General features: G+C 58.1%; 209 protein-coding genes and 1 pseudogene (2 of these 210 cut by a window edge). 103 read left to right on the plus strand and 107 right to left on the minus strand.

From position 1 onward, the window contains the following. A pseudogene (locus tag ACP15U_RS06460) lies at nucleotides 1-120 on the plus strand (NUDIX hydrolase); its annotated part reaches 219 nt to the left of the window's first position; the annotation flags it as partial. A 94-nt stretch (nucleotides 121-214) separates the two neighbouring features. Here ACP15U_RS06460 and ACP15U_RS06465 read toward each other — a convergent pair. Next, the gene (locus tag ACP15U_RS06465) at nucleotides 215-1,849 is read right to left on the minus strand and encodes a hypothetical protein (protein ID WP_425044329.1); all 1,635 of its coding nucleotides are present in this window, start codon (nucleotides 1,847-1,849) and stop codon (nucleotides 215-217) included. Nucleotides 1,850-2,236: 387 nt separating this feature from the next. Between ACP15U_RS06465 and ACP15U_RS06470 the strand changes: the two genes are divergently transcribed. The 6 genes from ACP15U_RS06470 (at nucleotide 2,237) to ACP15U_RS06495 (ending at nucleotide 6,939) form a co-directional block, all read left to right on the plus strand. Continuing rightward, entirely contained in the window at nucleotides 2,237-2,392 is a 156-nt protein-coding gene (locus tag ACP15U_RS06470; protein WP_425044330.1) for a hypothetical protein, read from the plus strand. Nucleotides 2,393-2,939: 547 nt separating this feature from the next. Beyond that, nucleotides 2,940-3,239 carry a response regulator transcription factor gene (locus tag ACP15U_RS06475; protein ID WP_425044331.1) on the plus strand — a complete coding sequence of 100 codons (300 nt, stop codon included), beginning with the start codon at nucleotides 2,940-2,942 and terminating at the stop codon, nucleotides 3,237-3,239. A 134-nt stretch (nucleotides 3,240-3,373) separates the two neighbouring features. Beyond that, nucleotides 3,374-3,793, plus strand: coding sequence for a response regulator (locus ACP15U_RS06480; RefSeq protein WP_425044332.1), 420 nt, complete (start codon nucleotides 3,374-3,376; stop codon nucleotides 3,791-3,793). Then, the gene (locus ACP15U_RS06485; RefSeq protein ID WP_425044333.1) at nucleotides 3,790-5,703 is read left to right on the plus strand and encodes a DUF3604 domain-containing protein; all 1,914 of its coding nucleotides are present in this window, start codon (nucleotides 3,790-3,792) and stop codon (nucleotides 5,701-5,703) included. The genes ACP15U_RS06480 and ACP15U_RS06485 overlap by 4 nt, the downstream gene beginning before the upstream one ends. 166 nt (nucleotides 5,704-5,869) lie before the next feature. Then, nucleotides 5,870-6,691: a hypothetical protein gene (locus ACP15U_RS06490; protein WP_425044314.1), complete on the plus strand. Its 822-nt coding sequence runs from the start codon at nucleotides 5,870-5,872 to the stop codon at nucleotides 6,689-6,691. Nucleotides 6,692-6,693: 2 nt separating this feature from the next. After that, nucleotides 6,694-6,939 carry a hypothetical protein gene (locus ACP15U_RS06495; RefSeq protein WP_425044334.1) on the plus strand — a complete coding sequence of 82 codons (246 nt, stop codon included), beginning with the start codon at nucleotides 6,694-6,696 and terminating at the stop codon, nucleotides 6,937-6,939. A gap of 743 nt (nucleotides 6,940-7,682) precedes the next feature. Here the strand turns inward: ACP15U_RS06495 and ACP15U_RS06500 are convergent. Next, nucleotides 7,683-8,440 (minus strand): IS5 family transposase gene (locus tag ACP15U_RS06500; RefSeq protein ID WP_425044335.1). Its coding sequence is split into 2 segments (ribosomal slippage): nucleotides 7,683-8,116 and nucleotides 8,116-8,440, totalling 759 coding nucleotides; the frame shifts between segments, so codons are not numbered across the junction. Nucleotides 8,441-8,859: 419 nt separating this feature from the next. Here ACP15U_RS06500 and ACP15U_RS06505 point away from each other — a divergent pair. Beyond that, the gene (locus ACP15U_RS06505; protein WP_425044336.1) at nucleotides 8,860-9,690 is read left to right on the plus strand and encodes a hypothetical protein; all 831 of its coding nucleotides are present in this window, start codon (nucleotides 8,860-8,862) and stop codon (nucleotides 9,688-9,690) included. A gap of 400 nt (nucleotides 9,691-10,090) precedes the next feature. Here ACP15U_RS06505 and ACP15U_RS06510 read toward each other — a convergent pair whose 3' ends face one another. The 4 genes from ACP15U_RS06510 to ACP15U_RS06525 all read right to left on the minus strand — a co-directional run bounded on the left by ACP15U_RS06510 (nucleotide 10,091) and on the right by ACP15U_RS06525 (nucleotide 15,262). Then, nucleotides 10,091-11,392, minus strand: coding sequence for an alpha/beta hydrolase (locus ACP15U_RS06510; protein WP_425044337.1), 1,302 nt, complete (start codon nucleotides 11,390-11,392; stop codon nucleotides 10,091-10,093). Nucleotides 11,393-11,412: 20 nt separating this feature from the next. Then, complete coding sequence (locus tag ACP15U_RS06515) at nucleotides 11,413-12,267, minus strand: efflux RND transporter periplasmic adaptor subunit (protein WP_425044338.1); 855 nt, start codon at nucleotides 12,265-12,267, stop codon at nucleotides 11,413-11,415. Nucleotides 12,268-12,326: 59 nt separating this feature from the next. Then, nucleotides 12,327-13,682 (minus strand): amidohydrolase family protein, encoded by a 1,356-nt coding sequence (locus tag ACP15U_RS06520; protein WP_425044339.1) that lies wholly within the window; start codon nucleotides 13,680-13,682, stop codon nucleotides 12,327-12,329. 68 nt (nucleotides 13,683-13,750) lie between these two features. After that, on the minus strand, nucleotides 13,751-15,262 hold the full coding sequence (locus tag ACP15U_RS06525; RefSeq protein ID WP_425044340.1) for an amidohydrolase family protein: 1,512 nt from the start codon (nucleotides 15,260-15,262) through the stop codon (nucleotides 13,751-13,753). 191 nt (nucleotides 15,263-15,453) lie between these two features. On the opposite strand from ACP15U_RS06525, the gene ACP15U_RS06530 reads away from it, so the two are divergent. Then, on the plus strand, nucleotides 15,454-16,485 hold the full coding sequence (locus ACP15U_RS06530; RefSeq protein ID WP_425044341.1) for a helix-turn-helix domain-containing protein: 1,032 nt from the start codon (nucleotides 15,454-15,456) through the stop codon (nucleotides 16,483-16,485). Next, nucleotides 16,482-16,850, plus strand: coding sequence for a DoxX family protein (locus tag ACP15U_RS06535; RefSeq protein ID WP_425044342.1), 369 nt, complete (start codon nucleotides 16,482-16,484; stop codon nucleotides 16,848-16,850). Before ACP15U_RS06530 ends, ACP15U_RS06535 begins: the two co-directional genes overlap by 4 nt. 361 nt (nucleotides 16,851-17,211) lie before the next feature. On the opposite strand, the gene gyrB is transcribed toward ACP15U_RS06535, so the two are convergent. The 8 genes from gyrB to mutM form a co-directional block, all read right to left on the minus strand. Further along, complete coding sequence (gene gyrB / locus ACP15U_RS06540) at nucleotides 17,212-19,629, minus strand: DNA topoisomerase (ATP-hydrolyzing) subunit B (protein ID WP_425044343.1); 2,418 nt, start codon at nucleotides 19,627-19,629, stop codon at nucleotides 17,212-17,214. A 144-nt stretch (nucleotides 19,630-19,773) separates the two neighbouring features. After that, complete coding sequence (locus ACP15U_RS06545; RefSeq protein ID WP_425044344.1) at nucleotides 19,774-20,394, minus strand: LysE family translocator; 621 nt, start codon at nucleotides 20,392-20,394, stop codon at nucleotides 19,774-19,776. Next, nucleotides 20,391-21,488 (minus strand): DNA replication/repair protein RecF, encoded by a 1,098-nt coding sequence (gene recF / locus ACP15U_RS06550; RefSeq protein ID WP_425044345.1) that lies wholly within the window; start codon nucleotides 21,486-21,488, stop codon nucleotides 20,391-20,393. Before recF ends, ACP15U_RS06545 begins: the two co-directional genes overlap by 4 nt. Nucleotides 21,489-21,549: 61 nt before the next feature. After that, nucleotides 21,550-22,668, minus strand: a complete 1,119-nt coding sequence (gene dnaN, locus ACP15U_RS06555) for a DNA polymerase III subunit beta (protein ID WP_425044346.1) — start codon at nucleotides 22,666-22,668, stop codon at nucleotides 21,550-21,552. 230 nt (nucleotides 22,669-22,898) lie between these two features. Then, nucleotides 22,899-24,296 carry a chromosomal replication initiator protein DnaA gene (gene dnaA / locus ACP15U_RS06560; RefSeq protein WP_425044347.1) on the minus strand — a complete coding sequence of 466 codons (1,398 nt, stop codon included), beginning with the start codon at nucleotides 24,294-24,296 and terminating at the stop codon, nucleotides 22,899-22,901. Nucleotides 24,297-24,852: 556 nt separating this feature from the next. Beyond that, a complete protein-coding gene (rpsT, locus tag ACP15U_RS06565; RefSeq protein ID WP_425044348.1) occupies nucleotides 24,853-25,116 on the minus strand; it encodes a 30S ribosomal protein S20 in 264 nt (87 codons plus the stop codon). A 217-nt stretch (nucleotides 25,117-25,333) separates the two neighbouring features. Further along, nucleotides 25,334-26,110, minus strand: coding sequence for an enoyl-CoA hydratase (locus ACP15U_RS06570; protein ID WP_425044349.1), 777 nt, complete (start codon nucleotides 26,108-26,110; stop codon nucleotides 25,334-25,336). A gap of 66 nt (nucleotides 26,111-26,176) precedes the next feature. Further along, nucleotides 26,177-27,028, minus strand: a complete 852-nt coding sequence (mutM, locus tag ACP15U_RS06575) for a bifunctional DNA-formamidopyrimidine glycosylase/DNA-(apurinic or apyrimidinic site) lyase (protein WP_425044350.1) — start codon at nucleotides 27,026-27,028, stop codon at nucleotides 26,177-26,179. Nucleotides 27,029-27,112: 84 nt separating this feature from the next. Here mutM and ubiE point away from each other — a divergent pair, with 84 nt between their 5' ends. Together ubiE and ubiB are read left to right on the plus strand one after the other, a co-directional pair. After that, the gene (gene ubiE / locus ACP15U_RS06580; RefSeq protein ID WP_425044351.1) at nucleotides 27,113-27,865 is read left to right on the plus strand and encodes a bifunctional demethylmenaquinone methyltransferase/2-methoxy-6-polyprenyl-1,4-benzoquinol methylase UbiE; all 753 of its coding nucleotides are present in this window, start codon (nucleotides 27,113-27,115) and stop codon (nucleotides 27,863-27,865) included. Then, nucleotides 27,866-29,395, plus strand: a complete 1,530-nt coding sequence (gene ubiB / locus ACP15U_RS06585; protein ID WP_425044352.1) for a 2-polyprenylphenol 6-hydroxylase — start codon at nucleotides 27,866-27,868, stop codon at nucleotides 29,393-29,395. A gap of 42 nt (nucleotides 29,396-29,437) precedes the next feature. Here ubiB and ACP15U_RS06590 read toward each other — a convergent pair whose 3' ends face one another. Further along, complete coding sequence (locus ACP15U_RS06590; RefSeq protein ID WP_425044353.1) at nucleotides 29,438-30,613, minus strand: acetyl-CoA C-acyltransferase family protein; 1,176 nt, start codon at nucleotides 30,611-30,613, stop codon at nucleotides 29,438-29,440. 132 nt (nucleotides 30,614-30,745) lie between these two features. Here ACP15U_RS06590 and ACP15U_RS06595 point away from each other — a divergent pair, with 132 nt between their 5' ends. From ACP15U_RS06595 to ACP15U_RS06610, 4 genes are all read left to right on the plus strand, one after another. Continuing rightward, nucleotides 30,746-31,315: a helix-turn-helix domain-containing protein gene (locus tag ACP15U_RS06595; RefSeq protein WP_425044354.1), complete on the plus strand. Its 570-nt coding sequence runs from the start codon at nucleotides 30,746-30,748 to the stop codon at nucleotides 31,313-31,315. A gap of 97 nt (nucleotides 31,316-31,412) precedes the next feature. Beyond that, a complete protein-coding gene (locus tag ACP15U_RS06600; RefSeq protein ID WP_425044355.1) occupies nucleotides 31,413-32,597 on the plus strand; it encodes a glycine C-acetyltransferase in 1,185 nt (394 codons plus the stop codon). Nucleotides 32,598-32,623: 26 nt separating this feature from the next. Further along, complete coding sequence (gene tdh / locus ACP15U_RS06605) at nucleotides 32,624-33,655, plus strand: L-threonine 3-dehydrogenase (RefSeq protein WP_425044664.1); 1,032 nt, start codon at nucleotides 32,624-32,626, stop codon at nucleotides 33,653-33,655. A gap of 69 nt (nucleotides 33,656-33,724) precedes the next feature. Beyond that, a complete protein-coding gene (locus ACP15U_RS06610) occupies nucleotides 33,725-34,681 on the plus strand; it encodes a PLP-dependent cysteine synthase family protein (protein WP_425044356.1) in 957 nt (318 codons plus the stop codon). Between the two features lie 4 nt (nucleotides 34,682-34,685). Here ACP15U_RS06610 and ACP15U_RS06615 read toward each other — a convergent pair whose 3' ends face one another. From ACP15U_RS06615 to ACP15U_RS06625, 3 genes are all read right to left on the minus strand, one after another. Then, nucleotides 34,686-35,420, minus strand: a complete 735-nt coding sequence (locus tag ACP15U_RS06615; RefSeq protein WP_425044357.1) for a metallophosphoesterase — start codon at nucleotides 35,418-35,420, stop codon at nucleotides 34,686-34,688. Nucleotides 35,421-35,576: 156 nt separating this feature from the next. Further along, a complete protein-coding gene (serA, locus tag ACP15U_RS06620; protein WP_425044358.1) occupies nucleotides 35,577-37,172 on the minus strand; it encodes a phosphoglycerate dehydrogenase in 1,596 nt (531 codons plus the stop codon). A gap of 133 nt (nucleotides 37,173-37,305) precedes the next feature. Beyond that, entirely contained in the window at nucleotides 37,306-38,460 is a 1,155-nt protein-coding gene (locus ACP15U_RS06625; protein ID WP_425044359.1) for a phosphoserine transaminase, read from the minus strand. Between the two features lie 371 nt (nucleotides 38,461-38,831). On the opposite strand from ACP15U_RS06625, the gene serB reads away from it, so the two are divergent. Genes serB through ACP15U_RS06645 form a run of 4 tightly spaced genes read left to right on the plus strand, consistent with a single transcriptional unit; the run spans nucleotide 38,832 to nucleotide 40,871 of the window. After that, nucleotides 38,832-39,707: a phosphoserine phosphatase SerB gene (gene serB, locus ACP15U_RS06630; protein WP_425044360.1), complete on the plus strand. Its 876-nt coding sequence runs from the start codon at nucleotides 38,832-38,834 to the stop codon at nucleotides 39,705-39,707. 54 nt (nucleotides 39,708-39,761) lie between these two features. Then, nucleotides 39,762-40,091, plus strand: a complete 330-nt coding sequence (locus tag ACP15U_RS06635; protein WP_425044361.1) for an ArsR/SmtB family transcription factor — start codon at nucleotides 39,762-39,764, stop codon at nucleotides 40,089-40,091. Then, entirely contained in the window at nucleotides 40,079-40,507 is a 429-nt protein-coding gene (locus ACP15U_RS06640; protein ID WP_425044362.1) for an SRPBCC family protein, read from the plus strand. The genes ACP15U_RS06635 and ACP15U_RS06640 overlap by 13 nt, the downstream gene beginning before the upstream one ends. 49 nt (nucleotides 40,508-40,556) lie before the next feature. Next, nucleotides 40,557-40,871, plus strand: coding sequence for a YciI family protein (locus ACP15U_RS06645; protein WP_425044363.1), 315 nt, complete (start codon nucleotides 40,557-40,559; stop codon nucleotides 40,869-40,871). Nucleotides 40,872-40,899: 28 nt separating this feature from the next. Here ACP15U_RS06645 and ACP15U_RS06650 read toward each other — a convergent pair whose 3' ends face one another. Next, nucleotides 40,900-41,907, minus strand: a complete 1,008-nt coding sequence (locus ACP15U_RS06650) for an asparaginase (protein WP_425044364.1) — start codon at nucleotides 41,905-41,907, stop codon at nucleotides 40,900-40,902. A 236-nt stretch (nucleotides 41,908-42,143) separates the two neighbouring features. On the opposite strand from ACP15U_RS06650, the gene ACP15U_RS06655 reads away from it, so the two are divergent. From ACP15U_RS06655 to ACP15U_RS06675, 5 genes are all read left to right on the plus strand, one after another. Beyond that, a complete protein-coding gene (locus ACP15U_RS06655) occupies nucleotides 42,144-42,689 on the plus strand; it encodes an invasion associated locus B family protein (RefSeq protein ID WP_425044365.1) in 546 nt (181 codons plus the stop codon). Between the two features lie 45 nt (nucleotides 42,690-42,734). Beyond that, complete coding sequence (locus tag ACP15U_RS06660) at nucleotides 42,735-43,136, plus strand: lysozyme inhibitor LprI family protein (RefSeq protein WP_425044366.1); 402 nt, start codon at nucleotides 42,735-42,737, stop codon at nucleotides 43,134-43,136. Between the two features lie 105 nt (nucleotides 43,137-43,241). Then, nucleotides 43,242-44,423, plus strand: a complete 1,182-nt coding sequence (gene rlmN / locus ACP15U_RS06665) for a 23S rRNA (adenine(2503)-C(2))-methyltransferase RlmN (protein ID WP_425044367.1) — start codon at nucleotides 43,242-43,244, stop codon at nucleotides 44,421-44,423. A 74-nt stretch (nucleotides 44,424-44,497) separates the two neighbouring features. Then, a complete protein-coding gene (locus ACP15U_RS06670; RefSeq protein ID WP_425044368.1) occupies nucleotides 44,498-44,881 on the plus strand; it encodes a hypothetical protein in 384 nt (127 codons plus the stop codon). 139 nt (nucleotides 44,882-45,020) lie between these two features. Further along, nucleotides 45,021-45,230 carry a hypothetical protein gene (locus ACP15U_RS06675; RefSeq protein WP_425044369.1) on the plus strand — a complete coding sequence of 70 codons (210 nt, stop codon included), beginning with the start codon at nucleotides 45,021-45,023 and terminating at the stop codon, nucleotides 45,228-45,230. Nucleotides 45,231-45,260: 30 nt separating this feature from the next. On the opposite strand, the gene ACP15U_RS06680 is transcribed toward ACP15U_RS06675, so the two are convergent. The 3 genes from ACP15U_RS06680 to ACP15U_RS06690 all read right to left on the minus strand — a co-directional run bounded on the left by ACP15U_RS06680 (nucleotide 45,261) and on the right by ACP15U_RS06690 (nucleotide 47,941). After that, nucleotides 45,261-46,874, minus strand: coding sequence for a DUF427 domain-containing protein (locus ACP15U_RS06680; protein WP_425044370.1), 1,614 nt, complete (start codon nucleotides 46,872-46,874; stop codon nucleotides 45,261-45,263). 103 nt (nucleotides 46,875-46,977) lie between these two features. After that, nucleotides 46,978-47,679, minus strand: a complete 702-nt coding sequence (locus ACP15U_RS06685) for a winged helix-turn-helix domain-containing protein (RefSeq protein ID WP_425044371.1) — start codon at nucleotides 47,677-47,679, stop codon at nucleotides 46,978-46,980. After that, a complete protein-coding gene (locus tag ACP15U_RS06690) occupies nucleotides 47,651-47,941 on the minus strand; it encodes a hypothetical protein (RefSeq protein ID WP_425044372.1) in 291 nt (96 codons plus the stop codon). The genes ACP15U_RS06685 and ACP15U_RS06690 overlap by 29 nt, the downstream gene beginning before the upstream one ends. A gap of 183 nt (nucleotides 47,942-48,124) precedes the next feature. Here ACP15U_RS06690 and ACP15U_RS06695 point away from each other — a divergent pair, with 183 nt between their 5' ends. The 4 genes from ACP15U_RS06695 to ACP15U_RS06710 all read left to right on the plus strand — a co-directional run bounded on the left by ACP15U_RS06695 (nucleotide 48,125) and on the right by ACP15U_RS06710 (nucleotide 52,094). Continuing rightward, nucleotides 48,125-48,598, plus strand: coding sequence for a hypothetical protein (locus tag ACP15U_RS06695; protein WP_425044373.1), 474 nt, complete (start codon nucleotides 48,125-48,127; stop codon nucleotides 48,596-48,598). Nucleotides 48,599-48,672: 74 nt separating this feature from the next. Next, the gene (locus tag ACP15U_RS06700) at nucleotides 48,673-49,290 is read left to right on the plus strand and encodes a ribonuclease HII (protein WP_425044665.1); all 618 of its coding nucleotides are present in this window, start codon (nucleotides 48,673-48,675) and stop codon (nucleotides 49,288-49,290) included. 106 nt (nucleotides 49,291-49,396) lie between these two features. Beyond that, the gene (locus tag ACP15U_RS06705) at nucleotides 49,397-50,500 is read left to right on the plus strand and encodes a site-specific DNA-methyltransferase (RefSeq protein ID WP_425044374.1); all 1,104 of its coding nucleotides are present in this window, start codon (nucleotides 49,397-49,399) and stop codon (nucleotides 50,498-50,500) included. A 205-nt stretch (nucleotides 50,501-50,705) separates the two neighbouring features. Continuing rightward, nucleotides 50,706-52,094: an adenylate/guanylate cyclase domain-containing protein gene (locus tag ACP15U_RS06710; RefSeq protein WP_425044375.1), complete on the plus strand. Its 1,389-nt coding sequence runs from the start codon at nucleotides 50,706-50,708 to the stop codon at nucleotides 52,092-52,094. 21 nt (nucleotides 52,095-52,115) lie between these two features. On the opposite strand, the gene ACP15U_RS06715 is transcribed toward ACP15U_RS06710, so the two are convergent. Then, nucleotides 52,116-53,279 (minus strand): alkane 1-monooxygenase, encoded by a 1,164-nt coding sequence (locus ACP15U_RS06715; protein WP_425044376.1) that lies wholly within the window; start codon nucleotides 53,277-53,279, stop codon nucleotides 52,116-52,118. Between the two features lie 63 nt (nucleotides 53,280-53,342). After that, nucleotides 53,343-54,398 (minus strand): A/G-specific adenine glycosylase, encoded by a 1,056-nt coding sequence (locus ACP15U_RS06720; protein WP_425044377.1) that lies wholly within the window; start codon nucleotides 54,396-54,398, stop codon nucleotides 53,343-53,345. A gap of 84 nt (nucleotides 54,399-54,482) precedes the next feature. On the opposite strand from ACP15U_RS06720, the gene ACP15U_RS06725 reads away from it, so the two are divergent. Next, a complete protein-coding gene (locus ACP15U_RS06725) occupies nucleotides 54,483-55,001 on the plus strand; it encodes a DUF721 domain-containing protein (RefSeq protein WP_425044378.1) in 519 nt (172 codons plus the stop codon). Between the two features lie 13 nt (nucleotides 55,002-55,014). Further along, nucleotides 55,015-55,668, plus strand: a complete 654-nt coding sequence (locus ACP15U_RS06730) for a DsbA family protein (RefSeq protein WP_425044379.1) — start codon at nucleotides 55,015-55,017, stop codon at nucleotides 55,666-55,668. Between the two features lie 102 nt (nucleotides 55,669-55,770). On the opposite strand, the gene lpxK is transcribed toward ACP15U_RS06730, so the two are convergent. The 6 genes from lpxK to ACP15U_RS06760 form a co-directional block, all read right to left on the minus strand. Continuing rightward, the gene (lpxK, locus tag ACP15U_RS06735; protein ID WP_425044380.1) at nucleotides 55,771-56,769 is read right to left on the minus strand and encodes a tetraacyldisaccharide 4'-kinase; all 999 of its coding nucleotides are present in this window, start codon (nucleotides 56,767-56,769) and stop codon (nucleotides 55,771-55,773) included. After that, nucleotides 56,756-57,964 (minus strand): 3-deoxy-D-manno-octulosonic acid transferase, encoded by a 1,209-nt coding sequence (locus ACP15U_RS06740; RefSeq protein ID WP_425044381.1) that lies wholly within the window; start codon nucleotides 57,962-57,964, stop codon nucleotides 56,756-56,758. Before ACP15U_RS06740 ends, lpxK begins: the two co-directional genes overlap by 14 nt. A 4-nt stretch (nucleotides 57,965-57,968) precedes the next feature. Then, nucleotides 57,969-58,211: a DUF4170 domain-containing protein gene (locus tag ACP15U_RS06745; RefSeq protein ID WP_425044382.1), complete on the minus strand. Its 243-nt coding sequence runs from the start codon at nucleotides 58,209-58,211 to the stop codon at nucleotides 57,969-57,971. Nucleotides 58,212-58,303: 92 nt separating this feature from the next. Continuing rightward, nucleotides 58,304-59,107 (minus strand): inositol monophosphatase family protein, encoded by an 804-nt coding sequence (locus tag ACP15U_RS06750; RefSeq protein WP_425044383.1) that lies wholly within the window; start codon nucleotides 59,105-59,107, stop codon nucleotides 58,304-58,306. Next, the gene (locus ACP15U_RS06755) at nucleotides 59,094-60,440 is read right to left on the minus strand and encodes a TldD/PmbA family protein (RefSeq protein WP_425044384.1); all 1,347 of its coding nucleotides are present in this window, start codon (nucleotides 60,438-60,440) and stop codon (nucleotides 59,094-59,096) included. The genes ACP15U_RS06750 and ACP15U_RS06755 overlap by 14 nt, the downstream gene beginning before the upstream one ends. A 118-nt stretch (nucleotides 60,441-60,558) precedes the next feature. Continuing rightward, nucleotides 60,559-62,085, minus strand: a complete 1,527-nt coding sequence (locus ACP15U_RS06760) for a DUF2125 domain-containing protein (RefSeq protein ID WP_425044385.1) — start codon at nucleotides 62,083-62,085, stop codon at nucleotides 60,559-60,561. A gap of 135 nt (nucleotides 62,086-62,220) precedes the next feature. On the opposite strand from ACP15U_RS06760, the gene ACP15U_RS06765 reads away from it, so the two are divergent. Continuing rightward, nucleotides 62,221-62,982 (plus strand): SDR family oxidoreductase, encoded by a 762-nt coding sequence (locus ACP15U_RS06765; protein WP_425044386.1) that lies wholly within the window; start codon nucleotides 62,221-62,223, stop codon nucleotides 62,980-62,982. Further along, entirely contained in the window at nucleotides 62,979-63,587 is a 609-nt protein-coding gene (locus tag ACP15U_RS06770) for an enoyl-CoA hydratase/isomerase family protein (RefSeq protein WP_425044387.1), read from the plus strand. The genes ACP15U_RS06765 and ACP15U_RS06770 overlap by 4 nt, the downstream gene beginning before the upstream one ends. 10 nt (nucleotides 63,588-63,597) lie before the next feature. On the opposite strand, the gene ACP15U_RS06775 is transcribed toward ACP15U_RS06770, so the two are convergent. Continuing rightward, entirely contained in the window at nucleotides 63,598-63,891 is a 294-nt protein-coding gene (locus ACP15U_RS06775; protein WP_425044388.1) for an HNH endonuclease, read from the minus strand. Between the two features lie 46 nt (nucleotides 63,892-63,937). On the opposite strand from ACP15U_RS06775, the gene ACP15U_RS06780 reads away from it, so the two are divergent. Further along, nucleotides 63,938-65,134 (plus strand): TIGR03862 family flavoprotein, encoded by a 1,197-nt coding sequence (locus tag ACP15U_RS06780; RefSeq protein WP_425044389.1) that lies wholly within the window; start codon nucleotides 63,938-63,940, stop codon nucleotides 65,132-65,134. A gap of 30 nt (nucleotides 65,135-65,164) precedes the next feature. Here the strand turns inward: ACP15U_RS06780 and ACP15U_RS06785 are convergent, their stop codons facing one another. The 5 genes from ACP15U_RS06785 to ACP15U_RS06805 all read right to left on the minus strand — a co-directional run bounded on the left by ACP15U_RS06785 (nucleotide 65,165) and on the right by ACP15U_RS06805 (nucleotide 70,489). After that, a complete protein-coding gene (locus ACP15U_RS06785) occupies nucleotides 65,165-65,761 on the minus strand; it encodes a glutathione S-transferase family protein (RefSeq protein WP_425044390.1) in 597 nt (198 codons plus the stop codon). 83 nt (nucleotides 65,762-65,844) lie between these two features. After that, the gene (gene holA / locus ACP15U_RS06790) at nucleotides 65,845-66,873 is read right to left on the minus strand and encodes a DNA polymerase III subunit delta (RefSeq protein WP_425044391.1); all 1,029 of its coding nucleotides are present in this window, start codon (nucleotides 66,871-66,873) and stop codon (nucleotides 65,845-65,847) included. Further along, a complete protein-coding gene (gene lptE, locus ACP15U_RS06795) occupies nucleotides 66,870-67,355 on the minus strand; it encodes an LPS assembly lipoprotein LptE (protein ID WP_425044392.1) in 486 nt (161 codons plus the stop codon). Before lptE ends, holA begins: the two co-directional genes overlap by 4 nt. Further along, nucleotides 67,342-69,906, minus strand: a complete 2,565-nt coding sequence (leuS, locus tag ACP15U_RS06800; RefSeq protein ID WP_425044393.1) for a leucine--tRNA ligase — start codon at nucleotides 69,904-69,906, stop codon at nucleotides 67,342-67,344. Before leuS ends, lptE begins: the two co-directional genes overlap by 14 nt. A gap of 88 nt (nucleotides 69,907-69,994) precedes the next feature. Next, entirely contained in the window at nucleotides 69,995-70,489 is a 495-nt protein-coding gene (locus tag ACP15U_RS06805; RefSeq protein ID WP_425044394.1) for a DUF3576 domain-containing protein, read from the minus strand. A gap of 333 nt (nucleotides 70,490-70,822) precedes the next feature. Between ACP15U_RS06805 and ACP15U_RS06810 the strand changes: the two genes are divergently transcribed. Continuing rightward, on the plus strand, nucleotides 70,823-71,881 hold the full coding sequence (locus ACP15U_RS06810; RefSeq protein ID WP_425044395.1) for a porin: 1,059 nt from the start codon (nucleotides 70,823-70,825) through the stop codon (nucleotides 71,879-71,881). 107 nt (nucleotides 71,882-71,988) lie between these two features. Beyond that, entirely contained in the window at nucleotides 71,989-72,648 is a 660-nt protein-coding gene (locus ACP15U_RS06815; RefSeq protein ID WP_425044396.1) for a YggS family pyridoxal phosphate-dependent enzyme, read from the plus strand. Here ACP15U_RS06815 and ACP15U_RS06820 read toward each other — a convergent pair. Both ACP15U_RS06820 and ribA read right to left on the minus strand, forming a co-directional pair. Then, a complete protein-coding gene (locus ACP15U_RS06820; protein WP_425044397.1) occupies nucleotides 72,632-73,132 on the minus strand; it encodes a L,D-transpeptidase family protein in 501 nt (166 codons plus the stop codon). The genes ACP15U_RS06815 and ACP15U_RS06820 overlap by 17 nt on opposite strands. Then, on the minus strand, nucleotides 73,129-74,220 hold the full coding sequence (ribA, locus tag ACP15U_RS06825; protein ID WP_425044398.1) for a GTP cyclohydrolase II: 1,092 nt from the start codon (nucleotides 74,218-74,220) through the stop codon (nucleotides 73,129-73,131). Before ribA ends, ACP15U_RS06820 begins: the two co-directional genes overlap by 4 nt. Nucleotides 74,221-74,381: 161 nt before the next feature. On the opposite strand from ribA, the gene ACP15U_RS06830 reads away from it, so the two are divergent. The 5 genes from ACP15U_RS06830 (at nucleotide 74,382) to ACP15U_RS06850 (ending at nucleotide 77,993) form a co-directional block, all read left to right on the plus strand. After that, nucleotides 74,382-75,068, plus strand: a complete 687-nt coding sequence (locus ACP15U_RS06830) for a response regulator transcription factor (RefSeq protein ID WP_425044399.1) — start codon at nucleotides 74,382-74,384, stop codon at nucleotides 75,066-75,068. Between the two features lie 246 nt (nucleotides 75,069-75,314). After that, nucleotides 75,315-76,103 carry an exodeoxyribonuclease III gene (locus ACP15U_RS06835; RefSeq protein ID WP_425044400.1) on the plus strand — a complete coding sequence of 263 codons (789 nt, stop codon included), beginning with the start codon at nucleotides 75,315-75,317 and terminating at the stop codon, nucleotides 76,101-76,103. Between the two features lie 118 nt (nucleotides 76,104-76,221). Beyond that, complete coding sequence (gene trxA, locus ACP15U_RS06840) at nucleotides 76,222-77,133, plus strand: thioredoxin (protein ID WP_425044401.1); 912 nt, start codon at nucleotides 76,222-76,224, stop codon at nucleotides 77,131-77,133. Nucleotides 77,134-77,160: 27 nt separating this feature from the next. Beyond that, nucleotides 77,161-77,802, plus strand: a complete 642-nt coding sequence (locus ACP15U_RS06845) for an LON peptidase substrate-binding domain-containing protein (RefSeq protein ID WP_425044402.1) — start codon at nucleotides 77,161-77,163, stop codon at nucleotides 77,800-77,802. Further along, nucleotides 77,799-77,993 carry a Trm112 family protein gene (locus ACP15U_RS06850; protein ID WP_425044403.1) on the plus strand — a complete coding sequence of 65 codons (195 nt, stop codon included), beginning with the start codon at nucleotides 77,799-77,801 and terminating at the stop codon, nucleotides 77,991-77,993. The genes ACP15U_RS06845 and ACP15U_RS06850 overlap by 4 nt, the downstream gene beginning before the upstream one ends. A gap of 21 nt (nucleotides 77,994-78,014) precedes the next feature. On the opposite strand, the gene ACP15U_RS06855 is transcribed toward ACP15U_RS06850, so the two are convergent. After that, the gene (locus ACP15U_RS06855) at nucleotides 78,015-79,277 is read right to left on the minus strand and encodes an FAD-dependent monooxygenase (RefSeq protein WP_425044404.1); all 1,263 of its coding nucleotides are present in this window, start codon (nucleotides 79,275-79,277) and stop codon (nucleotides 78,015-78,017) included. Nucleotides 79,278-79,330: 53 nt separating this feature from the next. Here ACP15U_RS06855 and ACP15U_RS06860 point away from each other — a divergent pair, with 53 nt between their 5' ends. The 4 genes from ACP15U_RS06860 to ACP15U_RS06875 all read left to right on the plus strand — a co-directional run bounded on the left by ACP15U_RS06860 (nucleotide 79,331) and on the right by ACP15U_RS06875 (nucleotide 85,625). Then, on the plus strand, nucleotides 79,331-80,659 hold the full coding sequence (locus ACP15U_RS06860; protein ID WP_425044405.1) for an amidase: 1,329 nt from the start codon (nucleotides 79,331-79,333) through the stop codon (nucleotides 80,657-80,659). 107 nt (nucleotides 80,660-80,766) lie between these two features. Then, nucleotides 80,767-81,948, plus strand: a complete 1,182-nt coding sequence (locus tag ACP15U_RS06865) for an aminotransferase class I/II-fold pyridoxal phosphate-dependent enzyme (protein WP_425044406.1) — start codon at nucleotides 80,767-80,769, stop codon at nucleotides 81,946-81,948. Nucleotides 81,949-81,961: 13 nt separating this feature from the next. Beyond that, the gene (locus tag ACP15U_RS06870) at nucleotides 81,962-84,946 is read left to right on the plus strand and encodes a DNA translocase FtsK 4TM domain-containing protein (protein ID WP_425044407.1); all 2,985 of its coding nucleotides are present in this window, start codon (nucleotides 81,962-81,964) and stop codon (nucleotides 84,944-84,946) included. A gap of 82 nt (nucleotides 84,947-85,028) precedes the next feature. After that, on the plus strand, nucleotides 85,029-85,625 hold the full coding sequence (locus ACP15U_RS06875; RefSeq protein WP_425044408.1) for a LolA family protein: 597 nt from the start codon (nucleotides 85,029-85,031) through the stop codon (nucleotides 85,623-85,625). A gap of 21 nt (nucleotides 85,626-85,646) precedes the next feature. On the opposite strand, the gene ACP15U_RS06880 is transcribed toward ACP15U_RS06875, so the two are convergent. Next, on the minus strand, nucleotides 85,647-86,234 hold the full coding sequence (locus ACP15U_RS06880) for a lytic transglycosylase (protein ID WP_425044409.1): 588 nt from the start codon (nucleotides 86,232-86,234) through the stop codon (nucleotides 85,647-85,649). 252 nt (nucleotides 86,235-86,486) lie between these two features. On the opposite strand from ACP15U_RS06880, the gene hspQ reads away from it, so the two are divergent. Continuing rightward, complete coding sequence (gene hspQ / locus ACP15U_RS06885; protein WP_425044410.1) at nucleotides 86,487-86,813, plus strand: heat shock protein HspQ; 327 nt, start codon at nucleotides 86,487-86,489, stop codon at nucleotides 86,811-86,813. A gap of 99 nt (nucleotides 86,814-86,912) precedes the next feature. Here the strand turns inward: hspQ and ACP15U_RS06890 are convergent, their stop codons facing one another. The 3 genes from ACP15U_RS06890 to ACP15U_RS06900 form a co-directional block, all read right to left on the minus strand. Beyond that, nucleotides 86,913-88,484, minus strand: coding sequence for a gamma-glutamyltransferase family protein (locus tag ACP15U_RS06890; RefSeq protein ID WP_425044411.1), 1,572 nt, complete (start codon nucleotides 88,482-88,484; stop codon nucleotides 86,913-86,915). Between the two features lie 337 nt (nucleotides 88,485-88,821). Next, nucleotides 88,822-89,271: an ATP-binding protein gene (locus ACP15U_RS06895; RefSeq protein ID WP_425044412.1), complete on the minus strand. Its 450-nt coding sequence runs from the start codon at nucleotides 89,269-89,271 to the stop codon at nucleotides 88,822-88,824. A 15-nt stretch (nucleotides 89,272-89,286) separates the two neighbouring features. Beyond that, nucleotides 89,287-89,625, minus strand: a complete 339-nt coding sequence (locus tag ACP15U_RS06900) for an STAS domain-containing protein (protein ID WP_425044413.1) — start codon at nucleotides 89,623-89,625, stop codon at nucleotides 89,287-89,289. A 95-nt stretch (nucleotides 89,626-89,720) separates the two neighbouring features. On the opposite strand from ACP15U_RS06900, the gene ACP15U_RS06905 reads away from it, so the two are divergent. Both ACP15U_RS06905 and ACP15U_RS06910 read left to right on the plus strand, forming a co-directional pair. After that, nucleotides 89,721-90,893, plus strand: a complete 1,173-nt coding sequence (locus tag ACP15U_RS06905) for a thiolase family protein (RefSeq protein ID WP_425044414.1) — start codon at nucleotides 89,721-89,723, stop codon at nucleotides 90,891-90,893. A gap of 98 nt (nucleotides 90,894-90,991) precedes the next feature. After that, nucleotides 90,992-91,441 carry a GAF domain-containing protein gene (locus ACP15U_RS06910; protein ID WP_425044415.1) on the plus strand — a complete coding sequence of 150 codons (450 nt, stop codon included), beginning with the start codon at nucleotides 90,992-90,994 and terminating at the stop codon, nucleotides 91,439-91,441. 66 nt (nucleotides 91,442-91,507) lie between these two features. Here the strand turns inward: ACP15U_RS06910 and ACP15U_RS06915 are convergent, their stop codons facing one another. Next, nucleotides 91,508-91,789 (minus strand): DUF1294 domain-containing protein, encoded by a 282-nt coding sequence (locus ACP15U_RS06915; RefSeq protein ID WP_425044416.1) that lies wholly within the window; start codon nucleotides 91,787-91,789, stop codon nucleotides 91,508-91,510. A gap of 82 nt (nucleotides 91,790-91,871) precedes the next feature. On the opposite strand from ACP15U_RS06915, the gene ACP15U_RS06920 reads away from it, so the two are divergent. The 8 genes from ACP15U_RS06920 to ACP15U_RS06955 all read left to right on the plus strand — a co-directional run bounded on the left by ACP15U_RS06920 (nucleotide 91,872) and on the right by ACP15U_RS06955 (nucleotide 102,345). Next, nucleotides 91,872-92,477, plus strand: a complete 606-nt coding sequence (locus tag ACP15U_RS06920) for a helix-turn-helix domain-containing protein (protein WP_425044417.1) — start codon at nucleotides 91,872-91,874, stop codon at nucleotides 92,475-92,477. A 178-nt stretch (nucleotides 92,478-92,655) separates the two neighbouring features. Next, nucleotides 92,656-93,036 (plus strand): GFA family protein, encoded by a 381-nt coding sequence (locus ACP15U_RS06925; RefSeq protein WP_425044418.1) that lies wholly within the window; start codon nucleotides 92,656-92,658, stop codon nucleotides 93,034-93,036. Between the two features lie 14 nt (nucleotides 93,037-93,050). Then, a complete protein-coding gene (locus ACP15U_RS06930; protein WP_425044419.1) occupies nucleotides 93,051-95,498 on the plus strand; it encodes a GcvT family protein in 2,448 nt (815 codons plus the stop codon). A gap of 5 nt (nucleotides 95,499-95,503) precedes the next feature. Then, a complete protein-coding gene (locus tag ACP15U_RS06935; protein ID WP_425044666.1) occupies nucleotides 95,504-96,577 on the plus strand; it encodes an alcohol dehydrogenase family protein in 1,074 nt (357 codons plus the stop codon). Beyond that, nucleotides 96,574-97,470 carry a homocysteine S-methyltransferase family protein gene (locus ACP15U_RS06940; protein ID WP_425044420.1) on the plus strand — a complete coding sequence of 299 codons (897 nt, stop codon included), beginning with the start codon at nucleotides 96,574-96,576 and terminating at the stop codon, nucleotides 97,468-97,470. Before ACP15U_RS06935 ends, ACP15U_RS06940 begins: the two co-directional genes overlap by 4 nt. Nucleotides 97,471-97,483: 13 nt before the next feature. Continuing rightward, a complete protein-coding gene (locus ACP15U_RS06945) occupies nucleotides 97,484-98,461 on the plus strand; it encodes a GlxA family transcriptional regulator (protein ID WP_425044421.1) in 978 nt (325 codons plus the stop codon). 96 nt (nucleotides 98,462-98,557) lie between these two features. Next, a complete protein-coding gene (locus ACP15U_RS06950) occupies nucleotides 98,558-101,008 on the plus strand; it encodes a GcvT family protein (RefSeq protein ID WP_425044422.1) in 2,451 nt (816 codons plus the stop codon). A 125-nt stretch (nucleotides 101,009-101,133) separates the two neighbouring features. Then, a complete protein-coding gene (locus ACP15U_RS06955) occupies nucleotides 101,134-102,345 on the plus strand; it encodes a hypothetical protein (protein ID WP_425044423.1) in 1,212 nt (403 codons plus the stop codon). 35 nt (nucleotides 102,346-102,380) lie between these two features. On the opposite strand, the gene ACP15U_RS06960 is transcribed toward ACP15U_RS06955, so the two are convergent. Then, the gene (locus ACP15U_RS06960; protein ID WP_425044424.1) at nucleotides 102,381-103,040 is read right to left on the minus strand and encodes an SGNH/GDSL hydrolase family protein; all 660 of its coding nucleotides are present in this window, start codon (nucleotides 103,038-103,040) and stop codon (nucleotides 102,381-102,383) included. 56 nt (nucleotides 103,041-103,096) lie between these two features. Beyond that, the gene (locus tag ACP15U_RS06965; RefSeq protein WP_425044425.1) at nucleotides 103,097-103,519 is read right to left on the minus strand and encodes a nuclear transport factor 2 family protein; all 423 of its coding nucleotides are present in this window, start codon (nucleotides 103,517-103,519) and stop codon (nucleotides 103,097-103,099) included. A 123-nt stretch (nucleotides 103,520-103,642) separates the two neighbouring features. On the opposite strand from ACP15U_RS06965, the gene ACP15U_RS06970 reads away from it, so the two are divergent. Then, complete coding sequence (locus ACP15U_RS06970; RefSeq protein WP_425044426.1) at nucleotides 103,643-104,293, plus strand: RluA family pseudouridine synthase; 651 nt, start codon at nucleotides 103,643-103,645, stop codon at nucleotides 104,291-104,293. A 20-nt stretch (nucleotides 104,294-104,313) separates the two neighbouring features. On the opposite strand, the gene ACP15U_RS06975 is transcribed toward ACP15U_RS06970, so the two are convergent. Continuing rightward, entirely contained in the window at nucleotides 104,314-105,159 is an 846-nt protein-coding gene (locus ACP15U_RS06975; protein ID WP_425044427.1) for an alpha-1,2-fucosyltransferase, read from the minus strand. Between the two features lie 252 nt (nucleotides 105,160-105,411). Between ACP15U_RS06975 and ACP15U_RS06980 the strand changes: the two genes are divergently transcribed. Next, nucleotides 105,412-105,855: a glyoxalase superfamily protein gene (locus tag ACP15U_RS06980; protein ID WP_425044428.1), complete on the plus strand. Its 444-nt coding sequence runs from the start codon at nucleotides 105,412-105,414 to the stop codon at nucleotides 105,853-105,855. A 101-nt stretch (nucleotides 105,856-105,956) separates the two neighbouring features. Here ACP15U_RS06980 and ACP15U_RS06985 read toward each other — a convergent pair whose 3' ends face one another. Beyond that, nucleotides 105,957-107,396: an aldehyde dehydrogenase family protein gene (locus ACP15U_RS06985; RefSeq protein WP_425044429.1), complete on the minus strand. Its 1,440-nt coding sequence runs from the start codon at nucleotides 107,394-107,396 to the stop codon at nucleotides 105,957-105,959. A gap of 264 nt (nucleotides 107,397-107,660) precedes the next feature. On the opposite strand from ACP15U_RS06985, the gene ACP15U_RS06990 reads away from it, so the two are divergent. After that, complete coding sequence (locus ACP15U_RS06990; protein ID WP_425044430.1) at nucleotides 107,661-108,314, plus strand: peroxiredoxin; 654 nt, start codon at nucleotides 107,661-107,663, stop codon at nucleotides 108,312-108,314. On the opposite strand, the gene ACP15U_RS06995 is transcribed toward ACP15U_RS06990, so the two are convergent. After that, entirely contained in the window at nucleotides 108,311-109,006 is a 696-nt protein-coding gene (locus tag ACP15U_RS06995; protein ID WP_425044431.1) for a glycosyltransferase family 25 protein, read from the minus strand. The genes ACP15U_RS06990 and ACP15U_RS06995 overlap by 4 nt on opposite strands. Nucleotides 109,007-109,124: 118 nt before the next feature. Beyond that, nucleotides 109,125-111,272, minus strand: a complete 2,148-nt coding sequence (gene pnp / locus ACP15U_RS07000; RefSeq protein WP_425044432.1) for a polyribonucleotide nucleotidyltransferase — start codon at nucleotides 111,270-111,272, stop codon at nucleotides 109,125-109,127. A 306-nt stretch (nucleotides 111,273-111,578) separates the two neighbouring features. Here pnp and ACP15U_RS07005 point away from each other — a divergent pair, with 306 nt between their 5' ends. After that, the gene (locus ACP15U_RS07005; protein WP_425044433.1) at nucleotides 111,579-112,169 is read left to right on the plus strand and encodes a hypothetical protein; all 591 of its coding nucleotides are present in this window, start codon (nucleotides 111,579-111,581) and stop codon (nucleotides 112,167-112,169) included. 33 nt (nucleotides 112,170-112,202) lie between these two features. On the opposite strand, the gene rpsO is transcribed toward ACP15U_RS07005, so the two are convergent. The 6 genes from rpsO to rbfA form a co-directional block, all read right to left on the minus strand. Further along, on the minus strand, nucleotides 112,203-112,472 hold the full coding sequence (gene rpsO, locus ACP15U_RS07010) for a 30S ribosomal protein S15 (RefSeq protein WP_425044434.1): 270 nt from the start codon (nucleotides 112,470-112,472) through the stop codon (nucleotides 112,203-112,205). 204 nt (nucleotides 112,473-112,676) lie between these two features. After that, nucleotides 112,677-113,747 (minus strand): calcium-binding protein, encoded by a 1,071-nt coding sequence (locus ACP15U_RS07015; RefSeq protein ID WP_425044435.1) that lies wholly within the window; start codon nucleotides 113,745-113,747, stop codon nucleotides 112,677-112,679. Between the two features lie 101 nt (nucleotides 113,748-113,848). Next, complete coding sequence (locus ACP15U_RS07020; protein ID WP_425044436.1) at nucleotides 113,849-114,352, minus strand: DUF1643 domain-containing protein; 504 nt, start codon at nucleotides 114,350-114,352, stop codon at nucleotides 113,849-113,851. Between the two features lie 38 nt (nucleotides 114,353-114,390). After that, a complete protein-coding gene (gene truB / locus ACP15U_RS07025; RefSeq protein ID WP_425044437.1) occupies nucleotides 114,391-115,302 on the minus strand; it encodes a tRNA pseudouridine(55) synthase TruB in 912 nt (303 codons plus the stop codon). A 103-nt stretch (nucleotides 115,303-115,405) separates the two neighbouring features. Next, on the minus strand, nucleotides 115,406-116,143 hold the full coding sequence (locus ACP15U_RS07030; RefSeq protein WP_425044438.1) for a phosphodiester glycosidase family protein: 738 nt from the start codon (nucleotides 116,141-116,143) through the stop codon (nucleotides 115,406-115,408). Then, nucleotides 116,140-116,535 carry a 30S ribosome-binding factor RbfA gene (gene rbfA / locus ACP15U_RS07035; protein ID WP_425044439.1) on the minus strand — a complete coding sequence of 132 codons (396 nt, stop codon included), beginning with the start codon at nucleotides 116,533-116,535 and terminating at the stop codon, nucleotides 116,140-116,142. The genes ACP15U_RS07030 and rbfA overlap by 4 nt, the downstream gene beginning before the upstream one ends. Before the next feature lie 90 nt (nucleotides 116,536-116,625). On the opposite strand from rbfA, the gene dapB reads away from it, so the two are divergent. Beyond that, nucleotides 116,626-117,435 (plus strand): 4-hydroxy-tetrahydrodipicolinate reductase, encoded by an 810-nt coding sequence (dapB, locus tag ACP15U_RS07040; RefSeq protein WP_425044440.1) that lies wholly within the window; start codon nucleotides 116,626-116,628, stop codon nucleotides 117,433-117,435. Nucleotides 117,436-117,469: 34 nt separating this feature from the next. Here dapB and tmpB read toward each other — a convergent pair whose 3' ends face one another. The 3 genes from tmpB to ACP15U_RS07055 all read right to left on the minus strand — a co-directional run bounded on the left by tmpB (nucleotide 117,470) and on the right by ACP15U_RS07055 (nucleotide 119,772). Beyond that, nucleotides 117,470-118,066 (minus strand): (R)-1-hydroxy-2-trimethylaminoethylphosphonate oxygenase, encoded by a 597-nt coding sequence (gene tmpB, locus ACP15U_RS07045; protein WP_425044441.1) that lies wholly within the window; start codon nucleotides 118,064-118,066, stop codon nucleotides 117,470-117,472. After that, a complete protein-coding gene (tmpA, locus tag ACP15U_RS07050; protein ID WP_425044442.1) occupies nucleotides 118,063-119,199 on the minus strand; it encodes a 2-trimethylaminoethylphosphonate dioxygenase in 1,137 nt (378 codons plus the stop codon). The genes tmpB and tmpA overlap by 4 nt, the downstream gene beginning before the upstream one ends. A gap of 336 nt (nucleotides 119,200-119,535) precedes the next feature. Continuing rightward, on the minus strand, nucleotides 119,536-119,772 hold the full coding sequence (locus tag ACP15U_RS07055) for a DUF1674 domain-containing protein (protein WP_425044443.1): 237 nt from the start codon (nucleotides 119,770-119,772) through the stop codon (nucleotides 119,536-119,538). A gap of 112 nt (nucleotides 119,773-119,884) precedes the next feature. Between ACP15U_RS07055 and ACP15U_RS07060 the strand changes: the two genes are divergently transcribed. The 7 genes from ACP15U_RS07060 to ACP15U_RS07090 all read left to right on the plus strand — a co-directional run bounded on the left by ACP15U_RS07060 (nucleotide 119,885) and on the right by ACP15U_RS07090 (nucleotide 128,478). Beyond that, nucleotides 119,885-121,168, plus strand: coding sequence for an RsmB/NOP family class I SAM-dependent RNA methyltransferase (locus ACP15U_RS07060; RefSeq protein WP_425044444.1), 1,284 nt, complete (start codon nucleotides 119,885-119,887; stop codon nucleotides 121,166-121,168). A gap of 82 nt (nucleotides 121,169-121,250) precedes the next feature. Further along, complete coding sequence (locus ACP15U_RS07065) at nucleotides 121,251-122,990, plus strand: heparinase II/III family protein (RefSeq protein ID WP_425044445.1); 1,740 nt, start codon at nucleotides 121,251-121,253, stop codon at nucleotides 122,988-122,990. Between the two features lie 21 nt (nucleotides 122,991-123,011). Continuing rightward, a complete protein-coding gene (gene purH / locus ACP15U_RS07070) occupies nucleotides 123,012-124,601 on the plus strand; it encodes a bifunctional phosphoribosylaminoimidazolecarboxamide formyltransferase/IMP cyclohydrolase (protein ID WP_425044446.1) in 1,590 nt (529 codons plus the stop codon). Continuing rightward, nucleotides 124,601-125,089, plus strand: a complete 489-nt coding sequence (gene lspA / locus ACP15U_RS07075; protein WP_425044447.1) for a signal peptidase II — start codon at nucleotides 124,601-124,603, stop codon at nucleotides 125,087-125,089. The genes purH and lspA overlap by 1 nt, the downstream gene beginning before the upstream one ends. 77 nt (nucleotides 125,090-125,166) lie before the next feature. Next, nucleotides 125,167-125,682 (plus strand): DUF3035 domain-containing protein, encoded by a 516-nt coding sequence (locus ACP15U_RS07080; RefSeq protein ID WP_425044448.1) that lies wholly within the window; start codon nucleotides 125,167-125,169, stop codon nucleotides 125,680-125,682. A gap of 133 nt (nucleotides 125,683-125,815) precedes the next feature. Next, complete coding sequence (locus tag ACP15U_RS07085; protein WP_425044449.1) at nucleotides 125,816-127,171, plus strand: M16 family metallopeptidase; 1,356 nt, start codon at nucleotides 125,816-125,818, stop codon at nucleotides 127,169-127,171. Continuing rightward, nucleotides 127,168-128,478 (plus strand): M16 family metallopeptidase, encoded by a 1,311-nt coding sequence (locus ACP15U_RS07090; protein WP_425044450.1) that lies wholly within the window; start codon nucleotides 127,168-127,170, stop codon nucleotides 128,476-128,478. Before ACP15U_RS07085 ends, ACP15U_RS07090 begins: the two co-directional genes overlap by 4 nt. A 108-nt stretch (nucleotides 128,479-128,586) precedes the next feature. Here ACP15U_RS07090 and ACP15U_RS07095 read toward each other — a convergent pair whose 3' ends face one another. The 4 genes from ACP15U_RS07095 to deoC are packed head-to-tail and all read right to left on the minus strand — an operon-like array spanning nucleotide 128,587 to nucleotide 133,013. Further along, the gene (locus ACP15U_RS07095; RefSeq protein WP_425044451.1) at nucleotides 128,587-129,402 is read right to left on the minus strand and encodes an SDR family oxidoreductase; all 816 of its coding nucleotides are present in this window, start codon (nucleotides 129,400-129,402) and stop codon (nucleotides 128,587-128,589) included. A gap of 29 nt (nucleotides 129,403-129,431) precedes the next feature. Beyond that, the gene (locus ACP15U_RS07100) at nucleotides 129,432-131,765 is read right to left on the minus strand and encodes an aldehyde dehydrogenase family protein (protein ID WP_425044452.1); all 2,334 of its coding nucleotides are present in this window, start codon (nucleotides 131,763-131,765) and stop codon (nucleotides 129,432-129,434) included. Further along, complete coding sequence (locus tag ACP15U_RS07105; RefSeq protein WP_425044453.1) at nucleotides 131,762-132,019, minus strand: DUF1272 domain-containing protein; 258 nt, start codon at nucleotides 132,017-132,019, stop codon at nucleotides 131,762-131,764. The genes ACP15U_RS07100 and ACP15U_RS07105 overlap by 4 nt, the downstream gene beginning before the upstream one ends. A 4-nt stretch (nucleotides 132,020-132,023) precedes the next feature. Continuing rightward, the gene (gene deoC / locus ACP15U_RS07110) at nucleotides 132,024-133,013 is read right to left on the minus strand and encodes a deoxyribose-phosphate aldolase (protein WP_425044454.1); all 990 of its coding nucleotides are present in this window, start codon (nucleotides 133,011-133,013) and stop codon (nucleotides 132,024-132,026) included. 196 nt (nucleotides 133,014-133,209) lie between these two features. On the opposite strand from deoC, the gene ACP15U_RS07115 reads away from it, so the two are divergent. From ACP15U_RS07115 to ACP15U_RS07145, 7 genes are all read left to right on the plus strand, one after another. Then, a complete protein-coding gene (locus ACP15U_RS07115; RefSeq protein ID WP_425044455.1) occupies nucleotides 133,210-134,175 on the plus strand; it encodes a metal ABC transporter solute-binding protein, Zn/Mn family in 966 nt (321 codons plus the stop codon). 3 nt (nucleotides 134,176-134,178) lie between these two features. Continuing rightward, the gene (locus ACP15U_RS07120) at nucleotides 134,179-134,982 is read left to right on the plus strand and encodes a metal ABC transporter ATP-binding protein (protein WP_425044456.1); all 804 of its coding nucleotides are present in this window, start codon (nucleotides 134,179-134,181) and stop codon (nucleotides 134,980-134,982) included. A 3-nt stretch (nucleotides 134,983-134,985) separates the two neighbouring features. Beyond that, the gene (locus tag ACP15U_RS07125; RefSeq protein ID WP_425044457.1) at nucleotides 134,986-136,191 is read left to right on the plus strand and encodes a metal ABC transporter permease; all 1,206 of its coding nucleotides are present in this window, start codon (nucleotides 134,986-134,988) and stop codon (nucleotides 136,189-136,191) included. Next, nucleotides 136,188-137,117: a metal ABC transporter permease gene (locus tag ACP15U_RS07130; protein ID WP_425044458.1), complete on the plus strand. Its 930-nt coding sequence runs from the start codon at nucleotides 136,188-136,190 to the stop codon at nucleotides 137,115-137,117. Before ACP15U_RS07125 ends, ACP15U_RS07130 begins: the two co-directional genes overlap by 4 nt. 77 nt (nucleotides 137,118-137,194) lie before the next feature. Beyond that, complete coding sequence (gene mutL, locus ACP15U_RS07135) at nucleotides 137,195-139,066, plus strand: DNA mismatch repair endonuclease MutL (protein ID WP_425044459.1); 1,872 nt, start codon at nucleotides 137,195-137,197, stop codon at nucleotides 139,064-139,066. Between the two features lie 57 nt (nucleotides 139,067-139,123). Then, nucleotides 139,124-140,362 (plus strand): DNA recombination protein RmuC, encoded by a 1,239-nt coding sequence (locus tag ACP15U_RS07140; RefSeq protein ID WP_425044460.1) that lies wholly within the window; start codon nucleotides 139,124-139,126, stop codon nucleotides 140,360-140,362. A gap of 145 nt (nucleotides 140,363-140,507) precedes the next feature. Beyond that, the gene (locus ACP15U_RS07145; protein WP_425044461.1) at nucleotides 140,508-140,825 is read left to right on the plus strand and encodes a DUF3775 domain-containing protein; all 318 of its coding nucleotides are present in this window, start codon (nucleotides 140,508-140,510) and stop codon (nucleotides 140,823-140,825) included. A gap of 109 nt (nucleotides 140,826-140,934) precedes the next feature. Here ACP15U_RS07145 and ACP15U_RS07150 read toward each other — a convergent pair whose 3' ends face one another. The 5 genes from ACP15U_RS07150 to ACP15U_RS07170 form a co-directional block, all read right to left on the minus strand. Next, complete coding sequence (locus tag ACP15U_RS07150; RefSeq protein WP_425044462.1) at nucleotides 140,935-142,077, minus strand: saccharopine dehydrogenase family protein; 1,143 nt, start codon at nucleotides 142,075-142,077, stop codon at nucleotides 140,935-140,937. A 3-nt stretch (nucleotides 142,078-142,080) separates the two neighbouring features. Further along, nucleotides 142,081-143,136, minus strand: a complete 1,056-nt coding sequence (locus tag ACP15U_RS07155; protein WP_425044463.1) for a saccharopine dehydrogenase — start codon at nucleotides 143,134-143,136, stop codon at nucleotides 142,081-142,083. Nucleotides 143,137-143,147: 11 nt separating this feature from the next. Next, nucleotides 143,148-143,765 carry a glutathione S-transferase family protein gene (locus ACP15U_RS07160; RefSeq protein WP_425044464.1) on the minus strand — a complete coding sequence of 206 codons (618 nt, stop codon included), beginning with the start codon at nucleotides 143,763-143,765 and terminating at the stop codon, nucleotides 143,148-143,150. A gap of 10 nt (nucleotides 143,766-143,775) precedes the next feature. After that, nucleotides 143,776-144,426, minus strand: a complete 651-nt coding sequence (locus ACP15U_RS07165; RefSeq protein ID WP_425044465.1) for a histidine phosphatase family protein — start codon at nucleotides 144,424-144,426, stop codon at nucleotides 143,776-143,778. A 103-nt stretch (nucleotides 144,427-144,529) separates the two neighbouring features. After that, nucleotides 144,530-145,432 carry a rhodanese-related sulfurtransferase gene (locus ACP15U_RS07170; RefSeq protein WP_425044466.1) on the minus strand — a complete coding sequence of 301 codons (903 nt, stop codon included), beginning with the start codon at nucleotides 145,430-145,432 and terminating at the stop codon, nucleotides 144,530-144,532. Between the two features lie 99 nt (nucleotides 145,433-145,531). Between ACP15U_RS07170 and pncA the strand changes: the two genes are divergently transcribed. The 3 genes from pncA to pncB all read left to right on the plus strand — a co-directional run bounded on the left by pncA (nucleotide 145,532) and on the right by pncB (nucleotide 149,807). Further along, nucleotides 145,532-146,131, plus strand: a complete 600-nt coding sequence (pncA, locus tag ACP15U_RS07175) for a bifunctional nicotinamidase/pyrazinamidase (RefSeq protein WP_425044467.1) — start codon at nucleotides 145,532-145,534, stop codon at nucleotides 146,129-146,131. A gap of 70 nt (nucleotides 146,132-146,201) precedes the next feature. Then, the gene (locus ACP15U_RS07180; RefSeq protein ID WP_425044468.1) at nucleotides 146,202-148,439 is read left to right on the plus strand and encodes an ATP-binding protein; all 2,238 of its coding nucleotides are present in this window, start codon (nucleotides 146,202-146,204) and stop codon (nucleotides 148,437-148,439) included. Between the two features lie 78 nt (nucleotides 148,440-148,517). Continuing rightward, nucleotides 148,518-149,807 carry a nicotinate phosphoribosyltransferase gene (pncB, locus tag ACP15U_RS07185; RefSeq protein ID WP_425044469.1) on the plus strand — a complete coding sequence of 430 codons (1,290 nt, stop codon included), beginning with the start codon at nucleotides 148,518-148,520 and terminating at the stop codon, nucleotides 149,805-149,807. A gap of 18 nt (nucleotides 149,808-149,825) precedes the next feature. Here the strand turns inward: pncB and ACP15U_RS07190 are convergent, their stop codons facing one another. The 6 genes from ACP15U_RS07190 to ACP15U_RS07215 form a co-directional block, all read right to left on the minus strand. Further along, complete coding sequence (locus ACP15U_RS07190; RefSeq protein ID WP_425044470.1) at nucleotides 149,826-151,277, minus strand: aldehyde dehydrogenase family protein; 1,452 nt, start codon at nucleotides 151,275-151,277, stop codon at nucleotides 149,826-149,828. Further along, the gene (locus tag ACP15U_RS07195; protein WP_425044471.1) at nucleotides 151,270-152,880 is read right to left on the minus strand and encodes an ABC transporter ATP-binding protein; all 1,611 of its coding nucleotides are present in this window, start codon (nucleotides 152,878-152,880) and stop codon (nucleotides 151,270-151,272) included. Before ACP15U_RS07195 ends, ACP15U_RS07190 begins: the two co-directional genes overlap by 8 nt. Then, nucleotides 152,877-153,692, minus strand: a complete 816-nt coding sequence (locus tag ACP15U_RS07200; protein ID WP_425044472.1) for an ABC transporter permease — start codon at nucleotides 153,690-153,692, stop codon at nucleotides 152,877-152,879. Before ACP15U_RS07200 ends, ACP15U_RS07195 begins: the two co-directional genes overlap by 4 nt. Beyond that, on the minus strand, nucleotides 153,689-154,636 hold the full coding sequence (locus ACP15U_RS07205) for an ABC transporter permease (protein WP_425044473.1): 948 nt from the start codon (nucleotides 154,634-154,636) through the stop codon (nucleotides 153,689-153,691). The genes ACP15U_RS07200 and ACP15U_RS07205 overlap by 4 nt, the downstream gene beginning before the upstream one ends. A 105-nt stretch (nucleotides 154,637-154,741) precedes the next feature. Beyond that, nucleotides 154,742-155,821 (minus strand): hypothetical protein, encoded by a 1,080-nt coding sequence (locus ACP15U_RS07210; protein WP_425044474.1) that lies wholly within the window; start codon nucleotides 155,819-155,821, stop codon nucleotides 154,742-154,744. Between the two features lie 66 nt (nucleotides 155,822-155,887). Beyond that, nucleotides 155,888-157,378, minus strand: coding sequence for an ABC transporter substrate-binding protein (locus ACP15U_RS07215; RefSeq protein ID WP_425044475.1), 1,491 nt, complete (start codon nucleotides 157,376-157,378; stop codon nucleotides 155,888-155,890). A 178-nt stretch (nucleotides 157,379-157,556) separates the two neighbouring features. Here ACP15U_RS07215 and panB point away from each other — a divergent pair, with 178 nt between their 5' ends. Both panB and panC read left to right on the plus strand, forming a co-directional pair. Continuing rightward, nucleotides 157,557-158,411 (plus strand): 3-methyl-2-oxobutanoate hydroxymethyltransferase, encoded by an 855-nt coding sequence (gene panB, locus ACP15U_RS07220; RefSeq protein ID WP_425044476.1) that lies wholly within the window; start codon nucleotides 157,557-157,559, stop codon nucleotides 158,409-158,411. Beyond that, nucleotides 158,408-159,259 carry a pantoate--beta-alanine ligase gene (gene panC, locus ACP15U_RS07225; RefSeq protein WP_425044477.1) on the plus strand — a complete coding sequence of 284 codons (852 nt, stop codon included), beginning with the start codon at nucleotides 158,408-158,410 and terminating at the stop codon, nucleotides 159,257-159,259. Before panB ends, panC begins: the two co-directional genes overlap by 4 nt. A gap of 40 nt (nucleotides 159,260-159,299) precedes the next feature. On the opposite strand, the gene ACP15U_RS07230 is transcribed toward panC, so the two are convergent. The 11 genes from ACP15U_RS07230 to ACP15U_RS07280 form a co-directional block, all read right to left on the minus strand. Further along, nucleotides 159,300-160,556: a flavin-dependent oxidoreductase gene (locus ACP15U_RS07230; protein ID WP_425044478.1), complete on the minus strand. Its 1,257-nt coding sequence runs from the start codon at nucleotides 160,554-160,556 to the stop codon at nucleotides 159,300-159,302. A 57-nt stretch (nucleotides 160,557-160,613) separates the two neighbouring features. Next, nucleotides 160,614-161,156, minus strand: coding sequence for an isopentenyl-diphosphate delta-isomerase (gene idi, locus ACP15U_RS07235; protein WP_425044479.1), 543 nt, complete (start codon nucleotides 161,154-161,156; stop codon nucleotides 160,614-160,616). Nucleotides 161,157-161,362: 206 nt separating this feature from the next. Beyond that, entirely contained in the window at nucleotides 161,363-161,776 is a 414-nt protein-coding gene (locus ACP15U_RS07240) for a c-type cytochrome (protein WP_425044480.1), read from the minus strand. A gap of 103 nt (nucleotides 161,777-161,879) precedes the next feature. Beyond that, nucleotides 161,880-162,911 (minus strand): P1 family peptidase, encoded by a 1,032-nt coding sequence (locus ACP15U_RS07245; protein ID WP_425044481.1) that lies wholly within the window; start codon nucleotides 162,909-162,911, stop codon nucleotides 161,880-161,882. 84 nt (nucleotides 162,912-162,995) lie between these two features. Then, a complete protein-coding gene (locus ACP15U_RS07250) occupies nucleotides 162,996-163,742 on the minus strand; it encodes an SDR family oxidoreductase (RefSeq protein ID WP_425044482.1) in 747 nt (248 codons plus the stop codon). 57 nt (nucleotides 163,743-163,799) lie between these two features. Continuing rightward, a complete protein-coding gene (gene arfB, locus ACP15U_RS07255) occupies nucleotides 163,800-164,219 on the minus strand; it encodes an alternative ribosome rescue aminoacyl-tRNA hydrolase ArfB (RefSeq protein WP_425044483.1) in 420 nt (139 codons plus the stop codon). A 78-nt stretch (nucleotides 164,220-164,297) separates the two neighbouring features. Then, complete coding sequence (locus ACP15U_RS07260) at nucleotides 164,298-164,927, minus strand: queuosine precursor transporter (protein WP_425044484.1); 630 nt, start codon at nucleotides 164,925-164,927, stop codon at nucleotides 164,298-164,300. Between the two features lie 119 nt (nucleotides 164,928-165,046). Then, the gene (locus ACP15U_RS07265) at nucleotides 165,047-165,934 is read right to left on the minus strand and encodes an esterase-like activity of phytase family protein (RefSeq protein WP_425044485.1); all 888 of its coding nucleotides are present in this window, start codon (nucleotides 165,932-165,934) and stop codon (nucleotides 165,047-165,049) included. Then, a complete protein-coding gene (gene mepA, locus ACP15U_RS07270; protein WP_425044667.1) occupies nucleotides 165,907-166,749 on the minus strand; it encodes a penicillin-insensitive murein endopeptidase in 843 nt (280 codons plus the stop codon). Before mepA ends, ACP15U_RS07265 begins: the two co-directional genes overlap by 28 nt. 35 nt (nucleotides 166,750-166,784) lie before the next feature. After that, a complete protein-coding gene (locus ACP15U_RS07275; RefSeq protein WP_425044486.1) occupies nucleotides 166,785-168,149 on the minus strand; it encodes an MFS transporter in 1,365 nt (454 codons plus the stop codon). 48 nt (nucleotides 168,150-168,197) lie between these two features. Further along, nucleotides 168,198-168,746, minus strand: coding sequence for an acyl-CoA thioesterase (locus tag ACP15U_RS07280; protein WP_425044487.1), 549 nt, complete (start codon nucleotides 168,744-168,746; stop codon nucleotides 168,198-168,200). A 128-nt stretch (nucleotides 168,747-168,874) separates the two neighbouring features. Here ACP15U_RS07280 and ACP15U_RS07285 point away from each other — a divergent pair, with 128 nt between their 5' ends. The 3 genes from ACP15U_RS07285 (at nucleotide 168,875) to yaaA (ending at nucleotide 172,118) form a co-directional block, all read left to right on the plus strand. After that, the gene (locus ACP15U_RS07285) at nucleotides 168,875-169,162 is read left to right on the plus strand and encodes a YggT family protein (protein ID WP_425044488.1); all 288 of its coding nucleotides are present in this window, start codon (nucleotides 168,875-168,877) and stop codon (nucleotides 169,160-169,162) included. Between the two features lie 116 nt (nucleotides 169,163-169,278). Further along, nucleotides 169,279-171,315, plus strand: a complete 2,037-nt coding sequence (gene recQ, locus ACP15U_RS07290; protein ID WP_425044489.1) for a DNA helicase RecQ — start codon at nucleotides 169,279-169,281, stop codon at nucleotides 171,313-171,315. 32 nt (nucleotides 171,316-171,347) lie between these two features. Next, complete coding sequence (gene yaaA, locus ACP15U_RS07295) at nucleotides 171,348-172,118, plus strand: peroxide stress protein YaaA (RefSeq protein ID WP_425044490.1); 771 nt, start codon at nucleotides 171,348-171,350, stop codon at nucleotides 172,116-172,118. 43 nt (nucleotides 172,119-172,161) lie between these two features. On the opposite strand, the gene ACP15U_RS07300 is transcribed toward yaaA, so the two are convergent. Beyond that, entirely contained in the window at nucleotides 172,162-174,411 is a 2,250-nt protein-coding gene (locus tag ACP15U_RS07300) for a response regulator (protein ID WP_425044491.1), read from the minus strand. A 137-nt stretch (nucleotides 174,412-174,548) separates the two neighbouring features. On the opposite strand from ACP15U_RS07300, the gene ACP15U_RS07305 reads away from it, so the two are divergent. Further along, nucleotides 174,549-179,972 (plus strand): alpha-2-macroglobulin family protein, encoded by a 5,424-nt coding sequence (locus ACP15U_RS07305; RefSeq protein WP_425044492.1) that lies wholly within the window; start codon nucleotides 174,549-174,551, stop codon nucleotides 179,970-179,972. Continuing rightward, nucleotides 179,969-182,002 (plus strand): penicillin-binding protein 1C, encoded by a 2,034-nt coding sequence (gene pbpC, locus ACP15U_RS07310; RefSeq protein ID WP_425044493.1) that lies wholly within the window; start codon nucleotides 179,969-179,971, stop codon nucleotides 182,000-182,002. Before ACP15U_RS07305 ends, pbpC begins: the two co-directional genes overlap by 4 nt. Nucleotides 182,003-182,045: 43 nt before the next feature. On the opposite strand, the gene ACP15U_RS07315 is transcribed toward pbpC, so the two are convergent. From ACP15U_RS07315 to ACP15U_RS07330, 4 genes are read right to left on the minus strand one after another with little or no spacing between them, the layout of a single operon-like run. Beyond that, nucleotides 182,046-184,088, minus strand: a complete 2,043-nt coding sequence (locus ACP15U_RS07315) for a hypothetical protein (RefSeq protein WP_425044494.1) — start codon at nucleotides 184,086-184,088, stop codon at nucleotides 182,046-182,048. After that, nucleotides 184,085-186,844 (minus strand): DUF4159 domain-containing protein, encoded by a 2,760-nt coding sequence (locus ACP15U_RS07320; protein ID WP_425044495.1) that lies wholly within the window; start codon nucleotides 186,842-186,844, stop codon nucleotides 184,085-184,087. Before ACP15U_RS07320 ends, ACP15U_RS07315 begins: the two co-directional genes overlap by 4 nt. After that, nucleotides 186,841-187,716, minus strand: a complete 876-nt coding sequence (locus ACP15U_RS07325; RefSeq protein WP_425044496.1) for a DUF58 domain-containing protein — start codon at nucleotides 187,714-187,716, stop codon at nucleotides 186,841-186,843. Before ACP15U_RS07325 ends, ACP15U_RS07320 begins: the two co-directional genes overlap by 4 nt. After that, nucleotides 187,713-188,720, minus strand: a complete 1,008-nt coding sequence (locus ACP15U_RS07330; RefSeq protein ID WP_425044497.1) for an AAA family ATPase — start codon at nucleotides 188,718-188,720, stop codon at nucleotides 187,713-187,715. The genes ACP15U_RS07325 and ACP15U_RS07330 overlap by 4 nt, the downstream gene beginning before the upstream one ends. 66 nt (nucleotides 188,721-188,786) lie before the next feature. Here ACP15U_RS07330 and ACP15U_RS07335 point away from each other — a divergent pair, with 66 nt between their 5' ends. The 3 genes from ACP15U_RS07335 to ACP15U_RS07345 all read left to right on the plus strand — a co-directional run bounded on the left by ACP15U_RS07335 (nucleotide 188,787) and on the right by ACP15U_RS07345 (nucleotide 190,532). Continuing rightward, the gene (locus ACP15U_RS07335; RefSeq protein WP_425044498.1) at nucleotides 188,787-189,371 is read left to right on the plus strand and encodes a DUF1285 domain-containing protein; all 585 of its coding nucleotides are present in this window, start codon (nucleotides 188,787-188,789) and stop codon (nucleotides 189,369-189,371) included. A gap of 119 nt (nucleotides 189,372-189,490) precedes the next feature. Then, nucleotides 189,491-190,228, plus strand: coding sequence for a hydroxypyruvate isomerase family protein (locus tag ACP15U_RS07340; protein WP_425044499.1), 738 nt, complete (start codon nucleotides 189,491-189,493; stop codon nucleotides 190,226-190,228). 73 nt (nucleotides 190,229-190,301) lie between these two features. Beyond that, nucleotides 190,302-190,532, plus strand: a complete 231-nt coding sequence (locus tag ACP15U_RS07345; protein ID WP_425044500.1) for a DUF2798 domain-containing protein — start codon at nucleotides 190,302-190,304, stop codon at nucleotides 190,530-190,532. Between the two features lie 47 nt (nucleotides 190,533-190,579). Here the strand turns inward: ACP15U_RS07345 and polA are convergent, their stop codons facing one another. After that, on the minus strand, nucleotides 190,580-193,381 hold the full coding sequence (gene polA, locus ACP15U_RS07350) for a DNA polymerase I (RefSeq protein WP_425044501.1): 2,802 nt from the start codon (nucleotides 193,379-193,381) through the stop codon (nucleotides 190,580-190,582). A 145-nt stretch (nucleotides 193,382-193,526) separates the two neighbouring features. After that, on the minus strand, nucleotides 193,527-193,700 hold the full coding sequence (locus ACP15U_RS07355) for a zinc-finger domain-containing protein (protein ID WP_425044502.1): 174 nt from the start codon (nucleotides 193,698-193,700) through the stop codon (nucleotides 193,527-193,529). A 156-nt stretch (nucleotides 193,701-193,856) separates the two neighbouring features. Here ACP15U_RS07355 and ACP15U_RS07360 point away from each other — a divergent pair, with 156 nt between their 5' ends. The 6 genes from ACP15U_RS07360 (at nucleotide 193,857) to ACP15U_RS07385 (ending at nucleotide 201,577) form a co-directional block, all read left to right on the plus strand. Next, complete coding sequence (locus ACP15U_RS07360; RefSeq protein ID WP_425044503.1) at nucleotides 193,857-196,760, plus strand: error-prone DNA polymerase; 2,904 nt, start codon at nucleotides 193,857-193,859, stop codon at nucleotides 196,758-196,760. A gap of 35 nt (nucleotides 196,761-196,795) precedes the next feature. After that, entirely contained in the window at nucleotides 196,796-197,044 is a 249-nt protein-coding gene (locus ACP15U_RS07365) for a hypothetical protein (RefSeq protein WP_425044504.1), read from the plus strand. Next, nucleotides 197,041-197,457, plus strand: coding sequence for a hypothetical protein (locus tag ACP15U_RS07370; protein ID WP_425044505.1), 417 nt, complete (start codon nucleotides 197,041-197,043; stop codon nucleotides 197,455-197,457). The genes ACP15U_RS07365 and ACP15U_RS07370 overlap by 4 nt, the downstream gene beginning before the upstream one ends. A 119-nt stretch (nucleotides 197,458-197,576) precedes the next feature. After that, nucleotides 197,577-199,094: a 2,3-bisphosphoglycerate-independent phosphoglycerate mutase gene (gpmI, locus tag ACP15U_RS07375; RefSeq protein WP_425044506.1), complete on the plus strand. Its 1,518-nt coding sequence runs from the start codon at nucleotides 197,577-197,579 to the stop codon at nucleotides 199,092-199,094. Next, nucleotides 199,091-200,236 (plus strand): murein hydrolase activator EnvC family protein, encoded by a 1,146-nt coding sequence (locus ACP15U_RS07380; RefSeq protein WP_425044507.1) that lies wholly within the window; start codon nucleotides 199,091-199,093, stop codon nucleotides 200,234-200,236. The genes gpmI and ACP15U_RS07380 overlap by 4 nt, the downstream gene beginning before the upstream one ends. A 6-nt stretch (nucleotides 200,237-200,242) precedes the next feature. Further along, nucleotides 200,243-201,577, plus strand: coding sequence for a S41 family peptidase (locus tag ACP15U_RS07385; RefSeq protein ID WP_425044508.1), 1,335 nt, complete (start codon nucleotides 200,243-200,245; stop codon nucleotides 201,575-201,577). An 89-nt stretch (nucleotides 201,578-201,666) separates the two neighbouring features. Here ACP15U_RS07385 and ACP15U_RS07390 read toward each other — a convergent pair whose 3' ends face one another. The 3 genes from ACP15U_RS07390 to ilvD form a co-directional block, all read right to left on the minus strand. Next, the gene (locus tag ACP15U_RS07390) at nucleotides 201,667-202,044 is read right to left on the minus strand and encodes a hypothetical protein (RefSeq protein ID WP_425044509.1); all 378 of its coding nucleotides are present in this window, start codon (nucleotides 202,042-202,044) and stop codon (nucleotides 201,667-201,669) included. Nucleotides 202,045-202,055: 11 nt separating this feature from the next. Further along, nucleotides 202,056-202,817, minus strand: a complete 762-nt coding sequence (locus ACP15U_RS07395; protein WP_425044510.1) for a DUF6478 family protein — start codon at nucleotides 202,815-202,817, stop codon at nucleotides 202,056-202,058. 182 nt (nucleotides 202,818-202,999) lie between these two features. After that, complete coding sequence (gene ilvD, locus ACP15U_RS07400; protein WP_425044511.1) at nucleotides 203,000-204,763, minus strand: dihydroxy-acid dehydratase; 1,764 nt, start codon at nucleotides 204,761-204,763, stop codon at nucleotides 203,000-203,002. A 178-nt stretch (nucleotides 204,764-204,941) separates the two neighbouring features. Here ilvD and ACP15U_RS07405 point away from each other — a divergent pair, with 178 nt between their 5' ends. Genes ACP15U_RS07405 through ACP15U_RS07420 form a run of 4 tightly spaced genes read left to right on the plus strand, consistent with a single transcriptional unit; the run spans nucleotide 204,942 to nucleotide 211,217 of the window. After that, nucleotides 204,942-208,073 carry an ABC transporter transmembrane domain-containing protein gene (locus ACP15U_RS07405; RefSeq protein ID WP_425044512.1) on the plus strand — a complete coding sequence of 1,044 codons (3,132 nt, stop codon included), beginning with the start codon at nucleotides 204,942-204,944 and terminating at the stop codon, nucleotides 208,071-208,073. After that, nucleotides 208,066-208,953 (plus strand): lysostaphin resistance A-like protein, encoded by an 888-nt coding sequence (locus tag ACP15U_RS07410; protein WP_425044513.1) that lies wholly within the window; start codon nucleotides 208,066-208,068, stop codon nucleotides 208,951-208,953. Before ACP15U_RS07405 ends, ACP15U_RS07410 begins: the two co-directional genes overlap by 8 nt. Before the next feature lie 60 nt (nucleotides 208,954-209,013). Next, nucleotides 209,014-209,946 carry an acetyl-CoA carboxylase, carboxyltransferase subunit beta gene (gene accD, locus ACP15U_RS07415; protein ID WP_425044514.1) on the plus strand — a complete coding sequence of 311 codons (933 nt, stop codon included), beginning with the start codon at nucleotides 209,014-209,016 and terminating at the stop codon, nucleotides 209,944-209,946. After that, nucleotides 209,943-211,217 (plus strand): bifunctional folylpolyglutamate synthase/dihydrofolate synthase, encoded by a 1,275-nt coding sequence (locus ACP15U_RS07420; RefSeq protein ID WP_425044515.1) that lies wholly within the window; start codon nucleotides 209,943-209,945, stop codon nucleotides 211,215-211,217. Before accD ends, ACP15U_RS07420 begins: the two co-directional genes overlap by 4 nt. A 79-nt stretch (nucleotides 211,218-211,296) precedes the next feature. Here ACP15U_RS07420 and zapE read toward each other — a convergent pair whose 3' ends face one another. Beyond that, nucleotides 211,297-212,355, minus strand: a complete 1,059-nt coding sequence (zapE, locus tag ACP15U_RS07425; RefSeq protein WP_425044516.1) for a cell division protein ZapE — start codon at nucleotides 212,353-212,355, stop codon at nucleotides 211,297-211,299. Nucleotides 212,356-212,487: 132 nt separating this feature from the next. On the opposite strand from zapE, the gene ACP15U_RS07430 reads away from it, so the two are divergent. Further along, complete coding sequence (locus ACP15U_RS07430; RefSeq protein WP_425044517.1) at nucleotides 212,488-213,738, plus strand: MFS transporter; 1,251 nt, start codon at nucleotides 212,488-212,490, stop codon at nucleotides 213,736-213,738. Here ACP15U_RS07430 and ACP15U_RS07435 read toward each other — a convergent pair whose 3' ends face one another. The 7 genes from ACP15U_RS07435 to mbfA all read right to left on the minus strand — a co-directional run bounded on the left by ACP15U_RS07435 (nucleotide 213,739) and on the right by mbfA (nucleotide 219,703). Then, nucleotides 213,739-214,668 (minus strand): alpha/beta fold hydrolase, encoded by a 930-nt coding sequence (locus ACP15U_RS07435; protein ID WP_425044518.1) that lies wholly within the window; start codon nucleotides 214,666-214,668, stop codon nucleotides 213,739-213,741. Further along, nucleotides 214,665-215,579: an ornithine cyclodeaminase family protein gene (locus tag ACP15U_RS07440; RefSeq protein ID WP_425044519.1), complete on the minus strand. Its 915-nt coding sequence runs from the start codon at nucleotides 215,577-215,579 to the stop codon at nucleotides 214,665-214,667. The genes ACP15U_RS07435 and ACP15U_RS07440 overlap by 4 nt, the downstream gene beginning before the upstream one ends. Then, on the minus strand, nucleotides 215,576-216,196 hold the full coding sequence (locus tag ACP15U_RS07445) for an HAD family hydrolase (RefSeq protein WP_425044520.1): 621 nt from the start codon (nucleotides 216,194-216,196) through the stop codon (nucleotides 215,576-215,578). The genes ACP15U_RS07440 and ACP15U_RS07445 overlap by 4 nt, the downstream gene beginning before the upstream one ends. A gap of 69 nt (nucleotides 216,197-216,265) precedes the next feature. Further along, nucleotides 216,266-216,721: a YaiI/YqxD family protein gene (locus ACP15U_RS07450; RefSeq protein WP_425044521.1), complete on the minus strand. Its 456-nt coding sequence runs from the start codon at nucleotides 216,719-216,721 to the stop codon at nucleotides 216,266-216,268. A 9-nt stretch (nucleotides 216,722-216,730) separates the two neighbouring features. After that, entirely contained in the window at nucleotides 216,731-217,561 is an 831-nt protein-coding gene (fghA, locus tag ACP15U_RS07455; RefSeq protein WP_425044522.1) for an S-formylglutathione hydrolase, read from the minus strand. 105 nt (nucleotides 217,562-217,666) lie between these two features. After that, nucleotides 217,667-218,596, minus strand: a complete 930-nt coding sequence (locus ACP15U_RS07460; RefSeq protein ID WP_425044668.1) for an AEC family transporter — start codon at nucleotides 218,594-218,596, stop codon at nucleotides 217,667-217,669. 132 nt (nucleotides 218,597-218,728) lie between these two features. Then, nucleotides 218,729-219,703, minus strand: coding sequence for an iron exporter MbfA (gene mbfA / locus ACP15U_RS07465; RefSeq protein WP_425044523.1), 975 nt, complete (start codon nucleotides 219,701-219,703; stop codon nucleotides 218,729-218,731). Nucleotides 219,704-219,844: 141 nt separating this feature from the next. Here mbfA and ACP15U_RS07470 point away from each other — a divergent pair, with 141 nt between their 5' ends. Continuing rightward, the gene (locus ACP15U_RS07470) at nucleotides 219,845-220,495 is read left to right on the plus strand and encodes a TetR/AcrR family transcriptional regulator (RefSeq protein WP_425044524.1); all 651 of its coding nucleotides are present in this window, start codon (nucleotides 219,845-219,847) and stop codon (nucleotides 220,493-220,495) included. Here ACP15U_RS07470 and ACP15U_RS07475 read toward each other — a convergent pair. Both ACP15U_RS07475 and ACP15U_RS07480 read right to left on the minus strand, forming a co-directional pair. Then, nucleotides 220,440-221,201 (minus strand): NYN domain-containing protein, encoded by a 762-nt coding sequence (locus ACP15U_RS07475; RefSeq protein ID WP_425044525.1) that lies wholly within the window; start codon nucleotides 221,199-221,201, stop codon nucleotides 220,440-220,442. The genes ACP15U_RS07470 and ACP15U_RS07475 overlap by 56 nt on opposite strands. Nucleotides 221,202-221,301: 100 nt before the next feature. Next, nucleotides 221,302-222,414, minus strand: coding sequence for an S-(hydroxymethyl)glutathione dehydrogenase/class III alcohol dehydrogenase (locus ACP15U_RS07480; protein WP_425044526.1), 1,113 nt, complete (start codon nucleotides 222,412-222,414; stop codon nucleotides 221,302-221,304). A gap of 126 nt (nucleotides 222,415-222,540) precedes the next feature. Here ACP15U_RS07480 and ACP15U_RS07485 point away from each other — a divergent pair, with 126 nt between their 5' ends. Then, a complete protein-coding gene (locus ACP15U_RS07485; RefSeq protein ID WP_425044527.1) occupies nucleotides 222,541-222,789 on the plus strand; it encodes an I78 family peptidase inhibitor in 249 nt (82 codons plus the stop codon). A gap of 5 nt (nucleotides 222,790-222,794) precedes the next feature. Here ACP15U_RS07485 and ACP15U_RS07490 read toward each other — a convergent pair whose 3' ends face one another. Further along, nucleotides 222,795-223,268, minus strand: a complete 474-nt coding sequence (locus ACP15U_RS07490; protein ID WP_425044528.1) for a cytochrome c — start codon at nucleotides 223,266-223,268, stop codon at nucleotides 222,795-222,797. A gap of 95 nt (nucleotides 223,269-223,363) precedes the next feature. On the opposite strand from ACP15U_RS07490, the gene ACP15U_RS07495 reads away from it, so the two are divergent. Together ACP15U_RS07495 and ACP15U_RS07500 are read left to right on the plus strand one after the other, a co-directional pair. Next, nucleotides 223,364-225,016 (plus strand): Y-family DNA polymerase, encoded by a 1,653-nt coding sequence (locus ACP15U_RS07495; protein WP_425044529.1) that lies wholly within the window; start codon nucleotides 223,364-223,366, stop codon nucleotides 225,014-225,016. A 61-nt stretch (nucleotides 225,017-225,077) separates the two neighbouring features. Further along, complete coding sequence (locus tag ACP15U_RS07500; RefSeq protein WP_425044530.1) at nucleotides 225,078-225,428, plus strand: DUF2794 domain-containing protein; 351 nt, start codon at nucleotides 225,078-225,080, stop codon at nucleotides 225,426-225,428. Here the strand turns inward: ACP15U_RS07500 and ACP15U_RS07505 are convergent. Further along, nucleotides 225,425-225,992 carry the 3' portion of a C40 family peptidase gene (locus ACP15U_RS07505; RefSeq protein WP_425044531.1) on the minus strand. It continues 269 nt past the right edge of the window, so the window shows 568 of its 837 coding nt (coding positions 270-837); the start codon falls outside the window, past its right edge; the stop codon is at nucleotides 225,425-225,427. The two genes, ACP15U_RS07500 and ACP15U_RS07505, sit on opposite strands and share 4 nt — an antisense overlap.

Below are 225,992 nucleotides of genomic sequence, written 5' to 3' on the forward strand. Positions count from 1 at the left end.
AAGCTCGACCAGTTTCCAACCAGATCCGGGTTCCGGATTTCACCTATTGTGGCGTGGACCTTCGGTGAAGTTGAATTGCGTCCTGATCCTTCAGAGGTTGCGCAGGTGTTCCATTTGCCTTTGCGCGAGCTCGCCAGCTCCAACATTCCCAGTCTTGAGGAAAGCTACAATAGCGATCATCCGGTTTTGTCTGCCTTCCTCCCGACTTTGAGTTTCAGGCGGCCGTCGACCGGCACAGGCAGCTGGCCTGGATCGGAATATCCGCACGCGCAACGGCCTGATCCAGCAGCAGCTTTACATGCGGCAGTTCCACAGCTTCATCCCGCCGCACAAGGCATTCGTGCAACCCGTGCAGCGCCCAGACGTTCCGGGGATGTTGGCTTGGCCTAGGCAGTTTCCCATCAAGCCCGAGATCGGCCCGGTAAACGGCCTCAGCCTCATCATATTCACCAGCCTCCATCAGCAGCGCCCCCAAGGCGTGACGCGTGGGTTGTGGCCAGGACCATGGTTCTTCATATTCCAGCCCGTCATCCAGCTCTACCGCTCGGCGCAGATGATCTAGGCCGACGTCGCGGTTACCAGACTTAAAGGCAATTTCGCCCTTCATCATCTCTTCAGCAACGGCCAGCACGTCGCGCGCCTTGTTGTTGAACAGCATTCTGCTGTCCGGAACTTCGGCGTAGGCTGCGATGAAGTCGCCCATAATCGCCTGGGCTTCTTCATGTCGGCCCAGATTGGCCAGTGCGACGGCCTTGGCATAGTAAATCAGGGCGTTGGTCGTGACATAAAGCTCCTTGTCCTCAGGTTGTGCCAAGTCAAGGATTTCTGTCCACATGCCAAACCGGATATAGACATGAGGGGCTGCGGCCACAAAGGTTTCAAAGATATCCGGATAAGACCGAACCACCTCGTCTGGGACCTCGTCGCGTAAGCGGACGACGGCGTCCACCGCCGCCGCCTTCTGCCCAAGGAACATCGCGCCGTAAAAGGCGAAGTGCAGGTTGTGGATGCGGTACAGGGCATAGAAATTCGCCGCCCCGGCATAGGCTTTGAACACGTCATCGACCTTGGCCGCCGCAAGATTGCGATAAAGCACATTCTGATACTCGCCGCACAGAACATCGATATGCGTGGCCATGTGAACAAGATGCCCTGCATCGGGGACCAGGTCCTTGAGCCGGTCGCCATGGCGCAGCGCCCGTTCGGGATGAGGAGACATTTCCATCAGGTGAATGTACATATGCAGCAGCCCCGGATGGTCCCAAGCGCCCGGAGTATGATCAAAGGCGTGCTCCAGAACCGCCATCGCCTCAACGGTCGAAGCCTCTGGGTTGGGCACACTGTTGTGAAAATCCCAGAGTTGCCAGGGCGTCCGGTTCATCATTGCCTCTGCATAAAAACAGGCGATATCCAGATCATCCCTATTCGCCTCATAAACCGGTTTCATCGCTTCGGCGAACCCATCGTTAAAGGGCTGATAATCCTCAATCTCTGGGTCGGTTGGGTAACGAGATGCCAGCGCCTCGATCAATGCACGTTCTGCGGGCTTGACGTTTTCCAGCGACAGTCCGGCTTTGAGTGCTGCATGGGCCTTGTCCAATGCAGGTGCCTTTTCCTCTGGCGTGAACACTTCCCATGGTTTGTTGTAATTTGGACCAATGGCGTATGCGATGCCCCAATGGGCCAGTGCGCATTCGGGATCGGCCTCAACCGCCTTTTCAAAGCAAACAATGGCTTCTTCATGGTTATAAGCAAATACCCAGACAAGGCCACGGTCAAACCAGGTTTGGGCGGCAGGCACAGCGCTAGCAAGGCGGCTGTAGCCACCCAGATCGAAATAGTCAGTCATAAAATGCACTCCCTTTTGAAGGGCGCACTTTATCACGATTCGACCACTGGCGCTTGAACCAACCTATTGTCGTGTCACACCGGTCAAAGGGAGAATTGTGAAAGCACCGTGGTTTGTCGTTGAAGCATGAAACTCAATACCGCTTGTCAGTTAGCTTCAGCCTGCGGCCGTTATGCCCGCTCAGGATGAGGCGACAAGGTATGAAACCGGTGAGCCGGTCTGCGTGAGCACGATTGGCATGGATGACAGCCAATGCTTTCTTTTGCGCCACCACCCTCTTCCATGTTGCCCGCAGCTATAGAGATCCTTCAGAGGTTGCGCAGGTGTTCTACTTGTCTTTGCGCAAACACGATAGCTCCGACATTCCCAGACTTGAGGAAAGCGACAATGTCTGAAGTTCTGTTGATTGTTCCACAGGGTTCTGGATATGAATTAAATCAACCAGCCAAGCTACGAGATGAGATCGGGTTAGATGGCCACCGCTTTGCAACGCTTCCAGAAACGGGTGCCCCGCGCTTTGAAGACCTAGTAATTCAAGAGTAACGAAGAACTCAATTTTCCCGAAGAGACACTCTCAATCCTTAGGCGATCTCAGTTTGCAGCCTGTGGCGACGGCGGGAATACACGAGAAAAGATCAATGTAGTGCCGAACCTTAGATATCGGGTTGACCGCACTCGGCCCTTACCGGACGTTGAACGTGTAAGTCGAATGCTGCATTCGCAGCTCGCATTGCTGCCGTTCGCTGCGATTGCACGGTCATGCCTAGTGTCGAACGACTGGACTGCGGACTTTGCTGCTGATGGAGACGATTGGATCAAGGGTGGCAAACGGCCCTTAGCAGCCCATAAGCCTTGCTTAAGATAACGGCAGCTCAGAGCCCACAGGCGAATTGGATCGCGGAAGCAGCTTTCATCAAAGAGGGCGGGAAGGCATTGGATTTCGGGAAGAAAGGCTCAAGACGCGCCTTCTGCGCATCCGCCAGCCGGAAAAGATCAGACAGGTTCACTGCTCGGTTTTCGAACCGTGATTCACGCCACTAGAGGAAATTAATGGGTCCTGATCTTAGAGATTCCGGCAACTGTTCGGGCCATGCAAAACGGTGCAGTAACCTTCCTTGAAAAACCGGTTGAGTATGCCGAGCTTGAACTGGCGATTGAAACCGCGCTGAAAAAAGGCGCCGATCTGCGCGCCAATCCAAGTGACCAGTCTGCTGCGGACGAATTGCTCGCCTCCCTCACCGAGAGGCAGAAGGATGTATTCCGAATTCTGGTGACGGGGGTCACGAATAAGGAGATCGCCCAAGAGCTCGGCATCGGCGAAAGAACGGTCAAAGCCCACCGGCACGCGATCATGGAACGTCTCGAAGCAGACAGCATCGCAGACATCTAACGGCTGGCGGCTAGGCTCGGGCTAAACTGATCCTCGGAAACAGACCGGCTTACAAAAAACGGACAAAGATTCCCTTTGGTACAATATCGGGCTGACCGAGACGCTGGCAGAATGGCCTTCAGGAGGACCAATCTGTGTCTCGGTTCCGTGGCCATGTATTTGTTGTGGATGACGATTCCAGCTTTTTGGCTGCCATTTGTCGTCTGATCCGTGTGTGTGGGTTCGAGGCAACCGGCGTGGTTCGGTTAAGCGACCTCTATGCCTACCTGCCCTTTCCGGAAGAGAGTTGTGTCCTGGCAGACATTATTCTCGACGGCGAGAGTGGGTTAGAGATTCCAGGTGTCCTTTGTGACCGGGGTGAACCCGCCCCAGTGATCTTCATGTCGGCTACTGACGACGTCGAGACACTGGTTGCTGCGGATCATGCCGGGTCTGCACGCTGCCTTCGAAAACCCTTCGAGGCTGACGAACTTTTCCACTCACTGACCGCAGTGTTGCCCGAACCGGGCCAAGCTGCTGATCCCAACGCATATGCCAACGAGGATTCACGATGAAAAAAGATCTTTTGCTCTCAACCAGATTACCAGCCGCCGCATTGGCCTCACTTGTGGTCAGCTCAGCCGCATTTGCACTGGAGGTCACACCCCAACAAGTGGGCGAGGTGCAGCCGGAATACTCGCCCCATGTGAACGAAAGCTTTCCTCAGCGGGTGTTCTGGGGGGACACGCACCTGCACACGACCTATTCCCCCGATGCAGGAATGCTAAAGAACTTCGACCTAGGCCCGGAAGAAGCCTATCGCATGGCTCGGGGCGAGCAGGTGACCGCCAACAACGGGATGCAGGCAAAGCTAGTTCGGCCTCTCGATTTCCTCGTCGTTTCCGATCACTCGGAATACATGGGCCTGATTCCCGAAATCCGCGGGGGTAACCCCGATCTGCTGAAAGACCCTATCGGCAAGCAATGGTATGACTGGTACAACGAAGGCGAGGACGGTCAGTACAAGGTCTTTCTTAATTTCGCGGAGGACCTGAGCAACAATACCGGCCGGATCGAGTTCAGCAAGATTGCCCGGTCGACCTGGGACTACATGACCGAGACAGCGGATCAGTACAACAATCCCGGGTCCTTTACGGCCTTTATCGGCTACGAATGGTCCTCTACGCCAAAAGGCGACAATCTGCACCGGGTCGTCATTTTCAAGGATGATGCGGACAAGGCCAGCCGGGTTGTTCCTTTTTCGTCCTTCGACAGTGCCGATCCGGAGGATCTCTGGAGATTCCTTGCTGATTATGAGGACAAGACTGGGGGGCGGGTCATGGCCATCCCGCATAATGGCAATGTCTCAAATGGCGCGATGTTCGATACTGAAACCCGAAGCGGTGAACCCATCAGTGCCGAGTACGCCAAAATGCGAATGCGCTTCGAGCGACTTCACGAGATGACCCAGATGAAAGGTGACAGCGAAACTCATCCTATGTTGTCTCCGGAAGATGAATTTGCGGACTATGGTACGTGGGACAAAGCCAACCTGACAGGGGTAGCTTCGCCAACTCCGGAAGATCTGCCGGGCAGCTACGCGCGGTCTGCGCTCAAGCGTGGAATGCAGATCGAAGCCGAAGTCGGAGCAAACCCCTACAAGCAGGGTTTCATTGGATCGACCGACAGCCACACCTCATTGGCGACAGCAGGCGAAATGAACTTCTTTGGCAAAGCGTCGATTGCCGAGCCCTATGCGGGTCGTTGGGATCATGTCCTGATTCAGAGCCAGACCGATGACAGCCTGACCACTTACAACTACGAAACATTGGCGGCAGGTCTGGCCGGCGTCTGGGCCGAAGAGAATACCCGGGAATCGCTGTTTGAGGCTATGGAACGCCGGGAAACCTATGCCACCACCGGCACACGCATGACCGTCCGCAATTTCTGCGGATTTGGCTTTGAGTCCGGCGACGTGCATCGTTCGGATTTCGCACGCCACGGATATGTCACCGGGGTGCCGATGGGTGGAGAGTTAAACGGTGCTGAGGAGGGCAAGGCACCGACCTGTGTCATCCGGGCCCTGCGCGATCCGGATGGGGCCAATCTCGACCGGTTGCAGATCGTCAAGGGCTGGCTCAACCCGGATGGGTCCACGGGGGAGCAGGTCTATAACGTCACTGTCTCCGACGGGCGAGAGATCAAACCGGACGGTTCAGTTGATCCTGTGGGAAATACGGTCGACCTGTCGATCCCCAGCTACACTAACACGATTGGCGATGCATTGATGTTTGGCGAATGGACTGACCCTGATTTCGATCCGGCCAAGCCTTCGTTCTATTACGTGCGGGTGCTGGAAATCCCGACCCCAACCTGGGCGGCAAAGGACTCCGTGTTCTTTGGTGTCGAGATGCCGGACGAGGTTCCCATGGTGCATCAGGAACGCGCGTACACCTCGCCCATCTGGTACACGCCCGAAAGTTGATGCCCCTTCCCTATTTTCGCTTCTATGGGCCGAAGCAGGGGTACTTTGACCAGAGTTGGAAACTACCGCAGATCGAAGAAGTCAACTTCGACGAATTACCAAAGTAAGCGATGGAGCCGCGCTTGAGTACAACTTCTTTTGCCTTATAACTCAAAGGACCTAAAAAATGATCCGCCTTTCAGCTGCCCTTCTTGCCCTGTGCTTTGGTTTGAGCAGCACAGCCTCGGCTGAATCCAATCTTGGAGCCGCCGTTCAAAACCCGATCAGTTCTCTGGTGAGTGTTCCCTTCAAGTTTACCTTCGACAATGGTGCTCCAAACGGAAAGGCCAATTCCATGGCCATCCAGCCGGTGATCCCTGTTACCGTCGGCAATTGGAACCTAGTCTCGCGATTCATCATTCCCCTTTACGATGCACCGGGCGGTATTGCCGGCCTGCCGGGCAATCCAGGCATCGGGAATCCATCTACACCGGGGCGGGTCACGGGTTTAGGCGATATCAACTACACGCTGTTCTTTAGCCCGGTGAAGCCAGTCAATGGTTGGATCTGGGGGATTGGACCGTCGATCACCGCCGACAGCGCAACCGATGATCGACTGGGTAGCGGAAAGTGGAGTGCAGGCGTATCAGCGGTTGCTCTGAACCAGCCCGGCTGGGGAACCTGGGGCGCGTTAGTCAGGCATCTTTGGTCCTTTGCAGGAGACAGTTCCCGAAAGGATGTGAACCAGACATTGTTCGAACCCTTCATCAACTACAATCTCGACAATGGCTGGTATCTAATTAGCGATATGGTCATCACCTACGACTGGAAAGCGTCCTCCGGGGACGGCTTGTTGCTGCCGGTCGGCGGTGGCGTCGGCAAGATCACAAGATGGGGAAACCAACCGGTAAACCTCCGAGCAGAGGCATATTACAACGTGGAACGCCCGGCCAGCGCACCGAAATGGCAGGTCGGCTTTACCGTGCAGTTGCTGTTTCCGAAAGGGTAAGCATGCTCAAGACAACGGTCATAGGCGGAATTCTGTTCCTTGTCCCGTTTGGAATTCTTCTGTTGGTATTGCACGAGGTTCTTCTGCTGGCGTTGCTGATTGTAGATCCAATTGCCTCCCTGTTTCCGAAAGATGACTACTGGGGGATTTCTCTCGCTGTCACTCTGGCCGTTCTGCTGATCCTTGTCGTGTGCTTTGTGGCGGGTTTGGCCGCCCGACACGCCGCGTTTTCAGGGGTTTCAGCTTGAGGGCGAGACAGCGCCTTTGTGATTTGAGTGCGAGGCGTCATCAGAACGTGGCCGGTCCAGTTAAAGACCTCTGCCGTCAGCATTCCATCCGGTTTACCATCGATAAAATAAAGCTGGAGTGATCGGCCAGTCATGCTCATGTTTGTGGAATCCTATGATGAAATTGTGTTGAATTGCGGGTCTTCGACTGTCGGGGCCTTCTTTAACTTAACCTTCACAACAATCTCCTGGTTCGTGTGTAAGGGTTCGGTGGTGTTTTCAAGCTGGAGGCTTTCCAAGCCCGCAAGTGTCTCGACCATCCAGCATACAACGCGATGGACGCCTTTGTTCAATTCTTCTCCGTCGAGGCCGCCACAGTCAGATAAAGGAACAGATACTTCGTTAAACAGCGCGTCATAACCCGTGGCAAGTATCACCCTGGCGATCTGAGTACACCAATCATCAAAACTGTCGAGCCACTTGTCCAGAAGGCGCATCAGCAGAGGGGAAGAAGCAGGATCTGCTTGATCAATCGGATAGTTTCATTCAGCCTTTCCAGAGTGTCCTGAAATCCAGCGGTTCGGATCGAAGTCCGGGTATTCGAGTGTAGAACCATTCTTGAAATAGCTCATTCGCTCGTGGTTTTCGAACCACCATGGTTCGGCTTGCTTCAACAATCGCCTTTCAAGGCCTGCTCCTGGTAGATTGTCGGGCAGATATGCAAAGCGGTCGTCGCGACCAGAGAAGATAGTTAGGGTCAGGATTCATAACCAATAGATGACGAGCGCAGCGAGTGCGATGGCCGAGATGAACACCTTGGGGCACCGGTCATAGCGGGTCGCGACGCGCCGCCAATCCTTGAGCCTGCCGAACATGATTTCGATGCGGTTGCGCCGCTTGTAACGGCGTTTGTCGTATTTGACGGGTATCTTGCGTTGCTTTCTACCGGGGATACAGGCGCGTATCCCCTTGTCTTGCAAGGCTTCTCTGAACCAGTCTGCGTCATAGCCGCGATCCCCGAGCAACCAGTCGACCCTTGGCAAGCCGCTGAGCAGCGCCCGTGCGCCGATATAGTCGCTGACCTGTCCAGCGGTGACGAACAGGTCAATCGGCCGTCCCTGGCTGTCGCAGATGGCATGCAACTTGGTGTTCATGCCGCCTTTGGTTCGGCCGATCAGACGGCCGCGCCCCCCTTTTTGGCGGCCATACTGGTCGCTGTTCGATGTGCCTTGAGGTATGTCGCGTCGATCATCACGGTCTTCTGTTCGCCGTGCTCAGCGGCCAGGCCCACCATCATCCGAGCGAAGATGCCTTTCTCGCTCCAGCGCTTCCACCGGCTGTAGAGCGTCTTATGTGGCCCGTAAGCTGCTGGAGCATCCCGCCATCGTAAGCCATTGCGATTGATGAAGATAATCCCGCTCAAAACACGTTGATCATCGACTCGAGGCTTGCCATGTGACTTCGGAAAGAATGGTTCCAGACGTGCCATCTGCGCGTCGGTCAGCCAGAAAAGGTCGCTCATGTCACCGCTCCATTTTCCGAGCCGTGAATCACGCTGCGCGACGAAAATCAATGCATCCTGACCCTAGGTCTGGCGTGTACCCTTTGGGACTGTACCGGCTATCCTTGTAGTGCTCCTTTAGAGCGGCTTGGCTAGCGAAAATTCTTCCCGTCTGTATGTCTATGGTGCAAGGTTGCGGGCGAAGACTGGTTACACGTGGATCAATCTGCATGCAGCGTATCAAGGCACCCTCCATTCGGCTTTCGACCTGAATGACACCGGGAAATTTGATACCAGAGATTTTGCCGACGCGCTTTTGCATGCCTCGTTTGTGGATACGACGCGCCGTTGGTTGAGCATTTGGATCTATCTTCATGGTGTGGCTATAGAACAATCCATTCGCAATGGCAATGGATGAATTGCGAATGGGTGCGTGATTGATGGAATTGAAGAAACATAAGTTCGAAGATCTGGCCAAGGCCGACAACTGGATCACGCTCGGCGGTTGGCTGAACATTCTTTCGCGTGAGTTTGAAACCTATGGATTTGCCTATGCACAGGATGCAATTCAGGCTGTCGCGGAAGTTAGAGGGACAAAAGCCGCAAGCTTGCGCAATCAAATGTCGGCCGCGGCTTGGCTCAAAAAAAATTATCCAAATGTTTACAAACGAAAACCGACATGGCTGGGGATGATGCAAGTCGTTTTGCTTTCCCGGCTCGAAGCAATCGACCCTGTGAGGGCCAAAGAAATTGCTCAAGGAGTGTTTCGAGGCGAAGTGTCTCAGGCTGAAATGAAGCGGATTTTGGATGACGCTCAGAACAAGCAGCCGCAAAGTCGTCAGTCCCAGAGTCGCATCAGGGGCGGTGCCCAGAGAAGAACGCACAAGTTTGAAAAAGTTGTCAAAGAGTTCTTGCAAGAGAACTCAAAGCAATTCTTTGGTCATGATGACATCGAAGTTGTTGACGGGCGATTGTTGGAACCTCTAGGCACCGATATTTTGGTGAAAGTTAACGCGGAACCCTATTGCGCTGTCGAGATCCGCGGCCCAAGAGCAAGAATAGATCCAAGCTATATTGTGGATCAACTGGCACGGGCTGCGCTCATATTAAGGTATGTCCCCCACCTCATTTACGCGGTGCCAGAAAGCTTGGGCCATATCATCCCTCAAATGATCGAGATGCGCGACAAGTTAGAGATAGGCGGAATATTTTTCGCAACGATCCCTGAAAAGGAAAAGCTCGAGTACGGAGATTTTACGGTGACCGACTAACACGTGATCTTTGGACATCCTATGGTAAGCCCTCCCTCAAATCGACAAACTTTGCCGTACCAAAAATACAATTTTTTATGATAACTGGCCTTAACTCCGATTGATCTGTCGCCTCGCGCTCAGCCTTTTGGAGCAATCGGCCCATTGTAGACATTCAGACAGTCCGCAGCTAACGACAGTTCAGAGTGCACTGTACGCATTCGTATTTTACGCAGCATCAGTCGCGAAGGGCAGACAACGGCCGTTCACGGCGCTCGGATCATCGGTCCGGAATGCGGAAAATCGTTTTGATCCGCTCAGAATTTGCAACACTAATTTCTAACGTTTTTCAACATGGGGCGAGCGACTTCAAAGCGTCTCTCCGAGCCACTCGCCTTCTCCTTTCAGCGATACATTTTTCTCATTCCGAACCAAGATGCTCTTCTAGGAACTCAGCGACGCGACGAACCGCTTCAGCTGACTCAGGTGTCTCCGAATGACCATGGAAACAGTGTTGCATGGCGTCGTGAACATCCAGAATCGCCTCGTGGCCCGCACTACGCAGGACTCCGTACATGCGTATGCCGTCGCTCATCTGAATTTCTTTCGAGCCAGTCTGGACCATCGTCGGAGGGAAATCTCGCCCCTCGAAATTGTCGTAGACAGTAGAGTAGCGCGGGTCTTGTGCTTTCTCTTCAGTAATTCCGAGCATCGGCCAGACCGAGTCGATCAAGTGATCTACGTTCGTGCGTGGATCGTCGTACCGCAGCGTCCATGTCGAATCGCTGTTGAACGAGAAATCAGTCTGCGGGCTTTGCATTACGGCCGCACCAGGCAGCGCTCCTCCGCGATGCGACATGGCATTTGTCGCCATCGCCACCAATCCGCCGCCTGCAGAACAACCATAAATTCCGACGTCCTCTGGTTTATAGCTACCGCCCTCTCCGGTCAGAGCATCAAAAACGGCGATCACCTGATCCCGCTGGTCCAGAATGTCCCAGTCGGGGGCGGGCATCAACTTGTAGTCGACGGAGGCAATGTCGATGCCCATATGATTGGCAAGTGGTGCTGTCCGGTCAAACGTTGTTTCCGGAGTGTTTCCGTAAAAGGCACCACCATGTGCATGAATGAGTATCTTTCCCGGATGGCGGTTTTCGCTCGGACTGATAATGACCGTTCTAACACCACCTATCTCACGTTCCTCGGTCGACAATTTGTAAGTCTTTAAAAGTTGTTTGCCGGCGGCCTCCATCGGATCGATCAATTCATCGTGCAACGACTGCCATGCTCCGTAGTCCGTTGGGTCTGGGTAGCCTTCCCAACTGCTGGTGAGCCAATTGGGTGTCCAGTTCACCATCACCTCACGCATCTCCGGGCTAACAAAATCGGGAATATGCGTTGGAAATGTCTTGTTTCGATTTGGATCATTGGGGTCAGCGTTGAAGGTCGCAATGGAAAGAAGACGCCGAACATCTTCGTGACATGGCGCGTTCTGACTTTTCACTTCCAATTTATCGCAAGCCTCTTTCAACGCGGACAATTCTTCGTTCAAGCGCTCAACAGCAGTGGTGCCTTCCTCAGAATTCAAAATGTCGCCAACGCGTGCGTAAGCATCAGACATCAAAGTCCAGTGCGACCCGTGGTCTGCTGTTTCAGAAGCGGCGACCGTAGCAAGTCCCGCCAATGCAGCCGAAGCCAGAAACGGAGATAACCAATTTTTCATTTTGTATCCCTTTCGTTGGATCAATTCGAGTTTTCAAAGGAGGTGATTTGAACCTTCATGCCCGGTCGTAACAGGAATTCAGGATTGGGGAATTCTGCGATGCTATAGCCAATCCCTGTCTCCGGATCGAATTCGAACGGCGTTGATATCAGGCGTCCGTGATGTGGGAATTCACTTCCTCCCGGCAGCTCCAGCACCAGTGTCAGGCTGCCCATTACACTGTCGTGAGTTTCGCCTTCGAGAATGCGTTGCTGATGCTTCTCATATGTCCCTTCCACGCGAATGTGGATTGGATCAAGTTGATACAAGGTTCCGATTTCTGGCGAGTCGGCTACGACATTTGCGTTGTCTCGGAAACGGGGCGCACTCATCTGGCCGTCGAAGGGCGCGTGGATGAGCTGGAGATCTGAGATTGCCTTGGCCTTTTCCGCATTGAGCCTCTTTGTCTCAACGGTCGCTTCGGCGATTTTGACGCGCGCTTCAGCTTGCGCAATCTCAACTTCAGAAACAGAATTGGTGCCCAACCGCTTCTTTCTAGACAGGTCAGCTTGGGCCAGCTCCAGTTCAGCCACAGCCTGCCGGTGAGCCAACTCACCGATTTTGGCATCCCATTGCTTGAAGACCTGGTCGAAAGTTACCAGCAGATCACCTTCTTTGACGAATTGACCTTCGATGAAATGGATGGTGTCGATCTGGTTTTCAGCCGCAGCAGAGACGTCCCAGCTTTTGGCGGCAACGACAAGGCCGATGCCAGTGGCACTTTCTGCGCCGAGTTCACGAGCGGCGTCATCGGCGATCAAAGGCAATGTGCTCGCCGCCAACAGAAACGCGCCCAGTACCACACTCTTGCCATGGATCGTGTTTGTTTCAGGCATTTTCCGGTCTCTTCCAATTAACAATGGAAGGCAGAGCCGAAGCCCCGCCTCCCGAGGGATTACTGAAGCGTGTTCTTGTAGATCACGCCGTCTTTCATGATGATTTTCAGATTTGTGTCCGGATCTTTCATGATCTCGATGTTTTCCAGAGGATTGCCATCGACCAGCAATAGGTCTGCATAGGCGCCTTCTTGAACAACACCCAACGGGCCTTCTGGGTATGGATTCATCTGGCCGGTCAGAGCATTCAATTCTCCGGCTGTCGAGGTAAACGCCTTTAGTGTCCGGAAGTTGCCAATAGCTTCTGAGAAAAACGCGAACTCATCCAGCGCGCGATCATCATATTCGCGACCAGTGTTCCACTGGGGAATATGATCTGATGCAAGAACCACTTTCAGGTCAGGGTTGTTTTTCATCACTTGCAGCAAGTTTGACGATGCGTCTCGAATAACGCTCCACTTTGCAAAGCTTGCTGGTGGATAAGCCTTTTCAGCTTGTTCCACCGAGATTGAAAACACTGGCGAAAACGCAGTGGACAGAAACATGCCGTTTTCAATCATCGTTTTGGCCTGCTCATCGGTCAGATAGGGTGCGTGCTCAATCGACATCACGCCATTGTCGATGGCCTGCTGAAGCGCAGCAGCGGTGTGTGCATGAGACGCGACATAGGTATCCCAGCGTTCCGCCACCTCAACGACGGCTTGGACCTCTTCATCAAGAGGGCCCGAATGCAGTGGGTCAAACAAGCTTGTTACACCGCCTCCGGTGAACAGTTTGAGCTGTACCGCTCCGCGACGGAATGCTTCACGCGCCGCGCGCAGGGTTTCCGCCCGCCCGTCAGCGATAATCGTAACATAATCTTCGTAGAAATGTTGCCGCCCGCCGGCGATATTCGGGTGGGAGTCATTCAATTCACGGAAATCGCCATGACCGGACGTTGTGGTGATCCAGTTTTCCGTGGGATAGATGCGAGGCCCCACCATGACGCCCTCGTCGATGATTAGACGCATGAAGTTTGACGGACCACCCAGATCCCGTACCGTGGTGAAACCGTTCATCAACATCCCTTCGGCACGATCTGCGGCCAACGCACCATGAGCGTAGGGATGCAGCCCGTCGCGCGATTGCGTTTGCACGGGCCCGAAGGTCGAGATGTGAACGTGCATATCCAACATACCTGGCATCAGTGTGCGCCCGCCGCCGTCAATGATCCGGGCATTCGCAGCAGCCAATGGTTCCGATGAGACCTCGGCAATCAGGTTGTCGACCACCAAGACGTTGGCGTTTTCGATCAACCCGTCCGTGACGCCGTCGAAGACGTTGACGTTCGTAAACAGGATTGGAAAGGGCGTATCCTGAGCAATCCCTGCAGTCGCTGAAAAAAACAGTCCGGCCGCAAATGCGATAGACTTCATGGTCCACTCCTTTTCCTCAAGGAGAGCGAATGGGCAGGATGGACGAGGTTTCCCATCCCGCCCACTGCTCAGTTCAGCGTGTTCTTATAGATCACGCCGTCTTTCATGATGAGGTTGATGGTTTCGATGCCCCGCTTGCGAGGCTCTGCGTTGAACCACTTCGAATTACCGCCAAGCACAGTGATGTCCTCAAGTGGGTTTCCATCGACGAGCAGAATGTCGGCGTAGGCGCCTTCCTCGATAACTCCAAGAGGTGCGGGGTAGGGATTGCTACCGCCAGTCAGGGCAGCAAGTTTACCGCCGGTGGATGTCATCGCTTTCAGAGTTTCGTAGTTTCCGAAAGTATCCGCGAAGATCCATTTTTCGTGATCCCGATGATGGCGTGCGGCCATTCCATTGGTACTTACAATGTCGATTGAGAACACAATGTTCGGCTTCACCTTTTTGATGACTTCCGCGAAATTTTTTGTTCCCTCTTTCATCATAAGTGTTCTGGCGTATTCAAATGTTGAAGGATTGCCATAGACCGGATGCGTCAGGATGTCTTCGCTCATGACGGCTGCAATGTAAGGGGAAATGAAGGCACCTTTTTCCTTCATCAACATGGCCGTGTCTTCCTGTAGGAACTGTCCATGTTCAATCGACATGACACCCAGATCGAGCGCACGGCGAATGGCTTCATCAAGATAAAGGTGCGCTGCAACATAGGTTCCACGTGTCGCCGCTTCTTCTACTGCGGCGATAATTTCAGCGTCGGTGTATTGAGAGGCCTCAAAGGGACCTTTATTGCTGGCAACACCACCAGCCATCATGATTTTCATATGGGTTGCGCCCGCATTAAAGTTCCTGCGAACGGCTGCTCGAACTTCATCAGGGCTGTTTGCAATGTGATATATGCCATTGCGCCAGGTGCTACTCTGCTGGGGACTTGTCTGGCTTTCAAACAAGAGATCACCGTGACCAGCGCTTTGGCTGATCATCCCGGCAGCGCTGTAGATGCGAGGTCCTTCCATTAGGCCATTGTCGATGACACGTCGCAATCCATCGGCCATGCCCCCCATGTCACGCACTGTCGTGAACCCATCGTAGAACCACTCCAATGCAGCAGACGAGGCATGTCCCGCCATATAGTCCCACCGGGCCATTTCCATGCCCGGACGCCCGCCGTCCATAGAAAGGTTAAAATGCGTATGGCTATCAATCATGCCCGGCATCAAGGTGCGTCCCCGGCCGTCGATGACATTGGGCGACACTTTGACGGTCTGCGTCCCTTCTTCGCCCTCGATGATGAAGTTGTAGCCACTGCTGCCACTATGAATTTCTGAATACAATGGCCCACTCGGACCAGCTTGCACTTCCCATGTACCGGTCTCTGGAATGTCTTCGGCGACCTTGTGGATCTTGTTTCCGACAACAAGAACATCCAGGTCCAGAAGACCATCGGTGTTCCCATCAAAAACCATGACGTTCTTGAACAAAGTGACGGAAGGTGGTTCCTGCTGCGCAAGAGCAGTCCCAGCTACCAGCACCATGGCTGAGAATGTGAATGTCGCTAAAGTACGCGTAAACTGCCTGATCATATCAACTCCATGAGCTCATGGTCGATCTTGAAACGACCCTTTCCGATCCAGACTATGGCAGCTTCTCGCGCGGCATGTCTGACCATGACCTTAGGTCGGGAATTTTCCAATTAGGAAATGGTCAGGTTTTCCGCATTTTTTCTAGAAAGCCAGATACAGAAGTGGCACGAGTCCGGGTAGAGGGAGCGAATATGTTCGGGAATCGCAAAACACCTAAAGACTCTGACCTACCATTGGTGCGGGCAACAGTGCTCGCACCGGTCGTCGCGGGTTTGCGCGCGCGGGGGCGGGATGCTGATGATGTCTTCGCACATCTGAGCTTTGACGCGGCAACAATGATCGCACCTGAGCAATTTTTGTCACATGAAACCGTATATGCAGCCTTCAATGCCGCATCTGAAGCCGAAGGAGCAGATTTTTGCACTCGGGTTGGCCAGTCTGTTGATCTCAAGCGCTTCCTTCCAAAAGGGCAGGAGCTTGCAAAGGCCTATACGCTGGGTGACTTGTTCACACGTTTCACCCAGATTGTTTCGAAGGAGTCAAATGCAGTCACTCAGTCCTTGGTCGTAGAAGACGAATATGCTTACTTTGCGGCCCGGCGGCATTTTCGGTCGTCCATCTCACCTGCACAAGCCGATGGATTCATGATCGGGATCTGGATTTCACTGCTGCACCGAGTGATCGATTTCCGTTGGGATCCGCGCGAGATCGTATTGCAACTGGCCGACCCTAACGTTTTGCCCAAACAGTTTTATGGGGTCACGGGCATTCCGTCCGGCGAACGAGGGTTTTCGATACGCTTCCCATCCATCTGGCTGAACCATCGCCTCTCAGAGGACATGTTGGAGAACAACCCCGAGTATCACCCATCAGTCATGGAACTTGCTGCCCCGCTCGATTTTTTGACCGGGTTCGAAGACATCGTCCGGTCCCGGTTGTCCGATCCGGCGTTCACAGCGGAAGAGGCCGCGCGCTCGGTTGGTTTGCATCCAAACACCCTGAATGCGCGTCTGTCAGAACGTGGTGAGACAACATCCAAGGTCATTGCACGTATGAAACGTGAGAAAGCGATTGAACTGTTGGGTGTGAAATCCTGCTCTGTCAGGGATGCCGCTCAGCAACTGGGGTTTTCCGACCCGACCGCATTCTCACGGGCTTTCCGGAGGTGGACTGGTCAGTCCCCACAGGCTTTCAAGCGCCCTTACAGGGAACCAGAACATTGACCTTAACGATAATCATTGCGCTCCTGTCGGCGTTCTTCCTCCTGGCGAGCTCAATCAAACTTGCGGGTTGGCAAAGGAAGATCTTCGAAGCACAGCTCGCGATGTTCGAAAGCTATGGCCTCAATCGGCAGGCCATGTTTTTGGTCGGTATCGTCGAATTGTTCGGGGCTGTCTCAATCTGGTTCCAGGGATCGGGGCTAGGTTCACTCGGGGCGGCTGCACTTTTGGCAACATCCGTGGGTGCCATCTTCTGTCACCTGATCTTTGACTCCTGGAAAGACGGTATCCCCGCAATGATAACAGCGGCTCTTTCTGCATTTGTGCTTTGGCACGGTTGGAGCAGCATTAAATCGGTCTTCACGTGAACCGCAGAGTCGATTTGGTTGTCCCAGGGAGGCTGTTCAGAAGGTTCTGAAGCAGGAAGCTGCCGTTCATGTATGTTCATCGAAATAGCAATTGAGCGCCGAAAGCGCCAGTTGACGCCAACGAGCCGGGCGGCCGGTTTGTCCGCATAGCTGACCCTTATGTCGAACGCAGCGAACGACCACTCTCCACCCTCTTTGCGCTGAGCTTACCCAATTCCGCTCCTTCTGCAAGGATTAGATATTCAAAGCTTTAGTAAGTCTGGACATCATTTCAGCTTGTAGGTGAAATTTATGCGACGTTATGGGCAAATTCTGCAAAATTATGGGCAAAATGCAGCGTTATGCGCACACCTACAAACCACTAGAAGTCTAGGTTCTCTACACTTAGTGCGTTCTTTTGGATGAACTCCCGGCGCGGTTCTACGACGTCGCCCATGAGTTTGGTGAAAAGATCGTCCGCCTCTACCATGTCATCAACGTGAACTTGCAACAGGGTACGTGCATCCGGATCCAATGTGGTTTCCCAGAGCTGATCGGGGTTCATTTCACCCAAGCCCTTGTAGCGCTGGAGGGAGAGACCTTTTTCACCTTCTTCAAGAATGGCTCGCAGTAGTGAAAGCGGCCCGTGAATCACCTGCATTCGGTCCTTGCGCACCAAGGTTGCCGGAGTGTTGTAGGTTTCCTGCAAGCTCTGGGTGAAGCTGCCTGTCTTTCTGGCTTCTCCAGACCGCAGCATCGGGCCATCAAGCGTCCGGACTTCTTCAACGCCGCGCAATATGCGAGCAAGGCGGATACCGTGATCTTGCGTGATCCGGCCTTGCCAGCCGCGCTCGTACTCCAGAGCAATCAGATCAAGTCTCGCTGCAACTTTGTCCGCAACCCCTTGCAGGTCGGCATCAACTGCGCCCGGCACGAAAGCTCCGGCCACGGCAGCCTGTTCAAGGATATGGCGCGGGTAGTGGGTCGGAAAGGCGTCGATTACGCGCTTGAGCTGGCGCGCTTCGTCGACGATGCGGGTCAGGTCGGCACCGATGATTTCTTCGCCTGACCCAAGCTTTAGCACCGCGCCTTCGACGCCTTGATTAATCAGATAGTCATCCATCGCCATCTGGTCTTTGAGATAGACCTCGGACTTGCCGCGGCTTACTTTGTAGAGCGGTGGCTGTGCAATGTAGAGATAACCGCCTTCGATCAGTTCTGGCATCTGTCGGTAAAAGAATGTCAGCAGCAGCGTGCGGATATGTGCGCCATCCACGTCGGCATCGGTCATAATGACGATCTTGTGGTAGCGCAGCTTTTCGATATTGAACTCGTCCCGGCCGATCCCGGTGCCGAGCGCCATCACCAGGTTTCCGATTTCCTGGCTCGACAGCATCCTGTCAAATCGTGCTCTTTCGACGTTCAGGATCTTACCCTTGAGCGGTAGGATCGCCTGGGTCATCCGGTCTCGCCCCGTCTGTGCGGAGCCACCGGCGGAATCTCCCTCGACAAGAAACAGTTCAGTTTTGGCCGGGTCTTTTTCCGAGCAATCCTTGAGCTTTCCGGCAAGATAGTTCACGTCCATTGCCGTTTTGCGCCGGGTCAGTTCCCGCGCCTTGCGGGCCGCTTCGCGGGCAAGCGCGGCTTCTATGATCTTGCCGACGATTTGTTTGGCTTCGTTCGGGTTTTCCTCGAACCATTCGCTCAGTTTTTCGTTCACAAGGCTCTCGACCACCGGACGCACCTCGGAAGACACTAACTTGTCTTTGGTCTGCGATGAGAACTTGGGATCCGGTACCTTGACCGACAGAACGCATGTCAGACCCTCGCGGGCATCGTCGCCGGTAAAGCTGACCTTTTCCTTCTTGGCGATGCCCGAACTTTGGGCATAGTTGTTGATCGTCCGTGTCAGCGCACCCCGGAAACCCGCAACATGTGTGCCGCCATCGCGCTGCGGGATGTTGTTGGTAAACGGCAGAACCGTCTCATGATAGCTGTCGTTCCACCACATGGCGATTTCGATCCCGATATCGTCCTTTTCGCCAGTGATGTAGATCGGGGAGTCCATGACCGGGGCTTTGTGTCGGTCCAGATACTTGACGAACTCCTTCACGCCACCTTCGTAGAACAGCTCGGTTTCCAGTCGCTCGGCTGGGCGCTCATCGATCAGAATGATTTTGACGCCTGAGTTCAAAAAGGCCAGTTCGCGCAGTCGCTTTTCCAACGTCTCGAACGAAAATTCGAGGTTGGAAAACGTGTCTGTCGAAGCAAGAAACCGCACCTCCGTGCCGGTCTGCTCGCCGCAATCGCCCACCACCGTCAGGTGCTCGGCGGTCTCGCCGCGTTCGAAACGGGCGACATGCTCCTTGCCATTGCGCCAGATCCGCAGTTCCAACCAGTCGCTGAGCGCGTTTACCACCGATACGCCCACGCCATGCAACCCGCCGGATACCTTGTAGGAGTTGCTGTCGAACTTACCGCCAGCATGCAGCTGGGTCATGATGACCTCGGCTGCCGAAACGCCTTCCTCGGGGTGGATATCGACGGGGATACCGCGCCCGTTGTCGCTGACTGACACACTGGAATCCGGGTGGATTTTCACGGTCACCGCGTCCGCGTGTCCTGCAAGCGCTTCGTCGATGCCGTTGTCCACGACCTCGTAAACCATGTGATGCAGGCCCGAGCCGTCATCGGTATCTCCGATGTACATACCGGGCCGTTTGCGGACTGCTTCCAACCCTTTGAGAACCTTGATGGAATCGGCGCCATATTCGGTCTGGGGCTGCTCGTTTTCGGACATTCGCGTGTTCCTTGGAATTTTTCCAATTTTATACGAAATTTGGTCAGGATTGTCACGCATTTGAACCTGAAAACCTGCATTCCCGCGGCCACTTTTTTTGGCCAATCGGTAGGTGCTGAAACTATTGTTGGAAAGCCGGACATTTTAGGTAAATGGGATGATCAAACCAACGCAAATCAGCAGTGATCCGGCCACCAGATTTGTGCGCCTTAGCGCTGATGGGGATGACAAGAAACCGCGCACCCGATCTATCATCGCGGCCAGTCCGAGATTGCCCAACAGGGGAACGATCTGGGACACAAAGACGATGGCGATGACATCGGGGATTGTCACTTGTGTCAGGTCGAAAAACCCCGGCAACAACCCCATATAAAACAAGATCGCTTTTGGATTCCCGAGGATCACAACTACCCCGGCCGCAAATCCCGCCCATCCGCCGCCTTTGGTCAATCTACTGTCTGCGGCTATTGACCGATCGGCTGTTTGGATCGTCCGGATACCCATCCAGACAAACATGATGACCGCCACCGCTTTGAGTCCAACAGAGATCTGCGCAGAAGCCGAGGTGAGCCATCCCACCCCTGCAATGGCCAGCACCGGCCAAAGCATGTCTCCCACGACCACGCCAAGCGCGAGCGGCCAGGCTGCCTGAAACCCGCCGGACAATGTGCGTGCGGTCAGCGCCATCCAAACCGGCCCCGGGGTCAGAAACAGCACAAAGACCGCGGCCGCATAAAGCAGCAGATCTGAAGCGGACAGGGTCATCCTGGTTTCATATGCGAGGTCCCGTCGCGCTCAGTCACTTCAAAACGCTGGGCACGGTCGCCCAGCTCTGCGAATAACTCGGGACCGGTGCCAGTCATCCAGGCCTGAGCCCCTAGTGCCGAAATCTCGTCATACAACGCCGCCCGGCGGCCCGCGTCCAGATGCGCGGCCACCTCATCAAGCAAGACGATTGGCGGCGCTCCGACTTGCTCAGAAAGGGCTCGTGCATTTGCAAGGATCAATGACACCAGCAGGGCCTTCTGTTCCCCAGTGGAACAGTCTCGTGCAGGCACATCCTTGGCCGCGTAAACCCCGATCAGATCTGATCGGTGTGGGCCAACAAGCGAACGGCCTGCCGCCATGTCGCGCGCCCGGCTCTCGGTCAGTGCATGGACAAGGTCCGTTTCGTTGGCTGGCATTTCTTCTTCCGACTGGTTCAGCTCCAGATCTGCGGTCGGGAAGCCTGTCTCGGCCCGGTCCTGCGCCGATTTCAGAAGGTTCAACGCAGAAATGCGGCCCTGATGGATGCGGTGACCCGATGTCGCCATTTGCGCTTCCAGAGCCACATACCAGTGCGCATCCCGGACCTGTTCCTTCAATAGTCGGTTTCTTTCCCGCATCGCTTTTTCATAGGTCAGGGACGCTTCGGCATGAGTGGGGTCGAAACTAAGGGCCATCCGATCGAGAAAACGCCGGCGGCCTTCAGCGCCTTCGATCCACAGCCGATCCATGGACGGAACCAGCCAAACAACCCGTGCAAGCTGTCCCAACGCCAGTTGGCTTGCGGGTTTTTCATCGATCCGAACCTGACGTGCGGCCCCGCTGTCCGATGCAATCTCGATTTCGAAGTTGCGTGCGCCGGATGCCAGGAGGCCGTTCAGCTTCCAGCCGAGCGCTTCCGGGCGTCGGGTCATCTCGGCCGCGCTTGCTCTTCGCATACCGCGACCGGGCGAGAAAAGCGAAACGGCCTCAAGCACATTCGTCTTTCCGGCGCCGTTCGGACCAAAAAGAGCCACTGGACGCCCGTCCAATGTGAGACGCGCCAATTTATGCGACCGGAAATGCGATATCGTGAGCGCGGTCAGTGCCAGCACGAACCCGCCCCTTTCACCTTGACAGAAACTCTCCCAAAGGAGGCATCACGCAGCCTTGCGATCACACGCGCATCGGCATGACCACGTAGACTGCACTTTGGTCGTTGCCCTCACGCATCAGGGTCGGGTCGCCTGACGAGTTGAACATGAACACCGCGTTTTCGCGATCAACCTGTGACGCGATTTCCAGCAGATATTTTGCGTTGAAACCGATCTCCAGCCGTTCATCACCGTATGCCACGACCAGCTCTTCTTCGGCCGCACCGCTGTCCGGTGCATTGACCGACAACACCAGGCGATCCTCTTCGAGCTGCAACTTTACAGCACGTGACCGTTCCGAGGACACGGTCGCAACACGATCCACCGCTTGCGCAAACTCCTGCGCATCCACTTCCATTCGACGCGTGTTGCCTTGCGGGATAACCCGCGTGTAGTCGGGGAAGGTGCCATCGATTACCTTCGATGTCAGAGTGATGTCCGGAGTCGCAAAGCGGACCTTGGTTTCGCTGACCGAAACCGCGATATCCATCTCATCATCATCGAGCAACTTGCGAAGCTCACCGACAGTCTTGCGTGGAACGATCACGCCAGGCAGGTCAGCGGCCCCATCCGGCAGATCAGCGTCGATCCGGGCGAGGCGGTGCCCATCAGTCGCTACACAGCGCAGAGCTTTGCCGCCCTCAGCTTCGGCAACATGCATGTAGACGCCGTTCAGATAATACCGGGTTTCTTCTGTCGATATCGCGAATTTCGACTTGTCGAACAGCCGCCGCAGCATGGCTGCCGGCGCCTTGAAGTTTGACTGGTACTCCGAGGATGCCATGACCGGGAAGTCCTCTTTCGGCAGTGTCGCCAGAGAGAAGTTCGAGCGTCCGGCCTCAACCGTCAGCCGGCCTGCAGCGCTGTCGGCGGTCAGGGTCACCAGTGCGCCGTCCGGAAGTTTGCGCACGATTTCATGCAATGTGGTCGCCGCAACTGTTGTTGCGCCAGCACGTTCCACCATTGCGGCAGTCTTGTCCACGACTTCGATATCCAGATCCGTGGCGCGAAACTGCACCGTATCGCCTTCGGCCTCGATCAACACATTGGCCAAGATCGGAATGGTGTTACGGCGTTCGACTACCGACTGGGCTTGAGACACGGCCTTGAGCAGAGCGCCGCGTTCGATGCTGATCTTCATATCCCTTTATCCTTCGACATGGCCGGGACAGGCACCGTAAAGGGTTCGCCCGTCGGCACAAGTTTTTTATGGATTTGTCTGTTGGAATTCCGCAAGCGTCAAGGGGCGCAGCCCCTTGACTTGCCCATTCGGCGTCTATCGTGTGCCGATACACACAATCGGCGACCTGCGGGAACGGAAAAGGCCCCGGATCTGAAATCCGGGGCCGCAAAATCGATCAGACTGCCAGTTCAGGCTTCCAGTGCGCGGCGCAGCATCTCGACGTCTTCGGCGATCTGCCCGTCCGTCACCTTGAGCTCTTCGATCCGTTTGACGCCATGCATTACGGTCGTGTGGTCGCGTCCGCCAAAGCGACGCCCGATTTCCGGCAGGGAGCGGCTGGTCAACTGCTTGCACAGATACATCGCAACCTGGCGCGGACGAGCGTAGGAGCGCAGCCGTTTCGGGCCGATAATGTCGCTGAGGCGGATGTTGTAATAGTCGCTGACCTTGCGCTGGATTTCCTCGACCGAGATCTTACGTTCCGAGGCGCGCAGTACATCCGCCAGACAATCCTGCGTCAATTCCATATCTATTTCGCGACCCACAAGCGACGCAAAGGCGAACAGGCGGGTCAGAGCGCCCTCAAGCACCCGCACATTGGTCGAAATCCGGTGTGCAAGGAATTCCAGAACACCTTCGGCAATCACCAGATCGGGATAGGTGCTGCGGTACTGCTGAACCTTGGTCTGCAGGATGCCAAGTCGCAGCTCGTAATCCGTTGGATGCAGATCGACGACCAGACCGCACTGTAGCCGCGACTTCACGCGATCTTCCAGATCCTTGATCTCGCCCGGAGCCCGGTCAGCCGAAATGATGATCTGCTTGTTCTGATCAACCAGCGCATTGAAGGTGTGAAAAAACTCTTCTTGCGTGGAGTCTTTCCCGGCAATGAACTGCACGTCATCCACCATGAGAACATCTACTGACCGGAAGAGGTGTTTGAAATCCATCATTCGGCGTTCGCGCAGTGCCTGCACAAATCGGTACATGAACTGTTCTGCAGAGAGATAGAGGACATTGAGTTCGGGTTTTTGACGGCGCAACTCCCAGGCGATGGCATGCATCAGGTGCGTCTTACCAAGGCCAACCCCGCCGTAGAGCACGAGCGGGTTGAAGGTCACAGGCCCGCCTTCGGATACGCGGCGCGCCGCAGCATGCGCAAGTTCGTTGGGCTTGCCCACCACAAAGGTTTCAAAAGTAAAGCGCGGATCAAGCGGAGCGGCCTGCAATGCCTCCAGCGAGTCGGAGCCGGCGCTCCGGGCGGGTGCGGAGGTCAGGGCCGTTTCGGACGCGTCGGTTTCAACGCCTTTGGGTGCTGTGTTCTGAACTGGCCGGGCCGTCGAATTGGCGGCCACATTGAAAGCAAGACGCTGCACTGATGCACCATACGTATTCAGTTCGTAGATGATAAGATCAGCGAAATTCTGGCTAACATAGTTCCCCATGAAATTGGTCGGAACCGTGAACACTGCAACCCCATCCTGCAGTTGTTCGAATTCCAAGGGTTCAATCCAGGTCTTATAGTTATTCTGCCCCACCGTCTTGAGTAGCCTCTGCCTAAGCTGTCCCCACTTCTCTTGAGTCATCTATCGCCTCACGTATCCCAAAGTTTTCGCCTTTCGGCGTTGCCCATCATTGACCGGTTGCCCGGTTGGATCCCCCAATGGGGTGACACACGTGACAGCACTGCGCCCCCTGCGACAGGCGCATCAGCTTTGTTTCAAGCCAAGCAACGGAAAACACAGAACAGAGCCATCAAGAAAGATGGAAACCGTCCAACGTCACCGTTACGCACACATGTATCGACAGGGCGTCGGATCCGAATGTATCGGAGCAGACGACAAAACAATGTAATCGGGCCCAACAGTTCCCGACACACTGACATTTGCCTAGGAGCCTAACTGATGCCCGTCAGTCCGGCCCGGTGGCAGCCTGTCCCCCCAAGCGAGTGAATCGCTGATCAAGTGGTAGCAATTTCTCCGGCAAGGCGGCAACGAAACTCTGGTGTTGACTCGGGGTTTCGTCGCAAAGAATCTCTCGCTCCTGCAGCAATGAGATTTTCTGGCAACAGCCGCAAAAAAATAGGCGCTGCTTGACGCAACGCCTTTGCCTAAACGGCCTGTTGGGGAATCGCGGTTACGATCAGCCCAGAGCTTTGACCCGCGTGGACAGGCGCGACATCTTACGAGCGGCGGTGTTCTTGTGGAACACGCCCTTGGTCACACCGCGCATCAGTTCGGGCTGAGCGGCACGCAGGGCTGCGGTTGCGGCTTCCTTGTCGCCAGATTCGATGGCTTCTTCAACTTTGCGAAGGAAGGTACGGATGCGTGAACGACGGGCTTTGTTGACGGCGAAACGCTTTTCGTTCTGACGGGCGCGCTTCTTTGCCTGGGGCGAATTTGCCATGGTTGGTCTGACCTCTACTAGGTTCGGTTGTGTCTCTATAGCGCATTGGCACACCTGACCCGGATCCTGACCACCGGTCTGATTCTAGCCTGAGCGGGCCGCACGCGCATGTATAGCGGCGCTCATTATTCCAAAACCGGGCCTTTGCCAAGTCGAAAATCAAAGCGGCCAAACCGGCCCCGGACGTGATCCGGGGTCCGGCAGATTCGTTTGTATGTCACTTGTCGCGGAATTGCGCCTGACGCTTTTCGAGGAAGGCGGCCATGCCCTCCTTCTGGTCCTCTGTCGCGAACATCGAGTGAAAAACCCGCCGTTCGAACAACATGCCTTCGCTTAGCGGCAACTCATAGCTGCGATTCACGGCTTCTTTGGCGGCCATAGACGTCAGCAAGGATTTCTCGGCGATCTTCTGGGCGGCGCCCATCGCCTCTTCCATCAGTTTCTTGGCAGGAACCACTCGACTGACTAGCCCGGATCGCTCGGCTTCTTCGGCGTCCATGAAACGTCCGGTCAGGTTCATGTCCATCGATTTGGACTTGCCGACAAAACGTGTAAGGCGCTGACTGCCTCCCATACCGGCAATCACGCCAAGGTTGATTTCGGGTTGTCCGAATTTCGCCGAGTCGGCGGCAATGATAAAGTCGCACATCATTGCCAGTTCGCAGCCACCACCCAAGGCGTATCCGGCAACGGCAGCAACGATTGGCTTGCGGATCGCGGTAATACGGTCGTTGGCGTCGGCAAACAGGTTTGTTGTGAAAACGTCGACATAGCTCATCGACGACATTTCCTTGATGTCCGCTCCGGCGGCAAAAGCCTTCTCCGACCCGGTCAGGACGATGCAACGCACCTTGTCATTGGAATCGGCCTCCTCGAGCGCCTGGCAGAGTTCACCCAGAAGTTGCGTGTTCAATGCGTTCATCGCACTGGGCCGGTTTAGCTTGATTAGGGCTACGTGGTCTTCCACATCGACGGTGATCGTCTCAAAGGCCATGAGGGACTTGCTTTCGGTTGTTCCGTTCAGGGACGATTCCTTACCATGCAGAAACAGCGTTTCAAGCTATCTTTGGCATTGCGGACAGTAGAAAGAGGATCGCCCCGACTGAACGATTCGGGTGACGGTCCCGTGGCAGTCTGGGTTCCGGCACGGGTCGCCCTCGCGGCCATAGACATCGAAGTTGTGTTGAAAATATCCAAGCTCTCCATCGGCTTGACGGAAATCTCGTAGCGACGAACCGCCAGCCTCGATGGCTTCGTTCAGGACCTGCCGGATAATTGGAACCAGGGCCGCGACCCGAACTGACGAGATTTTTCCGGATTTGCGACGTGGCGAAATTCCGGCGCGAAACAGAGTTTCACACACATAAATGTTTCCCAACCCGGCGACGATTCCCTGATCCAGCAGCGCCGCCTTGATCGGAGTGTTCCGGTTTTTGAGTGCAGCTGTGAGATGGGGTTCGTGAAAATCGTTCCCCAGTGGTTCCGGTCCCAGTACCGAAATCAACTTGTGATCATTGGCCCGTTCGGTTTCCAAAAGATCCATCGCGCCGAACCGGCGCGGATCGTTGAAGGTGACGCGGGCTCCATTCTCCATATGAAACACAACATGGTCATGTTTTTGCTTCGGCGGGTGGTCATGCACGAATTGCCCCAATGGATCGCCGGACACGGTCATCCGGCCCGACATGCCCAGATGAATCAACAAGGTTTCGCCAGTGTCGAGTTCGGCAAGGATGTATTTGGAACGCCGCCGCAGCCGCAAAACGCGCGCCCCGGTCAACCGCTCAGCCATTCTGTCCGGAAAAGGCCAGCGCAGATCGGGGCGGTTTACGTCGGCCTTGGCAATCCGCTCGCCCTCCATGGCGGGTGCCAGTCCTCGTCTTACGGTCTCGACCTCGGGCAATTCCGGCATTAAGGGGCTCCTATCCAATGGGCCGCATTGTGCCCAGGGTTCAGCGCCCTATAACAAGGGCGAATTCAGGAAACGGCAAGCCACATGTCCGACAAAACCGACGCAACCACCCACTTTGGGTTCGAGACCGTCCGAGAGGACGAAAAGGCCGGGCGCGTTCAAGGCGTGTTCAACTCGGTCGCCTCAAAATACGATATCATGAACGACGTGATGAGCGTCGGCATTCACCGTGTCTGGAAGGATGCGATGATGGACTGGCTGGCGCCGCGACCGGGCCAGCGGCTGCTCGACGTTGCGGGGGGCACCGGCGATATCTCGTTTCGTTTCCTGAACCGGGCCGGTCATGGCCATGCAACTGTTCTGGACCTGACCGAACCGATGCTGGTCGAAGGCCGCAAGCGCGCCGAAGCCGCGCAGATGGCCGACAGCCTTGACTGGGTTGTCGGCGACGCAATGGCGCTGCCTTTCGACGACAACAGTTTCGACGTTTATACGATCTCTTTTGGCATCAGGAACGTCACCCGGCCGCAAGAAGCGTTGAACGAGGCGTTCCGCGTTCTGAAACCCGGCGGGCGGCTGATGGTGCTGGAGTTCAGCCAACTGCCCAATGACGGCCTCCAGAAACTCTATGACCTCTATAGCTTCAACGTCATTCCGCGAATGGGGAAACTCGTCGCTGGGGACTATGACAGCTATCAGTATCTGGTTGAGTCGATCCGCAAATTTCCCGATCAGGAAACCTTCTTGAACATGGTTCGCACGGCCGGGTTCGGTAATGCGAAATACCGCAACCTCTCTATGGGGATCGCTGCGCTGCATTCGGGCTGGAAAATCTGAATGAGAGGCCCGCACAACATTATCCGTCTTATCCGTACCGGAGCGACCTTAGAGCGGACCGGTGCCATGAATGTTGTTCTGGACGCGTTCGAGGCCCCTCCAGCATTGCGCTTTCTGGCGCATGCGCTGGGCAAGCCGTTTCAATGGCTTGGCTACAAGGGTGACCCTGACATGCCGCCCGCGACGCGCGCGCTGACCGCGCTGGGGCCTGCGTATATCAAGTTCGGGCAGGTGCTTTCGACACGGCCAGACGTCGTGGGGGACGACTTGGCGGTTCAGTTGCGTGTTCTGCAGGACAAGCTGCCTCCGTTCTCGCGAGATCTGGCCATGGCCGAAGTCGAGAAGGAACTTGGTCAGCCGGTGCCGGAAATGTTCTCGGAGTTCAGCGAGCCGATAGCTGCTGCTTCCATTGCACAGGTGCACAGGGCTCAACTGACGGGCAGCGGGCAGGAAGTCGCCGTCAAGGTTTTGCGTCCGGGGATCGAACGTGCCTTTCAAAAGGATGTGGACGCGTTCTATTTTGCCGCTGGTATCATCGAACGAATGGCGCCGGGTGCCCGGCGGCTTCGCCCGATGGAAGTCATCACCCATTTCGACGGCGTGGTGCGCGGTGAACTGGATTTGCGGCTTGAAAGCTCAGCTGCCTCAGAATTCGCAGACAACACCAAGGAAGATGAGGGCTTCAGCTTGCCTCCGGTGGTCTGGCCACTTTCCGCCCGTCGAGTGATGACACTTGGATGGGCAGACGGTGTGCCACTCGGCGACAATGCCGCGCTGGATGCGGCAGGGCACGACAGGCAAATCCTCAGCGAACGGGTTCTGCGGCTTTTCCTGCAGCATGCTCTGCGCGACGGATACTTCCACGCCGACATGCATCAGGGAAACCTCAAGGTGGCGCCCAATGGTGACATTGTTGCCTATGATTTTGGGATCATGGGGCATATCGACGAGTACACGCGTCGGGTTTATGCCGAGATCCTTTTTGGGTTTATCCGGCGTGACTACAAGCGTGTGGCCGAAGTCCATTTCGAAGCCGGATATGTTCCAGCGGATCGGGATGTTGACGAGTTCGCCCGCGCCTTGCGTGCGGTGGGTGAACCGATCTTCGGTATGGATGCCACCCATATCTCAATGGGGCGCTTGCTGAACTATCTGTTCGAAGTCACCGAGCGGTTCGGTATGGAAACCCGGACCGAGCTAATCCTGCTGCAACGGACGATGGTTGTTGTCGAGGGTGTGGCACGATCACTCAACCCGCATATCAATATCTGGGAAACCGCTCGGCCAGTCGTCGAAGGTTACATCAAGCAGTCCATCGGCCCTCGCGCGATACTGTCCGATCTGGGAAAGACCGCCTTGGTCATGGCCCGATTTGGTCCTCGTCTGCCTGATCTTGTGGAAAAGGCATTGATTGCTCAATCACAAACAAAGGATCCGGCACCGAAAAGCTGGACCGCCAACCTGCGCCCGGTTCTGATAGGTGCGCTGGGCGGGGCCGGGCTTGTGTTCATGTTGGATCAGCTGTTCTGAAAGCACGGCGCAGATGCAGTTCTGCGCCGACTCTCATGAACGTCAGAGCCGTTCTATTGCGATGGCGATACCCTGACCGCCACCGATGCACATCGTGATCAGTGCTTTGGATCCACCTGTTCGCTCCAGTTCGTAAAGCGCTTTGACAGTGATGATGGCGCCGGTTGCACCGACCGGATGGCCGAGGGCGATAGCGCCTCCGTTGGGGTTCACCTTTGCAGCATCCAATCCCAGTTCCTTGTTCACTGCCAGAGCCTGAGATGCGAACGCTTCGTTCGACTCGATCACATCGAAATCCGAGACTGACAAGCCGGTCTTTTTCATCAGGTTCTGCACGGCCGGAACCGGACCGATACCCATAACCTCTGGGCGCACGCCGGCATGTGCATAACCCAGAACGCGGGCTTTCGGTTTCAGGCCGGCCTTTTCTGCGGCATCGGCAGTGGACATCACAATTGCAGCTGCGCCGTCGTTGATCCCGGATGCGTTGCCAGCAGTGACGCGACCGTCCTTCTTGAACACCGGCCGCAGCCCGGCCAGAGCCTCTGTTGTGGTGGCTTTGGGGTGCTCATCCACCATGAAATCGACCATGTCGCGCTTTACCTTGACCTGTATCGGAGTGATCTGGCTTTCGAAGTATCCGGCCTCAATGGCCGCGGCGGCGCGGGTTTGGCTGGTCACGGCAAAGGTATCCATATCATCACGAGAAATCTGATGTTCGTCCGCAACGTTTTCCGCAGTCACACCCATATGCCCGGTTCCGAACGGACAGTTTAGAGCGCCCAACATCATGTCGAGCGATTTCACGTCACCCATTTTGGCGCCCCAGCGAGCCTGCTGCATGATAAAGGGGCTGCGCGACATGCTTTCGGCGCCACCGGCCAACGCAAACTCAGCATCGCCCAGCATCAGTGATTGCACCGCTGAAACGATCGCCTGAGCACCAGAGCCGCATAGTCGGTTCACATTCATTGCCGGGGTGCCATTGGGTATGCCGGCCTGCATCGCGGCCACCCGGCTGAGGTACATGTCGCGCGGCTCGGTGTTGATGACGTGACCAAAAACCACATGACCGATTTGCCCACCTTCGACCCCGGAGCGTTCCAACGCGGCCTCTGTTGCAACAGTGGCAAGGTCAATGGGGGCAGTCGAGGCAAGCGCCCCGCCAAACGTGCCAACAGCGGTACGGGCACCATCCAGAATTACGATGTCGGTCATTTCAGTTCTCCTCTCGGTTGGGCGCATTATGCATCTGCGGCATCTCGTGTCCTCCGGGACGTGTCGTCACGCCCGCGCAAATATCTTCGGGCTGCGATTGACAGGCTCTAGGGGAGGAGCGATGAATCCGTCATGACGGAGAACTCCGACGATATCCTGAACCGGCTGCCGGCACGTCTGAAGGAAGCGCGCCGTGCGCAGGGCCTGTCACTTGAGGCTGTGGCCAACCTATCTGGTGTTTCCCGTTCGATGGTCAGCCAGATCGAACGCGGCGAAAGCAGCCCAACGATTGCAACGCTCTGGAATCTGACTCGGGCTCTGCAGGTTGATTTTGCAGGGTTGCTGGACGACGGAAAGGGAACAGACCGGATCGAAGTTCTTCGCGAGGGCGAAGTGCCCAGCATCGAAAACATGGGGCAGGGGTGCAGAATCCGTATCCTGTCGCCGCCCGAAGAGGCCGGAGGTCATGAGGTTTACGATATCCGTTTTGACAGGGGCGGTAGCCTGAACAGCCAGCCACACAGCCGAGGTGCTCAGGAGCAGCTTACCGTTCTCGAAGGTACAGTAATGGTCGAATCCGGATCCGCTTCGGATACGCTGGAGGCAGGAGACACCGCCCGTTACGCTGCCGACATTCCGCATTCGATATCGGCGCCGAATGAGGCGGCCCGTGTCTTTCTGATCGTGAAAAACCCGGCATAATCCGTAATTGCGGAAATTTTTCCGTTAAACGGAAATTCCCCTATTTCGGAAAATCCTCCGTTATGATAGAAGGGCGACTCAAATAGGGGAGATCGCCATGTCCACCGGATTCCTGTCCCACGTCTCGCAAGTGCTTTCGCAGATCGACGCAGAGGGCCTGTACAAGCGGGAGCGCCTGATCACCTCGCCGCAAGGCGGTGAAATCACTGTTGGTGACAGGCAAGTCATCAATCTGTGTGCCAACAACTATCTCGGTCTTGCCGATCATCCTGATCTTATCACGGCCGCAAAAGGGGCAATGGAGCCGCGCGGTTTTGGCATGGCGTCGGTTCGATTTATCTGCGGCACTCAGGACATTCACCGAGAGCTAGAGCAGCGGATCGCACAGTTCCTTGGGATGGAAGACTCAATTCTGTTCGCGGCCTGTTTCGACGCCAATGGCGGCCTGTTCGAACCTCTTCTTGGTCCGGAGGATGCGATAATCTCGGATAGTTTGAACCATGCCTCGATCATTGATGGGGTCCGGTTGTGTAAGGCAAAGCGCTATCGCTATCTAAACAACGACATGAATGATCTTGAAGCGTGGCTCAAACAGGCCCGCGAAGACGGTGCCCGAAACATAATGATTGCGACGGATGGGGTGTTCTCAATGGACGGCTACCTCGCCGATCTGCCGAAGATACGCGAACTTGCCAACAAATATGACGCGGTCGTGATGGTGGATGACTGCCATGCCACCGGCTTTATGGGGTCACGCGGCGCAGGTACCCCGGATCACTTTGGCGTAGACGTGGACATACTGACCGGAACGCTGGGCAAGGCGCTGGGCGGGGCGATCGGTGGTTACATCGCCGGACCGCAGCCCGTCATTGACTTGCTACGGCAGAGAGCGCGACCCTACCTGTTTTCCAATTCACTTCCACCCGCCATCGTCGCAGCGGGGCTGGAGGCCATCCGGTTGGTCGAAAACGGGGACGAATTGCGGGCACAGTTGTTCAAGAACGCGGATTATTGGCGTTCCGGGCTTGAGCGGTTGGGGTTCAATCTGCTTGCGGGCGAACATCCGATCATTCCTGTCATGCTGGGCGAAGCAAGCCTGGCGCAGGACTTGGCGTCTCGGCTCTTTGAAGAAGGGGTCTATGTATCGGGCTTCTTCTTTCCGGTTGTGCCGCGCGGACAGGCGCGCATCAGGACCCAAATGAGCGCGGCGCTTACACGTGATGAACTAGACCGAGCGCTTGCAGCGTTTGGAATGGTTGGCAGAGAACTGGGGGTGATTTGATGGCGACCGGGTTGCGGGCGAACACGATGAAGGCGCTGGAGAAATCTAAACCCGAAGAGGGGCTGTGGCTGGTGCAGGCACCTGTTCCGGAGATCGGTCCGGATGAGGTTCTGATCCGGGTGAAAAAGACTGGCATATGTGGAACTGATATTCATATCTGGAACTGGGATGAATGGGCCGCGCATACCGTTCCTGTTCCGTTGATCACCGGCCATGAATTTGCCGGCGAGATTGTGGAACTCGGACGTGATGTGACAGGCTTGGAGATCGGCCAGCGGTGTTCGGGCGAAGGCCATCTGATCGGGACAGACAGCCGCCAGGCCCGAGCCGGGAAATTCCATCTCGATCCGGGCACTCGCGGCATCGGAGTGAATGAACAGGGGGCGTTCGCCGAGTATCTTCGACTGCCTGCTTTCAATGTCGTGCCGTTGCCAGACGACATCCCGGACGAGATAGGTGCCATACTTGATCCGTTGGGTAATGCTGTGCATACGGCGCTCAGTTTTGATCTGCTTGGCGAAGATGTGCTGATCACTGGTGCCGGTCCAATCGGCATTATGGCGGCGGCGGTCGCACGGCACGCTGGCGCGCGTCATGTCGTAATCACCGACATCAACCCCGACAGGCTGAAACTGGCAGAGCATGTCGTTCCAACCGCACGCACAGTCGACGTGAGCCGCGAAGAGTTGGGCGATGTGATATCGGAGCTCGGAATGACGCAGGGGTTCGACGTCGGGTTGGAAATGTCCGGTTCACAAGCCGCATTGGATCAGATGGTCGAGGCCATGGTCATGGGCGGAAAGATTGCCTTGCTGGGAATTCCTCCGGGCAAATCGCCGGTGGACTGGAGTCGGATCGTGTTCAAAGCGATCACACTCAAGGGGGTTTACGGCCGCGAAATGTTCGAAACCTGGTACAAGATGATTGCCATGTTGCAAAACGGACTGGATGTAAGCCGGGTGATCACGCACCGTTTCCCGGTTAACGATTTCCAAAAAGGGTTCGCGGCTATGCGCTCTGGCCTCAGCGGCAAGGTTGTGCTGGATTGGGCCAGCTAGGAACGCATTCCCGACCTCATCGCGGGCGGCTTTTCCGGTTTTGTTGCGAGGGATACGAGGGGGCAGGCCGTGGCGCTAAATTCAATAGTAGAAGCAATTGGCGGAACGCCTTCGGTCTGGTTGGACAGGCTCGTAGCCCATCACGGTGTGAAGGGGCGCATTCTGGCCAAGCTGGACTATCTGAATCCCGGTTTTTCCAAGAAGGACAGGGCGGCACTGGGAATTATCTCGGACGCCGAAGCTGACGGGTCGCTCAAACCGGGACAGGTGGTGGTTGAACTGACCTCCGGCAATATGGGAACCGGGTTGGCCATCGTATGTGGCGTGCGCGGCTATCCCTTTGTCGCGGTGATGAGCCGTGGCAACTCGCAGGAACGCGCCCGGATGATGTCGGCGTTGGGGGCGGAAGTGATTTTGGTGGATCAGGCGCCCGGTTCAGTGCCCGGACAGGTGTCAGGCGATGATCTCGCGTTGGTGGAGCAGGCGGCACAGGACATAACGCAAGCACGTGGAGCTTTTCGCGCAGACCAGTTTCATCACGAAGGGAACGCAAAGGCCCATTTCGTCACGACCGGCCCGGAGCTTTGGGCGGATTCGAACTTCAGCCTGACAGCCTTTGTCGATTTCGCCGGATCTGGCGGAACCTATGCAGGCACGGTCAGGGCGCTGAAGGACTTGAACCCGGATCTGCGTGGCTATTTGCTGGAGCCCGACGGTGCGGCTGCACTGGCCGGCGAAGAAATCTCGCAACCCGGTCATCCAATTCAGGGAGGCGGATATGCGATGCCCGGGCTGGATTTCTTGTCCGGTGTTCCCGTCGATGGTTTTTTGACGGTTACGGGTGATCGGGCAAAGACGACCGCGCGGGACTTGGCGCGCCGTGAAGGAATATTCGGAGGGTATTCCGCCGGCGCGAATGTCGCTGCGGCCTTGGAGCTGTTGGCCGGGCCCGAAGCTGGCGGAACAATTGGCGTCGTAATCTGCGACAGTGGGTTGAAATACCTGTCGACAGACCTCTGGAGCTGATCCTTCACAATTCGGAAGGCAGGGAGAACCGGCCCTGATCGCCGAGCAACCAACATTTTCCATCCTCGAACACAGCGGGGTGCAACGGGCGGCCATATCCGGCACCTCCATCCAGATCAATACGGTTGCCGAAGTGCCTTGGATGTTCCAGCGCGGTGTGGCCGTGAACAACGAGCCAGGGATGTGTGCCTGCGTGACGAAGGAATGGATCGCGGATCCAGATGAGATCATCTTCGGTTTGTTGGTCCAGCGACCGGCCCGGAAGGATGCCGGCATGCACGAATAGCAGCCCCGGTTCCCGGTGAAACAGATTGAGCTTTTCGAGAAACTTCAAGTGTGGGGCCGGAACCCGGTGTTCCGTTTGCTTGGCCATGTCGGAAGTTGAGATTTCGCCTTCGGTATCGATCCCGTAGGATTTTAAGGTTTCCAACCCGCCCAGACGCGGATGCAACCAGTTTAGACCAGAGCGAATCCTTGGGTCGTCATGGGCGCCCTGCGTCGCGAAGTTCCAGAACAAGTCGTCGTGGTTGCCCTTCAGGAATATCCAGTCCCGGCCATGTTCCTGACCTTCGATCAGACGCTGGATTACTCCACAACTGTCCGGCCCCCGGTCAACATAATCACCCAGAAAAATGATCCGTGCATCAGCGCCGCCGTCCTTCTCAACCAGATCAAGTGCCGCATCCAGCATGGCCAGTTGCCCATGAATGTCCGCGATTGCATATACAGTGTGCTTCACTGTGATCTCCGAAAGCTCTTGATCCTTTCTAGTCGAGCGGGACACGGCTGGAAAGGAGCGGTCCGCGGAAGAAGATTCCGCCCTAACAGAAAGCGGTCGGCGAACCGCCGACCGCAGAGCTGCAGTCCTACTTTCGAGCAGCTGACTTGTTCGGGCTTAAGCCACGTCGAATTCGAGCGGTTTGATCTGAGTGAACAGCCCGGTTTCAGCGAGCTTTGCGCGCGCTTCGGCCGGAACGGGTTCGTCCACGTAAAGCAAAGCGATGGCCTCGCCGCCAGCCTCGGACCGGCCAAGGGTAAAGTTGGCAATGTTTACGCCGTTCTGTCCCATCGTGTTGCCCAACGCGCCGATGATCCCCGGAACGTCTTCGTTGGTGGTGTAAAGCATATGACGACCGATTTCGGCGTCGATATTGATACCCTTGATCTGGATGAAGCGCGGCTTGCCGTCCGAGAATACCGTTCCACCGATCGAACGTTCGCGCGTGTCGGTGACAACAGTGACTTTGATATAGCCTTCGAACGCACCTGACTTGTCCTGATTTGTTGTCGAGATCTGGATGCCGCGTTCCTTGGCCACAACCGGGGCGGAGACAAGGTTAACCTCGGGATTGAAGCGCTTCATGATCCCGGCGACGACGGCGCAGTTGAGCGCGGCAAGGTTCATCTCGGCTGCGACGCCGTCATAGAGAATGTTGATGGCTTTCACGGGTTCGTCGGTCATCTGTCCAACGAAAGACCCCAGATGCCCCGCAAGCTGAATCCACGGGCCCATGACCTTGGCCTCTTCGGCGGTGACCGAGGGCATGTTCAGGGCGTTCTCGACCGCGCCGGTCAAGAGATAGTTCGACATCTGCTCGGCAACCTGAAGGGCGACGTTTTCCTGGGCCTCCGTGGTCGCCGCTCCAAGATGCGGGGTGCAAACCACGTTGGGCAGATTGAACAGAATGTTGTCTTTTGCGGGTTCGACCGAGAAAACATCGAACGCGGCGCCGGCGACATGGCCCGATTGCAGCAGCTCCGCCAGGGCTTCTTCGTCCACCAGACCGCCACGGGCGCAGTTGATGATGCGAACGCCTTTTTTGGTCTTTGCAAGGTTTTCACGGCTGAGGATGTTTCGCGTCTGATCGGTCAGAGGCACATGCAGCGTGATGAAGTCGGCGCGGGTCAGCAGCTCGTCCAACTCTACCTTTTCGACGCCAATCTTGTCAGCTTTTTCCTGCCCCAGATAGGGATCATAAGCGACCACTTTCATGTTCAGGCCGCGGGCGCGGTCACACACAATGCCACCGATGTTTCCCGCCCCGATCACACCGAGGGTCTTGTTCGTGAGTTCGGTGCCCATGAACTTGGACTTTTCCCACTTGCCGGCATGGGTCGAAGTGCTGGCTTCGGGGATCTGACGGGCGACGGCGAACATCATCGCAATGGCATGTTCGGCTGTCGTGATCATGTTTCCGAACGGCGTGTTCATAACGATCACGCCCTTTTTCGATGCCGCTTCCTTGTCGATGTTGTCAGTGCCTATACCGGCCCGGCCGATGACCTTGAGATTGTCGGCGCGTTCGAGAATCTTCTCGGTCACTTTGGAGGCCGAGCGGATCGCAAGCCCGTCGTATTGACCGATAACTTCGGCCAGTTTTTCTTTGTCCTTGCCCAGATCGGGCTGAAAATCCACGTCGATGCCGCGATCGCGAAAGATCTGTACGGCAGCTTCGGAGAGCTTGTCAGAGATGAGAACTTTGGGAGCCATTTGTCTGGTCCTTTGACGTTTATTTGATGAAAAGCCCCGGTCAGTTATCGGAGCGAATTGTAATGAGAAGGTTTGCCCCGGGTTCCGGTCCGGGCAGCGGGTCACCGTGAACCGGTGACCGCCCGGGGCAAACTCAAACGGTCTCGGATTGGGCGGCGATTTCCGCTTCGAAAGCCCAGTCGAGCCATTGCAGCATTGCCCCAATGTCCGAGGTTGCGACCGTGCCACCGCACCAGATCCTCAGGCCAGCGGGAGCATCGCGATAGGCGCCGATGTCGAACGCAACGCCCTCGGTTTCCATACGTTTCGCAACGGATTTGGCAAAACCAGCACCGTCCTGAATGCGATCATCCGTAAATTTTAGGCAAACCGAAGTGTTGGACAACGTGGCCGGATCCTGCGCAAGAAAGTCGATCCAATCCCGCATTTCTACGAAATCCGCCACGGCCTTGGTGTTGGCGTCGGCGCGTTGGATCAACCCCTGAAGGCCGCCCACAGACCGTGCCCAGTCCAGCGCCAGCAAGTAATCCTCGACCGCAAGCATCGAGGGTGTGTTTATTGTTGCTCCGGTAAAGATGCCTTCGATCAGTTTGCCGCCCTTTGTCAGGCGGAAGATCTTTGGGAGCGGCCATGCAGGTGTATAGCTCTCGAGCCGCTCTACAGCACGGGGGCTCAGGATCAGCATGCCGTGGGCGGCTTCTCCGCCCAGAACCTTCTGCCAAGAGAAGGTGGTGACATCGAGCTTGTCCCAAGGCAGATCCATTGCGAAGGCCGCCGAAGTGGCATCGCATATTGTCAGCCCGTCGCGGTTATCTGCAATCCAATCGCCGTTTGGAACCCGAACGCCCGAGGTCGTGCCGTTCCAGGTGAAAACCACGTCATTGTCAAAGTTGACGCTGCCCAGATCCACGATTTCACCGTAGTCGGCAGTCTTGACCACCGCGTCCAGCTTCAATTGTTTGGTCACGTCCGTGATCCATCCGGATCCGAAACTTTCCCAAGCCAGCATCTCGACGCCCCGGGCGCCCAGCATCGACCAGAGAGTCATTTCAACCGCGCCGGTATCTGACGCAGGAACGATGCCGATCTTGTAGTCGGCAGGAACGCCAAGAATTTCGCGGGTACCTTCAATCGCGGCCTTCAGCTTGTCTTTGCCGATTGCGGCACGGTGCGATCGCCCAAGCGCGGCACCTGCAAGTTTGGCCAGATCGAATGCGGGGGGTTTGGCGCAGGGGCCAGAGGAAAAACGCGGATTATCCGGCCGCGTTGCCGGTTTAGATAGTGTCATCGGTGTTACCCTTCCAGATATACGCCCCTCGTTGGGGAGGGGTGTCCCGCTGTCAGAGCTAGGCTGCTGCAGCGCGGCACGCAAGCCACAAAGATGTGGTTTCTGTCGCTTTTGCACTCGCAAGCGGCGCAAGATGACTACGATCGGAAACATGCGTTCGCGCACGGAGCGGCCATTTTTTTGGCAAAAAGTGAAATTGGATCGCGGAATTTTATAACATAAATAGTAGCTTAGGTGTTTTTCCATGTGAGCCAAATGCCCGGATATCTGTTCCGGCCTAGTAGCCTCGGCCAATCAGCCACCTGTATTCTGGAACTGGTGAATTTTCTGCACCTGCGCTAAGGGCAGGGTGGAATCCAAGGAGACACTTCATGTTTGTTGCCACTTTGTTGACCAACCCTGTCGCAGGTTCGTTGGCTCCGGCGCTTGTCGAATCGCTGCGCAACGCGTGGGGCGGGGACGATGTCGTGTGGCTCTGCCCGGATGAGGCTGCCGAGTTTTCCCTGCCAGAGGTGCCGGGCAACCAGTGGAACGTGTGGGCAGATGTCCAGAACATGGGTGTGGATCTGGTGGTGCAGCCGTCCGGAGCACGCAGAAAGAAGATGCTGCTGGCCGACATGGACAGCACCATGATTCAGCAGGAATGTATAGACGAACTGGCCGATATGGCCGGGGTTGGTGACCGGGTTAAGGAAATTACCGCAAGGGCCATGAATGGTGAACTTGATTTCGAAGGAGCGCTGACCGAGCGGGTCGGGTTGCTGAGGGATCTCGACGAAGATGTGATTTCCCAGGTTCTGTCCGAACGGATCACTCTGATGCCCGGCGGTAAAGAACTGGTATCAACCATGAGGGCCAATGGCGGTTATGCGGCTTTGGTGTCCGGAGGGTTCACCGCCTTTACCGCGCATGTTGCTGCCGAACTGGGTTTCGACGAAAACCGCGCCAACACCCTGCTCGTCGAAAACGGCAGGCTGACCGGTGACGTGCAGCGGCCTATCTTGGGGCGGCAGGCCAAAGTGGAAGCTCTGGAACAGATCACATCCCGGTTGGGAATCTCTGAAAGCGACGCCATCGCCGTTGGCGACGGCGCGAATGATCTTGGTATGCTGGGGCGAGCGGGAACTGGTGTTGCCTTGCATGCCAAACCCTCGGTTGCGGCCGAATGCGATGTGCGTATCAACCACGGGGATCTGACCGCACTCCTTTACCTCCAAGGGTATGCCCGGTCGGATTTCGCTGCCTGAGATCTGATTTTAAGTCCGTCTTCCCATAATTTAACTCGTGTGTTAAATTGAGGGATGACCGAGCTACAAAAATCCTTTTCAGCCCTATCCGATCCCACCCGTTTCGGGATTGTCGAGCAGCTCATGCGCGAAGGCGAGCTGCCGGCGGGAGTTCTGATCGAAGGGCGCGGAATGTCCGGAGCGGCCATTTCGCGGCATCTCAAGATTTTACGCGAGGCCGGTCTGGTCTCCCAGCGTTCACTTGGAACTCAACGCCTTTACTCCGTGCGCGGCGAAGGTTTGAAGGCGATTGCAGACTGGACAATCTCCAAGCGCGAGTTTTGGGAAACCAGCCTGGATCGATTGGGCGCAATTCTCGATAAGGAGGTGACATGGCCGACCTGAAGATCGTGCGGGAATACCCCGTCGCGCCCAAAGTACTATTTGCCTGGATCAGTGAGGGCGCGCGACTGTTGCGATGGTGGGGGCCAGAGGGCGTGCACGTGCCCGAACATAACCTCGATTTCTCTCGCATTGGACCTTGGTATTCCGTGATGGAAAATAAGGACGGGCAGCAATTCATGGTGTCTGGTCACGTGACCCATGTGAGGCCAGATGTATCAGTGGGGTTCACCTGGGCATGGCATGACGAAAACGGCACCCGAGGGGCGGAAAGTCACGTAACTCTGGCCGTCGAAGCCACGGAAACTGGCGCCCGGCTGGTTCTGGATCACCGCGACCTTGCCGATGACGACGTCAGTGCCAATCACGAGGCTGGCTGGACCTCATCGTTTAACAAACTGGCAACAGTTTTGACGTGAAGACCCCGAAAGCGCCGATCACCGGCGTTAAGCAACAGGAGGAAAGACGATGCCCGAATTTATCTTTGCTTATCACGGCGGCAAGACCCCTGAGAGCCCGGAGGAAGGCGCAAAAGTCATGGCTGCCTGGCAGGCATGGTTTGCTGACATGGGTGAAGCCGTGGTTGTCCCCGGTGCGCCGGTCGGCCCGTCAAAGACCGTCAGCAGCGGAGGTGTCGCCGACGACGGAGGAGCCAATCCACTTTCCGGTTACACAGTCGTAAAGGCCAACGACCATGATGCAGCAACCCAGATGGCTAAGGGATGCCCAATGGTGATTTCCGGACATGGATCGGTTGAAGTGGCCGAAGTCATGGAGATGTAGGTCAGAAAGTCAGGTTGATGACCGGTCGTCACAGAAAATCGGCGGCCGGTCTGATAATCCCGCATTCGAGCCCAAGTCGGCTGTAAATTGGCGCGTTCATAAATTTGCGCGTCGCCGGATGTTGCGCGTCCAGGACGCCAAGACTTACCAGAATTGTGGCAATTGCGCATTCACTGGCACGAGTCGCACCGTCGGCGATTTTCAAGGCAATCCCAATCCGCTTTTCCGGGATAATGGCGGCGAAAACGGCCTCGGCGCCGGTCTTGATGACTGCACGGCCATTCATCGCCCGCATAAGCTCGGTGCAGGCCCGGCCCTCTCCCGCGACGAGGTCGGGGTGCTTGGCCATTGAGGAAACAAGGTTTACAGCGGCGTCGCTCTGCCGGTCTGATCGGTCTGATGCGGAGGCGAACCACGCCATCGCCTTGGCGAAACCCGCAAGTGATGTGGCGAAGTTGGGAGCCGAACAACCGTCGATCCCGTAACCTGGGCTTTCTTCGCCCGTTACCTCTTCGAATGCCGACAGGCACGCCTGTTGTACCGGATGGCCGATATCAATGTATTCCGGTCCCGCACCCATATGCTGTGCCAAGGTCAGAAAGCCGGAGTGTTTGCCCGAACAATTGTTGTGGATCTGGCATGGTTTCTCGTGCGCGCGGATCAGCCGCTCATGTTCTGTGACGTCCGATGGATCCTGAGGTCCGCAGCGGAAGTCGCTCTCTCCAAGCCCAAGATGATCAAGCCAGGCCTTTACTCTGTGGGTATGAATAGCCGCACCAGAATGTGAGGCGCAGGCCAGAGCCAGATGTTCCGAATTCAAACCGAATTTGGCTGCCGCACCTGAGGTCAGCAAGGGCAGCGCTTGGATCATCTTTGCCGACGAACGGGGATAAATTACGGCATTCGGATCGCCCCAGCTGCGCAGTATCTGGCCGGAATCGTTGCAAATCACTGCATGGCCAAGATGCATGCTCTCAAGGAAATCGCCACGCCAGACTTCGACCATCGGCACGGGCTGAGAGGTTGAAACGGACATTACGTGTCTCCGGTTTGTTGGTTCACGGGTGAATACGAGGTTCTTATCTGCCGGCAAAGCGGGCTACCACGAAAAATCCTTGGCGATTTCCTGCCAATCGCTCTTTCGCCCGTGGTGCAAATTGCGATAGTGTGTGTATGTCGGCAAGCGGAAGGCCGCGCAAGACAGATGGGTTGGCAAGACCTGCGGGCGCGCCTTTGTAGTTGAGGTTAAGGACAGTCTAGGAGGCTGGACAAATGGGATCGAAGATCGCCCGCATGTTCGCGGGTTTCTGTGTGGCAGGCATGCTGGCCGGGACATCCGGCCAGGCAATGGCGCAGCAGGCGGAAAGCACCAATCGTGTTGCAGCCAAAACCGACTGGAGCGTTTTTGTAGAGCAGGACCCCAACGAATGTTGGAGCGTTTCCGCACCTAAGGAAACCGTGAATACACGCGACGGGCGGGTTGTCGCTGTGCGGCGCAGCGATATTTTGCTGTTCGTGTTCTTCCGCCCAGGCAATGAAGCGAAAGGCCAGGTCACCTTTACCGGCGGCTATCCCTTTGCTCCGGGTTCAACTGTAAATCTTGACGTGGGTGGCACTCAGTTCGAGCTGTTCACGGAAGGAGAGTGGGCATGGCCGGCGACTGCGTCGGATGACGCAAAGATCATCACGGCAATGAAGCGCGGATCTCAGGCAGTTTTGTCGGCGCGTTCAGCGCGCGGCACGCGTACCAAGGATACTTTTTCGCTGCTGGGGTTCACAGCCGCATTTGACGACGCCGAAAAGCGGTGCAGCAAGTGACCGTAACGGCGTTGACCTGAACGTGTCGTGTGATCGGAGGAAATCATGAGACTGTCGCGCCAATCGCTTTCATTATTCTGCGCCGGATTTCTTTTCTTACCGGCGCAACTTGATGCAGATCCTTCATTGGAATGCAGTGGTGCCGGTTCACAGGTCGAAATCGGGGATTGTGTGGCAGGAATGGAAGCGCAGGTCGAAACGGCGCTGGGCATCGCTTACGAGATTGCGCTCTCCTCAGCCGAAGAACTGGATCAGACAACCGGGCGTGAAACCGCCCGACCAGCGCTTGAGCAGGCGCAAACTGCTTGGTCGGCATATAGGGATGCACAGTGTGAGGCCGTCGGCGCAAGCTTCGGCGGTGGCTCGGGAACAGGGATCGGAATTCGGTCGTGTCGAGTTGAACTGGGGCGCATTCGGGTCGACGCCCTGCTGGGGATGGGCCGCTAATTTCTTACGGATTTTTTCTGACAGCTAGGAATGCAGTCGAAATCTTTTGATCTTTGGCTTCAATCCTATATAGAGGCGCATCCCTCGCCAGAAATGAGTCTCGCCATGTCCGCCAAAACGCCGATCACACAGGATGTTGTCACGATCCCCCGCAAACTGCCGGAGGGAAAGACAAACCTTGTCGGCCTGACGCGCGATCAGCTTCGCTCAGTTCTGATAGAGCACGGCACCCCCGAGAAACAGGCCAAAATGCGGGTAAACCAGATCTGGCAGTGGATCTATCAATGGGGTGTCCGGGATTTTGCCCAGATGACGAATCTTGCCAAGGCGTATCGCGCTCAGTTGGCAGAACACTTTGTGATCGAGATACCCGAGGTGGTAACCCGAACAGTGTCTGAAGATGGCACACGCAAATACCTTGTGCGGATTGCCGGCGGTCACGAGGTCGAGGTCGTCTATATCCCGGAAGAAGATCGCGGCACTTTGTGCATCTCCAGCCAGGTCGGCTGCACGCTCACCTGTTCCTTCTGCCATACCGGCACGCAAAAGCTGGTGCGAAACCTGACCACTGCGGAAATCGTCGGCCAAATCATGATGGCCCGAGACGATCTTGAGGAATGGCCCGTACCGGGAGAGCCCAAGAATGAAACCCGCCGTCTCAGCAATATCGTTCTGATGGGGATGGGCGAACCGCTCTACAATTTTGACAACGTCCGCGATGCAATGAAGATCGCGATGGACCCCGAAGGGATCTCGTTGTCGCGCCGGCGGATCACCTTGTCTACGTCCGGCGTGGTGCCCGAAATTGCCCGCACTGCGGAAGAGATCGGCTGCCTGCTGGCAATTTCCTTCCATGCAACAACGGACGAGACGCGGGATGTTCTGGTTCCGATCAACAAGCGCTGGAATATTGACGAGCTGTTGCAGGCGCTGGCCTCATATCCCAAAGCATCAAATTCGGAACGGATCACCTTTGAGTATGTGATGCTGCAAGGGGTGAACGACAGCGACGAGGACGCGCACCGGCTGATCAAGCTCATCAAGCAGCACAACATTCCCGCCAAAATCAATCTGATTCCGTTCAACGAATGGCCCGGTGCTCCGTACAAGCGCAGTTCGAACAACCGGATCCGGGCCTTTGCGAATATCATCTATCAGGCCGGTTATGCCTCTCCGATCCGGACCCCACGAGGTGAAGACATCATGGCCGCTTGCGGTCAGTTGAAGTCGGCCACCGAGCGTGCCCGCAAATCCCGCAAACAGATCGAGTCCGAAGCCGGGCTCTGATTTTCTTGATGAATTTGGCGGAATGCCGGTTTAGGCTTGCCTTCAAAATCAGAATTTGAAGGTGAGGTATTATCATGTCCCGACGCATCATGTCGGTCGTAGCTCTTCTCATTGGGAATGCGATCGGATTGCTACTAGCGGCTTTGTTGCTGGATGGATTTTCAATAAATCCACTGTCCATGATTATCGTGGTCGCAGTGTTCACTTTGGTTCAGGTCATCGCTGAACCGCTGATTGCAAAGGTCAGCGAAAAGAACGTGCCCGCCCTGAAGGGTGGAATATCGCTGGTGGTGACATTCGTTGGGCTTCTGGTGACAGATCTTGTGACCGATGGGCTGACGATCGGCGGAATATCCAACCTGCTGGCCGCCACTCTGCTAGTCTGGTTGGGGGCCTTGGCCGCAGGAATTCTGCTTCCGATCTTTGTTTTCAAAGAGCTGCGCGAAAACGGCAAGTAATCGTCGCGGAACTAAAGAATGTGGCAGTCCCGGAAACAATACGGGGCTGCTGCCCCGAAATTTCCCAAATTCCGGTTAAATTCGGCCCTGATCAACAGTCAGTTTCCAAATCATCAACAAGTGATTTGAGGGTATGGAAATGTCACAGGCAGATATTGGCGGCGCAGTCATTGACGAGGGTCTTTTGGACCTGCTGCAACAGGAACGGTCCAAAGCGCTGAGCGCGCGCGAGTGGAAATTCCGTCTCGCGGGATTCGGTTATGGCATCAAAGATGTAAACGGGGCCCGTATTGTGACGAAGCTTCCGCAGGGCACCGAAATCGGCGTTTTGCCTTCCAACTTGGGCTGATCTTTTCCGAGTTTGGCTTGGTGCTGGCGCCTAGGCGATGTTTTTGTCTGCTTCGGCGTCTTGGCGTATCAGCTTTTCTCGGACTTGCTCAATCGATTGCGGGCGGACAGCATGGCTTGCCACCGGTGCAGATACATTGTGCAGCGCAATAGCGCCAAGCGGAAGGCATTCGCCGCACGACTTGGCGACTGTATCGGAGACAACGATCGGATGACCTGCTGTCTTTCCGAAATCTCCGAGCCTTGCGGCAATGTTCGCGGCCTGTCCGATGACGGTGAAATCCAGACGGGCCCGGGAACCGACATTGCCGTAGGTTACCCGCCCAAAGTCGATCCCAATCGCACACTCGCAGAAGATGTCCGGTTGACCATGATCAACAAGACTGAGTCGTGCCACGATTTCCTTGGCTGAATCAAGCGCTTGTTTCTGCGCGGCGGAGGCATCTTTGCCTGCAGGAAAGACGGCCAGAACCGCGTCACCGATGAACTTCAGAACCTCGCCGCCATGTGCTTCGACAATGGTGGAGGCAGTTTCAAAGAATGTATTGAGTAGCGCAATATAGTCGCGCCGACCCAGCCGCTCTTCCAGTGCGGTGGATCCGCGAAGATCGCAGAACATGATGGCGGCGTCGATTTCGTCTCCGTCGCCGCGTCTGATTTCGCCCCCCAGAACACGCGCTCCGGTGCGGTGCCCGACATACGTATCCAGCAGAGCCCGCGCGTTCTCCTTTTGGGTGAACACCTCGTAAAAGCGGCCAATGACCGTGGCGCACTCAAAGACCAACCCGAGGTTTTCTGTGGTGAAACCGTTTGGATGATCACTGGTCAGTGTCAGGACGTTGTTGCGGCCGTCGGAGTATGGCAGTGGCATTGCGACATAGTCGGTGGCGCCTTTGGCCCGCAGATCTTCCATGATTGGAAAGCTGTTGTCTGGATGATCGTCGTCAAGCCGTTGCCGAACACCACCCAGCCCGTTGGACACGTGCCTGAGCGGACTGTTCCTGAATGCGGGGTGGTCGTGGATTTCATAGGATGGCGCAAATGTCGAGATTTCTTCCTGATCTTTTTCCCAGATGTAATGCTTGCCCGCGATGAGCGGGTGAAGAGACCAGACAAGAATGCTGAGGCGGGAAATGGCGATGCCGTTCTCCAACATCTTGTCGGCCAGCGCCTTTGTGAACTCCTCGGGTGTTTCGAACCCGGCCGCACCGCGCAGCAGCCAGTCGATCAATGGGCCGCTGATGTTGCCGTCTTCTCCATCCCGCAGCTTGTTAGGGCCAAGATCGATCTTGGTGCAGGCTTTTGGCATGAAACCAATATGGCCTTCGATCCCGGTGCTCTCTGGCAGAGCATTTTCATAGGCCCAGACCGAATTTGACAGCCGCCTGTCTCCGACAACGATATCGCGATAAGAAGCTGTTCCCTTGAAAGGGCAGAATGTCTGCAACGCGGTTGGATCGCTGAGAGGCACCATGACGTCCTCTGGTGGGAAGTAAATCGTCGGCGGCAAACGCGTTTCATACATCACCTTGGCGCGGGTGCTGGACGCAAGTTGCACGCCGTCATGGTATACGGTGACCCGACCCTCCAGCGGTTGGATGTCGATCCCGTAGCCTTTGCTTTGAGAGGCGATCTGGACGTTCATCAATTTCCCTCCCATTGGTCCTGGCTATTAGGATGGGTTCGATCAGGAGCGATTCCTAGGGTCCGCGCAGGAAATTTACCGATTGGGAACTCGCCTAAGTCGGTCAAATCATTTCGATGACGTCCTTTTCGATGGCAAGCCGATAACCGCGTTTTGAAATGGTCTGCACCAGAAGCGCACTGACAATCTGGTTGCCGAGCGCATCGCGCAACCGTTTAATGCGCGTGGCACCGGCGGCTTCGTCGCAATCGGCTGCGTTGCGCCCGGATATGACGGCCTCGATCTCGGCCCCCGAAAGAACGTCGTCATCCAGCCGCGCCTCGGCGAGAACCGAAAGAGTTTCCATCGCCGCTGCGGTTAGCTTGAAGTCCATGTTGTTCAGATAAACGGTGTTGTCTTCCCGGCTGACCAGCAGAGACGTCACCTGAATTCCCGATCGTTCTATCTGAGCCATCCGGCGGTTCAGGCCTGCCAGCATGACAAGGAAGACCAGCGCAGCCACCAAAAGAGCCGTGGCAAAGACCAGAAGCACAAAGATCACGACGCGGTAACTGGCCAATGTATCAGAAAAGGCGGTTCCCGATTGGGCTAGGATTTCCAGCAGTTTGATTTCTGCCTGTGCGGTCAGATCATTTTCGACAAAAACCCGCTCTACCCGGGCGTTGAACGCATTCGCGTCCGGCAATGTCAGCAGCAGAATGGTGCCGGTTGTGGCCAGGATCACCACAATGGCCGCAAGACCAAAGCCGACGAGGCGGGTGCCTGATCGGCGCGTCTCAGAAACGGAGATAGTAGGGGCCGGCATCGCTTTTCCTCTCCTCCAGCCCTTCGGGGCCAAAGACGCTGATGACATTGAGCAGGGTCCAGCCTGCACTGAGCAACCTGGTTTTGATCTCTTCCAGTGCTTCCGGCTTGGAGCAACCTTGGCTTAGCTGCATGACCCCATAGTGCAGTTTCAGAGGGTTGTCCTGCTTGGCTTTGTAATCGGCAAAGCACTGCGCAGCCGCGGGCGTCCACGCGACCGACAACAGAACGGGCAGGGCAAGTTTCAGAGTAGTCTGTCTCATGTCAGCATCCTGCGCGCTAGTCTGCTGTTATTCAATAACAGCAGGGCCTTGCGCATCCTGCTATCCGATAACAGTGGCGCGATATTGCTTGTCTGCCTGTTGGCGACCCAGCTTTGTGACAACCCAGCGGGCCAACCGGTCCGCCAGGAACAGACACAAACCGCTCAGGAAAGGATTAGCCGGATGCACCGCAAATTCATCGCCCTCATCGTCTCTCTGGCAATGGCAGTAACCGGGATGTCGATTGTGGCCGCGCCCGCGCAGGCAGACCAAGACGTCGCCAAGATCATCGCAGGCCTGACCGCGCTTGCGCTGATCGGGGTTGCCATTGATCGCCACAATCACCGCAAGGATCAAGTCACCAGCCACAGTGTTCAGCCCGCCACACCCCCACGGGGTCAAGGGACCCGAGGCAACAGGGTGCAGCCTCGGCCGCTCCCCGACCGGGTCGCCCGGTATGCCCTGCCGCGCCATTGCCTGCGCACGGGTCCGGGCGGGCAGGCGGTTTTGTCCCGGCGCTGTCTGCAAAGAAGCTATGGCTATGCCGGGACGCTTCCCAAGTCATGCCGCGTGCGTCACTGGGACAGGGAAAGAACCCGCAAAGGGTATTCTGTCCAGTGCCTGAAAAACCGCGGCTACCGCCTGACCCGGCACTAAGACCGGGCGGGCAGCGGCGGTGCGGGTCGGTTTTGGCTTGCACCGCCGCGCATTTCGGGCAAATCCAGTTGATCATGGAGATGCCCGATTTCAGACTTGAGACAGACCTGCATCAGCGGGGATTTCTGCGCATCGCGGGTGTTGATGAGGTGGGCCGCGGTCCATTGGCAGGACCGGTGACTGCAGCGGCCGTGATTTTGGACCCTCATGTGATCCCGAATGGGCTGAACGACTCGAAGAAGCTGACCGAAAAACGGCGCGTTCACTTAGAGCAGAAATTGCGCGAGACCGCGCAAGTGGCCGTGGCCGATGCGTCAGTCGAGGAAATCGACGAATACAACATACTGCGGGCGTCGCATCGCGCGATGGTGCGGGCCGTCGCGGCATTGGATCCACAGCCCGACATGGTGCTGATCGACGGCAACATGATTCCTCATGGTCTCAATCTTCCGGCACAACCTGTGATCAAGGGTGATACCAAATCAGTGTCCATTGCGGCGGCCTCGATTGTGGCCAAAATATGGCGCGATCGGGTGATGGTGGATTTGGCGCAACAGCATCCGGGATATGGCTGGGAAACCAACAAGGGTTATCCGTCAAAAGAACACAGACAGGCGCTTCGAAATCTTGGTGTTACCCCACACCATAGACGTTCGTTCAAGCCGGTACACAATATCTTGTATCAAGAATAATTCGTAACACGCTGATTCAAAAAAGAATTTGACCATGAATCAGGTTTGACTCATCCTTGTCTCAACCAAATGAGCGCAAAAGCGCCGTGGAACCTGAGGCAGTGAAATGACGACAACCAAGACCAAGAGCGCAACCGCGCTCCCATTGAACACGATTCTATCTGGCGACTGCATCGAGGCGATGAACAGTCTGCCCGAGGCGTCGGTTGATCTGATATTCGCTGATCCGCCCTATAACCTGCAGCTCAAAGGACAGCTGCACCGGCCGGACAACAGCCAAGTTGACGCGGTGGACGATCACTGGGATCAGTTTTCCAGCTTTGCCGTTTACGATCAGTTCACCCGTGAGTGGTTGAAGGCGGCGCATCGCTTGCTGAAGCCAAACGGGGCGATCTGGGTCATCGGCTCGTATCACAACATTTTCCGAGTAGGCAGCGCTCTGCAGGACGCCGGATACTGGATTCTGAATGATGTGGTTTGGCGAAAGTCGAACCCGATGCCGAACTTCCGTGGCAAGCGGTTTACAAACGCCCATGAAACGATGATCTGGGCCTCCAAGCGTGAAGGGGCAAAATATACCTTCAACTACGAGGCCCTGAAAGCCCTGAACGAAGGCGTTCAGATGCGTTCGGATTGGGTTCTGCCAATATGCACCGGCCACGAGCGGCTCAAGGATGCCAACGGAGACAAAGCCCACCCGACACAAAAGCCCGAGTCCCTTCTGCATCGCATTCTTGTCGGGTCAACCAATCCCGGGGATGTTGTTCTGGACCCATTCTTTGGCACCGGAACCACCGGCGCTGTCGCCAAGATGCTGGGCCGCGAGTTTATCGGCATCGAGCGGGAGGAAGCCTATCGCAAGGTGGCAGCCGAGCGCATCGCCAAGGTTCGGAAATTCGATCGCGAAGCCCTGCAGGTCAGCGCCTCGAAACGCGCAGAGCCGCGGGTTCCCTTCGGTCAGCTTGTCGAGCGAGGCATGCTGCGCCCGGGCGAGGAGCTCTATTCCATGAACCGCCGTCACAAGGCCAAAGTTCGTGCAGACGGCACGTTGGTTGGCGACAATATCAAAGGTTCAATTCATCAGGTTGGCGCTCATCTGGAGAATGCCCCAAGCTGCAATGGCTGGACCTACTGGTGTTTCAAACGCGACGGCAAGACCGTTCCCATCGATGTGCTGCGACAACAGATTCGCGCCGAGATGCAGGGATAATCCAAATACGAAATTATCAGTTACCGCCGGTGCCTGTGGCCTGACACATGGCACTATACCTGCCCCGCCTTTCTGGCGGGGCTTTTTTTGACTGCTCTTCGAACCGCTTTTTCTGGTGGCAGGGAGAGCTCTCTTTTCGCTGTTGCCTCACTGGGCAGTCTGGCAGACTCCGACGGAACCGAAATCCCGCCGAAGGGACCCGCTTATGTCTGATGTCAGCGAAACTGCACCGCTACGCCGGAACTTCTGGCTGACCCAACCGGATGATCTGCACGAAAATGCGAACCAGTACACAGTAGCGGCGCTGGAAAGGCACAAGCGCGAAGGCCTGGAATTGGCGGTCAAGGCGCGCTGGATCGCCCTTGGCCTTACAGCGGTTCTGCTGGTCTTCCTGAACCAAAGCGCCGAAGTCCTGTATTACCACGGGATTCTTGCCCTTTTGTGCCTAAATGGGTGGTTCATCCGCCGGGTCGGGCGAGTCGGTCAGTCCAGGATCGAGCTGGTTCTGATCTTTCTGGATCTCGGCATTATGACGATCGGAATGGTTGCACCTAACCCATTCAGCACGTCGGAAATGCCGCTCGCAATGCAGTATCGCTTTGAGAACTTTCTCTACTTCTTCATTATTCTTGCGGCCGGAACCATGGCCTATTCCTGGCGTACCGTGATCGCTATCGGTAGTTGGACCGCGGGGATGTGGTTGGTCGGTGCCGTGTCTGTCTGGTATTTTGCAGTGCCTGTTCCGGGGTTAAGCGAGGCAGCTTCTCAGGCATTCTCAGGTTTCCCGCGTGTGCTGGATCTCATGGATCCCAATGATGTGCAGGCGGATCTGCGGGTACAGGAAATGGTCGTTTTCATGATGGTCGCAGTTACGCTTGGGTATTCCGCGCGCCGCTTCAATGCCCTGCTGCTGTCCAACGCGGGTCTCGAGCGGGAGCGCGCCAATCTTTCCCGCTATTTCTCACCGAACGTGGTTGATCAGCTGAGCCAGAATGACGAGCCGCTCAAGCAAATCCGAAAGCAGGATGTGGCCGTTCTGTTCATCGATATCGTTGGTTTCACGCAATTTGCAGACAGGCACAGCCCCGAGGAAGTGGTGGATCTGCTGCGCAGTTTTCACGCCCGTATGGAAGCCGAGGTGTTCCGGCACGGTGGGACTCTGGACAAATACCTGGGTGATGGGTTGATGGCGACCTTTGGCACCCCAGTTTCTGGCGATCGCGACGCATCAGATGCTTTGACCTGCGCAAGGGCGATGCTCGACAGTATGGACCAATGGAATGCAGAGCGCAGCCAAGAGGGCAACCCTGAAATCAGTATCGGGATCGGGGTCCACTTTGGTCAAGCCGTTCTGGGGGATATCGGCGCAAACCGGCTTGAGTTCGCGGTTATTGGAACATCGGTCAACGTAGCGGCGCGACTTGAGGCTCTAACCCGGCCTCTTGGTGCGCGGCTGATCATCAGCGACAGACTCAGAGATAGGGTTTTGCAAGAGGAGCCCGAAGCCGACACCGCGCTTGAGCCCCTGAAATGTCTGCACGGTCAGGAAATCCGAGGAATTAGCGAACCAATGACAGTCTGGATGTTGCAGTAGGCCCGGCCTGTTTCTCAGCTTTCAACGAGGCATCGGGTTGTTCGCACGGTTGTAAGGTTTCCAATCGGCAATCTCAGGGTAATACAGCCGCCGCCAGTGTCGAACCCGCGGGTTCATCACTCGACGCCAGAGCGGCGGTATCATCGCCGCAACTGTCATGACGGGATATCCGTATGGCAACTGCGGGGCTTCGTCTTCTGCATGGTTCTGCAAAAGGGGAAAGCGACGGTTTGGCTTGTAATGGTGGTCCGAGTGGCGCTGGAGGTTGATCAGCAACCAATTGGACGCCTTATGCGCCGCATTCCACGAGTGGTGCGGTTTGACATGCTCATATTTCCCTTTGCCCAAATGCTTTCGGGTCAGGCCGTAGTGTTCGACATAGTTGACCAACTCCAGTTGCCAGATCGCAACGCTTGCCTGCATCAGAAAGAGGCCCAGGCCAACCCACCCGCCCAGCACAAGCGCCAGCAGAAGCATTACGCCCTGCAAGAACCAGTACCGAAAAAACGGATTGGAGAAATCGGTCCAGGGAAGTTCTTTTCGGGCCAGTAGGTTCTTTTCGGCCGCGAAGGAAGAGGTCAGGCTCTCTCGCAGCACGCGTGGATAAAACCGATGGAAGCCTTCGTTATAGCGCGCCGTTACCGGATCACGCGGCGTTCCGACATATCGGTGATGCACCAAAAGATGCTCCGATCGGAAATGAGAATAGAGCACCATGGCAAGAAGTATATCTCCAAGCCAGCGTTCCCGTTTTCCCTTTTGATGCATCAACTCGTGGCTGTAGTTGATGCCCACGGTTCCGGTTGCGATTCCGACACCGAAGAACAGAGCCAGTTTTTCGATTGTGGACAGATGATCGCTGTCCGAAACGAACCAGATCAACCCGAACAGGGTCAGGAATTGCAAAGGCGCCCAAAGCTGCGTCAGTGCGATGTACCACCCCAGATCCTCGTCATCGATCTGCGGGTCGGCGTTGTTCACATTCAGCCCCAGCATTCGGTCCAGAATGGCAAAGGCCCACCAAGTTGAGAGCGGCACCAGAACCAATGTCCAGCCGCCTTGTAGCGCTGCATACCAGATCAGCGGGATCAGTAGGAACGAACACCAGAATGGTGCGGCGCTTTGCCAGCGCGCAAGGGTACTCGCAGTCAATGTCGTACCAGTGAGGGGTTCGGGGCTATGCATCCCGGCCTCCATGTTCTGCTCTGGCGCAACAGTAGACCCACCGCACAGGTAAACCCAAGTGGGTTATCGGTCGCGCACCAGATCATGCGCCTTGCGCATCACAGTCGGCAGGTCCGAGGGGCGGAAATCGTGGCGGGGAATGATCTGGTAGCTGACGGGAACCTGTTCCGCGTCAATTCTTGCCAGCCGTAGTTTTAGGATCAGGTCGAAATGCGTGAAAGTATGGCGAACCTCGCCGGGGAAGTCTCGCCAATCTGCGTCAAAGGGCGGAGTGTCTGACAACGTCTCCCCCCAGTCGGGTCCGGGCCAGCCGAGCATCCCGCCCAACAGGCCCTTGTCAGGACGCCGTTCGAGGATCCAGCCGCCCTCGGTTGTGCGGGCCAGATAAGCGATACCGTATCTTGTGGGCTTGGGTTTCTTCGGGGATTTCTTGGGCAGATCCGCAGCTGTTCCAGCAAGACGCGCGACGCAGTCCGGGCGCAAGGGGCAGATCCCGCAGGCTGGGGATTTCGGCGTGCAGACCGTCGCGCCCAGATCCATCACGGCCTGTGCATAGTCCCCCGGTCGAGTGGCAGGGGTCAGAGCCTCGGCATGAGCGCGCAGCAGCGGCTTTGATCTCGGTAGCGGATCGTGCAGATCAAAAAGTCGCGCCATTACCCGTTCTACATTGCCGTCCAGAACCGTTTCCTGCCGGTCGAACGCGATGGCCGAGATCGCGGCGGCGGTATAAGGGCCGATTCCCGGCAGATCGATCAACCCGGAATAGGTGTCAGGAAAACGGCCATCCAGATCAAAGGCAACAACGCGTGCACATTTTAATAGGTTTCGAGCCCGCGCATAATATCCAAGCCCGGCCCATGCGGCCATCACATCGGCATCACTCGATCGGGCCAGATCCCTGACAGTTGGCCATCGGGATGTGAATTGATGAAAGTAGTTTTTTACAGCAGCCACGGTTGTTTGCTGCAGCATCACTTCGGAAAGCCAGACTCGATAGGGATCGGGCGTGATGCCTGATTTTCGCTGGGCGGGGCCGACACGCCACGGCATCACCCGTGCGTGGTGGTCGTACCATTCCAGCAGCTCGGCAGGGATCCGCCTCACGTCCTGATCACGCAAACTTTAAGCCCCCCTGCCTTTCGGTTTCGCTGGCGCGTCGCTTTCTTCCGTCTACAATAGCGCGCGGAGGTTCGGAAACCATTCATGTCACAAACCAGACCACGCAGACGTTCCACAACCCGCGGGTTCAAGCGAACTTCTTCGCTGCTGACCGAGCAGATCCGTAAGGCGGGCGAAAGCCGGGGCTTCGCAGTTTCGCGGTTGTTGACACATTGGACCGAGATCGCCGGACAGGACATCGCCGCCATCGCGCGTCCGGTCAATGTGGGATACGGCAAAGGTGGGTTCGGCGCGACGCTGACGGTGCTGACCACCGGAGCGAATGCACCGATACTCGAGATGCAGAAAGAGCGTCTGCGCGAACGGGTCAATGCTGTATATGGCTACAATGCGATCAGCCGCATCCGGATCACTCAAACTGCACCAACTGGTTTTTCCGAAGGGCAGGCCGTTTTCGCCCAGAAGTCAGAGGAACCGAAACAGACCTTTTCTCCCGAAACCGAAGCGGAAGCCGCCAGAACCGCCAGCACCGTGGAAAACGACGATCTGCGTGTCGCGTTGGAACGTTTGGGGCGCAATGTCCTATCCAAGAACAAAACCTGAAAGAGAGTAATACATGACCCGAATGCGTAACCTTCTTTATGCCGTACTCGCGATTGCGCTAGGCGGATTTCTGACTGTCGGCCTGCCCGGCAGCCCGATACCTTACGCCGCGGCCGAAGAGGTCAAAGAGGCGGATTCGACCGCAATAGTCGAAATGGTGCTTGGTGATGAAAACGCCCCTGTCGAGATTATTGAATACGCTTCATTCACCTGCCCGCATTGCGCTAGTTTTCATCAGGGGCCGTTCAAACAACTCAAGAAGGACTTCATTGATACCGGCAAGGTGAAGTTCGTGTATCGCGAAGTTTATTTCGATCGTTTCGGACTTTGGGCTTCGATGATCGCCCGGTGTGCGGGCCCCGAGAAGTTCTTTGGAATGACAGAACTGATCTACAACGATCAAGCCAACTGGTCGGGGGCCGGTGGACCCGGCGAGATCGCCAATGAGCTTCGCAAGATCGGTCGCCTTGCCGGACTTGACGATGAACAACTCGAAGCCTGCCTGATGGATGCCGACAATGCGCAGGCTCTGGTGACCTGGTATCAGGAGAACGCCGAAGAACACGGCATTCAGGGAACGCCCAGTTTCATCGTAAACGGTGAGAAGGTCGAGAACCAGGCCTATGACAAGTTCAAAGCGCTGATCGAAGCCGAGCTGGGAAGCTGATCTGGCGCGTCACGGCAAAGCGAACAGAACCGTTTGGGCCGGCCCTTGTGGCCGGCCTTGTCTTTATTTGGGCAAGGTGGTGTCGCGGTGAGGCCGTTGGTGTCACGGTGCAGGAGCGACTTCCAGTAACATGCTGTGCAGCGTCTCAGCGTTTTCAATCTGCAACCGCACCGGCAGGGTAATGACCTTACTGCGGAAACCTGCGGGCAGCCGCACGGCGTCTTTCTCGGTTGTTACAAGCTGGGCACCCAGCATTTTGGCTTCGCCATCCAGCCGATTCATGAGCGCAGGAGTCAGCGGCTGATGGTCGTCCAGCGCCTCTGCCCGGATGACGTCAGCGCCCTGTTCGCGAAGTGTGTCAAAGAACTTTGCCGGATTTCCGATGCCGGCAAAGGCCAGAGCGCGCGTGCCTGACCAGTCCATGCCGGTTTGTAACGGTTCCAGCGCGCCGCGAAGATGTGGCACCGGGATGTCTTTGGCCCAACGTGCCGAAAAGCCCAATTGCGCTGAAACTGTACCAATGGATAAAACGGCATCTGCACGCAACATACCGGCAGTGACAGGTTCGCGCAGCGGACCGGCCGGCAGGCAGAGCCCGTTGCCAAATCCTTGCTTGGCATCCACCACGACCAACGAGAAATCCTTGGCTACTCCGGGATTCTGAAACCCGTCATCAAGCACGATCACCGTGGCACCAAAATCGGCGGCGGCCTGAACTCCGTCCGCACGATTCTTGGCCACCCAGACTTCGGCAAACGCTGCCAACAGCAACGGTTCATCTCCGACCTGCGTTGCCTTATGGCGCGCTGGGTCGACCCGAACCGGGCCTTCCACGGAACCACCATAGCCACGGGACACCACATGCGGTTCGTGCCCTGCATCGCGGAGGGCTTCGACCAGCCAGATTGCAGTGGGTGTCTTGCCGGTGCCGCCGACATTGATGTTGCCAACGCAGATAACGGGAACAGACGCGCGGAAGCCGTCCTCTTGCGCTACTCTGCGCGCTGTCGCCTTTGCATAGAAGACGCCTAATGGTTTGAGAACACGCGCTTGCCAATTCGGTCGGGCGGGATCCGAGAACCAGAATTCAGGTGCCCGCATGATTGACCTCCGCCAGATCCAACTTGTCCTGAACAAGGTCCAGCAACCGGTCCGTCAGATGCGCGCCCTCAGTGATGAGTTTCCAACCAGCAAGCGCCATCTCTGCGGCATTGTCTGGGGCGATCAGGCGCACCACGCTCGCGCCGAGTTCGTCCGCATCCCTGACGACGCGGGCCGCGCCGACCTGCGACAGGCGGGCATAAGTATCCATGTGATCACCAATGTGTGGACCATATAGCAATGCAGAGCCAAGCGCGATCGCTTCCATCGGATTGCGACCACCTGTTCCCTTAACAAGCGAGCTCGCCATAAAACTCAACGGTGCGACGCGGTACCACAAACCCAGCGCTGCCGGATCGCCGGACACGAGAACCTGAGTGCTGTCCTGAATCTCGTCTCCCTCGTCCCAATCCGCATGGCGCAATCGAGACTTGTCGAGCTGGGCGTTCATTTCAGGCAAGTCCCGGGGGTCGTCCAGCATCAGAACCAGCAAAAGCCGATGGGCCAGTCTGAGGGCGCTCCGGTGGGCCTGCAGGATTGTCTCGAATTCCTTCGGAGAGGCGTAGGCCGCCAGCCAGACTGGCCTGCTTGCCAGCGCTTCGTTGAGCTCGTGTAGGGCATCCTCGGAGCAAGGTGACGGATTGGCTCCGCTTCGAAGGGGAGCCGACAGGGAGATCCTGTTTTCCGAAATACCGGCGCGGCGAAGATAGTGAGCAGAGTTTTCACTTTCGACGAGAACCGTGTCGAAACACTGCAATGTGCTGCGGACCAGATCCGGAAGCCAGCGTTTCCTGTTCAGGCCGGGATCGTCTGCGGAAAAATCCAGCAGAAGCATGGGCACGTTGCGTTCAGAGGCCTGCGATATCAGGTTCGGTCGCAAATCGCCTCCGGACCAAATGCAGAGATCGGGACGCCAATGATTCAGAAAGGCCCGGGCGCTTCCGGGATGATCAGGGCCAATCGGGAGCGCCTCGGACGTTGCCGTTTCTGCCGGGCAAGTATGCAGCACATGTATCCCGGGCCGCATTTGCTGCAATCGGTCGCAAAGCTCCTGAAGAGCGTCAAACCGGGCGCGAGTATCGGAATGAACCCAAACCAGTTCTCCCGAGGGGCGCGGTGGGCGCGGGCCTGCACTGTGTTGCGGTTTGCGCCATGACAGGGCGCGGTAGGCCGCAAGACTGAGCGAGCGGCCCATGACTTCAACCCAGCTCTTCGGTGGCCGAAGTTTCAGCCTTTTCGTCGCGCAAACGGTGAATATGGGCGATGAAGTAGCGCATATGCGCGTTGTCTACCGTGCGCTGAGCTTCGGCCTTCCAGGCGTCATAGGCTGACTGGTAATCCGGGAACATGCCAACGATATGGATATCATCGACATCCTTGAACACACTGCGCGTTGGATCGAGAAGCTCTCCGCCAAAGACCAGATGAAGGCGTTGGGTCATGGTCATTCCTTCCGGGATGCATCAGGGCTGCGCGTTCGCCGGCACCCTAAGCCATTCCTTTCTGAGGTCAAGAATTGCCGCCGACTGTCCTGCTAGTGCGGAGCGATTCCGCTGCTGTCGGGGTCCAGTGCGTTCTTTATCTGTCGGTGGATCTGTGGGCCGGCCGCGATGACCCCTTCGACCTTGGGATGAGGGTTGTTGAACCGTAAGGGCTGACCGTGTCGGTCAGTGGACCACCCGCCTGCCTCTCGCAGGATCAGGTCTCCGGCTGCGATATCCCATTCCCAACTCGGACGGAGGGTCAGCATCCCGTCGAACCGCCCTTGCGCCACCAGTGCCATGCGATAGGCAAGTGACGGTCGATAGGTGCGTTCAAACTGCGGGGCTTCGCGGTTCAACCAGTGTCTGGGCTCCAGGTTGGGTCGTGCCGCAAGGATTTGTGACGCGCCGAGTTCTCCGGTTTGCGAGACATGGATCGACTCATCATTCAACCTTGCGCCTTTACCTCTGGCGGCGGCAAAGAGCATGTCGCGTTGCGGCAGGTAGACCACGGCGGCAGTGACCACTCCATGTTCCGCAATGGCCAAAGAGTGTGCCCAAGTTCGCGATCCGTCCGCAAAGCTTCGCGTTCCATCAATGGGATCAATAATGAAAACCCGTTCGCGTTCCAGCCGTTCTGCGGTGTCTTCGGTTTCCTCCGAAAGCCAGCCGTAATCGGGTCGGGCGGAGGGAAGCTCGGCCTCGAGCATCTCGTTGACCGCGAGATCGGCCTCTGTGACAGGGCCTGCTCCGTCGGGTTTATCCCACCGCTGCGCCTCGCCCCCGACAAAACGAGTGGCGATTTTTCCGGCGGCGCGGGCTGCGTCTATCAGCAGTTCCAGATCATGCGCCGGCAAGGGTCATGCCTTCGATCAGCAGCGAGGGGACAACGCGGGACAAATAGCGACGAGCGTCATTTGCCGGGATAATCCGAGCCAGCATCTCCCGAAGGTTGCCGGCCACAGTGCATTCATTGACCGGGTAGGCGATTTCGCCGTTTTCCACCCAGAACCCGGATGCCCCGCGAGAATAGTCCCCGGTATTGGGGTTGATGGTCGCCCCGATCATTGACGTCACCAAAAGACCGGTGCCCATGTCCCGAAGCAGGTCGGCACGGGTTTTCTCTCCCTGAGAGAGTTCGAGGTTCCAGTTGCTCGGTGACGGCGGCGAAGACACGCCTCGTGCGGCATTTCCAGTGGATTCCAATCCCAGTTTGCGCGCACTGGACAGATCCATTGTCCATCCCATCAGCCTGCCATCCTCGGCAATCGCACGGTGACGCGTGGGCAATCCTTCGGCGTCAAAGGGGCGCGATCCTGAAATACGCGGGCGGTGTGGATCTTCGATCAGGGACATGCCCTGAGGCAAAACCTGCTCGCCCAGAGAGTCCTTCAGCCAAGAGGAGCCGCGTGCCACCGCTGCACCGTTGGACGCAGCCAGAAGATGCCCGACAAGAGAAGATGACACACGTTCATCGAACAGAACAGGATAGCTCCCGGTTTCCGGTTTGCGGGCATTCAGCAGGGCGACGGTGCGTTCACCGGCGGTGCGACCAATTTCTTCGGGGCTGCGCAGATCGCTTTGCCACGCTCGGCTGTCGCCGTCATAATCTCGCTCCATACCGGTTCCAGTGCCGGCAATGGCCACGCAGGATGTGGATCGCTGAGTGCGACCGTATCCTCCCGAAAATCCGTTGGTTGCGGCCAGATGGACTTCGTGCCGGCCATAGCTGGCAGAAGCGTCGGAGACCTGCGTGACACCCTTGACTGCCAGTGCGGCGGCTTCGGCCGCCAGTGCATCCGACTGGAGCGCCCCGGGAGAGGGCTCTTCAGACGCATCCACGAGATCCAGCGTCTCGATGTTCCACCCGGCACTCAACTGCGTAGTATCCGCCAGCCCGGCATAGGGGTCTTCAGGCGCTTCGCGTGCCATTGCGACAGCGCGTTCGGCCATTGCTGTCAGGGTTTCTGCCCGGCTGTCGGACGAGGACACGATCGAGCTCTGTCGTCCCATGAAGACCCGCAGGCCAAGATCGGTTGCCTCGGCGCGTTCAGCATGTTCCAGCGCGCCCGCGCGCACGTCGACAGAGATCGAGCTGCCTTCGATCACGATGGCGTCGGCGGCATCGGCACCGGCCATCCGCGCGGCATCGAGAAGGGCGTGGCTGATCTCTTCCGGGGATCGGGTCATGGGTGCTCCGCTGTTATCGGCTGTCCGAAAGGAGGTAGCCTCGCGTCCCTGTTTGCGCAAGTCCGGTAAGAAAAAGGGCCGCCGAAATCGGCGGCCCTTAGGTGTTATTGGACGCGGATCACTTGATGCGCTGGCCGTTGGCGAGAATCTGACCGTCGCCTGTGATCTCGATCTTGGAGGTCAGCGTGTCCGGTTCCTCGCCCGGCACGCCTAGCATTCCCATCATCATCCGCGCGCCCATCGCATCAGAATCCGACATCATTCCCATGCCGATCAGCTTGTCGATCAGGGAATTGGCACCCGCCAGTTTCAGGTTCGCCACGCCGGTCGGAGCCGGGACGCCGTCGAACGAGGTCAGGTCGCTGTTGTCGAAGGTGAAGTCGCCGGTGCCGGTCAGTGTCGCGCCCACCAGCGATACAAGCAGATTGTTGATGCTCAACGCGTTCAATTCGCCCGGGTTCGCGCCGGAGTCTTCCATCATCGCCGCGTCCGCCGGGTTCATAAGGTCGAACAGAACGGTTGCCTTGCCGCTCAGATCAAGCAAGACGCTGGCCGGGTCTCGTGGTAGTGCCTGTGACGGATCAAAAATGCCCCAGATCATGTCCGACATCGTGAAATCGGATACGTTGACTGCGAGCGAAAAGTCCTGTGGTTCTTCGGACTTCGCGGTAGGCATATCCAGCTTGAAGCCCATTGCGGCTGCGGCCATGTCGACAGGGAAGGGCAGTTCATTGCTGGTTGCCGAGATAGCTACACCGCTTTGCGATACGTCGTAACCCAAATGGCCGTTGTCCATCGACACGCCCAGCTTACCGCCGGTCGAGGTGCTGTTGTACCCGAACTCCTCGCCGTTTCCTGTACCCTGAAGCGCGCTTGAACCACCCGCATAGGTAAAGGCTCCGTCAAAGCTGAAACCGGACGAGAACAGCTCATCGACTTTGGATGGGTCAAGGTTGATCGGGATCATACCGGTACCGGAAAAGGCAAGCCCGTCGATCTTGCCATTCGCTTCGATGCGCGCATCGGTTTCGGGGTTTCCAAACTTTGCATCGTAAGTCACGGCATCCGCGGACATAGTTTGATTGTAGTCGCGCATTTCGCCCAGTTTCATCTGGGTGGTAGTTGCGACATTTGCGATCCGTACGTTCAGATGCGCCAAGTCTGACGGAACCGGTGTCCCTTCGGCTGTTACCGAATCCAGCGAGACAGCGATTTCGCTTGCGGAATAGTCATATGTGATATCGTCGGGAGAGCCGGATGCCGTCAGGGCCGCGCCGCTGTGTGAATAGCCGACTTCGACAGTAATCAGCTCGCCTTCTTCGACTTCGAGATCAATCAACAGCGGCATACGATCGGGAAACGTGATCGACACGGTGCCGTCAGCTTTTCCGGCCAGTGTCAGTTCCTCGGCCTCAAACCTGACCGAACCTTCCTCCTCGGGGATGTCCATGTTGGCAACAAAATTGCGAATCGTGAGTGTGTCGCCGGATGTGCTTTCATCCCCAGTGATTTCGTAGCCGACACTGGCTAGGTATGCGCGCCAGTCGGACCAGACATCATTGGCCGACAGGTCAGCCCAAGCGGTTTGCGTTGCCAGCCCATAGGCCAGAACTGCACCGCAGGTGCGCGCGAAAGTAACAGACATAGGAGAACCCTTCTCGATCAAATTTCGCGCACATCGTCTGCCCATGTCCAGCCATCGTCAAGGGGGCATGGGCTAGACGCTTTCCCCCTGCCGGGCTACCCATGAGCGGATTGCGGGAAAAGGGGAAAGACACCAATGACTACCGAAGTTCGTATGGATGAAAAAACGGTTCTGATCACTGGCGCGAGCCGCGGAATAGGGGCGGAAGCAGGGCGAGTTTTTGCCGCTGCGGGCGCAAATGTAGTGCTGGCGGCCCGCAGCATCGATGCGGTCGCGGCACTTGCGGGCGAAATTGGAGATCAGGCCGTAGCGGTTGCCTGCGACGTCTCCGATTTCCGCCAGGTCGAAACGGCCGTTCAAACCTGCGTTGATCGGTTTGGTGGGATTGATGTTCTGATCGGAAACGCAGGCGTCATCGAGCCAATTTCACACCTGTCTCAGGCGGATCCCGATGATTGGGGGCAAGTGATCGACATCAACCTGAAAGGTGTGTTTTTCGGAATGCGCGCAGCCGTGCCGGTGATGAAACAGGCAGGCGGAGGTTCTGTCCTGACAATTTCCTCGGGCGCAGCGCATGGCCCGGTCGAAGCGTGGAGCCACTACTGTTCCTCAAAGGCGGGTGCCGCGATGTTGACACGTTGCCTCGACAAGGAAGAAAGGGAGCATGGTATCCGTGCCATGGGCCTTTCCCCCGGGACGGTTGCAACTCAAATGCAGCGTGAGATCAAGGCGTCTGGCGTCAACCCGGTCAGTGAACTGGCATGGGAGGATCACATACCGGCGGACTGGCCGGCGCGGACGTTGCTGTGGATGTGTTCAGCGGAAGCGGACGTATATGTCGGGGAAGAGATTTCCCTGCGTGAAGATGCCATTCGCAGGTGGGTTGGTCTTGTATGATTGAACTGAAAACGGAAGGCGGGCTTTGGACGGTTACGGTTAACCGGCCGGAAAAGGCAAATTCGCTGACCGGGAAAATGCTCGGCGAACTGGCCGAAATTGCTGAATCGGCCGGTTCGGCGCGCGCTCTGATCCTGACAGGCACGGGCAGTGTATTCAGCGCCGGCGCCGATCTGGAAGAGGCGCGTGCCGGTCTGGCCCTTTCGCCCGTGTGGGAACGGTTATCGTCGGCGCTGGCCAACCTGCCTTGCCTCAAACTCGCGGCGCTGAACGGTACTCTTGCCGGTGGGGCGATGGGGATGGCGCTGGCCTGCGACATTCGCATCGCAGTTCCCTCGGCCAAGTTCTTTTATCCGGTCATGAAGCTCGGCTTTCTTCCACAGCCGTCTGATCCAAAGCGTATGGCTGCGCTGATCGGACCTGCGCGTAGCAAGTTGATCCTGATGGGCGGACAGAAGATATCCGCGCAGGTCGCCTACGACTACGGACTGATTGACCGGATCGTGGACCCAGAAGATCTGATGCCGGCGGCGCAAGAGCTTGTGGCAGACACCTTGGACGCCAAGCCCGAGATTGCGCGTGGGATACACGACCTGTGTCAGTGAACCGACTAGATTAACGTTTGCGCCGTTTTCCGGGGACACGTGAAGAAAACCCGGGTGGGCGCTTTCGAACCCAGAGGATGAATTTACTGAGTCTCGGATGGGTTTGCAGGGCTTCAATGGTATTGTAGTTCCTTGCCAGTTCAGCTTCGCTGAGGCTGGCGTGAATCTCGCGATGGCAGATGTCGTGCAGCAATACCGTGGGGCCGCCCTTGCCTCCTTTGAGCTTGGGGATCAGATGGTGAAGGCTTCGTCGTGCGTCCGCAGGGATCGGGCGGTCGCACAGCGGACAAATCGGATCGGCCATGAGGAACAGTCGTCCGGACAGATGGCAAGGGCAAGGGGAAAGGCAGATGATCACATGCGATGCTCTGGTGATCGGGGCGGGTCCGGCCGGATTGATCGCCGCCGAGCAACTTGGCCGAGCCGGATACCGGACGCTGGTGGCAGAGGCCAAGCCATCGGTGGCGCGCAAGTTCCTGATGGCAGGAAAGTCAGGATTGAATCTGACGAAGGCAGAGCCGTTCGAGACTTTTGTTAGTGCCTACGGAGACCGGGCCGAATGGTTGCGCCCCATGCTGGTCGAGTTTGGCCCGGACGAGGTGCAGCAATGGGCGCGTGATTTCGGTCAGACTCTGTTCACCGGGTCTACTGGCCGCGTATTCCCCGAAGTCATGAAAGCGTCGCCTCTGTTGCGGGCCTGGCTCGCGAGACTGGAACAGTTGAACGTGGATATCCGGACTCGTTGGCGCTGGGTCGGATGGGACAATCGGGTCGCCATGTTCGAAACACCGGATGGTCCCCAAGGTGTTCAGGCCTATGCAACCGTGCTGGCCCTTGGTGGGTCCAGTTGGGCCCGTCTCGGGTCAGACGGAAAATGGGCCGGAATTCTGGGCGAAACGGGACTTTCTTTAGCCCCCTTTCTGCCCGCCAATGCCGCCGTGGCAGTTCAATGGTCTGATCACATGAAACCCTTTTGGGGCGCTCCCTTGAAATCGGTGCGTTGGACTGCGGGCGAGCTGATGTCTCGCGGAGAGGCGATCATATCGTCGCGTGGGCTCGAAGGGGGCGGGATGTATCCGCTCACCCCAGCTCTGCGCAACGGGTCGGAATTGGCAGTGGATCTTGTGCCTGACATCAATGCTAATGCCATGACGAAAAAGCTGGCCAAGAAAGGTTCAAAGCTGCGCCTGTCGCGCTGGCTCAAAAAAGACCTGAGACTGCCCTCGGAAAAGGTGGCCCTTTTTTTCGAAATGACAAAGAGCTCCTCTCTGCTGCGTGAAAACTGGGTGGAAACGGTCAAGTATTTGCCAATTCGGCATGCGGGCTTGCGCCCGATGGACGAGGCGATCTCGACCGCGGGTGGGGTGCCGCGCTCGGAAATGGAAACGGGGCTGATGCTAAAGGCCAGCCCCGGCGTTTTCTGTGCCGGAGAGATGCTCGACTGGGAGGCCCCGACCGGTGGCTACCTGCTGACGGGATGCCTCGCAACCGGGCGTCTGGCCGGGCGGTCGGCCGCTGCATGGATAGATCAGGTTCGCCCGGGCTAAGCTACCGTTGCCAATAGCAGCGCAGCCCTTTCAGGTGGGCGCCGACAAGGCAGCCATGCGTTTGTAGGCCGGGCGTTTGCGCAGCCCGCTGGAATAGGCCAGCATCGTTTCGTCATTCATCGGAAACTTGGCATTGTGCGCCCAGCTCATGCAATGACAGCACAGGATATCAGCAATCGTCATCTTATCGCCCTGCAGGAACGGCCCATTGAACCGCTTTGCCATGCGCTTGAAGTTGCGGTCGAATTCCCAGGCGAGGCTGGGTTTAACCTCCGGCACACGCTTGTCTTCCGGCAGCACGAACTTGTGGCGGGACGCCGTCCATAGAACGGAGTCGAAGTCGTCAAGAAGCGCGAAAAAAAGTGAGTCCTGTTGCGCCCGTTCCTTTGTCCCGGCGGGATAGGTCAGGTCGCCATGCTTGTCTGCCAGATAGGTCATGATGGCCGAACTATCGGTCAACACCATTCCGTCATCCTCGAGGACAGGTACTTTTCCTGTCGGGTTCAGCGCCAGCACACGAGGATCATGCGGGCTTGCGTCGATAAATTCATAGTCTTGGCCCAATTCCTCGAGCAGCCAGATCACGCGAGAGGCGCGGTTTTGCAGGCGACCGTAAACCTTGTACATCGGCAGATCCTTGATAGATGCGTTGGCTCTACTCTGACCTCTTGGCACGCGAGTTCAAGAGGTTGACTGAACTGCCGTCGCGTTCAACGTGATCGTGACAGCATTGCCAACCTGATCAAGGCCCGTTCCATCAGCGCCAGAGCCGGGGCTGTCTGGCCGGCCGATCGCAACTGCAGATCGGTATCTGTCAGCACGGTCAATGCTGTTTCCAGCTTGTGCGGTCCCCAGCTTTGCGACTGCCGCAGAATTCTGTCACGGCGAGGTCCGTAGACCGGTGGGCGCAGCTTTCCGATGCCTTGCGCCGGGCCACCCGGATCGGCCGCACAGGTGTACAGAGTACGGAAGTGTCGGGTCGCGCCGATACACAGGCTGACGGCATTTGTCCCTTGCGCCTGAAGTCGCTTGATCAGTGGGCCAATCTCAGGCGCACGCCCTTCGGCTACCACGTTGAGAACATCGTCCAGCGCAGCTTCGGTTGACCGTGGAGCGCAGGCTGCAATGTCCTCGAGGCTTAGCGGCGAACCATCGTTCCGCTTGTAGAGGGCGATTTTCTCGATGGTTTGCGCAAAGTCTCCCGGGCCTAAATCAGCCGCCAGATCCACAAGCGCCGACATGCTGTCACCGGGCACGTCGCGAATCTGAGCTTCGCCAAGGATTCGTTCGATCTCGGCGCGTGTTGGCGGGTTGTCATAAATCCCGGCAGCGAAGGCATCGTGATGTTTTTCGAATGCCTTGCGCAGCTTGGAGCTGGCCTTGAGCTGGCCGGCCGTTACGATGATCTGGGCGTCTCCCGTGGCCCAATCGTCCAAGGCGGTCAGGATTGCGGGCGCAGCAGAGTCGTTTGCATCTTCGACAAAGGCCGCTCGCGGTCCCGGGAAGAATCCTACGGCCTTGATTGCATCGAGCAGCAATGCCGGGTCCTTGCGCAGGTCGGCAGCCGGAATTCGGCTGAGACGCATTTCTTCTTCGGCCGTGGAGCCGAGAAGGGCTGCCAAGACCTGTTGGCGTTTCAGAGCCACTCGAATCGCGTCACTGCCATAGATCAGCAGGCCCGTTTTGTCCGGATCAGGCTTGGCAAAATAGCCGTCCGCTTCTCGCGGGCTTAGCTTCATGAGGACAGGTCCGCGGTGGCAAACAGCTGGGTGGTGATCTGATCTGCGAGTATCGTCATCAACCGTTCTTGTGCATCGCGTTCCGCAGCGAGCGTGTCGACCGTCGAGCCGGTTGCCGAGTAGCCAGTGAAGTTTCGCACATCGCCAGAGGCAACAATGTCGCCGTCCGAGATTCGGGTTAGGCTGTACTCGGCCTCACCTACCAGCGAGTACCGTTCGATCTCGTTCGAGATGGTGATCGCCTGCCCCTGAGCCGCTGTCCGAACCGTGACATCCAGTTTGTACTCAGGAGAAGAGCTTCGCCCCAGACGGTTTTCGAGCGTCCGCACCAACTGATAGCTTTCGACAGTGTCCGGAGCGGAGACTTCGACACGCCCATTAAGCGCGGCACCGGTCCCACCCGGCGCATAGACGGGTTCGAACCCGCAGGCCGCGAGGATCAGCGGAAGTGCCAGAAGGAGTTTGCGCTTAGACCACGACATTCACGATACGGCCCGGAACCACGATAACCTTTTTCGGGGCGCCACCGTTGAGCGCCTTCTGCACAGCTTCGGTTGCCAAAGCGATTTTTTCAACCTCTCCCTTGTCGAGATCCTTGGCAACGTTGATTTCTCCGCGTCTTTTGCCGTTGATCTGGATCGGCAGGGTCACGGTGTCCTCCACCAGCATAGCCTCGTCAGTGACTGGCCAATCTGCCGTCGCGATCAAACCCTCGCCATCCTGATGCGCCCAGATATCTTCGGACAGATGCGGCGTCATCGGAGACATCAACTGGGCCAGTGTCATAATCGCCTGTTTCTGCGCGGCGCTCCCGGCCTTGGATTTCGCCAGTGTGTTTGTGAAGGCGTAAAGCTTGGCAATCGCCGCGTTGAAGCCGAAGGATTCGATGCCCAATGTCACGTCGTGGATCGTTTTGTGCATTTCCCGCAGCAGCTCTTCGTCGCCCTGCCCCTTGGCGTTTGGATCCATCGCGGAAATCTTGTCACACAGGTTCCAGACCCGGTTGAGGTGCTTGTATGCGGCCTCGGCGCCGGCGGCGGTCCATTCGACGTCACGTTCCGGTGGGCTGTCACTAAGGACAAACCAGCGCGCGGTATCCGCGCCGAAAGACGAGATGATGTGAAGCGGATCAACCACGTTATTCTTCGACTTGGACATCTTGGCCGAAGGAATGATCTCTACCTCGGCGCCATCTTTTAGGAAGCCTTTGCCATCGCGCAGTTCAACCTCGTCGGGGTAGTGATAAACGGGCCGACCGTTGTCGCCGGTGGTCTGGTAGATTGCGTGCGTCACCATGCCTTGGGTGAAAAGAGCGCCGAACGGCTCGATCGCCTTTTTGGGCAAATGGCCCGTGATGTGCATGGCCCGCGCGAAGAAACGCGAATAGAGCAAGTGCAGGATCGCGTGCTCAATACCGCCGATATACTGATCGACGTTCATCCAGTACTCGGCATCTTCGGCCACAGTGGGCGTTGCCGCGCGCGGTGCGGTGAACCGTGCGAAATACCAGGAGCTGTCCACGAACGTGTCCATCGTGTCGGTTTCGCGTTTCGCGGGTGCACCGCAGGACGGGCAGGCGCAGTCGCGCCACGTGGGGTGGCGGTCCAGCGGGTTGCCGGGCACGGCAAAGTCGATCGGCTTGCCGGCCTCGTCATAGGGAAGCTGGATCGGCAGGTTTTCTTTCTTCTCGGGCACAACGCCACAACTGTCGCAATGCACGACAGGGATCGGGCAGCCCCAGTAGCGTTGACGCGAAAGACCCCAATCGCGCAGGCGGAACTTGGTCACGCCCGTGCCCCAGCCCTGTTTCTCGGCAAAGTCGATGGTTGCGTCGATCGCCTCTTGCCCCGTGGCCTTGTCAAGGCCGGCGAAGTGGTTGATCCATTTCACCTTTTGCTCCTTGGGCGGCACAAAGGCTTCGGTCTCGACGGGCTTGGGATCGTCGAGATCAAAGAAGGTGTCGATCACCGGCAAGTCATACTTGCGGCAGAAATCGAGGTCGCGCTGGTCATGCGCGGGGCAGGCAAAGATCGCGCCGGTGCCGTAGTCCATCAGGATGAAGTTGGCGATCCAGACCGGGAGTTCCCAGTTGGGGTCAAGCGGGTGTTTAACCCGGATACCGGTGTCATAGCCGAGCTTCTCGGCGGTCTCTATGGCCTCTTCCGTGGTACCGCCCTTGCGGCATTCGGCGAGGAAGGCGCCGAGTTCGGGGTTGTCCGCCTCGAGCGCCTTGGAAATCGGGTGATCGGGCGAGATACCGACAAACGACGCGCCCATGAGCGTGTCGGGGCGGGTGGTGTAGACGGTGATCGGATCGCCACCGTCGGTGCGGTCAAAGGAAAACTCCAAACCGCGCGACTTGCCGATCCAGTTTTCCTGCATCAGGCGCACCTTGGCGGGCCAGTTTTCAAGCGTGTCGAGTGCGTCGAGCAGTTCCTCGGAATAATCGGAAATCTTGAAGAACCACTGGGTCAGTTCGCGCCGCTCGACCAGCGCGCCCGAGCGCCAGCCGCGCCCGTTTTCCACCTGTTCATTGGCCAGGACGGTCATGTCGACCGGATCCCAGTTCACTATTGCGTTCTTTCGGTAGACCAGCCCGGCTTTGAGAAAGTCGAGGAACAGCGCCTGCTGCTGGCCATAATACTCCGGGTCACAGGTGGCAAACATCCGCGACCAGTCGAGGGAGAGGCCCAGCGGCTTCATCTGCTCAACCATCGTGTCGATGTTGGAATAGGTCCAGTCCTTGGGGTGACCGCCAATGGCCATCGCCGCATTTTCCGCCGGCATGCCGAATGCGTCGAAACCCATTGGGTGGAGTACATTATGACCGGTCGACAGTTTGTACCGCGCGATTACATCGCCCATCGTGTAGTTGCGGACATGCCCCATATGCAGTTTCCCCGATGGATAGGGAAACATCTCAAGCACATAGTATTTCGGTTTGTCGGCCTTTCGGGTCGCGGTGAAGATTCCGGCCTTGTCCCAGGCTGCTTGCCATTTTGCTTCGATCTCGGAGGCGGAATATCGCGACATCTGCTGCGGTCCTTGTCATTGAAAACGCCGGGCAAGGGGCCCGGCGCGGTGATAGTGCGGATTTGGATTGGATTCCAGAGGGCGATGCTCAGAGTGCTTCGTCCCCTATGCGCAATTGCCGCGCCCGGCTGAGAATCGCGTCTTCGACTGCGCGCGTGGTAGCGGGGCTGACCGGGCCGCCCTTTGTCAGGAGGGACACGCTAAGCGACCTTGCATCCAGAGCGGGGTCCTTGATGTGAACAGTGGCCCGATAGGCGCGACCACCACCAGGTGGCGTTCCGTAACCGGTTACTATGACCCCGGTAAACGGATCCACGGATTGAATCGGAAGAAAATTCAGGACATCCAGCGAAGCGGCCCACAGATACCGGTTTACGTTGGCAACCTGTTCGGCATTGTTCGGTCCGAACAGATCCCACAGCGACGAACGCCCGTCAAAGTCGCCTCTGATTTCTTCAGGTGAATTGCCAACAACACCGCCATTATCCGACGGAAAGCTCGATGTCCGGGCATTGTTGCAGCCTGTGAGGGCGGCAGCCACCGCTGCAATCATTGATACCTGCACTGCTGCCCTGAGCTTCATCGGATCGTCCCACCGTGTATTTTTCGTGTATTTTTGCGTGAAAACTCCTAACGAAGCCACGTCTGCGGGGCAAGTATATATGAATCGCAACCGTGTGCGAGGGCCGACAAATCCGCGCAATCGCGTTGACTTAGCGTCACAGGACCCCGTTCAAGGGGGCGTAACCGGGTCATTGTGACATTACACTGTGGCAAAGCTGCACCATCCGAAACGACTTTGCTCCGCGCCTGACAGCAAGACTTGCCAAATCGGGGCGGAAAGAGCGAAACCCCTTGCCATACCCACGCCAGATTCTCTGGTTTGGGCGTATGAATTGAAACCGAGGGAAACACGATGAAAAAAGTTCTCTTCGCAACGACTGCGCTGATCGCCACCGCGAGCATGGCCGCAGCCGATGTGCGGATCAGCGGTTATGGCCGCTTTGGTCTGGACTACAACAGCAACAACTCGACCGACGTTAACGATGCCAACTTCAATGGCGTTAGCTCGACCAACCTGACCAGCCGTCTGCGTCTGCAGTTCGACATGTCGGCCGAAACCGACGGCGGCGTTGCATTCGACGCACGTCTGCGTTTCCAGTCGGAATTCCGTGATGGCTCCGGCACTTCGAATGGCGGTGCAGGCACCACCATCGGTAACGCTGCTCGTTTCGGTGTGGTCTGGGAAGGCCTCCGCGTGAACGTCGGCAACATCATCGGCGCCGTTGAAAACACCCCCGGCCTCTACACCACCGGTATCTCGGCAGGCACCGGTATCGACGGCATGGGCTACTGGTCGGTTCCGATCAAAGGCGCAGGCTGGGATGCATATAGCTCCGGTGGCGCAGGTTCCGCTGCAAACGGCGTTGAAGCGCTGTACACCGCTGGTGGCTTCGTTGGTCACGTTTCGTGGTCGCGTGTAAACGGCGTTGTTGGTGGCCCGACCACCGCTCCGACCTTCACCAACGGTGAAGAGCGCTTTGGCCTCATGCTGACCTACAACTTCGGTGACATGTATGTCGGCGGTTCGTACCAGTCCTCGTCGAATGGTCCGACCCTGGCAACCACCGGTGGCGGCACCGTTGAAGCCAACGATGGCCTGTACCTGCTCACCTTCGGTGGTGACTGGGGTCAGTGGGGCGGTCGTATCGCCTACGCCAAGACCGAAGCTGCCAAGAGCTGGACTCTGGAAGGCAACGTCGACATCGGCGCAGCATCGAACCTGATGCTCTGGGTCAACGACGCCAGCACCAACAGCAGCATCACTGCAGCTGCTCAACCGGTTACCGATGGCACCTCCTACGGCATCAACTACCAGTATGACCTGGGTGGCGGCGCTACCTTCGTTGCTGGTTACGTTCGTGACGCAGGCAAGGAAAACCAGTTCCAGGCCGGTGCATACTTCAGCTTCTAAGCTGAACACCGTCTAACGGTACTGTATTTGGGCAGGTCTTCGGACCTGCCCTTTTCTTTTCTGACCGCATGGTGTTTGTCTGGCTGCAAATCCGAGATGAGGACGCCATGCCGCTGCAAGACATCCAGACCCGCATTGCCAAGGCCGAAGCTGACGCCGGACGAGATCCGGGTTCAGTGAAGCTGATCGCCGTTTCCAAAGTTCAGCCCAGCGACCGTGTAGAAGCGGTTCTGGAGCAGGGGCACCGAATCTTTGGTGAAAATCGCGTTCAGGAAGCGGCAGGCAAGTGGCCGGATTTCAAAGACCGGTTCCAAGGGATCGAATTACACCTGATCGGCCCGCTGCAAACCAACAAGGCGCGGCAGGCGATGGGTTTGTGCGATGCCATTCATTCCGTCGATCGGCCGAAGCTTGCCAATTCGCTGGCGCGGCTGGCTCAGGAAACCGGCAGTTGCCCCGATCTCTTCATTCAGGTCAACACAGGCGAGGAGGAACAAAAGGCGGGTATCTTGCCGTCGGATGCAGACGAGTTCGTAGAGCTATGCCGGGGGTTGGACCTCCCAATTCGTGGGCTAATGTGTATTCCGCCAGTGGAGGAAGAGCCTGCTTTGCATTTTGCATTGCTGCGCAAGATTGCCGAGCGAAACGGGCTTGAAGGGCTCTCGATGGGGATGAGCAGCGATTTTGAAACCGCGATTGCCTTAGGCGCCAACCACGTTCGTGTCGGCTCGGCAATTTTCGGAGAACGGGTCAAACCGCAGGAATAATCAGCCTTGTGCCCGGCACAATGCGTTGGGCAATCCAATGCAGGTGCTCACGGCGGAAGGCAACACAGCCTTCGGTCGGGTAACCCGGGCGTCGCCATTGATGTACGAAAATCGCAGAGCCTTTTCCCGGCGCAGCGACAGGCCAGTTCCAATTGGTAATCAACACCAGATCATAGAGCGGGTCGGCCCGCCGCAGTTTCTCATGGCTGCAAGGATAAGGCGCCTTGACCAGTTGGTTGTAGGCACTGTCTTTTTCGTCGTCTGACCAGAGATCGCCCAGACCGATCGCCTGAGCCCACGGCGCAGGTTGTGGTATCCTGTCCACCCGAAAAAGCATTGCCTCAATCCGGTGGATGCCAGCGGGCGTTGCGCCGTCTCCTTCCCGCTTGGTTGTGCTGACACCTCCCTTTCCAAGGGAACAGGGAAAATAGCGGCCCTGAAACCGGGTGCCGCGCGGTGTCACAACCAGATCCTGTGGTGTCACAGAAGGTGCCCAGATTTGGCTGCCTTGGTGGCGAGATAGCCGCGGTTATGCGAGGTTTCTCCGACCTTCAGCGGCACACGTTCGGTCACGGCGATTCCGGTTTTTTCCATCATCGCGATCTTGGCGGGGTTGTTTGTCAAAAGCCGGACGGCGCTGAACCCAAGCTCTTTGAGGATATCCGAGCCCAATCGAAAGTCGCGTTCATCATCTTCAAAGCCTAGGCGGTGGTTGGCCTCGACCGTGTCAAAGCCTTGATCTTGCAGGAAGTAAGCGCGCATCTTGTTGGCCAGTCCGATCCCGCGCCCTTCCTGATTGAGGTAGAGCAACACGCCGGCACCCTCATCACCCATCTGGGCGAGTGCACCGCGCAATTGCGGGCCGCAGTCACATTTCAGGCTGCCCATCAGATCCCCGGTGAAACATGCCGAATGCAACCGTGCCAAAACCGGTTTGGAGCGATCCGGGCGCCCGATTTCGACAGCATAATGCTCCTCGCCTCCATCCTCGGGGCGGAAAACGTGCAGCCGTCCTGCCTCGGACACCTCCATGGGCAGTCGGGCAGCAACAACAGCATGCAACGGGCTGCGTTCGGTCAGATGCGGTGCGGCAGACGCGTGACGTATCAGCGTCAGCCCGTTTGCAGCTGCAAGACCGGCCCCGTCAGAAATTGGCACTACGACGGCGGCGGGCAAAAGCCGGGCAGACTTTGCGAGAGCAATCGCGAGCCGGTGCAAGGCCGCGCTGTCGCTGCGCCGGCTTTGCAATGGCCCTTTCATCGGTGAGTTGAGATCGCCTGACGGGTCGGCAACGGCCAGAATCCACTCAAGATCAGCATCCTCGGGCAACACGACACGGGCGAGGTCACCATCGTAGGCTCGCGCCTTTAGGGTCTCTGCCCGGCGGTCGGTGATCGCTACTTCGGGATGACCGAGTGTCCGCATATCGGCCAATCGCTCTTTGGTCAGGGTTTCAGCCGAAACTACAAGCGCGGACTTGCCTTCACCGTCGCACAGCACAACCGGCACGCCCATGCGCAGATCCGCCCGGGCGCGAGCCAGAAGTTCCGAAATGTCAGGCATCAGACTCATGCCGCGCTCCTTGGTAGTCAGGCCCTCTATCTAAGCGTGATAGGACAGAATGTGAAACATTTCCCCTGCATCAGACACGACAGCGTGAGAGAAATGCAGCAATTCTTGCCTGTTGAACGATCCGGGCTCATTTGTCGTCAAACAGACAGGAGGACAGTCGAATGGCGCAGCTCAAAAAAATCTTGCTGGTAGACGACGATGACGACCTGCGCGAGGCGCTGAGCGAACAGTTGGTCATGACCGAAGATTTTGATGTATTCGAAGCCGATGACGGACAGACCGCGATGGAGCGCGTCAAGGAGGCGCTCTATGACCTGATCATTCTGGATGTCGGGTTGCCCGATACCGATGGCAGAGAACTGTGCCGCCTGATGCGCAAGCAAGGGGTTAAGAGCCCGATCCTGATGCTCACGGGCCATGATGGCGACGCAGACACCATTCTCGGTCTGGATGCCGGCGCCAACGACTATGTCACCAAACCATTCAAGTTCCCGGTCTTGCTTGCCCGTATTCGCGCTCAGCTGCGGCAGCACGAGCAGTCGGAGGATGCGGTGTTCGCACTTGGTCCCTACACGTTCAAACCGGCGATGAAGCTTCTGATCACCGAGGATGATCGCAAGATCCGGTTGACGGAAAAGGAAACCAACATACTTAAATTCCTATATCGCTCGTCAGACGGCGTGGTCGCGCGCGACGTGCTGCTTCACGAAGTCTGGGGTTACAACGCAGGCGTAACCACTCACACCCTCGAAACTCATATCTATCGCCTGCGCCAGAAAATCGAGCCGGACCCATCGAACGCTCGATTGCTGGTAACTGAATCTGGTGGTTACAGGTTGGTTGCGTGAAGGGTTTGACCCAGATCAAAGAGGCAACCTGACTACACCTTTAGTGTTGAAGCCAACCCGCGCATATCCGGGTCAAGATATGCACCTCCCTGTTGGACTTGGCCGAGCTTGATGCTCGGCCATTTTTTTGTCCGGTCGGTTGTAAAAATCATCTGTTCTGCGATCCACGATTGCCGAGGATTGCGATGGTGTCCACCAACGCGCCACGCTAGTCTGCGCCGAACCTGAACTGAGCGAGCGCTGCCAATGTCTTTTTCCCTAGCCACATGGAATATCAATTCCGTCCGACTACGAGAGCCGATTGTGGCCAAGTTGATGCAGGAAGAGGCCCCAGACGTTCTGTGCCTTCAGGAATGTAAGTCACCGGTCGAGAAGATCCCGACCGAATGGTTCGCAAATTTGGGCTATTCCCACATGATCGCCCGGGGGCAGAAAGGTTACAACGGCGTTGCCATCCTATCGAAGCTTCCGATCGAAGATGTTGGCGACAAGGATTTCGCGGGGCTCGGTCACGCGCGCCATGTGGCGGGGCGTCTCGAGAACGGAGTGACGATCCACAATTTCTATGTACCTGCGGGAGGGGATGCTCCTGACAGGGAAGTTAATGAAAAATTCGGGCAGAAGCTCGACTACCTCACTGACATGCGTGACTGGTTTCGCGAGGAACGGCCCGAGAAGTCCATTCTTGTCGGCGACCTGAATATCGCGCCGCGCGAAGATGATGTCTGGTCCCATAAGCAACTGCTCAAAGTCGTTTCGCACACGCCAATCGAAGTGGATCATCTGGCCGAAACTCAGGATGCCGGAGGGTGGATCGACATTACGCGCCAGGATATCCCGGACGGCCAGCTGTTTAGCTGGTGGTCCTATAGGGCCCGTGATTGGGATTCGGCCGACAAGGGACGGCGCCTTGATCATATCTGGGCGACGGCGGATATCTCTAACGCTGGGCATTCCAGCCGCATTTTGCGTGACGCGCGTGGGTGGGAAAAGCCCAGCGATCACGCGCCGGTCTTTGCAACTTTCGACCTGTAGCTCCGGAACACTTCGATACCGCCCGAGTAACTGAGACTGCGGATATCGCAAAACCTCTCTTGGTTTCCGGTCGCCAAGGTTTCATATAGGGGCAAGCCAAAACCGGAGATTTCAAGCCATGGACATTCTGAGCGGCGCCACACCAGCGGCAGACCTCATCAAGGACGGAACCGAAGCCACTTTCATGGCGGACGTCATCGAGGCCAGCCAGACGCAACCGGTTATCGTTGATTTCTGGGCGCCTTGGTGTGGGCCTTGCAAGACGTTGGGCCCGATGCTCGAAGAGGCCGTTACTGCTGCCAAAGGTGCGGTGAAAATGGTCAAGATCAACGTGGACGAAGCCCAGATGATCGCCGGCCAGTTGCAAATCCAGTCGATCCCGACTGTTTACGCTTTCCATCAGGGGCAGCCTGTTGACGGGTTTCAGGGGGCATTGCCCGGGTCCGAGATCAAGGCTTTTGTCGACCGGGTAATCGCTGCGGCTGGTGGAGAATCGCCGGGCGGACAGTTGGACGAGGCCGTGGCCGCCGCGCATGAGATGCTGGAAGCGGGCGCAGCCACTGATGCGGCACAGACCTTTGCTGCCATTCTCGGCGAAGATCCCAATCATGCCGGCGCCTATGCCGGTTTGGTTCAGGCACATATCGCACTGGGCGATCTCGATCAGGCCGAAGCGATTCTGAATGGTGCCCCGGCAGAAATTTCTACCTCGCCCGAGCTTGAGGCCGCACATGCCCAGATCGAGCTGGCGCGGCAGGCTGCGGATGCCGGCCCGGTGGCTGAACTGCAGGCACTAGTGGACGCTGACCCGGCCAACCAGCAGGCCCGGTTTGATCTGGCGCTTGCCTTGCAGGCCAACGACCAGACCGAACAGGCCGTCTCCGAATTGCTGGAAGTCTTCCGACGTGATCGCGAATGGAATGAGGGCGCTGCCAAGGCACAGTTGTTCACGATTTTCGAAGCACTGAAGCCGAATGATCCGATCGTTCTGGCTGGGCGGCGCAAATTAAGTTCGATGATATTTGCCTAACAGCGGCTCAGGGCTACACTGAGCTTTATGATGCAACCAGCCGATCTGCCCGAAACCGTGGCGGTGTTTCCCTTGCCGGGGGCATTGCTTTTGCCGCGTGCGCGTTTACCGCTACATATCTTTGAACCGCGGTACCTGCAAATGCTTGAGGATGCGCTGAAGACACCGCAGCGAATTATCGGGATGGTGCAACCTGCGCCGGTGCCCAGCAACGATCAGGCTTTGCACGCGATCGGGTGTGCCGGTCGTGTGACCCAGTTTTCGGAAACCGAAGACGGGCGATACCTGATCACGCTGACAGGTATCTCCAGGTTCAGGGTTCAGCACGAGGTCGAAGGGTTCGCACCCTATCGCCGTTGCGAGATCTCATGGTGCGGATTCGAGCGGGACCTGGGCAAATGTGAAACGGATCAGGCATTCGACAGAAAGCTGTTTCTCGACCTGCTTCACCGGTTCTTTGCATCTCAGCAGCTTTCGACTGACTGGGATTCGCTGACGGATGCCGACGATGAGCTTTTGGTCAATTCCCTGTCGATGTTGCTTGACTTCGACCCGGAGGACAAACAGGCACTACTTGAGGCGCCCTGTCTCCGGACACGCCGGGAAACCCTTGTCACGTTGATCGAGTTCGCAATGCGTGGCGGCTCAGGAGAGGAAGCACTGCAATGAACGATGGATCGGCCAACCAAGCGTCATTTGACCGCCGGATGCTGGAAGCACTGGTATGCCCCCAAACTCATGCAACGCTTGAGTATAACGCTGAGCGGCAGGAGCTGGTTTCGAAAGGCGCCGGACTGGCATTTCCTATCCGCAACGGAATCCCCGTGATGCTGATCGATGAGGCACGGAAAATCGACTGAACCCGGTGTTTTGACACTGCTTTAGATCTGCTGTCCCTTCAGCAATACCGGCATGTCTCCGGTCAACCCGGCGGCTTCGCGAACGAACCCCCTTCGCAGCGAAGGAAGAGATCCGACTATTCCCATTCCGATGTCGCGACCCAGCCGTAGCAGCGGGTTGTCGTTTGAAAACAGTCTGTTAAATGCGTCAGTCGCCAAGACCAGTGTAGCCGTATCGAAGCGCCGCCATTGTTGGTAGCGGTCCAGCACCATCTGCGATCCGATATCTTCCCCCCGACGGCCTGCCAGCGTCAGGACTTCGGCCAACGCTGCTACGTCCCGCAGACCCGCGTTCAAACCCTGTCCGGCAATTGGGTGCATTCCGTGTGCTGCGTCACCGACGAGAGCCATGCGCTCGGCGACAAAGCTGTTGGCGATGGTAAGGTTGAGGGGATAGGTAAAACGATCACCGGCAAGGCGGATGTCTCCCAGAAAATCTCCGAAACGGGGCCGCAGAACCTGCAAGTAGTCAGCTTCCGGCATGGCATTGATGCGTTTGGCGGTGGCGGTCCGCTCACTCCACACGATCGAGCTGCGATTTCCTGCCAAAGGCAGGATAGCCAGCGGCCCAGGGGGCATGAAGAACTGGTGGGCGACCCCGTTATGTGGCCGATCATGTTCGATTGCGCAAACCAACGCGGTCTGTCCGTAGTCCCATCCCGTGCGCCTTATACCGGCACGGGTCGCTGTTCCGCTACGACGACCGTCGCACCCGATCAGAACACTGCCAGACAGCACGGTTCCATCGGCAAGGGTAACCTTCGCACCGTTCTGAGTGGTTTCCTGTGCCACCACGGTCTGACTGTTGACACGGGTAATCGATGGCTCCGATTCCATAGCTTCCATCAAGGAAACCCGAAGGTGCCGGTCTTCGACCATGTAGCCCATCGGGCCTTCCTCGATTTCAGCATGATCGAAATGCATGAAGAATGGTGACGGGCCCGCGCCGGGATGGCCGTCGGTTACCTTGATTTCCAGCATGGGCTGAGCGTTTTCGGCAATTCCGTCCCACACCCCTATGGCGGCCAGCAGCCGCTGCGAGGAAAGCGCCAGTGCATAGGCCCGCCCGTCAAATCCGGCATCCTTGCGCAGGTCTTCGTCCAGCGCATCGATGATTGTGACCGTGTGGCCGGTTCCAGCCAGCGCCAGCGCCAGCGCCGAACCGTTCAGGCCGCCCCCGACGATCAGGATATCCGAGTTCCTTGTCATGCCCTGCAATATGCGCGTGGTTTCGGGATTGTCCATGCGCAAGGCTGTCGCTACCGTTTCAGAATACAGCAAATCGACGGGAGGGTTTCATGCACGAATGGCTGCACATGTCTGCAAGCGAACTGGGTCGCGGGATTGCAGTTGGTGCGATCGACCCGGTGGCGTTGGCGCAAACTTTTCTGGACGCGATCGACTCCCACCCGATGCGAAACCGCATTTACTCCCGTGTCACCCATGACAGGGCTATGGCCGAAGCCAATGCTGCGCGGATCCGCGCGCAGAACGGGCAAAGACTGTCGCTGCTAGATGGTGTCCCGCTCAGCTGGAAGGATCTGTTTGATTCCGCCGGAACCGTAACTCAGGCGGGTTCAGCGCTGCTAGACGGACGGGTGCCCGACCGGGATGCGGCAGTTCTTAACAACGCGACGAAATTGGGTGCAGTTTGCCTTGGCAAGACGCATATGAGCGAACTGGCGTTCTCGGGACTGGGGCTGAATCCGGTAACCGCAACGCCACCGTGCATCAATGACAGCGAGGCGGTGCCGGGCGGTTCCTCTTCGGGCGCTGCCGCATCAGTGGCCTTTGGGCTGGCGGCAGGGGGGATCGGTTCCGACACGGGCGGGTCGGTCCGGATCCCATCGGCGTGGAATGATCTGGTTGGGTTAAAAACCACGTCAGGCCGGGTCAGTCTCGAGGGTGTTGTGCCACTCTGTCTGAAATTCGATACAGTGGGTCCTTTGTGCCGGTCGGTCGAGGATGCCGCCCAGCTTCTCGCATTAGTCGAAGGTGGTGCCGCGGCCGATCTGAGGGGGGTTTCTTTGAAGGGCCGCCGATTTGCTGACCTGCAGACGATCGCGATGGATGAATTGCGTGAGCAGCCTGCCAAGGCCCATGAGGAAGCATTGAGCAGGTTGCGGGACGCGGGGGCAGAAATTGTTCCGTTGGACGTGCCGGAGATCAAGGATGCAATGGCTTTGACAGGTCCGCTCTATACTGCCGAGGCGTATGGTCTGTGGCGGGATGTAATCGAGGCCAATCCACACCTGATGTTCGAGGAGATCCTGCAACGTTTCCGCGCCGGGGGTGAGTATTCCGGCCCCGACTACGTCGCGGCCTGGGCCAGACTCGAAGCCTGTCGCGGTGCGTGGGATCAGGCGATCGCTGGATTTGACGCTGTCGTCCTGCCGGCATCACCGATCATGCCGCCGAATCTCGAGCGTCTTCTCAACGATCACGACTACTATGTGACCGAGAATCTTCTCGCCTTGCGAAACACCCGGATCGGCAACCTGATGGGGCTCGCCGCGCTCACTTTGCCGACGGGCACGCCGTCCTGCGGGCTGATGATGATGGCCCCGCCCAATGCAGAAGAAGCTCTTTTGCGGCTGGGCGCGGCCGCCGAAGCGGCTTTGGCCTGAATGCCACAATCACCTGATCCGGCGACGCTTTGTCTGGACGGATCCCGGAGGGATCTGTAACCTTATGGGAAACGGGGCGAAACGACCCCGACCTTGAGGCAGAATAGATGAAGTTTCCCGAGCGGTTCTCGAACCTACCGGAATATGCGTTCCCGCGTCTGCGGGCCTTGCTGGACGTGCACCAGCCGGGCGGCGAGGTCGTGCATATGACCATCGGCGAACCCAAGCACGATTTTCCGGCTTGGGTCTCAGAGGTCATCGCGGAAAATTCTGCCGATTTTCGGGGGTATCCGCCGAACGACGGCTCGCCCGCGTTGCGAGGGGCCATTTCCGACTGGATCTCGCGCCGCTACGGTGTTTCATTGGACCCGGGAACCCGGGTGATGGCGCTCAATGGGACGCGCGAAGGGCTCTACAATGCCGCGATGGCACTGTGCCCCGAAGAAAAGAACGGCGCGCAACCGGTCGTTCTTTGTCCGAACCCATTTTATCAAGTCTACATGGTGGCGGCCATTTCAGTTGGTGCGGAACCTGTCTTTGTTCCCGCCACAGCGGCAACAGCGCACCTTCCGGATTACACGGCATTACCCGAAGACACCCTGAACAGAACCGCCATCGCCTATATCTGCTCACCTGCTAATCCTCAGGGCGCGGTTGCCTCGCGTGATTATTGGGCCGACCTGATCCGGCTCGCGGAACAGTATGATTTCCGCATTTTTGCGGATGAATGTTACTCCGAGATTTATCGCGAGGCGGCTCCGACTGGAATTCTTACGGTTGCTCAGGAACTTGGTGCCGATCCCGAACGCATTACCCTGTTCAATTCGCTCTCCAAGCGGTCAAATCTGGCCGGTTTGCGCTCGGGACTCATCGCCGGCGGGCCGGAATCGATCCGCCGTGTCAGGCAATTGCGGGCCTATTCGGGTGCGCCATTGCCAGCGCCCTTGCAGGCGGCCGCCGCAAAGGTCTGGGCCGACGAGGCGCATGTCGCCGACAATCGCAAGCTCTACCAGGAGAAGTATGCGGTCGCGGACGAAGCGCTTGGCAGCATACAGGGGTATCAATCCCCCGAGGCCGGTTTTTTTCTCTGGCTGCCAGTGGATAACGGCGAGCAGGCCGCATTGAAGCTTTGGCGCGAAACTGGTGTTCGGGTATTGCCCGGTGCCTATCTGGCGCAAGGAAATGCCGGTGAAAACCCGGGCGAGAATTACATTCGGGTCGCGATGGTGGCCCCAAAAACAGAACTGCAGCGCGGGCTGATTACTCTGCGCGACTGCATTTATTCATGAGGGTTTAGGTAGCATGGCATCATACAACACGCGTAGCCGGGATCCGCTGTTTGACAGCAACATGCAGGCTGCCATCGAGAGGCGGGGCAAAGAATTGATCGGAATATCCCTGATCATTCTGGGCTGCGCAGCTGCTGCGATGATTGCATCTTACTCGCCGGATGATCCGAACTGGATGGTGTCAACCGACGCTCCGGTGCAAAACTGGATGGGGCGGATCGGGGCGTCTTTGGCTGCACCGCTGTTTATGATCGTCGGGTGGGGCAGCTGGGCAATTGCATTGGTCCTGATCGCCTGGGGATTGCGCTTTGCGTTGCACTGGGGCGAGGACCGGGCCATGGGTCGCCTGATTTTTGCACCGATCTGGATCGCCGTCGTTTCGATCTATGCCGCGACCTTGGTGCCTGATGAACTGTGGCGGGCCACTCACAGCTTTGGGTTGGGCGGTCTGTTCGGCGATACAGTCGTTGGAGCGTTTTTGACATTGCTGCCAATCAGTTCGCATTTTGCGATCAAGCTTATTTCGCTGTTGATGGCGGTGGGTATGCTGGCCATGGGCATTTTCGTTCTTGGCTTCACCCGACCCGAGGTAGCGCGCGGTGCACGCTATGTGCTGGTTGCGGTCATTATGACCTACGGAATGATCGCCACCATGCTGGGGCGCGGCGCCAACGCAGCGGCAGCCGCAGCCCGGGCGAAGTCGGCATTGGTTGCCGAGCGTCGGGAGCTGGCCCGGCAACAGGCCGAGGCGGAGCATATTGCTGAGATGGCCGCCGCCGAACAGGATTCCGTTGCGGTGTTCGAAGACCCAATCGGCTACGAGCAGGCACCAGAACAGCAACCTGCCGAGGAACGGGCTGGTTTCCTCAAGCGTATGCCTTCTCTCATTCGGCGTCCTGAACCGATGCCAGAACCTGAGCTTGTCGAACCCGTTCCGGTCGCTGGTCCCGATTACATGCCCGGCAGGGATCGGATCCAGTCAAAGATTGCTGCTGCCGTGCGCAGCCGCAAGGAAGCAAACGGAATGGTCGCACCCGAGCCCGATCCCTCGCGCCCGCTGACCAAGGGACGGGGGCACGGGCCGGTTCCGTTGGTCTTGGACACAAATTCAGACGTATCCGGAGCAGACCCGGTTGAAGCAGATGAGTTGGCATTGCCGCCGGAACCGCCGGTGATGGCGCCCAGATCCATGCCGCATGCGGCCTATGGAAGTGAACCTCCGGTGACAATGCAGCTCGCTCAGGAGGAGCCGCAAATCGAAGCCGCCGCCATTGAAACCCCGGCTGTGACAGACGCTCAGGTGCCGCAACAGGCGCCGACGCCGGTATCAACCGCTGGTGCTGCGCGACAGCCCGTGGCTGACATACCGGCTGCAGAACCGCGCAAACCGGTCGTGTCGCAACCTGCGCGCAAAGCCCCTCAACCCTCGCGGCGCGCAAAAGCGGAACAGCAACCGGCCTTGGCATTCGAGGAGAACGCGGCAGCCTACGAATTGCCGCCGTTGAACCTTTTGACCAACCCCACCGTGGTTCAGCGCCATCACCTTAGCGATGAAGCATTGGAAGAAAATGCGCGTATGCTCGAGAACGTTCTGGACGACTATGGCGTGAAGGGAGAGATCGTCAGCGTTCGTCCCGGCCCGGTGGTGACCATGTATGAGCTTGAACCAGCACCCGGTCTGAAAGCCTCGCGTGTTGTCGGACTGGCGGATGACATCGCGCGATCCATGGCGGCCCTTTCGGCGCGTGTGTCCACTGTGCCGGGCCGGTCTGTCATCGGGATCGAACTGCCGAACGAGAATCGCGAAAAGGTGGTGCTGCGCGAGATCCTCGCCAGCCGTGATTTCGGTGACAGCAACATGAGCCTGCCTTTGGCGCTGGGCAAGAATATTGGTGGCGACAGCGTCGTGGCCAATCTTGCAAAGATGCCTCACCTGTTGATCGCGGGGACAACGGGTTCGGGCAAGTCGGTGGCGATCAATACCATGATCCTGTCGTTGCTTTACAAGCTGACGCCGGAAGAATGTCGCTTGATCATGATCGACCCAAAGATGCTGGAACTCAGCGTCTACGACGGGATTCCGCACCTTCTGTCTCCGGTAGTCACAGATCCAAAGAAGGCCGTAGTGGCGCTGAAGTGGGTCGTTGGCGAAATGGAAGACCGCTATCGCAAGATGTCCAAAATGGGTGTCCGCAATATCGAAGGCTTCAATGGACGTGTGCGTGAGGCGCTTGCCAAGGGTGAGATGTTCAGCCGAACGGTGCAAACAGGTTTTGACGACGAAACCGGCGAACCGGTGTTCGAGACCGAGGAATTCGCCCCCGAGGCGTTGCCATATATCGTCGTTATCGTCGACGAGATGGCTGACCTGATGATGGTGGCCGGCAAGGAGATCGAAGCCTGCATCCAGCGTCTGGCCCAGATGGCACGCGCATCGGGTATTCACCTGATCATGGCCACGCAACGTCCTTCGGTCGACGTGATCACGGGAACCATCAAGGCGAACTTCCCGACGCGGATCTCTTTCCAGGTAACGTCAAAGGTCGATAGCCGAACCATCCTTGGTGAAATGGGTGCCGAGCAGCTGCTAGGCATGGGTGACATGCTGTACATGGCAGGTGGAGCCAAGATCACCCGTTGTCACGGTCCATTCGTGTCGGACGAAGAGGTCGAGGAGGTGGTCAATCACCTCAAGGCCTTTGGTCCGCCCGAATATGTTGGGGGTGTTGTCGAGGGGCCTGGCGACGACAAGGCCGACAACATCGACGCAGTTCTGGGGCTCAACACCGGAGGCAACACCGACGGCGAAGACGCGCTCTATGACACCGCTGTTCAGATCGTGATCAAGGATCGCAAGTGTTCGACTTCCTACATCCAGCGAAAACTGGCCATTGGTTACAACAAGGCGGCCCGCCTCGTTGAGCAAATGGAAGACCAGGGAGTGGTCTCTCCGGCAAACCATGTAGGCAAGCGCGAGATCCTCGTGCCGGAACAGTAAAGGGCAGGGCGGGAACCTGCCGTTATGCGATAACAACGATGGCTGGGGTTCATATCCCGGCCTCTTGTCTTATGTGGGGGATATGAAACAGCTTCTACTCGTCTTCGGCCTGATCGTCGCCGCGCCGTCCCTGTGGGCCGCGGAAAAACTGCCTTTGTCCGAGGTGTCGTCTTATCTGAACGGCATCAAGACAGCGCAGGGCACATTCACTCAGATCAACGATGATGGAACATTGTCCACTGGCACGTTGTTCCTGCAGCGCCCCGGTCGGATGCGGTTCGAATATGATCCTCCGGAAAAGGCATTTGTCGTGGTTTCGGGCGGCACGGTTACCATTCGCGACATGAAGTCAAACATGCCCCCGGAGAGCTATCCGCTGCGGCGCACTCCGTTGTCGATCATTCTGGCCCGGAAGGTGGACCTGAGTCGGGCAAACATGGTGGTTGGCCACGGCTTTGACGGGACTGCGACAGTGGTGACCGCTCAGGATCCCGAGAACCCTGGTGCTGGACGCATTGACCTCAGCTTCACGTCGGACCCGGTCGAGCTGCGAAAATGGGTGGTACATGACAGCAGCGGCGGGCAGACCACAGTGATTCTGGGTGCTTTGAAAACAGGAGGCAACCTGAACGGCACATTGTTCCTGAACCCGGTGGATGACGGGCGCAACGACCGCTAGGTAGTCACCGCTACGCGGTGGTCATCTGATCCTGCTACAGGAAGAAAGTTGCCTGTCATAGGTAGCAGCCCGCGCTGCGACGCTGTCTGCCACCCTGACCAACCAGCTTTTGCTGCGATAGGAGCCGCGAGCATAGCCCGCATGCCCTTCGTGATAGGCAAGGTACTGGTTTCGGGCGTCATTCAGGGCGATGCCGTTCTTTTCACGGGTCTTGTTCATGTACCAACCCATGAAATCCGAGGCGTCGGAAATGCGGTCCCGCTTGGCGCTTCGGCGGCGGGTTTCTTTCCGGTACTCGTCCCATGTGCCGTCAAGCGCTTGGCTGTAGCCGAACGCGCTGCTCTGCCGCCCCATCGGGATTACGCCGAGAACAAACTTGTGGGGAGTGCGCGCATCCGCGCGATAGCGGCTTTCCTGATAGATGGTCGCCATCTGCACATGCACGGGGACGCCCCACTTGCGCTCCGTCTTGCGGAACGCCTTGATGTAGTCCGGCCGCTGCTTGGCAATGCTGCAAGCATTGTCCAGATTTCGCGGCGGCGCCTTGTGGCCACCCCCGCAGGATGCCAGCACAAGTGCCAGAAAAATTGCGCAAAGAGATCTGCTCATCTGCCTCTTGCCTTTGTCTTGGGGTCATTTTGCCCCTTTTTGAGGGCAATCATACCCCATTTCTTAACCAGAGGAAATCACAATCAAGGGATCAATAAAACAAGCAATTTCAGGGTGATTCAGTCCCTATATGGGGGTGGGGGAATGATGACTGTTACACGCGCGTTCACAGACTGTTTCCCCCGAAAGTGGCTGCAATCATTGGACAAAACGAGCCCGAAAAGTTACTAAGGTTTTAGGGGCGAAGGGGAAATGTTGAAGACTCGTGCGAAATATCATCTGGGCCAGGTTGTCCGGCACAAGAAGCATCCCTTTCGTGGTGTGATCTTTGATGTCGACCCCGAGTTCTCAAACACCGAAGAGTGGTATCAGGCGATTCCTGAAGACAGCCGCCCGGTGAAAGAGCAGCCCTTCTATCATCTTCTGGCCGAAAACGATCAGAGCTATTACGTGGCTTATGTTTCGGAACAGAATCTCGTGGCCGATTACTCCGGAGAGCCGGTTGACCATCCCGATATTCCCGACATGTTCGGCCCGTTCTGTGACGGCAGCTATCCTCTGCACTTCACCCTGAACTGACGGCACGCAAATTTTGGCGGTTTTTATCCGGTTGTGAACAGCAGTCCGGAAACGTGGAGCAGGCAAGCGCCAAAGCACCTGCCTGCCAACGTGGCAAATCTAGTAACCCAGAGCGCAGCCATCCTTTCGCGGATCGCTTGCACCTACGAGTACGCCATCTTCGCCAATGCGAATGGCCTGCGCCCCGCCAATGGGCGTTTCGGGTGTTTCGACGTTGTGGCCAAGATCGATCAACGCCTGTCTTGTGGCGTCCGAGTATCCAAGTTCGAGATTGAGAACTTGGCCTTCGGCGAAAGACCGAGGGGCGTCCAGCGCATCCTGCGGACCCATCCCAAAATCTCTCAGGTTGGTGACTACCCGCGCATGGCCGTTGGATTGGTATTGGCCGCCCATCACTCCGAAAGGCATTGCAACGCGGCCGTTTTCGCGCAGCATTCCCGGAATGATGGTGTGCATGGGCCGCTTGCCGGGTCCAAACTCATTGGGATGACCTTGTTCCAGGGTGAACCCGGCGCCCCGGTTTTGAAGGAGAATGCCAAATTTCGGCGACGCCAGCCCTGATCCGAACCCGTGGAAGATTGAGTATATCAGCGATACTGCCATGCGGTCGCGGTCAACCACCGTGATATAGACCGTATCCTTGTGAACGCTCTCGGTCAGGGGTGCAACCGGCCCCATCACCCGTTTCGGATCAATCCGAGCAGCCAACCGGGCCGCAGTTTCCGGCGCCAGCATATGCTCCAGACGGCTCGTATGGTCGCTGTCCGCGATGAATCGGTTACGTGCATCATAGGCGAGTTTGGTCGCTTCTGCTTCGATGTGGGCGCGCTCGGGGCCGAACGGATCCATTCCCGCAATGTCAAAATGAGACAGTATGTTGAGCAGGAGAATGGCCGTTGCACCCTGACCGTTGGGCGGATGCTCGACCAGTTCAACTCCTTTATAGGTGCCCGAGATTGGGTCTGTTTCATCGCAGCTTGCAGCCGCGAAATCTTCAAGATTGTGCCCGCCGCCCTTCAGGGCCGCCAACATGTCCTCGGCGACTTCGCCGGTGTAGAACGCGTCACGTCCTTGGGACGCGATCCGGCGCAACACTTCGGCTTGGCCTGGAGCCCTAAAGATCTGCCCGGTCTTTGGAACAGCCCCGTTCACAAGGTAATGGTCCCGTGCCGTGCCGGTTAGACACTCCGCGTCCTTGACCCAATCAAAGGCCACGCGTGGCGCGACCGGGATACCTTCATCGGCGTATTTGATCGACGGGGCAAGAAGAGCGTCAATTCCAAGAACCCCAACCGCGTCAGACAGGTGACAAAAGGCATCAATTGCGCCGGGGATCGTCACTGCATGAGCCTCGTGTTCCGGTATGGCGGAATGCCCGAGCGCCCTAAGGGCAGCCGAGTCCGCCGAAGCTGGCGCTCGGCCCGAACCATTCAGAGCGCGGATCGACTTGCCATCCGGTGCGGTATACAGAACGAAACAATCGCCGCCGATACCGGTCATCTGCGGCTCACAGATTCCCAGCAGGACGGCTCCCGCGATTGCCGCATCCATAGCGTTGCCGCCTCGTTTCAGCGTGTCGACTGCAACCTGTGCTGCAAGCGGGTGCGATGTCGCGCACATACCATTCGTCGACAGAACCGCAGACCGACCCGGATAGTGAAAGTTTCGCATGTTCTGTGTTCCTCCTTTTCAAGAGGAGGGATACTTTGCTAGCGAGCGTGCCGCAAGGGCAGGCTAAGATGCTCCTGCCCGCTTACATTTTGAATTTTCTTGGAAAGAAGTTCCTCGACGCCACGCACTGGGTGGGGGCTGTGAAACGCGGCGCCGAGGGAAGCTATTTGCAGCTACCATTCCCTTATGCCCTGAGATTCGGACATCAGTGCGGAGCGATTGGGGCGGTTTTACGGCAGGTTGCTAGATGCCTCTGACCTGCAAAATAGCCAGGAACTGGCCGCGCTGCGGGCTTGGAAAAATAAAATCGGTTCAGAATATCAAGTCCGGCCGTATCTCAGAGGTCAAAGGTCAGTTTCAACCGGTTATGTCCGAGATTGCGGCTGTAAGAAACATTCCTAGCGAGTTCACGGATCAAGAACCAGCCGAACCCGCCTTCGGGCAGGGTTCCCAAGGGTCCTGACAGATCGGCCGGTTTTCCCTGAGGTAGTCTTTCGTCCGGTAGGGGGGCGCCTTGATCCATGAGGGCAATCGACAAGCTGTCTGTAGCGATATGAAGGGAAATTCTGATCTCGCCGTTCTCTTGTTTGGCATAGGCGTGCTCGACGACATTGTTGATCGCCTCGGCTACCGCAATTTCGATATCCACCGCCTTTGCAGGCCGCAGGCAAAGGGTTTCCAAGAACTCTGCAAACTCGGAGAGAACGCGGCGCGCTTCCAACTCGGTCGCCTGAAATCTCAAACTGAACCGATCTGCGTCGCTGTTTTGTCCCGGCACCTTGCACACGGGGCGGTCTCCGGTTCAGTTGGGGTTGTCTTCCAAGGCTTCGTTGAGGGTGGCAAATAGCCTGAACACCGTATCCATACGAGTTAGCCGAAAGACCTTTTCGACCATTGGCGTCAATCCCGCAAGATCAAGCCGGCGACCTTCGCCGAGCTGCTTCATGGATGCCACAATCGCGCCAAGGCCACTCGAATCGATAAATGAAACTGACGACAGATCAAGTATGACACGGGCCGGGCTGCCGTCGGTCTGGTTGCGCATGTCTTCCTTGAACTGAATTGCCATTGCCGCATCAATCCTGTCGGCATTGACAGTGATGATGCGTGAATCTGCTGTTTCGGTGCTGGTCAGGCTCATCGAACTCTCCTTGCGCAAAAAAAAGTCTGTCCGAAGGCTAGACCGCAATCCTTACCATTCAGTATGCAGGCACCAAGACCAAGGAGGGGAAATTGATGAAAGACGTAGTTATCGCGGGATCCGCCAGAACGCCAATGGGTGGTTTCCAGGGGGTGTTCGACGGCGTAAGCGCTGCCGATCTTGGTGGTACAGCCATCCGTGCGGCGTTGGAAAACGCCGGGGCGGACACCGTAGATGAGGTTCTGATGGGCTGTGTTCTGCCTGCCGGGCAGGGGCAGGCACCTGCTCGCCAAGCTGGATTTGCCGGTGGTCTGGGCGAAGAGGTTCCGGCCACGACCCTCAACAAGATGTGCGGATCCGGCATGAAGGCGGCGATGATGGCATTCGATCAAATCGCTCTGGGCCACGCCGATACGATGATTGCTGGCGGCATGGAGAGTATGACCAATGCGCCTTACATCCTGCCCAAGATGCGTGGCGGCGCACGGATCGGGCATGGCCAGGTGATCGACCATATGTTCCTCGACGGTCTCGAGGATGCCTATGACAAGGGGCGGCTGATGGGCACTTTTGCCGAAGACTGCGCCGAGCATTACCAATTCACTCGAGAGGCGCAGGACGAGTATGCCCTGAAATCGCTTTCCAACGCGCTGAACGCCCAAGAGACCGGTGCGTTCGACGGTGAGATTGCCGCCGTGACCGTAAAAACCCGCAAGGGTGAGGTCGTTACCAAAGCGGACGAGCAGCCCAAATCCGCCCGGCCCGAGAAAATTCCAACGCTCAAACCTGCGTTCAGAAAAGATGGTTCCGTGACCGCCGCAAATGCGTCTTCGATTTCGGACGGTGCGGCTGCGCTTGTCCTTGCGTCGGCCGAGGCGGCCCAGGCGAGCGGACTGTCTGTGCGTGCTCGAATTCTGGGTCACGCCAGCCACGCACAAGCACCGGGGTGGTTCACAACCGCGCCGGTTCCCGCCGCCAGAAAGCTGTTGGATCGGCTTGGCTGGTCCGTGAATGACGTCGACCTTTGGGAAGTCAACGAAGCCTTCGCCGTTGTGCCGATGGCCTTCATGCACGAAATGGGCGTTCCGCGCGAAAAGGTAAACGTCAATGGTGGTGCGTGTGCCTTGGGCCATCCGATCGGTGCTTCTGGTGCCCGGATCATGGTCACATTGCTCAACGCTTTGGAAAAGCGCGGTCTCAAACGCGGCATTGCGGCAATCTGCATTGGCGGTGGCGAAGGGACGGCAATTGCGATCGAACGCGCCTAGGCAACACAGTTTGTGTAAGAAGCCATTTGGTTGATTGATCCGATCCTTAAACCGGGCACCTGCACAGTGCCCGGGTTGAATTTTTAGGAAACAGCAGCATGGTAAACTATCGCGAACTTGCAAAAACCATTGGCGCCCTCACTGAGGGTGAAACCGACGAGGTGGCGCTGATGGCAACTGTTGTTTGTGAGTTGCACCACTCCGACTCTCGATTTGATTGGACCGGTTTTTACCGGGTAACGGAACCTGAACTACTCAAGATCGGACCGTATCAAGGCGGTCATGGATGTCTGGTTATCCCCTTCGGAAAAGGGGTCTGTGGGGTCGCTGCAGAAAGTGGAGAGACCCAGCTTGTTGCGGATGTGGACGCCTTTCCGGGACATATCGCCTGTGCGTCGTCGACCCGGTCTGAAATTGTTTTGCCGGTGCGGAACTCGACTGGAGACATCATTGCGGTTTTGGACATCGACAGTGATCAGCCTGACGCCTTCACACAGGCAGACGCGGAGGCATTGAGCGAGATCCTGTCTCAGGTTTTCGCGAGATAGCATTTGCCACTCGATCTTGACCGTACGGACTGGTCAAACGGCCAATCACTCGGTCGCCATTTGTTGTCATTTCAATCCAGTCGGGAACCTGACGATTGCGAGGTAGAACGCTCCTGCCTGAGTTGCCGCAATCAGGAACATCCAAACAGAATAACTGCGCTTTCTGGTCTTGTGGCGAAACATCCACCGTCCGAGAATCGCTCCCGGACTCCCGCCGAGTGCTGCGAGCCAAAGCAGATTTCGTTCGGGTATGCGCCGTTTCCGAGCGCGTGCCCTCCGTTTGTCCAACCCTATGGCCAGCAGCGCCAAGAGGTTGATTATCCACAGATAGATCACGACGAACCACATTGATTAGCGAATAGCAGAACCGGGAAATTGCTGGCAATGAAAAAATGCTTGGAATTTTCACAATTCCGAGTCATCGTGAAAAATGGGAGAAAATTTTCACGACAGTCACGGGATTACTTTGAACAGCAACGCACCGCATAGCGCCACTCTCGGAGCTGACATCCGTGCCCTTCGCAAAGCGCGCGGTTTGACCCTGACCGAAATAGCCGCACGGTTGGATCGATCTGTTGGTTGGCTTAGTCAGGTAGAGCGCGATCTGTCCGATCCTTCGATATCGGACCTGCGCGAGATTGCGAGCTGCCTTGGCGTTCCCATGTCGATGTTGTTTGCCCACTCTGCCGTGCCAGCGGACGAGCAGGGATATGTCGTTCGGGCCAGTTCGCGCCGACCAATGGGATCAGGTGATGAAGGTCTCATCGAAGAACTCCTGTCACCAGACCTCACCGATGACTTTGAGATGGTGCATTCGACCTTTCAGCCAAAGTCACGCATGCAAACCCCGGCAGCCCGGCCCACTCAGGAAGTTGGCTACATGGTGTCCGGCCGTCTTGACCTGACCATAGGCGACAGCCGTTTCACCGTAGGACCCGGCGACAGTTTCAGGATCCGGAACCAGCCATATCAGTGGGCAAACCCATACGACGAGCCCGCGGTGGCAGTCTGGGTTATTGCCCCGCCGGTGTATTGATGGGTCGCGTGTTCACAGCCACCGGTGCGCCGCTTCGGGCGCACTGGCCGATTGGGAGAGCCGGCCAGGCGTCGGGAGTAGCGAGCGTGGTTCGTTTTGGGCTTCGACTTGGCCAACTGTCCCGCTCGCTCGGGACTGTGTGGCCCCCTTTTGCCACTTGCCACGAGGAGATTATCTGATGCGAACCGGAGCCTGTCTTTGTGGCGGTGTTGCGTTTGAAATCGCCGGAGAGCTTTCGCCACCTTCAGTCTGCCATTGCAGCCAATGCCGCAAGCAATCGGGACATGTCTGGGCCTCGACCTCCACCGAACAAGGCAATCTGAAACTGACGGCATCGGAAACTCTCAAGTGGTTCCGTGCGTCAGACACAGCCAAGCGAGGCTTTTGCAGCGATTGCGGGTCGTTCCTTTTTTGGAAGCATAACGACGAAGACACGATTTCAGTTTCTATGGGAGCGCTCGACGCGCCTACCGGGCTAACCCTCACCCGGCACATCTTCGTGGCCGACAAGGGCGATTATTACAACATCACAGACGAACTGCCCCAACGGGCAAAATGACGGGGAAGAAAACCATGAACGATTTTCCGAACAAGGCCCGCGTGGTTATCATTGGCGGTGGCGTGGTGGGGGTGTCATCCCTCTATCACCTTGCAAAAAAGGGGTGGACCGACTGCGTTCTGCTGGAAAAGAACGAACTGACCGCAGGTTCGACCTGGCATGCAGCAGGCAATGTTCCCACCTTTTCGACATCGTGGGCGATCATGAACATGCAACGGTACTCGACCGAACTCTATGCGCGTCTTGCTGACGAAGTCGACTATCCGATGAACTACCACCAGACCGGTTCAATCCGGCTGGCGCATACAAAGGAGCGCGTTCAGGAGTTTGAACGTGCCTGCTCAATGGGTCGGTATCAGGGCATCGAAATGGAGATGTGGACACCGGAACAAGCCAAGGAACGGTATCCTTTCCTTGAAACGCATGATCTGGAAGGGGTGCTCTATGATCCGAGCGACGGAGATATCGATCCGGCTCAGTTGACGCAGGCGCTGGCCAAGGGAGCACGCGACATGGGCGCGAAAATCCTGCGGTTCACTCCGGCGACCGGAGTAATGCAGCATGATGACGGAACGTGGACGGTCCGCACCGAAAAGGGCGACATCGACTGCGATTTTGTGGTCAACGCTGCGGGCTACTATGCGCAACGCGTGGGCGAAATGTTCAAGCCATACGGCGGTCGAACGGTTCCGATGATGGTTATGAGCCACCAGTATCTTTTGACCGAGCAAATCCCCGAGGTCGAAGCGTGGACAAAGGAAAACGGCGGGAAGCTGCCGCTGATCCGCGATGTGGATGTGTCGTACTATCTGCGTCAGGAAAAGAACGGATACAACCTCGGGCCATATGAACCGAACTGTCGCGGTCACTGGATGACCGAGGACGACAAGATGCCCGAGGACTTCAGTTTTCAGCTGTGGCAGGACGATCTGGATCGGATTGAGGACATCATTACCGACGCAATGGAGCGGGTACCATTGATGCAGACGTCGGGCGTGAGCAGCGTCATCAACGGTCCGATCCCTTATGCACCGGACGGTTTACCGCTGATTGGTCCGATGCCGGGCGTGAAAAACGCATTCGAGGCCTGTGTGTTCACCTTTGGCATCGCCCAAGGCGGGGGAGCCGGCAAGGTGCTGGCAGAATGGATCGTCGATGGTCACACTGAATGGGACATGTGGGCCGTCGATCCTCGCCGTTACACGGATTACACCGATCAGGATTACTGTGACCAGAAAGGGATGGAAGTTTACGGCAACGAATATGCCATGCACTTCCCGCATCACGAATGGCCAGCGGCTCGTGACAAGAAACTGTCACCTGTGCACGCCAAAGTGCGGGAACTGGGCGGCGTGATGGGGGCCTACAACGGCTGGGAAAGGGCCAACTGGTTCGCCAAGCCGGGGGATGATGTGTCGGAAAAGAGCACGCACACATGGGGTCGTTCAGGTCCGTGGCAGCAACGGATCAAAGAGGAATGCGAGGCAGTGCGGGACCATTGCGGCGTGTTGGATCTTCCCGGCTTTTCGCGTTTCCTCGTTAGTGGCGGCGGAGCAGCCGAAGCGCTTCGAGGGCTGGTCACAGGCGGTTTGCCCAAGGTTGGCCGTATGAACCTGGTGTATGTGTCCGATGATCGCGGCCGGATTCTGACCGAGATGTCCTGTGTTCGGACAGGCGAAGACGCGTTTATGATGATCACGGCGGCGACGGCGCAATGGCATGACCGCGATCTTCTCAGGGCCGCGCTGCCTGCCTCGGTCACGATCGAAGACGTCACAATCACCCGTGATACCTTGATTGTCACCGGCCCCAAATCGCGAGAGATATTATCTGGCCTGACCGATGCAGACCTGTCCTCGGGCTGGTTGACCCATCAGGCTACGACCGTAGCCGGGAAACCCGCCTATCTGATCCGGGTTTCCTTTGCCGGTGAACTTGGGTGGGAAGTGCACGCACTCAACGAGCATATGCCGGTCATCTACGATGCCATCCTCGAAGCCGGCGCCAAGCCCTTTGGTATGTACGCCCTCAACAGTCTCCGGATCGAAAAGGGGTATCGCGCGTGGAAGGGCGATCTTTCGACCGATTACTCGCTGCTGGAAGGCGGCCTTGATCGCTTTGTGAAGCTGGACAAGGTGCAGGATTTCCCGGGGAAAGCTGCAATCCAAAATGAAAAACAACAGGGCGTGAAGAAGCGGTTTGCGACCCTTATCGTCGAGGCCGGAGATGCGGATGCGCCGTACATGTCCTGTATCTGGAAGAACGGTGAGATTGTCGGTGAAACCACCTCGGGCGCATGGGGGCACCGGGTCGGAGCGTCGATAGCGCTTGGTATGGTTCGTGCGGATCTTGCAGTGCCTGATACCGAGCTTGAGGTCGAGATATTCGGGACGAAGCATCGAGCCGTCGTGCAGGAAGACTTACCCCTGTGGGATCCGGCTAATGATAGGCTCCGGGCATGACCACCCTGCCGAACGCCATGTCGGGGGTTTATCTGACCGGTCACGGCGGACCGGATAAGCTGGAGTACCGGACTGACATTCCGGTTCCCCGGCCCGGACCGGAAGAAGTGGTGGTTCGGATCGCTGCGGCGGGGGTCAACAACACCGACATCAACACCCGGCTGGGATGGTATTCTCCGACGGTAACCGGCGCGACCGAAGATGCTGCCAAGCAGGGTAGCAATGTGGAATCCGGCGGTTGGGGCGGCGCATTGCAGTTTCCACGCATTCAAGGTGGAGATTTCTGCGGCACGGTCGCGGCGGTCGGAGAGGGCGTGACCTCGGTTAGACCCGGCACGCGCGTGACGGCGGCACTTTGTATTCCGAGACCTACACCGGAGAATCCAAAGGGGTTGATCGTCATTGGCTCAGAATTTGACGGTGCCTTTGCCGAGTATTGCCTTCTGGATGCCGCGGATTTGCATGATGTCACTGCCTCGCCGCTGACGGATGTTGAGATTGCCGCAATCCCGTGTGCTTACGGAACAGCAGAGGGGTTGTTGACCCGCGCCGAACTGGCGGCGGGAGAGAGCGTGCTGATCACAGGCGCATCAGGTGGGGTCGGCATGGCGGCCGTGCAGCTTGCTTGCCTGCGCGATGCGGAGGTGACCGCCGTGACCAGCCTCAGCAAGGCCGAAGCCGTGCGTTCGGCGGGCGCAAGGACAATTCTGACGCGTGACGGGACGCCGCCTGAACAGGCATTTGATGTAGTGATCGACGTTGTTGGTGGCCCGGGATTTCCCGATCTGATCCGAGCTTTGAAGCCCGGAGGGCGATATGCTGTGTCAGGCGCCATCGCCGGCCCGATCGTGCAGACTGACCTGAGAGATATCTACCTCAAGGATCTGACAGTACTGGGCAGCACTTATCAGCCGCCCGAGGTTTTTGCGCGGATTGTTGAACTGATGAACAGCGGTCAGATCCGGCCGCTTGTCTCTCGAACCTATCCTCTGTCGAAGATTGCTGAGGCGCAGGAGGATTTTCAGTCCAAGCGCTTTCCTGGGAAGCTGGTGCTGATCCCTACGGAGGATGAGACATGACGAAGATAACTCTTCTGGACGGCTCGATCGGGCAGGAGCTTGTGCGGCGCAGCGGAGATCGCGCGACCCCTCTGTGGTCAACTCGTGTGATGATCGACCAGCCGGATTTGGTGGGCAAGGTGCACGCAGATTACTTCGCCCGCGGCGCAACGGTTGCAACGACGAACACCTACGCGGTCCACCGATCCCGTCTGGAACGTGTCGGGCTGGAGGGCGATATGCCGGCCTTGATCGATACTGCGTTGAAACAGGCGGAACGGGCCCGTGCAGACTTTCCCAACGGAAGGGTCGCGGGATCTCTCGGTCCATTGCTGGCGTCCTATCGGCCGGATCTGAATCCGGACCCGGCGGAAGCCGCTTCCAAGTTTGGTGAACTTGCCAACCTGATGAGCGGGCGGGTCGATCTGTTCCTGATCGAAACCGTATCATCGATACAGGAAGCCGAAGGCGCTCTGCGCGGGGTCGAAGGCTGCAAAAAACCGGTATGGCTGGCATTGACCGTGATGGATGACGACGGCGCCCGGCTGCGCTCCGGAGAAGCCCTTGCGGACATCGCTCCATTGCTGGACCGGTTCGATCCCGAAGCGGTTCTGATCAACTGTTCCCGACCCGAAGCGATCCCGGCAGCGCTGGAAATTCTACAAGGGTTTAGTCGACCATTCGGAGCCTATGCCAACGGCTTTACCCGCATTTCCGAAGGCTTTCTGAAAGACGCGCCGACTGTGGACGCGCTGGAACAGCGCAGGGATCTTGGACCCGAAGCTTACGCCGATCAAGCGATGGGATGGGTGGAACAAGGGGCAACGATCGTGGGGGGATGTTGCGAAGTCGGACCTGAGCATATTTCTGAACTGGCGCGCCGCCTGCGGGCTGCCGGGCACGACATCATCTGAGGGATGCAGGCCGATGCCAGATCTGCGCATTGTTCAGGAGGAACCTGAAACCTGGCATTTCGATATTGCCGTCACCGACGGGTTTGTTCTCACCGAATTGGCCGCAGTGGTGGACCCGCTGCGATTGGCAAATCGGGTTTGTCCAAGACCGCCATTCAGTTACAACTATAGATCGGCCAATGGTGGTATGGTCGAGAGCAGCAGCGGCGCCTTTGTTCAGAGCGAGCCGCTGCCAAAGAGACCAACGGCTCAATATCTGTTTGTAATTGGCAACACGGATCCCGATTGCCCCGGGTTGTCGATGGGCCGGGCTATCCACGACTACACGTTCCGCAACGCACAAGTGTTCCTTTTGGCCGAAGCTGCCAGCCGTTTCATTCAGGATAATGGAGAAACGGCAACAGGGCTCGCCACCCACTGGGAGAACACGTCGTTTCTGAGCGAACGATCTGCTCCGTTCGAGGCGAGTTATGCCCTTGCCAGCTCGAAAGGGCAGATAGTGACCTGCGCAGGAATGGGCGCGACTGTCGACGTGACCCTGTCGGTGATCGGCCGGCACATTTCAAGCGCTGCCAAACTCACCGTGGCCAACATCCTGCTGCACGAAAAGATCCGAGATCTCGAGACGCTTCAGCCGATACCCGGCCTGCAGGCCACGACGACCGGCGACGATATCACGGATCGCTGCCTTGAGCTTATGCAGGCAAATGTCGAAGAACCGCTTCCGATTCAGGAACTGGTCACACTTTTGGGTGTTTCCAACCGGTCACTGGAGCGCAAATTTCGGACATTTCTCGGTGCGACGCCAAGTGGGTTTTATCGTGAGATGCGATTGGCACGGGCGAATACCCTGCTCTTGAACACAACAATGAGTGTTCGTGATGTCGGGTTGGCGTGCGGCTTTCCAAATGGTTTCTCTTCAGTCTTCAAGAGCTTTTTCGGCATCACGCCGTTTGCCTTGCGACGCCGTGGGCGGGCCGGTGCTTGGTGATGTAGAATCCGATGAGATTCCTGTCGGTTTTGGTGCATTTTCTGGCGCCTAACCATGAGAATGTACCGCAAATCACTCAGACGTGGAGTTGAAGAAATGGCTGATCTTCCAACCAAAGCCCGTGTGGTCATCATCGGTGGCGGCGTTGTCGGCTGCTCGGTCGCCTACCACCTGACAAAGAAGGGTTGGAAGAATGTTGTGCTGCTGGAGCGCAAGCAGTTGACGTCCGGAACCACGTGGCATGCCGCCGGGTTGATCGCTCAACTTCGTGCGACCGCCAACATGACCAAACTGGCGAAATACAGTCAGGAGCTCTATGGCGATCTTGAAGCAGAAACCGGAGTTGCCACCGGTTTCAGGCGTTGCGGCTCTATCACCGTGGCGCTTACCGACGAGCGCAAGGAAGAGATTTTTCGCCAGGCTGCAATGGCTCGGGCGTTTGGCGTCGAGGTCGATGAGATCTCGCCCCAAGAGGTCAAGGAGAAGTATGAGCATCTCAACGTCGACGACGTGACCGCAGGTGTTTGGCTGCCACTGGACGGGCAGGGAGACCCGGCAAACATTGCCCTTGCACTGGCCAAGGGCGCGCGCCAGCGAGGTGCTGTGGTGCGCGAGCGCGTCAAGGTCACTGATATCATCCGGAAAGGCCGACATGTCACCGGTGTGGATTGGGTTTCCGATGACGGATCTGAACAGGGCCATATCGAATGCGACATGATCGTGAACTGCGCCGGAATGTGGGGGCACGAAGTTGGCCGAATGGCGGGTGTCAACGTGCCATTGCAGGCCTGCGAGCATTTTTACATTGTCACCGAGGGCATATCCGGGCTGTCTCAGATGCCGGTGCTGCGGATTCCTGACGAATGTGCCTACTACAAGGAAGACGCTGGAAAAATCCTGTTGGGTGCTTTCGAGCCGAAATCCAAGCCTTGGGGAATGAACGGAATTCCGGACAGTTTTGAGTTCGACCAACTGCCCGAGGATTTCGATCATTTCGAGCCAATCCTGGAGGCTGCCTGCAACCGGATGCCGATGCTGGCCGAGGCCGGGATCCATACCTTTTTCAACGGGCCTGAATCCTTTACGCCAGATGACGCCTATCATCTCGGCCTTGCTCCAGAGATGGACAACGTCTGGGTCGCCGCAGGCTTCAATTCTATTGGTATCCAGTCTGCCGGAGGGGCCGGCATGGCGTTGGCGGAATGGATGGACAGCGGGGATAAACCGTTTGATCTGGGCGACGTGGATATTTCACGTATGCAACCGTTTCAGGGCAATAAGTCCTATCTGCTGGAGCGGTCTACAGAAACCCTCGGGTTGCTCTATGCGGATCATTTCCCGTATCGGCAGAAAGCCACGGCCCGGGGGGTGCGTCGCACGCCTTTCCACGAACATCTGAGGGCGCAAGGCGCGGTCTTTGGCGAACTTGCTGGTTGGGAGCGGGCGAACTGGTTCGCCCGAACGGGTCAGAATCCGGAATACGAGTACAGCTGGAAGCGACAAAACTTCTTTGACAATGTCGCCGAAGAACACAACGCGATCCGAACCAATGTCGGCATGTATGACATGTCCTCTTTCGGCAAGATTCGGGTCGAAGGGCCGGATGCCACGGCCTATATGAACCATATTGGCGGCGGCCAGTATGATGTGCCGACGGGCCGTATCGTATATACCCAGTTCCTGAACCGCGCGGGCGGGATCGAGGCGGATGTAACTGTCACGCGCCTTAGTGAATCGGCCTATCTGGTTGTGACACCGGCAGCGACACGGCTGGCGGACGAAACATGGATGCGCCGCAATCAGGGCGATTTTAATGTGGTTATCACCGATGTTACAGCCGGAGAGGGCGTTCTGGCGGTGATGGGGCCAAGGGCCCGGGACCTGATGCAAGCCGTGTCGCCCAACGATTTCTCAAATGGAACCAATCCGTTTGGCACTGCACAAGAGATCGAGCTGGGCATGGGGCTGGCCCGCGTTCACCGCGTGACCTACGTCGGCGAACTCGGCTGGGAAATCTATGTGTCGTCCGACATGGCCGGCCATGCTTTTGAAACACTTCACGCGGCTGGGCAGGATCTGGGGCTGAAACTGTGCGGCATGCACATGATGGATACATGCCGGATCGAAAAAGGTTTCCGCCACTTCGGTCACGATATCACTGCTGAGGATCATGTGCTTGAGGCCGGTCTGGGTTTCGCGGTCAAAACCGACAAACCCGATTTCATTGGCCGGGATGCCGTGCTGCGCAAAAAGGAAAACGGGTTGGAAAACCGTTTGATCCAGTTCCGGCTGACGGATCCCGAACCGCTGCTTTATCACAATGAACCGATCGTGCGGGATGGTGAGATCGTGGGTTATCTCAGTTCTGGGGCTTACGGGCATCATCTCGGCGCAGCGATTGGCATGGGTTATGTGCCGTGCCGCGGACAGAGCGTTGCCGACGTTCTGGCGTCCACTTACGAAATCGACGTGATGGGAGCCCGGGTTCGGGCCGAAGCCTCGCTGAAACCGTTCTACGATCCCAAGGCAGAACGGGCGAAAGCCTGATTGGGGCTCGGCAGGCATTCTGACCGGGCTGCCCAACCTACAGGCTCTCGCTAATTGATTTACTCCGGCCCGGACCCGGATATAACCTTCGGCCAACAATAGAATGGTTGGGGCAGGGTTCAGTAGTGTCTGACACAGAGCAAAGCACGTCCAACGCGGTTCGGGCCGCTGGGTGGATCTTCATTCTGCTGTTTCTGTTCCTGATCGCAGAGCTATTTTCATTTGCCGCCATCCGCATGGTGCCGCAACTGAGACTCCGAACCTATTCGTCTCCGGCAGTTTCCGAGGTGGATTACGCAACTTACCTAGACCAGAGAAACCCCGAATTGGGCTGGCCCAGTAAGGGATGGTTGGCCTCGTTCACCGATCAGGACGGAGCACGCCTGTCTCCGGAAAACGACCGATTGGCCGCAGAACCGGTCTGCGTCAGCCTGTTTGGAGACTCCTTTACCTTTGCCGACGAAGTCGATGACGTGTCGGCCTGGGGGAATGTCCTTGCGGGCAAATTGGGGTGTCGCGTGGCAAATTTCGGTGTTGGTGGTTTCGGGACGGATCAGGCGGTTCTTCGGTTGGAGCGCAAATTGTCCGACGGAGTCGATATTGGCCGGTCCGTGATACTTGCCGTATTTCCGGATGACCTGAACAGGACCGTGAACGGATGGCGATATCTGGTGGGAGGCGATCCGCTGGGGTTCAAGCCTATGTTTGTCGCCACCGAGAACGGATATGAACTGCAGCCGGTCTTTGACGGAAGCTATGCCGAATACCAGTCAATGGCGGCAGATCCGACGAATTTGATGTCGGCAGACCAATACCTGCCAGGGTCTCCCGGCTTCAAAAGGCAGACATTCGTCGGTTTTCCCTATTCACTGACACTGCTGAGAATTCTGCGTGGTGAGTATGCTGCAATCCGCAGTTTCGGTGCGCCATCCTCGAACTTCTGGAACTATCCCGGCTATTTCGACACGCCCGGTGGTCCTTCGGAGGAAAAGATTGCTACCAATCAATATGTGATTGCCCGTTTTCTGAACGTCTGCGAGCAGCATGTTCTGAACTGCGCGGTAATGCTGATCCCGGATCCGGAGATGGTGTATCAGACGCGGGAAATTGGAACACACACGCTGGGTTGGATAATGGACGGCGTGCCGGAAACCACTCCTACATTTGACGCAAGCGAAGCGTTCAGAGATGTCGACGATATCTGCAGATCCTTGACACGGCCTGATGAATGTCAGGGTCATTTCGACGCCGGAGGCAACGAAAGACTTGCCAAATTCGTGGCAGGTCAGTTTGGCGACAGTATCCTGAAGGAAGTGGGTCTTTCTCCCATGAAATGAGAAGCGGCGATGCCGAGCTAGATGTTTGCAGCAGATCAGATACGTCGGGCTGCCATCGCGGCGAGAATCTTCGCCGCAAGTCTTTCAGCCCAAAGGGCATAAGCTTTCGGGCTTGGATGATAGCCGTCTGGTGCTGCGTTGGCGGGATCGGGCGGCAAATGAAAGGGGAGATGTTCCATCTCCGGAATCTCCGCCGCCAACTGGCCCAGAGCGGTATCCAGACGAGCTGCCTGGCACCCCAGAACCCAGTTCAGAGGGCGCGGTAGAGCGGGAAAATGTTCCATGGGTGGAACACCCGAAGCTAGGATCAGCCCTGCCCCCATCCGGCTGGTCAGGTCTTTCACCAAAATCCGTTGTGCATCGCGAAACCGGTCCTGCGACATGGCCCGGGTGACGTCATTTACACCAAGCGCCGTGACCACGACTTGAAATTGCCCCCTCACCGTGGACAGGCGCGCGATCGTATCGGCCGTTCGATGACCAGTGGTGGCTTCCAGCTGCCATTCGACCCGGGCAGATTTGGCCAGCCGGGACACCAACTGCCCGGCAAGCGCCTGTGTCTGAGTTCCGGCGCCGACGCCGGCCGCCGAGCTGTCGCCGGTGATCAGCAGGCGCAGTGGTCGTCCCTCTCCCGCGACACCGCTGCGTGGGCCTGTGGGCTCAGGCAGTTCGATGGCGCGGGCGCGCACAGCCATGCCCTGCGCCACGAGTAAGGGCAGCAAAGGCAGCCGCAGGATCTGGTCCGCTTCGATCAGGACAGGGCCTCGCGATATTTCAGGAAACGGGCATCAGTCATAACTCGGGCATTCATGGCATCCCGAAGGGCCCCGACGGTCTTGTAGGGCCGCATTGCGACCTCGATTTCCTCGATCAACCCGTCATCGTTCAGGGTGATCAGATCCACACCGACAGCGTCAAGGTCACCAACCTTGCACTGAAATTCCAAGATCCAGTCTTTGCCTTCGCCGAGCACCCGACGATACCGGAAATCCGAAAAGACGTGTGCAACATGTCCCAGAACCGCGGCAACCGGTTCCCGACCAGTCCACGTTTTCCAGTATGTAGGAGGCTGGAAACGTGCGTTCTCGGCTAATAATTCCGCGAATCCGCTGTGATCTCCGCTGGCTACGATTTCCTGCATCTTCATAATGGTTGGATGTGAAACGGGGATCATGTGGGTTCTCCTCTTTTCGGCCAGCAAAGGCTTGCCCAGAACCCGGTTCAGCGGCAAGTGCGACGTGGCGGGAACCTCGGTGCCAATCTTGTGCCGAACGGAGCGAGCAGGTAGGCAGCGCCCATGACCGGATCTGAATATGCACCGCCCGATACTCCGTTGGATGTCCTGCACGAGGATGCGCAGATTTTGGTCGTGAACAAACCTGCGGGTCTGTTGTCGGTGCCGGGAAAGGGTGAACATCTTGCGGATTGCCTGCTGACCCGGGTGCAGACTGCGTTTCCGGGCGCTCTTCTGGTGCATCGGCTGGACAGGGATACCTCGGGGGTTATGATTTTTGCGATGACGCCCCATGCCCAGCGACATCTTGGATTGCAGTTCGAAAAGAGGCAGACCCAAAAAACTTACATAGCACGTGTTTGGGGTCGGCTGGAGCCCAAGTCGGGAACCGTCGATCTGCCTCTGATCGTGGATTGGCCGAACCGACCGCGCCAGATGGTCTGCCATGAGAATGGCAAGGCGGCCGTTACAGATTGGCGGGTGCAGCGATACGAAGCCGAGTCCACGCGAGTCAAGCTGAGCCCGAAAACGGGCCGGTCACACCAGCTGCGCGTTCATATGTTGGCCCTTGGCCACCCTATTCTGGGCGATCCGTTTTATGCCGAAGGGGCGGCGCGGCAGTTTCCCCGACTGATGTTGCATTCCGAGGAATTGCGCGTGAAGCACCCTGAAGGGGGCATCTCGCTCAAATTCAGAGCACCTGCACCGTTCTGAGGCAGGACGTTGCCTGAGACTCAGTCGGAAACGCGCAGCCAATCTTTGGGCAGAATGTCCGGGTTTTTCAGCTTGGGGTCACCGAACCATCGGGATGGACCTGCAACCCGCTTTTCCGGATTGGCATTGAGCCATGCGGCCCACCAGCTGAAAGAGGAATTGCCGATGATGTTGTGTTGGCACAGGCTCATCAGGCGCATATCCTCATAGTCAGTGTCTGCCGAATTGAGATCCACGACGACTTTCTCGCAAGGAAGGGACAGGTTTTCTTTTGCCCAGTCGGGATCGTCGGAGAACACAAACACTGTCGGCGTGCCGTTAAGCCCGTCGCGGAGTTGCCCAAGCGCTGCCTCATAATATGCCTGATCACAAAGAACATGAGCGCCAAGCGTCAGATAATCTCCACGCCGCACATGAAGAGAAACCGAGAGAGTATCACTGATCCTGCCAGCCATCTCAGCATTCTCTGGTGAAGAAAACTCGGGGAAAGTGAAATCCCGCCGAATGCGGCTTGCGATTTGGGAAAAGTAGGTTTCCGTCTGCCAATAACCGTGCAGATAGCTGTTGTCTGTCCAAGTTTCGAACGCGGGATTGTAGCCAAGCCCTTTTTCTCGGCGAAAAACAGGATTCTGGCCCAACAGACGCCAGGCGGCGTAACGAACTGGATGTTTGCTGCGGAGAGGCGGCAGGTTTCCTGCGCGACCCAACGGTAGTCTGAAAACGCGGGTCAAAACGCCCTCACCGCGGGTGATTGCTCCGCGTTCGTCCAGCGCGACCTGCGTTCCCAGCCGCTCGGCCAGACCGGCGGCGGCAGCGTATTGGAACATCTGATTGCCGAGGCGGCCATGCAAACGGGTAATGATCATGGATCGCGTCCTGAAGGTGTTGCCTCCTGTCTATGCTCTCTTGCCCCGGCTGACCAGATCAGTTGACAGGCAGCGGGCGGGGTCGCTATGTGGCAGCAGGTTCGGGTCTCCTGCCGCTCGCGGTCATTGTTTGGCTAAGGTGAAACCCGACCGGCCTTGCCGGATGTTCCAACATCTGATGCACCTTTCTGGCGCGAGGATGGCAATGCGAGCCCCGTCCATATCGAGCGCGCCCGATCAAGGGGATCGCAGATGACTACATCAGGAAATTTTCCTCCTGTGGAGGAGTTGAAAGCGCAGGCCAATCGCCTGCGCCAGGAATTGCGGCGGGATGGAACTGAGCTTTCCCATAGTGCCGCCTTGGAATTGGTGGCGCACCAACACGGTGCCCGGAACTGGAACACGCTTCGGTCGCAGGCGGGCAACCGAATGCGCCTGAATGTCGGCGACCGGGTGGCCGGTCGTTATCTCGGCCAGTCCTTTGCGGGAACTGTCCGGGCCCTGTCGGTAATTGGCGATAGCGACCATCGCCGAGTGACCGTGCAATTCGACGAACCAGTGGACGTGGTCCGATTTGAGAGTTTTTCGGCCATGCGCCAACGAGTCAGCGGAGAAATCGGATGGGATGGCAGATCGACCCGATGCACGTCGGACGGGGCACCTCAACTGGTGATCTGGCCTGACACCGCGACTTAGCGCCCAACATTACCGACAGCTAGCCGGCTGCTGGAATGAAACAACCAAAAAAAGGCCGCCCTTCGGGGCGGCCATTATCGATTGGCGAAGCCGTGTGGCCGCTACTCTGCGGCCCAGCCACCCACTGCTTTGACTTCGAGAAAGTCCTCGATTCCCCAACTGCCGCCTTCGCGACCGTTTCCGGATTGCTTCATGCCGCCAAACGGAGCACCAGCGCCACGCGGCTGACCATTCATCTCAACCATACCCGACCGCAGCCTGCGGGCCATGCGATTTGCGCGCGCGGGTTCCTGTGTCTGCACATAGTTTGTCAGCCCGTAAGGTGTGTCATTGGCCACCTCGATTGCTTCTTCTTCGGTGTCAAACGGGATCATGGTCAGAACCGGGCCAAAGATCTCTTCGCGGGCAATGGTCATTTGGTTGTTGGCGTCGGCAAAAATAGTAGGCTTCACATAGTAACCCTTGTTCAGGCCTTCGGGGCGGCCGGTGCCTCCGGCGACAAGCCGGGCGCCTTCGTCGATCCCTTTCTGGATCAGATCCTGAATCTTGGTCCACTGCAGTTCGTTCACAACAGGGCCGATATGACGCCCTTCTTCGTGAGCGTTTCCGACGGTGACCTTGCCGGCCACCTCTGCCGCGGTCTCCACAGCCTGATCGTAAATGCCGCGCTGCACAAGCATGCGCGAAGGAGCGTTACAGCTTTGACCTGTGTTGTTCATCATGTGCAAAACGCCCCGCTTGACCGCTTTCTCGTCGGCGTCTTCGAAAATGACGTTCGCGCCTTTGCCGCCAAGCTCAAGGTGAACTTTCTTGAGCGTATCGGCGGCAGACTTGGAGATCGCGGTTCCTGCGCGGGTAGAGCCGGTGAACGATACCATGTCCACGTCAGGATGGGCTGAAAGCTGCGAGCCAACCCCGACACCGTCGCCGTTTACAAGGTTGAATACCCCGGGCGGGAAGCCTGCTTCGTCCATCATTTCGGCAAAGATCATTGCGTTGAGGGGGCTTTGCTCGGATGGTTTTAGAACCATCGTGCAGCCTGCAATTGCAGCGGCTCCCACCTTGAGCGTGATCTGGTTCATTGGCCAGTTCCACGGCGTAATCAATGCAGCGACACCCACGGCCTCGTGGATGATCCGGTCATTGGGGGCGTGATCCCCCAACGGTTTCTCGAACTCGAATGCCTTGGCCGCCCGGATGAAGTTCTTCAGGTGGCCAATGCCAGCGCCCACCTGCTGGGCACGGGCCATGTCGATCGGGGCACCCATCTCGGCCGACATCGCTTGCGCCAGGTCCTCTCCTCGGGATTTGTAGATTTCCACCAGTTTCTCGACCAGCGCGATCCGTTCTTCTGGTGATGTGGCCATCCAGCCCGCAAGCGCAGCCTTGGCGGCGGCAACGGCCTTATTGGTGTCTGCCTCGGACCCGAGCGAGATGACCGCGCAGGGCTCTTCGGTGGACGGGTCGATCACGTTGAAATCATTGGGCGCGGACGGGGCTGCCCACTTTCCATTTATGTAAAATTCGCGTTTCTCGATCATCTTCGGCGCTCCTGATCCGATTTTATCGACCGGTTGGTCGGTTTTCTCGGCCACTCTGTCACCGGCCCTAAAGCCCGGCAAGAGAGAAAATGAGAAATTTGATCAAATTATCAAGTGCCGAAACAATAGGAAGTGGAACTTTTCTTTTTTCGATAGGGTTTGCACTTTGGGGTGGTGCCCATCACCGGGTTTTGTAACGTTTCGGCGGAAAGTTACGATATGATCCGGGCGAGTCGGATCGAAGTTTAAAAAGGAGTTTATGTCATGGGCTTGCGCATCAACGATACCGTTCCGAATTTCACAGCAGAGACCGATCAGGGCAGCATCCAATTCCATGACTGGATCGGAGACAGCTGGGCGATTTTGTTTTCACACCCAAAGGACTTTACCCCGGTTTGCACCACCGAGTTCAGCGCCGTTGCGCAACTGGCTGACGAGTGGGACAAGCGGAACACCAAGGTGATCGGCGTGTCGGTCGACAGTGTCGAAGACCACAAGGGCTGGAAGAACGACATCGAAACATACGCCAAAACGGCGGCCGGTTTCCCGATCATCGCCGACAGGGATCTGGATGTTTCCAAGGCCTTTGACATGCTTCCTGCCGGTTTTTACCTGCCGGACAATCCGACACCGGCAGACAGCCAGACCGTGCGTTCAGTATTTATTATTGCGCCGGACAAGACTCTGAAACTGTCGATGACCTATCCAATGAATGTCGGCCGGAACTTTGCCGAGGTTCTTCGTGCGCTGGACGGCCTTCAGACCGCAGCTAGGGAAAACATTGCCACGCCGGCGAACTGGACCGTGGGCGACGACGTGGTCATCCCAGTCGCTGTGAGCAACGAAGATGCCAAGGCGAAATACGGTGATTTCACAACCCATTTCCCCTATCTGCGCACCACCAAGCTTCCCGGTTAAGGTTTTTGCGGGCGCAGAGACACTTGCGCCCGATAGGCTGCCCTCTTGATTTCCCGCGCCAGCTTCCCGTTGGCACGGGACTTTTTTTGTATGGTCGATCCTCCGAGTTCATCGGTGATTTCGGTCACGCCGTTCGGCAGAATTGTGTGAACTTGTTGGTTGGTGGCCCAGTGCATTTGCAGAAAGGTATCAACTGGTCTGTCGATCACTTCCGAGGCAGCCAATAATCGGGCGGCAGCGTTTCGTCCAACCACCTGAGCGACGGTTTGCAATCCGATATGACGAGGCAGGAAGAGGCGCGATGCGCCTTGTTGTGCAACCATCATAACCGGTTTCTCGCGTTTTTTCGCCGGAAGGCGAATGAAGCTCTCAACCGAGGCGTGGGCCATGACAAGGGCTAGCGCATCACTCCAGCCCGGCTCTGAGACTGCCAGATCGTCCTCAACGATCAGTGCGAACTCCAGATTGCCGTCTACGATCCGCTGCCAGCAGCGCCTGTGGCTCAGAAAGCACCCAACCTCGCCGGGTCCAAGCGAAAACGGGTAGCTTGGGTGGTGCAGATTGCCGGAACGCAGGTCCACGCCACCGTTTGCAAGAACGTCTCTTCCGATTACGGCGTCCATGATCTCAGCGTCAGGCAAAACAGCCTTGAGGTGCGCGGCATTCGGTGCGCGTTTCGAATCGCCGTTCATGTGAATGATGAAAGATCGCATGAACACTGAATAACGCGCGGGCGAACGGCACGAAAGGTCACAAAAAAAGCCCCGACGCATTGGCCGGGACTCTTTAATTTCTCCGAAGGTCTACCGTTTAGTCGGCAGATTCTTCCTTTTTCTTTTTTTCAGGAACGATTTCTTCGCCGGTTTCCTGGTCGACGACTTTCATCGACAGGCGTACCTTGCCGCGATCGTCAAAGCCGAGAAGCTTGACTTTCACTTCCTGACCTTCCTTCAGAACATCCGAAGGGTGGTTCAGGCGACGGTTTTCGATCTGGGAAACGTGAACCAGACCGTCGCGCTTGCCGAAGAAATTCACAAAGGCGCCGAAATCGACGATCTTAACCACTTTACCGGTGTAGATTTCGCCTTCTTCGGGTTCGGCCACGATCGAGTGGATCATGTCATAGGCTTTCTGGATGGCTTCTCCCACCGACGAGGCAATCTTGATGATACCGTCGTCGTTGATGTCGACCTTTGCGCCCGAGGTTTCAACGATCTCGCGGATAACCTTGCCGCCGGATCCGATCACTTCACGGATTTTGTCGGTCGGGATCTGCATGGTCTCGATACGCGGTGCGTGAACTGAGAACTCGTTGGTTTCCGACAGGGCTTTGGCCATTTCACCCAGAATGTGCATCCGACCGTCCTTGGCCTGGGCCAAAGCGGTTTCCATGATCTCGGGCGTGATGCCCGCAACCTTGATGTCCATCTGCAGCGAGGTGATGCCGTTTTCGGTGCCTGCCACCTTGAAGTCCATGTCGCCGAGGTGATCCTCGTCGCCGAGAATGTCGGTCAGGACCGCGTAGGAGCCATCGTCTTCAAGGATGAGACCCATGGCAACGCCGGCAACCGGAGCTTTCAGCGGAACGCCTGCGTCCATCATCGACAGCGAGCCGCCGCAGACGGATGCCATCGAGGAAGAACCATTCGACTCGGTGATCTCCGACACCACGCGCACGGTGTAGGGGAAGTCGGTCGGGGCCGGTAGAACGGCCTGCAATGCGCGCCAGGCCAGCTTGCCGTGGCCCACTTCGCGACGGCCCGGAGGGCCAACACGGCCAACTTCACCGACGGAGTAGGGCGGGAAGTTGTAGTGCAACAGGAAATTCGATTTGAAGTTTCCGTGCAGCGCGTCGATGAATTGCTCGTCATCGCCGGTACCAAGGGTGGTCACGGCCAGAGCCTGAGTTTCACCGCGAGTAAACAGGGCCGATCCGTGGGTCCGCGGCAACATGCTGGTTTCCGCGAGGATCGGGCGGACATCGGTGGTCGAACGGCCGTCAATGCGCTTGCCACCCTTCACTACGTCGCCGCGCAGAATGCCGGCTTCGAGTTTCTTCATGGCGGAACCTAGGTTCGCGTCCTCAAGCTGCTCTTCGGTCAGAGCGGCTTTGATGGCATCGCGTGCCTCGGCCACAGCGGTCGTGCGTTCCTGCTTGTCGGTGATCGCGAATGCGGCACGCATCTGCTCTTCACCTGCGGATTTCACGGCTTCGAACAGGTCGGAGTATTCCGGAGGTGTGAAATCGAACGGCTCTTTGGCGGCGTCTTCCGCCAGCGAAATGATCAGGTCGATGACGGGCTGAATCTGCTCATGCGCAAATTTGACGGCGCCAAGCATCTCTGCTTCGGAAAGCTCGTAGGCTTCCGATTCCACCATCATCACGGCGTCTTTGGTGCCGGCAACAACAAGATCGAGGCGCTGCTCGGGGTTGAGGCGCAGATCTTGCATATCGTCAACAGTCGGGTTCAGAACATATTCGCCATCGACAAAACCGACGCGGGCACCAGCGATCGGGCCCATGAAGGGAGCGCCGGAAAGCGTCAGCGCCGCCGAAGCAGCAATCATCGCGACCATGTCGGGGTCATTGACCAGATCGTGCGACAGCACGGTGCACATAACCAGCACTTCGTTCTTGAAGCCCGGGACAAACAGCGGACGGATTGGTCGGTCGATCAGTCGTGCGGTCAGCGTTTCCTTTTCGGTCGGACGCGCTTCGCGTTTGAAGAAGCCGCCCGGAACTTTACCGGCGGCATAGTATTTTTCCTGATAGTGAACGGTCAGCGGGAAGAAATCCTGCCCCGGTTTCTGAGCGCGGGCAAAGGTCACGTTGGCCATGACGCTGGTTTCGCCCAGAGTGGCGATTACCGAGCCGTCGGCCTGACGGGCAACCTTGCCTGTTTCGAGTGTGAGCGTCTCTTCGCCCCACTGCATACTTTTAGTCGTTACATCAAACATGTGTGTATCCTAGCTGGGAGCACTCCCGGCGCTCCGGGTCTCCCGTTTGAATGGCGGCCCCATGCCGCCGACCCCAATTCATCCTGCTTCCGAGTGCCGGGGTCCGGGCACAACGTCTCAGATGGAGCGCCCTTACAGGAGTTTTCCGAGGATTGAAAGGGCCGACGGGGTTGCGGGCAACTTGTCGGGGTTAGTATGTCAGGTAGGAAGCCGCGATCTACTATCAAACAGGCGAGGACGACCGGCTTTCGTCCGATCGCCAAGCCTCCGCCAAGCCGTTTGGCCGGCCAAAACAGGGGAATCGAAATGAAAACGACAGTTCTGGGGGGCGTGCTGTTTTTGGTGCCGCTGGCCTTTGTCGCCATCGTCTTGGGTAAAACCTATCAGGTCAGTATGGTGATTGCGGATCCGCTGGATCAGCTAATCCCAGTCAGCAGCATCGCCGGGGTGGCCTTTGTCAATTTCATCGCAATCGGCCTCATCGTGCTGGTCTGCTATCTTGCCGGGATGGCGGCCAAACGTGGCCTGATGTCGACCCGTATGGAAAAGCTGGACGGGCTGCTGGTTGACGTCATTCCCGGCTATGCCATCGCCAAGGGCATGATCGGAAGTGTTGCTCAGGAAGATGACATTGCTGCCCTGTTGAAGCCCGCCCTGGTGCGTTTCGATGACTACGAACAGATCGCGTTTGAGATCGAACGCGATGAAGAGCGGGCCGTAGTGTTTCTTCCCGGTGCACCTTCGACCTGGTCGGGATCAACAGTTGTTGTCGAGGTTTCGCGCGTGCAGATTTTGGACGTTCCAACCCATCAGGCGGTCAAGCTTATGCGGGTTCTGGGGCGAGGGTCTCTGGCAACGTCGCAACAATTGAAACTAAAAAAACAAACGCCCGCCTAATGGCGGGCGCTGAATTCGGGCTGGTCGCGCTAATTAGCGGCGCAGACCCAGACGCTGGATGAGGTCCTGATAACGGGCTTCGTCCTTGCCCTTCAGGTAGTCCAGCAGTTTGCGGCGCTGAGCAACCATCTTCAAAAGGCCACGACGACCGTGGTTGTCCTTCTTGTGGGTTTTGAAGTGTTCGGTCAGTGTGGCGATGCGCGAGCTCAGGATAGCAACCTGGACTTCCGGGGAACCGGTATCACCGTCCCTGGTGCCGAATTCTTTCATCACGCGTGCTTTTTCTTCAACAGTAATCGACATCGGGGTCTCCTTTACAGGTTAGAGTTGATGGCGCAGGCCGGGATGTCGTCCAGCACAGGCCCATGGAGAAAATCGCCGCGGTCTTGACGGTCGATAAGACCGAATCCGCAACAGGAGGGGCGTATACGCTCTTTGTGTTGCCAATGCAAAAGGTTCTTTTGTTAGGGCCACGCAGTTGAACCCAGTACATTCTGGCTGGATTTTCTACGACCCGGACCGATTGGCATCGAGTGTTGGCCAGCCCGTCCGATCAACAACGATGATATCATTAGGCCGGATCACATCAGTCGACTGAACGTGAGCAATGACAATTCCATTGACCGAAACTCGACTCAGATCCGAGTTCTGCGGGTCCTGTGACACTTCGATGTCCGGATCCGGATTGTTCTGGATATCCCACGCGATCAACAGCTGGTCTTCTGTTACGTCGTAATCCAGAACTTGCACCGGGGAACCGCTGTTGGTCTGCTCTTCCAACACGATGTGATCCTCGCCCTCTCCCGGTGTCACCACATCATCGGTGCCGGCAAGGATCAGGTCGTCACCGCCTCCCCCGTTCAGATAGTCACGTATGTTATGTCCGAGCTCGTCGGGACTGAGGCGACCAACGGCATCATCCTGCCCCACAAGTGTGTCGTTTCCCCACCCGCCAAAGAGCGTGTCCTGTCCGTGGCCGCCATACAGCAAATCGTTGCCCAATCCACCATGAACCACGTCGTCCTGATGGCCTCCGCTCATCAGGTCATCGCCCTCGCCACCGTGCAGAGAATCGTAGCCTTGCCCACCCGACATCCGATCGGACCCGCCATGTCCCCAAAGAACGTCGTCACCCTTTCGACCGAGCAACTGGTCGTCACCGTTCCAGCCCTGCAACGTATCGGCTCCGAAACCTCCATCAAGCGTGTCGTGACCATCTGCACCGTGCAGGTCATCTGCGCCAGCTCCGCCGAGAACCATATCGTGACCGGCATACCCGTTTAGCTGATCCTGCCCATTGCCACCGATGAAGAGGTCGTCTTCTGCCCCTCCAGGTAGGATCAGGCCCGGTCCGGGGTCTTTATCACTGACGTCCGGCACCGAGAGGGCGTGGCCGGTCATCCCGGCGACATCTAATTGATCTGCGCTATCGGCAAGATCGGATCCGGCCATGCTGTCAGAGTTCCCATCGAGGGCCAGATCATCCTCGTCTTCATTTGTTGTAATTCCTGATGCCAGATCCATCATGGCGACGCCGCCAACGGCCATCAGGCCCAAAATTCCGGCCAGAAAGAACATCTTACCACTCCGATCACACCCGAAACCCCAGTGTTATGGGAATGGAAAAACCCTATACGAGTCAAAGAATAACCGTGACCAGGGTTAACGTAGGAGCGTTTCTACCAGCGTTCAGGCTGTTGCCTATACGCGATGTACAGCGGGTGTTTCGGATGCCCGTCCTTGGTCAGTCCGAGATGAAACAAGGGCTGACCGGTCTTTCGCAACAATGCCTCCACGGCAGGACCCCGGTCGAGATGGGCACCGTGTGTTCCCCATCCCGCGATGACTTGATCCGCCCACTCGACGCCGGCCAGAATCGCCGCATCGTTGTCCGGCCCGACCGGGTCACCGGCGGCACGCATCTTGCGGGGGTCGGTGTCACGCCACGCAAATATGTTGGTGACCTGAAACCCTCCAAAACCCAAGGCTCTTGCTCGTCGTTCACAGCGTTCAACGGTCGGATCGTTCTGAACTTCGGTCGCTGTCGAAGGATTGAGCATTACGAACAACGCGCGCCGGCCCTCTGCATCCCATACCCGTGTCAGACTATAGCGATAGTTCTCGCAATCCGAATAGATGGCCGTCGACGGTGCGTCGCCTTTGGTATGTGAGCGGGTGATCATGTCGAGTCTTGCCTTTCGGTCACGGACGGGTCGCGGGATCAGACGGGTTGATTGAACACGCGGCTCGGGTGCAGTTCTCCGGCCTTGTATACCCCGACGGCAACAGCCTTTCCGTCGTGAGAGGCCCAGGCCTCGTCGCCGTATTCCACATCCGTGGGCAGCACCATTCCGGGATTCCCGTTGCGAAGCCGGGCAGCGCCCTCAAGGGTGCATTTAACCTCGGGGAGATCTACCAACCCTTGCTCCAGTTGCAGTAGGTGCTCGTCCAGTTCCGATGTTCTTGCCAGCTCTTCGATCCGTTCGATGCTCAGCCCATCCTCGGCGTCGAACGGACCTGACCAAATGCGGCGCAGTTTCTTCACATGGCCAAAACAGCCAAGCGAAGACCCGAGATCCCGTGCAATCGAACGGACGTAACCGCCCTTGCCGCAGGTCATTTCCAGAACGACGTGATCCTCGTCAGGCCGATCGACAAGGATCAGTTCTTCGACCCAAAGCGGTCGAGCCGCGATCTCGACGTCCGCGCCGTCACGGGCCAGTTTATAGGCACGCTGGCCATCGATTTTCACCGCAGAGAATTTTGGTGGCACCTGCATGATATCCCCAAGGAACTGGGGCAGAGCGGCCTTGATCTCTGAGTCCGACGGGCGGGCTTCGCTTTGTGCAATCACTTCGCCTTCGGCATCGTCGGTGTTGGTCGACTGTCCCAGCCGGACCGTGAATACGTAAGCCTTGAGGGCGTCGGTGATGTAGGGAACGGTCTTGGTTGCCTCACCCAATGCGACAGCGAGAACACCGGTTGCGTCAGGGTCCAGAGTTCCGGCATGCCCGGCTTTCTTGGCATCCAGTGCCCAGCGAACCTTATTGACCACGGCAGTCGAAGTCATGCCAGCAGGTTTATCCACCACCAACCAGCCGGAAATGTCGCGACCCTTGCGTTTGCGTCCCATCTTGTTCCTCGATGTCATGCTGAGGCGCGCGACCTAGCGGATCATCGACGTGCTGTCAAATTGCGCTCAACAAGGTGAGCAGCGTTTGCCCGCCGCCCAGATATCACTGCGCCTTGCGCACCACGCCAACTACAGGCCCCATCGCAAACCCGGCGTCGTGCCGACGCAGCTGCGGTGCATAGAGACGCGAGATGTTGCCATCAAAATAGAGTGCCTGGGCCATTTCAAGTTCGTCCCGAAACAGTCGGCCAAATTCATGAAACGTGACCGTGCCATGTGAAATGGCAAAAACTGCCCTGCTGCCGTCGGCATTGGTTCCGACCCCGTTTCGGATATAGCGCGAGTTCGAGTCGACCAGAAATCTCGGATGCAGCTCGCCATCGATGACCAGCATCGGACCGGACTGGGTGGCATCTCGGCAGTCGGGCTTCTGATCAACGAAGGTAAGGGTCTCGAATACGTCGGCCCGGTTCTCACGGATGCAAAACACCCCGTTGGGCAGAAGGCCAAAGTTCCCGGGGCCGGCATTGGTAATGACCCGCATCGTTTCTTCCCGGTTCTCGACATAGTGCCCCACAGGAGACCGGTCGGAGTGATACATGCCAGCGTTCATCGCAAAGACCAGCGTTTCGCCAGATTGCTCAAGTTGAACATCTATCGTGGAGAACTGCCCGAGCAGGGTGCCGTCCTCGTCGTTCAGGAACAAGCGCAAATCCTCGGTTGCGGTATCGACGTCGCACACCGTGTAGGCATTGTCATCATGGGTGAGGTCACGGCACTCAACGGCCGCAAGCGGGGTCGCGGCAAGCCCGGCTATCGTGACCAGCGCCGCGCGGATCACTCGTCCAGATCGCGGCGCACCGCGTCCTGATCCAGCATTCGACGGGTGTCGTCCATCCTGTCAAAAGTTTCGTCTAGCTGAAACCGCAGATCCGGAGCGAACTTGAGCGCCAGCTTTTTGGAGACGGCCCGGCGTAACTCACCCTTGTTGCGGGCCAGCAGTTTGAGCACATCTTCCTGACCCTGTCCGCCCAATGGCAGGACATAGGCCGTTGCGATGCGCAAGTCGGGCGAGGTGCGGACCTCGCCGACGGTAATCGACATGCGATTCAGATCCGGATCGTGGACATCACCGCGCGCAAGCACGTCTGATAGAGTGCGCCGGATCAATTCGCCCACACGCAACTGTCTTTGGGACGGGCCTGGCCCGTCATGAAACTTATTCTTCCCCATATACCCGATCTAAGCAGAAACCGGGGCTTTGCCAAGCGGTCCTCGACAGGTTAGGACGCTGAGAAACCATTTGCTGAAGGAACCGTATCCATGACCCACATTCCCGGGATAGTCATTACAGGAGCCTCGGGTCGCATGGGGCAGATGCTGGTCCGCACTGTATCCGAAAGCGACAAGGCCAATCTGGTTGGGTGTGTGGAACGCAGTGGTCATGACTGGATCGGACGCGATATCGGCGAGGCGATGGGCGGATCCGAGCTCGGTGTTGTGGTCACGGATGACCCGTTGGAAGCATTCTCACGCGCTCAGGCGGTCATCGATTTCACGGCGCCCGCTGCCACGCTCGAGTTTGCGGCACTGGCAGCTCAGGCGCGTTGCGTCCATGTGATCGGAACGACAGGCATGACGGATGAGCAGATCGCGGCGTTGGAGCCCTCGGCGCGGCACGCCGTCATCGTTCGGGCCGGCAACATGAGCCTTGGTGTCAACCTGCTTGTGCAACTGACCAAACGGGTGGCGGCAGCGCTGGACGAAGATTTCGATATCGAAGTGATCGAGGCCCACCATCATCACAAGGTGGACGCCCCGTCAGGAACGGCCCTGATGCTGGGCGAAGCTGCTGCCCATGGCCGTGGTGTATCGCTGGCGGAAGTTTCCGACCGCGGGCGCGACGGCATCACCGGCGCGCGCAAACGTGGCGATATTGGTTTTACGGCCATTCGCGGGGGCGACATTGTTGGTGAGCATGACGTGCTCTTTGCCGCGGCCGGAGAAAGGATTGTGCTGCGGCATCTTGCGACCGACCGGTCCATCTTTGCCCGCGGGGCTTTGAAAGCTGCGCTATGGGGACAGGGAAAAGATCCCGGTCAATACGACATGGCCGACGTGCTGGGACTGTGAACCTGACAACGTTGACGGCCCATCATCGATAAAGTCAGCGCGTTCCGGATGTCATGTGGGCATCCACCACGCGCTGAACCATCGGTGCGAAGTGGTGGAAATCCGGGGTATCCATATCAGCCCGCTTTCCAGCTTCGTCGAGATATCTCACCTGAATGATCTTTTCGAGGTTCGGGTTTTTCTCGAATTCAGCGACTTCTGACGCGTCCATTGGCCCGCCCTGCAGGTTCAGAGAATGCACGGATGCTTCGGAAAGTCGCTTGAAATACTCCGGCTTCGTCGCACAGAGATAGCGTTTCGCGGCAACGTGATAGAGCACGCAATCGGTAACGATGGATGGGAAGAATGGAGCGAGCACCTCGGCCCCGGCATCTTCGTGGTGCCGGTCTTTGGTATCGTTCATCGAAAATGTTCCGAACTCGGATGTGAAATGCCCGATATCGTGCAAGAGCGCCGCAACGATGATTTCCTCGGACAATCCGTTCTGTTCGGCGATTGTTGCGCCCTGCAACATATGCTCTGCCATTGTAACTGGTTCGCCGAGGTATTCCTCGTCGCCGCGCCTTTCGAAAATGTCAGCGAGGAAATCCACGATGTTTTCTTGGCTCAGGGGGCGGTCTGCGCTGGTCATTCCGCTGCCTCCCGCGGTTTCATTTCCATCGCCGCCAGCGTCGATAGCAACCCGTCCTTGTCGGCATAACACCCTTGCAGCCACCGCGAACCTGCCCCGGAGTATCCGGTACGCGCGTGAAGAACGCGAGTGTTGTCGACAATAAAGCTTTCTCCCGGTTCCAACTTGAACGCCACGCCCATGTCCGGATCGTCGATATAGCCCGCAAACTGGCGATAGGCGGCATAGAACGCCTCCATCTTTTCGAACGGAATATCGACGAACGGCGCGGACGACCGGTTGTTGAACCGGATGCCAACAAGTTGCCCGTCCGGGGCAAGTTCGATCATCGGGCGGCGGGAACGCAGGCAGACACCGTCCGAGCCGCGGTATTCAAACCGTGCCGGGTAACCCGCCAACAGCCCAAAGGCTTCGGGATTGTCTTCCCGCAGACGCTCGGCCGCGCGGAAGCCGTCAACCACGATCGAGTCACCGCCTTCGGCTGAGTTCTCAAGGCAGTATAGGATCTGCAATGTCGGAACCGGATCGCGATAAGGATTGTCGGTATGCGCCTGGAGTCCAAGCCCGGTGAACGCGAGATTCGTGGGGTTCACTTCCGTCCGAACTTCGAAGTAGCGGCCATAATTGGTTTCCCGGACATAGCCGAACAGATCGGACACTTTCAGCAGAGACTCCGGTTCTGTCGGGCCATTTTTCAACCGTGCGAATCCGAACTCGGCTATGGCCGCCAGCCAATCCCGTTTGACATCAGGTTTGGCGAGTACGGCGTTCCAATCGGCATCCGGCACCTGCAACCCGGCTTGCCAGGTTGTGATCCCGGGGGCGACCCATCCCGGTTCCGCGTCATGCGGCCGGTCATAACTGTGCTCGGCTAGCCAGTCCGCAGGGAAAACATATGTCCGGTTTTCCGGAAAGAGTGTCACATGGAGATCGTCGTTCTCCACTTTTGCGGCGCTGATGGACAGATTGGTAGGGATGTCGCCGATCGTAATCAGCCGCTGGCCATTTCCCGGTGCGCGGGTGTCCGGATCAAGAGCGTTGTCGCGCAGCCAAATTGCGTGGAAGCGAGCGACCGTTTCGTCCTCGAATGTGACCGTGACAATACCTGTATCATGGGTGATTGAGCGCAGCATGGGCAGATCCTGAACCTTGCGTGAAAATGTACCTGCAAAAATACCAGCCCTGTGGGGTTGTAACAATCAAGCCCAGAGTTGCCTGCAGCAGCCGAGAACATCCGAACACAGACGGTCCGCACCCATGATTTGTGGGGAAAACGCGGCTTGAGATCGCTGAGTCATCAGCTGCGAACTCTGGCTGGATATGCCGTGTCTCAGGTGCCGGGACGAATTTTTTCGGCAATTGGTGCAAGAATCGGCAGGCGTCTCGAATCATCCGCGGCCTTGTCAGACCATGAAGCCGCAGACATTGCAGCCGGCCGTTGATTAAGGGTCACCCGACGTTGCGGCAAATTAGAAATCGACTGCGATGCCCTTTTTCTCCCAGTCTCCATAGCGCACCGGTTCGGGGCCATCGCGTCCTCCCAGCTCTTTGGGAAGCGGCTTGGTATCCGCAGCGGCCTGCTTTCGGCGCTCTTCCGCCTCGGCCAGTGCACGGCGCGCGGCTGGCGGAAGGTCGGACCTTTCCGAGCCGGAACCGGTTTCGGGAACGAATTGTTCGGAACGGGTGGTCTTGGGGCTCTGGGTCATCGCGGGTTTCCTTATCCTGATGCTGTGATATACGCGCCTCTCTGTCCAAGGCAATGCGGGCACAAGGTCTCAGTCGATGCTTTTTGCCGGCTGCAAAGACATAGGAGAGCTCATGAAAACCGATCAGCCAGCAAGAAAACCGGATCCGGCAACGCAAGCCCGGCGCAGTGCGATTTACCTTCTGGATCAAGTGTTGGGTGAAGGGAAACTGCTTTCGGAATGTCTTGCTGCTGGGGCATTGGATCGGCTCCCGCCTGAAGACCGCGCTCGCGCCCAGCGGCTCGCCGTGGAAACCTTGCGCGGGCTGGAGCGGGCCGACCGAATTCTGCGCCATCACTTGCAGAAATACCCGCCGCTTCATGTCCGAAATGCATTGCGGCTCGGGACGGTTGAGCTCTGTTCCGGCGGGGCTGCGCATGGGGTGGTCAACGCTATGGTGACGATTGTTGGCAGACACCGTCATCATGGCCGACTCAAGGGGCTGGTCAACGCGGTTCTGCGTAAGGTTGCTGCCGAAGGTCCTGAGATCTGGCCAACGTTGAGGATGCCACGCCTACCCAAGTGGTTGCGCGGTCCGCTGGTCGAAGCTTGGGGCGCCGAGCCGGTTGCCGGGATGGAAAGGGCGCATTTCGAGGGCGCGCCCTTGGATTTGACCTTGAAGCCCGGGGCCCAATTTGATGGTGGACAAGACCTGCCAACCGGCTCGGTTCGTCTTGCCGACGCCGGGCAGGTCTCGGCGTTGCCGGGCTTTTCCGAAGGCAATTGGTGGGTTCAGGACGCCGCCGCCGCGGTGCCGGTGAGCGTTCTGGCGCCAAAACAAGGTGAAACCGTGTTGGACTTGTGCGCTGCGCCCGGCGGCAAGACACTACAGTTGGCCGCCGCCGGCGCAAAGGTGACGGCGCTCGACATATCTGACAACAGGATGCAGCGGGTCCGCGAAAATTTGGGGCGCACCAAATTGAAGGCCCAGCTTGCCGTCGGCGATGCGTTGCAACATCAGGGCAGCTATGACGCGGTTCTTCTGGATGCGCCCTGTTCCGCGACCGGAACAATCCGACGTCACCCCGATCTTCCCCACGCAAAGGATGGCTCGGAATTCGGCGCTCTGATCGAATTGCAGAGCCAAATGCTGGCCCATGCCTGGAGCCTCCTGAAGCCTGGCGGCCGTCTTGTGTATTGCACCTGCTCGCTGTTGCCGGACGAAGGCGAGGTGCAAATCGACGAGGCGCTGGCAACTCTGCCGGGCATTTCGGTGGACCGATCGGCGCTGGATCTGCCGGGCGTCGATCCGGCCTGGATTACTGAGGAAGGCGGTTTGCGACTGCGCCCCGACTATTGGCCCGAGTTGGGCGGGATGGATGGGTTTTATATCGCCTGTTTGCGCAAAGATGCCTAAGGCGGCCATTCGTCGGTGACTCAGGCACCGGAGGCCGCTATTATCTGCCACAAACGCCACCAGAGCGTGAGAGGCAGAGGGCATGTCCAGTCCAGATACAATGGCAGGCCGGCGCATACGGTTCCTGAACCGTTTCTTCGCGCGGCTGAGTCGTCGGCAGAAAGCAGTTACCGCATTCGTGTCGCAGCCCGATCCTCGCACGATTGGCAATTTTGCGCGAGGCCGGCAACTTGTGGCCGGAAACCTTTTGTTTGCCGGTTATCTGGTCGAATCTGAAACCACCGATCTCTGGAGCATTCGCGCACCCGATGCCGCGTTCGAAGCCGAACGGCAGGGTTTTGTCTGGTTGGACGATCTGGCAGCAGTTGGAAATCCGAAATCCCGTGAAAAGGCGCAAAAATGGCTCTGGTCATGGATCGAGCTCTACGGACGTGGAACTGGTCCGGGTTGGACACCGGACCTCACGGGGCGAAGATTGATCCGCTGGATTAGCCACGCCATTTTTCTGCTGCGCGGACAGGATAGCGCAAAAAGTGATGCCTTCTTTCGATCTCTTGGTCGGCAGACGTGGTTCCTGTCCAAGCGTTGGCACAGCGCCGCGCCGGGGTTACCGAGGTTCGAGGCTCTCACCGGGTTGATCTATGCGGGCCTGGCTTTGGAAGGGCGCGAAGAGCTGGCCGATCCGGCGATCCGGGCTCTGACCCATGAATGCGAGACACAGATTGATGACGAAGGCGGTTTGCCGACACGCAACCCGGAAGAATTGCTCGAGGTGTTCACTCTGCTGACCTGGGCTTCGGCGGCGCTGCACGAAGCAGGTCGCGGAGTTCCTCCGGCCCAGACTGCGGCGATCGAGCGGATTGCACCGACATTGCGCGCGTTGCGACACTCGGATGGAGGGCTAGCCCGTTTCCACGGCGGTGGTCGAGGATTGGAAGGGCGGCTGGATCAGGCTTTGGCCGCCAGCCATGTCAAACCGGCTCATCCGCAGGGGCTTTCGATGGGCTATGCCCGGCTTTCGGGCGGGCGCACGAATGTAGTTATCGATGCCAGTCCCCCGCCGGGAGGCAGGGCCTCCTACGGCGCACATGCCTCTACGCTTGCCTTCGAGCTGACTTCGGGACGCAGACCGCTGGTTGTCAATTGCGGATCGGGTGAAAGTTTCGGCCTTGAGTGGCGCAGGGCCGGGCGGGCGACACCATCTCACTCGACGCTTTGTCTCGACGGCTATTCCAGTGCCCGACTGACGGAACCCGAACGCGGTTCCGGGCACGAGGCGCTTGTTGACGGTCCTGAGCAGGTGCCGGTTGAGATCATCGAGGTCACCGATGGAGCGAGGTTCCACGGCGGCCATGACGGATATTCAGATGCTTTCGGATTGACTCATGCCCGCGCGCTTGAGTTGGCCCATGACGGGCGCGGTCTTTTCGGCGAGGACATGTTGCTGGCAATGGACGACAAGTCGAAACATCGCTTTGACCGGGCCATGGATGCTTCGGTTCTGGCGGGAATCGGTTTTGACATACGGCTGCACTTGCACCCCGAGGTGGACGCGACGCTCGATCTCGGTGGGGCAGCGGTATCGATGGCGCTCAAGAGCGGAGAGATCTGGGTATTTCGGCATGACGGCAAGGCGAAACTCGCATTGGAACCAAGCGTTTATCTGGAAAAGGGTCGTTTGAAGCCACGCGCGACAAAACAAGTCGTTCTATCCGGACGCGCAATGGAGTATGCGACGCGCATCCGGTGGTCGCTCAGCAAGGCTCAGGACACGGCAGTTGCGATCCGCGATCTCAACCGGGATGAACCAGACTTCGACTGATCCGAGAAGGGCCCCAGAGTTATGACCGATCTTCAACCCGTGCGCCGCGCGCTGCTTTCTGTTTCCGACAAGACCGGATTGATCGAACTGGGCACCGCGCTGGCAGGGCGTGGCGTGGAGCTCCTGTCGACCGGTGGGACTGCCAAAGCGCTTCGCGAAGCGGGGCTTGAGGTTCGGGACGTTTCGGATGTGACCGGTTTTCCGGAAATGATGGATGGCCGGGTCAAGACGCTGCACCCCATGGTTCATGGCGGCCTTTTGGCCCTGCGTGACAATGGGGATCATGTTGCTGCGATGGAAAAGCACGGGATCGGTGGTATCGACCTGCTGGTCGTGAACCTTTATCCGTTCGAGGCAACGGTAGCAAAGGGCGCCAATTATGACACCTGCATCGAGAACATTGATATCGGTGGTCCGGCGATGATCCGGGCCGCGGCCAAGAACCATGCGTTCGTCAATGTGGTCGTGGATGTCGAAGACTACGAAAAACTCCTTGGCGATATGGATCAGCACGACGGTGCCACCTGCCCGAAATTCCGCCGCAAGCTGGCACAGAAGGCCTATGCCCGGACGGCTGCTTACGACGCGGCTGTCTCGAACTGGTTGGCGGAAGCGTTGGAACTTGAGGCACCCAAGCGCCGGGCGTTTGCCGGCGAGCTGAAGCAAACTCTGCGCTATGGTGAGAATAGCCACCAGAAAGCTGCGTTTTACACCGACGGTTCCAACCGGTCGGGTGTAGCGACCGCCGAGCAGCTGCAGGGCAAAGAACTTTCCTACAACAACATCAACGACACCGATGCCGCCTATGAACTGGTCGCCGAATTCGATCCGGCGGACAGCGCGGCGGTTGCCATTATCAAGCATGCCAACCCGTGCGGCGTGGCAAGGGCATCGACGCTTGCCGAGGCGTATCAGAAGGCCTTTGATTGCGACCGGACGTCGGCCTTTGGCGGGATCGTAGCTTTGAATCGGGCGCTCGACGCGGAAACGGCCCGTAAGATCACCGAGATCTTCACCGAAGTGGTTATCGCACCCGGCGCCTCGGACGAGGCAAAAGAAATCTTTGCGGCTAAGTCGAATCTTCGCCTGCTGCTGTCCGACGGCCTGCCGGACACCCGCCAGCCGATCAAAGCTTTCAAGCAGGTCGCGGGCGGTATGTTGGTGCAGGACAAGGATGTCGGGTATGTCGGGCGGGAGGATCTGAAGGTCGTCACCGAGAAAGCCCCGACCGACGACCAGATGCAGGATCTGCTGTTTGCGTGGAAAGTTGCCAAGCACGTAAAGTCGAATGCGATCGTCTACGTAAAGGACAATGCAACCGTAGGTGTCGGCGCCGGCCAGATGAGCCGCCTCGACAGTGCCAATGTTGCCGCATCCAAGGCAGAACGGATGGCCGCTGAACTTGGCCTGCCCGAAAGCCTCGCCAAAGGGTGCGCCGTGGCATCAGACGCGTTCTTTCCCTTCCCGGACGGGCTCTTGGAGGCCGCGGCAGCTGGCGGCACATGCGTGATTCAGCCCGGTGGCTCGATGCGGGATGATGAGGTCATCAAGGCGGCTAACGAGGCCGGCCTTGCCATGGTCTTCACCGGCATGCGGCATTTCCGGCACTGATGCCGATGCGCGCAACATTCTGGGCCGCGTTTTGGGCCTTTCTGATCGATCAGTTGAGTAAATATCTTGTGGTTCATGCCATGGACCTGTCGCGGGTCCACGTCATCAAAGTGTGGCCTCCGTTCCTGACCTTTCGCTACGGCGAGAACCAGGGGATCAACTTTGGTCTCTTCCAGGATGACTCTGATCTGATGCGCTGGATCTTGGTCGGCTTCTCAGTGGCCGTCTGCATCGCGGTGATTTGGTGGGTGCGCCGTTGCAAGGGCGGTATCGGCATGCAAATCGGGGCCGGGTTGATGGTTGGTGGCGCACTTGGGAATGTGGTGGACAGGCTGCTCTACGGATATGTTCTGGATTTTCTCAACATGTCCTGTTGCGGTATTGACAACCCTTATGTGTTCAACATTGCGGATGTGTTTATCTTTGGTGGTGCAGCGGCGCTGTTTCTGTTTGAACCTCGTGGGCAAAATCGCAAGAAAACGCCTTGATCGGAAATGCACAAAAACGCCCCGTGACCTGCGCAGGCAAATGGGGTAAAAACCGTCGAAACAGGCAGGAGAAGACCATGCGTGTCGCGCTGGGACTTATCATATTGACTGCCGGGCTGGGCCTGGCAGGTTGTGCAAACAAGGGATTGCGCGACCTGAAGGCGCCGGGGACGGGCCCTGATGAGTTCATGATTCAACCTGCCAAGCCGCTCACCGCGCCCAAGGATTACGCGGTTCTACCGCCTCCAACGCCGGGTGGGCGTAACTTGACGGATATTAATCCGAATGCTGATGCTGTTGTCGCGCTCGGCGGGCGCGCTTCAGCGCTGGAAACATCTGGGATTCCGAGTTCGGACGCCGCGCTGGTGACTGCTTCGAGCCGATACGGCGTTGCGCAGGACGCCCGGGCTGTCATTGCATCAGAGGATGCCGAGTTTCGCAAGCGTCAGGGACGCATGACCCGGATCAAGCTGTTCCCGGTTGACCGGTACGAGCAGGTTTATCGCAAGGAAGCCCTGAGCCCGAGCCAACAAAACCAGCTGTTCCGAAACTCGGGCGCGGCGACGCCGTCTGCTCCGCCAGTGTCGGAATAACCCGAGCGCGGCCTTGCCAACGGTCGATCAGGTTTCGGTGAGTGCGGCTCACGCCAGATTAAATTCCGTTAACCTACCTTGAACATGCTTCGCCACACCGTAGTTTGTGACGGGCAGACAAGGAGGATCCTCTATGTTTCAAAGGCTGGCGCTGGTCGCAACGCTGATGGCCGCCGCAATCCCCGCCGCGGCGTCGGAGGCGAATATGCAGACCGAAGAAGCCGTTACCACATTCGCACTGGACAACGGCATGCAGGTGGTCGTGGTCGAAGATCATCGTGCGCCAGTGGTTCAGCACATGGTCTGGTATCGGATCGGTTCCGCTGACGAACCTGTCGGTTCCTCCGGTGTTGCCCATTTTCTCGAGCATCTTCTGTTCAAGGCCACCGACAATCTTGCTTCGGGCGAGCTGTCCGCAACGGTTGCGGCGAATGGTGGGCAGGATAACGCCTTCACCAGCTATGATTACACTGCGTATTTTCAACGTGTTGCCGCTGACCGGTTGGAGTTGATGATGCAGATGGAGTCGGACCGGATGCAAAATCTCCGATTGACCGAAGCTGACATAGCAACGGAACGCGATGTCATTCTGGAAGAACGAAACCAGCGCACCGACAGCAACCCGCGCTCTCTCTTTGGAGAGCAGATGAATGCCACCCAGTACTACAATCACCGTTACGGAGTGCCGGTCATCGGGTGGCGTCACGAAATGGAAACGCTTGATCTCGACGACGCGCTGGGTTTTTACAAAACCTACTATGCCCCCAATAACGCCATTCTGGTGGTGTCCGGCGACGTCTATCCCGAGGACGTTAAACGCCTCGCGGAAACCTACTATGGCGTGATTCCGGCAAACCCCGACCTGCCAGAAAGGTTGCGCACACAGGAACCGCCCCAAACAGCCGCACGGCGTCTGAAATTCAAGGATGCGCGGGTGGCGCAGCCTTATGTCCAGCGCAGCTATCTGGCGCCCGAGCGCGACGCCGGCGCGCAGGAGAAAGCCGCGGCGCTTTACCTTCTGGCGGAACTATTGGGCGGCGGAACCACGTCGCATCTCGCGGAAAAGTTGCAGTTCGACAGCCGGACAGCCGTTTACACAGGGGCATTCTATAACGGCATGTCGCTGGATGATGCGACTTTTGATCTGATAATCCTGCCGGCCGAGGGCGTGTCGCTCGAAGAGGCCGAGGCAGCCTTGGACGAGGCTGTGGCAGCTTTCATCGAAGAGGGCGTGGATGCGGATGATCTCGACCGGATCAAGATGCAGCTTCGCGCTGCGCAGATCTACGCACGCGACAACGTGGACAGCATTGCAAACCGTTATGGCCGAGCCCTGACCAGCGGTTTGACCGTCGAAGATGTCCAGGAGTGGCCGAGCATTCTTCAGGACGTGACCGGCGAAGATATCATTGCTGCGGCGCGATCGGTGCTGCGCCCTGAAACATCGGTGACCGGCTGGCTTATGCGTGCCGAGGAGGTGACCCAATGAAAGCTGTTCTTGCACTGATTTTGGCCTTGATGCTGGCCGTTCCGGCCACCGCTGAAGTCCGGATACAGGAAGTTACGTCCCCAAAGGGCATCAAAGCCTGGCTGGTAGAGGAGCATTCGATTCCCTTTACCGCGCTGGAGATCCGCTTTCGCGGTGGCACGTCTCTGGATGCTCCAGACAGGCGCGGCTCCACCTACCTGATGGCTGCACTGATCGAAGAAGGGGCCGGGGAATTGGATGCCCGGACATTTGCCCGGGAACTGGAGGCGCTTGCGGCTTCGTTTTCCTATGACAGCAGCGACGATTCCCTCTCGGTTTCTGCCCGTTTCCTCACTGAAAACCGGGATGAGGCGGCAGACCTTTTGCGGCTTTCTCTGCTTCAACCGCGGTTCGATCTTGAGGCGGTTGACCGGGTCCGGGCGCAGGTGCTCTCGGGGTTGAGGTCCGACTTGAAGGATCCCAGCGCGATTGCAGGCCGCACTTTTTCGACCATGGCCTATGGCGACCATCCCTATGCCAGCGACGGAAAAGGCACGATTGAAAGCGTCCAGGCGTTGACCCGCGAAGATATTGTTGCTGCACACAAGGGCGCGCTATCTTTGGATCGCATATATGTCAGCGCCGTTGGCGATATCACCGCAGAAGAACTTGGCAATTTACTTGATCACCTTTTGGGCGACCTCCCGGAAACGGGCGCTCCGGTTCCCGCCAAGGCACAGGTGCAGATTGACGAAGGCACGACTGTTGTGGACTACGATACGCCTCAGTCCGTGGCGCTTTTTGCGCAGCCCGGAATGGAGCGGGACGATGACGACTTTTTTGCCGCCTACTTGCTGAATCATATTCTTGGGGGCGGATCGTTCGAAAGTCGGCTCATGCACGAAGTGCGCGAGAAACGTGGTCTGACCTATGGCGTGTATTCCTATCTCGTGCCCAAGGATCTTGCCGCCGTTTACATGGGCAGCGTTGCCTCTGCGAATGATCGCATTGCCGAAACAGTGCAGGTCATCCGGGACGAATGGGCGAAGATGGCAAAAGACGGCGTAACCGAAGAAGAACTGCGCAACGCAAAGACCTATCTGACCGGAGCTTACCCCCTGCGGTTTGACGGGAACGGAAAGATCGCGTCGATCATGGTGGGCATGCAGATGGATAACCTGCCGATCGACTACATCGCCACCCGGAATGACAAGGTGAACGCAGTTACACTTGAGGATATCAACCGGGTTGCAAACGAATTGCTGCAACCCGAGAAACTCCATTTCGTGGTGGTTGGAAAACCGGAGGGGCTGAAAACCACAAACTGAACTGCTCACCTCTTGCCGGCGCGCCTTGCGGAGCAAGGTCTCGCCGGCAAGAGTTCGGAACAAATGGCGCTGGGTATCAAGCGCCCTTTGCTGTTCAGCTACGTGTGGTCAGGATTTGCCACCTGACATCGACCGCAGCATCTGGCCAATCATCCGACCCGCTTGGCCTGAGCCGCGCTGATAGAGGGCACCATCCACTGACAGTACCGTGCCGCTAATGTAGCTCGCCATATCTGACCCAAGAAAGAGGCAGGCATTGGCGACATCCTCAGGTTGGCCCCAACGGCCCAGAGGGACATCTGCCTTGAATTTCTTTTCGGCGTCCGGAGATGGTGCCAGACGCTTGGCGCCTTCGGTGCCTTCGATGAAACCGGGCACAACCGAGTTTACCCGGATCCCCTCGACGCCCCATTCCAGCGCCAATGTGCGCGTGATCTGATCGACCCCGGCCTTTGCGGCACAGACATGGGCTTGCCCTTCGTAGGGAAGCCACGATTGCGGCGCCGAGATGTTGATTATGGATGCTCCGGGACGTTTCAGGAACGGGTATGCGCCCTTCATTACGTGGACCGTTCCCATCAGGTCGATATCGATCACCGTCTTGAAGGCATTAACTGACATTTCCGCTGTGAGGGCCGGGAAATTTCCGGCGGCGCCGGAAACCAGAACGTCAAACTCTCCCAATGCTGCGTTGATCTGGGCCAGGCCGTCCGCCACGGCATCGGGGTCACGAACATCAAAGGTCAAACCAACGGCCTCGGTCGCGCCAGCTGTCTTAAGGGCCGCAACCGTATCATCTACCTTGTCCTGACTGCGACTGGCCACGGCCAGTTTTGCTCCGGCACTGGCAAAGGCCTCTGCAATGCCACGGTTGATGCCACTCGTGCCGCCTATAACGACGACAGTTTTTCCCGCAAAATTCATTCGATACCTTCCGGTTAATTTGCCGGGGCCTACTCTCCGTAGGGAACCCAGATGTTTTTCACCTCGGTCGACTCTAGCAGGAAACGCCGGCTGTGATCCTGAAACCAGTCACAGGACGCAGCGTTGTTCACCCATGTGCGTTTTAGATTGCCGGCTGAACCGGTTTCCACGGCACCCGAAAGGTCGGTTGATGAAAAACTCCATACCGCATCGACGTTTAAGTGCTCGGAAAGTGGTTTCGCGATTTCGGAATGGTTCCCTGTCAGGATGTTGACCACGCCTGCCGGAACGTCCGAAGTCTCGAGGACCTGGTAGAAATCTGTCGCGGCCAAAGGATAGGGTTCGCTTGCAGCAAGCACCACACGATTGCCCATGGCCATCGCCGGAGCCATCGCTGAAACCAGACCCAGCAGGGGGGCCTCGTCAGCGCACAGCACCCCGATCACCCCGACAGGCTCGTTCATGGCGATGGCCACGCCGCGGATCGGAACCCCGTGCACTTTGCCATCATACTTGTCAGCCCATGCCGCGGCGGTGAAGAGGCGCTGTATCGACGCCTCGACTTCTTTGGCGCCTCCTCGTTTTCCGGTCATCGAGTCAATCCGCTTAGCCAATTCGTCCGAACGGGCCGCAAGGTTCTCGGCGATGTAATACAGGATCTGTGCCCGCAAATGCCCGGTCGTCTTGCTCCATGCTTTGGCCCCTGCGGCGGCCTCAACGGCGTTTCGAACGTCTTTTCGGTTGGCAAGCCCGACATGGCCCAACAGACCGGACCGACCCCAGACCGGCCGCGAATAACCGCCATCAGGTCTTGCCTGTTTGCCACCAACATACATCTTGGCTGTTCGATCAATCGCATCTACCGAAGAACCTTCACCGGTTTCAGCTTCCAGTCTGTTCAGGGGTTTCGATTTGCCCTTGGCTTTTGTGTAGGCGCTCAATCCCTCCCAACCGCCCTCACGGCCAAATCCGCTTTCGCGCATACCGCCGAAACCGGCGGCTGCGTCAAACAGGTTGGTGGCATTGATCCAGACAACACCGGCAACTAGCTTGGGTGCGATGTCGAGCGCGAGATTGATGTTTTCGGTCCAGACAGTGGCCGCAAGCCCATAGCGGGTATTGTTCGCCAGTTCGACCGCCTCAGCCGGTGTCCGGAAGGTTGAAGACACCAGCACAGGACCAAAGATTTCCTCCTGCATCAATGGGTCCGAGGTCTCAAGCCCGGTGATCAGGGTCGGCGGGTAGTAACAGCCATTCTCGGGAAGAGGCGTATTGGCGTGATGTGTCTCTCCGACGGTGTTGTCTGCGACCATCCGGCTAATCGTCTGCAATTGCACGGGATCTACAACTGCCCCGACATCGATGCTCTTGTCGAGCGGATTGCCAATGCGCAGTTTGTCCATCCGAGCACGGAGCTTCTCATGAAAACGCCCGGCGATGCCTTCCTGCACCAACAGCCGTGATCCAGCGCAGCACACTTGCCCCTGATTGAACCAAATCGCATCGACCAGCCCTTCGATTGCGCTGTCGATATCAGCGTCGTCAAAAACCACGTAGGCTGATTTCCCGCCCAGTTCGAGCGTCAGGGCCTTGCCAGATCCGGCGGTCGATTGACGGATACGACGCCCGACCGATGTTGAACCCGTAAACGCGATCTTGTCCACTTCGGCAGACACGATCATCTCGCCCACAGCCCCATCACCCGTGACGATGTTGACAACGCCCTTGGGAAGGCCGGCCTGCACACAGATGTCGGCAAACAGCAATGCGGTCAGAGACGTGTATTCGGCGGGTTTGAGAACCACACAGTTGCCCATTGCAAGCGCCGGTGCGATTTTCCATGCCAGCATCAGCAGCGGGAAGTTCCACGGAATGATCTGGCCGCAAACGCCCAGCGCCTGTGCATCGGGTAGCTCACTCTCCATCAATTGCGCCATGCCCGCATGATAATAGAAATGCCGCTGTGCCAACGGGATATCAATGTCCCGGCTCTCGCGGATCGGCTTACCATTGTCGAGGCTTTCCAGAACGGCAAACAGGCGCGCATGTTTTTGTAGCAACCGGGCTATGGCATAAAGGTACCGGGCCCGGCCCGGCCCGGCCAATCGTTCCCACTTCGGCTGCGCTTTGCGTGCAGCTGAAACCGCAGCATCCACATCCGCCTGGGTCGCTTGCGTCAGGGTTGCCAGAACTTCTGCGGTGGCTGGATTCCGGCTCTCGAAGCCGTCACCGGGTTCCGTGAACCGGCCGTCGATGAAATGGCCGAAACGGTCGCCCTGGTCGACCAGCCAGGCCAAAGCCTCTGCCGCGCTTTCAGGAGCAGGTCCATAATCCATGGTCTCGAAAATTTCTTTGACGGTCATGCGGTCACATTCTGCGCTGGGCAGCCTTCGGGGTTGAGGACGCGTTTTGTCGAGGCGGGAAACTTGTCGAGCATCGCCGCCGGTCGGATCGGGCGCGGTACCAGATTGCCGCCGCAGTTGGGGCAGGTGCCCTCTAGCACATCCGCCGCGCATCCAGAGCAGAAGGTGCATTCGAACGTGCAGATCATGGCTTGATCACTTTCCGGCGGCAGGTCTCGATCACAGCATTCGCAGTTCGGTCGGAGTTCAAGCATCTCGCTATCCAATCCCGTGGCGATACCCGGCAGAGTACGCGCCGGTTACATGATGTTCCAACTGACGTTCGATATCGCCAAGAAGCGATGAGGCTCCAAATCGGAACAGATCGGGTTCCAGCCAACGATCCCCCAGCTCTTCCTTGATCAGTGACAGGTACACCAATGCATCTTTGGCTTTTGAGATCCCGCCGGCCGGTTTGTAACCGACGCGATAGCCCGTTCGGTCAAAATAGTCGCGAATGGCGCGGATCATCACGACAGACACCGGCAGTGTCGCGTTCACGCTTTCCTTGCCGGTCGACGTCTTGATGAAGTCGGCACCTGCCATCATGCAAACCAGCGAAGCGCGTCCGACATTGCGCAGGCTGCCGAGTTCTCCGGTCGCAAGGATCGCTTTCACATGCGCTTCGCCACAGGCCGCCCGGAATGACTGCATCTCGTCGTAGAGCGCCTGCCAATCACCAGACAGAACATGACGACGAGAGATCACGATATCAATTTCATTGGCGCCGGCCTTGACGCTTTCTTCTATCTCAGCAACCCGCAAGTGGAACGGAGAAAGCCCGGCCGGAAACCCCGTTGACACCGCAGCAACCGGAATTCCGGTACCGGACAAAGCCTGAACGGCGGCTACAATCATGTCGTGATAGACGCAAACCGCCCCGGTCGTGATCGGATCCATACCCAGCGCGTCCAGCAGTTCGGCACGCACCGGTTGGCGGGCCTTGGCACATAAACGACGAACGCGCCCGACGGTATCGTCACCCGCAAGTGTGGTCAGATCGATCAAGGTTATCGCTTTCAGCAACCATGCCGCCTGATGGTCCTTTTTGACCGAACGTCGTCCGGGCAAGGTCGCTGCGCGCCTTTCGATGGCCGAAGTGTTGGCCTGTACTGATCTCAGCCATTCAAGGTCGAGCTCCATCCCCGGGTTTCGGGGCTCTGCCACTCGAGGCAGATGCGCGGTTTGCTCTGGGCTCTGCGTTTCCATCTTCGCTTCCTTAGGGAGGTTTGCACAAAACGTCGCATGCCAAACGTCATGTTGGCAAGCGATGGGCGGGCCTTTGTGGAAACTTTTTTACCAATTGGACAAAAAAACCTTTGTTGCGAATAATTCTCAATCGCGTTGACTTAGATGAGAATCGTTCTCATATTGTATGGCGGAAACTCAGTTCGTGGGATTTGTAATGATTCGTCGCCAGTTCCTGATCGCAAGTAGCCTGATTGTGGCTGCTTTGACCCTGAGCCCTGTTGGGGCGCAGGCCGAACAGCCATTGAAGGTGGTGGCAACCACCGGCATGATCGCTGACGCCACACGGGAAGTCGGCGGGGATTTGGTGGACGTGCGTGGCCTGATGGGGCCGGGCGTAGATCCGCATGCGTATCGTCAAACCCGGAGCGACATCGTTGCCATGACCCGCGCGGACCTTGTGTTGGCACATGGTCTCTATCTCGAAGCGCAGATGGAGAGCTTTCTCCAGGATCTGGGTCGCAAGCGCAACGTGATCGCGGTGGCGGATGAGATCCCAAGGGAATTGCTGCGTGGCCACGACAGTTATGAGGACAAGTTTGACCCGCATGTCTGGATGGTCCCGGACCTCTGGGCCCATGTGGTGCGAAATATTCAGGATGCCCTGACCGCAGCCCGCCCCGAGGCGGCCGACATCTTTGCAACAAATGCCGACAAGCATCTGGAACAGGTCGACAGGCTGGCAAGCTACGCGCGCCAAACCATGAACGGCGTTCCGCAGGACGCGCGAGTTCTGCTGACGGCCCATGATGCTTTTGGATATTTCGGCGACGCATATGGCATCGAAGTGCTGGGAATTCAGGGCATTTCGACCGAAAGTGAAGCGGGTTTGAACCGCATTAGCGAGATGGTTGATATCCTTGTCGATCGCGGGATTGGCGCCGTCTTTGTTGAAACCTCGGTGTCTGACCGGAACATTCGCGCCCTCATCGAAGGCGCCGCCGCACGGGGCCACGAGGTTCGTGTAGGAGGAGAGCTCTTCAGCGACGCCATGGGGCCTGATGGCTCTTACGAAGGGACCTATATTGGAATGATCGACCACAATGTCACGGTCATCGCCGGAGGTCTGGGGGCGGACGTTGTCGAACGCGGCATGGATGGAAAACTGTCAGCAGGTATGTGAGACATGCTGGAACTGGCTCATAATCAGGGTGCTCAAGACCGGGAAAGCGTGATTGCCGACAGCCCATTGGCTGTGCGTGGAATGACGGTGTCCTATGGGCAGAAGCCGGCGGTATTCTCCGTCGATATGACGATAGAACCCGGTGCCATGACCGCAATTATCGGACCGAACGGCGCCGGAAAATCGACCTTGCTCAAGGCAGCCCTGGGCATTGTGAAGCCCCTTTCCGGTCAGGTGACCATTTTCGGCAAGCCGCTTGACGATCAGCGCGCCCGGATCGCCTATGTCCCGCAGCGGGCCTCGGTCGACTGGGACTTCCCGACCCGTGTCATCGACGTGGTCCTGATGGGGCTCTATCGCGAATTGGGTTTGATCGGGCGCCTGCTGTCGCGGCACACGGCAAAGGCGATGGACTGTCTTCACCGTGTCGGAATGCAGAATTTCGCTCATCGTCAGATCGGACAGCTTTCCGGCGGCCAGCAACAGCGTGTATTTCTTGCGCGCGCGTTGGCGCAGGATGCTGATCTCTACCTGCTGGATGAACCGTTTGCCGGCGTGGACGCTGCGACCGAAAAAGCAATTATCGGTGTTTTGAAGTCACTCAAAGAGGCCGGAAAAACTGTCGTCGTCGTGCACCACGACCTTGCCACCGTTACCGACTATTTCAACCACGTTTTCCTGATCAACACCCGTAAAATCGCCGAAGGCCCGGTGTCGGAAGCCTTCACCGCCGATACTTTGCAGGCTGCATACGGGGGACGACTGGCGACGGCACAGGTTGACCAGCTGTCGCAGGTTGTCGGGTAACCCATGCTAAGCGATGCCCTGTTACTGCAGCTTGGTTATAACGCCACGCTGGTAGCGGCCGGTGCCACGTTGCTGGGGATTTCAGCGGGTGTCGCCGGAACGTTTTTGTTCCTACGCAAGCGCGCCTTGGTGAGCGACGCAATCTCACATGCCACGCTGCCCGGCGTGTGCTGCGCGTTCTTGCTGATGGTTGCTTTAGGCGGAGATGGCCGAAACCTTGTCGGGTTGCTCGCCGGATCCGCCATTTCTGCCTGGATCGGTCTTTGGTGTCTCAGCTGGATTACCCGAAACACACGGCTTGCCGAGGACTCCGCGATCGGGGCAGTTCTGTCGGTTTTCTTTGGGTTCGGGGTGGTGTTGCTGACCGTAATCCAGACCCTTGGCGCTGGCCGTCAAGCTGGGCTGGAAAGCTTTCTGCTGGGCTCGACCGCCGGAATGCTCTGGTCGGACGCGGTCGTCATCGCGGCCGGAGGGGCAGTAACACTCACGCTGATACTCTTGCTAAGGCGGCCTCTAACACTTGTCGCGTTTGATCCGGAATACGCGGCTGCCCGGGGGGTGCCGGTCGATCGGGTGGATCTTGCCATGATGGGGCTGGTGATGGCGGTAACCGTCGTAGGACTGAAAATCGTCGGCCTGATCCTGATCGTAGCTTTGCTGATCATTCCTCCGGTAACGGCTCGGTTCTGGACAGACAGGGCCGACCGTGTTGCGGTTCTTTCCGGAGCGACAGGTGGCGTCGCGGGATATGTCGGCGCGGCGATTTCGGCTTCGGCCCCAAACCTGCCCACCGGGCCCATCATCGTCATCACCTGTTTCAGTCTGTTTCTGCTTTCCCTACTGTTCGCACCGAACCGTGGAGTACTGGCGGCGGTGCTACGGCACTTGCGGTTCCAGAAACGAGTTCATTTGCGGCAGGGGTTGTTGGCGTTGGCACAGAGCCAGCCCATCTACGAAAAACTCACTTTGCGTCTGCTCCGTCGCGCCGGTCTGGTCCGCGCAGACGGCGTCGCAACTGAGGCCGGGCGCGCTCGCGCTGCCAAGGCCCTGCGGGATGAAAAGCGTTGGGAAATCGTTCGATCGGATCAGTCGCACGAAGCTGCAGCAGCGCTGTATGACGGGCTGCGCGACATTGAAACCGTACTAACAACAGACCAGATCCGGGACATCGATGCGCGTATCGGTGGCCCAAAGGGAGTTCCGGCATGAGCGGTGAAGAGTTTGTGCCCCTCTCTCTGACGCCTTTGCTGATCGGAGTGTTCAGCGCCGTGGCCTGCGCGTTACCCGGCAACTTTCTGGTGTTGAGAAAACAAGCCCTGATCGGTGATGCGATCAGCCATGTTGTGCTGCCGGGTATCGTGGTGGCCTTCCTTCTGACCGGTGCGATATCCGCGTGGCCAATGATGTTGGGCGCGGCAGGTGCCGCGATCGTAGCCGTGGCGCTGATTGAGGCGATCCGCCGGTTGGGGCGGATCGAACCCGGAGCGGCCATGGGCGTGGTCTTTACCACCATGTTTGCGGCGGGCGTTCTATTGCTGGAGCAATCTGACACCTCGTCGGTCCATCTGGATGTTCAGCATGCCCTCTATGGCAATCTCGAAAGCCTCATCTGGCTGGATGCGACCGGATGGGCTTCATTACTGGATCCAGAAGCTTTGCGCGGGCTGCCGCCCGAGTTGTCGCGAATGGGTTTGACCCTGTTGGCGGTAATCGCGTTCACATGGTTGTTCTGGCGCCCATTGAAGATTTCGACTTTCGACGAGGGCTTTGCGCGAACTGTTGGAATCCGAACCGGCCCGCTCGGTCTTGCACTGGTGATCGTTGCTGCGATTGCGGCTGTGGCCGCCTTTGACGCCGTGGGTTCAATCATCGTGATCGCAATGTTCATTTGCCCGCCGGCCGCCGCCCGTCTGATGACGAACCAACTGGAACATCAGATTGCGTGGAGCGTCGTTTTTGCCATTGCTGCGGCAGTCTCGGGATATGTGTTGGCCGGTTACGGGCCATTGTGGCTTGGTCGACAGGACGCAGTCAGCGCCGCAGGTATGATCGCGACCATGTCCGGAATCTTTCTGGCTTTGGCGGCTGTATTCGGGCCGTGTCGCAGCCGAGAGGGGGCTCCGGTCGAGGGATGATCCGAGCCTGATATCCAAGGTCGGACAACCAAAATCATCGTGGCAGAATCGCTTCGCTCCGTGCTAGGTATTGGGGTATGAGCCAGGCGAACCCCAACATCAGCGAGAATCGAGCGCAAATCCGGCAATTGGATGAAACTGCGATCAACCGCATTGCAGCCGGCGAAGTGGTGGAGCGTCCGGCCTCGGCAGTCAAGGAACTGGTAGAGAACGCCGTTGATGCCGGGGCCTCGCGAATTGCCATCGATTATGCCGACGGCGGAAAGACCCTGATACGGGTCACCGATGACGGTTGCGGAATCCCTCCGGAGGAATTGCCGTTGGCGCTCAGTCGCCACGCTACATCTAAGATTGACGGGTCCGATCTGCTGAACATCCACACCTTCGGCTTTCGGGGTGAGGCGTTGCCATCATTGGGAGCGGTTGGCCGGTTGTCGATTACCAGCAGATCAGACGGATCTGATGCGGCCCAGATCCGGGTCGCAGGCGGCAGCATGGATCCGGTGCGGCCGGCCGCGTTGCGCAACGGTACCATCGTCGAACTGCGTGACCTGTTTTTTGCCACACCTGCGCGCCTCAAATTCATGCGGTCGGACAGGGCCGAGGCTCAGGCAATAACGGATACGGTCAAGCGATTGTCGATGGCTGAACCTTCGATTGGATTCACCCTGCGCGATGTTAGCGGGGGCGGCGCAGGTCGGGTGACCTTTCGGGCCGATGCCGAGCAGGGCGATCTCTTTGATGCATTGCACGCAAGGTTGGCGCGGGTTCTGGGTCGGGAGTTCGCCGAGAATTCATTGCGTATCGATGCCACCCGCGACGGGATCAGGCTGTATGGGTATGCCGCTTTGCCAACCTACTCCCGGGGCGCGGCAGTAGCTCAGTATCTCTTTGTGAACGGCAGGCCGGTGCGTGACAAGATGCTGACCGGTGCGTTGCGGGCTGCCTATTTCGATTTCCTCAGCCGCGACCGCCACCCGGCGGCGGCATTGTTCGTGGACTGCAATCCGACCCTGGTTGATGTGAACGTGCATCCGGCGAAATCCGAGGTGCGGTTTCGCGATCCCGGTATGGCACGCGGGCTGATCGTTTCCGCTCTGCGCCATGCACTCGCAGAGGCTGGGCACAGAGCGTCCTCCACTGTCGCGGACGCCACTTTGGGGGCAATGCGACCAGAGTCGCCTGCCGGACGCCCACGGGTATACCAGATGGATCGCCCATCACAGGCGGCCCGGGGATTAGGCTTTTCCATGCAGGCACCGCAGCCGGATCAGGTTCCGGAACCCGGCTTTGCCGAGCTGTCGGACGCATTCAGCGGCCAAATTTCCGAAGTGGCAGAGCCACCTTCCGACTTGCAAGCAGCGGAACACTTGCCCTTGGGGGCAGCGCGCGGACAGGTGCATGAGAACTACATTATCGCGCAGACCGCTGACGGCATTGTGATCGTGGATCAGCACGCGGCGCATGAGCGCCTTGTCTACGAGCGTCTCAAGAAGCAATTGGCTCAAACCGGCGTTGCGACTCAGGCGCTTCTGATCCCTGAAATTGTGGAGTTAAGCGAGAGCGATTGCGCGCGGCTTCTGGATGTGGCTGATGATCTACGCATCGCCGGGCTGGTGCTGGAACCTTTCGGCGGTTCGGCCATCGCCGTCAGGGAAACGCCAGCAATCCTTGGCGAAGTGAACGCGCGCGCAATGATCAAGGATATCCTCGACGAATTGTCGGACCACGGCAGTTCTCGGCTTGTGCAAGCTCAAGTCGAAGCGATCCTGTCACGTGTGGCCTGTCACGGGTCGATCCGCTCGGGGCGCAGAATGCGCGGTGAGGAAATGAATGCGCTTCTGCGAGAGATGGAGGCCACCCCGCATTCCGGGCAGTGCAACCACGGAAGGCCGACTTATGTCGAACTCAAGCTCAGCGATATCGAAAGACTGTTCGGCCGCAGTTGATTAACGATCCACTCGTAGCTAAACAGGCGGAAACAAAACAAGAACAAGCGAGGCGTAATGATAGAAATCTCAGGGCAAATATACGATCTCAGCGATCCTGTGGTGATGGCTGCCCTTGCCGGGGTTGCGGCCATCCTTCTTATCATCTTGATGTTGTTTCTCGCCTTGCGCGCGGCAAACAGGTCAGCCCGCGTCTCGGCTCCTCTGGCCGAACAGATGGCAGTTCTTGGCCATAACGTGCAGCAGCTCAGCCTTGGGCAGGAGCAATTGCGTGGTGGGCTCACCCATGTCTCCGAAGCGCAGGCTAACGCGCAGGTTCAGATGGTGCAGACCGTCGAGGCACGGCTGTCATCGGTCCAGCAGCAGATGAATGACAGGCTGGCTGACAACGCCATGCGTGGTCAGCGTGCGTTGGCCGAGATGCAGGAACGGATGAAAGAAACCCTGCACGGCTCGTCGAAACAGACAGCGACGTCGCTGACACAGTTGCAGGAGCGCCTGACCGCAATTGACAAGGCCCAGGACAACATCACCAAGCTATCGGGAGACGTTCTGTCCTTGCAGGACATTCTGTCAAACAAGCAAACCCGAGGAGCCTTTGGTGAGATCCAGCTGAACGATATCGTTTCCAAGGCGCTGCCGACCGACAGTTATGCGTTTCAGCACTCGCTTTCCAATGGGAAACGGGCGGATTGTCTGATCCATCTGCCAAATCCACCGGGCCCCATCGTGATCGACAGCAAATTCCCGCTGGAACCTTATGAGGCGCTGCGTCGGGCCGAAACACAGGGCCAAATGCAGGAAGCGGCCCGGATGATGAAAACCGCGTTGCGCGCACATATCAAGGCGATCTCTGAGAAGTACATTATTGACGGAGAAACCGCCGACGGTGCGCTTATGTTCCTGCCCTCTGAAGCTGTCTATGCCGAGTTGCATGCCAATTTTGCCGAAATCGTGCGCGAAGGTTTCGCGGCGCGGGTGTGGATCGTATCCCCGACAACCTGCATGGCGACGTTGAACACGATGCGGGCAATTCTGAAGGATGCACGAATGCGCGAGCAGGCGGGCGCCATTCGCAATGAGCTCGGGATGCTCCACAAGGACGTCGAGCGGCTCGGCGACAGGGTGGCCAATCTTGACCGGCATTTCGGGCAGGCGTCGAAGGACATCGCCGAAATTAAGGTCAGTGCGGACAAGGCCGGTCGCCGTGCGCTCAGGCTCGACAGTTTCGACTTCGAAGAATTGTCGGCGGACGACCCCGCAAACGTCGTGCCGCTCAGCAAGCCCGACGCATAGACCTCACCGGTGGCATAGGTCAGGTTCCGGTGACCAAAGTGGCGCGATGCTGGCTCTTGCAGTGATTGTTTGTTTAAGATCAAAGACGGGAACCATTCCACCGGGTTTGATGGCGCGGAGACATGCGAACAGGAGGATGCCGGAGATGCTGGAAATCTCTGCACGAAAAGTGGCTCAGGTGGCCCTGATGGGACGGGAACTGAACCGGGCCGAGGGCGAGCTACGGGCTTTTATCGACCGGATGAGCGAGGACGAACAAGCAGAGCTTGTCGCGATCATGTGGATAGGACGCGAGAGCTTTTTTGCCGAAGACTTTGCCGAAGCCGTCGCAACAGCGCGGGCTGAGGCCTCGACACCTTGTGCAGATTACTTGATCGGCACGCCGCATTTGTCAGACCACCTCGAAAACGGGCTAGATGCGATGGGAATATCGGCTGAGGATGCTGAAAACGACTTGATGTGACAACCGGTCAAAAGCGAAAGGTTGCCCAGTCATTTGGCGTGACACCTTGGGTGGTGTCGAGCAGCGCTTTGTCCGGGGCGTTGCCATCGGGCCCGTCCCGGAGTTCTTGTCAGGCAGTATGGTCGACCACTTGCAGATGCTGAGAGAGCTTGTCGATTTCGCCCATCCAGTTGGAAATCAGTTTCGGATCGCTCGGCGCGGCGTGCACGCCCGCTGGGATCGAATGGTCGACAACAGCCTCAACCGCCAGTGAAACCGGGATCGAGACCAGCCGGGCCATGGCAGTGCCGCGCTCATCGCCCCATGCATCCATGACATAGGTTTTGTGCCATTTCACGTCGCCGTCTTTTTCCGCCTTCAGGCCAACGCACAAAACAACACGGTCCGGTTCGCCATCGTCATATGCATTTTCGTCCCAGAACTGGTCCGACATTTCCTTGAGCCGTGCATCGCCCTCGGTTCCGGTCAGGCTTTCCACTTCCGAGAAGACATCAGCCCAGGCATCCGCCCAGCCGTTCAGCCGCAGCGTGCCGCGGACGAATTCCTTTACGGGCCAATGCGCCTCAAATTCATACTGCGCCATGAAAGGTAGTGAATCCCGGTTGGGATAGACCTCAAAGCTCTCAGGGGTGGGCAGCGGGGCCGTGTAGCTCGAGATTGCATCCCACGGGCGGGCCACATCCAGCGGAGCATAGTTTCGGATAGAACGCGACGGCGAACGCAGCGCTTTCAGCACGCCCAGCGGGGACCAGCTGAACTTGTAGCGAAATGGGTTCGGGTTCTTGGGAATGCCACCACAATAGGAAATGAAGCTGATGTGATTTTCCGGGTCGAATGCAGCCGAAGCCCGGTAGTCTGCGACCAGCGCATGCGCCATCAGATGATCGATACCGGGATCAAGACCGACTTCGTTCACAAGGGCTACGCCGGCTGCCCTTGCCTTGTCGTCCAGCGCCCGCATCTCGGGGGCAATATACGAAGAAGACACAAAGTGAGCGCTCTTCGAGATTGCCAGCTCTGCCAGCGGAACATGCCAGTCTCCGGGCAGCATCGAGACAACTACATCGTCCTTTGACAAAGCGGCGCCAAGCGCGTCGATGTCAAAGGCACAGATGTCATCGGTCAGATCCCCGATCTCCGCCTTTGCCTTTGCAATCGTTCGGTTCCAGACGGTAACTGGGTGGCCGGAGGCGATCAGACGTCGCAATCCGGGAATGGCCGAAAGGCCGGTGCCGCACCAGTGGATGGTCATCGTTCAGGTCCTTTCCATATGCGCATCAAATGTTGCTTTTGCCCGACCCCAGACACCCTGTTCCAGGTCCGTCAGTGTCAAAAGCGATGGCAGCAACTGCGCCGCGTAATCTTCGGAGCTTTCAACGGGCAGCATGGACGGCAGGTTGTCGATCGCCATGACGTCCAGAACAGGATCACTGGCGACACGCAACACGGGGTCGTCCCAAGTCGTTGCCCTGTCGTAGACTGGCACCGGGTTATAGTCGCTGTCCGGATCGCATGCCACGTCGCCGATGGCGGTCAGTTGGCGCGGTGCGGTCAGCGCGTCGCGTGGGACAAAAACGGGTGTGCCGGGACGCGCAAAAATACAGTTCAGAAAGATGTCGTGGTCGAGAATTTCCGGAAACGGTCCGCCGCTGGCGGTTTCAGCCATGTCCCATTTGGTGACGGCAACGCCCATTGCTTCGCAAAGATCGGCGGCTCCTGTTCCGACCCGGCCCAAGGCACCGATAACGATGGCTGTGGGCCTGTCCGCGCCGGTTGAATCCAGAGTGGCCAAAAGTTCGTTGTTCAAGGCGTTTTTTCCGGGGTAGACACCCGCCGGCCCGCAGACCGAACCATGTTGTTGGGCCGCCCATGCCTTCAACGTTACGGCGGCCCCTGCGTATCCGGCCCAGTAGCCGAAAGCCGCGACCCGGCGACCGCTTTCATCAACAAGGTATTCTAAATCGTAGAGTGTGCCGCCACCCGCCGCAAAGCGATCCAGCAGAGCGCGACCGGAATTCTGACCCTTGAATGCATGCCCGAACATGATGTGGCGATGCGGCAGGAGCGATCCGTCTTCGGGCAGCTCCTTGAGGCCAAAGATGATGGCATCATGCGGGGCGTCGGGCCAGCTGTTCTCGGGCGCGACTTCGCAACCGGCATCTTTGTAGCCCTGCATCGGGATCGCCCGTACCGAGCTTTCTTCGACCGTGACCCGGATTCCGGCCGCGATCAGGGCAGCAGCTCCGTCCGGTGTCAGCCCTACGCGTTCTTCGTGCGGGCGTTGCTCTGCCCGGACCCACAGATGTGTCATTCGGTTGTCCTCTATCCAAGCATGCCCTTGGCACGAACGGCCTGCACCGACGGGCGGGTTTCCATGGCGTCTCGGAAGGCCATGATCTTCGGGAATGCCGAGACGTCCACACCGTCGCCTTCAAGCCAGCTGCACACAACATGAAGATAGCAATCGGCAAGGCTGACATCGGTACCCAGAACATACGGCCCGCGCAGGCCATTTTCCTCGATATAGGCACAGCTTTCGGTCATTGTTTGCGGGACTTTTGCGGCCATGTCGTTCCACGACGACTGCGCGTCCGCCCAGCGATGGCCCCGCATCTTGTGCGCGTGGTTCACGTGCATGGTCGAGGCAAGATAGTACATGACTTCCCTCATCCGGGCGGCCTGCAGGGAATCCGACGGGACCAGACCGGCCTCTGGGGCCTTCGTCGCGATATAGTCCAGTAAGGCTCCGGTTTCTGTCAGAATTCCGCCTTCGACAACCAGAGCGGGAACCCGACCCTTGGGGTTTATCTGTTGGTATGCCGCTTTGGTTTGCTCGGAAATGGAAAAATCGACCTGAACCGGTTCATAATCGATCCCGGCCTCTTCGAGGGCGATCGCGACGGCGATCGAGATCGTGTTTGGCGCGTAGTATAGCTGCATCGCAATGGCCTCACAGATGGGTCTGGGCGTAATGCCTGTCTGGGTGTTCCAGATGTGGAACGGCGTTGAACAGTACCGGGCTGAGATGGTCCCCGATCGGATAAAGACGATGCATTGACGTGTTCATCACCGCAAGTGCCATCCGGGCCATAGCCGGGATCTCAAGGTCGAGGAACTGCCGCATTGCCATCGCAATCAACCCGCCCGAGGTCACCACGATAGCCGGTCCCTGACCCTGTCCGATTTCGGTCAGGGCCGAAGTGACGCGGGTTTCGAAATCGGTGAAGCTTTCCGGCGCATCGTCAATTTTTCCGTCGCGCCATGCGGTGAAGACACGGGGAAGGTGTTCGATAAAACCCTCGCGCTCTTCCGGTATTGCAATGCCGTGCTGTTCCTCGAGCAGCCGGGCGAGATTGAAATACTCGATCTCGTTCAGGCGGGGGTCGATGACCGGATCACTCAGCCCCATCGAGCTTGCAGTCTCGATGTGGCGCGCCAGCGTTCCGCAGTAGGTGCGTGGATGATGCGCGTTGGTGCTGCGCAGATGCTGCCCCAGCCAGGCCGCCTGTTGGTGCCCCAGCGAGCTGAGCTTGTCGTAGCTTTCTTCGTCACGGGCTTCGGTGTTGGCCTGGCCGTGACGGATCAGTGTGATGTGCGACATGGATCATGCGACTCCTGCTTACGCATTTCTTAGGCGAGCGCAGCAGGCGTGACCAGAGCCGGAAAGCTCTGGTTGGACAATTTTTGTCAAGCGACCACTAAGGTTATTGGCCCAGATGCTCTTCGCCGCGTTTCCGCGCCAGCCGGATCTGTTTCTGACGCTCCCGAAACCGGACCTTGTCGCTGTCCGATGTTTCGTTGACGCAGTGATGGCAGGAAACGCCATGCTCGTATTCCGGGCGCTTGCGGTCCTCGGGAAGGATCGGGCGGCGGCAACCATGGCACAGTTCATGTGGCCCTTCGACCAGCCCGTGGCCTACGGACACGCGGTTGTCGAACACAAAACACTCTCCCTGCCATGTACTGTTCTCGGCCGGGACTTCCTCGAGGTATCGCAGGATTCCGCCTTTGAGGTGATACACTTCGTCTACGCCTTGGCCGAGCAGGAAGTTGGTGGATTTCTCGCAGCGAATTCCACCGGTGCAGAACATTGCAATGCGCTTGTTGTGAAAACGCTCCTTGTTCTTTGCCCACCAGGCGGGAAAATCTCGGAAGCTTTCCGTTTCCGGGTCCACCGCGCCTTCGAATGTTCCGATGGCAACTTCGTAATCATTTCGGGTATCTATCACGGCCACGTCGGGGCTGCGGATCAACTCATTCCAATCCTCGGGTTCAACGTAATTGCCAACGCTGGCCCGCGGATCCACGTCGGGTTGACCCATTGTCACGATCTCTTTTTTGAGACGGACCTTCATCCGAGCAAAGGGCGGATGATCCGAGCTGGCTTCCTTCCATTCCAGATCGGCACAGCCGGGTAGGCCTCGAATATGCGCCAGAACCGCGTCGATCCCTTTTCGCGGACCGGCGATCGTGCCGTTGATCCCCTCTTGGGCCAAGAGCAGAGTCCCCTTGACCAGTTCGTTTGTGCAGAGTTCCAGCAGGGCCGGGCGCAATGCGGCCGGGTCGTCGAAACGAGTGAAATGGTAGAGGGCGGCGATCGTGTACATATGCGGCGATCTATTCCTCTGGGTTGCATTGCGCAAGTGGCCGCATTGACGCGCGGCCAACCTCTGCCTAGGCAGAATGGGCAATCCGAGGAGGTAACAATGAGCCATGCCCTGATCGTTATCGACGTGCAGAATGATTTCTGTCCTGGCGGTGCACTTGCCGTACCCAACGGCGACGAGGTCGTGCCGCGCATCAACACGATGATGGATGCGTTCGAGATTGTTCTGCTGACACAGGATTGGCATCCGGCCGGGCATTCTTCGTTTGCGACGTCGCATTCGGACAAGTCGCCCTACGAGTTGGTGGACATGCCCTATGGAGCACAGGTGTTGTGGCCCGACCATTGTGTACAGGGAACGGATGGCGCTGCGTTTCACCCTGATCTGCGCACTGATGGGGATCTGATTTTGCGAAAAGGGTTCCGCTCTGCAATCGACAGCTACTCCGCCTTTTTTGAGAATGACCAGAAGACGCCGACAGGCCTTGAAGGGTATTTGCGGTCACGTGGGATCGCTGACCTGACCATCGTGGGGCTCGCCACGGACTTTTGCGTAAACTACTCGGCCGTTGATGCCGCCCGGCTCGGCTTCAAGGTGCAGGTCGATCTGTCTGCCTGCCGGGGGATCGACCTTGATGGTTCGCTCGGGGCAGCTCACGAGGCAATGCGAGCCGCCGGAGTTGAACTGACCCAGACCTAAAGTTGCGATTTCTTAACCCGCGCAGGATTAGCCTCGGCACCGGATACCGGGGCAAGGGCAGGGTTACATCATGCGCCACGCGACACCGGCCAGTTTCGACGCACTGTCGGAATACGGTCGACAGTTCAGCCGTCGGGGGCTGCTGCTGCGCTATGCACGGGGGCGAATTGCGCATTTTCACAACCGCCTGCTCGTCACCCTCATAGGCAGCGCCGTCCTTTGGCTGGCGAACGGCCCGGAATATGGCATCGGTGCCCTGCTGATTGCGCTGGGGGGAGAGGTCTTAGATTGCGCCTATCTGCGCGGTGTCGAGGGCAGGATCCGGGCAGGCCAACCGCTTCGCCGGGTTCGGGCAGTTTCAACCCTGACCGGAGGATTACAGGGTGCCAGCATCGCTATCTGTACAGGGTTGTCATGGTTCGGTCCGGCAACCGGCCAGTCGCCGCTCTTCACTTTTGGTTTCTTGGCCGGGGCAGCCGTGAACGCGGCAATCGTATTGCCGTTTCACAAACAGGCCGCTGCGCTCCGATTGGGACTGTATGCAGCGACACCGGTATTGCTGTTAGCCATCCGGGCAGGGGGTGTTGGCGTGGATGCCCGGTTCTTTCTGGACGCGACTGGTGTGTTCATGCTTGTGGCCATGGTTGTTCTGTTTCTGGCCTATGTTCTTTCGGGCTTTTCAAAGGTTCGCCGCCAGACACTGTCCCTGACAGAATTCGGGCGCGCGTTGGAAGCTTCGAACCGCAAATTACGACTTCATCAGAAGGAAGCACAGAAGCTGTCAATGATTGCCCGGAATGCGAATGACAGCGTCATACTCTCCGGTCGGGAAGGGCAGATAATCTGGGTCAATGACGCGTTTACTCGAATGACAGGCTTTGAACTCAGCGAAGCCATCGGCCAAACGCCAGCCGAATTGCTGAATTGCGAGGAAACTAATGTCCAAACAATTGCTGCAATTTCCGCTGCTGTTCGGGACGGACGGGCCTATCGCGGCGAGATCCTCAACAGAACCCGGGATGGCCGCAGGATATGGGTCGAAACCAATCTGTCTCCGGTGTTCGATGAGGACGGGCAGGTCGAAGTCGTGGTTTCGGTTGAAAGGGATGTAACTGCGGCCAAGAACTACGAGGCCGAACTTGCTCAGGCGCGCTTGGCAGCAGAGGAAGGCGCTCGGACGAAGGCAGAGTTTCTTGCCACCATGAGCCACGAGATCAGAACGCCGATGAACGGGGTAATCGGAATGACCGACCTGCTTGCGGAGACAGAACTCACACCCGACCAACTGAAATACACCAAGACAATTCGCAATTCGGCGCAGGCACTGCTGACAATCATCAACCACATATTGGAGATGTCCAAACTGGACGCAGGTAAATTGGAGCTGGATCCGGTCGAATTCGATTTGACGTCCTGTATCGAGGACACGGTGCTCCTTCTCGGGTCCCAGGCTGCCAGCAAGGGCGTGGAGTTGCAGATGAAACTGGCGTCCGACTTGCCAGAAAAAATTCGTGGCGACGACGGGCGGATCAGGCAGGTCTTGCTGAATTTAATCGGGAACGCAATCAAGTTCACGGAACAGGGATACGTGACTATTCGGGTTTCAGTTGTGGAAGAGAGCACAAATTGCCTTCTCGGGATTGATGTCGAGGACACCGGGATCGGTATCGCTCCAGACAAGATCGAAACGATCTTTGAACGCTTTGCTCAGGCCGATGCTGCGACCACCCGCCGGTTTGGTGGCACCGGGCTGGGGCTGACCATCTCACGAATGCTTGTTGAGGCGATGGGTGGGCGCATCGACGTGACCTCCAATCTCGGGGTGGGATCCTGTTTTTCTGTGGCAATACCTATCGAAGCAATCATGGAACCCGAAGTTGGGTGTTTGAGCGCCGTTCCCATTGATCAGTGGGAAGTGGGGGCTCTCAAAGGTCGTCGCGTTCTTGTTGCGGAAGACAACAGAACAAACCGTTTGCTGATCCGAAAATTTCTGGAGGATCTGCCCTTGAAACTCAGCTTTGCCGAAGACGGCATCCAGGCCGTAGAGCAAATTTTGAAACTGAAACCAGACCTTGTGTTCATGGACATGTCGATGCCGCATCTGAGCGGCTTGGACGTGATCCGTCAGATCCGCGCCACGGATTTGGTTCAGCCCAAGATCATCGCGCTGACAGCCAATGCATTTGACAGCGACAGAAGGGCCTGTTCCCTTGCCGGGATGGATGGGTTCCTGACCAAGCCGGTTCGGCGAACGCAGTTACTGGGGTGTATGTTTGCCCATCTTTCGCACTCTCCCCCGGCTGATTGAATCCGTCCGCTTGCAATTGCTTTGCCGCCACCCAGGCATTAGCGTAACACAGGCCGACCCATGATTTGAGGCTGCCCCGTGGATATTGCCACCCGCGTCTACAACCACAAATGGAAGATCGATCCGATCATCCGTTCGTTGATCGATACCGACTTTTACAAGCTTTTGATGTGCCAGTCCGTTTTTCGCAACAAACCGGACACGCAGGTCACGTTCTCCCTTATCAATCGGTCGACGTCAGTGCCGCTGGCACGTTTGATCGACGAAGGTGAATTGCGGGAACAGCTAGATCACATACGATCGCTCAGACTCAGCCGCGGCGAGAGCACGTGGCTGCGCGGGAACACGTTTTATGGCAAGCGGCAGATGTTCCGCTCGGATTTCATGGAGTGGTTCGAAGAGTTGCAGTTGCCTGCCTATCATCTGGAACGCAAGGGCGACCAGTTCGAGCTGACATTCGAGGGCAAGTGGCACGAGGTCATGCTTTGGGAAATCCCCGCTCTGGCAGTCCTTATGGAGCTCAGATCCCGTGCTATATTGAATGACATGCGCCGGTTCGAACTGCAGATCCTCTACGCGCGCGCGATGACACGCGTTTGGGAAAAGATTGAAAAACTTCGCAAGATTGACGGTCTGGGGATCGCGGATTTCGGAACCCGCCGGCGTCATTCTTTCCTTTGGCAGGATTGGTGCGCGCAAGCGATGATTGAAGGCCTTGGAGATGCGTTCACCGGAACTTCTAACTGCCTCATTGCCATGCGCCGGGAGGTCGAGGCGATCGGCACCAATGCACATGAATTGCCGATGGTTTACAGCGCGTTGGCCGAAAGCGACGAACAGCTGGCCCGGGCTCCTTACGATGTTCTGAGCGACTGGCATGATGAACATGATGGGAACCTTCGGATCATCCTGCCTGATACTTATGGAACTCAGGGGTTTCTGGACAATGCTCCAGACTGGCTGGTTGGTTGGACCGGTATGCGTATAGACAGCGGGGACCCGTCAAAGGGTGCGGAAACCGCGATCAGGTGGTGGCAGGAGCGGGGAGAGGACCCGCGCCAGAAGCGCATCATTTTTTCCGATGGTCTGGATGTGGACACCATCGCTGATCTGCATGCCAAGTTTTCCGGTCGCGCCAAAGTCTCCTTTGGTTGGGGCACCTTGCTGACCAACGATTTCCGGGGCCTCGTCCCGGGCGACGGCCTCGCGCCATTCTCCCTTGTCTGCAAGGCGGTCTCGGCCAATGGGCGCCCGACAGTCAAACTGTCGGACAATCCGGAAAAGGCGATGGGGCCAGAGTCGGAGATTGCGCGCTACAAGCGTGTGTTTGAGGTGGGAGCTCAGGAGCGGATGGAGGTCATCGTCTGACCGGAGCACCCGACAGAGTTACCCGTGACGCGCGGCTACTGTCTTGAGCTGCGAGAAACCGTAGAGGGCCTCGAACCCCTTTTCGCGACCGTGCCCCGATTTCGCGATGCCGCCAAAGGGCAATTCCACCCCGCCGCCAGCGCCATAATTGTTGATGAAAACCTGCCCAGACCGCAGTTTCTTGGCCAATCGCATCTGCCGGGCGCCATCTCTTGTCCAGATGGAAGAAACAAGGCCGTAGTCGGTGCCGTTCGCGATCTCCACCGCTTCGGCTTCGGTCTCGAACGGAATGAGCACCTGAACCGGACCGAATATCTCGTCCTGCGCAAGCGGATGGTGTGGCGGAACATCGGAAAACAGGGTTGGATGGACAAAGGAGCCAGATTCGGGCGCGTGATCGACGATCTGGCCCTGCGCGGCAATTGTCAGATCCGAACCTTTTGCCAGAAATCCCTCCACAATCTGCTTTTGTCGGTTCGAAATCAGGGGTCCGACCTGTAGGTCTTCCTGTGCTGGCCCGACAGTCAGTTTCGAATAGGCTGCGGCCATCCGGTCTTTGACCTCTTCGTAGACTCCACGCTGGACCAGTATGCGAGAGGACGCGGAACAGGTCTGGCCGGCATTCTGGCACCCTGCATTTACCAAAAACGGAAGCGCGTCATCCAGATCGGCGTCTTCGAATACAAGCTGCGGAGATTTCCCACCGAGCTCAAGCGTTACCGGGATCACGTTACGTCCGGCGGCCTGCTGCACCAACGCGCCTGTGGCCACCGACCCGGTGAACGAGATGTGGTCTATGCCCGGATGCGCTGACAGCGAAGCGCCTGCCTCGGCGCCCAGTCCCGGTACTACGTTCAGAGCACCCGGCGGCAAGCCGGCTTCGATTGCCAGATGAGCAAAGGCGATTGCGGTCAGGCACGCCTCTTCTGCCGGCTTCAGGACGGTTGCATTTCCCATCGCCAGCGCCGCCCCCACTGAACGGCCTATGATCTGCATGGGATAGTTCCACGGAACGATGTGGCCGGTAACTCCATGCGGCTCGCGCAGCGTGTAGACCGTGTAGCCGTCCAGATAAGGGATGGTTTCGCCAGTGATCTTGTCGGCGGCACCGCCATAATACTCGCAGTATCGGGCCAGCGCGACCGCATCCGCTCTCGCCTGAGTCAGCGGCTTTCCGACATCCTTGGCTTCGAGGGCGGCAAGGTCTTCGACCTGCTCGAGAACCAGCTGCCCCAGCCGGGTCAGGATGCGGCCGCGCTCAAGCGCGGTCATCCTTCCCCATTCTCCGTTAAGAGCAAACCGCGCTGCTTGAACCGCGGCGTCAATGTCGGGTGATTGGCCGCGGGCAATCCGGCAGATTTCGCTCCCGTCTGACGGGTTGCTCAGGGGTAATGTCTGACCGCTCGACGACGCGCGCCAGTCGCCACCTATCAGGCAGAGGGAAGGGTCAAACCAGATGGTATCAGGCATGGGTGGTGCTCCTTAGTGATTCCGGGTCGGGCAGTTCCGGGGCCGCCGACAAGAGACTTCGGGTGTAGGGATGGCTCGGGTCGGTGAACACACGCTCTGTTTCACCCTGTTCCACGATCTTTCCAGCCTGCATCACCAAAACCCTGTCAGTAATCGTGCGCACAACGCTCAGGTCATGGCTGATGAAAAGGTAGGACAGTTCGTACAGATCACACAGCTCCGCCATTAGATCGAGGATCTGGGCGCGTACCGAAACATCAAGCGCCGAGACAGCCTCGTCAAACAGAATGAGTTCGGGGCGAATGATCAGGGCCCGTGCAATTGCAATCCTCTGACGCTGCCCGCCGGAGAACTCGTGGATGTATTTGTTGGCATCGTCAGGCGACAGACCAACAGCTGTCAGCATCTCGGCGATCCGGTCTCGACGCTCACTGCCTCTTGGTGGCGCATCGAGAAGATGAAACGGCTCGGTGATCAGTCTTTCGACGCGGTGGCGGGGATTGAAACTTCCAAACGGGTCCTGAAACACAACCTGCATTCTGCGCCGTACTTCCAGATTGGCCCGGTGGCCGGAAAAAACTGGCCGCCCTTCGAGCAGGATAGAGCCGGCTTGAACCTCTTCCAGTCCCAGAATGGCGCGGGTGAGCGTTGATTTTCCACATCCGGACTCGCCGACAAGTCCCAGACGCTCACCGCGTTGCAAAGTGAACGAAACGTTGTCCACGGCCCTGTGATGTTCGACGGGGGCAAACAGTTTGGTCCGCGGCCGGCGATACTCCCGCACTACCTTTTGCACCTCCAGAAGGGCGGAACTGGCCGGTGTGTCCGGCAGGTCGACCTTGTGACCGGACGCTTCAAACAACATCCTCGTGTAGGGATGCTGCATATTGGCCAGAAGGTCATTCGTCGGTCCTGCTTCGACCACTTCGCCCCGGCGCATGACGGTGATCCGGTCAGCCAATTCGGCCACGACCGCAAGGTCATGGGTGATCATCATAAGCCCCATGCCGTATTCTTGAACCAGCCCCTTGAGCAAATCCAGAATCTGCGCCTGTGTTGTCACGTCGAGCGCCGTGGTTGGCTCGTCTGCGATCAGAAGCTTTGGGCGCAATGCAATCGCCATCGCAATAACGACCCTTTGGCGCTGTCCCCCACTGAGTTCATGCGGGAAACGGGACAGGGGGAAGTTTTCGGGTGGCAGACCTACGCGGTTCAGGACTTCTTGGGCGCGGTTTCGGGCTTCATCTGGGGGCATGGCCCTGTGGATCAGGATCGTCTCCATCACTTGATCCCCAATCGTCCTGACAGGGTTGAGCGCAGTCATCGGCTCCTGAAAGACCATTCCGATCGCCGCGCCCCGCAAAGCGCAGAGCGTTTGCTCGGAGCAACCCGACAAGTTCTCGCCTTCCAGCAGGATTTCGCCGGACATCGTTGCCGCCTCCGGTTGAAGCTGCATCACCGCTAGCGCGGTCATGGATTTGCCCGACCCGCTTTCCCCGGTAACGGCCACAATCTCACCCGGAGCGATGGTCAAGGACACTTGCCGAAGGATCGGAAGCTTGTGAATCGACAGCGACAGGTTTCGTATTTCTAGAAGGTTCATGCGCGGGCCACTCGGATCCTGGGGTCAAGCCAGTCCCGCAGGCCATCACCCATCAGGTTCAATCCCAATACTGTCAGAATGATCGCAAACCCGGGTATCAAAGCCAGATGCGGCGCGAAACTGACCATCGTTTGGGCGTCGGCCAGCATCCTGCCCCAGCTGGGTATCGGGGGTTGCGCACCGAGCCCGACATAGCTCAGCCCGGCCTCTGCCAGAATGCCCAATGAGAACTGAATGGTGCCTTGCACAATCAGCAGGTTGGCGACGTTAGGCAAAATGTGCTCAGCGGAGATGCGCGATCGAGATTTTCCAGCGACTCGGGCCGCAAGAATGAACTCCCTCTCCCAGAGAGAAAGCGCCGCGCCTCGGGTTATTCGGGCGAACACCGGGATGTTGAAAATCCCGATGGCGATGATGGCGTTGATGGCGCCTGCCCCAAAAACGGCTGTGATCAGGATCGCGATGACAAGGGACGGAAAGGCAAAGATCAGATCGTTGCCGCGCATGATGAACTCGTCGAGCCACGACCCCTTTTGGGCTGCGGCAGCGAGCCCAAGGGGCACTCCGATCGCCATGCCGATACCCACGGCGACGAGGGCCACCGCGATCGAAGTTCGGGCTCCGACCATGATCATGGAAAACATATCGCGGCCGAAGTGGTCGGTTCCGAACCAGTGTCGCGCGTTCGGTGTTTGCAACTTGTCCGGAATGTTCATCACGGTGTGGTCATACGGTGTCCACACAAAGGAAATCAGCGCGGCCAGAACGACCATGGATGACAGGATGGCGCCCAGTATCAGGTTGCGGTTCATGTCCGGTTCCTCAGCCGGGGGTCAACCGCGGCATAGGCCAAGTCGACAAAGAAATTCACGGTAATCACCGCGAAAACCAGCAACATGACAACCGATTCCACGACAATCAGATCGCGCGAGGAAATGGCTTGAAAGACAAGCCGGCCCAATCCAGGCAGATAAAAGACCTGTTCAATGATAATCGACCCAGCCAGCAGAAAGGAAAACTGCAACCCGATTATGGTCAGGACCGGTATCAGAGCATTTCGCACCCCGTGCCGCCACAGCGCCTGCCGACGGGACAGCCCCTTGGCGCGGGCCGTCCGCATGAAATCTTCACCAAGGATATCAAGCAGGGCCGAGCGCATGACCCGGGCGAGAATGGCAGCCTGTGGAAGCGCCAGAGCGATTGCTGGCAGAACCAGGGAATGGAGCCCGACCCAGAAACCGTTCTCCCAGCCTGCAAAGCCGCCAGCGCCGAACCATCGTAGGTTTATGGCGAAGATCAGAACCAGCATCATCGCGAACCAGAAGTTCGGGACGGCGATGCCCAACTGGGTTGCCCCCATCACAGCCAGATCACCCGGCTTGCCTCGGCGCGCTGCAGCATAGATCCCGGCGGGAAAGGCGATCAGAGTCGACAGCGCAAGGGCAAACACCGCCAGGGGCAGCGACACCCACAGCCTGTCTGCGATCATCTGCGAAACCGGTGTCCGGTAGGTATACGAGGTGCCAAAATCCCCGGTCAGCATTCCGCTGACCCAGTTCAGATAACGCTGTGGTTTGGGAACGTCCAACCCCAGATCCGACCGCAGGGCCGCCAGCGTGTCGGGTTGGGCATTGACACCCAGCATGAAGGATGCCGGGTCGCCCGGCGCAATCTCGATCACTGAAAAGATTACCAGCGAGGCGACGGCCAGGCTGACAATCAGAGAGATCAGGCGCTTGAGTGAATATCTGAGCATTGGCGACACGTTAGGCGCGCCCAAGCTTTGGGTCCAGAACGCAGATGCAATATGCCCAAGGGGGGTGCGCCGCCCATCGTTTGCCCAGCTTGTTCGCTCATTGGATCAGGAGACAAGAAGGAAGGCAAAAATGGCGTATCCGACAATCGCGGCATAACCCAACGGATAGATCCACTTGATTGCATAGTTGTCGAGCTTTTTCGCAAGGGGTTCGTTGCCGCCGGCCTTGATCTTTCGCAAGACCACGTTGAACACGATGATCGCGCCGGTGACCACAAACATCCACTGCAGAATGAAATCGAGGAAAGTCAGGTATCCGAGTTTCGGCAGGTCAGCCGAGATCGCCCAGTTGAAGGCGACGAATACGAGCAGATTGGCCCCCGAAATCTCGATCCGCTTTCGATATTCGTCGAGAAAGAACAGCGCCCAAGTGACTGTGATCAGCACCAGCATCGGTAGAAAAACCCGGATCACGTAGTATGTCACATGCCGACGCCCCTCGAAGACAAGCGCAACCTGATCAGTGGGCTGCCCGGAAATACCCTTGATCTCAGATCTTTCCATCCGAGCGTTTTCGAGGATCCATTCCTCTTCGCCGAGTGTATCCCCCAACCCGGAATGTTCGTTCAACGGGTGGAAATTCACAAATTCCGACGGAAAAACCGATGCGACCTCAAACGAAAAAGTCTGCGTGTCGAATGGGTATTTGAGGAAATTGAAATGTGGGGCCTGAAGCGTCAGCGAAGATTTCTCGACATAGAGCATCCTGCCCGAAGCCCGCACCGCCACGGCGGCTTCGTGGATCCATTTGTTGGACTGCTGGTTGTGAATTAGAAAGGCCGGTACAACAGATCCCACGTCGGTCAGCTTCTTTGCCAAGGCTGAGGGTTCAAAGACCTGTACGTCGCGGCCCACTTCCCCGGCGTCGAACGCAAGCGCTGGTTCATCCCATTCGGCGCGAAGAACGACGACCGCGCCATAGTTTTCCGACTTCTGGTCGACGCCGGTTATCTGTTCGATCCGAATGCCAATGCCTACCTGAAGCGGGTTCTCGGGCGTTGCAATGAGAGCGTCGGGATTTGAATGGAACAGAGCCTGGGCCTCAACCTGAAGCTGGCCGAACAAGCCCGTCCAAAACAGTAAAGCTGCAGTCAGACAGGCGCGCGTTGTTTTAAAAATACTCATGTCGGTTGCATCAAGTTGGAATGAAAAAGGACCCGGGGGCAGCAGATGCTGCCCCCGGCGTTCGCATCAGTTTGCCCAACTTACGGCAGTCAGATCGGTGGCCTGCGTCGGAGCGTTGTTCCACAGCCCTTGCAATCCGGCCTTGGCCACGGTCGGCCAAGCGAGCTGGAACAGGTACCCGTTCACGTGGTCTTCGGAAATGATGGTCTGCGCTTCGTGCAGCAATTTTGTGCGCATGTCCGGATCGGTGGTGCCGTTCAGCTTGGCCATCAGGTCCTGGAAATCCTTGTTGTCATACTGGAAATAGTATTCGGGCCGGGCATAGATGCCGATATCCATCGGCTCGGTGTGGCTGACGATGGTCAGGCCGAAATTCTTGCCGCGGAACACGGTTTCCAGCCACTGGGCCCATTCCACATTTGTGATCTCAGCCTTGATGCCCACCGCAGCCAGCTGCGCCGCGATGATCTCGCCGCCGCGGCGCGCATAGGAGGGCGGCGGCAGGTGCAGCGTGGTTTCGAACCCGTCGGGAAAACCCGCCTCGGCCAGCAGCGCCCTGGCCATTACCGGGTCGTGGGCCGAATTGCCGGTCAGATCCAGATAGGCGGGATTGTGCGGCGCGAAATGCGTGCCGATCGGTGTGCCAAGCCCGAACATCGCCCCGTCGATGATCGCCTGACGGTCAATCGCATGGGCCACGGCCTTGCGCACCCGTACATCGTCGAACGGCGGCTGCTTGTTGTTGGTCGACAGGATGGTTTCGCCTTCGGTTGATCCGATCAGCACCTGGAACCTCGGATCGGCCTCGAACTGCGGCAGGTTTTCGGGCGCCGGAAAATTGACAAAGGCGTCCACGTCCTCGGCCATCACCGCCGCGAAGGCGGCGGTGGGGTCCGAGATGAACTTGAAGGTGGCACCGTCCATCACGGCTGGTGTGCCCCAGTAGTCCGGGTTCCGGATCAGGTCGATCTTGTCACCCTGCACCCAGTTCGCAAATTTGAACGCGCCGGTGCCAACGGGGTTGGTCTTGATGTTGTCGATGCTTTCGGGTGCCACGATCACCGCGTCACCCCAGGCCAGGTTGAACAGGAAATTGCCATTTGGTTCGCCAAGGGTGACCTTGACGGTCAGAGGATCGACGACCTCGACATCGGTAATGCCGGCAAACAGCGCCTTTTGCGCGTTGACACTGTCTTCGGCGCGGGCCCGGTCGAGGCTGAACTTGACGTCTTCAGCATCCATTGTCGAGCCGTCGTGAAATGTGACGCCATCATGCAGTTTGAACGTATAGACCTTGCCATCATCCGAGATTTCCCAGCTTTCGGCGAGCCCGGGAACGATCGAGCCATCGCCCATGAAACGGGTCAACCCTTCGAAGACGTTTGAGTAAAGAACGGAATCAATTGCGCCGGCCGCCGCACTGGTGGGATCCAGGTGCGGTGGTTCCAGTTGCAACGCCACGGTGATGTCACTTTTTGCGGCGGCCGCCCCGGCCAGCAGGCTGCCACCGAGCAGCAGCGCAGCACCTAGACCGCGAATGAATAGCGAATTTCTCATCAGAATCCCTCCCCTTTGATTTCTCCGGCCATGAATCCCGGCCGCTTTTTACCGAGTGTTCAACCAAAACCACATTCGATCAAGGGTATGTTGGCGCAACCGGGGTGGCCGGCTGGGCGTCAGGCTGCTATTGCGCCCCCAATTTTCCAATCGGTCCTTCAAGGAGGAGATTTTTCGAATGAGCGCAACCGCCCGCAAGGCCGCTCCGAACGCCGAAGACATTCGCGCCCGAAAGGGAGGCGAACCACTCGTCAGTCTGACGGCCTATTCCACGCCAATGGCGAAGTTCATGGACGCTCATTGCGATTTTGTTCTGGTTGGTGACAGCGTTGGCATGGTGATGCATGGCATGACCTCGACCCTGTCGGTGACGATGGAAATGATGATCATGCATGGTCAGGCGGTGGCGCGGGGTCTGTCGCAGGCAATGATGGTGATCGACATGCCGTTTGCCAGCTACGAGGAAGGCCCTCAGCAAGCCTTTCGCAATGCAGCGCGGTTGATGGCTGAAACGGGCGCCGGAGCGGTGAAACTGGAAGGCGGGGTCGAGATGGCCGAAACCATTCGCTTTCTGGTGCACCGGGGGATCCCGGTCATGGCGCATATCGGCCTTACGCCGCAATCCGTGAACACGTTGGGCGGCTACAAGGTGCAAGGGCGCGACGCGCAGGCAGACGCGGTTTTGGCCGATGCAAAAGCCGTGGCCGAGGCAGGCGCGTTTTCGGTGGTTCTGGAAAAGGTTCCGCAGGGGTTGGCAGACAAGATCACCGCCGAAGTTCCCATTCCGACTATCGGGATCGGTGCGTCGGCTGGATGCGATGGCCAGATCCTTGTGGTTGACGACATGCTGGGCTTTTTCACCGCGTTCAAGCCAAAATTCGTCAAACGCTATGCCGATCTTGGTCAGCAGGCCGAAGCAGCAATTGCCGAATATGCAGCCGAAGTCAGATCGCGTAGCTTTCCTGCCGACCAACATGTTTTTGCGGATAAGGCACCGAAAAAGGCGGCAACCGGAAAAGGGTCAGCTTCGTGACAGCCCCGATCATTCGCACGCTGGAAGACCTTCGCGCGCTCACCGCAGGATGGCGTCTTTCCGGTGAGGCTGTCGGTGTTGTTCCGACAATGGGGGCGCTTCATGCTGGTCATCTTTCACTTGTCGAAGCTGCAAAATCTGCGTGCGACAGGGTCATTGTGACGATCTTCGTGAACCCGCGGCAATTCAACCGCCTGGAAGATCTAAAAAACTACCCGCGCACCGAACAAGAGGATGCTGTCAAGCTGGCCCCCTTTGCTGTGGATGTCGTCTATGTCCCTGATCCGAATCAGGTTTACCCCGACGGGTTTTCCACCAATGTTTCACTGACCGGCGTGACTGACGTAATGGAAGGGCCCAACCGGCCCGGCCATTTCGACGGTGTTGCAACCGTGGTGGCCAAGCTTTTCCTGCAAACCGGGGCTGACAAGGCGTTTTTCGGCGAAAAGGATTACCAGCAGTTGATGGTCGTGCGCCACATGGCGCGGGATCTGGATATACCTGTCGAGGTGGTCGGCTGTCCGACGGTGCGGGAACCTTCGGGCCTTGCCATGTCGTCGCGGAATCTGCGGCTCAGCGAACAGGGATTGCTCAAAGCTGCTGTGCTATTTCCGACATTGCAGGAGGCCGCTGCAGCGCTAAGCGCCGGGGCCGGTTATGAATCAACCATCCGGCAGGCCCAAGATCGGCTGATACAGTCCGGGTTCGAGAAAGTGGAGTATCTTGAGCTGCACAGCGCCGCGTCACTGGCCGCGTTGACACGGCCGAGCGAACCTGCCCGGTTGTTCGCAGCGGCTTGGGTGGAAGGGATCCGCCTGATCGACAACATTCCCGTAGCCAGAATCTGACCGGCACCGTACTGCCGGAACACGGCAGGCCAGTTGCGGATCAGTTGATCTTCGCGCCTATCGGGATGGTTCGGGGTCTTGCGTTGAGTTCTTGGATCGAGAACCCGGCCGTCTTCTTGTATTTTTCGGCATGTGCGGCAAGGTCGGCATGCGGGATCACGTCGTCGATGGACACGAAATCGCCGCCGCATAGATCTTCGACCTGTTGCAACACCCCATCAGGCCCTCCGCCGGCTCGGTTCGCATTGCCGACCGCAGTTGCGATTGGCCGAACTTTTGCTTCGTAGGCCTCGAGTGCCTGTGGCGTCAGCCCATGCTGCACAAGCGCAGCTCCAATGACGCGCGCATCCACGATCGCCTGCCCTGCGCCGTTTGAGCCGACCGGATAAGTCGGGTGCGCAGCATCGCCCATGAGCGTTGTGCGCCCATTCGTCCAGCTGGACAGTGGATCGCGATCTACCATTGGATACTCGAATACGACTTCGGCCCCGGAAATCAGCGCTGGAACGTTGATCCAGTCAAACTTCCAGTCTGCAAAATCAGGTAAAAAGTCAGCTATATCTGCAGGGCGGTTCCAGTCTTCCTTTTTCCACGTCGCATCAAGTGGAAACCGTTTTTCGGCAATCCAATTGATCACGGCGCGTCCGTTTTCGTCGCTGTTCGAGATTGGGTAGGCCACGAGCCTCAGGTCATCATGCCCGATCATTACCATTGCAGCCCCGCCAAAATAGGCGTCGGCTTCGGTTGTGGCTCGCCAGAGCACACGCCCATTCCAGATCGGCTCCCCCTCGTCGGGGTACATCTGCTTTCGAAGCGCCGAATGTATGCCATCGGCGGCGATCAGCAGAGTTCCGAGCACCCGCTCACCGTTTTCCAGAACTAGTGCAGCGCCGTCATCGGAGTTTTCAAATCCAATGGCTCGGGCACCGGTGACTACGCAATCCTTACCGGCTCTCTCGGTGAGGACTTTGTAAAGCATCATCTGCAGATGCCCGCGATGAACCGAATATTGCGGCCATGCATATCCGGCCCAGGTGCCGCGCGGTTCTTCCCAGATCGTCTTGCCGAGCTTGGAATAGAACCCGTACTGACGGGTCTTGACGCCGATCCGGTCCAGTTCATCGGCGAGCCCGAGGTCAAGCAGTTCTCTCACGGCATTGGGTTGAAGATTGATGCCAACCCCCATTGGCCGGATTTCCTGCGTGCTTTCGAAGATACGGAACGGAACGCCAATCTGATGCAGCGTAAGCCCAAGGCTGAGGCCTGCAATGCCCGCGCCTGCAATCAATACTGTCATGTGCTGGTTCCTCTTTTGCCTGGGAAGAAATCAGCGCAGCGCCGCAAGAGCAAGTCCTCAGGTCTTTGCGGAGATGATCAGATCGGGCCCAAAGATCGTGTCGGCGTGGTTGTGAAGGTAGATCTTCAACCACGGCGTAAAGCGTTCCGGATGCCTTTTCACTTCGGCCTGAAGGTCGTGGTAGTCGATCCAGCGTGTGTCCATCACCTCATCCGGGTTGGGATGCATCTCGACCGGTCCACGGGCATGGGCAAGAAATACGTCAACAACTTCGTTCTCGACCATGTTGTTGCCCACATCGGCATGGTATTCCAGCCGATGCCGAAACTCGGGAAAGAGCCCGGAAACGCCAAGCTCCTCTCGAAGGCGGCGCACGGCGCAGGCACTGGAAACCTCATCCCAATCGGGATGGGTGCAGCAGGTGTTCGCCCAGAGACCGGGAGTATGGTATTTGCCCATTGCCCGGCGTTGCATCAGGATGTCCATTCCACGCACAACGAAAACCGACACCGCCTTGTGTTTCAGGCCGCGTTCATGGGCTTCCAACTTGTCGACTGGTGTTAACTCGCCGTCCACCCAAGCAGGGATCATGATACCCATAAGGCCTCCGTCGTGTTTGGAATGCGCACTTCGCAGGGCGTGGAATGCAAAAGAGTTTTCGAGGGCATTCGTGAACCGTATTGGCGGGTGGTCATTGTCATGTCCCCGCTAGCAGGGAACGGACATTTGATCAATTGCACAATAGGCCGCGGAGCGGATGCCGCGGCCTATTCGTTCTCAGCTTATCGGCCCCCAAGGGGCTGCGATTACTGGGCGCCGACGCTGGCCAGGTATGCAGATACGTCTTCGGCACCCTTTTTCATTTTGAACGACATTTTCGATTTGGCCGAAGTGCTGTCGAGATAGGCCTGAAGGAACGCTTTGGGGTCCATGCTGAATTCGGCCAGGTTCGCTTCGTCCCAAACGAGGCCGGCTTCGCCAGCAGCGACCAAGTCTGCACCATACTTGAACCCGTCAGAAGTGCCGGCGGTGCGGCCGATTACGCCGTAGAGGTTCGGGCCGGTCTTGCCGCCCTTGACGATTGCTTCGCCGGCATCGTCCACAATCGCGTGACAGGACTTGCATTTCTTGAAGCCTTTTTCACCCTCGGCGGCGTCGCCTGCAGCAAAGGCGGGGGCGGCGAAAAGGCTCAATGTCACGGCTGCGATCAGAGATTTCATGGCTGTTACTCCAGTTATTTTTTTGATGGCCTCACTACGTCTTTGCACACGCAGAGAGTCAACGGTCACATTGCCGCGTCCCGCTGGCATCGGCGGGATGCCGTCATTTCATTTGGTCGGACCAGCAGGGTAGAACATCATTGGGAGCGGGTCGGGCTGAGTATATCGCACGGGCGATTGCCCGGCTGAGACACAAGGCGGCCGCGTGCCCGATCATTGTCAGGTCGCGTTCAGGCGCAATCATCTGCTTTGTGTTTGTGGAAACAGAAAAAACGAGGTCTCCGTCGGCCGGGGAATGGGCCGGGACAATAGCGCGAGCGATGCCATCCTGCGCGGCTGTGGCTAGACGTAGGCATTGTGATTTCGAAAGGTCGGCATCCGTAGCAACGATGGCTATCGTCGTGTTCGCACGATCCATAGGAGGGTGCGGGCCTTGGGCTTGTGCGGCCATGTGCTGCACCTTGCGGCTGTTCAGGCTGCGCCCCAGACCCGAGGACGGATCCGCACCAATCCCGCCAAATTCATCGTCGATCTCAAACGGCGCGGCCCAGAAATGTCTTTCGCCGGGAGTGGTAACGCTTCCCATCGGGTTGGCGGCAACCAAGGCGCCAACGGTTGTGCCGTCCTCCAGTACCAGCGAGGCAGACCCCAAACCGCCCTTGTGCATCGCAGTAAGTGCTCCGGTGCCAGCACCGACGCTGCCAAGTTCAAATTCTCGCCCGGCGTTCTCCGCCGCGGCGCGGCCAAGCGCAGGGTAGGGGGATTCCGCCCAGTTCTTTTCACCGCCGTTGATCAGATCGAAGATTATTGCACCGGGCACAATCGGGATGACGGCATTTCCGACTTTAAAACCGCGACCCTGTTCACGCAGCCGCGACATTACACCCGAACAGGCATCCAGCCCAAAGGCCGACCCACCCGAAAGGGTGATAGCATCAACCTTGGCAACCGACTTGTCAGGTGCAAGCAGATCGGTCTCACGGGTTCCCGGTGCACCACCCATGACACTGACCGAAGCCGTAAAGGGCGCTTCGGCCGTCAATATCGTGGTACCGGATTTCAGCGTGTCATCTTGGGCGTTGCCGACCAGAATTCCGGGGACGTCCGTTATCAGATTTCGAGAACCGGGCTTCATGTTACTCGCCTTGGTTGTGTTGCGTTCGTTGCAGGCTCAGAGCTGGAACTGGCATCGGAATGCATAATCTGGCTTGCAGGGTCATCAGATGCAGCGCCCGCCGTCGACTTCCATTGCCACGCCTGTGATCATCGAAGCCTCATCCGAGCAAAGGAATGCTGCGGCGTTGCCCATATCTTCGGGCGTGGAAAAGCGCCCGATCGGGATGGTGGACAGAAACTTGGCGCGCATCTCGGGCGTGTCCTCACCCATGAACGATTTCAAAAGGGGGGTCTCGCCCGCCACGGGGCAGATCGCGTTGACGCGCACACCGTTGGGCGCAAGTTCCACCGCCATCGTCCGGGTCGCCGTGATCATCCAGCCTTTCGAGGCGTTGTACCAGTTCAAGTTGGGCCGCGGTGAAATGCCGGCGGTGGACGCGACGTTCAGGATCGCTCCGGAACCACGATGTTTCATGCGGGGAACCAGCTCCCGGGCTGTCAGAAAAACCGACTTCATGTTGATCCTGAACATCTGGTCGAAGTCCTCTTCAGAGACGTCCTCCAAGGGGGTCGGCAGATGGGTGACACCTGCATTGTTCACCAGAATATCAACTTGGCCGAACATCGACATCGCCGTTTGGGCCATATCCCGCACCGATGCACCATCTGCAACATCCACCTGATGCGCGGTCGCTTGCGGACCCAATGTGGATGCCATGTCCTGAGCGGCCTCGCCGTTGATATCGGCCACCAAAACCCTTGCACCCTCGGTCAGAAATTTGCGGGCGATACCTGCGCCGAAACCTGACGCGCCACCCGTGACAATTGCGGTTTTGCCATCCAATCTCATGCTCTCGCCTCCCCTAACTTGTAGCGGAGAGTATCAGTGCAGGGCACGGATGCCAGATTATTCGTCGCTGATTTTGCCGCGCAGAGATTTGACTTCGCTGCGCGCCTTTTTCTCCGCGAGTCGCCGTCGGACCGAACCCTTGGTCGGCTTGGTTGCGATTCTGCGTTTCGGAACAACAGTTGCCCGGACGACAAGATCCGCCAGCCTGCTGCGGGCAATTTCGCGATTGCGGATCTGCGAGCGTGTTTCATCGCACTGGATGACTATGGCACCATCCTTCGTCCAGCGACGTCCCGCCAATCGCTTTAGGCGGGCTTTTATCGCGGGCGAAAGAGAAGGTGAACGGGCGGCCTCAAACCGCAATTCCACTGCGGTCGCAACCTTGTTCACGTTCTGACCACCAGGACCGGAGGCCCGCATGAAGCTTTCGGTCAGTTCCCAGTCCTGAATGGTGATATCGTCCGAGACATGCAGCATCAGCCGGAGCCTATCTGAGAGCTGCAATATGAGAAAGGGCCGCGGTAGCGCGCGGCCCGGTCTGTGTATCGACGCGGGTCAGGCTGGATGCCGGACCGGCATGACACGCTTGACGATGACCCGGAACGGGATCAGGGCAATGAGCGCCAGAGAAAGCTTCACCATCCAGTCCGCGACAGCCAGTGAAACCCAAAGCGGGGTCATCGGACCCGCGCCAAGCAGCGGCACGGCCTCGTTGGCCCAAGACACGTCATTCCCCGGTTCGATCCAGGCCAGCTGAGCCGAGAATGCGATCGAGAAGAACAGTGCGGTATCCACAGACGATCCGATCAGAGTCGAAGCCAATGGTGCGCGCCACCAACGCCCTTCGCGAAGGGCCGAGAAAATGCTGACATCCAGCAATTGTGCCGTCAGGAACGCCGTGCCGGAACCGATCGCGATCCGAAGGGTGACCAGGGGGCCGAATTCGCCCACGATCTGTGTGCCGATCAACGAACAGATGACACCTACGACAAAGCCTGCGAACACGACCGTCCGGGCCGGTCCAGCGCCGTATATTCGGTTCATCAGGTCGGTAACAAGAAAGGCAAACGGGTAGGTGAAAGCCCCCCAGGTCAGCCAGTCTCCAAACAGGAACTGAACAAGAATGTTCGAGGCGACAACAATGGCCGCCATGGCAATAATGCCGGGAATGTGTGCGCGTTTCATATCTCTGAGCCCGTTTTGACAAGGTAGCGGCGACTTGGCCCGAAACCAATCGGGCAGGGCGGGCTTCTAGCGGTTCGGATCCATCTGCGCAAGAGGGTGCGAGGATTTTGCCTGTGCGTTCAGCTTTCGGGCAATGCGTATTCCACCAGTTCTGTGACCTGCACGAAATTGAAATTGTCATCCGAGACCATTGTGGCCCGTAGTCCGCCTTGCGTATCGCGCCAGATCGAGACGGCCTCGAGATTGTCATGCCTTCCCGGCCCGGTCAGCAGCAGTAGCCGTTCGTTGACAGGCTGGCCGTCGACCATGTCCCAGCGGCGCAACCGGCTTCGGAACCCCGGGAATGAAACCGCTCGCTCAAGCACGTAGAACCGGCCATCCGGCCCGAAATCGGCACCCACCGGGAGAAATCCGGACTTGGCAGGCAGGGTGAACGGTTGGGTCCAGGCGGATCCGTTCCAAGCGTATACGGGTATTTCACCGTTTTGAGCATACCCAACCTCAGGCATCGTGTAGATCGTGCCATCCGGGCCCAGTGCAAGGGCCTCGAAGGATCTGTTCTTGGTAAGGTGCCGGAATGCCTTGTGGACCGGAAGAACCCTTGACCATGCATCCGGCTCGTCAAAACGCGCCACCCGATGGGCGCCTTCAAAAGAAATGAACATTTCTCCCGAAGGCGCTACGGCCAACCCTTCGGAATCCCCGGCATAGCCGGGTAGGGCCTTTCCCTTGCTGGACCGTATCCGGGTTGCCGACAGCGGAGTGGCGCCCGTGATCAGGCCATCTGCCCGGTCAAGAGACGCGATGACGATGTGGCTACGGTCGCTGAGAACTCGGATTTTTTTGCCGTCCTGAGAAACCTCCAAGCCGGAAAACCCACCAAACCACGACGTATCATGCTGCCAAGTAAAGGAGCTCAGCAGCGTGGCACGTGCCGACCCGCCCGCATGCAGCGGAGCGACCAGGGACAGTAGTGCGGTTATTGCGACTGCAAGACGGAGCGACATTGCTTCGGTAGGTCGGCCAGCACGTATTCACGTCGCTTCTTCGGTGGCGGCGCGTTGGGATCACGCGGCTTGGGCGGAGGCGGATTGAGAATGTTGTTCACCCACTGCTGGGCTTCGGCGCACCCATCCCCCTTTGGAGGCGGATCCTGATTGGCGCAGCCGCGCGAACCTCTCGGACATTTCAGTCGGACATGAAAGTGATAGTGATGACCCCACCATGGCCGGATCTTGCGCAGGTAAGAACGGTTGCCCGTTTCATCCTTGCACATTTGCACCTTGGCGCCCGGAAACACAAAGATCCGGGCTGTGCGCTTGTCCCGTGCTGCCTCACGGATGATGGCATGGTGCTGCGCGGTCCAGTTCGAATTGACAAATGCTCCGTTGTTGCGGCGCAAGGAGATCGATGAGATGTTCTCGCGTTGCTGCCGGCTCATGCGCAGGTTGTTGGCCGGGCGCATCCAGATGTCGATGTCCAACCCGATTTGGTGGCTGCGGTGCCCCGACAGCATCGGACCTCCTCTGGGCTGGCTGATGTCACCAATATAAAGCCCGCTCCAGCCACGCTGTTGTGCAGCAAAAGCGCTGAGTTTCTCGATGAAGTCTATCGTTTCCGGATGCCCCCAGTTGCGGTTTCGGCTCAGACGCATGGCTTGCCACGTTGGGCCGGTTTCCGGCAGTTGCACGGCGCCTGCCGCACAGCCCTTGGCGTAGCTGCCAAAAGCGGCGGGTTTCTGCTGAGAAGCCGTGCTCTTGCCGCCAAACAGCTGCTTGGCCAGAGGTTCGGCGCTGGCTGAGAGTGCGGAAAATGTGGTCAGAACAAAAAAGGCGGCGGCTACTCGTTTGAAAAACACTATTTCTGGTCCCCTTTCGGATTCACCCAAATCAGCAGGATCAGGCCCAGAATAAACAACCCGACAACCGGTGAAACCCCCAATCGCGCGCTACCGGTTGCAGCGGTCATTAGACCGATCAGCATTGGTGCAAGAAAGGCGGTTGCACGGCCAGACAGGCCGTAGAGCCCGAAGCTTTCAGTGGGGGCCAGTGGATCGGTGTGGCGAACCATCAGCGATCGGCTTGCGGCCTGAAGGATCCCGCCAAACCCGCCGATCATAACGCCGCAGGTGAAAAAGACTGTATCAGGCAGGGAGGACCCCTGGGGCAATGACAGGCCAAATATCTGGGTTCGGTCCATCCCAACGATCGTCACGCAAACGAGGATCAGAACGCAGATGGATCCTATGATCACCGGCTTTGGCCCAAATATTCTGTCGGCGAACCCGCCAAGCCAGCTGAACAGCGCGGCCGAGATGGCAGCGATGATGCCAAAGACGCCGATCTGGGTGATCTGCCAGTCCAACACCAGCGTGGCATAGACACCGCCAAACCCATAAAGCCCGTTCAGGGCATCCCGGTAAAACATAGAAGACCCGAGATAGCTTGCGAGGCTGAGCCGGTGGCGCAAATTGCGCACCGATTTGACAACAAGTGCAATCGCCTCGCTGAATGTGCCGCGCTTGCCGGTGGGCCCCGTTTCCCGAACCCAGAGGAAATAGGGGACCATGAAGATCGCGAACCACAGCGCCGTGAATGGGCCGACTGCCCGCGTGCCTTCCTTTTGCGATGCGTCCAGTCCAAGAGCGGGGTCCAAACCGATCAGGGTTTTGCCATTGTCCTGTTCAACAAAGAGAAGCAGCATGATGAACAGGGCCACCACACCTCCGAGATAGCCGAAGGCAAATCCCGATCCGGAGATTTTGCCGACTTCTTCTTCAGTCCCCAAAGAGGGCAGCTGCGAATTGATGAAGATAAGTGCATATTCCGCGCCGATAAAGCCCAAGCCAAAGCTGACAAGCATCAGCCACATGTTCGAACCGGCAGGGTCCATATACCATAGGCACCACGCGCCAACGAAATACATGACGCTGAACAGGGTAATCCACGACATGCGGCGCCCGGAGATGTCGGCCATCGCCCCCAGAAATGGCCCGCCGAACCCGATGATGAGGCCGGTAATCGTCAAACATTGTGACCAGGTGACCTGTGCCTGCGCTTTGGCGGCTTCTGTTTCCAGGCCTTGTCCAATGAAATGCGCGGCGGCCACTGCCGCGAAGAAGGGGCTGAAAACGAAAGTTACCAGAAGCGTGTGATAAGGCTGGCTTGCCCAATCAAAGAAATACCAGCCCCATATCCGCTTTCGCGTGGAAATTTCCGCCATACCCGTCCCCAATACTCTTTGGAAAAGTTATGGGGGGTCCATCACCTGTTAAGCAAGCGTTTCCTGCATAGGGGGCCATGGCCGCGTCGCATCGGCAGCGCACCAAGCGGCAACCCAGTCCGGCATGGCGGGCGAGGGTGTATCGGCCCGGCCCATCGCGGCGAGAACCTCGGTCGGAGCGACAATGCCGTTCTTGTCCGTGATGGCCGCCCGGAACAGGATATGGCTTGCACATTCGCCGTTTTGCTTCCACATCGACTGTTCAAGATAAATGAACCGGTCGTCCCAGCACAGGGCGCGCGAGCGCATCTCGAACCGTTCGAAGCCGCGAATTCGGCGCCGGAACCGCACGGTGCTGCCGGCCATGGTCATTCCCCATCGGCGCTTTGAAATCGCCCGGATCAGCCCGACCCTCTGCGCGTTCATGGTGCGCCCAAGGTCATAGAGTGTCATGGCGCGTCCGTTGTTCAACTCCATCCAGAGATCAAGATCCCACGGCCAGCAGATGTGGGTCGAGATATGAGTCTCGGTCAGGTCCAGAGGTGCCATGCGGCTGGCGACAAACAGATCTTTGACAAGACGAACAATGGGAAACATTTAAAGACTCCGTGAAACGCGCGGTCCGGGTGATGCAAGCGCGGCATTCTTGTCAATCTAAACCCAGCGGCACTTGCCCTTTTGGAGCGAGCCGCTTAGGTGGAGAGACGGTCAAGAAAGGGAACCCGATGCAGTCTCTGTTCCAAATTCTGATGCTTATTCTGGACGTGGTGTGGTTCTTTATCATCGCGCATGTGATCATGAGCTGGCTGATCAACTTTCAGGTGCTCAACCTGCATCAGCAATTCGTGGCGCAAATCTGGTATGGCTTGAACCGGATTCTTGAACCGCTCTATGGGCCAGTGCGTCGTATCCTGCCGCCGATGCAAGGACTGGATCTGGCGCCGCTTGTGGTATTGCTCGGTGTGTTTGCCCTGAGAATTATCCTTATCAACAACGCGCCTGCTTTCTACTAGGCAATTATTCCGAGTGTTGATCGCGATAAGCGAGGGGCTCGCCTCTTGCCCGCAGAATCTCGCTGTGTGACAGTGAGCAGCAAGAGCAGATAACAAAAACCGGACGAGGCCCGAGCATGTCCGCCGCAGGCTTGCTGCAAGACGTATTTGGATTTGATGCTTTCCGTCCCGGACAGGCGGAGATTGTCGACGCCGTGGCGGCAGGAAAAAACGTGCTGGCGATCATGCCGACCGGCGGTGGGAAGTCCCTGTGTTTTCAGATCCCGGCGTTGATGCGCGAGGGAGTGACGGTCGTGATCTCGCCATTGATTGCGCTGATGCGAGATCAGGTGCGCGCACTGCAGGAGGCCGGTGTGTCCGCCGGTGCCCTGACATCCGGTAACACTGACGAAGAAACTCAGGCCATTTGGGCCGCGCTTGAAGCTGGCGATCTGAAGCTTCTCTACATGGCGCCCGAGCGTTTGGCGTCTGGCGCAACAATGGGGATGCTGCGGCGGATCGGTGTCGGGCTGATCGCTGTGGACGAAGCCCATTGTGTGAGCCAGTGGGGTCACGATTTTCGCCCCGATTACCTGCGCATCGGCGATCTGCGCCGCGCGCTGGATGTCCCTCTGGCGGCGTTTACGGCGACAGCAGACGCCGAAACCCGCACCGAAATCATAGAAAAACTGTTCGAAGGCGGCGGTCCGCAGGAATTCCTGCGTGGCTTTGATCGTCCCAACATCCATCTTGCCTTTGCATCCAAGAACAGCCCCCGAAGGCAGATCCTTGACTTTGCCGGTGCACGGCGCGGGCAATCAGGCATTGTCTACTGCGGCACCCGCGCCAAGACCGAGGCGCTGGCCCGGGCGTTGCGCGAAGATGGGCACAACGCGTGCCACTACCACGGCGGGATGGAGGCCGGTGATCGCCGGGGCGTCGAAATCCGGTTCGCCCGCGAAGACGGTTTGATCGTTGTCGCCACGGTTGCCTTTGGCATGGGGATCGACAAACCGGACATCAGGTGGGTCGCCCATGCGGATCTGCCCAAGTCGATCGAAGCTTACTACCAGGAAATCGGGCGAGCAGGTCGGGATGGAGCAGCGGCAGAAACTCTCACCCTATTTGGCCCCGAAGACATCCGTTTGCGGCGATCCCAGATTGACGAAGGACTGGCCCCGCCAGAACGACGCGCTGCCGACCATGCCCGCCTGAATGCCCTGTTAGGTCTGGCCGAGGCGTTGGACTGTCGGCGACAGAGCCTGTTGGGTTACTTTGGGGAAGAAGAGATCGTCTGCGGATCTTGCGATCTCTGCGACAGCCCTGCCGAAGTGTTTGATGGCACAACGGCAGTGAGAAAAGCCCTGTCTGCCATTCTGCGCACCGAAGAATGGTACGGGGCGGGGCATCTGATCGATATCCTGACCGGCAACGAAACCGAAAAGGTTCTGGGCAAACGCCACGACCAGTTGCCAACCTTTGGCGTTGGCCGCGATTACTCCCGCCCGCAATGGCAAGCGGTGTTTCGCCAGATGATGGGACATGATCTGGTGCGCCCAGACCCTGAACGGCATGGTGCGTTGCGGATGACGGAAACAGCCAAACCAATTCTGAAGGGAGAGGCAGGGATCCGGTTACGTAAGGATACAATCCGCGCGGCCGGTCGCCGGCCAGCCGTCAAGGCGATGGTCTCGGAAGAGGATGCGCCGCTGCTATCAGCGCTCAAGGCAAAACGGCGGGCACTGGCCGAAGCGGCAAAGGTACCGGCTTATGTCATTTTTCCGGATCGCACTTTGGTAGAAATGGCCGAACGAAGGCCGAACTCACTGGATGAAATGGCCAATGTGTCCGGCGTTGGTGCCAAAAAGCTGGAACGGTATGGGGCGATTTTTCTGGAAGTGATCACTGGGGCAGCGGAAACCCTGCACCCGGCGCGACGGAAACTCGCAGGACGTGCGGGCGGTTCGGTCTACGACCAACTTCTCGAAGTGCAGGCGGAGTTGACGCGCGGAACGGACGGGATCGATAAGCCGCTAAGCTGTTCGGCAACCCAGCTTGCCAAAGTTGCGCAATTGCGACCGGGCGACGAGCAGGGGTTGAAACGGGTGTTGGACAAGCGCCGTGTCGAGCGATTTGGTGAGGCGTTTCTGGACGTTTTGCGAGCGGCGGGCTAAGTCCCTTCTGGCAGGCAAACTTGGGGGCAGACATGCTGGTTGTGATTTCTCCGGCAAAGCGGTTGGATTGGGCAGAACGCACGGGCGACGTGACGCAGCCCGACTTTCCGAATGACGCCGTCCGGCTGGCTCGAGCCGCGCGCAATCTGACACTGAAGGATCTGCAGGCCCTGATGAAAATCAGCCCGGACCTTGCGCGCCTGAACCGAGACCGGTTTCGCGCGTTCGACGACGCTCCGTCCCCTGAGTTAACGCGACCGGCGGCGTTCGCCTTTGCCGGCGACACTTATCTGGGGCTGGAGGCCGCTTCTCTTGATCCTGAAGAACTGGACTGGGCTCAGAATCACCTGCGGATCCTATCGGGCCTTTACGGGCTTTTGCGACCACTAGATGCGATTCAGCCTTATCGATTGGAGATGGGCAGCCGACTGAAGACGCGGCGCGGATCATCCTTGTATGACTATTGGGGCGATCGCTTAAGCAAGGCGCTGAACGCACAGGCCCAAGAAACCGGTGCGACGGTGTTGGTCAACTGTGCGAGCCAAGAGTATTTTGGCGCCGTCAAGCCCGATGCTCTGAAACTCAGCGTGGTTACGCCGGTCTTCATGGAAGACAAACCTGGCGGGCCAAAGATCGTGAGCTTCTTTGCCAAGAGAGCGAGGGGCGCAATGGCACGGTATGTGGTGCAGAAAAGATTGACCGATCCCGCAGCGCTGCTCGATTTCGATACCGGTGGATATGCCTATCGTCCTGATCTGTCCAAACCGGAAGCACCGGTATTCGTTCGGCCTGCGGAAGCCTGAGTTACGGCGGCTATAGTGCGAGCAAAAAAAGGGCCATGTTCGGTCAATCGTATAAGATCGGATGCCTCGCATCCTCGGGGCAGTGACTGCGAATCCGGTCAAGGATTTCTGCCTTTCTGAGTGGTTTCGTCATATAAAAGTCCAACCCGGCCGACAGGATTTCCTCGGCATCGCCGTCCATTGCGTGGGCGGTCAGAGCGATGATCGGAACCCGCCGTCCGGTTCCTTGTTCGATTTGGCGGATTTCGGTTGTCGCCTCTTTGCCGTCCATCTGCGGCATCGAAATGTCCATGAAAATGAGATCTGGCCGAAACTCGGAATACGCACGCAAGGCGTCCACCCCATCATTTGCAAAACGCAGATCGACATCGAGATCCTGCACCATCTTTTGAAACACCAGTTGGTTGGTTCTGTTGTCCTCTGCAGCAAGGATCCGCATTTTCCGTTCGGCCTGAGGGGCTTGGGGTGAATGCGCCTCGCGTTCATGTGGGGCAGGGGACGGCGTCAGTGGGTTCACCTCCTCCCGATCCAAATTCTGTGCAACCCTTGCCTGTTCACCCTGCAAGCCGGCCCCCAGTTCTGACAGGCGTGAATAAAGTTCAGCTCTTGGCAGGGGCTTTTGCAAGACCGCCTGAACGTAACGCCTGCAAGGATCAGTCTGCGCCATCGCCGGGTTCGAAGAATGCAAGACGAACGGAACACTGGCATAGGGGCCATCGCCAATTGCCTGAGCAAGTTCCAGCCCGTCCATTTCCGGCATGTTGTGATCGCTCAACACAAGATCCACGCTGGATTCCAGCTGTTCGAGCGCTTCCCGCCCGGAGGAGCAGGATGTCACCCGGATGCCCATCTGCGTCATCTGTTTTTCGAGAATGGCCCGATTGACGGCCAGATCGTCGACGACCAACACATGGCGAAGTTTGGATGGCAAAGGTGGCGGCGCTGGCTGCGGCCCATCGGCCAGCGGCAGGGTGACCCGGAACCCAAAGCAAGAACCCTTGTTTTCTTCGCTCTCCACCCAGACGGAGCCACCCATCATCTCGATAAGCCGCTTGGAAATGGCGAGCCCCAGCCCCGTGCCGTCGAACTGTCGGTTTCGCTCGTTCTCGACTTGGTTAAACTCTCCAAAAACGTGATCGATCTTGTCGTCAGGAATGCCAATCCCCGTATCCTCGATAGCAACATGAATTGCGCAGGGACGGGTTTCGGCATCAGGCACGCCGGTCACGCGAACCACGACGTGACCTGTATGGGTGAACTTCACGGCATTGCCGATCAAGTTGGTCAGCACTTGACGGATTCGGCCCGGATCACCGACAAACCGTGTCGGCAGAAACAGGTCGTAGTCGACCAGCATCGTCAGCCCTTTGTCGCGGACGGTGGGCTGCAATAGCAGTGCGATTTCGTGAATGCTGCGCTCCAGATCGAATGGCTCGGGATAAAGTGCAAGCCGGTCAGCCTCGATCTTAGAATAGTCCAGCACATCGTTGATGATCACCAGCAAGGCCTCACCCGAGTTTCTGATCGTGTCAACATAGAGGCGCTGATCTTCGTCCAGCTTCGTATCGCCCAAAAGCTCGCTCATTCCGACCACACCATTCATCGGGGTGCGGATCTCGTGGCTCATGTTTGCGAGAAAGGCGGATTTTGCCCGATTGGCAGCTTCCGCCCGTTCACGAGCCGCATGAATCTGCGCCTCGTAACGAACCGTCGAAGTGATATTCAGCGCGAGGCTGACCACGTCGCCGCCATGCCCCCTCTGATCGATCAGCTTGACATACTGGTCGTTCCACATCCGGATCACGATCGGCGCAGGCGTGAGCGACAACCACCTGTCGGTCATCATCGCGCGCCATTCGACCGCAGACATTTCTTCGGTGTTGACGATACCTTCGTCGGTCATCACCTGCAGAATCCGCATGTAAGAGACGCCGGGCGTTACCTCGTCCAACCCTTCAAAGGCGTTGAGATATGCTGCGTTCGCCCCGATCAACTTGCTGTCGGCGTCAAAGAAGGCAAAGCCGTCCTGTATGGTTTGGATCGAGTGCCACAATCTGCGTTCCGCGACCTCGATTTTGTGGTTGGCAGCCGAGAGATCCGATTTCACTTTCTCATTCTCGTCACGAACATTCGCGACCTCGGCCTGAGTGGCGCCTATCTGTTTGGTCAAAGCCAGCGCATGACGACCCAGTTTTCGATTTGCGGAAGACAACTCGGCCTGTTTGAGTTCCAGCAATCTCTCAGCCGCAAGACGTGCTCGCCGCTCTTTGGCCAGTTTGTTGACGAGGCTCATCCACCGGGCTCCTCACGACAGTTGGAAGCGCAGCATCGGACAACCCGATGAAGAACTGTTTAAAGGCAGATCCATGCGGGGAATCGTTGCCTAGCCACGGGCTACATGTCACCCTTTGCCCAATTCCGGAGGCAGGTATGACGCGCATTCTATTCAGCATTTTTGTAATTCTTTTCAGTTCGGTGATGGTGCAGGCACAGGATATCGTCCCGCAGAGCCGGCTCGTCGGGACTGCGGAAACAGATTTCTACGGTGAAGATCTGGATGCGCTCTTCGATACGGATCTGGACAGCTGTATACGCGCCTGCGCCGCCAATTCCGCGTGTCGGGCGTTCACGTTCAACAACCGGGCAGGTGCGTGCTTTCCCAAACGGGGGGTCAGCCGGAGGGATGCTTTTGAAGGCGCAGTTTCGGCCGAGAAAGTGGATATGGACCCCGACAGGTTGCAGGCGGCAAACGCCCGTGTATCCGACCTTGATTTTCTGCGCGATGAAGACCTGAAAGGCGCTCGACACGAAGCCGATACAATTGGTCTGCGCCATCTTGGCGGTATCTACACGACCGGGCAACTCGTCATCGCATACCGTGAAAGAGCTGCAGCGGGTGATGAATTGGCCGCGATGGGCTGGGCAGGCGCCGCTGTCGCGGTGTCGGACCGGGCGGATCTCTGGGTCGAATATGCGCGGTCGCTGACAGATCTCGAAAGCAGTGATCGCCAAAGGCAGAGCGATTTCCGAAACCGGGCGGTTGCGGCCTCGATAAACGGCTATCTTCGTGCGGATGTGCCCGAGACCAGAGCGACCGCGTTGATGGTTCTGGCTAGCGCTCTGGAGGCGGCGGATCGCGGTCGTGACGCCATCCCTGCACTTAGGTTGGCACAGGCGGTGCAGGGACGCGACGAGATTGCGCAAGCACTGGATGCTGCAATTGCCAAATACGGGTTCCGGGTGGTTGAAAACAGTGTCGAAAGTGATACCGCAGCCCCGCGAATTTGTGTGCAGTTCAGCGACCCACTGGTTCAGGCTGGTGTGGATTATGAACCCTATGTTCAGCTTCCGGAACCGGGTTTGGTGGTGCAGCCCGATGGCAACCAGTTGTGCGTTGACGGCTTAGATCATGGTGCGCGCTACCGACTGACTCTGCGCGAAGGGTTGCCGTCAGAATCCGGTGAAGTTTTGCACAAGAGTGTTGAGCTGACCCAATATGTGCGCGACCGGACGCCGGACATTCGGTTTCCCGGTCGGGCTTATGTATTGCCGCGCACTGCCGATGCCGCCCTGCCTATTGAAGCGGTAAACCTGTCTCGCGTCGAATTGGTTCTTCGCCGTGTGAGTGACCGCAATCTGTTGCGCAGCTTTCAGGAAGGGTATTTCGGGCGACCGTTGAATCACTGGGAAGAAGAGAGTTTTTCAACCGATATCGCCGAAGAGATCTGGACAGGGTCTGCCGAACTCCCATCCGAGCTGAACCGGAATATGACCACCCGTCTGCCATTGGGCGAAGCGATTGCTGATCAGCCGACAGGGATCTACGCGTTGAGCGCCCGGATTCCGGGCGCCGACCCCTACGAACAACCCGGTGCAACGCAGTGGTTCGTCCTGACCGATCTGGGGCTGTCGACACTGTCGGGAAGCAACGGTTTGCATGTTTCGGTGCGCAGTCTGGCCGATGCATCGGCGCGGGAAGGGGTTACGGTCCGGCTGATTTCTCGTGCCAACGCCATACTGGCAGAAACGCAGACGGGCGAAGACGGTTGGGCGGTGTTTGCTCCGGGGCTGACCCGCGGTTCCGATGGATCGGCTCCAGCATTGATAACGGTCGAGGACGGTGATCTGGACTTTGCCTTTCTTGCCCTCACGGATCCCGCTTTCGACCTGTCTGATCGCGGGGTTGAAGGGCGCGCGCCGGCCGGACCCGTAGATGTGTTTCTGGCAACAGATCGCGGCGCATATCGGGCAGGCGAAACCATCCATGTCACGGCACTGGCACGGGACAGCGATGCGCAGGCAATAAGGGGTCTGCCACTGATGGCGGTACTAAAGCGCCCGGACGGGGTGGAGTATCAGCGCAAGCTTGGCGGAAGCGCTCAGGCGGGGGGACATGTCTTCTCGATGGCGACCGGACAGGACGTTCCTCGCGGGACGTGGAGATTGGAAATCCTCGGGGACCCTAAGGGGCCGGTCCTTGCCAGTCAGACCGTTCTTGTGGAGGACTTCCTGCCCGAACGGATCGATTTCGACCTCGCTGTTCCGGATGCCCCTTTGCGTCCCGGGGACAGCCCGGTTCTCAGTATCGACGCAAGATATCTCTTTGGCGCGCCGGGTTCGGATCTCAGTATTGACGGTCAGGTGCGGCTGACGGCAACCAGTGAACTTGCGGAATGGCCCGGTTACCACTTTGGTCGTTATGATACTCGGTCACCGGCGCAGGCAAGTTATTTTGGCGACGAGCGCACCGATCCCGATGGACGCGCCGCCGTTTCCATTGAAATTCCACCAACTGACAGCGTTGGGCAGCCGTTGCAGGCCGAGATTATCGCCCGCCTCGCAGACGGTTCTGCCAGGCCTGTGGAGCGACGCGTAACGGTCTCGGTTCGTCCGGATACCTCTGTCATAGGTATAAAGCCTCTGTTTGACGACGTCGTCAGTGAAGGCAGCGAAGCACGGTTTGAGGTGATTGCGTTATCTCCCGATCTGACCCCGGTTCCAATGCAGGTCCGCTGGACTCTGAACCGGGTCGAAACCCACTATCAGTGGTATCAGCTGTACGGAAACTGGAACTGGGAACCCGTGACACGGCGCACGCGAATTGCGACCGGAGAAGCCGGGCTGGACAATGAGCCTTTGATAGTTTCGCATCCTGTCGACTGGGGGCACTATGAGCTTGTCGTCGAGCGAACCGGCGGCAGCTACACTGCGGCGTCTCGAGACTTTTATGCCGGTTGGCATGTCACGGCAGACGCAAGTTCGACACCGGACCGGCTGGAGATTTCGCTGGACAGGGAAAGTTACGCGCCGGGGGATACCGCGATGCTGCGTGTTGTCCCCAGAACTGCCGGAACCGCACAGGTGACCGTGCTCTCCGACAAGGTCATCTCGCGGCAGGCTGTCAAAGTTCCTGCAGGAGAAAGCACAATTCCCGTTCCGGTGACACAGGAATGGGGCACCGGTGCTTACGTGACTGTTTCGCACCTGCGCGCAATGGACCCGGCGGCAGGACAGCTCCCGACACGGTCGCTTGGACTGGCGCATGCCTATATTGACCCGGAAGAAAAAGCGCTGAGCGTGGCTATCGAAGTGCCGGATCAATCCGAGCCGCGCCAAACCGTTCGTGCGAAGGTAACGGCAACCGGGGGCGTGCCGGGTGATCAGGTTTGGCTCACTCTGGCCGCGGTCGATGTCGGTATTCTCAACCTCACCGGTTTCGAAAGCCCTGATCCACAAGCGCACTATTTTGGACAACGCCGTTTGGGGGTCGAGATCCGTGACATGTACGGGAGGCTGATTGATGGCATGAACGGAGCGCTGGGAACCGTGCGTTCCGGCGGTGACGCCAACGCTGGAATGCGCATGCAATCCCCGCCGCCGCAGCAGGAATTGATGGCCCGGTTTTCAGGTCCGGTCGAGCTGGGGCCAGAAGGTGAGGCTTTGATCGATTTCGATCTGCCAAGTTTCAATGGCTCGGTGCGACTGATGGCTGTCGCATGGTCGCAATCCGGGGTGGGGCAAGCCGAAGCCGAGATGATCGTGCGCGACCCGATTGTGGTCACCGCAACGGCCCCTCGTTTTCTCGCCCCCGGTGATCAAAGTCGTATCCTGCTCGAAGTCGTTCATGCAGATGGGCCGGAAGGTCAGGTGCATCTCGAAATTACAGGCGGCGATGGGCTGACAATCGGTGAAGCGCCGGGCCCTTTCCAGTTGGCTGCCGGTCGAAAAGAACGGTTTGAAATACCGGTGACAGCCACCGCAACGGGCGATCCGGCAATCAGCATTGCCCTGACCACACCAGATGGGCGTGAACTGACGCAGAACCTGATCGTACCGGTCCGGGCCAACGACCCGGCGGTTGCAAGAACTCGGCGTTTTGAACTTGGAGCGCAGGACAGCTTTACCCTGACCGACGATGTTTTCTCTGGTCTGCGTGCGGGCACTGGACGGGCAATCGTGTCTGCCGGACCACTGGCCAAGTTCGACGTGCCGGGATTGCTCGCAACGCTTGACCGCTACCCTTATGGGTGCACCGAGCAGGTCACGTCGCAGGCCTTGCCATTGCTCTACCTGTCATCCGTAGCGCAGGCCGCCGGGTTGGGTGATGGCCCTGCAGTCAACGAACGTATCTCAATGGCAATCTCGCGGGTTCTGGCGCGCCAAGCTGCAAACGGGGCCTTTGGTCTCTGGCGTGCGGAAAGCGGCGATTTCTGGCTTGATGCCTATGTCAGCGATTTTCTGTCACGAGCCCGTGCCCAAGGGCATCCGGTGCCCGACCGGGCTTTTGCGCTGGCAATGGACAACCTACGCAACCGGGTAAACTATGCGCCTGATTTCGATCAGGGCGGAGAGGACATCGCCTATGCGCTGATGGTACTGGCCCGAGAAGGCGCGGCCGCCATCGGTGATCTGCGCTATTACGCGGACGTAAAGGGCGAAGCCTTCACAACTTCCCTGTCTGCCGCGCAAATGGGGGCTGCATTGGCTGCATACGGCGATCAGACACGCGCGGACCTCATGTTTGCCCGGGCGGCTCGGATGGTCGCCACTCCGGAGCGGGAAGGCCCTTATTGGCGCGCCGACTATGGCACCGGGTTGCGGGATCGCGCCGGGCTGTTGGCCCTGGCGTCAGAGGCCGGCAGTGCTGTCATCGACAAGGCCGTGCTGACCGACAGCATCACGACGAATGACACCCTTTCGACCCAGGAAGCCAGCTGGACCTTGCTTGCCGCGCAAGCGCTTGTGTCCAATCCGGAAAGCAGCGGCCTGCTTGTGGACGGGGTAGCTGTCGACGGGCCATTTGTCCGGCTCTTGTCTGACGATAATCCTGTAGCGGATCAAGACATCACAACGGCTGACGGTCAGGTCACGAATATTACCCTGACAACGATTGGAGTGCCGGAAAGCCTACCCGGGGCCGGCGGGGTCGGTTACGCCATTGCCCGCCGTTATCTTTCGATGGACGGGGAACTGCTGGGCGATGCACCGCTGCGCGTGGGCGACCGGTTTGTGACTATGATCGAGATCCGGCCCTTTGAGCTCTCGGGTGCGCGATTGATGATCAATGACCCATTGCCCGCAGGAATTGAGATCGACAATCCGGCCCTGTTGCGCTCGGGCGATGTTGCGGCGCTGGACTGGCTGAACCTGTCCGAAGCAACGCATACTGAATTTCGGTCCGACCGGTTTCTTGCCGCTGTTGATCACAGTGGCAGAGACACCATCACGCTTGCCTATGTCGCCCGGGCGGTCAGTCCCGGAGAGTTCCATCACCCGGCTGCTTCAGTCGAAGACATGTACCGTCCGCGCTACCGGGCGCGCACTGACACCGGTCGGGTTGTCATCACGCCATGAGGGGTCGTGGCCTGATCCTGCTGGCTGCGGTGCTCTTTGTCGGAGCGGCAGCGCGCGATGGGGTGGATGACTGGGTTGCATCTACGGTTTTGCCGCCGGTCTTGTCCGAAACCTCGGTTGAGGTCAGGGATCGGAACGGAGATCTGCTGCGCGCCTATCAGGTTGATAGCGGTCTCTGGCGGCTGGCTCCGGACGATGTTGATCCCGAATTTGTGGAAATGCTGCTTCGCTACGAAGACAAAAGGTTCCGGTCGCACCCCGGTGTTGACCCGCTGGCTATGCTGCGGGCCACTGCTCAGACGATTTGGAACGGGCGCGTGGTTTCTGGCGGGTCGACGTTGACGATGCAAGTCGCGCGTCTACTTGAGGACGGCACGACAGGGCGTCTGCATGGCAAGATCCGGCAAATTCGGGTGGCGCTGGCACTGGAACAACAACTGAGCAAAGAACAGATCCTCAGGCTGTATCTGACACACGCACCTTATGGTGGAAATCTTGAGGGAATTCGTGCCGCTTCTCTGGCATGGTTCGGCAAGGAACCCCGCCGCCTGACGCCGGCGCAGTCGGCGCTGCTGGTGGCGTTGCCGCAGTCACCAAATGCAAGACGGCCGGACCGCAACCCGGTTATCGCGCGCGCCGCCCGGGACAGAGTCCTGCAGCGATTGGAACAGGCGGGCCGGATCAGCGCAGATAATCTCTCCGCTGCGCTGCGCGAACCTGTTCCGGCCCGTTTGCGGGCTTTCCCGCAGCTTGCCGCGCATGCCGCTGACCGTGTCCGGTCTGAAAATCCCGAGGTGCTGCGGCACGACCTGACCCTTGATGCCGGGCTGCAGGCCCGTCTGCAACCGGTGGCCGCTCGCGCCGCTTCGACCGCCGGAAGTCGTGTGTCGACAGCGATTCTGGTGGCGGACCATCGCAGCGGAGAAATCCTTGCCTCGATCGGCTCGCCCGGATTGCATGCGCAAGACCGACAGGGTCATGTGGATATGACCCGCGCTCTGCGGTCGCCGGGTTCAACGCTGAAGCCCTTGGTCTATGGATTGGCGTTCGACCGGGGGCTTGCCCACCCTGAAACCCTGATTCTGGACGGGCCGGTCGATTTCGACGGCTACCGTCCGATCAATTTCGACAGACAGTATCGAGGTGATGTCAGGCTTCGCGAAGCGTTGCAGATGTCATTGAATATCCCGGTGGTAAAGCTGTTGCAGGAAATAGGGCCGCCCCGATTGCTGGCAGCACTGCAAACTGGGGGTGCCGCGCCCCGGTTGCCGGGAGGGCGGCCAGGTTTGGCGATTGCTCTGGGCGGAATCGGTATGAGCTTGCGTGACCTGGTGCAAATTTATGCCGGGTTGGCTGCAGGCGGCCAGGGTGCTGTTCTTCGCGATCGGTCAGCGGGCCAGAAAGAGATGACCGGGCGGGTTCTTTCGCAAACCGCCGCTTGGCAGATCTCGGATATCCTGTCGGGGCTGGCTCCGCCCGTTGGCGGAGTGACCGGTCGCATCGCATACAAGACCGGAACCTCCTATGGGCATCGTGATGCCTGGGCCGTTGGGTTCGACGGGGCCCATGTCGTCGGAGTGTGGCTCGGGCGCCCTGATGGCACCCCAGTGCCGGGCGCATTCGGCGGTGATCTGGCCGCACCGATCCTGTTCGAGGTGTTCGGGTATGTGGCGCCGGATCCGACCCCACTGCCGCCTCCGCCTCCGGAAACACTCATTCTGGGATCGGCGGAGTTGCCAGAGCCCCTGCAGCGGTTTCGCCCGCGCTCGTCGGCTTTTGCCGATGATGTCTTAGCTCCGGATCTGATTTTTCCGCCGGATGGGGCTTTGTTGCGAACTGGCGACGGACTGCTGACATTGAAGTTGCGAGGTGGAACCGCGCCCTTTACGGTCCTTGCTGATGGAATGCCTGTTGCCAGCGGAATCCGGCAGCGCGAGTTCGACATACCGGCACCGGGACCGGGGTTTGCGTCTCTCGTGGTGTTGGACAGCCACGGAGGCAGCGACCGGGTAAAGGTGCGGATAGACTGAACCAGTTGGTCCGCCCGCATTTGCCTTCTCAGCAAGATTTTGGTCAGCGTCGTCCTTCCCGGAGCCAGCCACCGATAATCAGTGCGGCGCTGAGCAACAAGACAAGCCAGCCTGGCAGAAGTGGCGTCTGGGATACGCTACGGGTTTCATAGGCATTTCGCGGGGTCAGCCCGATCCAGCCGCGCCCGGCGGCGGGTCGTCCTTCGCGCACAGAGCGAATGCCCGGCAATCCGTCTTCGAGCCGCAAAACGCCACCTCGTAGCATATCGACAGCCGGCTCCATCAGGCTCGCGGTTGCTATTGTCTCCTCGAACTCCCGGGGAGCCGCAGGGCCAAGTCCGATTACGGCATCGTGATCGCCCTCTTTCAGGCGATAGAGCCCGATTTCCGGCCCGTCATATGTTGTTTCGAACCGGCCGGGAGAGGTTTCTTCGAGCGTCACCGATTCTGCGGAACCGTCGGGACGGGTCACTGTGACCGGTCCAATTTCGCTTTCCAGTGTGCGGCGCAGGATCTGCATGGTCTGACCCTGTGCTTCGGCCCAAAGAGCTTCTTCCTCGAGATCTGGTTCTTTCATCATCCAATGTGCCAGCCGTCGAAGTAACTCCAACTGCGGGCCGCCGCCCTCGTAACCGCGGCTCCAGAGCCAGGCATGGTCGGATGCCAGCAATGCCACTCGCCCGGTGCCGATCCGGTCGAGGATCAGGAGCGGCCTGTCCTCGATACCGGTCATCAGCAATTGCCCGGCGCGCTGGTCTACGTCGATCTGGCGCAACCACGATCCCCACGGAGTGTCCGGCTCCAATCCCTCGGTCACAGGGTGGCGATTGCCGAGTTCCGAGATCACGGGCCGGAAACGTTCTTCGATGACGCGGGCCGAGGGTTCTGCGGGCAGGATCTGCGCCAGTGGCGAGCGGAAGATGCTGTCTGCAGTGGCAAAATCCGGGCCGGCTGCAACGAGCACCGCGCCTCCGTCGGCAACGTAGCCGGCGACATTGTCGAGATAAATCGCAGGCAGGATGCCGCGTCTTTTGTAGCGATCAAAGATGATCAGGTCGAAATCATCGACCTTTTCCAGAAACAGTTCGCGGGTGGGAAAGGCGATCAGCGACAACTCATCGACCGGCACCCCATCCTGCTTTTCCGGTGGCCTGAGGATGGTAAAATGTACCAGATCCACCGAGCTGTCCGATTTCAGAAGGTTGCGCCATGTGCGCCCACCGGGATGCGGTTCGCCGGAAACGAGCAGCACACGCAGCCGATCACGAACGCCGTTGATCTGGATCAGTGCCGTGTTGTTGCGATCTGTCAGCTCGCCGTCAGCTTTGGGCACGGTGAATTGAATCACGTTGCGACCACCATGAGGCAGGGTCACGGGAAGCTCGATATCCTGTCCAACGGGCACCTGATGCGTTGTCGGGGCAGCTCCGTCCACCGAAATCTCCAACGGGGCAAACGCGCCGGAAGCCGGTACCGCGCCGCTGTCCTCGATACGTAGGGTCAGCGTCACAGGTTCGCCGATAATGGCAAAGGCGGGCGCGTTGCTGACGCTCAAACGACGATCCCAATCAGAGTCCCGGCCAGTCATCAGCAAATGAAGAGGCGCGGGAAGATCGGGAATCTGCTCGGCATCGTGCACCCGACCGTCGCTTAGTGCGATGATACCGGAAACCCGAGCCCGGGGTTCTTCGGCAAGTGCTTCGGAAACGACGGACATCAACTGCGTGCCGTCGTTGTCCCGACCATCGGGAACCGAGATCCGCCGCAACTCGGTGTTTTCCCGAGCCGAAATCGTAGAGGCCAGTTTCTCGGCGGCCTCGCGCGTTTGTTCGGAGCGATCAGACAGAAACTGGCTGGCGCTGCGATCTTCGACGAGTAACACGATATCGCTGAGGGGGCTTCGGTCTTCGATTTGATACACGGGCCCAGTGAGTGCGCCGAGCACGACAATGGCTGCCAATGCGCGCAAGGCCCAACCTGAAAGCCCTTTCCACCCGGCAAGCACAATGGCGGCAACGGACAAAACTGCAAGCCCGGCCCAAATTGGCCATGGAACGAGTGGATCGAAGAGAATGGTTCCGGTCATTGTCCCAGCCTGTCGAGAAGCGCAGGCACATGGACCTGATCGGATTTGTAGTTGCCAGTGAGCACGTGCATGATCAGATTGACACCAAACCGATTGGCCAGTTCGCGCTGGCGCTCTCCGGCAAAGCCACGTCCGACCGGTAGCAATGGTCTGCCATTTGCATCCACGGCCCATGCGCCGGCCCAGTCATTCCCTCCGATTACCACGGGCGTAACGCCGTCATTGAGGTTTCGAAACGGCATCCCCTCTATCTGTTCGGCATCGGCCGGGGCGGCCTCGACCCAGATTTCTCCGCCAGGGTGACGGCCCGGGAAGTCCTGCAACAGGTAAAAGGTGCGCGTCAGAACGTGGTCATGCGGCAACGGCTCGAGCGGAGGAATGTCGAGCGGGCGGGCAAGTTGTTGCAGTTTGCGCCCGTTCGGGCTGGCGGTACCGAAGCCGGCGATATCGGAATCCCGAGTGTCGAATAGGATCATACCCCCTGCTCTCAGATAGGCATTGAGGCGCGCATAGGCCTCTTTCGACGGGATCGGTTGATCTGAAGTGATGGGCCAGTAAAGCAGCGGGAAAAAGGCAAGTTCGTCCTGTTCCAGATCCACGCCAACAGGATTCGCCGGTTCGACCGAAGTTCGAAAATAGAGAGTGTCCGACAGCCCTTGTAACCCAGCGCGTGCAACATCGTCGACACGCCGGTCGCCGGTCAGAACATGCGCCAGCGCAAGCTCGCTTGCGGCGATTATGGCAAGGTCGGGGTTGCTGTCCTGTGCGCTCGTGGGGTCAGGGATCAGCAACATCAGTGCGAGCAGCGGTGCCACCCGGCTGCCTCGCAAACGTCCCGAGAGCATCAGCGAAGCCAGCACATCCAGTGCCAGCAGCACAAGGGCTGCGCTCAGCAATGCGCCGGTCAATGGAAGTTCGTCACGTGGCCTCAGACCTTCTACGGGCACGTCATCGGGCCAAGTTGCTGGTTCAAGTTCACTCCCAGCAGGCAGCACGTTACGCGCCAGCAGCCGGTCTTCGCTCTGATAGAGGCCGGGTTGCAGCGCGGGGCCTGCGGGATCTCTCGCAAGGCTAGGCCCGTCCACCCCGGGAAGGTTTGATGCATCCTGCAATCCTCCAAAGCCGTCCATGACCCTAACTGGAATCCAGGTAGTGCCTTCGAGATCACTGGCGTCCGGTGCCCCGGTGGCCGAGCTGACGGCCAGCCGTTCGAGCATCTCTACGAACAGACCCGAAAGTGGAAGCGAAGACCATTCGGCATTCGCGGTCACGTGAAAAAGAACGACTTGCCCTTGACCGACCGGCTTGCGGGTGACGAGGGGGGTCCCGTCGGTCAAGGCGGCAATGACCCGGTCAGCAAGCGCCGGGTCGGGTTGAGCCATCACCTGTGCCGAGATGTTTACCTCTTGCGGTATCTTCAGCCCCTTGAACGGAGAGCCGTCTGGAAATGGGGCCAGTGTTTTTGGTTCGCCCCAGCTCATGGCGCCACCGATACTGCGACCGCCGCTGCGCAAGCGTACTGGCATCAGCGGGTCTTCCTGCTGGCGGCTGACATCGCTGGCGGCAACCCGAGGACCCGCGAAACGCAACAGCAGACCGCCGGCTTCTACCCATTCGGTGAGCGGTTCACGCTCGGCATCTGAAAGTGTCGCAATATCGGTCAGAACGATTGCGTCGGGATTGGCGGGCAACAGGTCAAGCAAGCCGCCTTCGATTAGGTCGGTCGTGGTGATCAGGGCCTGTCGCAGATAGTGATGAGGCGACAGCAGCTCCAGCCCCTCCTGCGCTTCGCGGCCGGATATCAGTGCAACCTCTCGCCGCCTCAGAGCGTCATCGGTCAAGGCTGTGGCACCGGCGGATTTGTGACCCTGTATAGTGAAACGGGTGACACGGGCCCGCAATTCTGCGGGTAGTGACAATTCGGACACCGCCGATGTCTGCCCCGCTTCGAACCGGGCAGGGACCGATGCAAGGATGCGCTCGGTCCCGCCGGGATCACGTCCTTCGGCCTGAAGGGTCACCTCTCTGGCAGGGCCGGCCTGGCTGCGCAGAGCGGTCAATGACATAGCGCCGTCGGCGTAAGTCGCAGGCAGAAGGCCCAGAACCGGTTGTCCGGTTTCGAAGACCCGCAATGTCCCGCGCTCCTGCAACTGTGCGGTCAGATCGCTCCGCCCTTCATAGTCGAGACTGTCGCTGATCCAGAACGTGTCGAACCCCCCATCGATACCAGCAATCGCATCCACGGCCAGCGCAAGCTGCTCTGACGAGGGTTGCCAGGCATGCGGGTTCAGGCCTACCAGCCTGCGTTTCCACGTTTCGGCGGATTGGAAGACCACAGTATCGGGTGCCGCAAGAGACAGTAGCGCGACAGGCCGCCCAGCACGCCCGGCCTTGTCCAGTTCAGCCGCCAGTATTCGCATGGTTTTTGGCCATTCCGACGCGCCGGCCCAACTTGAATCAAGTACGACCAGAACCGGGCCGTCTCCGTCGACCTGTTCGTTCGGGTTCATTACCGGACCTGCCAGTCCCAAAATCACGGCAGCAACGGCCAGAGTTCTCAGTAGAAGAAGCCACCACGGTGTCCGGTCAGACGTGCTTTCATCGTCGCGAAGCCCGAGCAGCAACGTGACCGCCGGGAACAACTTCACGACCGGAGCAGGTGGAACCGCTCTCAGCAACAGCCACAAGGCTGGCAAAGCCAACAATCCCAGCAGAAGCCAGGGTGTGGTAAAGCCGATGCCAGCTATCTGGATCATCCGGCCCCCCCGTCCAAGGCTCTGTGCAGCCAAAGAAGTGCAGATTGGGCCGAGTCACCAGTGTGATGCAGACCAAGTTGCCAACCGGCGATCCGGCAGATTTGTTGTAACCGCGATTTTCGCTCGGCCAGCCGTTCGAGATACCGGTCGCGCAGCTGCCCCGCTTTCAGGGTCTCGTGTTCAATGCTTCCGCCCACGCTCTGGAACACCGTTCGCCCGTGAAAAGGAAAGCCTTCTTCGCTGGGGTCAAGGATTTGCAATACTACGCCCCGGACCCCGCGGTCGGCGGCCTTGGTCAAAGCCAGCTCCATCGCTTTGGGATCCCCGAGGAAATCGGACAGAAAAACGGCACGGGCATGCGGGATCATTGCTCGGTGCTCGGGTGGAGCGTAGTCGGCCTCGTCGTCAAGGGACAGTGCTTCGGCCATCCGCATGATCTGTGCGTTGCCGCGCCTCGGTGGCAGCGTCGTGCCGGTCAGACCGACCCGCTCACCACCGCGAACCAGCAAGATCGATGCGGCAAGCGCGAGCAACCGGGCACGGTCAATTTTTGTGGGCAATTCCTTGTCCGATGCAAACCGCATTGAAGCGCCCTGATCGACCCACAGCATAACCGATTGGGCGATCTGCCATTCGCGTTCCCGAACATACTGCATGTCACCTCGGGCCGAGCGGCGGTGATCGATCATCCGTCGGCTGTCACCGATTTGGGCCGGTCGATACTGCCAGAAATCATCCCCCAACCCCGCGCGCCGACGGCCATGCTCGCCCAAAAGAACCGTGCCGGCCAGATGCTCGGCCCGGGCCAAAAGGGGCGGCAGGCGTGAGGCCTCGGCCTCGGACCTTTCGCGCAGGGTGAGGACGGGGCTCACGCCGCAGCCTCGGGTCTGGACAACCCTGCTGCAGTTTCATCGATGAGATCAGACAGGCTGTCGCCCCTTGCCCGCGCTGCAAAATTCAATGCCATCCGGTGACTGAGCACCGGCCGCGCCATATCGAGCACATCTTCGGTGTTGGGCGCCAGACGTCCCTGCAGCAGTGCGCGTGCACGAACGGTCAGCATCAAAGCCTGCGCAGCTCGCGGTCCCGGACCCCAGGCCACGGTTTCGCGCACCCGGTCTGATGCATCGGATTCTTCGGGGCGGAAGGCGCGGACGAGATCGAGGATCAGCTCAACCACTGTCTCTCCCACCGGCATCCGGCGCAACAGGGTTTGAGCAGCTTTCAGTTCCTCTGCCGTAAACACCTGTTCGGCCCGGTCTTCCTCGACGCCCGTGGTCGCCAACAGAATGTCACGTTCGGTTCCGCGGTCGGGATAATTCACATCGACCTGCACAAGGAATCTGTCGAGCTGCGCTTCCGGCAGGGGATAGGTTCCCTCCTGTTCGATCGGGTTTTGAGTTGCAAGCACATGAAAAGGAGACCCGAGCGAGCGATCCTCGCCGGCGACTGTCACCGTGTGTTCCTGCATCGCCTGCAGCAACGCGGATTGCGTGCGAGGCGACGCGCGGTTGATCTCATCTGCCATCAACAACTGGCAAAAGACGGGACCGGGTACGAAACGAAAATGGCGGCTGCCATCTTCGGCCGTGTCCAGAACTTCGGAGCCAAGAATGTCCGCGGGCATCAGATCTGGCGTGAACTGGATCCGATTTCCGTCGAGCCCCATGACGGTCGACAGCGTTTCCACCAGTCTGGTCTTGCCCAGTCCGGGGAGGCCGATCAGCAGGGCGTGACCCCCACAGAGCAGGGCGGCCAGAGTCAGATCAACGACCCGCTCCTGTCCGATGAAACGGCGTGTGATCGACGATTTGGCGCGCGCCAACTTGTCTTCGAGCGCCTCGATCGCGGCGACCAGATCGGCGGGTTCGGACATGACATTCCTTTCCGTAAGCATATATGCTCTTCAACTGTATAGCGCGGGAAGGAAATGGCAAAAACAATGAGCGGACAAAAGCCCGTGACCCCGTCGCCAGACAACATCGCCGCATCGGTCCGAGCGGTGAAAGCTAAGGGCTTGCCGCCTGTGCATCTGTGGGACCCGCCTTTTTGCGGAGATCTCGACATGCGCATCGCGCGGGACGGTACGTGGTTCTACCTCGGCACTCCGATCAACCGGATAGCGCTGGTGCGTCTCTTTTCGTCGATCCTGAAGAAAGAAGGGAACAACTTTTTTCTGGTTACACCAGTGGAGAAGGTGGGAATCACCGTAGATGACGCCCCGTTTGTCGCCATTGATTTCGAGGTGACTGGAACGGACGAAACACAGATGATCACCTTTGAAACCCATGTGGGAGACAGGGCCGTAGCAGGACCGGACCACCCGATACGGGTCGAACTGGATCCCGATACAGATGAACCCTCACCTTATGTTCATGTCAGGGCAGGCCTTGAGGCGCTCGTTGATCGCAAGAGTTTCTATCGGCTTGTGGATCTGGGCGTTCACCGAAACGGTGACTTTGGGGTCTGGTCGTCCGGACAGTTCTTTCCTTTTATTCCGTCCGAGGGTCTTGGCCACGGTCGATAAGAGTCAAGTGTTTTGCGCCTGTGGTTCGATCGGTGCTGCCAAATGGCGCCGTGCGTCGTCACCTTCTTGGCAGGCTCGCCGCCTCGGGTTAGGACAGAGCGTCAATGCAAGAAAGCGCCATGCCGAAATTCGCCGCCAACATCTCCCTTTTGTTCAAGGAACTGCCGTATCTTGACCGATTTGCTGCCGCAAGGCGCGCGGGCTTCGATGCTGTCGAGATCCTGTTTCCTTATGATCTCCAAGCAGATGAGACCAAAAACGCATTGCAGGCCGCCGGGTTGGAGCTGGTCCTGATCAATGCGCCGCCGCCGGGAGAAGCCCCGGGCTATCCTGCGTTACCTGAAGGAGGGGCGAAGTTTCGCCGGGATATGGTTCAGGTTATGCGCTACGCGGACTCACTAACCCCCGGGTTGATCCATGTGATGGCAGGTTATGAACAGGGTATCGCGGCGCAGGCGGCATTTATTCGAAATCTGGCGTGGTTGGCAGACACATTTCCAAAACAGAGATTCACCATCGAGCCGCTCAATCCAAAGGATCAGCCGGGCTATTTCCTGAATGACTACCAATTGGCAGCTGAAGTGTTGGCGAAGGTTGCCCGCCCGAATGTCGGACTGCAGTACGATTTCTACCATGCCGAAATGATCCACGGTGACGCGCTTTCGGTCTGGCGCGATTATGGCGAGGGGGCATTCCACGTGCAGATCGGTTCTGCCCCGGATCGTACCGAACCCGATGCGGCAGAAATTGCACCGCTTTTTGAAGCTTTGGATCAGAGCGGCTACACCGGTTGGGTGAGCGCAGAATACAATCCCTCAACTGCCCGGACCGAGGCATCGCTGGGATGGATGGCTTAACGATACGAAGCGCCGCAGTTAGCTATCTGCAGGAAACTGCCATAGTGGCAGGCAACTTGGTTGCGAGGTTCTCATGATCCCAGCGCGTTATGCTCCTGTCCTGTTCGGGTTCATCCTGTCTGGGCTTATGTCTTGTATCGTCACCTGTGTGGCAGCAATCAAGAATGTCGGGATGAATTCCGAGACCATTTCGGCATGGCTCGGCGCATGGGGTTTCAGTTGGCCGATAGCCTTTGTGGTTGTTCTGTTTGTTGCGCCATTGACTCGCAGATTGGTTGCTTTGCTGGTTCGGCAGGACAACTGAGCTGCTAGCGCGCGGTTTTTTGCCAGCCTCTTCGGAATCGAGCGGCGCTAGTGGGCATCTGCCCAGTTTGATCCTTGCCCGGCATCGACCACAAGCTTGACGTCCAGCGCCACGGCAGGGTCGGCGGCATTCTCCATTACTGCGCGCGCGGTTTCGACGGTTTCGTCAACGGCTTCTGCCGGAACTTCGAACAGCAATTCGTCATGCACCTGCAACAGCATTCGGGCTGGAAGGTGAGAAATCGCACCCGGCATTCGCACCATGGCTCTGCGGATCACGTCTGCGGCGGTTCCTTGAATCGGGGCATTGATGGCTGCGCGTTTGGCAAATCCGGCACGCGGCCCCTTGGCGGCGATTTCGGGCGTGTGAATTCTGCGCCCGAACAACGTCTGGACGAACCCATGCTCTTTGGCAAATTCGACGGTGTCATCCATGTACCGGCGGATTCCCGGGAACCGCTCAAAGTAGCGGTCGATAAAGCCCTGCGCCTCGGCGCGTGGAATACGCAGGTTTCGCGCAAGACCGAACCCCGAGATGCCGTAGATCACACCGAAGTTGATGGCCTTGGCTTGCCGCCGGATGTCCGGCGTCATCTCATCAAGGGGAACATCGAACATCTCGGATGCGGTCATCGCGTGAATGTCCAACCCGTCCGAGAAAGCCTGTTTCAACGCGTCGATTTCGGCAATATGGGCAAGGATGCGCAATTCGATCTGCGAATAGTCCAGCGATACTAGAACATTACCGGGCTCAGCCACAAAGGCTTCGCGGATACGGCGGCCCTCTTCGGTGCGAACGGGAATGTTTTGAAGGTTCGGGTCAGTCGAAGCCAGGCGGCCCGTGTTGGCCCCGGTGATCGAATAGGACGTATGCACCCGCCCGGTATCGGGATTTATGTGGGTTTGCAGCGCGTCGGTATAGGTTGATTTCAGTTTGGACAGCTGCCGCCAGTCGAGAACCCGGCGCGGCAACTCGTGCTCCGTTGCCAGATCTTCCAGAATATCCGCACCGGTGGAATACTTGCCGGTCTTGCCTTTCTTTCCGCCTTCCAATCCCATCTTGTCGAAGAGGATTTCACCCAGCTGCGCCGGAGAGCCGACGTTGAAACTCTGGCCCGCAAGTTCGTGGATCTCAGCTTCGAGCCCAGCCATCTTTTGCGCAAAGGCATTCGACATGCGTGAGAGCGTTTCGCGGTCCACCTTGATCCCATGCATTTCCATCTCGGCTAAAACCGGGATGAGCGGACGCTCGAGGGTTTCGTAAACAGTGGTCACCTGAGCGCGGTGAAGTTGCGGCTTGAACAGTTGCCAGAGCCTCAGGGTAATGTCGGCATCTTCTGCGGCATAGGCGGTGGCTTCGTCGATCGGAACCTTGTCGAAGGTGATCGCCGACTTGCCCGAACCCAACAGCGGCTTGATTGGGATCGGCGTGTGGCTGAGGTACCGTTCGGACAAGGTATCCATGCCATGTCCGTGCTCACCACCATGCATGGCGTAGGACATGAGCATTGTGTCATCGACGGGCGCAACGGCAATGCCAAGCCGGGCAAAGATCTTGGCATCGTACTTCATGTTCTGCCCGATTTTGAGGATCGCAGGATCTTCCAAAACCGGTTTCAATGCAGCAATCGCATCGTCAACCGGCATCTGTCCTTCTGCCAGTGCGTCCGAGCCAAAAAGATCATCTGCCGCTCCGTCCCGATGAGTCAGTGGTATGTAGCAGGCCTGTCCCGGTTCCACGCAAAGCGAGATTCCGACCAGATCGGCGATCATCTCGTTCAGGCCTGTGGTCTCGGTATCCACGGCCACCCAGCCGCGTTCATAGATCTGGGCGATCCATGGCACCAATGCACTGGCATCGCGAACGCACTCGTATTTTGAGGCATCAAATGGAATGGCTTCGTTGGTCTCTTCGGCGGTTTCTGCGGCCGGGCTCTCGGTGATCACAGGAGGTTCCACCCCAAGCCGATCGGCGATCCGCTTGGTAAGTGTCCTAAACTCCATCTCTGCCAGGAATTCCATCAGTCGGTCCGGCTCCGGATCGCGCGTTTCCAGATCGTCCAGCGTGAAGTCCAGAGGTGTCTGGGCATCCAGCTGCACCAGCCTTTTGCTGAGTTCGATCTGATCTCGTTTCTCGATCAGGGTTTGCCTGCGTTTCGGCTGCTTGATCTCGTCGGCGCGGTCCAGAAGTTCTTCCAGAGTTCCGTATTCGTTGATCAGCAACGCTGCAGTTTTGATCCCGATGCCCGGTGCGCCGGGGACGTTGTCGACACTGTCGCCGGCGAGTGCCTGAACATCCACTACACGCTCGGGGCCAACGCCGAATTTCTCGACCACGCCGTCGCGGTCGATGCGTTTGTTCTTCATCGCGTCGAGCATCTCGACTCCGCCGCCGACAAGCTGCATCAGGTCCTTGTCCGAGCTTACGATGGTCACCCGCCCGCCGGCCTCCCGGGCCTGCACGGCCAGCGTTGCAATGATGTCATCTGCCTCGTAGCCCTCAAGCTCCTTGCAGGCGATGTTGAAAGCCTCGGTCGCGGCCCGTGTCAGCGGCATCTGGGGTCGCAGATCTTCAGGCATGGCCTCGCGGTTGGCCTTGTACTGATCGTAAAGATCGTTGCGGAAAGTATGCGACCCCTTGTCGAAGATAACCGCAAGGTGGGTCGGGGCGTCGGGGCCGTTGTTCCCTTCGACGTAGCGTTGCAGCATGTTGCAAAAGCCCGACACCGCGCCGATCGGCAGCCCATCGGATTTCCGCGTCAGGGGCGGCAATGCGTGATAAGCGCGAAAAATGAATGCCGATCCGTCGATCAGGTGCAGATGGCAGCCCTTTCCGAAATTCGTTGTCACCGCGCATCTCCCCTTTTCGTCTCACATCACTAATGGCACGGGCTGCGCCGCTGCGCTACCCGCCTGCGCCACCTGCGCGCACAACCAGCTGTTTCATCTTTTTAAAAATACTTAATGTCCGACCCTGGCTGCAATGTGCCCGGGCTCAGGCTTCGCGCCCCTTCAGAACGTATTTGCAGTCGCAATAGGGGCATTCGACCCAGCCCTGTTCCTCTGGGATCTGCAACCAGACACGCGGATGTCCCAAAGCTCCTTCGCCACCGTCACAGGCGACGCGTGAGGTTTCTACGATTTTGGTTTCCGGCGCTTCGATACTCATCGCTGGCTGTCCTCTTTTTCCGGGGCGCTGCCCCGTGGCTGATCGCTTCCCGTGTTTATGGGCGAAGGCTCAGGCCGGGGCAAGAGGGTGTCGTTGGGCGAGGTTGCAGCGGAGACTCGCAATGAGAACAAAACATGAATATAGTATCGAATTGCCATGTATGCCGAGTTGTCGATCACGTCTAATTTCACCTTCCTCACCGGGGCGTCTCACCCCGAGGAGTACATGGAGCGCGCGGTCATGCTGGGGTTGCCCGCGATTGCGATTGCCGACGACAATTCCGTGGCGGGAATAGTCCGCGCGCATAGTCGGGCCCGAGACATCACCCGCAGGGTGCGCGAACGTCTTGACTGGGAAGGGAAGAACACCCTGATCGGCCCACCAAGGCCCGACCATCTGCCCCGGCCTCCATCTTTCCCCGTCCATGCGGTGCCCCGGCTGATCCCGGCAGCGCGCCTGCTTTTTGCTGACGCGCCGCCGATTACCGCGTTGCCGCTGAATCGCAAAGGGTGGGCCAGCCTTTGCCGGATCCTCACCACGGGTCGGCGGCGGGCGGAAAAGGGGGCGTGCATTCTACACCTGTCCGATCTCGAGGAATTCGCCGAAGGTTTGCACCTGTTGCTCTGGCCTCAAACAGGATCATTGCCGGGCGGCGCGTTCGGCTGGGAGTCGCATGTGGATCGGTTGACGCGCCGCTTTGCGGGCCGGATGCACCTGCTGATGACCCCGCGCTATGATGGTTCCGATACCGTCCGCTTTGCCGCACTGGCGAATGGCGCGCGCAAGTTGGGTGTCCCCACGCTTGCCAGCGCCGCCCCCCGCATGCATCACGGCGCGCGGCGCAAACTGGCGGATGTGCTGAGCGCAATCCGCTTGCGTTGCAGGATCGAGCAGCTGGGTCGCAATGCGCTGGCCAATGGCGAACAGCGCCTGCGCTCGGCCGAGGAAATGCGAAAGATCTTTCGTGGCCATGAAGGCGCAGTCACCCGCGCGGAAGAGTTGAGCCAGCGCCTCACCTTCTCGCTGGATGAGCTGCGCTATGAATATCCCAGCGAGATCGCCGAAGGAGAGACGCCCGCCGAACGTCTGCACCGTCTGACCCATGAGGGGCTGGCCTGGCGTTATCCGGCGGGTGCGCCGCAAAGGGTGCAGGACATGCTGGCCCACGAGCTGGCACTGATCGGCAAGCTGAAATACGAACCCTATTTCCTGACGGTTCGCGATATCGTGCATTTCGCACGGGGGCGGGACATTCTTTGTCAGGGCCGTGGCTCGGCAGCCAACTCGGTGGTCTGCTACTGCCTCGGTGTGACAAGCGTATCTCCCGAGATGGGTACCATGGTGTTCGAGCGGTTCGTCTCCGAAGCCCGTGACGAGCCACCCGATATCGACGTGGATTTCGAGCATGAACGCCGTGAAGAGGTGATTCAGCATATCTATGAACGCTATGGCCGGCATCGGGCCGGCCTCTGCGCCACGGTGATCCATTACCGGGGCAAGCGGGCGATCCGCGAAGTCGGCCGCGCGATGGGTTTGACCGAGGACACCATATCGGCGCTCTCTTCCCAGCTCTGGGGGTTCTTTTCGGCCGACGGTCTCGAAGCGCAGCGCATGCGCGAGATCGGCCTCGACCCGGATGACCGCCGCCTGCAGCAGACCATGGCGCTGGTTTATGAGATCGTCGGCTTTCCGCGCCACCTGTCCCAGCATGTAGGTGGTTTCATCATCACCGAGGGGCGGCTGGATGAACTGGTGCCTGTCGAAAATGCAGCAATGGAGGGGCGCACGGTCATCTGTTGGGATAAGGATGACATAGATGCGTTAGGAATTCTGAAAGTGGATGTCCTTTCCTTAGGAATGCTTACCTGCATCCGCAAGGCGTTCGACCTGATTGGCCAGCATCACCAGACCGCTTATACGCTGGCCACGCTGCCACCGGAGGATCCCCGGGTCTATGACATGCTCTGCGCGGCGGACTCAGTCGGTGTCTTTCAGGTGGAAAGCCGGGCGCAGATGAACTTCCTGCCCCGGATGCGGCCGCGCAACTTCTATGATCTCGTCATCGAGGTCGCCATCATCCGCCCCGGTCCCATTCAGGGCGACATGGTGCACCCCTATATCCGGCGGCGGAACGGCGAGGAGGAGGTCTCTTTTCCGTCCGACGCGTTGGGTGAGGTGCTGGGCAAGACGCTGGGTGTTCCGCTGTTTCAGGAACAGGCAATGCAGATCGCCATCGTCGGTGCGGGGTTCAGCCCGGAGCAAGCCGACCGGCTGCGGCGTTCACTGGCCACGTTCAAAAAACATGGCAGCGTCAGCGAGTTTCGCGCGCTGTTCCTGCGTGGCATGGCGCGCAACGGCTATGACCGGGATTTCGCCGAGCGGTGTTTCTCCCAGATTGAGGGTTTCGGATCCTATGGGTTTCCCGAAAGCCATGCTGCCAGTTTTGCGCTGCTGGTCTATGCCAGCGCCTGGATCAAGTGCCATCACCCGGGCATCTTTGCCTGTGCACTGCTCAATTCGCAGCCGATGGGGTTTTATGCCCCGGCTCAGATCGTACGGGACGCACGCGAGCATGGGGTCGCCGTCCGCCCAATCTGCATTAATGCAAGTTTCTGGGACAACGTGATGGAACCAGACGGGCATGGCGGGCTCGCCCTGCGGCTGGGGTTTCGCCAGATCAAGGGGCTGAGAGAGGAAGACGCCAGCTGGCTCACGGCCGCGCGTGGCAATGGCTATACCGAGGTTGAGGATGTCTGGCGCCGTGCCGGTCTGTCGCCGGCGGTGATCGAGCGGTTGGCCGAGGCAGATGTGTTTATGGCCTGCGGCGTTGGGCGTCGCGAGGCGCTCTGGGCGGCCAAGGCAATCGCCACGGCTCAGCCGTTACCGCTCTTTGCACGGGAACTGGAAGGCGAGGCGATTACTGAGCCGGAGACCCGGTTGCCGCGGATGCAACTGGGTGAGGAGGTCGTGGAGGATTACGTTTCCATGCGCCTGAGCCTCAAGGCACATCCGGTGGCCCTGCTTCGGGACATCTTGACGCCCGGCGAGAAAGATATATAAACCTTGATACCAAGGTAACAATACCGGAGATTGCAATGCCAAACGTCAATCGCGTTCAGACTGGGCTGCGGCTGGAAACCCGTTTGCTGAAAACCATGAAGGCGCTGGCCGAATACCTCGACATCTCGGTCGCGGAACTTGTCGAGGGCATGGCATTGCACGCATTCGAAGGCAAAGCACCGTTCTCGGAAGAAACGTTGGAAAAGATCGCTGCCCTGAAACAGGTCTACGGTCTGGATCTGACGGCCGAGGACAGCCACAAATTGCAGGAGGATCCGAAATGAGCAACGACCCCAAGACATATGCAGAAATGGCCAACGAACTGATTGCCGGAAAACTGGACCCGGCGGGTTTCTCCCACCGGGCACATGTTGCGGTTGCCTACGAAATCCTTACCCGGCACGAGGTCTTTGAGGCGCTGGCGCTTTTTGCCGGTGGCTTGCAAAAACTGACAGAGGCCGCCGGCGTGCCCGAAAAATTCAATGCAACGGTGACCTTCGCATTCATCAGCCTGATCGCCGCGCGAATGGAAGAGCAGAAATATGTGGATTCCGAGGCGTTCCTGACGCGCAACCCTGATCTGCTGGGCAAGGCGGTTCTTGCGCCGTATTTCGGCTCTGAAGAATTGGTCAGCAATCTCGCCCGTAAGGTGCCGTTGATGCCCGGAATGGCCAAACTAAAACCGGTCGCAGCCTGAAACACATGGGTTAAGTTCGGAAAATCACGCAACAAGGGGGGCTGGTTGCGCTAAAGGCGGTTCACCCTTTCGCTGTCTGGGGGTAGAAGGCGCGCAAGAGCAGCAAACGGAGAAAAATCATGACCGCCCCCAAGCCCGTTGTCCTGTGCATTCTTGATGGCTGGGGATTGTCAGAGGATACCGTTGCGAACGCGCCTTATCTGGCCGACACCCCGACCTTTGATGCCATTATGACGAAAGGGCCGCATGCCCGCCTGATCACGCATGGCCCGGATGTCGGGCTGCCGACAGGGCAAATGGGAAACTCCGAGGTCGGACATACGAACATCGGCGCGGGCCGGGTTGTGGCGATGGATCTGGGGCAGATCGATCTGTCGATCGAAGACGGTTCGTTCTTTGAGAAATCGGCACTCCAGAATTTTATCTCCCAGATGAAAGAGAGCGGAGGCACCGCGCATCTGATGGGGCTGGTGTCGGATGGAGGGGTGCACGGGCATCTTGATCATATCGTGGCGGCCGTTGAAGCGATAACCCGTGCCGGGGTTCCGGTTGCGCTGCATGCCGTCACCGATGGTCGCGACGTGGCTCCAAAGTCGGCCTTTACCTATCTTGCCGAATTGGAAGAGAGACTTCCCTCAAAGGCGGAAGTCGTCACCGTATCAGGGCGATATTTTGCGATGGACCGGGACAACCGTTGGGACCGGGTCAGCGAAGCCTATTTTGCGATGATCAAGGGAGAAGGTCGGCAAGTGGCCACTGCACATTCTGCTGTGGACCATGCCTACAACCAATCGGAATCCGACGAGTTCATAGCGCCCACTGTAGTTGCGGGCTACGAAGGGGCCAAGGACGGCGACGGTTTCTTCTGTCTCAATTTCCGAGCCGACAGGGCGCGGGAAATCCTCAGGGCCATTGGTGAGCCCGGCTTTGACGCGTTTGATACGGGAAAGCGTCCGAAATGGGCGGCTCTTCTGGGAATGGTCGAGTACTCCGAAGGCCACAATGCCTACATTTCCACGGTCTTTCCTGCGCGCGACATCGTGAACACGCTGGGGGCGTGGGTGGCGAAACAGGGGCTGCGGCAGTTCAGGCTGGCGGAAACCGAGAAGTACCCGCATGTCACATTTTTCCTCAATGGAGGGAAGGAAGACCCGGAGCAGGGCGAAGACCGTTACATGGCACCATCGCCCAAGGTCGCGACTTACGACATGCAACCGGAAATGTCCGCCGATGAGGTAACCGACAAGTTCGTTGAGGCGATCGAGGCAGGTTATGATCTGATTGTCACCAACTACGCGAATCCTGATATGGTCGGACACACCGGCGATCTGAAGGCTGCAATCAAGGCTTGTGAGGCCGTGGACCGTGGACTGGCGCGCGTCGTTGATGCATTGATGCGGGCTGGAGGCGCAATGATTGTCACCGCAGATCACGGAAACTGCGAAATGATGGTGGATCCTGAAACCGGTGGGCCGCATACCGCCCATACGCTCAACCCAGTTCCGGTGGCGCTTGTTGGCGGTCCGGGAGGCGCACAGTTGCGCGAAGGGCGTCTTTCCGATCTGGCGCCGACAATTCTGGACCTAATGAATGTTTCGCTGCCGAAAGAAATGACTGGAAAGAGCCTTCTGTCATGAACCTGCGCGCCGCTAGTCTTGCCGCAGCGATCTGGGCGGGGCTGATCCCCTCGGTCCTGATGGCACAGGACGACCCGGCTGTTGCCGCCCGCGCGGCTGCCAAGCAGCTCGAAGCGGCTTCGGTCTCACTTGGGGAAGCGAACTCGGCGCGTGACAGGGTCAAAGCTCTGACGGGAACCGTTCGCGCCTATGAGGCCGGGCTTGCGGCCATGCGGGACGGGTTGCGCAGGGTTGCTACCCGCGAGGGACAGCTGAGCGCCCGGCTTCGTGCGCAAGAAGAGGAAGTCGCCCGGCTGATCGGCATCTTGCAGGTGATCGAGACATCGCCGCCTCCGGTTTTGTTGCTGCACCCATCCGGGCCGGTTGGGGCTGCGCGGTCCGGAATGATGCTGGCCGAGGTAACACCTGCTTTGGCCCAACAGGCAGACCGCCTGCGCCACGACCTTGAAGAGGTGCAGACCTTGCGCCTGTTGCAACAGAATGCGGCCAAGACGCTGGAAAGCGGGCTGGTCGGCGCCCAGCAAGCACGGGCCGAGCTGAGCAAGGCCGTTGCCGACCGAACAGATCTACCGTCACGATTTACCGAAGATCCGGTGAGGACTGCGATCCTTCTTTCATCGACCGAGACACTAGAGGGGTTTGCCAGCGGCCTGTCCGAGGTGGCCGAAGGTGAGATCGAAGAAACGTCGGCCAATATTCTGGCGCTCAAGGGAACATTGGGGTTGCCGGTTCAGGGCCTAGTTCTGCGACGTGCCGGTGAAGCGGATGCCGCTGGGGTCGATCGACCGGGCATCCTTGTTGCAGCGAGACCCCGTGCGCTGGTAACCACACCGACTTCTGCAACAATCCGCTATCGCGGGCCGCTGCTAGATCTTGGAAATGTGGTCATTCTTGAACCGCAGCCCGGAACACTCTTTGTTCTGGCAGGCTTGCAGGAGGTCTTCGGAGAGACAGGGCAGGTTGTTCCCGAAGGCTCTCCGGTTGGGCTAATGGGCGGCGCGGCGCCGCAAAGCGGAACGTTTTTGTCACTAAGCAGTGATGGCACTGGAACTGACCGGTCAGAAACGCTCTATATAGAAGTCAGAGAGGGCGGCAGCCCGGTGGATCCGGAGCAGTGGTTCCAAACCGACAAGGATGGATAGAACGAAATGAAAAAATTCGTGATGGCCGCGGTGGGCGGTACGGTGGCCGGGGTCGTGGCAACCACGCAGTTTGCAGGTCCGCTGGTGGCGGAGGAATCCGTGCGCAGCTCCAGCGTTTACGAACAGCTGGACCTGTTTGGTGACATCTTCGAGCGGATTCGCATTCAATACGTAGAAGAAGTCGACGAAGCCGAACTGATCGAGGCCGCGATTGACGGGATGCTGACGTCGCTGGATCCGCATTCCAGTTATCTATCCCCCGAAGATGCTGCCCAAATGCGGGTTCAGACCCGGGGTGAGTTTGGCGGGCTCGGGATCGAGGTCACCCAAGAGGAAGGCTTCGTCAAAGTTGTCTCCCCCATCGACGGAACGCCTGCAGACGAAGCCGGGATCGAGGCCGGCGATTTCATTACCCATGTTGACGGCGAAAGTGTGCTGGGTCTGACGCTGGACTCGGCGGTGGACCTGATGCGCGGCCCCGTCGGGTCTGAGATTGTGATTACCGTCGTGCGTGAAGGCGAGGCTGAACCGTTCGACGTTTCCATCATCCGCGACACCATCAAGTTGACCGCAGTGCGGGCGCGCACCGTCGGAGACAGCGTGGTGCTGCGTGTGACAACATTTAATGATCAAACCACGCCGAACCTCATTGCAGGTTTCGAAGAGCAGGTCGAAGAAGCGGGCGGCATGGACAAGGTCAACGGCATTGTGCTGGATCTGCGAAACAACCCCGGAGGACTGCTGACCCAGGCAATTCAGGTTGCTGACAGCTTTCTCGAAAAGGGCGAAATCGTCTCGACCCGTGGGCGCCTGCCGGAGGATGGCGAACGGTTCAACGCTGAGGAGGGGGACTTGGCCGGAGGAAAACCCATCGTTGTGTTGATCAACGGAGGGTCCGCATCCGCGTCCGAGATCGTCGCCGGGGCACTTCAGGATCATCGCAGGGCGATCGTTGTTGGAACCAAGAGTTTTGGCAAAGGATCGGTTCAGACGGTTATGCCGCTACGTGGAGATGGCGCCATGCGCCTGACCACGGCGCGCTACTATACGCCGTCTGGCCGCTCGATTCAGGCACTCGGTGTCAGCCCCGATATCGTTGTCGAACAACCGCGCCGACAGCCTCCGACCGAGGAAGAGGAGGACAACGGCCGCCGGACGCGTTCCGAGGCCGATCTGCGGGGCAGCCTGAACAATGACAGCCTTTCGGAAGATGAGGCGCGCCAGATCGAGGAAGATCGCGCCAAGGCAGAAGCCGCTGCTGAGCTTCGCGAAGAAGACTACCAGCTCGCTTACGCCATCGACATTCTCAAGGGATTGTCGGCACTGGGCCCAACCGAGTGAAACAAATTTCGAACTGATTGATTTTGACGGCTCGCGAGTTCGCGGGCCGTTTTCTGTTTCTGGTCAGGGCTGATCGGGTATCCGCATGATCAGGCAGTCTCCAAGCAATGGCGGCGGAACGCGCGTTTGAGCATATCCAGCTCCGACCGCAAAAGCTCAACCTCGGCTCGCAGGTCATCTGCGAGTGCCTCTCCGGCAATCAGTGAAAAATCCGCCAGTTTGGTATCCGTTTCCCCATCAAATATCAAAAATGTCTGAACGCCATCGGCGACAGCATGGGACGGAACCGGCACTGTCAGGGTCCATTCCCCGACGGAATCGGCCTCGGTCATTTCGACGCCCTCGACAGGCTTGTCCTGATGGGTGACCCGGATCCCGGGCCGCTTTCCGGAATTGCCAGCACCTGTTATCCGGCCTTCCCAGATGCCGTTGCGCAGACGGATTTTCGTAACGGTGAGTTCGCTCATCCCAGCTCCTCCTAGAGTGCCGCGCGGCGGTGGCGGGCAAAGGTGACATCCCTCAGGATCACCTGATTCATTTCCGGTGCTTCAAAAATCAGGTCGAGCCAGGCCTTTTCGATCCGCTTTTCGTTCAGACGCGAATAGGCAAGATCAAACTCGACCATGATGTCCTTGGCGTCCAACGGCAGTTCCAGAACGATCTGTTCGGTGTTCGGGCCATGACGAATGTTCAGACGGGCAAAAATCTCCAGTGGTTTTTCGGTTTCAATGATCGTGTTCAACCGCAGAAGATGCTGACGGGTAAGACCCGCTGCCGCTTCCGCAGGCAGGTCGATCACCAAAGAAAGAAAGCTGCCGTCAAACTTGAACACGTCGAGCCGAAGGCCGTATGGAGCCAGATCCTCTTCGTGGGTATTGCGCAACTGGCGCAAGGTGAGTTCCGAGAAATCGCAGTCGTGGAACAGGGTCACCTCGGATCCTAGCATGGACTTGGTTGGGGCAGAGCTGATACCCGGGCGGGCCAGAGGCCCGCGCCACAGTTCCGGTCGCCACGACCAGTCGGTTCCGTGTGGCCGTGGAAAGAACGATGACCCGATCATAGGAAGTGCCAGCCGACCGTCGGCAATATGAACAAGCTTGTCCAAATGAGTGCGCAACTGGCGAGCCTGATTGCGCTGAACTCGCAGCTGCGAGAGGTTTGTATGCCCCGCCGATCGCGCGGCCCGCCGCCAGCGGCGCAGAGCTCGGAGATGGAACAGGCGGTCTAGGATGCTGCTCATTTTGGACCTGTCGCGAGTGCGTGCGTGATGGCACGTCTTTGTTTCTACTTATGAAACAAAAGGGTTGCGGTCAAATGAACCTGCTCGTTCAGGTCAAATGGTTGCAAAAAACCCGCCGGAAAGGTCTCCGGCGGGTCTGTCGGGGCGACGCCCCCTTTGCATGTTGAACCTGCCAGACCGGGTCAGAGATCCATGTATTCGTGCTTTTCGGCCTTGCCACCGGGTTGTGTGACGGCGCCCTTGTAGGTTTCGCCGACAAGCTGAGCGTATTTCCACAAGGCACCCGAGGCATAGATGGTTTCCCGCGGACCCTTCCAGTCCGCCTTGCGTGCCGCAAATTCATCTTCGCTGAGGTCAACCGAGATTTCACCCGAGATTGCGTTGATGGTGATCATATCGCCATCCTTGAGCAAGGCGATCGGACCGCCCTGCGCGGCCTCGGGACCGACGTGACCAACGCAGAACCCCCGGGTCGCACCGGAGAAGCGCCCATCGGTGATCAGTGCCACCTTTTTGCCCATGCCCTGCCCTGAGAGCGCGGCAGTGGTGGCGAGCATCTCGCGCATGCCGGGACCGCCTGCGGGGCCTTCGTTGCGGATCACGATGACTTCGCCTTCTTTGTAGGCCCGGTCCTTGACGGCGGCAAATGCGTCTTCTTCGCATTCGAACACACGAGCCGGCCCCGAAAAGACCTGTTGATCTTCGGTCATGCCGGCAACTTTGACGATCGCACCCTGCGGAGCCAGATTGCCTTTCAGGCCGACAACGCCACCGGTTTTGGTGATCGGATTGTCGATCGGGTAGATCACGCGGCCGTCGGCTTCGCGGTCGATGCGGTCAAGTTCCTCGCCGATGCTGCGACCGGTTGCTGTCATGCAATCCTCGTGGATCAGCCCCGCCTTGCGAAGCTCCTTCATAACGACCGGGATGCCGCCGGCATCAAACAGATCCTTGGCCACGAACTGACCGCCGGGTTTCAGGTCCACGAAATAGGGTGTGTCACGGAAAATGTCGCAGACATCTTCGAGGAAGAACTCGATCCCTGCCTCGTGTGCAATCGCGGGAAGATGCAGGCCGGCATTGGTCGAACCGCCGGTGCAGGCAACGACCCGTGCAGCGTTTTCCAGCGATTTACGGGTAACCACGTCGCGGGCACGGATGTTCTTTTCAAGCAGATCCATCACAGCCTGGCCTGATGCCTCGGCATATTGGTCCCGGCTTTCATAGGGTGCGGGCATGCCAGACGAATTCATCAATGCCAGTCCGATTGCTTCAGACACACAGGCCATGGTGTTGGCGGTGAACTGACCGCCGCACGCGCCTGCCGATGGACACGCAACGCGTTCCAGCATCTCAAGCGCGGCGTCCGACATCTGCTCGTTCTGATGGCGGCCAACCGCCTCGAACATGTCCTGCACGGTCAGGTCCCGCGAACGGAAGTCTTCGGGGATCTCCTCGACCTGAGGGGCCTTGCCCGGAAGGATCGAACCGCCATAGATGAACACAGAAGGCACGTTCAGGCGAACCATGGCCATCATCATGCCAGGCAGCGATTTGTCGCAGCCCGCAAGGCCAACCAGCGCATCATAGCAATGTCCGCGCATGGTCAGTTCGACGGTGTCGGCAATCGCCTCGCGGCTGGCAAGCGAGGAACGCATCCCCTCATGTCCCATCGCGATACCGTCAGTCACGGTGATGGTGGTAAACTCTCGCGGCGTGCCAAAGGCTTGCTTGACACCCATCTTGACCGACTGTGCTTGGCGGTTCAGAGCAATGTTACAGGGTGCGGCTTCGTTCCAGCATGTTGCCACACCGACCAGAGGCTGATGGATTTCATCTTCGGTCATGCCCATCGCATAATAATAGGACCTGTGGGGTGCCCGTTCGGGGCCCTCGGTCACATGGCGGCTGGGAAGTTTGGTCTTGTCGAACTGGCGCTTGAGCATTGCTGGTCTCCCGAATGTCGTTTCCAAGGGCATAGCCCCGCGTTCTGAAAGGCACAAGTCGGAACGCCGCCGCAGTCGGTATCCTTGTATTGACGGCAGCCAGTGCTTACCGTTTGGAACCTGTCGGCTCGATTTGTCCGGCCCGGGGCAAGTTTCACGTTGCGAGGACCGGTTGGGTATGGAACCCACGCTGTTTTCATTCATCTGGAAGTATTCCAAGCGCCAGCAGTTCTTTCTGCTGTTGCTCACGGTTTTGACCTTCCCGTTTCTCTACGCCTCGCTGGAGTTGCCCAAGCGCATCATCAATGACGCCATCGGTGCCGTGAATTCCACAAAGACCCTGTGGGGTGTCGAATTGACCCAGGTACAGTATCTGATGCTGCTGTGCTTTGCCTTTCTGGCGGTCGTGCTTATCGGCGGGTTGATGAAAATGCGGATCAACACGATGAAAGGCGTGTTGAGCGAGCGTATGCTCCGACGCCTGCGCTACACGTTGATCGCTCGGATGATGCGGTTTCCAAAACCCTACTTCAACACCACCAGCCAGGGCGAACTGGTGTCAATGGTAACATCCGAAGCCGAGCCGATGGGCGGGCTGATGGGGGACGCGATCGCGCAGCCGGCATTTCAGGCCGGACAAATGTTGACCATCGTGTCGTTCCTGTTTCTGCAGAGCGTTTGGTTCGGGTTGGCATCGGTCGCGTTGATTCCACTGCAAGCGTGGTTGATCCCGCGCCTGCAGCGACAGATCAACCTGCTGAACAAGGAGCGCATTCACGAAGTCAGAAAGCTTAGTTCTGAGATCGGCGAAAGCGCGGCCGGGATCTCGGACCTTCGTGCCAATGGCGGCTGGCGGTTCCGTTTGGCGCAGATAACAGATCGGTTGGGCCGGTTGTTCGAGATTCGCTACAGGATCTACCAGAAGAAATTCTTCATGAAGTTCCTGAACAACCTTATCACCCAGATGACGCCTTTCCTGTTTTACGCCGTGGGCGGGTATCTGGCGATCAAAGGCGAAATTACCGTTGGTGCGCTTGTTGCAGCTTTGGGGGCTTACAAGGATCTTTCGGCACCGTGGAAAGAGCTGCTGACCTACTACAATCAGGTGCAGGACATGTCGCTGCGCTGGCAGGTGGTGACAGAACGCTTCGCGCCAAGGCACATGATTCCAGAAGACCTCTTTTCCGGCGAACCCGCTGAAATCCCGCATCTGGACGGCTCGATCGAGCTGAGAAACGTGACCGTTCGCGATCAGGACGGTAACACTGTTCTCGAAGAGATCAACCTGACCATCCCTCCGGGTTCTCGGGTTGCGGTGCAAAGCAGCCGGGCAGGCGAGCGTGTTGCGCTGGCGCAATTGCTGACGCGCGAGGTGCTACCGGTCTCGGGTGAAGTTCTTGTATCCGGGCGGCGTCTTTCAGATCTCCATCAGGCGGTCATTGCGGCGCGCATTGGTCATGCTCACTCACGCCCTTACCTGTTTGACGGAGCTCTGGGTGATAACTTGCTTATGCCCCTGCGAACCCGTCCACAGAATGCGACCGGGGAGCGACAGCAGCAGGACAAGGCCGCCGTAGAAGCCCGAAAATCCGGTAACAGCACAGACTCGCTCGAAGCAAACTGGATCGATCTCGATCTTGCGGGGATGGATGATGCAGAAGAAATCCGCGACTGGTGGTTCAAACTTGTTCAGGCGATGGGAACCGACGAGATCATGTTTCGGCGTACGCTGCGGTCTCACTTCGACATGGCCCTGCATCCGGATCTGGCAAAGGACATCGTCCGCCTGCGCCCGGAAATCAGGGAACGGTTGCAAAAGAAAGGTCTGGACGAGGCGATTTTTCATTTTGAACCGGATCAGTTCAATCCGGCCGTGCCGCTTGGCGGAAACCTGCTCTACGCATCCACCAAGCATGAGATTTCGACAAACGGTTTTAGCGACGAGGACCGTTTCGTTAAACTTTTGGACGATCAGGGGTTGGCCGAAGAGGCGTTTCAGATTTCTCTCGGCGTGATATCGACGCTGAAACAGGCGTTCGGACGGGATGGCACCGATCACCCCTTGTTTCGTCGGCTGGGAATGGACCCGGACATGTATCGCAGCCTGGTGGAGATTGCTGATCGGCGCGAATCTCATGGGCCCGGCAGCCTGACCAAACAGGACCGGGCAAAGCTGCTGACTGTTCCCTTCCTGTTATCTGCCGAACAGATCGGGCCGAGCTTCCCGGAAGAATACAAGGACAAGATCCTTCAGTTTCGGAAATCTCAATCCGCCAAATTGTTGAAGGAAGGCGGTTCGCTTTTCTTTCCGATTTCACCCGATGTTTTCATCCCACAGTTGACGGTGATCGAGAACGCCATCTATGGGCGTGTATCGTTGATGGCGGGCGCGCGTGCCGACGAAATCGAGGATTTGGTCGCAGAAGTGCTGAGCGAGCAAGGCATGAGGCGTCGGATTGCGGCTGTGGTTTACGATCTGCCCGCGGGTCTGGGTGGGACCAACCTGCCAACGGTGTTTCAGGAACGCGCCGCCTTCAGCCGCGCTGCGATCAAACGGCCCGATATTCTAATCCTTGATCGGGCTCTGGCGAGCCACGATTCACAAAGCCGTGTTCGTACGAGGCAGAAACTGCGCGAACTTCTTCCGAATTCCATCATGATCTTCATGGAAGATCAGTTTGCACATCCGGAAGCATATGATTTGTTTGTCGAGATCCGCGATGGCCGGATTGACGGGGTCGAACGGGAGCGGCTGTCGGGTATGGACCATGCCGGTACGGCGGATCTAAAACGGAAGCTCGATATCATCGCGTCAACCGAGTTGTTCTCGCGGCTGGATCCTCGCAACCAGCGTCTGCTGGCTTTCTCGGCGCAATGGTATGATGCCAAGGCAGGGCAGGTTATTTTTTTGCATAACCAGCCGGCAGACGCGGCCTATCTGTGCCTGACAGGAAAATCCGCCCTGCGCTGGCCGGAAAGCGCGCCTGATGATCCTCCGCTTTCCTTTGTCGAACCGGGGCGGTTGATTGGTGATCTGTCGATCATCACCGGCGATCCGCGCCCACTGGATCTGATTGCGCTCGAAGACAGCGGATTCCTGAGAATCGGTGCCGAGGAGTTCCGTGCGGTAATTGAAAACGATGCCACCGTTGCGGTTCGCCTGCTGGAAACAGTGGCAGGGCATCTGGTCGATGCCGCGGATTTCCTTCGCGATAGCCACGTCAATATCGCAGAGTTCACCAATCCGATGGGAGATCCGATTGTTGGAGAAGCCGAGCCTGACAAGCCGCAGGAAGGTCAAGATGCATAACCGACCTTATGCTGCCCACGAGCAGCTGGTTGCCCCCGCAAGGCCGCGACCCGAGCTCTGGCGGTTGTTTCTGGGGATCGTGACAATTGCTGTTGTCGTGTTTGGCTTCAACACAACCCTTTTGGCAGCCATCCGAAGCATGGCGCCGCATCAGTTCGCCAACGAACTGATGACGGGGGCGACTCCGTTGGCAATGATTGTGCTGCTGTCCAGTTTCGGATTCGTAATCGCCGGAATCGCGCTTGCGACCCGGCTGCTTCAGAAACGCAGCCTGTTCAGCATTCTGGGGCCAGCTGCGGATACGGCCAGACAGTTCTGGCGCGTTTTTCGCGCTCTGCTTGTTCTCGGTGCTGTGCTACTGATCCTGCCGCCCTATGACATGGGAATTCCCCTTGTTGAAAATCTGCCCCCGTCAACATGGCTGTTGTTGTTACCGGTCTCGCTGTCCGTGATTCTGATCCAGACCGCAGCGGAAGAGATCTTGTTTCGAGGATATCTCCAGCAGAGTCTCGCCGCACGGTTTCAATCGCCGCTGATCTGGCTCTGCCTGCCGTCGCTCTTATTTGCGCTGGGTCACTATGCGCCAGCCAGTGCAGGAGATAATGCGCTTCTCGTGGCGTTGTGGTCGGGCATGTTCGGTCTTCTGGCGGCTGATCTGACGGCCCGCTCGGGCACGCTCGGCCCGGCGATCGCGCTGCATCTGTTCAACAATGCCGTCGCCCTGCTGGTCGTTTCGCTGCCGGACAACCTGAGTGGGTTGTCGCTTTTCATCCTGCCGATCGACCTTTCGGATACTGTTGGGCTGCGAGAATGGCTGATCGTGGATTTCGCGATGATGATCGTGGGATGGCTGGTTGCGCGTGTTGTCCTGCGCCGCTGATTGCATTTACCGGCACAGGGGCTTATCTGAACGCGACGTCACTGCAACAGAGGTTCCGTCATGAACTGGATCACAAACTATGTCCGGCCCCGGATCAACTCGATCTTCTCGCGCCGGGAAATGCCCGAGAACCTCTGGCACAAATGCGATGAGTGCGGCACCATGCTGTTTCACCGCGAGTTGACCGACAACCTTAACGTCTGCTCCAGCTGCGGCCATCACATGGCGATTACCCCGCGCGACCGCTTTCACGGGCTGTTTGACAACGGTGTGTATTCAGAAGTCGAGGTTCCCGCACCAGCTGCGGACCCCCTGCAGTTCCGGGATCAGAAGAAATACCCGGACCGCATGAAAACAGCCCAGAAAACCACCGGTGAAAAAGAGGCCATGCTGGTCGCTACTGGTGAAATCGGGCGCACGCCAATCGTTGCAGCCGCACAGGATTTTTCCTTTATGGGTGGTTCAATGGGCATGTATGTCGGCAACGCGATTATCGCTGCCGCGGAAAAGGCTGTTGAGCTGAAACGCCCGCTGATCCTTTTTTCCGCCGCGGGCGGTGCCAGAATGCAAGAGGGGATCCTCAGCCTGATGCAGATGCCGCGCACCACTGTGGCGGTTCAAATAATGAAAGAGGCCGGGCTGCCCTACATTGTCGTCCTGACCCATCCCACGACCGGCGGTGTGACCGCCTCCTATGCGATGTTGGGCGATGTGCATATCTCCGAGCCAAATGCGCTGATCTGCTTTGCCGGCCCACGGGTGATCGAGCAGACTATTCGCGAAAAACTGCCCGACGGCTTCCAGCGCGCTGAATATCTGCTGGATCACGGCATGCTTGATCGGGTCACACCGCGCACCGATATGCGCGAAGAGCTGATAACCATTACGCGCATGTTGTTGAACCTGCCGCCACAAGTGCGTGGCGATCTTCCTGCGCCGTCCGGCTCCACAGCTGACGAAAAAGCTGCAGGCAAGGTCGAAACCGGAACATGAATACCCCGACTTCCGACGCCATTCTTGATCGAATGATGGCGTTGCACCCCAAGATTATCGACCTCACTTTGGACCGGGTGTGGGAATTGCTCAGTGCGCTGGGCGATCCCCAGAACAAGTTGCCGCCGGTGATTCATATCGCGGGAACCAATGGCAAAGGCTCAACGCTGGCGATGATCCGAGCCGGGCTGGAAGGCGATGGAAAATCAGCCCATGCCTATACGTCCCCCCATCTGGCTCGGTTCCATGAAAGAATTCGGCTGGCGGGTGAGCTGATTTCCGAGCCGGCTCTGACCGAGGTGCTTGACGAATGCTACCGGTCGAATGCGGGTGGCAATATCACGTATTTCGAGATTACCACCTGTGCCGCCTTGCTGGCATTTTCCCGGACACCTGCGGATTACACTCTGCTTGAAGTCGGGCTGGGTGGTCGCCTTGACGCAACGAATGTGGTTGAGAGACCCGCCCTGACAGTCATCACACCGGTCTCGTTCGACCATCCGCAATTTCTGGGCAATAGCGTCGCCGAGATCGCAGCCGAAAAGGCGGGTATACTGAAGCACGGCGTAACCTGCGTGGTGTCGCGGCAGCCGCCGGAGGCGATGGAGATGATCCAAGCGCGGGCCGAAAAGGTCGGGGCTCCGTTGCTGGTCGAGGGACAGGACTGGCAGGTTTGGGAAGAACGCGGGCGTCTGGTCTTTCAGGATGAAACCGGTTTGCTCGACCTGCCTCCTCCGGCCTTGATGGGGGCGCACCAGTTTCAGAATGCTGGGGCCGCGATCGCCGCCCTGCGTTTTCTAGGCCACGGAGAGGTCGCCTGCCACGCTGCCGTCACCGAGGTAACGTGGCCCGCCCGGATGCAAAGACTTCGCAAAGGCCCCCTTGTCGAAGCGGCACCAGGCATCGAGTTCTGGCTTGATGGCGGGCATAACGCAGCCTGCGGTGCGAGCCTTGCAGAAACGCTGACACGTCTGCCGACACGGGAAACGCATCTGATTTGCGGTATGATGAACACAAAGGATGTTTCAGGGTATCTGGAACCTTTGTTGCCTCACGCTGCCAGCCTTTCGGCGGTGTCGATCCCCGGCGAGGTCAATACTCTGCCCGCTGCGGAAACCGCGGAACAGGCAGGGAAGGTCGGTATTCCGAATTCCGTTGCAGCCAGTGTCGAGGCTGCTTTGGCCGGAATCTCCGCTCGCAACCCGAATGCGCGGGTTCTGATTTGTGGTTCGCTTTATCTGGCAGGCATTGTTCTGCGAGAGAACGGCTGAAAAAGTGCCCGTGGCCGCCGTCGGCAGAGTATTATCGACCTTGGGTTTGCTAAGGTTACTAGGGCCGAAAAACGATCCTTTACTGGCCCCAATCCTTGTCCTGCATCTCTCGAAGGCGTGACGCAGTGCGTTCGAACTCGAAAGACCCTTCGCCCTCGACATAGAGCATTTCCGGTTCCGCCGCCGCAGAACAGATCAGTCTGACCCGGGCCTCGTAAAGCGCGTCGATCAGGGTCACAAAACGCTTGGCCTCATTGAAGTTGTTGCGCGACAGGTGGGGAATGTCTTCCAGAACCAGAACTTTGACCTTCTCGGCTATGGCAAGATAATCCGCCGGCCCCAGATAGTGTCCGCAAAGATCGTAGAACGATGCCTTTGCCACGCCGTTTCGAAAGGCTGGCAGGGTCACGTCACGGCCTTTGACGCGAAGGGTTAGCGGCTCTGCCGGTCCGCCTGAAAGATCCTGCCAGACCTGGCGGATTTCGGCGCGGGCTTCCGGGCCGATGGGTGTGAAATAGACCCGCGCCCCTTCCAGACGGTCTTGACGGTAGTCCGTCGGGCTGGCCAGTTCCCACACCACCAGACGTTCCTTGATCATCTTTATGAAAGGCAGGAACAGTTGTCGGTTCAACCCGTCTTTGTAGAGATCATCCGGCACCCGGTTTGAGGTGGTGACAACCACGACACCGGCAGCAAACAGCGCCTCGAATAACCGCCCGACGATCATCGCGTCAGTGATGTCGGTGACTTGCATTTCATCAAAGGCCAGAACCTTGACCTGCTTGGCGACCTCTGCCGCGACCGGCGCCAGCGCATCCTCTACGCCCCGGCTGCGGGCGTCGTGCATACCGGCGTGAATCTCTTGCATGAATGCGTGAAAATGTACCCGACGCGAAGGGATGTCGCGCAGAGATTCGATGAACAGGTCCATGATCATGGACTTGCCGCGCCCAACCCCTCCCCAAAGATACAGTCCCTTTGGCGGGGGCGGAGCCTTGCGGAACAGACCGCGCTTGACCGGTGAGGATAGCTCTGCGCGGATCCGTTCGAATTCGGGCAGCACCGCGAGCTGTGCGGGATCCTCGTTCAATGTGCCGTCAGCGACCCGTTCGGCATAAAGGGTGGGCAGGTCAGTCATGTCCGAGCCTTACCCTGCATCCGGTGTGTTGAAAAGCGGATCGCATCAACGACGGTGAACCAGATCCGCAAATCTTGTGATTTGACTGGCAAGGGAATGCCTTTAGGTTTCTTGCAGTTGCGAGGTGAGTATATGCAGCGTTCTTCGGGGCTCTTTACACCAGTTCTGATCGTGGGATGTATCATCATCGCGGTCAGTTTCGCAGTGCGTGCTTCATTCGGGGTGTTCCAGATCCCGATCGCCGAAGAACTCGACTGGCTCAGGACCGATTTTTCGTTGGCCATCGCCATTCAGAACCTCGCTTGGGGAATAGGGCAACCTATTTTCGGAGCGATTGCGGAGAAAATCGGAGACCGCAAAGCCATCGTTCTTGGTGCGCTTACCTATGCGGCCGGTATGGTTCTGACGGCATGGTCCGTGACGCCTCTCGAACATCAGATCTATGCCTGGCTGGTCGGCTTCGGAATTGCGGGTACCGGCTTTGGCGTGGTGCTTGCGGTCGTCGGGCGCGCGGCCTCAGAGGAGAACCGGTCAATGTCGCTGGCTCTGGTGACCGCGGCGGGTAGTATCGGGCAGGTTGTCGGCGCTCCGGCAGCGGAATGGATGCTGACATTTCTCAGCTGGCAGCAAACCTTCATCCTGTTCGCAATTGCGATCCTGCTGCTGATCCTGACCCTGCCAGCCATGCGTGCGCCCGAGGCCGCGTCGCGTCAGGAACTGGAAGAAAGCCTCGGTCAGGTCCTCGCCACCACCTTTCGCGATCCGTCCTATACCCTGATCTTTCTAGGCTTCTTCAGCTGTGGCTATCAACTGGGTTTCCTGACCGCGCACTTCCCTGCGTTTGTGACTGAACTGTGCGGCCCAATCCAGCCAGGGGGTGTTCTGCACTCGATGGGTATCACGACGACCTCTGCACTCGGCGCAGTCGCGATTTCATTGATCGGAGCGGCCAATATCGCCGGTACCCTGCTGGCGGGCTGGGCCGGAAAGCACTTTCGCAAGAAGTATCTGCTGGCGGGCATTTACACGGCTCGCACCTTCGTCACCGCCGTGTTCATCGTGTTTCCGATCACACCGACTTCGGTGATCATTTTTTCGCTGGCGATGGGGACGCTTTGGCTGGCGACGGTGCCACTGACTTCGGGTCTGGTCGCTTACATCTACGGCCTGCGCTTCATGGGAACGCTGTACGGTATCGTGTTTTTGAGCCACCAGATCGGGAGTTTCATAGGGGTCTGGCTGGGCGGACGCATGTATGACATCTATGGCGACTACACGATGGTCTGGTGGATCGGTGTCGGTGTCGGGGCCTTCAGCGCCATCATCCACCTGCCGATCCGGGAAAACCCGCTTGGGCAAAGGGATTCCCACCAGCCTGCCTGATCAATTCAATCCCTCGCGCAGGCGCTGACCGAGAATTTGCATGATCTGATCCGTATGGGTGTAGGGCAGGCCGTGACCGGCATCGTCGATCATCTCTTGCCGTGCGTCGCGACTCCACTCCGACAGTTTTCCTATGGCGCTCTTGGGGATCACTTCGTCCTTGCGGCCCCAGATCGCCAGAACCGGCACGCCTTCGCTATGGATATGGCGATGTTCCGTTTCCAGATCGTTCGACAGGATTCCACGCAGGCTGGACAGAATGGCAGCAATGTAGCCCCGATAGTTCAGTTCCCGTTGCTGCAGATCGACGATACCTGGAACCGAACTGGGGAGATCGCGCTCGGCCTCTGTTCCGCGCAGATACTTGCGCGGGAAATGCGCAAGCATCAACCAGTCGCCCAACACGGGCGTGTCACGGATGAAACGCACCATCCGACCTTGCGAAGACTTGGCCCCGCTTGGTGCCAAAAGGACCAGGTGCCGAACCCGGTCGATATGGGTTGACGCAAAGCTCGTGGCGATGGCACCGCCCATGGAATAACCAAAGAGGGTGATATCATCCCCGACCTTCTGGCTTTCCAGAAGATCCTCAAGTTGACGCACAAAGAATGCGGCATCTTGGGTGCCCGGCACGCGGTCAGAATAACCGCGGCCATACAGGTCGTAGGTCAAAACCCGATAGCCCATGGCAGACAAGCCCCCGGCCATGCCATCCCACACAAACGAAGGGGTCGAGAGCCCATGCACGCAGACGGCAACCGGTCCGCGCAAAGGGCCATGCCAGCGGAAATAGGTGTTACCCTGTGACAACGTGACCATTTCACCCGGCAAGTCCTGCCGTGCGCGTTCGTCCATCGGTTTGCGCCGCCATTCCCGCACATAGGGAATTGCAATGATTGCGACTAGAATCAGAAGGATCACGAAAGTCATTGCCCGCCTCGCCAGCAATCCAGGATGTAGCGGCTGGTCATCAGGTCAAGATGTGCGCCGCCACCGTTCTTAAAGAGGGTGATCGCGTCCGGATCAGGCGCGAAACCGGCGAGATCGTAGAAGTCGGCATGCAGATCCGACATTGAGATTGTTCCTTCGGCCAGCGGAATTTTGATTTCACCGATATGATCAACCGTAGTGTCAAAACTGTCGAGATAGATTTTCGAGCGTTTCATGGTTGCGTCATCCGCCTCGCGCATATCCGGGCGATAGGCTCCGATCAGGTTCACGTGCTGCCCTGGGCGCAGCCACTCTCCCTTTAGGATGGGTGTCGAAGACATAGTCGCGCAGACAATGATATCCGCCATCCGCACGGCCGGTTCCAGTTCGTCGGCGGCCTCTACACCGGCGATCGAGTCGGCGAGTTCTCGCGCCTTGTGCATGGTCCGGTTCCAGACGCGGATCCGGGCCTTCGGAAAACCCGCGCCAAAAGCTTCGCAAAGAGATCCCCCGACTGTGCCAGCGCCGATAATCAGGATCTCCCGGCTATCGGGGTTTGCAAGGCGCAATGCGCCCAGCAAACTGTCTCCTGCGGTTTTCCACTTGGTGACCAGATGGAAGTCTACCAGCGCTGCAAGCGTTCCGTCGCGATCATCATAGAGGCAGACGGCTCCGTTGATCATCGGAGCGTTGCGCTCTGGGTTGCCGGGAAAGATGGTCGCGGTCTTTACCGCCGCGCCGAGCCCGTCGATCCATGCTGCCCGCGACAGCAAAGTATCCGGATCCCGATATAGAAATGTATCGCCGATTTCCGCCTTGGGAAGGTTGTGGCCGTCGACCAGCGCATTGGTCAGGTCCAGCCAGTCGAGGTTTGCTTCACCGGCTTCGAACGGAATGAAAGGTATGGTCATCGCGCTTCCTCCTCGGTCAGCAGACGGGCCTTTACCAAACAATCCGCCCATCCCTGTGGCCCAAGGAAGTGATGGGTTTGCCAACCACGATCCTGTGCCGCGCGAATATTGTCGATGCGGTCGTCGGTAAAGATCAACGCCTCCGGTGGGAGCCCGCAATCTGCCTCTACCATTTCATAGATCTCAGCTTCAGGTTTGATGACCTTCATATGCCCCGAGATGTATCGGCGGTCGAACTCGGCAAGAACCGGGTAATGCATCGACGCAAAATCAAAACTCTCGATCCCGAAGTTTGTCAGCGCAAATACCGGGATCCCCTTTGTTCTGAGCGCGCGTAGCAGGCGGGTGGAATGCGGGATTTCAGGGGTGGCAAGCTCTAACCAGTTGTCGTGCCACATTCGGATCTCGTCGCGCCACTCGGGGCTTTTCTCGGCCCAGTCATAGATGGTGTCCCGGAAATTGTTTCCCCGGTCGACCATGTCGTTCATGCCGTGCAGATCAATCTCGGAAAACATGGCCCGGCGTCTTTCTTCGCCGATGACGCGGTCATAGTACCGCTCTGGCTGCCACTCGATCAGCACATTGCCGATGTCGAAAATTACGGCCTGTGGTTGCATGTCCAGATCTCCCGGCACCCGGTTCCATCCAATAAAAAGCACCGGAGTGATGTTAAAATGATCCGCGCGCTACGCCTCGCGCGATGCCGCTCTGATTTCCCGTTCAAGTGAATCCAGAAAACGAGAGCGGTCTGCTTTTGTAAAGGCCTTGCCACCACCGCCGGCACCGAGCGGAGATGCTGCTCGCAGGTCAGCCATCAAATCCCGCATGGCAAGCTGCTGCCCGATATTGGCCGGGGTAAACACCTCGCCTGTGGGCCGCAATGTGCGGGCGCCTGCCTCGACACATTTTGCTGCAAGGGGGATATCGCTGGTGATCACTACATCCCCCAGTCCGCAGCGGTCCGCGATCCATTTGTCGGCTTCGTCGGCGCCTGCTGCGACAATAACATTTTCCACAAGCGGGTTTTGCGACGGACGCAGGCCGCCATTCGACACAACGTACATCTTCAACCTGTGGCGGGTGGCGACACGTTCGGCTTCAGACCGAACCGGGCAGGCATCGGCATCGATAAAAACTGCCATTTTTCCGCCTCAGGCCCAGAGATGTTGGGCGTGAAAGCTCACATGATCTTCCATGAAGCTTGAGACGAAAAAGTAGCTATGATCATACCCCGGCTGCAATCGGTTGATCGCCTGCTGGCGGCGTTCTGCGATGGCCTGTGCCAGTGTTTCGGGTCGCAACAGGTCGATGAACTGATCATTGGTCCCCGTATCGATCAGCATCGGGCCGTCAAACCCCTTTTCATGCATCATCATGGTTGAGTCGTGACGTGCCCAGGCTGCCTCGTCGTCCCCCAGATAGGCGCGCAATTGCTTGCGCCCCCAATCGGAACCGGTGGGGTTCGAGATTGGAGCAAATGCTGAAACAGATCGAAACTGATCAGGGCGGTTCATGGCAAGTGTCAGCGCACCGTGCCCCCCCATCGAGTGCCCGGTGACGGCCTGCCGGTCTGTGTCGATTGCGAACTGTGCGGCCAGCAGGGCGGGTAGTTCATCGGCGACATAGTCCCACATCCTAAAGTGTGGTGCCCACGGAGATTCGGTGGCGTTGACATAAAACCCGGCACCTTGTCCCAGATCGTAGTCATCGTGATCCGCGACGCCCTCGCCGCGCGGCGAGGTATCGGGGAACACCAGCGCAATGCCCTGTTCGGCGGCCCAACCCTGCGCCCCGGCTTTGGTCATCGCGTTTTCGTGGGTGCAGGTCAGCCCCGAAAGATACCAAAGCACCGGCACAGGTCCGTCCTTGGCTTCTTCGGGAAGAAACAACCCGAACGTCATGTCGCACTGGCAGGCTTCCGAGTTGTGCCGGTAGACACCTTGAATGCCTTCGAAACAGGCATTTTCCGATAGGGTTTCCATAATCTGCAATCCTTGAGTAGCCAATGCCTATCGCTACCTTTGACACGTGCGGGCGTAAAGGCCCGAGGTCGGGCCAAGCGGCTGAATCCGGACGATGTCAGGCAGTTATCCAGTGCCCAACCAGGCAATCACCAGAGGCAGTGTGAGAATGCTGGCGATAGTCGAAAGCAGGATCGCCGCAGAGGCACGCTGGGGGGCGACCCGGTAATGTGCCGCCAGCATGTAGACGTTACCGGCAACCGGCAGGGCGGCTGCGGAAATGGCTATCGTGGCGGAAAATGGATCAACGGAAAACAGGCTTAATACGGCAATCGCAACAAGCGCGGGGTGCAAGGCCAACTTGCAAAAACTGAGCCACACCGCGATCCGAAGCCGTTCGGCGGATTTCGATGCCAGCGACGCTCCTATGGCGAACAGCGCACCGGGTGTGGCCGCCCCTCCGAGTATCGACAGGAAGTCATTCATCGGGCCAGGGATCGGAACCGACAGGGCAGACCAGATCATGCCAGCTGAAATCGACATGATCATCGGGTTCTTGAGCAACCCCGTTCCTATCAGCTTGAAGGTCCGCGGTGTCAGCCGACCGTCGCGGCCACCGTTGATCAGGATGACGATCAGCGAGGAAAACACCACGAGATCAACCGCCAGCACCAGCATGATCGGCCCGATTGCGGCCTCTCCGAAGAGCATCGACAACATCGGTAACCCTAGAAAGCCGGTATTTCCGATCGCTGCACATTGCCCCTCGACTGCTGCGGTGGGCGTATCAAGGCCTCGCAGGAAAGCGACAAGCACCGCTATCCCGTACACGGCGGCTGTGCCGCTGAGATAGGCCAGAATGAGCTGAGGATCGAAAATGTCGCCGAAAGGCAGGTTTGCCGAAAACCGAAACAGCATCGCGGACAGGGGGAAGAAAAAGACGAACTTGGTCAGGTATGCAGTCGCCTCTTCCGAAAAAAACCTCGACCGCCCGGCCCAGAAACCCAGACCGATGATTGCGAAAAAGGGCAGGGTTCTGAGAAAGATCTCGACCATGCGAAAATTGGTAACAAAAGATGACCGGTCTGCAAGGGGAGATTTGGACGTCGCATCTCCGGCCTTTGGATGATGGTGGAAGCGAGGCCGCCGTCCGATCACGCGGCCAGCGCCTAACCGGAGGGTGTCGTTCTAGCCACTGCCGATCAACACGCCGGCTGCCAGAACCAGCGATCCGCCGAGCACAACTTGCATGGCTGCCCGAAAGAACGGGGTTTCCATGTATCGGTTCTGGATCCACGCGATTGCCCACAATTCGACAAACACAACGGCAATGGCCACCATGGTAGCCGTCCAGAATTCCGGGATCAGATAGGGCAGGGCATGTCCCAGCCCCCCTACGGTTGTCATGACCCCGGATGCCAATCCGCGCTTGACGGGCGAGCCACGCCCCGAGAGCTCTCCATCGTCCGAGGCGGCTTCAGTGAAGCCCATCGAGATGCCTGCCCCGACTGACGCGGCGACACCGACGAGGAACGTGGTCCAAGTGTCCTGTGTGGCAAAGGCCGTTGCAAAAATCGGGGCCAGCGTTGATACCGACCCGTCCATCAACCCGGCCAGACCGGGTTGCACCCATGTTAGGATGAATTGCCGGTGGGCGGTGGCCTCTTCGTCGGATCTGCTGTCTCCGTCTAGATGCGTGTCTTCCAGATCGGCAGCCCTTGCCTGGTGTCCTGCTTCCGCCGCGGCCAGATCGCCCAGCAGTTTGCGAGTAGCCGCGTCCGAGCTGTACTTGGCGGCCGTTAGATAGAACCGCTCGGCATCGCGTTCCATCATCTCAGCCTCTTCCCGGATACGCTCCAGCCCCAGATTTTCGACGAGCCAGACCGGACGGCGCGCATAGTATCCGGCGACGTGCTCTCTCCGGATCAGCGGAATGACTGGCCCGAACCGCTCCTCGTGCAGGGCAATTAACTGGGCGCGATGGGTGTCTTCTTCTGCGGCCATGCCGTCGAACATCTTTGCTGTCCCCGGGTAGTCTGCCCTGAGCCGTTCGGCATACCCCCGATAGATGCGCGCATCATCTTCTTCGGATGAGATGGCCAGCGCCAGAACTTCCTGCTCGGACAAATCCCGAAAGTGCTTTCGTTGAAAAAGAAATCGCATAGTCGGCCCTTATTAGAATGATTCTAAATCTATGGAGAAATCCACCGAACGCAAGGCGGTATTCCGATTCAGTGCATGCGAATCCTTGAAACTGAACTGACCAGTTTATATCCTCGCTGGGTGAATATGTAAGGATCCGCAATGACCGCAGCTTCGCCAATCTTGCGCACCGGAAGAAAGTTCGATCAGGTTCTGGCCGGTGCCCGCGACGTGTTCATGGCAGACGGGTTCGAAGGTGCCAGTGTTGATGATATTGCACGGGCTGCCGGTGTCTCCAAGGCGACGCTTTACAGCTATTTCCCCGACAAGCGGTTGCTGTTCATGGAAGTGGCCCAGACGGAATGCACCTGCATGGCGGATCGGATCGTCGAAATGATCGACGAGACCCGCCCGGCACGCGAGGTTTTGCACTTTACCGCGACACAGGTGATTGCGTTTCTGGTATCGGATTTTGCCCAACAGGTGTTCCGGATCTGTGTGGCCGAGAAAGAACGTTTTCCCGAGCTGGCCCGCACCTTTTATCAGGCCGGACCGGAAACAGGGCGGTTGCGCATTAGCGATTATCTGGAAAAGGCCGTGGCCCGTGGTGAGCTGCAGATAGACGATATCCCGATGGCGGCCGAACAGTTTTCTGAGCTGTGTAAGACACGACTTTGGAGTCGTGCCGTTTTTGGAGTGCAAAGCGAGTTCACCAAAGAAGAAATCGACGAGGTGGCAGCCTATACCACCGAGATGTTCATGGCGCGCTACGGCGTGAGATCGGCTTTAACTGCAAATCATCCCGATACCTGATCTTGAAGTTTCCGTTGTTGCCGGACTCTTCGAAACGTTCGGTCGCCCGAACGAGATCACTTAGCTTTTTGTAGCCATAGCTGCGGGAATCAAAATCGGGGTACCGCCTGCCCAGTTCACTGCCGACATAGCCCATTCCAGCCCAGCCTTCGGGGTCGCTGGTGTTCAGAACGACATTTCGGATCAGCTGATAGGCTTTGTGCAGGTCCTGCTTTTTCTTTTTGGTAGATTTGCCGTCCTGCTCTTCATCCGCGGAAACCTCTGCTTCAAGGTTTTCGATATAGATGAACCGTTTGCACGCTGCGACGAAGGCCTCCGGTGTCTTTTGTAGTCCGATCCCGAAAACACCGAGACCCTGTTCCCGGATGCGGCTCGCCAGCCGGGTGAAATCGCTGTCGGATGATATCAGCACGAATGCGTCAAACCGGCCTGAATGAAGGATGTCCATGGCATCGATGACCAGTGCGATATCGCTGGCGTTCTTGCCAGTTGTGTTTGCAAATTGCTGATGCGGAACAATGGCCCAACGGGCAAGTGTTTCCTTGTCCCAGCCCTGCGGGGGACCGTGCGAGAAATCGCCATAGATTCTCCGAATACTGGCTTCGCCTAATGATGCGATCTCCGCGAAAATCACTTCGGCATGCTTGGACGAAATGTTGTCCGCGTCTATGAGAACGGCGAGGCGGTCGGCTTCTTTGGTGCTCAAATTAAGTTCCTCAAATCAATCTGATAAACTAGGTATGAGGAGGAAATTCAATTTAAAGGGGTGAACAGAGTGTTTCCGTTCACCCGATTATCTTGTTCAATCAGTACAGGACGACACTGCGGATGCTTTCGCCCTTGTGCATCAGGTCGAAGCCCTTGTTGATGTCTTCTAACCCCATGGTGTGCGTGATCATCGGATCAATCTCGATCTTGCCGTCCATGTACCAGTCAACGATTTTGGGTACATCGGTGCGGCCGCTTGCACCTCCAAAAGCGGTGCCGCGCCAGCTGCGCCCGGTGACAAGCTGGAAAGGACGGGTCGAGATCTCAGCCCCGGCTGGCGCGACACCGATGATGATGCTCTCGCCCCAACCTTTGTGTGCCGCTTCCAGTGCCGTGCGCATCACGCTGACATTGCCGGTGGCGTCAAAGGTGTAGTCTGCGCCGCCGTTGGTCAGACCTACAAGGTGTGCCACCATATCGCCGTCGACGTCGGCCGGGTTGACGAAGTCGGTCATACCGAACTTTTCAGCCATTTCGACCTTGGCGGGGTTGAGGTCTACGCCCACGATCTGATCGGCACCTGCAAGGCGTAGACCCTGTATCACGTTCAGGCCAATGCCGCCCAGCCCGAACACGATAGCCCGGCTGCCGATTTCGACTTTGGCGGTATTGATCACAGCTCCGATGCCGGTGGTCACGCCGCAGCCGATGTAGCAAATCTTGTCGAAAGGAGCATCCTTTCGGACCTTGGCGAGCGCGATTTCGGGCAGAACCGTGTGATTGGCAAAGGTCGAACACCCCATGTAGTGCAGAATCGGTGTGCCATCGAGCATCGAAAAGCGCGAAGTGCCGTCCGGCATCAGGCCCTGACCTTGCGTTTCCCGGATGGCTTGACACAGGTTGGTTTTGGGATTGAGGCAGTATTCGCATTCCCGACATTCCGGGGTGTAGAGGGGAATGACATGGTCTCCCGGCTTCAGGCTGGTTACGCCGGGGCCGACCTCCAGCACCACACCGGCGCCTTCGTGCCCAAGAATTGCGGGAAACTGACCTTCGGGATCCGCGCCAGACCGGGTGAACTCGTCGGTATGGCACAGGCCGGTTGCTTTGATTTCGACCAGAACTTCGCCAGCCTTCGGGCCGTCGAGGTTCACCTCCATTATCTCCAGGGGTTTGCCCGCTTCCAGGGCGACGGCGGCACGGGTGCGCATGTTTCAGACCTCCTTGTTTTTCGTTACCCTGCGGTAGGTGGCGGGTGTTTTCAATGCCTCATTCGTGACACGTTTCTTAGAGAGCCTGAATTGCGGTATCCGACATGAACGAAGATAGGAGCGCCAATGAAACGACTTCTGCTGATTGCCCCACTTCTGGCGGCTTGCGGTGATGGTGCGGATAAAACCGCATCCTGTAATGCCGACGGTTGGGCGGGGGTGGTAGGAAAACCGGTGTCCGAAATTCAGTCACAGCTCCCTTCGGGAACGCGTGTTCTGGGGCCGAACTCGGTTGTCACTCAGGATTTTCGTCCTGATCGCACCAATGTTTCCGTGGATGCGGGCGGGGTCGTCGTGCGGGTCTGGTGCGGCTGAACCGGTTACGGTGGCCGGCGATATCGTTGGTGGCAATCCAGGCAGGTTCTGACAACCGCGGGTGCCGTCTGGCGGAGGCGGTTCAGGCTGTTGGCGTTGAGTGATCGGGCGGACGCCCGGGCTGCGCGGGCACGGGCGCGAAAGTCATTCCAATTCGACCAGATCCGCGGTTTGGCGCGGGTGGCCGTATCGTATTTATATCGTTGAAACCGCCGCGGAATGTTGCCCATTGCGGCGATCAGGATTTTGCGATCCTGTCTGGCGCTGCGTGGGTCGAACCGGTGGCGGCCCGCGATCATCTGGTTGAGTCTGTTCAATGCCTTGCTGGCATCCCGCATCCCTTCCACCCGTGCCTGAACGTGAGGGTCGCTCACGGAAATCATGTCTTCGGCCCGGAGCGGTAGCGTCGGCAGAGGCAGGATTGACAGCGTTGTCAGGCACATGGCCAGCAGCAGTATGTTCCGTAGCAATGCTGGCATGACGGCCCTTGATGACTCGACAGATCAGGTGCAGGCATCATATAGAACAAAATATGAACATATAGTTTCGATCGATCCCATCTTCGGTTCCGTCCATGTCCAAACGCCGTATTCTCTCGTTGTGGTTCCCCCGCCTTGGGGCAGAGCGGCTGATGCGTATGGCACGTGGTCTTGCCGACGGACCTCTGGCGGTGGTGGCCGATCAGGGCAACATGCAGGTGGTCGCGTCGATCAATCAGGCTGGTGAGGAGGCCGGGGTGCAGGTGGGGCAGCCGGTGCGTGATGCTCATGCCATGTGTGGGCATCTTCTGACACGGCCGCAGAATGCACCGGCCGAGGCCGCTTTCCTGACTGCGTTGCGGCGCTGGGCGGGGAAATTCTCACCTTGGGTGGCCGAGGAAGCTGCAGATGGGTTGGTGATCGATCTCAGTGGATGTGCGCATTTGTTTGGCGGAGAAGAGGCGCTGCTGTCGGTGATCGAGACAGATTGTGGGGATATGGGGCTGACGGTGCGATTGGGGATTGCCGATACACTGGGCGCGGCCTGGGCGTTGGCGCGGTTCGCCGGGCAGCAGGCAGGGTCCGACCGGTCAGGCGATGCGATTTCCCAAGAGGCCCGTGCGACACGCGCCCGCGCCGGAAAGCGGCGGCACTGGACCCGGGGCGGTACGGCCCCGCCGGCTGTAACGCCTGGCGGCGGGGCGCGGATCGCGCCACCGGGGCAGAGCTACAGGGCGCTCAGCCCGCTTCCGATTGCCGCTTTGCGGGTGGACGCTTCTGTGGTGACCCAGCTGAACCGCCTTGGTCTGCGGCGGGTGGAGGACCTGTTGGGGCAGCCCCGCGCTTCGCTGGCCCGTCGATTTGGACGCGGTTTGGTGCACCGACTTGACCAGGCCATGGGCAGTGCGCCCGAGCCGGTTTCCCCCGCCCGGGCTCCGGATCATTTCGCGGTCCGGATGACCCTGCCGGATCCAATCGGTTTGAAAGAAGACCTGATGGCCGGAATCGATCGTCTTCTTCCGACACTCTGCGCCCGGTTGGAGGCGCGCGGTCGTGGTGTCCGCACCCTGCGACTCGAAGCGCATCGCACTGATCAGGCCGCAGAGGTGGTAGAGGTTGGGTTGGCCCGCCCAAGCCATGATCGCCATCGTATTCGCCCGCTGCTCGAGATGAAGATCGACGGCATAGATGCGGGTTTCGGCATCGACATGCTACGGCTTCAGGCCATCCAAACCGAACCGGTTCATGCACGTACCTTGTCTGGCCATGCCGAAGCCAATCGAGCGGTGCGGGAAAGACTGGCCGGGAATACTGCCGTCGACGATCTGATCGGTAAGCTGGGTGCCCGGGTGGGGATGGAAGCAATCACTCGGCGACACCCCGTCCCGTCCCATATTCCCGAAAAAACCGCACAGGTTCTGGCCGCTGCCTGGTCGGAGCCGGCAAGTGACTGGCCCGCTGCGGTCCGGCCCCGCCCGTTGCTGCTCTGGTCACCCGAACCGGTGATGGCCCCGGATACGGCTTCGGTTCCCAACAGGTTCCGCTGGCGAGGGCGAGATTGGCATCTGGCCGAGGCCTCGGGCCCCGAGAGGATCGCTCCGGAATGGTGGCTTGACGACCCCAACTGGCGCAGTGGCGTGCGTGATTACTGGGTTGTTGTCACGAAGCAGGGGGACCGGCTCTGGCTCTATCTTGGCCACGGCGGCACCATGTCGCCAGGTTGGTTCTGCCAGGGCAGTTTTGCATAAGCGCCGAACCAAATTCCGGGTGGGGCTTGATTTGGTAACGATTTCTAGCGAGGCTTGAGCCATGAACATGCAGCCTCCAAGTCCCTTTTCGAAGGGTTCGGCCACAACGCAGGTCTCGTTCGACCGCAAGGAACTATCTGTTATTCTCGCTGTCTATGGCCGGATGGTGGCGGCTGGGGAATGGCGGGATTACGGTATCTCCACCTTGCGCGACATGGCGGTGTTTTCAGTATTTCGCAAAACGGCAGAACACCCGATCTACCGGATCGAGAAGCATCCCCAACTGCGTGGCAGGCAGGGAATGTACTCGGTGATTGGCATGGACGGCAGAATTCTGAAGCGCGGTCACGATCTCAAAACCGTTCTGCGGGTGCTGGAGCGAAAGTTGATCCGGTCAGTCGACCCGGATTAACCCGTGACCGACAGGCGCCGATGTGCAGTCACCGGCCCGTCCCCTTGCGTTTTGATGCGGGAAATAGCCTCTTCCAGCGGCTCATACGCAGTGGCCATGTGAAAAGCATTTGCGTGCAGCAGGGTATCGGGCCCGGCGACAAGCCCAACATGCCCTTTCCAGAACAGCAAGTCTCCGCGTTGAATTTCGGACCCGGCTGGCAACAGCACACCCAGACTTTCGGCCTGCATGTCGCTGTCGCCGGGGCAATCCATGCCGCAGGCTAGCACCGCTGCCTGCACCAAACCGGAACAGTCGACCCCCAGATGGCTGTTTCCACCCCAAAGATAGGGCGTACCCAGAAACCGGGCGGCCACCTCAACCGGGTCAGCCAGGGCAACCCCGATCGGGGACAAGTGCTGAACGGGCAAGAACCCTTCTTCGATCTCGGCGAAGCCACCCGAAACCGCGCCGACGGCTATCCGGCTGCCGAAACTGAGATTCAACCGGTCAGGTGATTTCATGTCTGGCGCCGAATAGACATGTGTGGCCCGCGCAGAGACCAGATGGGTTGCCTCGTGTGCC

This window comes from Primorskyibacter sp. S87 (assembly GCF_049801055.1).
GTDB lineage: Bacteria > Pseudomonadota > Alphaproteobacteria > Rhodobacterales > Rhodobacteraceae > JBNAGF01.

What these genes read in the sequence shown, in the direction of transcription:
- ACP15U_RS06465 (WP_425044329.1), bottom strand. Translation starts at nt 1,849, where the DNA reads ATGACTGACTATTTCGATCTGGGTGGCTACAGCCGCCTTGCTAGCGCT.
- ACP15U_RS06470 (WP_425044330.1), top strand. Translation starts at nt 2,237, where the DNA reads ATGTCTGAAGTTCTGTTGATTGTTCCACAGGGTTCTGGATATGAATTA.
- ACP15U_RS06475 (WP_425044331.1), top strand. Translation starts at nt 2,940, where the DNA reads ATGCAAAACGGTGCAGTAACCTTCCTTGAAAAACCGGTTGAGTATGCC.
- ACP15U_RS06485 (WP_425044333.1), top strand. Translation starts at nt 3,790, where the DNA reads ATGAAAAAAGATCTTTTGCTCTCAACCAGATTACCAGCCGCCGCATTG.
- ACP15U_RS06490 (WP_425044314.1), top strand. Translation starts at nt 5,870, where the DNA reads ATGATCCGCCTTTCAGCTGCCCTTCTTGCCCTGTGCTTTGGTTTGAGC.
- ACP15U_RS06495 (WP_425044334.1), top strand. Translation starts at nt 6,694, where the DNA reads ATGCTCAAGACAACGGTCATAGGCGGAATTCTGTTCCTTGTCCCGTTT.
- ACP15U_RS06505 (WP_425044336.1), top strand. Translation starts at nt 8,860, where the DNA reads ATGGAATTGAAGAAACATAAGTTCGAAGATCTGGCCAAGGCCGACAAC.
- ACP15U_RS06510 (WP_425044337.1), bottom strand. Translation starts at nt 11,392, where the DNA reads ATGAAAAATTGGTTATCTCCGTTTCTGGCTTCGGCTGCATTGGCGGGA.
- ACP15U_RS06515 (WP_425044338.1), bottom strand. Translation starts at nt 12,267, where the DNA reads ATGCCTGAAACAAACACGATCCATGGCAAGAGTGTGGTACTGGGCGCG.
- ACP15U_RS06520 (WP_425044339.1), bottom strand. Translation starts at nt 13,682, where the DNA reads ATGAAGTCTATCGCATTTGCGGCCGGACTGTTTTTTTCAGCGACTGCA.
- ACP15U_RS06525 (WP_425044340.1), bottom strand. Translation starts at nt 15,262, where the DNA reads ATGATCAGGCAGTTTACGCGTACTTTAGCGACATTCACATTCTCAGCC.
- ACP15U_RS06530 (WP_425044341.1), top strand. Translation starts at nt 15,454, where the DNA reads ATGTTCGGGAATCGCAAAACACCTAAAGACTCTGACCTACCATTGGTG.
- gyrB (WP_425044343.1), bottom strand. Translation starts at nt 19,629, where the DNA reads ATGTCCGAAAACGAGCAGCCCCAGACCGAATATGGCGCCGATTCCATC.
- ACP15U_RS06545 (WP_425044344.1), bottom strand. Translation starts at nt 20,394, where the DNA reads ATGACCCTGTCCGCTTCAGATCTGCTGCTTTATGCGGCCGCGGTCTTT.
- dnaN (WP_425044346.1), bottom strand. Translation starts at nt 22,668, where the DNA reads ATGAAGATCAGCATCGAACGCGGCGCTCTGCTCAAGGCCGTGTCTCAA.
- dnaA (WP_425044347.1), bottom strand. Translation starts at nt 24,296, where the DNA reads ATGACTCAAGAGAAGTGGGGACAGCTTAGGCAGAGGCTACTCAAGACG.
- rpsT (WP_425044348.1), bottom strand. Translation starts at nt 25,116, where the DNA reads ATGGCAAATTCGCCCCAGGCAAAGAAGCGCGCCCGTCAGAACGAAAAG.
- ACP15U_RS06570 (WP_425044349.1), bottom strand. Translation starts at nt 26,110, where the DNA reads ATGGCCTTTGAGACGATCACCGTCGATGTGGAAGACCACGTAGCCCTA.
- mutM (WP_425044350.1), bottom strand. Translation starts at nt 27,028, where the DNA reads ATGCCGGAATTGCCCGAGGTCGAGACCGTAAGACGAGGACTGGCACCC.
- ubiE (WP_425044351.1), top strand. Translation starts at nt 27,113, where the DNA reads ATGTCCGACAAAACCGACGCAACCACCCACTTTGGGTTCGAGACCGTC.
- ubiB (WP_425044352.1), top strand. Translation starts at nt 27,866, where the DNA reads ATGAGAGGCCCGCACAACATTATCCGTCTTATCCGTACCGGAGCGACC.
- ACP15U_RS06590 (WP_425044353.1), bottom strand. Translation starts at nt 30,613, where the DNA reads ATGACCGACATCGTAATTCTGGATGGTGCCCGTACCGCTGTTGGCACG.
- ACP15U_RS06595 (WP_425044354.1), top strand. Translation starts at nt 30,746, where the DNA reads ATGACGGAGAACTCCGACGATATCCTGAACCGGCTGCCGGCACGTCTG.
- ACP15U_RS06600 (WP_425044355.1), top strand. Translation starts at nt 31,413, where the DNA reads ATGTCCACCGGATTCCTGTCCCACGTCTCGCAAGTGCTTTCGCAGATC.
- tdh (WP_425044664.1), top strand. Translation starts at nt 32,624, where the DNA reads ATGAAGGCGCTGGAGAAATCTAAACCCGAAGAGGGGCTGTGGCTGGTG.
- serA (WP_425044358.1), bottom strand. Translation starts at nt 37,172, where the DNA reads ATGGCTCCCAAAGTTCTCATCTCTGACAAGCTCTCCGAAGCTGCCGTA.
- ACP15U_RS06625 (WP_425044359.1), bottom strand. Translation starts at nt 38,460, where the DNA reads ATGACACTATCTAAACCGGCAACGCGGCCGGATAATCCGCGTTTTTCC.
- serB (WP_425044360.1), top strand. Translation starts at nt 38,832, where the DNA reads ATGTTTGTTGCCACTTTGTTGACCAACCCTGTCGCAGGTTCGTTGGCT.
- ACP15U_RS06635 (WP_425044361.1), top strand. Translation starts at nt 39,762, where the DNA reads ATGACCGAGCTACAAAAATCCTTTTCAGCCCTATCCGATCCCACCCGT.
- ACP15U_RS06640 (WP_425044362.1), top strand. Translation starts at nt 40,079, where the DNA reads ATGGCCGACCTGAAGATCGTGCGGGAATACCCCGTCGCGCCCAAAGTA.
- ACP15U_RS06645 (WP_425044363.1), top strand. Translation starts at nt 40,557, where the DNA reads ATGCCCGAATTTATCTTTGCTTATCACGGCGGCAAGACCCCTGAGAGC.
- ACP15U_RS06650 (WP_425044364.1), bottom strand. Translation starts at nt 41,907, where the DNA reads ATGTCCGTTTCAACCTCTCAGCCCGTGCCGATGGTCGAAGTCTGGCGT.
- ACP15U_RS06655 (WP_425044365.1), top strand. Translation starts at nt 42,144, where the DNA reads ATGGGATCGAAGATCGCCCGCATGTTCGCGGGTTTCTGTGTGGCAGGC.
- ACP15U_RS06660 (WP_425044366.1), top strand. Translation starts at nt 42,735, where the DNA reads ATGAGACTGTCGCGCCAATCGCTTTCATTATTCTGCGCCGGATTTCTT.
- rlmN (WP_425044367.1), top strand. Translation starts at nt 43,242, where the DNA reads ATGTCCGCCAAAACGCCGATCACACAGGATGTTGTCACGATCCCCCGC.
- ACP15U_RS06670 (WP_425044368.1), top strand. Translation starts at nt 44,498, where the DNA reads ATGTCCCGACGCATCATGTCGGTCGTAGCTCTTCTCATTGGGAATGCG.
- ACP15U_RS06675 (WP_425044369.1), top strand. Translation starts at nt 45,021, where the DNA reads ATGTCACAGGCAGATATTGGCGGCGCAGTCATTGACGAGGGTCTTTTG.
- ACP15U_RS06680 (WP_425044370.1), bottom strand. Translation starts at nt 46,874, where the DNA reads ATGAACGTCCAGATCGCCTCTCAAAGCAAAGGCTACGGGATCGACATC.
- ACP15U_RS06685 (WP_425044371.1), bottom strand. Translation starts at nt 47,679, where the DNA reads ATGCCGGCCCCTACTATCTCCGTTTCTGAGACGCGCCGATCAGGCACC.
- ACP15U_RS06690 (WP_425044372.1), bottom strand. Translation starts at nt 47,941, where the DNA reads ATGAGACAGACTACTCTGAAACTTGCCCTGCCCGTTCTGTTGTCGGTC.
- ACP15U_RS06695 (WP_425044373.1), top strand. Translation starts at nt 48,125, where the DNA reads ATGCACCGCAAATTCATCGCCCTCATCGTCTCTCTGGCAATGGCAGTA.
- ACP15U_RS06700 (WP_425044665.1), top strand. Translation starts at nt 48,673, where the DNA reads ATGGAGATGCCCGATTTCAGACTTGAGACAGACCTGCATCAGCGGGGA.
- ACP15U_RS06705 (WP_425044374.1), top strand. Translation starts at nt 49,397, where the DNA reads ATGACGACAACCAAGACCAAGAGCGCAACCGCGCTCCCATTGAACACG.
- ACP15U_RS06710 (WP_425044375.1), top strand. Translation starts at nt 50,706, where the DNA reads ATGTCTGATGTCAGCGAAACTGCACCGCTACGCCGGAACTTCTGGCTG.
- ACP15U_RS06715 (WP_425044376.1), bottom strand. Translation starts at nt 53,279, where the DNA reads ATGCATAGCCCCGAACCCCTCACTGGTACGACATTGACTGCGAGTACC.
- ACP15U_RS06725 (WP_425044378.1), top strand. Translation starts at nt 54,483, where the DNA reads ATGTCACAAACCAGACCACGCAGACGTTCCACAACCCGCGGGTTCAAG.
- ACP15U_RS06730 (WP_425044379.1), top strand. Translation starts at nt 55,015, where the DNA reads ATGACCCGAATGCGTAACCTTCTTTATGCCGTACTCGCGATTGCGCTA.
- lpxK (WP_425044380.1), bottom strand. Translation starts at nt 56,769, where the DNA reads ATGCGGGCACCTGAATTCTGGTTCTCGGATCCCGCCCGACCGAATTGG.
- ACP15U_RS06740 (WP_425044381.1), bottom strand. Translation starts at nt 57,964, where the DNA reads ATGGGCCGCTCGCTCAGTCTTGCGGCCTACCGCGCCCTGTCATGGCGC.
- ACP15U_RS06745 (WP_425044382.1), bottom strand. Translation starts at nt 58,211, where the DNA reads ATGACCCAACGCCTTCATCTGGTCTTTGGCGGAGAGCTTCTCGATCCA.
- ACP15U_RS06755 (WP_425044384.1), bottom strand. Translation starts at nt 60,440, where the DNA reads ATGACCCGATCCCCGGAAGAGATCAGCCACGCCCTTCTCGATGCCGCG.
- ACP15U_RS06760 (WP_425044385.1), bottom strand. Translation starts at nt 62,085, where the DNA reads ATGTCTGTTACTTTCGCGCGCACCTGCGGTGCAGTTCTGGCCTATGGG.
- ACP15U_RS06765 (WP_425044386.1), top strand. Translation starts at nt 62,221, where the DNA reads ATGACTACCGAAGTTCGTATGGATGAAAAAACGGTTCTGATCACTGGC.
- ACP15U_RS06770 (WP_425044387.1), top strand. Translation starts at nt 62,979, where the DNA reads ATGATTGAACTGAAAACGGAAGGCGGGCTTTGGACGGTTACGGTTAAC.
- ACP15U_RS06775 (WP_425044388.1), bottom strand. Translation starts at nt 63,891, where the DNA reads ATGGCCGATCCGATTTGTCCGCTGTGCGACCGCCCGATCCCTGCGGAC.
- ACP15U_RS06780 (WP_425044389.1), top strand. Translation starts at nt 63,938, where the DNA reads ATGATCACATGCGATGCTCTGGTGATCGGGGCGGGTCCGGCCGGATTG.
- ACP15U_RS06785 (WP_425044390.1), bottom strand. Translation starts at nt 65,761, where the DNA reads ATGTACAAGGTTTACGGTCGCCTGCAAAACCGCGCCTCTCGCGTGATC.
- holA (WP_425044391.1), bottom strand. Translation starts at nt 66,873, where the DNA reads ATGAAGCTAAGCCCGCGAGAAGCGGACGGCTATTTTGCCAAGCCTGAT.
- lptE (WP_425044392.1), bottom strand. Translation starts at nt 67,355, where the DNA reads ATGTCGTGGTCTAAGCGCAAACTCCTTCTGGCACTTCCGCTGATCCTC.
- leuS (WP_425044393.1), bottom strand. Translation starts at nt 69,906, where the DNA reads ATGTCGCGATATTCCGCCTCCGAGATCGAAGCAAAATGGCAAGCAGCC.
- ACP15U_RS06805 (WP_425044394.1), bottom strand. Translation starts at nt 70,489, where the DNA reads ATGAAGCTCAGGGCAGCAGTGCAGGTATCAATGATTGCAGCGGTGGCT.
- ACP15U_RS06810 (WP_425044395.1), top strand. Translation starts at nt 70,823, where the DNA reads ATGAAAAAAGTTCTCTTCGCAACGACTGCGCTGATCGCCACCGCGAGC.
- ACP15U_RS06815 (WP_425044396.1), top strand. Translation starts at nt 71,989, where the DNA reads ATGCCGCTGCAAGACATCCAGACCCGCATTGCCAAGGCCGAAGCTGAC.
- ribA (WP_425044398.1), bottom strand. Translation starts at nt 74,220, where the DNA reads ATGAGTCTGATGCCTGACATTTCGGAACTTCTGGCTCGCGCCCGGGCG.
- ACP15U_RS06830 (WP_425044399.1), top strand. Translation starts at nt 74,382, where the DNA reads ATGGCGCAGCTCAAAAAAATCTTGCTGGTAGACGACGATGACGACCTG.
- ACP15U_RS06835 (WP_425044400.1), top strand. Translation starts at nt 75,315, where the DNA reads ATGTCTTTTTCCCTAGCCACATGGAATATCAATTCCGTCCGACTACGA.
- trxA (WP_425044401.1), top strand. Translation starts at nt 76,222, where the DNA reads ATGGACATTCTGAGCGGCGCCACACCAGCGGCAGACCTCATCAAGGAC.
- ACP15U_RS06845 (WP_425044402.1), top strand. Translation starts at nt 77,161, where the DNA reads ATGATGCAACCAGCCGATCTGCCCGAAACCGTGGCGGTGTTTCCCTTG.
- ACP15U_RS06850 (WP_425044403.1), top strand. Translation starts at nt 77,799, where the DNA reads ATGAACGATGGATCGGCCAACCAAGCGTCATTTGACCGCCGGATGCTG.
- ACP15U_RS06855 (WP_425044404.1), bottom strand. Translation starts at nt 79,277, where the DNA reads ATGGACAATCCCGAAACCACGCGCATATTGCAGGGCATGACAAGGAAC.
- ACP15U_RS06860 (WP_425044405.1), top strand. Translation starts at nt 79,331, where the DNA reads ATGCACGAATGGCTGCACATGTCTGCAAGCGAACTGGGTCGCGGGATT.
- ACP15U_RS06865 (WP_425044406.1), top strand. Translation starts at nt 80,767, where the DNA reads ATGAAGTTTCCCGAGCGGTTCTCGAACCTACCGGAATATGCGTTCCCG.
- ACP15U_RS06870 (WP_425044407.1), top strand. Translation starts at nt 81,962, where the DNA reads ATGGCATCATACAACACGCGTAGCCGGGATCCGCTGTTTGACAGCAAC.
- ACP15U_RS06875 (WP_425044408.1), top strand. Translation starts at nt 85,029, where the DNA reads ATGAAACAGCTTCTACTCGTCTTCGGCCTGATCGTCGCCGCGCCGTCC.
- ACP15U_RS06880 (WP_425044409.1), bottom strand. Translation starts at nt 86,234, where the DNA reads ATGAGCAGATCTCTTTGCGCAATTTTTCTGGCACTTGTGCTGGCATCC.
- hspQ (WP_425044410.1), top strand. Translation starts at nt 86,487, where the DNA reads ATGTTGAAGACTCGTGCGAAATATCATCTGGGCCAGGTTGTCCGGCAC.
- ACP15U_RS06890 (WP_425044411.1), bottom strand. Translation starts at nt 88,484, where the DNA reads ATGCGAAACTTTCACTATCCGGGTCGGTCTGCGGTTCTGTCGACGAAT.
- ACP15U_RS06900 (WP_425044413.1), bottom strand. Translation starts at nt 89,625, where the DNA reads ATGAGCCTGACCAGCACCGAAACAGCAGATTCACGCATCATCACTGTC.
- ACP15U_RS06905 (WP_425044414.1), top strand. Translation starts at nt 89,721, where the DNA reads ATGAAAGACGTAGTTATCGCGGGATCCGCCAGAACGCCAATGGGTGGT.
- ACP15U_RS06910 (WP_425044415.1), top strand. Translation starts at nt 90,992, where the DNA reads ATGGTAAACTATCGCGAACTTGCAAAAACCATTGGCGCCCTCACTGAG.
- ACP15U_RS06915 (WP_425044416.1), bottom strand. Translation starts at nt 91,789, where the DNA reads ATGTGGTTCGTCGTGATCTATCTGTGGATAATCAACCTCTTGGCGCTG.
- ACP15U_RS06920 (WP_425044417.1), top strand. Translation starts at nt 91,872, where the DNA reads ATGGGAGAAAATTTTCACGACAGTCACGGGATTACTTTGAACAGCAAC.
- ACP15U_RS06925 (WP_425044418.1), top strand. Translation starts at nt 92,656, where the DNA reads ATGCGAACCGGAGCCTGTCTTTGTGGCGGTGTTGCGTTTGAAATCGCC.
- ACP15U_RS06930 (WP_425044419.1), top strand. Translation starts at nt 93,051, where the DNA reads ATGAACGATTTTCCGAACAAGGCCCGCGTGGTTATCATTGGCGGTGGC.
- ACP15U_RS06940 (WP_425044420.1), top strand. Translation starts at nt 96,574, where the DNA reads ATGACGAAGATAACTCTTCTGGACGGCTCGATCGGGCAGGAGCTTGTG.
- ACP15U_RS06945 (WP_425044421.1), top strand. Translation starts at nt 97,484, where the DNA reads ATGCCAGATCTGCGCATTGTTCAGGAGGAACCTGAAACCTGGCATTTC.
- ACP15U_RS06950 (WP_425044422.1), top strand. Translation starts at nt 98,558, where the DNA reads ATGGCTGATCTTCCAACCAAAGCCCGTGTGGTCATCATCGGTGGCGGC.
- ACP15U_RS06960 (WP_425044424.1), bottom strand. Translation starts at nt 103,040, where the DNA reads ATGGCTGTGCGCGCCCGCGCCATCGAACTGCCTGAGCCCACAGGCCCA.
- ACP15U_RS06965 (WP_425044425.1), bottom strand. Translation starts at nt 103,519, where the DNA reads ATGATCCCCGTTTCACATCCAACCATTATGAAGATGCAGGAAATCGTA.
- ACP15U_RS06970 (WP_425044426.1), top strand. Translation starts at nt 103,643, where the DNA reads ATGACCGGATCTGAATATGCACCGCCCGATACTCCGTTGGATGTCCTG.
- ACP15U_RS06975 (WP_425044427.1), bottom strand. Translation starts at nt 105,159, where the DNA reads ATGATCATTACCCGTTTGCATGGCCGCCTCGGCAATCAGATGTTCCAA.
- ACP15U_RS06980 (WP_425044428.1), top strand. Translation starts at nt 105,412, where the DNA reads ATGACTACATCAGGAAATTTTCCTCCTGTGGAGGAGTTGAAAGCGCAG.
- ACP15U_RS06985 (WP_425044429.1), bottom strand. Translation starts at nt 107,396, where the DNA reads ATGATCGAGAAACGCGAATTTTACATAAATGGAAAGTGGGCAGCCCCG.
- ACP15U_RS06990 (WP_425044430.1), top strand. Translation starts at nt 107,661, where the DNA reads ATGGGCTTGCGCATCAACGATACCGTTCCGAATTTCACAGCAGAGACC.
- ACP15U_RS06995 (WP_425044431.1), bottom strand. Translation starts at nt 109,006, where the DNA reads ATGAACGGCGATTCGAAACGCGCACCGAATGCCGCGCACCTCAAGGCT.
- pnp (WP_425044432.1), bottom strand. Translation starts at nt 111,272, where the DNA reads ATGTTTGATGTAACGACTAAAAGTATGCAGTGGGGCGAAGAGACGCTC.
- ACP15U_RS07005 (WP_425044433.1), top strand. Translation starts at nt 111,579, where the DNA reads ATGAAAACGACAGTTCTGGGGGGCGTGCTGTTTTTGGTGCCGCTGGCC.
- rpsO (WP_425044434.1), bottom strand. Translation starts at nt 112,472, where the DNA reads ATGTCGATTACTGTTGAAGAAAAAGCACGCGTGATGAAAGAATTCGGC.
- ACP15U_RS07015 (WP_425044435.1), bottom strand. Translation starts at nt 113,747, where the DNA reads ATGTTCTTTCTGGCCGGAATTTTGGGCCTGATGGCCGTTGGCGGCGTC.
- ACP15U_RS07020 (WP_425044436.1), bottom strand. Translation starts at nt 114,352, where the DNA reads ATGATCACCCGCTCACATACCAAAGGCGACGCACCGTCGACGGCCATC.
- truB (WP_425044437.1), bottom strand. Translation starts at nt 115,302, where the DNA reads ATGGGACGCAAACGCAAGGGTCGCGACATTTCCGGCTGGTTGGTGGTG.
- rbfA (WP_425044439.1), bottom strand. Translation starts at nt 116,535, where the DNA reads ATGGGGAAGAATAAGTTTCATGACGGGCCAGGCCCGTCCCAAAGACAG.
- dapB (WP_425044440.1), top strand. Translation starts at nt 116,626, where the DNA reads ATGACCCACATTCCCGGGATAGTCATTACAGGAGCCTCGGGTCGCATG.
- tmpB (WP_425044441.1), bottom strand. Translation starts at nt 118,066, where the DNA reads ATGACCAGCGCAGACCGCCCCCTGAGCCAAGAAAACATCGTGGATTTC.
- tmpA (WP_425044442.1), bottom strand. Translation starts at nt 119,199, where the DNA reads ATGCTGCGCTCAATCACCCATGATACAGGTATTGTCACGGTCACATTC.
- ACP15U_RS07055 (WP_425044443.1), bottom strand. Translation starts at nt 119,772, where the DNA reads ATGACCCAGAGCCCCAAGACCACCCGTTCCGAACAATTCGTTCCCGAA.
- ACP15U_RS07060 (WP_425044444.1), top strand. Translation starts at nt 119,885, where the DNA reads ATGAAAACCGATCAGCCAGCAAGAAAACCGGATCCGGCAACGCAAGCC.
- ACP15U_RS07065 (WP_425044445.1), top strand. Translation starts at nt 121,251, where the DNA reads ATGTCCAGTCCAGATACAATGGCAGGCCGGCGCATACGGTTCCTGAAC.
- purH (WP_425044446.1), top strand. Translation starts at nt 123,012, where the DNA reads ATGACCGATCTTCAACCCGTGCGCCGCGCGCTGCTTTCTGTTTCCGAC.
- lspA (WP_425044447.1), top strand. Translation starts at nt 124,601, where the DNA reads ATGCCGATGCGCGCAACATTCTGGGCCGCGTTTTGGGCCTTTCTGATC.
- ACP15U_RS07080 (WP_425044448.1), top strand. Translation starts at nt 125,167, where the DNA reads ATGCGTGTCGCGCTGGGACTTATCATATTGACTGCCGGGCTGGGCCTG.
- ACP15U_RS07085 (WP_425044449.1), top strand. Translation starts at nt 125,816, where the DNA reads ATGTTTCAAAGGCTGGCGCTGGTCGCAACGCTGATGGCCGCCGCAATC.
- ACP15U_RS07090 (WP_425044450.1), top strand. Translation starts at nt 127,168, where the DNA reads ATGAAAGCTGTTCTTGCACTGATTTTGGCCTTGATGCTGGCCGTTCCG.
- ACP15U_RS07095 (WP_425044451.1), bottom strand. Translation starts at nt 129,402, where the DNA reads ATGAATTTTGCGGGAAAAACTGTCGTCGTTATAGGCGGCACGAGTGGC.
- ACP15U_RS07100 (WP_425044452.1), bottom strand. Translation starts at nt 131,765, where the DNA reads ATGACCGTCAAAGAAATTTTCGAGACCATGGATTATGGACCTGCTCCT.
- ACP15U_RS07105 (WP_425044453.1), bottom strand. Translation starts at nt 132,019, where the DNA reads ATGCTTGAACTCCGACCGAACTGCGAATGCTGTGATCGAGACCTGCCG.
- deoC (WP_425044454.1), bottom strand. Translation starts at nt 133,013, where the DNA reads ATGGAAACGCAGAGCCCAGAGCAAACCGCGCATCTGCCTCGAGTGGCA.
- ACP15U_RS07115 (WP_425044455.1), top strand. Translation starts at nt 133,210, where the DNA reads ATGATTCGTCGCCAGTTCCTGATCGCAAGTAGCCTGATTGTGGCTGCT.
- ACP15U_RS07120 (WP_425044456.1), top strand. Translation starts at nt 134,179, where the DNA reads ATGCTGGAACTGGCTCATAATCAGGGTGCTCAAGACCGGGAAAGCGTG.
- ACP15U_RS07125 (WP_425044457.1), top strand. Translation starts at nt 134,986, where the DNA reads ATGCTAAGCGATGCCCTGTTACTGCAGCTTGGTTATAACGCCACGCTG.
- ACP15U_RS07130 (WP_425044458.1), top strand. Translation starts at nt 136,188, where the DNA reads ATGAGCGGTGAAGAGTTTGTGCCCCTCTCTCTGACGCCTTTGCTGATC.
- mutL (WP_425044459.1), top strand. Translation starts at nt 137,195, where the DNA reads ATGAGCCAGGCGAACCCCAACATCAGCGAGAATCGAGCGCAAATCCGG.
- ACP15U_RS07140 (WP_425044460.1), top strand. Translation starts at nt 139,124, where the DNA reads ATGATAGAAATCTCAGGGCAAATATACGATCTCAGCGATCCTGTGGTG.
- ACP15U_RS07145 (WP_425044461.1), top strand. Translation starts at nt 140,508, where the DNA reads ATGCTGGAAATCTCTGCACGAAAAGTGGCTCAGGTGGCCCTGATGGGA.
- ACP15U_RS07150 (WP_425044462.1), bottom strand. Translation starts at nt 142,077, where the DNA reads ATGACCATCCACTGGTGCGGCACCGGCCTTTCGGCCATTCCCGGATTG.
- ACP15U_RS07155 (WP_425044463.1), bottom strand. Translation starts at nt 143,136, where the DNA reads ATGACACATCTGTGGGTCCGGGCAGAGCAACGCCCGCACGAAGAACGC.
- ACP15U_RS07160 (WP_425044464.1), bottom strand. Translation starts at nt 143,765, where the DNA reads ATGCAGCTATACTACGCGCCAAACACGATCTCGATCGCCGTCGCGATC.
- ACP15U_RS07165 (WP_425044465.1), bottom strand. Translation starts at nt 144,426, where the DNA reads ATGTCGCACATCACACTGATCCGTCACGGCCAGGCCAACACCGAAGCC.
- ACP15U_RS07170 (WP_425044466.1), bottom strand. Translation starts at nt 145,432, where the DNA reads ATGTACACGATCGCCGCCCTCTACCATTTCACTCGTTTCGACGACCCG.
- pncA (WP_425044467.1), top strand. Translation starts at nt 145,532, where the DNA reads ATGAGCCATGCCCTGATCGTTATCGACGTGCAGAATGATTTCTGTCCT.
- ACP15U_RS07180 (WP_425044468.1), top strand. Translation starts at nt 146,202, where the DNA reads ATGCGCCACGCGACACCGGCCAGTTTCGACGCACTGTCGGAATACGGT.
- ACP15U_RS07190 (WP_425044470.1), bottom strand. Translation starts at nt 151,277, where the DNA reads ATGCCTGATACCATCTGGTTTGACCCTTCCCTCTGCCTGATAGGTGGC.
- ACP15U_RS07195 (WP_425044471.1), bottom strand. Translation starts at nt 152,880, where the DNA reads ATGAACCTTCTAGAAATACGAAACCTGTCGCTGTCGATTCACAAGCTT.
- ACP15U_RS07200 (WP_425044472.1), bottom strand. Translation starts at nt 153,692, where the DNA reads ATGAACCGCAACCTGATACTGGGCGCCATCCTGTCATCCATGGTCGTT.
- ACP15U_RS07205 (WP_425044473.1), bottom strand. Translation starts at nt 154,636, where the DNA reads ATGCTCAGATATTCACTCAAGCGCCTGATCTCTCTGATTGTCAGCCTG.
- ACP15U_RS07210 (WP_425044474.1), bottom strand. Translation starts at nt 155,821, where the DNA reads ATGAGTATTTTTAAAACAACGCGCGCCTGTCTGACTGCAGCTTTACTG.
- ACP15U_RS07215 (WP_425044475.1), bottom strand. Translation starts at nt 157,378, where the DNA reads ATGAGAAATTCGCTATTCATTCGCGGTCTAGGTGCTGCGCTGCTGCTC.
- panB (WP_425044476.1), top strand. Translation starts at nt 157,557, where the DNA reads ATGAGCGCAACCGCCCGCAAGGCCGCTCCGAACGCCGAAGACATTCGC.
- ACP15U_RS07230 (WP_425044478.1), bottom strand. Translation starts at nt 160,556, where the DNA reads ATGACAGTATTGATTGCAGGCGCGGGCATTGCAGGCCTCAGCCTTGGG.
- idi (WP_425044479.1), bottom strand. Translation starts at nt 161,156, where the DNA reads ATGGGTATCATGATCCCTGCTTGGGTGGACGGCGAGTTAACACCAGTC.
- ACP15U_RS07240 (WP_425044480.1), bottom strand. Translation starts at nt 161,776, where the DNA reads ATGAAATCTCTGATCGCAGCCGTGACATTGAGCCTTTTCGCCGCCCCC.
- ACP15U_RS07245 (WP_425044481.1), bottom strand. Translation starts at nt 162,911, where the DNA reads ATGAAGCCCGGTTCTCGAAATCTGATAACGGACGTCCCCGGAATTCTG.
- ACP15U_RS07250 (WP_425044482.1), bottom strand. Translation starts at nt 163,742, where the DNA reads ATGAGATTGGATGGCAAAACCGCAATTGTCACGGGTGGCGCGTCAGGT.
- arfB (WP_425044483.1), bottom strand. Translation starts at nt 164,219, where the DNA reads ATGCTGCATGTCTCGGACGATATCACCATTCAGGACTGGGAACTGACC.
- ACP15U_RS07260 (WP_425044484.1), bottom strand. Translation starts at nt 164,927, where the DNA reads ATGAAACGCGCACACATTCCCGGCATTATTGCCATGGCGGCCATTGTT.
- ACP15U_RS07265 (WP_425044485.1), bottom strand. Translation starts at nt 165,934, where the DNA reads ATGTCGCTCCGTCTTGCAGTCGCAATAACCGCACTACTGTCCCTGGTC.
- ACP15U_RS07275 (WP_425044486.1), bottom strand. Translation starts at nt 168,149, where the DNA reads ATGGCGGAAATTTCCACGCGAAAGCGGATATGGGGCTGGTATTTCTTT.
- ACP15U_RS07280 (WP_425044487.1), bottom strand. Translation starts at nt 168,746, where the DNA reads ATGTTTCCCATTGTTCGTCTTGTCAAAGATCTGTTTGTCGCCAGCCGC.
- ACP15U_RS07285 (WP_425044488.1), top strand. Translation starts at nt 168,875, where the DNA reads ATGCAGTCTCTGTTCCAAATTCTGATGCTTATTCTGGACGTGGTGTGG.
- recQ (WP_425044489.1), top strand. Translation starts at nt 169,279, where the DNA reads ATGTCCGCCGCAGGCTTGCTGCAAGACGTATTTGGATTTGATGCTTTC.
- yaaA (WP_425044490.1), top strand. Translation starts at nt 171,348, where the DNA reads ATGCTGGTTGTGATTTCTCCGGCAAAGCGGTTGGATTGGGCAGAACGC.
- ACP15U_RS07300 (WP_425044491.1), bottom strand. Translation starts at nt 174,411, where the DNA reads ATGAGCCTCGTCAACAAACTGGCCAAAGAGCGGCGAGCACGTCTTGCG.
- ACP15U_RS07305 (WP_425044492.1), top strand. Translation starts at nt 174,549, where the DNA reads ATGACGCGCATTCTATTCAGCATTTTTGTAATTCTTTTCAGTTCGGTG.
- pbpC (WP_425044493.1), top strand. Translation starts at nt 179,969, where the DNA reads ATGAGGGGTCGTGGCCTGATCCTGCTGGCTGCGGTGCTCTTTGTCGGA.
- ACP15U_RS07315 (WP_425044494.1), bottom strand. Translation starts at nt 184,088, where the DNA reads ATGACCGGAACCATTCTCTTCGATCCACTCGTTCCATGGCCAATTTGG.
- ACP15U_RS07320 (WP_425044495.1), bottom strand. Translation starts at nt 186,844, where the DNA reads ATGATCCAGATAGCTGGCATCGGCTTTACCACACCCTGGCTTCTGCTG.
- ACP15U_RS07330 (WP_425044497.1), bottom strand. Translation starts at nt 188,720, where the DNA reads ATGTCCGAACCCGCCGATCTGGTCGCCGCGATCGAGGCGCTCGAAGAC.
- ACP15U_RS07335 (WP_425044498.1), top strand. Translation starts at nt 188,787, where the DNA reads ATGAGCGGACAAAAGCCCGTGACCCCGTCGCCAGACAACATCGCCGCA.
- ACP15U_RS07340 (WP_425044499.1), top strand. Translation starts at nt 189,491, where the DNA reads ATGCCGAAATTCGCCGCCAACATCTCCCTTTTGTTCAAGGAACTGCCG.
- ACP15U_RS07345 (WP_425044500.1), top strand. Translation starts at nt 190,302, where the DNA reads ATGATCCCAGCGCGTTATGCTCCTGTCCTGTTCGGGTTCATCCTGTCT.
- ACP15U_RS07355 (WP_425044502.1), bottom strand. Translation starts at nt 193,700, where the DNA reads ATGAGTATCGAAGCGCCGGAAACCAAAATCGTAGAAACCTCACGCGTC.
- ACP15U_RS07360 (WP_425044503.1), top strand. Translation starts at nt 193,857, where the DNA reads ATGTATGCCGAGTTGTCGATCACGTCTAATTTCACCTTCCTCACCGGG.
- ACP15U_RS07365 (WP_425044504.1), top strand. Translation starts at nt 196,796, where the DNA reads ATGCCAAACGTCAATCGCGTTCAGACTGGGCTGCGGCTGGAAACCCGT.
- ACP15U_RS07370 (WP_425044505.1), top strand. Translation starts at nt 197,041, where the DNA reads ATGAGCAACGACCCCAAGACATATGCAGAAATGGCCAACGAACTGATT.
- gpmI (WP_425044506.1), top strand. Translation starts at nt 197,577, where the DNA reads ATGACCGCCCCCAAGCCCGTTGTCCTGTGCATTCTTGATGGCTGGGGA.
- ACP15U_RS07380 (WP_425044507.1), top strand. Translation starts at nt 199,091, where the DNA reads ATGAACCTGCGCGCCGCTAGTCTTGCCGCAGCGATCTGGGCGGGGCTG.
- ACP15U_RS07385 (WP_425044508.1), top strand. Translation starts at nt 200,243, where the DNA reads ATGAAAAAATTCGTGATGGCCGCGGTGGGCGGTACGGTGGCCGGGGTC.
- ACP15U_RS07390 (WP_425044509.1), bottom strand. Translation starts at nt 202,044, where the DNA reads ATGAGCGAACTCACCGTTACGAAAATCCGTCTGCGCAACGGCATCTGG.
- ACP15U_RS07395 (WP_425044510.1), bottom strand. Translation starts at nt 202,817, where the DNA reads ATGAGCAGCATCCTAGACCGCCTGTTCCATCTCCGAGCTCTGCGCCGC.
- ilvD (WP_425044511.1), bottom strand. Translation starts at nt 204,763, where the DNA reads ATGCTCAAGCGCCAGTTCGACAAGACCAAACTTCCCAGCCGCCATGTG.
- ACP15U_RS07405 (WP_425044512.1), top strand. Translation starts at nt 204,942, where the DNA reads ATGGAACCCACGCTGTTTTCATTCATCTGGAAGTATTCCAAGCGCCAG.
- ACP15U_RS07410 (WP_425044513.1), top strand. Translation starts at nt 208,066, where the DNA reads ATGCATAACCGACCTTATGCTGCCCACGAGCAGCTGGTTGCCCCCGCA.
- accD (WP_425044514.1), top strand. Translation starts at nt 209,014, where the DNA reads ATGAACTGGATCACAAACTATGTCCGGCCCCGGATCAACTCGATCTTC.
- ACP15U_RS07420 (WP_425044515.1), top strand. Translation starts at nt 209,943, where the DNA reads ATGAATACCCCGACTTCCGACGCCATTCTTGATCGAATGATGGCGTTG.
- zapE (WP_425044516.1), bottom strand. Translation starts at nt 212,355, where the DNA reads ATGACTGACCTGCCCACCCTTTATGCCGAACGGGTCGCTGACGGCACA.
- ACP15U_RS07430 (WP_425044517.1), top strand. Translation starts at nt 212,488, where the DNA reads ATGCAGCGTTCTTCGGGGCTCTTTACACCAGTTCTGATCGTGGGATGT.
- ACP15U_RS07435 (WP_425044518.1), bottom strand. Translation starts at nt 214,668, where the DNA reads ATGACTTTCGTGATCCTTCTGATTCTAGTCGCAATCATTGCAATTCCC.
- ACP15U_RS07440 (WP_425044519.1), bottom strand. Translation starts at nt 215,579, where the DNA reads ATGACCATACCTTTCATTCCGTTCGAAGCCGGTGAAGCAAACCTCGAC.
- ACP15U_RS07445 (WP_425044520.1), bottom strand. Translation starts at nt 216,196, where the DNA reads ATGCAACCACAGGCCGTAATTTTCGACATCGGCAATGTGCTGATCGAG.
- ACP15U_RS07450 (WP_425044521.1), bottom strand. Translation starts at nt 216,721, where the DNA reads ATGGCAGTTTTTATCGATGCCGATGCCTGCCCGGTTCGGTCTGAAGCC.
- fghA (WP_425044522.1), bottom strand. Translation starts at nt 217,561, where the DNA reads ATGGAAACCCTATCGGAAAATGCCTGTTTCGAAGGCATTCAAGGTGTC.
- ACP15U_RS07460 (WP_425044668.1), bottom strand. Translation starts at nt 218,596, where the DNA reads ATGGTCGAGATCTTTCTCAGAACCCTGCCCTTTTTCGCAATCATCGGT.
- mbfA (WP_425044523.1), bottom strand. Translation starts at nt 219,703, where the DNA reads ATGCGATTTCTTTTTCAACGAAAGCACTTTCGGGATTTGTCCGAGCAG.
- ACP15U_RS07470 (WP_425044524.1), top strand. Translation starts at nt 219,845, where the DNA reads ATGACCGCAGCTTCGCCAATCTTGCGCACCGGAAGAAAGTTCGATCAG.
- ACP15U_RS07480 (WP_425044526.1), bottom strand. Translation starts at nt 222,414, where the DNA reads ATGCGCACCCGTGCCGCCGTCGCCCTGGAAGCGGGCAAACCCCTGGAG.
- ACP15U_RS07485 (WP_425044527.1), top strand. Translation starts at nt 222,541, where the DNA reads ATGAAACGACTTCTGCTGATTGCCCCACTTCTGGCGGCTTGCGGTGAT.
- ACP15U_RS07490 (WP_425044528.1), bottom strand. Translation starts at nt 223,268, where the DNA reads ATGCCAGCATTGCTACGGAACATACTGCTGCTGGCCATGTGCCTGACA.
- ACP15U_RS07495 (WP_425044529.1), top strand. Translation starts at nt 223,364, where the DNA reads ATGTCCAAACGCCGTATTCTCTCGTTGTGGTTCCCCCGCCTTGGGGCA.
- ACP15U_RS07500 (WP_425044530.1), top strand. Translation starts at nt 225,078, where the DNA reads ATGAACATGCAGCCTCCAAGTCCCTTTTCGAAGGGTTCGGCCACAACG.